General features: G+C 59.0%; 201 protein-coding genes, 2 pseudogenes, 2 riboswitches and 1 other annotated feature (2 of these 206 cut by a window edge). Of the genes and pseudogenes, 24 read left to right on the top strand and 179 right to left on the bottom strand.

What is annotated here, in order from left to right; genetic code table 11:
• The 6 genes from GXP70_RS13760 to fahA form a co-directional block, all read right to left on the bottom strand.
• On the bottom strand, positions 1 to 356 hold the 5' portion of the coding sequence (locus GXP70_RS13760; protein WP_162357344.1) for an ATP-binding cassette domain-containing protein. It extends 550 nt beyond the left edge of the window; only the first 356 of its 906 coding nucleotides appear in the window; its start codon is at positions 354 to 356; its stop codon lies beyond the left edge, outside the window.
• 3 nt (positions 357 to 359) lie between these two features.
• Complete coding sequence (locus GXP70_RS13755; protein ID WP_162357343.1) at positions 360 to 3,242, bottom strand: ABC transporter permease; 2,883 nt, start codon at positions 3,240 to 3,242, stop codon at positions 360 to 362.
• Positions 3,243 to 3,267: 25 nt separating this feature from the next.
• Positions 3,268 to 4,281, bottom strand: coding sequence for an efflux RND transporter periplasmic adaptor subunit (locus tag GXP70_RS13750; RefSeq protein ID WP_162357342.1), 1,014 nt, complete (start codon positions 4,279 to 4,281; stop codon positions 3,268 to 3,270).
• A complete protein-coding gene (locus tag GXP70_RS13745; protein WP_162360468.1) occupies positions 4,274 to 5,014 on the bottom strand; it encodes an ABC transporter ATP-binding protein in 741 nt (246 codons plus the stop codon). Before GXP70_RS13745 ends, GXP70_RS13750 begins: the two co-directional genes overlap by 8 nt.
• A 223-nt stretch (positions 5,015 to 5,237) precedes the next feature.
• Positions 5,238 to 6,968 carry an aromatic amino acid hydroxylase gene (locus GXP70_RS13740; RefSeq protein ID WP_162357341.1) on the bottom strand — a complete coding sequence of 577 codons (1,731 nt, stop codon included), beginning with the start codon at positions 6,966 to 6,968 and terminating at the stop codon, positions 5,238 to 5,240.
• Positions 6,969 to 7,000: 32 nt separating this feature from the next.
• Positions 7,001 to 8,221, bottom strand: coding sequence for a fumarylacetoacetase (gene fahA, locus GXP70_RS13735; RefSeq protein WP_263864113.1), 1,221 nt, complete (start codon positions 8,219 to 8,221; stop codon positions 7,001 to 7,003).
• 74 nt (positions 8,222 to 8,295) lie between these two features.
• On the opposite strand from fahA, the gene GXP70_RS13730 reads away from it, so the two are divergent.
• Positions 8,296 to 8,502, top strand: a complete 207-nt coding sequence (locus tag GXP70_RS13730; RefSeq protein WP_162354582.1) for a hypothetical protein — start codon at positions 8,296 to 8,298, stop codon at positions 8,500 to 8,502.
• Here GXP70_RS13730 and GXP70_RS13725 read toward each other — a convergent pair.
• The 7 genes from GXP70_RS13725 to GXP70_RS13695 form a co-directional block, all read right to left on the bottom strand.
• On the bottom strand, positions 8,482 to 9,435 hold the full coding sequence (locus GXP70_RS13725) for a hypothetical protein (protein ID WP_162357340.1): 954 nt from the start codon (positions 9,433 to 9,435) through the stop codon (positions 8,482 to 8,484). The two genes, GXP70_RS13730 and GXP70_RS13725, sit on opposite strands and share 21 nt — an antisense overlap.
• A 220-nt stretch (positions 9,436 to 9,655) precedes the next feature.
• Positions 9,656 to 11,707, bottom strand: coding sequence for an AMP-binding protein (locus GXP70_RS13720; RefSeq protein ID WP_162360466.1), 2,052 nt, complete (start codon positions 11,705 to 11,707; stop codon positions 9,656 to 9,658).
• An 18-nt stretch (positions 11,708 to 11,725) separates the two neighbouring features.
• Entirely contained in the window at positions 11,726 to 12,982 is a 1,257-nt protein-coding gene (locus tag GXP70_RS13715) for a homogentisate 1,2-dioxygenase (protein ID WP_162357339.1), read from the bottom strand.
• Between the two features lie 38 nt (positions 12,983 to 13,020).
• Positions 13,021 to 14,133, bottom strand: a complete 1,113-nt coding sequence (gene hppD / locus GXP70_RS13710) for a 4-hydroxyphenylpyruvate dioxygenase (protein WP_162357338.1) — start codon at positions 14,131 to 14,133, stop codon at positions 13,021 to 13,023.
• A 1,304-nt stretch (positions 14,134 to 15,437) separates the two neighbouring features.
• On the bottom strand, positions 15,438 to 16,268 hold the full coding sequence (locus GXP70_RS13705) for a phytanoyl-CoA dioxygenase family protein (RefSeq protein ID WP_162357337.1): 831 nt from the start codon (positions 16,266 to 16,268) through the stop codon (positions 15,438 to 15,440).
• A gap of 43 nt (positions 16,269 to 16,311) precedes the next feature.
• On the bottom strand, positions 16,312 to 18,312 hold the full coding sequence (locus GXP70_RS13700; RefSeq protein ID WP_162357336.1) for a YjhG/YagF family D-xylonate dehydratase: 2,001 nt from the start codon (positions 18,310 to 18,312) through the stop codon (positions 16,312 to 16,314).
• A 72-nt stretch (positions 18,313 to 18,384) separates the two neighbouring features.
• Positions 18,385 to 19,167, bottom strand: coding sequence for an SDR family NAD(P)-dependent oxidoreductase (locus GXP70_RS13695; protein WP_162357335.1), 783 nt, complete (start codon positions 19,165 to 19,167; stop codon positions 18,385 to 18,387).
• A gap of 416 nt (positions 19,168 to 19,583) precedes the next feature.
• Here GXP70_RS13695 and GXP70_RS13690 point away from each other — a divergent pair, with 416 nt between their 5' ends.
• Positions 19,584 to 20,294, top strand: coding sequence for a C40 family peptidase (locus tag GXP70_RS13690; protein WP_162357334.1), 711 nt, complete (start codon positions 19,584 to 19,586; stop codon positions 20,292 to 20,294).
• 204 nt (positions 20,295 to 20,498) lie between these two features.
• Here GXP70_RS13690 and GXP70_RS13685 read toward each other — a convergent pair whose 3' ends face one another.
• From GXP70_RS13685 to GXP70_RS13665, 5 genes are all read right to left on the bottom strand, one after another.
• Complete coding sequence (locus tag GXP70_RS13685; protein ID WP_162357333.1) at positions 20,499 to 20,810, bottom strand: hypothetical protein; 312 nt, start codon at positions 20,808 to 20,810, stop codon at positions 20,499 to 20,501.
• A 93-nt stretch (positions 20,811 to 20,903) separates the two neighbouring features.
• Positions 20,904 to 23,159 (bottom strand): carboxypeptidase regulatory-like domain-containing protein, encoded by a 2,256-nt coding sequence (locus tag GXP70_RS13680; RefSeq protein WP_162357332.1) that lies wholly within the window; start codon positions 23,157 to 23,159, stop codon positions 20,904 to 20,906.
• The gene (locus GXP70_RS13675) at positions 23,125 to 23,466 is read right to left on the bottom strand and encodes a hypothetical protein (RefSeq protein ID WP_162357331.1); all 342 of its coding nucleotides are present in this window, start codon (positions 23,464 to 23,466) and stop codon (positions 23,125 to 23,127) included. Before GXP70_RS13675 ends, GXP70_RS13680 begins: the two co-directional genes overlap by 35 nt.
• A complete protein-coding gene (locus GXP70_RS13670) occupies positions 23,463 to 23,600 on the bottom strand; it encodes a hypothetical protein (RefSeq protein WP_162357330.1) in 138 nt (45 codons plus the stop codon). Before GXP70_RS13670 ends, GXP70_RS13675 begins: the two co-directional genes overlap by 4 nt.
• A gap of 42 nt (positions 23,601 to 23,642) precedes the next feature.
• Complete coding sequence (locus tag GXP70_RS13665; protein ID WP_162357329.1) at positions 23,643 to 24,188, bottom strand: RNA polymerase sigma factor; 546 nt, start codon at positions 24,186 to 24,188, stop codon at positions 23,643 to 23,645.
• A 222-nt stretch (positions 24,189 to 24,410) separates the two neighbouring features.
• Here GXP70_RS13665 and GXP70_RS13660 point away from each other — a divergent pair, with 222 nt between their 5' ends.
• The 3 genes from GXP70_RS13660 to modB all read left to right on the top strand — a co-directional run bounded on the left by GXP70_RS13660 (position 24,411) and on the right by modB (position 26,976).
• The gene (locus GXP70_RS13660; RefSeq protein ID WP_162357328.1) at positions 24,411 to 25,298 is read left to right on the top strand and encodes a cation diffusion facilitator family transporter; all 888 of its coding nucleotides are present in this window, start codon (positions 24,411 to 24,413) and stop codon (positions 25,296 to 25,298) included.
• Between the two features lie 206 nt (positions 25,299 to 25,504).
• On the top strand, positions 25,505 to 26,278 hold the full coding sequence (gene modA / locus GXP70_RS13655) for a molybdate ABC transporter substrate-binding protein (RefSeq protein ID WP_162357327.1): 774 nt from the start codon (positions 25,505 to 25,507) through the stop codon (positions 26,276 to 26,278).
• A 35-nt stretch (positions 26,279 to 26,313) separates the two neighbouring features.
• Entirely contained in the window at positions 26,314 to 26,976 is a 663-nt protein-coding gene (gene modB / locus GXP70_RS13650; RefSeq protein WP_162357326.1) for a molybdate ABC transporter permease subunit, read from the top strand.
• Positions 26,977 to 27,174: 198 nt separating this feature from the next.
• On the opposite strand, the gene nfsA is transcribed toward modB, so the two are convergent.
• The 5 genes from nfsA to GXP70_RS13625 form a co-directional block, all read right to left on the bottom strand.
• A complete protein-coding gene (gene nfsA, locus GXP70_RS13645; RefSeq protein ID WP_162357325.1) occupies positions 27,175 to 27,924 on the bottom strand; it encodes an oxygen-insensitive NADPH nitroreductase in 750 nt (249 codons plus the stop codon).
• 95 nt (positions 27,925 to 28,019) lie between these two features.
• Entirely contained in the window at positions 28,020 to 28,760 is a 741-nt protein-coding gene (locus GXP70_RS13640) for an AAA family ATPase (RefSeq protein ID WP_162357324.1), read from the bottom strand.
• Positions 28,761 to 28,828: 68 nt separating this feature from the next.
• The gene (locus GXP70_RS13635) at positions 28,829 to 30,091 is read right to left on the bottom strand and encodes an ABC transporter permease (RefSeq protein ID WP_162357323.1); all 1,263 of its coding nucleotides are present in this window, start codon (positions 30,089 to 30,091) and stop codon (positions 28,829 to 28,831) included.
• Between the two features lie 13 nt (positions 30,092 to 30,104).
• Positions 30,105 to 30,812 carry an ABC transporter ATP-binding protein gene (locus GXP70_RS13630; RefSeq protein WP_162357322.1) on the bottom strand — a complete coding sequence of 236 codons (708 nt, stop codon included), beginning with the start codon at positions 30,810 to 30,812 and terminating at the stop codon, positions 30,105 to 30,107.
• Positions 30,813 to 30,878: 66 nt separating this feature from the next.
• Positions 30,879 to 31,553 (bottom strand): cysteine hydrolase family protein, encoded by a 675-nt coding sequence (locus GXP70_RS13625; protein WP_162357321.1) that lies wholly within the window; start codon positions 31,551 to 31,553, stop codon positions 30,879 to 30,881.
• A gap of 191 nt (positions 31,554 to 31,744) precedes the next feature.
• Here GXP70_RS13625 and GXP70_RS13620 point away from each other — a divergent pair, with 191 nt between their 5' ends.
• The 3 genes from GXP70_RS13620 (at position 31,745) to GXP70_RS13610 (ending at position 35,396) form a co-directional block, all read left to right on the top strand.
• Complete coding sequence (locus tag GXP70_RS13620) at positions 31,745 to 32,689, top strand: hypothetical protein (RefSeq protein WP_162357320.1); 945 nt, start codon at positions 31,745 to 31,747, stop codon at positions 32,687 to 32,689.
• Positions 32,690 to 33,179: 490 nt separating this feature from the next.
• Complete coding sequence (locus tag GXP70_RS13615) at positions 33,180 to 34,463, top strand: IS110 family RNA-guided transposase (protein WP_162357319.1); 1,284 nt, start codon at positions 33,180 to 33,182, stop codon at positions 34,461 to 34,463.
• 687 nt (positions 34,464 to 35,150) lie between these two features.
• A complete protein-coding gene (locus GXP70_RS13610) occupies positions 35,151 to 35,396 on the top strand; it encodes an NHLP leader peptide family RiPP precursor (protein WP_162357318.1) in 246 nt (81 codons plus the stop codon).
• A gap of 94 nt (positions 35,397 to 35,490) precedes the next feature.
• On the opposite strand, the gene GXP70_RS13605 is transcribed toward GXP70_RS13610, so the two are convergent.
• Both GXP70_RS13605 and GXP70_RS13600 read right to left on the bottom strand, forming a co-directional pair.
• Entirely contained in the window at positions 35,491 to 37,410 is a 1,920-nt protein-coding gene (locus GXP70_RS13605; protein ID WP_162357317.1) for a sensor histidine kinase, read from the bottom strand.
• Positions 37,411 to 37,822: 412 nt separating this feature from the next.
• Complete coding sequence (locus tag GXP70_RS13600) at positions 37,823 to 38,542, bottom strand: YebC/PmpR family DNA-binding transcriptional regulator (RefSeq protein ID WP_162357316.1); 720 nt, start codon at positions 38,540 to 38,542, stop codon at positions 37,823 to 37,825.
• Positions 38,543 to 38,726: 184 nt separating this feature from the next.
• Here GXP70_RS13600 and GXP70_RS13595 point away from each other — a divergent pair, with 184 nt between their 5' ends.
• Positions 38,727 to 39,209: a hypothetical protein gene (locus GXP70_RS13595; protein ID WP_162357315.1), complete on the top strand. Its 483-nt coding sequence runs from the start codon at positions 38,727 to 38,729 to the stop codon at positions 39,207 to 39,209.
• 121 nt (positions 39,210 to 39,330) lie between these two features.
• On the opposite strand, the gene GXP70_RS13590 is transcribed toward GXP70_RS13595, so the two are convergent.
• Positions 39,331 to 40,839 (bottom strand): flavin monoamine oxidase family protein, encoded by a 1,509-nt coding sequence (locus GXP70_RS13590; RefSeq protein ID WP_225442792.1) that lies wholly within the window; start codon positions 40,837 to 40,839, stop codon positions 39,331 to 39,333.
• Between the two features lie 364 nt (positions 40,840 to 41,203).
• Between GXP70_RS13590 and GXP70_RS13585 the strand changes: the two genes are divergently transcribed.
• Both GXP70_RS13585 and GXP70_RS13580 read left to right on the top strand, forming a co-directional pair.
• Entirely contained in the window at positions 41,204 to 42,775 is a 1,572-nt protein-coding gene (locus GXP70_RS13585) for an FMN-binding glutamate synthase family protein (RefSeq protein WP_162357313.1), read from the top strand.
• A 100-nt stretch (positions 42,776 to 42,875) separates the two neighbouring features.
• The gene (locus GXP70_RS13580) at positions 42,876 to 43,541 is read left to right on the top strand and encodes an MBL fold metallo-hydrolase (RefSeq protein WP_162357312.1); all 666 of its coding nucleotides are present in this window, start codon (positions 42,876 to 42,878) and stop codon (positions 43,539 to 43,541) included.
• 605 nt (positions 43,542 to 44,146) lie between these two features.
• Here the strand turns inward: GXP70_RS13580 and GXP70_RS13575 are convergent.
• Entirely contained in the window at positions 44,147 to 45,223 is a 1,077-nt protein-coding gene (locus GXP70_RS13575) for a branched-chain amino acid aminotransferase (RefSeq protein WP_162357311.1), read from the bottom strand.
• 137 nt (positions 45,224 to 45,360) lie between these two features.
• Between GXP70_RS13575 and GXP70_RS13570 the strand changes: the two genes are divergently transcribed.
• Positions 45,361 to 46,266: a LysR family transcriptional regulator gene (locus tag GXP70_RS13570; protein ID WP_162357310.1), complete on the top strand. Its 906-nt coding sequence runs from the start codon at positions 45,361 to 45,363 to the stop codon at positions 46,264 to 46,266.
• Positions 46,267 to 46,331: 65 nt separating this feature from the next.
• On the opposite strand, the gene GXP70_RS13565 is transcribed toward GXP70_RS13570, so the two are convergent.
• Positions 46,332 to 47,507, bottom strand: a complete 1,176-nt coding sequence (locus GXP70_RS13565; RefSeq protein ID WP_162357309.1) for an aminotransferase class I/II-fold pyridoxal phosphate-dependent enzyme — start codon at positions 47,505 to 47,507, stop codon at positions 46,332 to 46,334.
• Between the two features lie 89 nt (positions 47,508 to 47,596).
• Positions 47,597 to 47,838: a binding site (T-box leader), on the bottom strand.
• Positions 47,839 to 48,033: 195 nt separating this feature from the next.
• On the opposite strand from GXP70_RS13565, the gene GXP70_RS13560 reads away from it, so the two are divergent.
• A complete protein-coding gene (locus tag GXP70_RS13560; RefSeq protein WP_162357308.1) occupies positions 48,034 to 48,828 on the top strand; it encodes a class I SAM-dependent methyltransferase in 795 nt (264 codons plus the stop codon).
• 131 nt (positions 48,829 to 48,959) lie between these two features.
• On the opposite strand, the gene GXP70_RS13555 is transcribed toward GXP70_RS13560, so the two are convergent.
• From GXP70_RS13555 to GXP70_RS13475, 17 genes are all read right to left on the bottom strand, one after another.
• Positions 48,960 to 49,706 (bottom strand): HAD family hydrolase, encoded by a 747-nt coding sequence (locus GXP70_RS13555; protein WP_162357307.1) that lies wholly within the window; start codon positions 49,704 to 49,706, stop codon positions 48,960 to 48,962.
• A 223-nt stretch (positions 49,707 to 49,929) separates the two neighbouring features.
• Positions 49,930 to 50,280 (bottom strand): cytochrome o ubiquinol oxidase subunit IV, encoded by a 351-nt coding sequence (cyoD, locus tag GXP70_RS13550; protein ID WP_162357306.1) that lies wholly within the window; start codon positions 50,278 to 50,280, stop codon positions 49,930 to 49,932.
• Position 50,281: 1 nt separating this feature from the next.
• The gene (cyoC, locus tag GXP70_RS13545; RefSeq protein ID WP_162357305.1) at positions 50,282 to 50,905 is read right to left on the bottom strand and encodes a cytochrome o ubiquinol oxidase subunit III; all 624 of its coding nucleotides are present in this window, start codon (positions 50,903 to 50,905) and stop codon (positions 50,282 to 50,284) included.
• Between the two features lies 1 nt (position 50,906).
• Positions 50,907 to 52,880, bottom strand: a complete 1,974-nt coding sequence (locus GXP70_RS13540; RefSeq protein ID WP_162357304.1) for a cbb3-type cytochrome c oxidase subunit I — start codon at positions 52,878 to 52,880, stop codon at positions 50,907 to 50,909.
• A 24-nt stretch (positions 52,881 to 52,904) separates the two neighbouring features.
• Positions 52,905 to 53,963: a ubiquinol oxidase subunit II gene (locus GXP70_RS13535; RefSeq protein WP_162357303.1), complete on the bottom strand. Its 1,059-nt coding sequence runs from the start codon at positions 53,961 to 53,963 to the stop codon at positions 52,905 to 52,907.
• Between the two features lie 344 nt (positions 53,964 to 54,307).
• A complete protein-coding gene (locus GXP70_RS13530; RefSeq protein ID WP_162357302.1) occupies positions 54,308 to 55,105 on the bottom strand; it encodes a stalk domain-containing protein in 798 nt (265 codons plus the stop codon).
• 203 nt (positions 55,106 to 55,308) lie between these two features.
• Positions 55,309 to 55,614: a hypothetical protein gene (locus tag GXP70_RS13525; protein ID WP_162357301.1), complete on the bottom strand. Its 306-nt coding sequence runs from the start codon at positions 55,612 to 55,614 to the stop codon at positions 55,309 to 55,311.
• A gap of 280 nt (positions 55,615 to 55,894) precedes the next feature.
• A complete protein-coding gene (locus tag GXP70_RS13520; RefSeq protein ID WP_162357300.1) occupies positions 55,895 to 56,494 on the bottom strand; it encodes a hypothetical protein in 600 nt (199 codons plus the stop codon).
• A gap of 18 nt (positions 56,495 to 56,512) precedes the next feature.
• Positions 56,513 to 57,673 (bottom strand): hypothetical protein, encoded by a 1,161-nt coding sequence (locus GXP70_RS13515; protein ID WP_162357299.1) that lies wholly within the window; start codon positions 57,671 to 57,673, stop codon positions 56,513 to 56,515.
• Positions 57,674 to 58,647: 974 nt separating this feature from the next.
• Positions 58,648 to 59,283, bottom strand: coding sequence for an FMN-dependent NADH-azoreductase (locus GXP70_RS13510; protein WP_162357298.1), 636 nt, complete (start codon positions 59,281 to 59,283; stop codon positions 58,648 to 58,650).
• A 430-nt stretch (positions 59,284 to 59,713) separates the two neighbouring features.
• A complete protein-coding gene (locus GXP70_RS13505) occupies positions 59,714 to 61,255 on the bottom strand; it encodes a response regulator (RefSeq protein ID WP_162357297.1) in 1,542 nt (513 codons plus the stop codon).
• Positions 61,248 to 63,002, bottom strand: a complete 1,755-nt coding sequence (locus tag GXP70_RS13500) for a cache domain-containing sensor histidine kinase (RefSeq protein ID WP_162357296.1) — start codon at positions 63,000 to 63,002, stop codon at positions 61,248 to 61,250. Before GXP70_RS13500 ends, GXP70_RS13505 begins: the two co-directional genes overlap by 8 nt.
• A 100-nt stretch (positions 63,003 to 63,102) precedes the next feature.
• Positions 63,103 to 64,836, bottom strand: coding sequence for an extracellular solute-binding protein (locus tag GXP70_RS13495; protein ID WP_162357295.1), 1,734 nt, complete (start codon positions 64,834 to 64,836; stop codon positions 63,103 to 63,105).
• Positions 64,837 to 64,923: 87 nt separating this feature from the next.
• Positions 64,924 to 65,805 carry a carbohydrate ABC transporter permease gene (locus GXP70_RS13490; RefSeq protein ID WP_162357294.1) on the bottom strand — a complete coding sequence of 294 codons (882 nt, stop codon included), beginning with the start codon at positions 65,803 to 65,805 and terminating at the stop codon, positions 64,924 to 64,926.
• A 12-nt stretch (positions 65,806 to 65,817) separates the two neighbouring features.
• Positions 65,818 to 66,792 carry an ABC transporter permease gene (locus GXP70_RS13485; RefSeq protein ID WP_162357293.1) on the bottom strand — a complete coding sequence of 325 codons (975 nt, stop codon included), beginning with the start codon at positions 66,790 to 66,792 and terminating at the stop codon, positions 65,818 to 65,820.
• 1,554 nt (positions 66,793 to 68,346) lie between these two features.
• Positions 68,347 to 70,542, bottom strand: coding sequence for a hypothetical protein (locus tag GXP70_RS13480; protein WP_162357292.1), 2,196 nt, complete (start codon positions 70,540 to 70,542; stop codon positions 68,347 to 68,349).
• Between the two features lie 339 nt (positions 70,543 to 70,881).
• Positions 70,882 to 72,051 carry a GntR family transcriptional regulator gene (locus GXP70_RS13475; protein ID WP_162357291.1) on the bottom strand — a complete coding sequence of 390 codons (1,170 nt, stop codon included), beginning with the start codon at positions 72,049 to 72,051 and terminating at the stop codon, positions 70,882 to 70,884.
• A 419-nt stretch (positions 72,052 to 72,470) separates the two neighbouring features.
• On the opposite strand from GXP70_RS13475, the gene GXP70_RS13470 reads away from it, so the two are divergent.
• Positions 72,471 to 74,537 (top strand): GxGYxYP domain-containing protein, encoded by a 2,067-nt coding sequence (locus GXP70_RS13470; protein ID WP_162357290.1) that lies wholly within the window; start codon positions 72,471 to 72,473, stop codon positions 74,535 to 74,537.
• Positions 74,538 to 74,963: 426 nt separating this feature from the next.
• On the opposite strand, the gene GXP70_RS13465 is transcribed toward GXP70_RS13470, so the two are convergent.
• From GXP70_RS13465 to GXP70_RS13455, 3 genes are all read right to left on the bottom strand, one after another.
• Positions 74,964 to 75,866, bottom strand: coding sequence for an IS3 family transposase (locus GXP70_RS13465; RefSeq protein WP_162360268.1), 903 nt, complete (start codon positions 75,864 to 75,866; stop codon positions 74,964 to 74,966).
• A complete protein-coding gene (locus GXP70_RS13460) occupies positions 75,836 to 76,156 on the bottom strand; it encodes a transposase (RefSeq protein ID WP_162355109.1) in 321 nt (106 codons plus the stop codon). The genes GXP70_RS13465 and GXP70_RS13460 overlap by 31 nt, the downstream gene beginning before the upstream one ends.
• 663 nt (positions 76,157 to 76,819) lie before the next feature.
• Positions 76,820 to 77,635 carry a helix-turn-helix domain-containing protein gene (locus GXP70_RS13455; protein ID WP_162357289.1) on the bottom strand — a complete coding sequence of 272 codons (816 nt, stop codon included), beginning with the start codon at positions 77,633 to 77,635 and terminating at the stop codon, positions 76,820 to 76,822.
• A gap of 113 nt (positions 77,636 to 77,748) precedes the next feature.
• On the opposite strand from GXP70_RS13455, the gene GXP70_RS13450 reads away from it, so the two are divergent.
• The 3 genes from GXP70_RS13450 to GXP70_RS13440 all read left to right on the top strand — a co-directional run bounded on the left by GXP70_RS13450 (position 77,749) and on the right by GXP70_RS13440 (position 80,369).
• The gene (locus GXP70_RS13450) at positions 77,749 to 78,978 is read left to right on the top strand and encodes an MFS transporter (RefSeq protein WP_162357288.1); all 1,230 of its coding nucleotides are present in this window, start codon (positions 77,749 to 77,751) and stop codon (positions 78,976 to 78,978) included.
• A 138-nt stretch (positions 78,979 to 79,116) separates the two neighbouring features.
• On the top strand, positions 79,117 to 79,893 hold the full coding sequence (locus tag GXP70_RS13445) for an ABC transporter ATP-binding protein (RefSeq protein WP_162357287.1): 777 nt from the start codon (positions 79,117 to 79,119) through the stop codon (positions 79,891 to 79,893).
• A 119-nt stretch (positions 79,894 to 80,012) separates the two neighbouring features.
• Complete coding sequence (locus tag GXP70_RS13440) at positions 80,013 to 80,369, top strand: hypothetical protein (protein ID WP_162357286.1); 357 nt, start codon at positions 80,013 to 80,015, stop codon at positions 80,367 to 80,369.
• Between the two features lie 124 nt (positions 80,370 to 80,493).
• On the opposite strand, the gene GXP70_RS13435 is transcribed toward GXP70_RS13440, so the two are convergent.
• From GXP70_RS13435 to GXP70_RS13425, 3 genes are all read right to left on the bottom strand, one after another.
• A complete protein-coding gene (locus GXP70_RS13435) occupies positions 80,494 to 81,831 on the bottom strand; it encodes a DUF4179 domain-containing protein (RefSeq protein WP_162357285.1) in 1,338 nt (445 codons plus the stop codon).
• Positions 81,818 to 82,360: an RNA polymerase sigma factor gene (locus GXP70_RS13430; RefSeq protein ID WP_162360465.1), complete on the bottom strand. Its 543-nt coding sequence runs from the start codon at positions 82,358 to 82,360 to the stop codon at positions 81,818 to 81,820. Before GXP70_RS13430 ends, GXP70_RS13435 begins: the two co-directional genes overlap by 14 nt.
• 189 nt (positions 82,361 to 82,549) lie before the next feature.
• A complete protein-coding gene (locus GXP70_RS13425; RefSeq protein ID WP_162357284.1) occupies positions 82,550 to 83,308 on the bottom strand; it encodes a WecB/TagA/CpsF family glycosyltransferase in 759 nt (252 codons plus the stop codon).
• Positions 83,309 to 83,446: 138 nt separating this feature from the next.
• Between GXP70_RS13425 and GXP70_RS13420 the strand changes: the two genes are divergently transcribed.
• The gene (locus GXP70_RS13420; protein ID WP_162357283.1) at positions 83,447 to 84,409 is read left to right on the top strand and encodes a substrate-binding domain-containing protein; all 963 of its coding nucleotides are present in this window, start codon (positions 83,447 to 83,449) and stop codon (positions 84,407 to 84,409) included.
• 164 nt (positions 84,410 to 84,573) lie between these two features.
• Here GXP70_RS13420 and GXP70_RS13415 read toward each other — a convergent pair whose 3' ends face one another.
• From GXP70_RS13415 to GXP70_RS13365, 11 genes are all read right to left on the bottom strand, one after another.
• The gene (locus tag GXP70_RS13415) at positions 84,574 to 85,530 is read right to left on the bottom strand and encodes a D-2-hydroxyacid dehydrogenase family protein (RefSeq protein ID WP_225442791.1); all 957 of its coding nucleotides are present in this window, start codon (positions 85,528 to 85,530) and stop codon (positions 84,574 to 84,576) included.
• Between the two features lie 73 nt (positions 85,531 to 85,603).
• Positions 85,604 to 87,502, bottom strand: a complete 1,899-nt coding sequence (locus GXP70_RS13410) for an AAA family ATPase (protein ID WP_225442790.1) — start codon at positions 87,500 to 87,502, stop codon at positions 85,604 to 85,606.
• 161 nt (positions 87,503 to 87,663) lie between these two features.
• Positions 87,664 to 88,956 (bottom strand): MFS transporter, encoded by a 1,293-nt coding sequence (locus tag GXP70_RS13405; RefSeq protein WP_162357282.1) that lies wholly within the window; start codon positions 88,954 to 88,956, stop codon positions 87,664 to 87,666.
• A 116-nt stretch (positions 88,957 to 89,072) separates the two neighbouring features.
• Positions 89,073 to 89,441 (bottom strand): VOC family protein, encoded by a 369-nt coding sequence (locus GXP70_RS13400; protein ID WP_162357281.1) that lies wholly within the window; start codon positions 89,439 to 89,441, stop codon positions 89,073 to 89,075.
• Positions 89,442 to 89,550: 109 nt separating this feature from the next.
• Positions 89,551 to 90,003: a MarR family winged helix-turn-helix transcriptional regulator gene (locus GXP70_RS13395; protein WP_225442789.1), complete on the bottom strand. Its 453-nt coding sequence runs from the start codon at positions 90,001 to 90,003 to the stop codon at positions 89,551 to 89,553.
• A 196-nt stretch (positions 90,004 to 90,199) separates the two neighbouring features.
• A complete protein-coding gene (locus GXP70_RS30185; protein WP_318652427.1) occupies positions 90,200 to 91,411 on the bottom strand; it encodes a winged helix-turn-helix domain-containing protein in 1,212 nt (403 codons plus the stop codon).
• A 114-nt stretch (positions 91,412 to 91,525) separates the two neighbouring features.
• Positions 91,526 to 92,281, bottom strand: coding sequence for a class I SAM-dependent methyltransferase (locus GXP70_RS13385; protein WP_162357280.1), 756 nt, complete (start codon positions 92,279 to 92,281; stop codon positions 91,526 to 91,528).
• Positions 92,271 to 92,516, bottom strand: coding sequence for a hypothetical protein (locus GXP70_RS13380; protein ID WP_162360462.1), 246 nt, complete (start codon positions 92,514 to 92,516; stop codon positions 92,271 to 92,273). Before GXP70_RS13380 ends, GXP70_RS13385 begins: the two co-directional genes overlap by 11 nt.
• Positions 92,517 to 93,134: 618 nt before the next feature.
• A complete protein-coding gene (locus tag GXP70_RS13375) occupies positions 93,135 to 93,731 on the bottom strand; it encodes a hypothetical protein (RefSeq protein ID WP_162357279.1) in 597 nt (198 codons plus the stop codon).
• Between the two features lie 429 nt (positions 93,732 to 94,160).
• On the bottom strand, positions 94,161 to 94,706 hold the full coding sequence (locus tag GXP70_RS13370) for a QcrA and Rieske domain-containing protein (protein WP_162357278.1): 546 nt from the start codon (positions 94,704 to 94,706) through the stop codon (positions 94,161 to 94,163).
• A 42-nt stretch (positions 94,707 to 94,748) separates the two neighbouring features.
• Positions 94,749 to 96,236, bottom strand: a complete 1,488-nt coding sequence (locus GXP70_RS13365) for an MFS transporter (RefSeq protein WP_162357277.1) — start codon at positions 96,234 to 96,236, stop codon at positions 94,749 to 94,751.
• Positions 96,237 to 96,403: 167 nt separating this feature from the next.
• On the opposite strand from GXP70_RS13365, the pseudogene GXP70_RS13360 reads away from it, so the two are divergent.
• A pseudogene (locus GXP70_RS13360) lies at positions 96,404 to 96,505 on the top strand (VOC family protein); the annotation flags it as partial.
• Positions 96,506 to 96,567: 62 nt separating this feature from the next.
• Here GXP70_RS13360 and GXP70_RS13355 read toward each other — a convergent pair.
• The 12 genes from GXP70_RS13355 to GXP70_RS13300 form a co-directional block, all read right to left on the bottom strand.
• Positions 96,568 to 97,713, bottom strand: coding sequence for a KamA family radical SAM protein (locus GXP70_RS13355; RefSeq protein WP_162357276.1), 1,146 nt, complete (start codon positions 97,711 to 97,713; stop codon positions 96,568 to 96,570).
• A 131-nt stretch (positions 97,714 to 97,844) separates the two neighbouring features.
• A riboswitch (cyclic di-AMP (ydaO/yuaA leader) is annotated at positions 97,845 to 97,985 on the bottom strand.
• 180 nt (positions 97,986 to 98,165) lie between these two features.
• Positions 98,166 to 98,693 (bottom strand): YhjD family protein, encoded by a 528-nt coding sequence (locus tag GXP70_RS13350; RefSeq protein WP_162357275.1) that lies wholly within the window; start codon positions 98,691 to 98,693, stop codon positions 98,166 to 98,168.
• Positions 98,690 to 99,946, bottom strand: coding sequence for a DNA polymerase IV (locus GXP70_RS13345; RefSeq protein WP_162357274.1), 1,257 nt, complete (start codon positions 99,944 to 99,946; stop codon positions 98,690 to 98,692). The genes GXP70_RS13350 and GXP70_RS13345 overlap by 4 nt, the downstream gene beginning before the upstream one ends.
• Before the next feature lie 283 nt (positions 99,947 to 100,229).
• Positions 100,230 to 100,985 carry a phytanoyl-CoA dioxygenase family protein gene (locus GXP70_RS13340; RefSeq protein ID WP_162357273.1) on the bottom strand — a complete coding sequence of 252 codons (756 nt, stop codon included), beginning with the start codon at positions 100,983 to 100,985 and terminating at the stop codon, positions 100,230 to 100,232.
• A 102-nt stretch (positions 100,986 to 101,087) separates the two neighbouring features.
• On the bottom strand, positions 101,088 to 102,410 hold the full coding sequence (locus GXP70_RS13335; protein ID WP_162357272.1) for a carbon-nitrogen hydrolase family protein: 1,323 nt from the start codon (positions 102,408 to 102,410) through the stop codon (positions 101,088 to 101,090).
• A gap of 246 nt (positions 102,411 to 102,656) precedes the next feature.
• Positions 102,657 to 103,172, bottom strand: a complete 516-nt coding sequence (locus GXP70_RS13330; protein ID WP_162357271.1) for a hypothetical protein — start codon at positions 103,170 to 103,172, stop codon at positions 102,657 to 102,659.
• 164 nt (positions 103,173 to 103,336) lie between these two features.
• Positions 103,337 to 103,999, bottom strand: a complete 663-nt coding sequence (locus GXP70_RS13325) for an HAD family hydrolase (protein WP_162357270.1) — start codon at positions 103,997 to 103,999, stop codon at positions 103,337 to 103,339.
• 45 nt (positions 104,000 to 104,044) lie between these two features.
• On the bottom strand, positions 104,045 to 105,310 hold the full coding sequence (locus GXP70_RS13320; RefSeq protein ID WP_162357269.1) for an FAD-binding protein: 1,266 nt from the start codon (positions 105,308 to 105,310) through the stop codon (positions 104,045 to 104,047).
• 166 nt (positions 105,311 to 105,476) lie between these two features.
• On the bottom strand, positions 105,477 to 106,259 hold the full coding sequence (locus GXP70_RS13315) for a class I SAM-dependent methyltransferase (RefSeq protein WP_192043453.1): 783 nt from the start codon (positions 106,257 to 106,259) through the stop codon (positions 105,477 to 105,479).
• 126 nt (positions 106,260 to 106,385) lie between these two features.
• On the bottom strand, positions 106,386 to 107,162 hold the full coding sequence (locus GXP70_RS13310) for an N-formylglutamate amidohydrolase (RefSeq protein ID WP_162357268.1): 777 nt from the start codon (positions 107,160 to 107,162) through the stop codon (positions 106,386 to 106,388).
• A 1-nt stretch (position 107,163) separates the two neighbouring features.
• The gene (locus tag GXP70_RS13305; protein ID WP_162357267.1) at positions 107,164 to 107,670 is read right to left on the bottom strand and encodes a GNAT family N-acetyltransferase; all 507 of its coding nucleotides are present in this window, start codon (positions 107,668 to 107,670) and stop codon (positions 107,164 to 107,166) included.
• A gap of 222 nt (positions 107,671 to 107,892) precedes the next feature.
• A complete protein-coding gene (locus GXP70_RS13300; RefSeq protein ID WP_162357266.1) occupies positions 107,893 to 108,732 on the bottom strand; it encodes a helix-turn-helix domain-containing protein in 840 nt (279 codons plus the stop codon).
• 338 nt (positions 108,733 to 109,070) lie between these two features.
• Between GXP70_RS13300 and GXP70_RS13295 the strand changes: the two genes are divergently transcribed.
• On the top strand, positions 109,071 to 111,200 hold the full coding sequence (locus GXP70_RS13295; RefSeq protein ID WP_162357265.1) for a Sip1-related alpha-galactosidase: 2,130 nt from the start codon (positions 109,071 to 109,073) through the stop codon (positions 111,198 to 111,200).
• Between the two features lie 175 nt (positions 111,201 to 111,375).
• Here the strand turns inward: GXP70_RS13295 and GXP70_RS13290 are convergent, their stop codons facing one another.
• Both GXP70_RS13290 and GXP70_RS13285 read right to left on the bottom strand, forming a co-directional pair.
• Positions 111,376 to 111,831, bottom strand: a complete 456-nt coding sequence (locus tag GXP70_RS13290) for an NUDIX hydrolase (RefSeq protein ID WP_162357264.1) — start codon at positions 111,829 to 111,831, stop codon at positions 111,376 to 111,378.
• A gap of 598 nt (positions 111,832 to 112,429) precedes the next feature.
• On the bottom strand, positions 112,430 to 113,377 hold the full coding sequence (locus GXP70_RS13285; RefSeq protein ID WP_162357263.1) for a LysR family transcriptional regulator: 948 nt from the start codon (positions 113,375 to 113,377) through the stop codon (positions 112,430 to 112,432).
• A 191-nt stretch (positions 113,378 to 113,568) separates the two neighbouring features.
• Between GXP70_RS13285 and GXP70_RS13280 the strand changes: the two genes are divergently transcribed.
• Positions 113,569 to 114,033 carry a DinB family protein gene (locus tag GXP70_RS13280; RefSeq protein WP_162357262.1) on the top strand — a complete coding sequence of 155 codons (465 nt, stop codon included), beginning with the start codon at positions 113,569 to 113,571 and terminating at the stop codon, positions 114,031 to 114,033.
• Positions 114,034 to 114,138: 105 nt separating this feature from the next.
• On the top strand, positions 114,139 to 114,960 hold the full coding sequence (locus tag GXP70_RS13275; RefSeq protein WP_162357261.1) for an alpha/beta fold hydrolase: 822 nt from the start codon (positions 114,139 to 114,141) through the stop codon (positions 114,958 to 114,960).
• 75 nt (positions 114,961 to 115,035) lie between these two features.
• Here the strand turns inward: GXP70_RS13275 and dnaA are convergent, their stop codons facing one another.
• The 27 genes from dnaA to GXP70_RS13140 all read right to left on the bottom strand — a co-directional run bounded on the left by dnaA (position 115,036) and on the right by GXP70_RS13140 (position 140,157).
• Positions 115,036 to 116,379: a chromosomal replication initiator protein DnaA gene (dnaA, locus tag GXP70_RS13270; RefSeq protein WP_162357260.1), complete on the bottom strand. Its 1,344-nt coding sequence runs from the start codon at positions 116,377 to 116,379 to the stop codon at positions 115,036 to 115,038.
• A gap of 305 nt (positions 116,380 to 116,684) precedes the next feature.
• Positions 116,685 to 117,065: a VOC family protein gene (locus GXP70_RS13265; RefSeq protein WP_162357259.1), complete on the bottom strand. Its 381-nt coding sequence runs from the start codon at positions 117,063 to 117,065 to the stop codon at positions 116,685 to 116,687.
• Between the two features lie 94 nt (positions 117,066 to 117,159).
• The gene (locus tag GXP70_RS13260; RefSeq protein WP_162357258.1) at positions 117,160 to 117,933 is read right to left on the bottom strand and encodes an ABC transporter permease; all 774 of its coding nucleotides are present in this window, start codon (positions 117,931 to 117,933) and stop codon (positions 117,160 to 117,162) included.
• A complete protein-coding gene (locus tag GXP70_RS13255) occupies positions 117,930 to 118,925 on the bottom strand; it encodes an ABC transporter ATP-binding protein (protein WP_225442788.1) in 996 nt (331 codons plus the stop codon). The genes GXP70_RS13260 and GXP70_RS13255 overlap by 4 nt, the downstream gene beginning before the upstream one ends.
• Complete coding sequence (locus GXP70_RS13250; RefSeq protein WP_162357257.1) at positions 118,922 to 119,122, bottom strand: PLDc N-terminal domain-containing protein; 201 nt, start codon at positions 119,120 to 119,122, stop codon at positions 118,922 to 118,924. The genes GXP70_RS13255 and GXP70_RS13250 overlap by 4 nt, the downstream gene beginning before the upstream one ends.
• A 182-nt stretch (positions 119,123 to 119,304) precedes the next feature.
• Positions 119,305 to 120,189, bottom strand: a complete 885-nt coding sequence (locus GXP70_RS13245) for a carbohydrate ABC transporter permease (protein WP_162357256.1) — start codon at positions 120,187 to 120,189, stop codon at positions 119,305 to 119,307.
• Positions 120,190 to 120,249: 60 nt separating this feature from the next.
• Positions 120,250 to 121,149, bottom strand: a complete 900-nt coding sequence (locus GXP70_RS13240; protein WP_162357255.1) for an ABC transporter permease — start codon at positions 121,147 to 121,149, stop codon at positions 120,250 to 120,252.
• A gap of 104 nt (positions 121,150 to 121,253) precedes the next feature.
• A complete protein-coding gene (locus tag GXP70_RS13235) occupies positions 121,254 to 122,987 on the bottom strand; it encodes a type 2 periplasmic-binding domain-containing protein (RefSeq protein WP_162357254.1) in 1,734 nt (577 codons plus the stop codon).
• A 377-nt stretch (positions 122,988 to 123,364) separates the two neighbouring features.
• Complete coding sequence (locus tag GXP70_RS13230; RefSeq protein WP_162357253.1) at positions 123,365 to 124,753, bottom strand: response regulator; 1,389 nt, start codon at positions 124,751 to 124,753, stop codon at positions 123,365 to 123,367.
• On the bottom strand, positions 124,725 to 126,512 hold the full coding sequence (locus GXP70_RS13225) for a sensor histidine kinase (RefSeq protein WP_162357252.1): 1,788 nt from the start codon (positions 126,510 to 126,512) through the stop codon (positions 124,725 to 124,727). The genes GXP70_RS13230 and GXP70_RS13225 overlap by 29 nt, the downstream gene beginning before the upstream one ends.
• A 951-nt stretch (positions 126,513 to 127,463) precedes the next feature.
• Entirely contained in the window at positions 127,464 to 128,186 is a 723-nt protein-coding gene (locus GXP70_RS13220; RefSeq protein ID WP_162357251.1) for a class I SAM-dependent methyltransferase, read from the bottom strand.
• Between the two features lie 103 nt (positions 128,187 to 128,289).
• Positions 128,290 to 129,033: a hypothetical protein gene (locus GXP70_RS13215; protein WP_162357250.1), complete on the bottom strand. Its 744-nt coding sequence runs from the start codon at positions 129,031 to 129,033 to the stop codon at positions 128,290 to 128,292.
• 63 nt (positions 129,034 to 129,096) lie between these two features.
• On the bottom strand, positions 129,097 to 129,564 hold the full coding sequence (locus tag GXP70_RS13210; protein WP_162357249.1) for a GNAT family N-acetyltransferase: 468 nt from the start codon (positions 129,562 to 129,564) through the stop codon (positions 129,097 to 129,099).
• Positions 129,565 to 129,660: 96 nt separating this feature from the next.
• Positions 129,661 to 130,206, bottom strand: a complete 546-nt coding sequence (locus tag GXP70_RS13205) for a GrpB family protein (RefSeq protein ID WP_162357248.1) — start codon at positions 130,204 to 130,206, stop codon at positions 129,661 to 129,663.
• Positions 130,203 to 130,763, bottom strand: a complete 561-nt coding sequence (locus GXP70_RS13200) for an NUDIX hydrolase (protein WP_225442787.1) — start codon at positions 130,761 to 130,763, stop codon at positions 130,203 to 130,205. The genes GXP70_RS13205 and GXP70_RS13200 overlap by 4 nt, the downstream gene beginning before the upstream one ends.
• An 18-nt stretch (positions 130,764 to 130,781) precedes the next feature.
• Positions 130,782 to 131,078, bottom strand: a complete 297-nt coding sequence (locus GXP70_RS13195) for a hypothetical protein (protein ID WP_162357247.1) — start codon at positions 131,076 to 131,078, stop codon at positions 130,782 to 130,784.
• 7 nt (positions 131,079 to 131,085) lie between these two features.
• Entirely contained in the window at positions 131,086 to 131,256 is a 171-nt protein-coding gene (locus GXP70_RS13190; RefSeq protein ID WP_162357246.1) for a hypothetical protein, read from the bottom strand.
• An 18-nt stretch (positions 131,257 to 131,274) separates the two neighbouring features.
• On the bottom strand, positions 131,275 to 132,075 hold the full coding sequence (locus GXP70_RS13185) for a phosphotransferase family protein (protein ID WP_225442854.1): 801 nt from the start codon (positions 132,073 to 132,075) through the stop codon (positions 131,275 to 131,277).
• Between the two features lie 82 nt (positions 132,076 to 132,157).
• A complete protein-coding gene (locus GXP70_RS13180) occupies positions 132,158 to 132,634 on the bottom strand; it encodes a GNAT family N-acetyltransferase (RefSeq protein WP_162357244.1) in 477 nt (158 codons plus the stop codon).
• A 2-nt stretch (positions 132,635 to 132,636) separates the two neighbouring features.
• A complete protein-coding gene (locus GXP70_RS13175; protein ID WP_162357243.1) occupies positions 132,637 to 133,194 on the bottom strand; it encodes a hypothetical protein in 558 nt (185 codons plus the stop codon).
• A gap of 25 nt (positions 133,195 to 133,219) precedes the next feature.
• A complete protein-coding gene (locus GXP70_RS13170) occupies positions 133,220 to 133,474 on the bottom strand; it encodes a DUF2164 domain-containing protein (RefSeq protein ID WP_162360458.1) in 255 nt (84 codons plus the stop codon).
• Positions 133,475 to 133,516: 42 nt separating this feature from the next.
• Entirely contained in the window at positions 133,517 to 134,095 is a 579-nt protein-coding gene (locus GXP70_RS13165) for an NUDIX hydrolase (protein WP_162357242.1), read from the bottom strand.
• A gap of 99 nt (positions 134,096 to 134,194) precedes the next feature.
• Positions 134,195 to 134,881 (bottom strand): TVP38/TMEM64 family protein, encoded by a 687-nt coding sequence (locus GXP70_RS13160; protein WP_162357241.1) that lies wholly within the window; start codon positions 134,879 to 134,881, stop codon positions 134,195 to 134,197.
• A 322-nt stretch (positions 134,882 to 135,203) separates the two neighbouring features.
• Complete coding sequence (locus GXP70_RS13155) at positions 135,204 to 135,653, bottom strand: GNAT family N-acetyltransferase (protein ID WP_162357240.1); 450 nt, start codon at positions 135,651 to 135,653, stop codon at positions 135,204 to 135,206.
• A gap of 50 nt (positions 135,654 to 135,703) precedes the next feature.
• Complete coding sequence (gene helD, locus GXP70_RS13150) at positions 135,704 to 138,100, bottom strand: RNA polymerase recycling motor HelD (RefSeq protein WP_162357239.1); 2,397 nt, start codon at positions 138,098 to 138,100, stop codon at positions 135,704 to 135,706.
• 141 nt (positions 138,101 to 138,241) lie between these two features.
• Positions 138,242 to 138,898 carry an FMN-dependent NADH-azoreductase gene (locus tag GXP70_RS13145; protein ID WP_162357238.1) on the bottom strand — a complete coding sequence of 219 codons (657 nt, stop codon included), beginning with the start codon at positions 138,896 to 138,898 and terminating at the stop codon, positions 138,242 to 138,244.
• A gap of 365 nt (positions 138,899 to 139,263) precedes the next feature.
• Positions 139,264 to 140,157, bottom strand: a complete 894-nt coding sequence (locus GXP70_RS13140) for a LysR family transcriptional regulator (RefSeq protein WP_162357237.1) — start codon at positions 140,155 to 140,157, stop codon at positions 139,264 to 139,266.
• 273 nt (positions 140,158 to 140,430) lie between these two features.
• Between GXP70_RS13140 and thrC the strand changes: the two genes are divergently transcribed.
• Positions 140,431 to 141,705 (top strand): threonine synthase, encoded by a 1,275-nt coding sequence (thrC, locus tag GXP70_RS13135; protein WP_162357236.1) that lies wholly within the window; start codon positions 140,431 to 140,433, stop codon positions 141,703 to 141,705.
• 45 nt (positions 141,706 to 141,750) lie between these two features.
• On the opposite strand, the gene GXP70_RS13130 is transcribed toward thrC, so the two are convergent.
• The 22 genes from GXP70_RS13130 to lepB all read right to left on the bottom strand — a co-directional run bounded on the left by GXP70_RS13130 (position 141,751) and on the right by lepB (position 168,434).
• Positions 141,751 to 143,439 (bottom strand): HAMP domain-containing sensor histidine kinase, encoded by a 1,689-nt coding sequence (locus GXP70_RS13130; protein ID WP_162357235.1) that lies wholly within the window; start codon positions 143,437 to 143,439, stop codon positions 141,751 to 141,753.
• Between the two features lie 3 nt (positions 143,440 to 143,442).
• Positions 143,443 to 144,117, bottom strand: a complete 675-nt coding sequence (locus GXP70_RS13125; protein ID WP_162357234.1) for a response regulator transcription factor — start codon at positions 144,115 to 144,117, stop codon at positions 143,443 to 143,445.
• Between the two features lie 110 nt (positions 144,118 to 144,227).
• Positions 144,228 to 144,980: an SDR family NAD(P)-dependent oxidoreductase gene (locus GXP70_RS13120; protein WP_162357233.1), complete on the bottom strand. Its 753-nt coding sequence runs from the start codon at positions 144,978 to 144,980 to the stop codon at positions 144,228 to 144,230.
• A 148-nt stretch (positions 144,981 to 145,128) separates the two neighbouring features.
• A complete protein-coding gene (gene metG, locus GXP70_RS13115) occupies positions 145,129 to 146,769 on the bottom strand; it encodes a methionine--tRNA ligase (RefSeq protein ID WP_162357232.1) in 1,641 nt (546 codons plus the stop codon).
• 429 nt (positions 146,770 to 147,198) lie between these two features.
• A complete protein-coding gene (locus tag GXP70_RS13110; RefSeq protein WP_162357231.1) occupies positions 147,199 to 148,146 on the bottom strand; it encodes an aminoglycoside phosphotransferase family protein in 948 nt (315 codons plus the stop codon).
• Between the two features lie 104 nt (positions 148,147 to 148,250).
• Entirely contained in the window at positions 148,251 to 148,658 is a 408-nt protein-coding gene (locus tag GXP70_RS13105; RefSeq protein ID WP_162357230.1) for a ribosomal maturation YjgA family protein, read from the bottom strand.
• Between the two features lie 169 nt (positions 148,659 to 148,827).
• A complete protein-coding gene (locus tag GXP70_RS13100) occupies positions 148,828 to 149,925 on the bottom strand; it encodes a DUF3900 domain-containing protein (RefSeq protein ID WP_162357229.1) in 1,098 nt (365 codons plus the stop codon).
• 650 nt (positions 149,926 to 150,575) lie between these two features.
• Positions 150,576 to 152,669 (bottom strand): HelD family protein, encoded by a 2,094-nt coding sequence (locus tag GXP70_RS13095; protein WP_162357228.1) that lies wholly within the window; start codon positions 152,667 to 152,669, stop codon positions 150,576 to 150,578.
• A 218-nt stretch (positions 152,670 to 152,887) separates the two neighbouring features.
• A complete protein-coding gene (locus GXP70_RS13090; protein ID WP_162357227.1) occupies positions 152,888 to 153,496 on the bottom strand; it encodes a transglutaminase-like domain-containing protein in 609 nt (202 codons plus the stop codon).
• 130 nt (positions 153,497 to 153,626) lie between these two features.
• The gene (locus tag GXP70_RS13085) at positions 153,627 to 153,905 is read right to left on the bottom strand and encodes a DUF1294 domain-containing protein (RefSeq protein WP_162357226.1); all 279 of its coding nucleotides are present in this window, start codon (positions 153,903 to 153,905) and stop codon (positions 153,627 to 153,629) included.
• 191 nt (positions 153,906 to 154,096) lie between these two features.
• Positions 154,097 to 156,805, bottom strand: coding sequence for an ATP-dependent helicase HrpB (gene hrpB / locus GXP70_RS13080; RefSeq protein ID WP_192043487.1), 2,709 nt, complete (start codon positions 156,803 to 156,805; stop codon positions 154,097 to 154,099).
• 479 nt (positions 156,806 to 157,284) lie between these two features.
• Positions 157,285 to 158,100, bottom strand: coding sequence for an adenosylcobinamide-GDP ribazoletransferase (gene cobS / locus GXP70_RS13075; protein ID WP_162357224.1), 816 nt, complete (start codon positions 158,098 to 158,100; stop codon positions 157,285 to 157,287).
• Positions 158,101 to 158,177: 77 nt separating this feature from the next.
• Entirely contained in the window at positions 158,178 to 158,780 is a 603-nt protein-coding gene (gene cobU / locus GXP70_RS13070) for a bifunctional adenosylcobinamide kinase/adenosylcobinamide-phosphate guanylyltransferase (protein WP_162357223.1), read from the bottom strand.
• 218 nt (positions 158,781 to 158,998) lie between these two features.
• Positions 158,999 to 160,078, bottom strand: coding sequence for a nicotinate-nucleotide--dimethylbenzimidazole phosphoribosyltransferase (gene cobT / locus GXP70_RS13065; RefSeq protein ID WP_162357222.1), 1,080 nt, complete (start codon positions 160,076 to 160,078; stop codon positions 158,999 to 159,001).
• 1 nt (position 160,079) lies between these two features.
• A complete protein-coding gene (locus tag GXP70_RS29835; RefSeq protein WP_225442786.1) occupies positions 160,080 to 160,901 on the bottom strand; it encodes a heme ABC transporter ATP-binding protein in 822 nt (273 codons plus the stop codon).
• Entirely contained in the window at positions 160,898 to 161,938 is a 1,041-nt protein-coding gene (locus GXP70_RS29830; protein WP_225442785.1) for a FecCD family ABC transporter permease, read from the bottom strand. The genes GXP70_RS29835 and GXP70_RS29830 overlap by 4 nt, the downstream gene beginning before the upstream one ends.
• Before the next feature lies 1 nt (position 161,939).
• Entirely contained in the window at positions 161,940 to 163,022 is a 1,083-nt protein-coding gene (locus tag GXP70_RS13055; protein ID WP_162357221.1) for an ABC transporter substrate-binding protein, read from the bottom strand.
• 221 nt (positions 163,023 to 163,243) lie between these two features.
• Positions 163,244 to 163,466: riboswitch (cobalamin riboswitch) on the bottom strand.
• A gap of 67 nt (positions 163,467 to 163,533) precedes the next feature.
• Positions 163,534 to 165,744: a heavy metal translocating P-type ATPase gene (locus GXP70_RS13050; protein ID WP_162357220.1), complete on the bottom strand. Its 2,211-nt coding sequence runs from the start codon at positions 165,742 to 165,744 to the stop codon at positions 163,534 to 163,536.
• A gap of 176 nt (positions 165,745 to 165,920) precedes the next feature.
• Positions 165,921 to 166,229, bottom strand: a complete 309-nt coding sequence (locus GXP70_RS13045; protein ID WP_162357219.1) for a rhodanese-like domain-containing protein — start codon at positions 166,227 to 166,229, stop codon at positions 165,921 to 165,923.
• A 150-nt stretch (positions 166,230 to 166,379) separates the two neighbouring features.
• Positions 166,380 to 166,691: a heavy metal-binding domain-containing protein gene (locus GXP70_RS13040; protein WP_162357218.1), complete on the bottom strand. Its 312-nt coding sequence runs from the start codon at positions 166,689 to 166,691 to the stop codon at positions 166,380 to 166,382.
• Positions 166,692 to 166,880: 189 nt separating this feature from the next.
• Positions 166,881 to 167,906 carry a DUF4184 family protein gene (locus GXP70_RS13035; protein ID WP_162357217.1) on the bottom strand — a complete coding sequence of 342 codons (1,026 nt, stop codon included), beginning with the start codon at positions 167,904 to 167,906 and terminating at the stop codon, positions 166,881 to 166,883.
• A gap of 3 nt (positions 167,907 to 167,909) precedes the next feature.
• Positions 167,910 to 168,434, bottom strand: a complete 525-nt coding sequence (gene lepB / locus GXP70_RS13030; protein ID WP_225442784.1) for a signal peptidase I — start codon at positions 168,432 to 168,434, stop codon at positions 167,910 to 167,912.
• A gap of 181 nt (positions 168,435 to 168,615) precedes the next feature.
• On the opposite strand from lepB, the gene GXP70_RS13025 reads away from it, so the two are divergent.
• Positions 168,616 to 169,848 carry an MFS transporter gene (locus GXP70_RS13025; RefSeq protein ID WP_225442783.1) on the top strand — a complete coding sequence of 411 codons (1,233 nt, stop codon included), beginning with the start codon at positions 168,616 to 168,618 and terminating at the stop codon, positions 169,846 to 169,848.
• A gap of 94 nt (positions 169,849 to 169,942) precedes the next feature.
• Here the strand turns inward: GXP70_RS13025 and GXP70_RS13020 are convergent, their stop codons facing one another.
• The 54 genes and pseudogenes from GXP70_RS13020 to tsf all read right to left on the bottom strand — a co-directional run.
• On the bottom strand, positions 169,943 to 170,416 hold the full coding sequence (locus GXP70_RS13020) for a YlbF/YmcA family competence regulator (protein WP_162357215.1): 474 nt from the start codon (positions 170,414 to 170,416) through the stop codon (positions 169,943 to 169,945).
• Positions 170,417 to 170,437: 21 nt separating this feature from the next.
• Positions 170,438 to 171,997 (bottom strand): tRNA (N6-isopentenyl adenosine(37)-C2)-methylthiotransferase MiaB, encoded by a 1,560-nt coding sequence (miaB, locus tag GXP70_RS13015; protein WP_162357214.1) that lies wholly within the window; start codon positions 171,995 to 171,997, stop codon positions 170,438 to 170,440.
• 175 nt (positions 171,998 to 172,172) lie between these two features.
• Positions 172,173 to 172,745, bottom strand: coding sequence for a phosphate propanoyltransferase (gene pduL, locus GXP70_RS13010; RefSeq protein WP_162357213.1), 573 nt, complete (start codon positions 172,743 to 172,745; stop codon positions 172,173 to 172,175).
• A 94-nt stretch (positions 172,746 to 172,839) separates the two neighbouring features.
• Positions 172,840 to 173,706: a 2-oxoacid:ferredoxin oxidoreductase subunit beta gene (locus GXP70_RS13005; protein ID WP_162357212.1), complete on the bottom strand. Its 867-nt coding sequence runs from the start codon at positions 173,704 to 173,706 to the stop codon at positions 172,840 to 172,842.
• A gap of 1 nt (position 173,707) precedes the next feature.
• Positions 173,708 to 175,441, bottom strand: a complete 1,734-nt coding sequence (locus GXP70_RS13000) for a 2-oxoacid:acceptor oxidoreductase subunit alpha (RefSeq protein WP_162357211.1) — start codon at positions 175,439 to 175,441, stop codon at positions 173,708 to 173,710.
• Positions 175,442 to 175,619: 178 nt separating this feature from the next.
• The gene (locus tag GXP70_RS12995; protein WP_225442782.1) at positions 175,620 to 176,573 is read right to left on the bottom strand and encodes a dipeptidase; all 954 of its coding nucleotides are present in this window, start codon (positions 176,571 to 176,573) and stop codon (positions 175,620 to 175,622) included.
• Positions 176,574 to 176,713: 140 nt separating this feature from the next.
• Positions 176,714 to 176,974 (bottom strand): stage V sporulation protein S, encoded by a 261-nt coding sequence (locus tag GXP70_RS12990; RefSeq protein WP_162357209.1) that lies wholly within the window; start codon positions 176,972 to 176,974, stop codon positions 176,714 to 176,716.
• A gap of 270 nt (positions 176,975 to 177,244) precedes the next feature.
• Complete coding sequence (locus GXP70_RS12985) at positions 177,245 to 178,039, bottom strand: TIGR00282 family metallophosphoesterase (protein WP_162357208.1); 795 nt, start codon at positions 178,037 to 178,039, stop codon at positions 177,245 to 177,247.
• Between the two features lie 78 nt (positions 178,040 to 178,117).
• Positions 178,118 to 179,659 (bottom strand): ribonuclease Y, encoded by a 1,542-nt coding sequence (gene rny / locus GXP70_RS12980; protein WP_162357207.1) that lies wholly within the window; start codon positions 179,657 to 179,659, stop codon positions 178,118 to 178,120.
• A gap of 168 nt (positions 179,660 to 179,827) precedes the next feature.
• On the bottom strand, positions 179,828 to 180,502 hold the full coding sequence (locus tag GXP70_RS12975; protein ID WP_162357206.1) for a RecX family transcriptional regulator: 675 nt from the start codon (positions 180,500 to 180,502) through the stop codon (positions 179,828 to 179,830).
• 242 nt (positions 180,503 to 180,744) lie between these two features.
• Complete coding sequence (gene recA, locus GXP70_RS12970) at positions 180,745 to 181,800, bottom strand: recombinase RecA (RefSeq protein WP_162357205.1); 1,056 nt, start codon at positions 181,798 to 181,800, stop codon at positions 180,745 to 180,747.
• Between the two features lie 214 nt (positions 181,801 to 182,014).
• Entirely contained in the window at positions 182,015 to 183,274 is a 1,260-nt protein-coding gene (locus GXP70_RS12965; protein ID WP_162357204.1) for a competence/damage-inducible protein A, read from the bottom strand.
• Positions 183,275 to 183,389: 115 nt separating this feature from the next.
• Complete coding sequence (gene pgsA / locus GXP70_RS12960; RefSeq protein WP_162357203.1) at positions 183,390 to 183,974, bottom strand: CDP-diacylglycerol--glycerol-3-phosphate 3-phosphatidyltransferase; 585 nt, start codon at positions 183,972 to 183,974, stop codon at positions 183,390 to 183,392.
• Positions 183,974 to 185,299, bottom strand: a complete 1,326-nt coding sequence (gene rimO / locus GXP70_RS12955; protein ID WP_162357202.1) for a 30S ribosomal protein S12 methylthiotransferase RimO — start codon at positions 185,297 to 185,299, stop codon at positions 183,974 to 183,976. The genes pgsA and rimO overlap by 1 nt, the downstream gene beginning before the upstream one ends.
• A gap of 148 nt (positions 185,300 to 185,447) precedes the next feature.
• Positions 185,448 to 185,936: a YajQ family cyclic di-GMP-binding protein gene (locus tag GXP70_RS12950; protein ID WP_162357201.1), complete on the bottom strand. Its 489-nt coding sequence runs from the start codon at positions 185,934 to 185,936 to the stop codon at positions 185,448 to 185,450.
• A gap of 133 nt (positions 185,937 to 186,069) precedes the next feature.
• Positions 186,070 to 187,035 carry a helix-turn-helix domain-containing protein gene (locus tag GXP70_RS12945; RefSeq protein WP_162357200.1) on the bottom strand — a complete coding sequence of 322 codons (966 nt, stop codon included), beginning with the start codon at positions 187,033 to 187,035 and terminating at the stop codon, positions 186,070 to 186,072.
• A 50-nt stretch (positions 187,036 to 187,085) separates the two neighbouring features.
• On the bottom strand, positions 187,086 to 187,850 hold the full coding sequence (locus tag GXP70_RS12940) for a DUF3388 domain-containing protein (RefSeq protein WP_162357199.1): 765 nt from the start codon (positions 187,848 to 187,850) through the stop codon (positions 187,086 to 187,088).
• Between the two features lie 154 nt (positions 187,851 to 188,004).
• Positions 188,005 to 188,256, bottom strand: a complete 252-nt coding sequence (locus GXP70_RS12935) for a DUF3243 domain-containing protein (protein WP_162357198.1) — start codon at positions 188,254 to 188,256, stop codon at positions 188,005 to 188,007.
• An 89-nt stretch (positions 188,257 to 188,345) separates the two neighbouring features.
• A complete protein-coding gene (ymfI, locus tag GXP70_RS12930) occupies positions 188,346 to 189,077 on the bottom strand; it encodes an elongation factor P 5-aminopentanone reductase (protein ID WP_162360455.1) in 732 nt (243 codons plus the stop codon).
• Positions 189,078 to 189,091: 14 nt separating this feature from the next.
• Positions 189,092 to 190,378, bottom strand: coding sequence for an EF-P 5-aminopentanol modification-associated protein YfmH (gene yfmH / locus GXP70_RS12925; protein WP_162357197.1), 1,287 nt, complete (start codon positions 190,376 to 190,378; stop codon positions 189,092 to 189,094).
• 4 nt (positions 190,379 to 190,382) lie between these two features.
• Positions 190,383 to 191,663 carry an EF-P 5-aminopentanol modification-associated protein YfmF gene (yfmF, locus tag GXP70_RS12920; RefSeq protein ID WP_162357196.1) on the bottom strand — a complete coding sequence of 427 codons (1,281 nt, stop codon included), beginning with the start codon at positions 191,661 to 191,663 and terminating at the stop codon, positions 190,383 to 190,385.
• 127 nt (positions 191,664 to 191,790) lie between these two features.
• Positions 191,791 to 192,570 (bottom strand): spore cortex-lytic enzyme, encoded by a 780-nt coding sequence (gene sleB / locus GXP70_RS12915; RefSeq protein ID WP_162357195.1) that lies wholly within the window; start codon positions 192,568 to 192,570, stop codon positions 191,791 to 191,793.
• A gap of 98 nt (positions 192,571 to 192,668) precedes the next feature.
• The gene (locus tag GXP70_RS12910) at positions 192,669 to 195,341 is read right to left on the bottom strand and encodes a DNA translocase FtsK (protein WP_225442781.1); all 2,673 of its coding nucleotides are present in this window, start codon (positions 195,339 to 195,341) and stop codon (positions 192,669 to 192,671) included.
• Positions 195,342 to 195,415: 74 nt separating this feature from the next.
• Complete coding sequence (locus tag GXP70_RS12905) at positions 195,416 to 195,640, bottom strand: YlzJ-like family protein (protein ID WP_162357194.1); 225 nt, start codon at positions 195,638 to 195,640, stop codon at positions 195,416 to 195,418.
• Complete coding sequence (locus GXP70_RS12900; protein ID WP_318652436.1) at positions 195,637 to 196,338, bottom strand: ClpP family protease; 702 nt, start codon at positions 196,336 to 196,338, stop codon at positions 195,637 to 195,639. Before GXP70_RS12900 ends, GXP70_RS12905 begins: the two co-directional genes overlap by 4 nt.
• 344 nt (positions 196,339 to 196,682) lie before the next feature.
• Positions 196,683 to 198,290 (bottom strand): ribonuclease J, encoded by a 1,608-nt coding sequence (locus GXP70_RS12895; RefSeq protein WP_318652435.1) that lies wholly within the window; start codon positions 198,288 to 198,290, stop codon positions 196,683 to 196,685.
• A 552-nt stretch (positions 198,291 to 198,842) separates the two neighbouring features.
• Entirely contained in the window at positions 198,843 to 199,706 is an 864-nt protein-coding gene (gene dapA, locus GXP70_RS12890) for a 4-hydroxy-tetrahydrodipicolinate synthase (RefSeq protein ID WP_162357191.1), read from the bottom strand.
• 119 nt (positions 199,707 to 199,825) lie between these two features.
• Positions 199,826 to 201,040, bottom strand: a complete 1,215-nt coding sequence (gene dapG, locus GXP70_RS12885) for an aspartate kinase (RefSeq protein ID WP_162357190.1) — start codon at positions 201,038 to 201,040, stop codon at positions 199,826 to 199,828.
• Positions 201,041 to 201,112: 72 nt separating this feature from the next.
• Positions 201,113 to 201,711: pseudogene (locus GXP70_RS30300) on the bottom strand (Asd/ArgC dimerization domain-containing protein); the annotation flags it as partial.
• Positions 201,712 to 201,753: 42 nt separating this feature from the next.
• Complete coding sequence (locus tag GXP70_RS12875) at positions 201,754 to 202,341, bottom strand: dipicolinate synthase subunit B (RefSeq protein ID WP_162357189.1); 588 nt, start codon at positions 202,339 to 202,341, stop codon at positions 201,754 to 201,756.
• Positions 202,338 to 203,237 (bottom strand): dipicolinate synthase subunit DpsA, encoded by a 900-nt coding sequence (dpsA, locus tag GXP70_RS12870; RefSeq protein WP_162357188.1) that lies wholly within the window; start codon positions 203,235 to 203,237, stop codon positions 202,338 to 202,340. The genes GXP70_RS12875 and dpsA overlap by 4 nt, the downstream gene beginning before the upstream one ends.
• Before the next feature lie 363 nt (positions 203,238 to 203,600).
• Positions 203,601 to 203,984 carry a dUTP diphosphatase gene (gene dut / locus GXP70_RS12865; RefSeq protein ID WP_263864131.1) on the bottom strand — a complete coding sequence of 128 codons (384 nt, stop codon included), beginning with the start codon at positions 203,982 to 203,984 and terminating at the stop codon, positions 203,601 to 203,603.
• 40 nt (positions 203,985 to 204,024) lie between these two features.
• Positions 204,025 to 205,290 carry a M16 family metallopeptidase gene (locus GXP70_RS12860; protein WP_162357186.1) on the bottom strand — a complete coding sequence of 422 codons (1,266 nt, stop codon included), beginning with the start codon at positions 205,288 to 205,290 and terminating at the stop codon, positions 204,025 to 204,027.
• Between the two features lie 127 nt (positions 205,291 to 205,417).
• Positions 205,418 to 206,416 (bottom strand): polysaccharide deacetylase family protein, encoded by a 999-nt coding sequence (locus GXP70_RS12855; RefSeq protein WP_162357185.1) that lies wholly within the window; start codon positions 206,414 to 206,416, stop codon positions 205,418 to 205,420.
• Between the two features lie 129 nt (positions 206,417 to 206,545).
• Positions 206,546 to 208,648 (bottom strand): polyribonucleotide nucleotidyltransferase, encoded by a 2,103-nt coding sequence (gene pnp / locus GXP70_RS12850; RefSeq protein WP_162357184.1) that lies wholly within the window; start codon positions 208,646 to 208,648, stop codon positions 206,546 to 206,548.
• A 216-nt stretch (positions 208,649 to 208,864) separates the two neighbouring features.
• Positions 208,865 to 209,134, bottom strand: coding sequence for a 30S ribosomal protein S15 (gene rpsO / locus GXP70_RS12845; RefSeq protein ID WP_161696834.1), 270 nt, complete (start codon positions 209,132 to 209,134; stop codon positions 208,865 to 208,867).
• A gap of 164 nt (positions 209,135 to 209,298) precedes the next feature.
• The gene (locus tag GXP70_RS12840; protein WP_162357183.1) at positions 209,299 to 210,255 is read right to left on the bottom strand and encodes a bifunctional riboflavin kinase/FAD synthetase; all 957 of its coding nucleotides are present in this window, start codon (positions 210,253 to 210,255) and stop codon (positions 209,299 to 209,301) included.
• 218 nt (positions 210,256 to 210,473) lie between these two features.
• Positions 210,474 to 211,397: a tRNA pseudouridine(55) synthase TruB gene (truB, locus tag GXP70_RS12835; RefSeq protein WP_162357182.1), complete on the bottom strand. Its 924-nt coding sequence runs from the start codon at positions 211,395 to 211,397 to the stop codon at positions 210,474 to 210,476.
• The gene (locus GXP70_RS12830; RefSeq protein WP_162357181.1) at positions 211,394 to 212,404 is read right to left on the bottom strand and encodes a DHH family phosphoesterase; all 1,011 of its coding nucleotides are present in this window, start codon (positions 212,402 to 212,404) and stop codon (positions 211,394 to 211,396) included. The genes truB and GXP70_RS12830 overlap by 4 nt, the downstream gene beginning before the upstream one ends.
• Positions 212,401 to 212,763 carry a 30S ribosome-binding factor RbfA gene (rbfA, locus tag GXP70_RS12825; protein ID WP_162357180.1) on the bottom strand — a complete coding sequence of 121 codons (363 nt, stop codon included), beginning with the start codon at positions 212,761 to 212,763 and terminating at the stop codon, positions 212,401 to 212,403. The genes GXP70_RS12830 and rbfA overlap by 4 nt, the downstream gene beginning before the upstream one ends.
• Before the next feature lie 7 nt (positions 212,764 to 212,770).
• Positions 212,771 to 215,740 (bottom strand): translation initiation factor IF-2, encoded by a 2,970-nt coding sequence (gene infB / locus GXP70_RS12820; protein ID WP_162357179.1) that lies wholly within the window; start codon positions 215,738 to 215,740, stop codon positions 212,771 to 212,773.
• On the bottom strand, positions 215,733 to 216,062 hold the full coding sequence (locus GXP70_RS12815; RefSeq protein WP_162360453.1) for a L7Ae/L30e/S12e/Gadd45 family ribosomal protein: 330 nt from the start codon (positions 216,060 to 216,062) through the stop codon (positions 215,733 to 215,735). Before GXP70_RS12815 ends, infB begins: the two co-directional genes overlap by 8 nt.
• Positions 216,049 to 216,366, bottom strand: coding sequence for an RNase P modulator RnpM (rnpM, locus tag GXP70_RS12810; protein WP_162360452.1), 318 nt, complete (start codon positions 216,364 to 216,366; stop codon positions 216,049 to 216,051). The genes GXP70_RS12815 and rnpM overlap by 14 nt, the downstream gene beginning before the upstream one ends.
• A 35-nt stretch (positions 216,367 to 216,401) precedes the next feature.
• On the bottom strand, positions 216,402 to 217,499 hold the full coding sequence (nusA, locus tag GXP70_RS12805) for a transcription termination factor NusA (protein ID WP_162357178.1): 1,098 nt from the start codon (positions 217,497 to 217,499) through the stop codon (positions 216,402 to 216,404).
• A gap of 67 nt (positions 217,500 to 217,566) precedes the next feature.
• A complete protein-coding gene (gene rimP, locus GXP70_RS12800; protein WP_162357177.1) occupies positions 217,567 to 218,028 on the bottom strand; it encodes a ribosome maturation factor RimP in 462 nt (153 codons plus the stop codon).
• 1,180 nt (positions 218,029 to 219,208) lie between these two features.
• Positions 219,209 to 223,516: a PolC-type DNA polymerase III gene (locus GXP70_RS12795; RefSeq protein WP_162357176.1), complete on the bottom strand. Its 4,308-nt coding sequence runs from the start codon at positions 223,514 to 223,516 to the stop codon at positions 219,209 to 219,211.
• Positions 223,517 to 223,534: 18 nt separating this feature from the next.
• The gene (gene proS / locus GXP70_RS12790; protein WP_162357175.1) at positions 223,535 to 224,983 is read right to left on the bottom strand and encodes a proline--tRNA ligase; all 1,449 of its coding nucleotides are present in this window, start codon (positions 224,981 to 224,983) and stop codon (positions 223,535 to 223,537) included.
• A gap of 6 nt (positions 224,984 to 224,989) precedes the next feature.
• A complete protein-coding gene (gene rseP / locus GXP70_RS12785; protein ID WP_162357174.1) occupies positions 224,990 to 226,267 on the bottom strand; it encodes an RIP metalloprotease RseP in 1,278 nt (425 codons plus the stop codon).
• Between the two features lie 77 nt (positions 226,268 to 226,344).
• Positions 226,345 to 227,484, bottom strand: coding sequence for a 1-deoxy-D-xylulose-5-phosphate reductoisomerase (locus GXP70_RS12780; RefSeq protein WP_162357173.1), 1,140 nt, complete (start codon positions 227,482 to 227,484; stop codon positions 226,345 to 226,347).
• Between the two features lie 22 nt (positions 227,485 to 227,506).
• The gene (locus GXP70_RS12775; protein WP_162357172.1) at positions 227,507 to 228,301 is read right to left on the bottom strand and encodes a phosphatidate cytidylyltransferase; all 795 of its coding nucleotides are present in this window, start codon (positions 228,299 to 228,301) and stop codon (positions 227,507 to 227,509) included.
• 26 nt (positions 228,302 to 228,327) lie between these two features.
• On the bottom strand, positions 228,328 to 229,092 hold the full coding sequence (locus GXP70_RS12770) for an undecaprenyl pyrophosphate synthase (protein ID WP_162357171.1): 765 nt from the start codon (positions 229,090 to 229,092) through the stop codon (positions 228,328 to 228,330).
• Positions 229,093 to 229,163: 71 nt separating this feature from the next.
• Positions 229,164 to 229,718: a ribosome recycling factor gene (gene frr / locus GXP70_RS12765; RefSeq protein WP_162357170.1), complete on the bottom strand. Its 555-nt coding sequence runs from the start codon at positions 229,716 to 229,718 to the stop codon at positions 229,164 to 229,166.
• Complete coding sequence (gene pyrH, locus GXP70_RS12760) at positions 229,718 to 230,449, bottom strand: UMP kinase (protein WP_162357169.1); 732 nt, start codon at positions 230,447 to 230,449, stop codon at positions 229,718 to 229,720. Before pyrH ends, frr begins: the two co-directional genes overlap by 1 nt.
• Positions 230,450 to 230,574: 125 nt before the next feature.
• Positions 230,575 to 230,686: the final stretch of a translation elongation factor Ts gene (gene tsf / locus GXP70_RS12755; protein WP_162357168.1), read on the bottom strand. The gene runs 539 nt beyond the window's last position; only the last 112 of its 651 coding nucleotides appear in the window; its start codon lies off the right edge, out of view — the gene reads right to left on this strand; it ends in the stop codon at positions 230,575 to 230,577.

Raw genomic sequence — 230,686 nt, 5'->3', positions numbered from 1 at the left:
CGCTTCTTCTTCCGGTCATGCAGCAGCATCGGAATTTCGACATTCTCTCTGGCGGTCAGGTAGGGAACGAGGTTGCGGGCTTTATTTTGCCAAATAAAACCGACCGTTTCGCGTTTGTAGACGTTCTGTTCTTTGTCCGTCAGCTTCAGCATATCTTGTCCGGCGATGGTCAGACGTCCCGCGGAAGGACGGTCCAATCCGCCGAGCATATTCAAGAGGGTCGATTTGCCGCTGCCCGAATTGCCGATGACGGCCATCATCTCGCCTTGATTCACCTGCAAATTCAAACCTTGCAGCGCAACGACTTCAACTTCTGCAGTTTTATAGATTTTAACCAGATTCTCGCATGTAATCAATAGCTAGTCCTCCCCTAGCTTGACAGCTTGATGAATATTCATCCGTTTCAGCAGCCAGGTCAGAATAACGAGCGCGGCAGCGAGCATGAAGCAGGTCGAGATGCCGAGCCTGAATACGTCCGCATGGTCGGATATGACCTGGAACGGCGGTACGATGCGGCCGGGATCGAATGACAGCTGGAACAGCGGCACGTAGATCTGCCCGGCCGCGAAGCCGGTCGCAATGCCGATGAAGAAGCCCGCGCCCGTCGTCAGCAGCTGCTCCAAGGTCATCATGCCGAGCAATTGCTTGAAGGAAATCCCCATCGCGCGGTAAATGCCGAATTGCAGCATCCGCCCCTGGAGCGACAGCAGCCAGAAGAGCATGAAGCCCAGGAAGCTGATCGCCAGCGATATAATGAAGCCCAGCGTCATGACGCCGTTGATCGCCATCCGGAACGGGTCCATGCGGCTCTCCGAAATTTTGCCGATCGTATCCTCGAATTTCTCGAGCTTGATCTGGCGTTTGTCCATCTCGTCCAGCATCGCTTGCCTGTTCGCGCCGGGCTTCAACTTCACCCACACGTCATACGGCTCCACGCCGAGCTCGTTCTGAATCGTATCCAGATGACCGACGATCAGCATCGGATTCCTCTGCTTGTCGTCGTTCTCCTTCGCGCCGGCGGCAGGGTTCGGATTGAATGCCGGGAAGTACGGCACGATGCCGTATACGACGAGCCGGGTCGGCCGGATCCCTTCCCAGCCGACATCGAGCGTGTCGCCGATTTTGGCGCCGTAGAAATCGGCCGCGGTTTGGGAGAGCAGCACGGCGTGCGTGTCCGGCGCGATCAGATTCAAATAGTCATAGAACGGATACGGCGTCAGGCTGTCCTTCATCCAGGCGGCACTGCCGAACGCATCCGTATCGATGCCCATCAGCTTGACTTTGCCGCTCTTCGTGCCGAGCCAGGCTTCTCCTTCTTCCTTCGTAAACACCTTCGCGGCCGTGTCGACGCCAGGCAGCGTCTCGATCAGCTCGAACGGCGGCTCCTTGTAGTGAATCTTGTCCGGCGGCGGCGCTTGGGCGGCCGGCTGGCCGGAAACCGACGGACCGGCCGAGCCGCCCGATACCGCGTCGTTCTCCCAATGCTGCCGCAGCACGATATCGCTGCCGCCGGCATACCGGATCTGATCTTCCATGTTCACGTTGAGCGTGCGCGCCGTGTTGGCGTTATAGATCCCCGTGCCGATCGTCAGAATCAGAAACAGCATCAGCCCGTGATAGATTCGGTTCCGGCGGATGACCAACAGCAGCGTCGTATAGTATTGCGGCGGCCACAGCTTGCGTCCCATCCGGTAGAAGATCGCCACGAAGAGCGGATACAGCCTCATCATAAGCAGGCCGAAGCCGAGAATGAACAGCGTCGGAATCGTATAGAGCAGCGGGTCGGCCGACAGCGATTTGCCGTCGAGACCGAGCTTGACCAGGTCGGTCATCCGCTGGCGGAATACGTAATTGCCGTACAGCGCCACGAGAATCAGCACGATATCGATGCCAAACAGCTGCCAGATCGGCCGTTTGCCTTCGCGCGCTTTCGCCCGCTTCTGGTCGACGATCGAATTCTTCGTCGCGACGAAGACCGGAATCAGGTTCAGCAGCCAGGCGGCCGCCACGGCGCCGGCCGCATACTTCCAGCTCTCCGCGTCCATCTCGGCCTGCATCGAGCCGCGGTCGACGAAGTTCAGGAAGGTGCTCGTCGACCCGAGCACGCGCGTGAACAGGACGCCCAGCCAGGGTCCGACGGCGAAGGCGGCGATCGCGAGCAAGCCGAACTCGGCGGCGTACATCAAGACGAGATGGAATCTCGAAGCGCCGCGGCTGCGCAGGACGGAAATCTCCGACTTTTGGCGTTCGACGAGCATGCTCGTTACCATGTAGAAGTAGAACGTAATGAGAATGAACAACGGCACGTTTAGCGACCAGAGCAGCGTGCGGAGCGTCTTCTCCCGTTCGCTGTAGGCCGTCATCGCTTCGGCGCCCGGCACGAGTACGGTCGAGCTGACCGAATAATTGAACTTGCCCAGCATGTCGGGCGCCAGATTCGTCTTCAGGTCCAGCATGAAGGCCGCCGTATCGAGGTTGAACTGCGCGTAATCGGCGATGGCCGTCCCTCCCACCCGGCCGATAATGACCGGATGCTTCGCGATAAAATCCGACTCGAACAGCTTCTCGGGCAGGAATAGCGTATTCTGGTCGTTCTTCAGATCCTGCATGCCCCAGAACGGATCGTTCAGATCCTTCTCGACGATGACGGCTACGGGCTTGATCCGAATCGCTTCCTTCACCTTCGGATCCTTGACGTCGTATTCCTGTCCGAGCAGCATGCCGAGCTGCGCGAGCGCGCTGTCCGTGACCATGACCTCGTATACGCCGTCCGTTTTCGCCGGCGATGGAAGCTTGCCGTCGATCAGCCGGACATGCTCTTCGATGCCGGTGCGCATGGAGAACTTGGCCGCGCGCTTCACCTGCGGGTCGACGCGGGACGGATCGACCGGCGTTAGCCCGAATCGAACCGTCTCGACCTGCTGCTGGTTCTGCGTGACATGAAGCAAGGGGTTTCCGACGATCCGCGAAGCCCAATAACCGTTGAACCGGCTCATGATGCCCGATTGAATCGCCGCATTGTCGGTCTGCATCGTAAACTGCGCGGCGATCATGCCCGGGTGCTCCCCGGTTTGTTCATAGCTGCGTTCCAAATCCTGCACGAGCATATGATGCAGCACGGCATTCTTGTAGATCGGCATGCTTGACGTGAGCGCGATACATAACAGCATGCCGCTGAACAAACAGATGACTAACCAATAATTTCTGGCCATTTTGCGCAGAAGCATGATGAGAACGGACATAATTCCCTCGATTCCCCCCGGTGGCTTACGGAAGAATTATTTTCATTCCTTCCGTAACGCCTTTCACGATCTCGTATTCCGTCGCGGTTGCGAGACCGGTCTCGATATCGATCTCCTTGCGCCGCTCGCCCTCCAGCACTTGAACGAACGTACGGCCGAAGTAAGCGCGAACGGCGCTCTTCGGAAGGACGATGACCTTGTCGCGGCGCGCCGCGACGATCGTCACCTCCGCATGGGCGCCGAACGAAGCGCCTTCGGGCAGTTTATCCAGTTCGATGTAGAGCGTCTTGCCGTATTCGTCGCGCAGCCGCTCGTCCGCGGTTTCCGGCGCTGAAGCCGGCGTCTGCGTGACTTTGCCTGCATACGACTTCTCTTTATAGGTGATATTCGCTTCCATCCCGATCTTGATGTCGGCCAACGCCGGATTGCCGGCGACCTCAAGCGCCAGACGCATGCCGTCCGGCTGCGCGACCGCCGCAAGCACCCGTTCCGCGTCGAAATGCTCGCCCGGCTGCAAATCGGTCGAGTAGGAGACGATGCCGTCCGTCTTCGCGCGGATAATGCCGCTGTCGGCTTTGGCTTTCGCTTTGCCGTACAGCAGCTCGGCCAGCTGCAGATCAAGCTTGGCGATTCGGATGTTCTCCGCGTCCCCGCCTCTGATCGCTTCGTTCAGCGCCTGCTTCTTGCGTTCGTACTCGATCTGGCGCTGCAGCAGCTCGACGTCGGAGCCGCCGTTCTCGATCGTTACGAGCACGTCGCCTTTCTTCACGGTCATGCCGGCCCTGACTTCCACCGAATGGATGACGCCCGCATCGGGCTGCTGATAGTACTCGATCTTCGTCGGCACGAAGGAAGCGGAGCCCGCGACTTGCTTGGCAATGCTTCCGCTCTTGGCATCGATCGTCCGAACGGCGGCTTGCGCCGGCTTGACGAGCGGCGGCTTCAACGGCGCCTGCTCATGCGGCAGCAGGCTGCAGCCCGCCGCGGCGGAACTCGCAATGAGCAGCATACCGAGCGCGGCCGCCCGCGCTTTAGACACGCTTGATGCTTTCCGAACCAATTCGTCCATCCTCCAGTGCATGAACCTGATCGACAAGATCCATGATGTGCGGGTCGTGCGTTGTCAGCACGACGCTTACGCCTAAGGTGCCTACCAGTTCACGGAATACTTCAATGATTTGTCTGCCCATGCGGGAATCGAGCTCTGCCGTCGGTTCGTCCGCCAAAATCAGCTTCGGCTTGTGGGCGATCGCCCGCGCGATCGCGGTACGCTGCTGCTCGCCGCCGGACAATTCCTGCGGCCGATGGTGCATCCGCTGCGCCAGCCCGACGAAGGAAAGCGCTTCCTCCGCCAGCTTCCTGCGCTCCGAAGCCGGCACTCCGGCGATTCGCAAGCCCAGCTCCACATTCTCGAATGCGCTCAAATAGGGCACTAAAGCAAACGATTGGAAAATAAGCCCGATTTCCTTCTTTCGCATCTCGTTCTTCTGTTGCTCGCTCATCGAATGACCGTCGCGGCCGCCGTAGAAGACCGTGCCTTCGCTGGGAGAATCCAGCGCGCCCATAATATTCAACAGCGTCGTCTTGCCTGAGCCCGACCGCCCTTTCAAGGCGATCAAAGAGCCCGGGTCGATGCAGAGCGACGCGCCTCGCAAAGCAAAAACTTTGTTGTCCCCCCTGCCGAATACGCGCGTTACGTTGCGGACGTCCAAAATCGGCACGCGGGAAGCTGCTAATCCACTCAAAACCAATCCCCCTTCTTCAAGCGGCATCGTTTCGGTAAACGCTTTCATTTCCACACCTCTACTATAGCAAACTGTTTGCAATTAGTAAATTAACTGTTTTGTAATTTTTAGTGTTTTTGTTATTGTCATTTTTAGGTGAACCCTAAATATAGGCTGGACATGCACTCGATTGGTTGTCATGGCGAGCCAAATAAGCCCAGGCCGTCCGGCCAGGGCTTACATCGACGTCTGTTCTTCATTATGACATTTCCTAAACAATCGCTAATCCGTTTTGAATAACGTTTGCGACCGACTTGTTTTGGCCGAGCGTATGCAGTTCTTCCGTCAACGTTTTCGCCAAACTCGCCAATGCCTGTTCGGGCGCTGCGATCTCCAGCAGTTCTAGCCGCAGCAGCCAGTCTTCGGGATCGATTCGGCCAAGCTCGCGGTGAATGCCGGCAATCGCCTGCAGCTGCTCCTCGGTTAACGCATCCGCGCGTTCTTCCCTTATTGCCGCCGCTTGCCGGTAGAGCGCTTCCAGCCTCGTAAGCGGTTGAGCTTGCTCGGGAATCGTCCCCGCACGGACCGTATGCGCGGCATAGTCGTCATAATAGGAAGCCGGATCGGCTGCGCCGGGATACGCCGTGACGATGCGCGACCCGACGGCCATGTCGTAATCGCCCCATTCCGGCTCGAAGAGCTCTTGCCCTTCGTACGTCACGGAACATGCCGCGAAAGTAATCAGGACGACCTGTCCTTCGGATCTCGCGATTGCCGTCACGGGCCCCTTCACGAGTATGCCGCTTTCGAACGCAAGCGCTGCGCGGCTGCCTAGGGATACGCCCAACTCGGCCAACGCTTGATCGCCGCATGCTTCCAAGGCGATGCCGCCCTTCAACAGGCCGATGGGCGAGCCGAAGCCTCGGGCATGCGCGTCCTTGCCCTGTCCATGCAATGGCCGGCCGCGCACGGTAAGTGCCGTTGCGCCGATCGTCTTCACGTAAACGGCCTCTCCGCTTTCGTCTTGCACGAGCGTCTGAACGCATCCCGTAACGCCGAGCCCGGAATTGTACGCGAACGTCGCAACCATGCCCGAGCGCTGTGCCCTGGTTAAGCTTTCCGTCCCGCCAATCCGATAGGCCATCGTGTCCGCCAGCGCTTCGGCGCCCGCTTTCAATTGCCCGAAGCTGTCGCAGACGAACAGCCGCTTCTGCATCTCCGTCACGATTTTCGGATGTTCCGTGCACGCTTCGACGGAGTACGGCAGTTTCGCTACCGCATCCGTGAAGCAGTGCTTGCTTTCGCCGACGGAAGACAACAGCCCTGCGCCGTATAGCTTCGGGTCGTCCATGGGGCCGATCAATCCGTATTCGACGGTTGTCCAGAACAGGCGGGACACCAGCTCCGCTTCCGTCGTTCCGGCGCTCGCCTTCTGCTTCTCCTCCACGGCCCGCTGGGCGGCCTCTCTCTCTTCCGGCGACGAAGCCGGATCCTCCATGACGATCGTCAAGCGCCGCAGCGCCTCGAACGCTTCCTGCTTCTCTTTCGCGGAGAACGCCTTGGCGCCGATCGCGCCGATCAGCCGGACGTACGAGCGGTAGTCCGCATCGAATAAGAGCGGCGCGTGCCCGGCGGCTTCATGGATAATGTCCGGAGCAGGCGTATACTCGATATTCGCCGACTTGCGGATTTCCGCCGCGATCGGCAGGATTCCGTTCGCCAGCAGCTCGTAGAACACCGCGCCCGGAATGAGCCCCTTGACGATCACCGCGCCCCAGCCGATCTTGGCCAGACAGTCGTTCATCTCCGAGACCCGGGGGATTCGCTCCGTGCCGATCCCGGACAGCGCAAGACCGTTCACATAGGCGTCATGGGCGGCATGCCGCAAAGCATGACGGTTCTGGCGCATGACATACCGCCAAACGGCATGATCGACCGGCGTATACCGTTCGTAATGCTGCTCGGCAACATAAGGCTGCAGATGAGGCGGAAGCTTTCTCATCTCGTTCGCTCCTTCCGCATGTCGCGTTTGATTCAAGTCCTGACGCGCGCCGGTACGATCCTCCCGCTCACTTCGCCGAACCCGATCCGGTAGCCGTCGCCCTGACACCAGCCGGACATGACGATCCGGTCGCCGTCTTCGAGCCATACCCGTTCCTCGCCGCCGCTCATGCGGAGCGGCTCCGTGCCGCGCCACGTCAACTCCAGCATGCAGCCCCGCGATTCCCGCCGCTCGCCGCTGATCGTGCCGGAAGCAAGCAGATCGCCCGGCCGCAAATTGCAGCCGCCCGCCGTATGATGCGCGACCTGTTGGCCGATCGTCCAATACAAGTGACGGTAATTGCTGTTCGCAATCATTTCGGCGTTCGCCATCGCTTCGCTTTGCAAGGACACCGCGAGTTCAATATTGAACGTACTCGAGTCCGGCTGTCCCGGGCTCAGATACGGCAACGGCGCCGGTTCCTGCCGCTGCGCGGGGATGCGAAACGGCTCGAGCGCTTCGAGCGGGACGACCCAAGGCGAGATCGAAGTGGCGAAGCTCTTGCCGAGGAACGGGCCGAGCGGCTGATACTCCCAGGCTTGAATGTCCCTCGCGCTCCAATCGTTGACGAGAACGAGGCCGAACAGATGACCCTCGGCTTCTTCGATCGGGATCGGCTGGCCGAGCTCGTTGCCGGTTCCGATCAGCCAGCCCATTTCCAGTTCGAAGTCGAGCTGGCGGGTCGGTCCGAACGCCGGGGCCGCGGCATCCGGCAGCTTCAACTGGCCTTGCGGGCGGCGAACGTCCGTACCGCTGACGACGATCGAGCTGGCTCGCCCGTGATAGCCGACGGGCAGATGGAGCCAGTTCGGCATCAGCGCATTGTCCTTGCCGCGGAACAGCGTGCCTACGTTCGCCGCATGCGCTTTGGACGCGTAGAAATCGGTATAATCGCCGATTTCGGCGGGCAGCAGCAGCTCGACTTCGCTGAGCGGATGCAGCGCGCGCTCCTTCAGCGCATCGTTGTCCCGCAGCGAAGGCTCATCCGCGCCGAGCAGACGGGCAACCGCGGCGCGCAGCTCGCTCCACGCCCGGCGGCCCAGCGCCATGAACGCATTCAGCGACGGCTTCGCAAAGACGCCCCGGCCGGCGGCAGCCGTCCCTTCGAAGCAGCCAGCTTCATCCAGCGCCGCCAGATCGAGCACATAGCGGCCGATCGCAACCCCGATTCGCGGCGAGCCTTCCTGCTTCGGACGGAAGACCCCGTAGGGCAAATTCTGGATCGGAAAATGCGAATCCGGCTCGACGTCGATAAAGGAACGTAAAATCGAACGCGATGCTGGTTGCGATGACGAATGCGATTCTGGTTGCGATGATAGTTGCGATTCTGGTTGCGATGATAGTTGCGATTCTGGTCGGAATGATAATTGCGATTCTGGTCGCGGTGATAGTCGCGTTGATTGTCGCGATGATGAATGCGATGTCGAACGGGAAGTCGTATTCGATGATTGTCGCGATGGATGCGTCACGCGAATCAGCTCCTTTGCCCGAGTAGTCCAAGCGCCCGCAGCTCATCGCGCGGCTCGTCGAAGCTGCAGCTGCCGTAAGCGATGAGCGCGCTGGCGCGGTACTCGCCCATTTCCGCCGAAGACACGAAGAGCTGCTTCCAACGAAGCCCCTCGGCCGAGAACCGGAAATGCTCCGGGTCTTCGTCGGCGAGGATCTCCGCGATGCCAGGCAGGTCCAGCGCATGCGCGCGAGCCAGCATGCCCGCGGCGAATACGTTGAGGAATCCGTGCATCTTCGCGTTCGCTTCCGGACGGAACATACGGACCGGATGATGGAGACCGGCCGTGAATTTGAGCGCGATCTCCCTGTCTCTGCACGCCGCGAGCACGAACGCCGCCTGATCCGGAGTCGGAAACGCATCCGCCGCGACGCCGCCTGTCCGCAGCTTCACGCCGAGCTTCGCTTCGCGATCCGCGTTGCAGGCGGCAACGCGGTCGAGCGCCGAGATCAGGTTATGCGCCCAGCCCGCATCGCGAACGTATGTCATTTCGCAGTACGCGCGCAAGCCGTGCGCGGCCGTATCGTTAGCGATCGCTTCCAGAAGCTCCGCCCCGATCGCAGCCTGCGGCAGCGGCAGTTCGATCGAAGCGACGGCCGCCGCTGCCCCGAACCGGCGCTCGAACGCCCGGATCTGCGTCAAGCATCTCGCCAGCTGCGTCAAGCATTCGCGCCCGTCCCCGCTTCCGGCGCCGATGACCGACAGCTGCAGCGCCCTCTCCACCGTGAACAGCGCCCGGTATGGGACGAGCTCCTCAAGGCGGGCGGCGGGAACGATGAAACGCCCCAGCATCCAGCTGTCCGGGTCCCGGCTGTAGCGGCGGTAATGATGGACGGCTTCATCCATGGACAGCCGGGCCGGCGGAAATAATCCCGCGTAGTCGATCAGCCTCTCCATGAGCAGCCGCACGCTGTCGAACATAGCAGCCTCACCTCGAATCGAATGGTGATGATTCTAACGGAATGAACGAATGGCTTCACTTACTTAATAACATTAATTTCGTTCCGGCTACGCGCCGGCTAGCGCGTATTCGCTCATTGCGACGGTAACAGGGCTTCGCGCGCCTCCCTGCGCGAGCTGCGATGCCGCAAGAGGCTGTCAATCTCTTTTAATTAACCGCATGAATAACTATCTTCGCCATCTATACTCGCCCATTCTCTTCGCCCCGCATGCCGGACAGCCTTCGGATCGCTTCAACCGCTTCGGGATTCTCGAGCGCCGACAGGTCGCCCGGATCCGTCGCCAAGTAGGCGGCGCGTATGACGCGGCGCATGACCTTGGCGTTGCGCGTGCGCGGCAAGGCGTCGAGCGCGTGGATCGCCTTCGGCTTGAAGGCTTTGCCGAGCCTCCCGGCGAGCCAGGCGTACAAAGCCGTCGTCAGCGCATCCGTCTGTTCGGCGTCCGGCAGCGGCCTGTTCGCGACGACGAACGCAACGGCCGCTTCGCCTTTCACCGCGTCCGGGACGCCGATGACGGCCGCTTCCGCAACCGCCGGATGCTCCACGAGCAGCGATTCCATCTCCGCCGGGCCGATCCGTTTGCCGGCCACGTTCAGCGTATCGTCGGATCGGCCCGTAATGTACCAGAACCCCGCTTCGTCCCGGCGAACCCAGTCACCGTGCACCCAAACATCCGGCCAACGCGACCAATACGCCGCCTCGTAGCGCTGCGGATCTTGCCAGAAGCCGTTCGCCATGCCGACCCATGGCCGCTTCAATACCAATTCCCCGACTTCGTCCGTCACCGGACGTCCCTCCGGGGAGAAGACATCGGCGTCCATGCCCGGAATCGGCGAATTGAAGCCTGCTGGCGCGATCGGCTTCAGCAGCACGTTGCCGAGGATGCCGCCCGATATTTCCGTGCCGCCCGAGTAATTGACGATCGGCACCCGGCCTCGGCCAACGTCCCGGAACAGCCACAGCCATGGCTCCGGATTCCATGGCTCGCCCGTCGAACCGAATACCCGCAGCGTAGACAAGTCGCAGTCCCGGAAGCAGGCTTCCCCATGCTTCATGAGGGCGCGAATCAGCGTCGGCGATATGCCGAGATGCGTGATCCGATGCTTCTGAACGAGTCCGAACAACCGCCCGGGTCCGGGATAATCCGGCGCCCCTTCCAGAAGCACCATCGCAGCGCCGTTGAGCAGCGTGCCGTACACGAGGAACGGCCCCATCATCCATCCCATATCCGTGACCCACAGCATGACGCTGCCGGGCCGGACATCCATCACATAGCCGGCGTCGAACGCCGCTTTGAGCGGGAAGCCGCTGTGCGTATGCACGATTCCTTTCGGCGCGCCGGTCGTTCCGGACGTATACAGAATCATGAGCGGATCGTCGCTCGTCATTGGCACCGTATCAAGCGAATCGCCATTCTTCATTGGCCCCGCATCAAGCGGATCGCCGCCGCTCATCGGTGCCGCTTCCAACGTTCCCCCGTCTTCGCCCTGCGTCATCGCCGTCCAATCGACGTCCCGTTCCGGACGCCAAGGGATCGGATCGCCGAGCCTGCGGACGACGACCGTCCTGCCGACGGACGGAGCCGCGTCCGCCGCCAGATCGGCTTCCGCCTTCATCGGGACGATCGTTCCGCGCCGGTAATAGCCGTCCGCGGTCAGGAGCAGCTTGCAGCCCGCGCCGGCCATGCGCTTCGCGACCGCGTCGGCGGCGTAGCCGGAATAGATCGGAATGTTGATCGCGCCGAGCTTGGCAAGCGCCAGCAGCGCAATAACCGTTTCCGGCAGCATCGGCATGTAGAGCGCGACGCGGTCGCCGATGCCGACGCCGAGCCGGCGCAAGCCGCGTGCCGCGCGATTCGCCTGCTCCGCGAGCTCGCGATAGGTGAAGCTTCGGACGGCCTCGTCCTCGCCTTCCCAGACGATCGCGTCGCGGTCGGCCGCTGCGGGATCGCGCAGCCATCTGTCGACGGCGTTGACGGCCGCGTTCAGGCGTCCCCCGACGAACCAGGAAGGCCGGCTGCTGCCGGCGGCCAAATCCATGACCTCGTCGTATCCGCGTTCCCAGACAATGCCCATGTCGCGCACGACCGCGTCCCAGAACCAGGCCGGATCGCCGGCCGACCGGCGGAGAAAAGCCTCGTAATCGTCGAAACCTTGCTGCTGCATGAACCGGAATAACCGCGTGCGTTCCATCTCCGTCCGGCTCGGATGCCATACCGGCTTGCTGCGGCTCATCTCCATGCTCGACCTCTCCTATCCGTCGCTCGGGCCGGAAGCGTCCGGCCGCGGCGCCCAGCTGTAGGCGTACCCGGCATCCTCGGCTTGCAAGGCATCCGCCGCCACGCGCAGCGGGCGGAACGTATCGATCATGACCGCAAGCTCGTCGGTCGCCTGCTTGCCGATGCTCGCTTCCGCTCTGCCGGGATGAGGCCCATGGGGAATGCCTGCGGGATGAAGCGTTATGGACGCTTCCTCGATCCCTTTGCGGCTGCCGAATCGGCCCTTCACGTAATAGAGCACCTCGTCGCTGTCGACGTTGCCGTGCGCATACGGGGCGGGAATCGCATCCGGGTGATAGTCGTACAGGCGAGGACAGAAGGAGCAGACGACGAACCGTTCGCTCTCGAACGTCTGATGAATCGGCGGCGGCATATGGATGCGGCCCGTGATCGGCTCGAAATCATGAATATTCAAGATCCACGGGTACAGATATCCGTCCCAGCCGACCACGTCCAGCGGATGGTGCGCCAGCGCGTGAGCGTGCATATAACCGCCTTTACGGACGCGCACCTCGAACTCGCCGGTCTCCGTAACCGTTTCCAATAACGAGGGGACGCGGATATCCCGCTCGCAGTACGGACTGTGCTCCAGCAGCTGGCCGTGTTCGTTGCGGTAACGCTTCGGCGTTGCGATCCAGCTGTTACTCTCCACGACGAGAAACCTCGATCCGCCCGCGAGCTCGCCTGCGCCGGTCGCCCTGCTCGGGTCAAGCTCCGCGGCCGCATCTCCCGCTTCGCCCGCTCCCGTATCCGGAATGACCCTGTAGATCGTCCCGATCGGCAGCACGATATAATCGCCCGGCCGGTAACGCAGGACGCCGAACATCGTTTCGATCGTGCCCGTCCCTTCATGGACGAACAGCAATTCGTCGCCGTCTCCGTTGCGATAGTAATAATCCATCGGCTGCGTGACGCGGGCGACGCCGATCAGCAGATCGTCGTTGCCTAACACGTACTGCCGGCCGGCGACGGCGTCGCCTTCCGCGGTCAATCCGTTCGTGCGAAAATGCCGGTGCCTCAGCGCGCCTTGCGGTTCGAATGCAGGCCTGCATGCGGACAATAACCGCGCCCGCGCGACGGCTGTCGGGGGATTGCGGTGGTAGAGGATCGACTGCACCCCCGAGAACCCCTTCGTTCCCATCACCTGCTCCCGGTACAGCTCTCCGTCAGGCCGGCGGAATTGCGTATGCCGCTTCGGCGGAATCGTCCCCGCCGCATGATAGAACGGCATCGGCGCCCGCCCCCTTTCCTCTGCGTCTTCGCCTTCACCTACAAGTTGCCCCGGCGCGCCTGCTCCCGTTCGATCGACTCGAACAGCGCCTTGAAATTGCCTTCCCCGAAGCCGACGGCCCCTTTGCGCTGAATGATTTCCATGAACAGCGTCGGCCGATCCACGACCGGCTTGGTGAAGATTTGGAGCAGATAGCCTTCGTCGTCGCGGTCGACCAGAATATTCAGCTCCCGCAGCTTGGCAAGCTCCTCGTCGATTTCGCCCACGCGATCCGGGAGCATCTCGTAATAGCTGTCCGGCGTGCTCAAGAATTCGATCCCGTTCTGCTGAAGCGCCGTCACCGTAGCAACGATGTCGTTCGTCAGGATGGCAATATGCTGCACGCCCGCGCCGTGATGGTAATCGAGGAACTCCTGGATTTGCGATTTGCGCTTGCCGCCCGCCGGCTCGTTGATCGGAAACTTGATGCGTCCGCCGCTGAACATGACTTTCGACATGAGCGCCGAATATTCGGTCGAAATGTCCTTGTCGTCGAAGTGGATCATCTGCCTGAAGCCCATCACCTGCTCGTAATAGCTCACCCACTCTTCCATCCGCTCGACGTTGCCGACCACATGGTCGAAGCCGATCAAGCCCGTGGGCTGATGCGGTAAATGCCAGTCGCAAGCCGCATACTTCGGCAAAAACAAGCCGGTGTAGCGGCTGCGGTCGATCAGCGTATGCACCGTATCGCCGTATGTGCCGATGACCGCCATCGTCACCGTGCCGTCGCGATCCGCAACCTCCTTCGGCGCCATCACCGGAATGCCGCCCCGGGCCACCGCTTCGCGATAGGCCTTCTCCACGTCATCGATTCGCATCGCGATGTCCTTCACGCCGTCGCCGTGCTTCTTGACGAAGTCCGCGACCGGATGGTCGGGCGACAACGAGCCGGTCACGACGAACCGCGCTTGCTGCTGCTCCAACACGTAGGAGACTTGCGCGGACTCGCCGGTTTCCAGACCTGCGTAGGCCGTCACGCGAAACCCGAACCCTTTGCTAAGATAATGCGCCGCTTGCTTGGCATTGCCGACGTACAGCGCAATATGATCAATTCCCCGGACCGGGAAGAAATCGGAGGCGCGCTGGTCGATCCGCCGCTGCTTCTTCATGCTGTCTCACCCTTTTTCGCCAATACTTGCGTTCCTCGCCCGCAGCGCTTGCGGTTGCTGTCGAAGGCGCTGTATTTATACCTATTCAGCCGCAGGCCGAAGTATCCGTGTCGGAACTTGGACGCAACGAAAAAGAGCTGCCCTCCGGCAAGCTCTTCGGATTGTAGAGCAACCCACGTTTTTAACGTAAGTCTCTCTTTGTATGTTCGGTGCACCAGATCCGCAATGGAAACCCGCTCGTAGTGCTATTGTTTATCGCGATTAGAACGTAACATGAAAGGCATCATCCGTTCAGTATAAGCTACTTATCTTGCGCCATATTTACGCGGTGTCGCATAAAATGAATTAGACAATGAAATGGCTGTCGAGATATTCTCGACAGCCTGAGAAGGGTACTGCGTCATATAGTACCCTTCAGATTATTGAGCAATGAGCAATATACGCTGCTTCGAGCAGGCTCGCGGCAAACCGCGCCTTGGAGCACGAAGGGATCCTGTTGGCGCTTCGCCGGCGCGGCATGGACTGCCGTGACCGTATTGAACCAGCCGGCTTCATGAAGGCCGGTTCAAGGTGCGTCCGTCGATGCAAGGAAACGGACAGGAGATCCGCTATTCGCTGCTTGATGACGTTTTTTCGTGCGCTCGCGGACAGGAGATCCGTTAAATCGGCTGATTAGCCTGTTTTCGGTGTCATTCGGGGACATTAACGCAGTAGCCTTGCAAAGAACCTTACACCTGCCTCAGAATGACGAAAAGTCGAAAAGTTGCTATACGAACAACTTTATTCGCGTCAGACCGACTAAAATGTCGGTAAAGTTGCTGTTCGGGCAACTTTTCCCGCCTCTGACCGGCAATAATGCCGGTAAAGTTGCTGTTCGGGCAACTTTTCCCGCCTCTGACCGGCAATAATGCCGGTAAAGTTGCTGTTCGGGCAACTTTTCCACATTAACGGATCCTGTGTCCGTGCGCCGCCCCACAATCCCGATTTCGCCACAATAGCGGAACCTCTGTCCGTTAGTCTTAGAGGAAGATCCCTTCCATTCAATTCCGTACATGCGACATAGGCGGCGTCGAACCTTCTCGACAGCCTGAAGAGCTGCCATCCGGCAAGCTCTTCGGTCCGATCTATCGTGTATGCTGCATAATGTTGAACAATATCGAATGCGATTCAAGCCCTCATATCCAATCGAACAATGGTTAACGTTGTAAAATAACCCTGCATGCCCGGTCCTGACCTCGTCGTTCGGCGTACTCGCAGCTCCTTGCGCGATGCGCGACGGCGCGACGGCGCGTGACGGCGCGCGCTCAGCATTCCGCCGACGTGAGCGCGTTCGTGAACATCCGCTTGTATTCGCCCGTCGTCAGCTTGCCGGCTGCTGCCGGCGCATAATGGAACTGCAGCGCGCGGCGGCGGTGCGTAGAGAAATTGAACGGCGTCCCGTGATGCAGCAGCCCGTGGAAGAACAGCGCGCCGCCCGGCTTCAGCGGAACCGCGACGTCTTCGTCGACGCTCACGCTGGCGTCGCAGATCTGCCAATCGCGAACCGCGTAATGCGGCGTGGCGCCATCCCTATGGGATTGCGGGATCACATGCATGCATCCGTTGTCGAGTCCCGCTTCGTCAAGCGCGATCCAGACGCCGACGACCGCTTGCTCGTAGGACAAATTGCCGTATGCCATATCCTGATGCCATGGCTTCTCTCCGCCGCCGTGCGGCGGTTTCAGCAGCGCTTGATCCTGCGCCAGCTTCGGCCGCGCGCCGAGCAGCCGCTCCGCGATGGCGCCGATGACCGGATGATAGGCGGCGGCATGCAGCGCCGGATCGACGTTCACGTACTCGGACACTTTGCGCACCGCAAGCTCGCGCTCTTCGTCCGTGCGAAGCTCGCTCTGCGGCTTCGTAAACTGGATTTTCGCCTTCGTATCCGGGTCCATGATCAGGCGCATGATCGCTTCCGTCGATGCGCGGACATCAGCGGCTGACAGCACGTTGTCGATCGCGATGAAGCCTTGTTCCCGGTACTGCTCGACATGCTCGTCCGCGAATGCTTCAACGGACGGCAAGGGCTTATAGATGCGGTCGTTACGATACAGCCGGCGGTTGATCTCCTCCGGCTGCTCCATAGGCTTGCTCACCATACGTTCCCTCCTCGATCATCGTCGGCTGCCCGAGGCGCTGTCAGCTCCCGCCGGAAGACGGAAGCTTCGCGCTCGCGATCGCATCCATCCCCGCCTTCAGCGTCTCGACGATGCGGTCGACGTCGTAGATGCTGCCGCGCCACGTGCCGCCGCTTGCCGCTTGCAGGGCGGCCCACAGCCGGGTGTCGTCCGGCAAATCCGGATCGGCGGCCAGGTCCGGGTGAAGCGAACGGGCGGCCAGTACGGCAGCGCCCGCTTCCGGACTGAAGCGCGCCTCGCCTTGGCCGACGAAATGGACGCTGCCGTCCAGCGTGTTCCGGTCGATCGTAACCTCGATCCAATCCCCGCTGCGCACTTTGCCGATCGGCCCGCCCGCCAGCGCTTCCGGTCCGATATGGCCGATGCAGGCGCCGGTCGACACGCCGGAGAAGCGCGCATCCGTCAGCAGCGTCACATGCTTGCCGAAGGGCAGATGCTTGAGCGCGGAAGTCAGCTGGTACGTCTCCTCCATCCCCGTGCCGGAAGGGCCTCTGCCGATCAGCACCAGAATGTCGCCCGCTTGCACGCGGCCTTCCTTGATCGCCTTGACCGCCTCTTTCTCGGACGTGAACACATTCGCCTGCCCCGTATGGCGGTAGACGCCGTCGGGACCGACGACGTCGGGATCGATGGCCGTCGCTTTGATGACCGACCCTTCGGGGGCCAGATTGCCGGTCGGAAAGGCGACCGTCGACGTGACGCCGATCGCGGCCGCCCGTTCCGGGCTCATAATGACCTGGTCGGGATCGATGCCGTCGGTCTCGAGCAGCCGTTTGCGAACTTCGCCGCGCCGTTCGGACGCCTCCCACCAGTCCAGCTGTTCGTCGAGCGTTACGCCGGCGACGGTGCGTGCCTGCAGGTTAAGCAAGCCCAGCCTGCGCAGATGCAGCATGACTTCCGGCACGCCTCCGGCCATGAACACGCGAATCGTCGGATGGTATTCCGGCCCGTTCGGCAGCACGCTGACAAGCCGCGGAACCGCCTTGTTCACGCGGGTCCAGTCGGCCACGTCCGGGATGCGGCAGCCGGCCGCGTGGGCGATCGCCGGGATATGCAGCAGCAGATTCGTCGAGCCGCCGAACGCCGCGTGCACGACCATGGCGTTCTCGATGGCGGCGTCCGTGAGAATATCGCGCATCGCGACGCCGTCCGCCTCCATCCGCTGCACCGCCCGGGCCGATTGTCTGGCGATGTCGCGCCAGATCGGCTGGCCGGAGGGCGCGAGCGCCGAATGCGGCAGCGCCATGCCGAGCGCCTCGGCGACGACCTGGGCCGACGCCGCCGTCCCGAGAAACTGGCAGCCGCCGCCCGGGGTCGCGCAGACGCGGCAGCCGAGATCGGCCGCTTCGTCCACCGTGATCTGCCCTTGCGAGAACCGCGCGCCGATCGTTTGGATCTTGCCGGCGTCTTCCCCGGCCGTCGGCGGCAGCGTAACGCCGCCCGGCACGATGATCGTCGGCAAGTCATGCATGGCGGCCAGCGCGATCATCATGGCGGGCAAGCCTTTGTCGCAGGTGCCGACGCCGATGACGCCGCTGCGCGTCGGCAGCGAACGGATCAGGCGCCGGAGCACGATCGCCGCGTCGTTGCGGTACGGCAGGGAGTCGAACATGCCGGTCGTTCCCTGCGAGCGGCCGTCGCACGGATCGCTGACGGCCGCGGCGAACGGCACGCCGCCGAGCGCGCCGACTTCAAGCGCCGCTTCCTTCACGAGCAGACCGACCTCCCAGTGGCCGGTATGGTAGCCGAGCGCGACCGGCGTCCCGTCCTCGGCGCGAAGGCCGCCCTGCGTGCTCAGGATCAGCACCTGCTTGCCGAGCAGCCGCTCGGGCTTCCAGCCCATGCCGACATTCTGGCTCAGGCCGAACAGATCTCCGCTCGGCAGATGGAGCAGCATGTCGGCCGTCAGCGGCAGCTTCCCTTCCGGCCCCGCCGCATGGGTATAAATATCATAACGGTCCGGAGTTTCCGGACCCATGATGAAGCGTATCGCTTCGCTCATCGCGTCATTGCCTCCCCGCTTCGCGATCAGCCGCCCGGAGCAGGCCCTCGTCCTGCTCCGCGCGGCATGAGACTATTTCCAGCATACGATCGTTTCGCCGCTCAGGGCATCCGAAGCGGCTCCGCACAGGAACAGCACGATGTTCGACATGTCCTCGGGCTGCGCGATTCGCTGCAGGCGGGAACGTCCTTCTTCGCTGGCCACGGTGCGCGTCGCGAGGAAGCGTCCGGTATACGTCGGCGCCGGCGAGATGCAGTTCACGTTCACGTCGAACGGGCGAAGCTGTTCCGCCAGACTGCGCGTGTACGACGAGACGCCGGTCTTGGCGGCCGCGTAGATGATCCCGCCCGTGACCGGCACATGGCCCGCGACCGAGCCGACGTTAACGATTTTGCCGGAGCGGCGCTCCCGCATGTGAAGGCCGGCGAATTTGCAGGCATACATCGTGGACAGCAAATTCCGTTCGACGACCGAGCGGATGTCATCCACCGAAATGTCGAGCGCATCGTTCGGATTCGGGCGCGGCGTCTGATAGCCGATGTCCCCGCCGGCGTTGTTGACCAGTATGTCCAGACTGCCGAGCTCGCTGATCGCGCTTTGAATCAGCCGCTCAACCTGGGCCGGATCGGCCAGGTCCGCCGCGATGAACGCCGAGCGTACGCCGAGCTCCCTGATCTGTTCGGCAACCGCGTGACCGGAAGCCGCTTCGTTGAATTCGGCCGCCGAGCTGTCGCGAATATCGTGAATAATGACGTTTGCGCCCGCCTTCGCCAAGTCCAGCGCGTACTGCTTGCCAAGTCCTCTGCTGGATCCGGTGACCAGCGCGTTCTTCCCTTTCAATCCCGCTTCTTGCATGAGAATCCCTCCCGTGTTCGATTCCGATCGACTCCATGCGTTCCGCATCGCAAGCCTCGCTTGTCCATGCGGACTGCATGCTTTCCTGCATGCTTCACATCGATATCTATGCCTCGTCCAGGTCGTTCATTCGCATAGGGATGTCGGTTTTATAATCGCTTGCGCAGTCGCAGGGATGCTGGCAGACGACTTAAACCTATCTTCCATGAAAGCGCTTTTGCTGTCAATAAGCGTTCGAATTCCCTGTCAAGGAATGATTTTCTCATCTTTTTAATGAACTTCTAATAGAGCGACATATATGCAGGCCAGCCTTAACTTTCCAAGCCCTTCGGTAAATGATGGCAATATTTTATGTGGTAAAGTAATCCTCGGTATGATACTTCCAACCAATCAGATTCAGGAGGACATCTACGACTATGAACAAGAACAAATCCTATTTCGGCAAGAAGGCTTTGCTGTCCGCAGGCTTGGCATTATCGTTGTTCGCGGGACTCGCTTCCGCGGCAGGCACGGCGCAGGCATCTCCCGTCGCGACGGCTACCGTCAACAAGGGCGTCAACTTCCGTTCCGGGCAAAGCACGAGCGCTTCGATCATCGGTTTCGTCAAGGCAGGCACGGTGCTGTCCGTCGAAGCGGCGAACGATTACTGGGTGCTGGTCGACTATAACGGCAAGACAGGCTATGTCTCCCGCTCGTACGTAACGATCAAACAAGGCGCGACGCCATCCAATCCGTCCTCGAACAACGGCAGCGCTTCGGGAAGCCGCATCGTCTCGACCGCCAAGTCGTACATGGGCAAAGTCAAATACGTCTTCGGTGCACGCGACCAGAAGAAGCTGATCTTCGACTGCTCTTCCTTCACGCAATACATATTCCAGCTGAACGGCAAGTCGATCCCGTGGAGCTCGAAGTCGCAGGGGTCCGTGGGCTCGGCCGTCTCCAAGAGCCAGCTGCAGCCCGGCGATCTTGTGTTCTTCAGCGTCAACACGCCGGGCGTCATTAACCATGTCGGCATCTATGCGGGCAGCGGCCAGTTCGTTCACAACCTGCCGAACGAAGGCGTCGTGGTCTCGAATATGAACAGCTCGTACTGGACAAGCCATTATATTAAAGCCCGCCGGGTATAAGAATCGCAGCCTTCATACCATCTTCTCATGGAAAGACCCGCATGCGGGGCACTGTCAGTGTCCCGCTGCGGGTCTTGATGTCGTTAATGGCATTAATTTATAACCGGTCATGCTCGGGATGATGCTTTGATAGAGCGGCAATGGGAAAATAGTTATAAATATTTGCTGATCAATTCGAATACCCGGTCAATATTTTTTTTATTTTTATGTGCCGATTGTCGCTTGGGCGCCTACGCCTTGGGAGCCAATGGACGTTTTCAATTCGGACGATACGGATATCTCCGTTTTGTGGGGATCAACCTCGTTAAGCTGCACGGTCATCTGCTCCCCCCACGAAAACAGGGACGCTTTTGTTATGAACGTAATGCGGTGCAAAACGATATTCCCTTCGACCTTCTTGTAGTCTTTCGAAAACGCCAAAGCTTGCAGCGCCGCTCTGAACGCATGCGTAATTTCGAATTTCACTGTGAGCGTCTCGTTGCTCTTCTCAGCTGGATTATACGTAAAATCAGGCAATCGCAAACCCTCCCGGCGCGGTAGATAATACTTGTATCATTTATGTCGATTACTGTCGATAATCGCCATTCCGGTCTGGTCCGCCCGACTGTTCTACTCCCCCAGTGCCTCCAGGAAGCGAACCATGGCCGGATACGCCGCCGCCTCGCTCCAATGTCCCAGCTCGGCTTGCCGATGCACCAGCTGCCACTCCAGCACATGACGGAGCGTCGTCGTATAGGAGGCGTCTTCCGCTTGCTCCCGCTTCATGTCCCGGACCAGCGTCAGCCAGTCGGTCACGGTCTCCTGCCCGATCATCCGTTCCGGATAGGCGGCAGCGAGCGACAAGGCATGCGACAGATCGCCCTTCACGTAGAGGTCCGCGGCGATATAATCTCCAATCTCGGCATGGATATTGTCTCGCGGCACGATGTCCGCCAGCAGGCTTAATGCCGAGCTGATTTTGCCCTGCGCCAGCAAAGCGGACGCATAAGCGGATTGGATCGCATCCAAGCTGTCCTGCCCCGCAAATTGCTGCGCAAGCTCGTAATAATGCTCTGCCTGCGCCCAATCGCCCGAACCGATATAAAAATCCATCAGCCAATAGCAATCCGCCAATTGCGGCTGCAGCGCCATCATGCGCTGCTTGTAGGGCAGGAGCTCCTGCTTGTCTGCCTCGCTCGCCTTGCCCGCATTACGCGCCTCGATCAGCTTGATCAGCTTCCCTAGGCTGTAAGCGTCCGTCGGGTCCGCATCCCAAGCCCGCCGATAAGCTGTCTTGGCCTCGTCGATCCGACCTGCCAGCAGGAGACGGTCCGCATCCGTCAGCTTGCGCGCCTTCAACGTGAAGAACGGCAAGTCCCCCATCGTATCGGGCGTCAGCCGGTAGCCGTTGCTTTGGGCCAGCGCTTGGCCCGTACTGTCGTACGCGGCCACGCTCCAGTAGAACCGCTTGCCCGGGTTGGCGAAAGCGAGCAGGGATACCGGATCGGGCTTCATCTCGCCATCGACCGTCCGATACGCGAAACCTGACGAGAGACTGTACAGGTTGTCGAGCGGAACGCGAATTTCATGTCCTTGAATGCGGTCATGGATGATGACGCCTATCGTACTGCTGCCGTTCTCTTCCTTCGTCTCGATATAACCGGTCAGCTTGTAATACGCCGCGCCTTCTACGGGCTGCCACTTGAAATCGACGGCATCTCCGGTTATGGCCTCGTTGTTCACGGGCGCAGCGAGGTTCATCAGCGGCTTCAGCACGACCGGGTACGCAATGTCCTTGCTTTGCCGAACGTCAATCCATTCGTAGTTGTTCACCGGCCATGCCCAGCCGTCGATCTGCTCGTAATTGAAGCCCAAGGTCAATTGGTAGGCTCCGGGCAGCACGTCCGCGAACGAGTAACGCCCCTGATCGTCCGTCATGGTCTGGTACGGCTCCGTCTCCAGCAAGCTGTGATTGACCGCATCCCGCGCGCGCAGGAAGACGCCGACCTGCGCCATCGGCATACCGTCGCTGCGCGTCACGGTCCCCGACACCGCGGAAGGATTATCGCTTGCGGACTCCGCCGTCCGCTGCTCCAGGATACCGCGCAGCGTCTCCAGCCGCGCCAGCTGCTCCGGCTGGGCGACACGGTCCATATGATCGTCAGTCTGCGGCTGGCCGGCAGTCGCCTGTTGCTGCTTGCGATATGCCGAGAGCTCCCCATTCACGATGTCCAGCGCCTTGCGCGGGCTGCCCTGCTTCATCAACAGCTTGGCCCGGAGCTCGGTAATTCGCTGATCGCGGTTGGCGTCGACAACATGCGTGTCAGCCTGCCCGATCGATGTCAGCAGCGCTTCAGCCTGGTCGTATTCTCCCGTCTGGACGAGCAGCGCCGCCCGCTCCAGCCGCAGCTCCGTCCGCTGATACGTCCAGCTTCCGGCCGTGCGGCGCTCCGCCGTTTCCAGCGCCTGCATGGCCTTCTCGCTCTCTCCCGTCATGGCATAATAGACGGCGAGCTGCTTCGCGGCCTGCAGCAAATAATCGCCCGTCGCAGGGCCTTCTTCCACGTAGCTGGCCAGCAGCGGCAGCTTCGCCTCCCATGGCATCGGGGGCTTCGCGTTGACGTCGCCGATGCCGAACGTATTGTCCGGTCCGACGTAGACTTGAAACGCATGCGCCAGCGAATCCGACCCGTCGCCGAGCACGTCGTCCTGGATTTGCTTCCACTTCCTCGCGTCGGCATCCAGTACGGACGCGTCGATGCCTGCCAGATCGGCGATGACCGGCATCGCCTTATACCCGAAGCCGATCAGCAGCGAGGCGGCCGCGAGCCCCGTCACAAGATGCTTCACCTTAACGCGTATTCTCAGCCGACTGTTCCAGCCCAATGGATGCCACCGCCTTCTCGTATTCGTCCTGCCAATACACGTTGCTGCCTTCGACGACAAGCACCCGCTGCACCGCCGAATCCGGCCGCTCCTCGGACGGAACGCCGCGCAAGCGGCCGAAGAACAGCATGCCGGCCAGCACCGCGACGGCTGCCGTGACCGGCACGACCGGGATTTCCAGCTCCTTATTCCATAGCGCGAGCAGCTTGCCGGACAAGCCCCGGGGATGCGTGCTTCGCAGCACTTGAGCCCGTGCCCTATCGGAGAAGCGCAGCGGCTCCAGCTCCTGGTCGAGCGCCGCTTTCACGCTTGCCCGTTCTTCACGTTCGTTCCGTCCATGCTCGTTTCGGTCGCCGTATTCTCTTCGATCTCCGTATGCAGGTTCGCTTGGGTCGCCGTATGCAGGTTCGCTGCGGTCTCCGCGTCCATCTCGTTCCTCATGCCCGTTCCGATCCCGCCGCACGCCCTGATCCTCCGGTTCCTTCACGGCCATCCCTCCTCCCGATCGGCTTCCAGCATCGTCCTCAGCAGCCTGCGTGCCCGGGACAGCCGCGCTTTGATCGTATTCTCGTTCGTCCGCAGCTGCTCCGCGATAGCCGCGACCGGCAGCTCCTGGTAATAATAAAGCGTCACGACTTCGCGGTATTTGTAATCCAAGCGCCCGACGGCTTCATGCAGCCTCGCCTGCCGCAGTCCTTGCAGCAGCGCGTCTTCCGGTCCCGGCTCGGCAAGCTCCGGCTCCCGTTCCGCGCGTAGATCGGGGAGCATGTACCGCCAGCTCCGCGTCCGCTGCTTCATCCGGCAGCGATTGAGCGTAATCCGCAGCAGCCAGCTGCCCAGCTTGGCGGGGTCCTGCAGCTGTCCGATTTTGCGAAACGCCTGGATGAACGTATCCTGCACCGCTTCCTCCGCCGCTTGCGCATCCTTCAGCAGCAGATACGCCGTTCGAAGCAGCCGGTCGCCGTACGTCTCCATCAGCAGCCGGAGGGCATCTTCTTCTTTTCGCAATAAACGCTCGACGACATCCAAACCGCGTTTCCCACCTCTCTCTCAAGAATGATGCCTGATGTCGGCAATAGGTTGCAACCGCTGAATAAAAATTACGATTCGGGCCGCCTGCAAGATTGGACATGCGCAACTTTGTTGTACGCTGCTTATTTTTGAGGACGCCGACAACACTGTTTCTCTAGACCCACACGGATTCGGTCAAGTATGATGGCATTGCGAATGTTTCTCAAATGGAGGTTCAGCATGGAAAGCACGTACGAAGACATCAAGAAGGGCGAGAGAGGCGCATGGATCAGCATTGCGGCCTATCTGATCCTCTCGGCCTGCAAGCTGGCAGTCGGGTATTGGACGAACTCGGAGGCGCTGTCGGCGGACGGGTTGAACAACTCGACGGATATTATCGCGTCGATCGCCGTGCTCATCGGACTTCGCATCTCGCGCAAGCCGCCGGACAAGGATCACCGCTACGGCCATTTCCGGGCGGAAACCGTATCGGCGATGGTCGCGTCGTTCATCATGTTCGCGGTCGGCCTCCAGGTGCTCCTGCAAGCCGCCGGCACGTTCCGTTCGCCTCATGGCGCTCCGGAAGGCAGCGCGGCCGCATGGACGGCTCTCCTGTCCGCTGCCGCGATATACGGCGTCTATATGTACAATGTGCGCCTCGCGAAACGCATCAACAGCCAAGCAATGCTGGCGGCGGCGAAGGACAACCGCTCCGACGCCATGGTCAGCGCGGGCGCGTTCATCGGCATACTTGGCGCGCAATGGGGCTGGCCGTGGCTCGATCCGCTTACCGCCCTGCTCGTGGGCGTCATCATCTGCAAGACGGCCTGGGCGATCTTCCGCGATGCGACGCACGCCTTGACGGATGGCTTCGACGATCAAGAGCTGCAGGTGATCAAGCGCACGATCCGCGAGGTGCCGGGCGTCGAGCAGATCATCGACATCAAGGCCCGCATCCATGGCAACAACAAGCTGGTCGACGTTACCATCGGCGTTCATCATCTATTGAACGTGGCGGAGAGCCACGAAATTACCGAACAGGTCGAGAAGCAAATCTTCGACCAGCACCACATCTCGCATGTCCATATTCATATCGAACCGTACGAAGCATCGAAAACGATTCGGTAACGTCCATGGCTTCATCCTTTCCCTCAAGTCGCAACCCGCAGGCAGCCACCGGCAGCTTGCGGGTTATTTTTCGCATACCGGCGCCGGAATGCCCGCCCAACTAGTTATATCTAAATCGATCTATTTATATGAAAACACTACAAAATCATAGGTAGATATGTTACTCTTACTGTCGTGATATAAGAACGTTTAGGGGAGGCCTACCTATGAAAAAAACATTAACCGTCACGCTCGGACTCTCGCTGCTAACCGCGGCTTTGACGATTCCCGCGCAGCCGTCCGAGGCGGCAGCCAAGAAGACGGAACTGCTCGTCTCCGCGGCCGCCAGCCTGAAAGACAGCCTCGACGTGATCGAGAAAACGTACGAGAAACAGCATCCGACGATCGATCTCGTCTTCAATTACGGTTCCTCGGGCACGCTGCAAAAGCAAATCGAGCAAGGCGCGCCGGCGGACGTCTTCTTCTCGGCCGGCCAGAAGCAAATGGATACGCTCGTGAAGGAGGACCTGATCGCCGATCACGCGACGCTGCTGAAGAACGTGCTCGTCCTGGTCGTGCCTTCGAATTCCAAGCTCGGCTTCACGACGGTCAAGCAGCTGACGGACAAGTCCGTCAAGAAGATCGCCATCGGCCAGCCCGAATCCGTCCCTGCCGGACAATACGCGCAGGAAACGCTTAACGCGCGCGGCGTCTGGAAGCCGCTGCAATCGAAGCTCGTCTACGCCAAGGACGTGCGCCAAGTGCTGACGTACGTAGAGACCGGCAACGTCGACGCGGGCTTCGTCTACAAGACCGACGCGCTGACTTCGAACAAAGTGAAGATCGCGCTTAATATCCTTCCGGACGTGCATAGCCCGATCCTCTATCCGGCAGGCGTCGTGAAGGAAACGAAGCATGCCGCCGAAGCGAAAGCGTTCTACGCTTATCTGCAAACGAACGAAGCGAACGCCGTGTTCGAGAAATTCGGATTTAAACGCTAATTACCGTACATTGACGTAAGGAGTCCTCATATCGCATGGATTGGCATACTTTCTTCGGTCCGATCGGATTGTCCATTCAAATCTCCGTCGCGGCCAGCGTCCTCGTCTTCGCGGCATCGCTGCTGATCGCATGGCGAATGGCCAAGGCGCGGTTCCTCGGCAAGAGCGTCCTCGAGACGGCGCTGCTGCTCCCGCTCGTGCTGCCGCCGACCGTCGTCGGCTTCGTGCTGCTCGTCGTCCTCGGCCGGCGGAGCTGGATCGGCAAAGCGTACGAATCGCTGTTCGGCGGCCCGATTCTGTTCACGTGGGAATCCGCCGTTATCGCGGCTGCCGTCGTGGCGTTCCCGCTTGCCTACCGGACGATCAAGACCGGCCTGCAGGGCGTAGACCCCGATCTCGAGAACGCCGCCAGAGCGATGGGAGCCGGCGAATGGCAGGTGTTCCGCTACATCACCGTCCCGCTCGCCTCACGGTCGCTGGCATCCGGGTACATCCTCGGCTTCTGCCGGGGACTCGGCGAATTCGGGGCGACGCTGATGGTGGCGGGCAACATTCCCGGCCGGACGCAGACGATTCCGACGGCAATCTACGTCGCGTCGGACGGCGGCAGCATGACGATGGCATGGGCATGGGCGGGCGCGATGATCGCCCTCTCGTTCCTGATGCTGCTGCTTGTCGGCCGCATGTCCAAGGATTAGACGGAACGGCGACGCCAGCCGCGCAAAGCTAAAAACCTTCTTCGGCACGCGAAATGAGTGCTGAGGAAGGTTTTTGTGCGTTTGGCCTCAGTTTGACATCCGGTCCTAAGCGTGCGTGAAAACAATCGGTTCCTTGCGCGAGTTTGGCAACGGATCCTTTGCGTGCGCGATAATCCGTCAACCGCGCAATGCGCCGGTTCAATCCAGCTTGAAGCCCTGGCTCTCCAGGAAACCGCGCATATGCGGCCGCAGCTGCTCCGGTCGGAACCTGGCGTTCATTTCCTTCGACCACGCCGTCGTTCGTCCTCCGCCGGCGCGTTTCGCATAATATTCGGCCATGATCGCGTCGTAGTCGGCGATCCCTTGCGCGAATCCCGCATCGGAATAGGCTTCCTCATGATAGACCACGGACAGCGGCAGCCTCGGCCGCTGATCCGGCTGCTGGTCCGGCACGCCGACGCACATGCCGAACAACGGGTAGACCAGGCTCGGAAGCCGCAGCAGGTCGGACACCTCCCGCGGCCGGTTGCGGATGCCGCCGATATAGACGATGCCGAGACCGAGCGATTCCGCGGCAACGGCGGCGTTCTGGGCAGCCAGCGCGGTGTCCACCGTCGCCATGATGAAGGCTTCGGTATTGCGGGTCAGCTCGAAGTCCGGCTGCCCGCCGCCCAGCCCGGCAGCCGTCTGCAGCCGGTTCAAATCCGCGCACCAGACGAGGAAGAGCGGCGCCTGCGCCACATGCTTCTGATTGCCCGTCAGCTCGGCAAGCCGGCTCCGGCCCGCTTCGCTGCGAACGCCGACGACGCTGTAGGCCTGGATATTGGATGATGTCGAAGCCGCCTGCGCCGCGGAGAGCATAAGCTCGAGCTGTTCCTCGGACACGGGCGTGGAGGCGAACTGGCGAATGGACCGGTGCCGTCTCATCAAGTGGATCGTTTCATTCATCGCTGTGCTCCTTTGTATGGCGTTATTTGCTTTCTCGTTCACGCAATCGCCTTGGTCACTAACTACATCATTGCCGCTGATCCGATTGCTTCCCTTCACTCATCGTCGTACTCGTTATCGTACTCTTCGTCCGCGAACAGCTCCTTCAGCACGCGTTCGCGCTGCTCCAGAAACCGCCGCGTCACGATGTAATGCAGCGTATCCTCGTACCGGATATCCGTGACCGGCACCGAGTCGAAATCGTAAATCGTCGCGCCGGGATAGCCGAGCAGGATCGGCGAATGCGTCGCGACGATGAATTGGGCTTCTCCTTCCAGCTCATGCATGATCCGCATAAGCGCCAGCTGCCTGGCCGGCGACAGCGCCGCCTCGGGCTCGTCCAGCAGATAGACGGCCCGCTTGCCGAACCGGTGCTTGAACAAGGACAGGAACGCCTCGCCATGCGATTGGGCGTGCAGCGAACGGCCGCCGTAGTACGGAAGCGACTCCGGCATCGTATCGATATGGGAGGCGAAGTTGTAGAACGTTTCCGCGCGCAGGAAGAAACCGTTCGTAATCTTCGGCAGCCAGGACAACCGGATATGACCGCCGAGCGCGGATGCGGAAGCATCGACTTCATAGGCGTTGCTCCGTCCCCCTCCCGCCGTGTTAAAGCCGCACTGGTACGCGATCGCTTCCAGCAAGGTCGATTTGCCGGAGCCGTTCTCGCCGACGAAGAACGTCACGTTCGTCGTAAACTGCAATGACGTGAAGGAGCGGATAACCGGAATGGAGAACGGATATTGCCGCAGGTCCATTTCATCCTTCCGCTCGATCGAGACGCTTCTTAAATACATGTTCCACCCCCGCTTCATTGGTATAGCCGAGACAAGCGGCGTTATACACCGTCAAGCATGCACCGGCCCTATTCGCCTTCCCGGTCCATCCGCAGCAGCATCGACGATGTGATGAACTTGCTGAGGAGCAGCCAGATCAGCACGCCGGGGACGATCTCCAGCATCCCGACCGGCCCGTAAGCGCTCAGCCCGCCGAACAAGCCGAAGAAGGCGGCTGCGGGCGCCACGAGCCAGAATCGCACGCGACCCGCAGACCCTCTCAAGACGGCGTCCTGCCAGCGAAACTGCCTGAAGAACGGTTCGGCGATCATGCCGCGCCAGTGGGAGATGACCCAGGTAGAGAGCAGCAGCATGAAAGCGACGGCAATGAACGGCTGAAGAATGGCGGGCGACAACGCGACAGCGGCCGTCGAGGCCAGCGTGAAGAAGAACCACATGCGCACGAGCGGCAGCCGCCGGATGAAGGCTTTCACGATCATCTCGGCCAATATCGTATCTCCGCTGAACCGCTTGAAAATCCGATTCGACCGGCGCAGCACCGCCGGCCTGGACAGCTTGATGCGCGGCCGTCGTTCGATGACGTTCCGCAGCAGCAGCTGCGTGCTGGCCAGCCTCGCGAGCTGTTCCTGCCGCACGTCGGATTCGAAGGTGTCCCTGGCGCGCAGCTTCGCGCGGAGCAGCCCGAAGAGCACGGCCGCGCCGGCGATGATGGGCGCAAGCAGATCCATCGGCGTGCCGCCGAGCAAGACGAGCGGCGCGAGATAGGCCGCCGCGAGCATGAGCATCGTTGCCGTTTTGACGAACCATTTGCGCAAGCCGCCGAATCGGGCTTCGATCAGATTTCTTGACACGGCGCCGATGCCTGCGCCGATCCACGTGTACGCCAACATGACGAGGAGCTGCGCAGCCGGGAAATGATGAACCGCGACGAAGAACGGCAGCATCAGCACATAGACCAGCGCCGACATGACGAGCAAGCTCAGCGCGGTGTACGCCATGCCTCGCGTCAAGATTCCGCTCATCCATCGCCGCCGCGGCAGCAGGAAGAGGACGTCGGCTTCCTCCGCGAACGTGCGCAGCCTGCCGAAGAAGACGACCGCCAGCGTCAGCCGTTCGCCGGAAACCATCGGCAGCCGCGTCAGCCAATCCGGCGGATGATGCCACCAATCCACGTACGTGCCGCCGCCGATCCACAGCAGCGGCAGCACGAAATAAACCCAGACCGTCCAGTCCAGCGCCGTTCGCCAAGCCTTCCACTGTTCCGTCCAGAAGCGGCGAAGCCTGCACCGGAACAAGGTTCCGATACGCCAGTATCCTAAAGCGTCTTTCAAATGCCAGTCCCCCTTAGGTCAGCGCGTAGAAGCAATCGGTCAATGGCGCGTCGACCGCGCAGCCCGCCTGCTCCCGCACTTGCGCGAGCGTTCCCTGGGCTACGACGGACCCGCCGTCGATCAAGACGAGACGGTCGCTGATCCGTTCGGCGGTATCCAGCACATGCGTGCACATCAGTACGCCCGCTCCCCGCCTCCGCTCCTCCTGCAGCAGCTCGAGAAAATCCCGCGTCGCCCGGGGATCGAGACCGACGAACGGTTCGTCGACCACGTACAGATCCGGCTGGAGCAGAAACCCGATGATCAGCATCATCTTCTGCTGCATGCCTTTCGAGAAGCCCGTCGGCAGCTTATGCCGGTCGTCCGACAGCCGAAACCGCTCCAGCATCCGCTCCGCCCGTTCCCGGAACGTCTGCTCGTCCAGCTCGTACGCGGCCGCTGCCAGCTGCAAATGCTCCCATAGCGTCATATACTCATAGAGCACCGGCTGCTCCGGCACATAGGCGTAACGGCCTTGACTTTGCTCGCCGCCGATGCGGACGGTCCCTTCGACATAGCGCAGCAAGCCGAGCATGGATTTAATCGTCGTGCTCTTGCCCGCGCCGTTCGGACCGATCAAGCCGACAAGCTCCCCCGCTTCGATCGTGAAGGCAATATCCCGGATGACGTCGGCCTCCTTGACGTATCCGGCTCTGTGAATCTCTACTTCCAGCACCGTCATGCGTTCAAACGCTCCTTCCTGCCGGCGGCCGCCGCTTCTACAATGATGCGGCGACCGTTCGCCGCATTAACCTTGCGTACTCGTGTTATCCTCTGTGTTCGCCGATTCGCCGAGCCATGCCAGCGCATCGTCCTTCGTGCAGACGGTAACGCCGATCGCGGATAATTCGCGAAGGCCTTGCTCGTATACCTGCGACATGGCGTCACGCACCATGACGACGCGATAATCGCGCTCGCTCGCTTCGTACATGGACGTCCGCGGGCAGTTCGGGAAATTGCAGCCGCTGAAGACGACCGTGTCGACCCCCGCATCGCGCAGAAACGCATCGAGCCCGGTCTCGTAGAAAGCCCCCCAGCGCGGCTTATAGACGATCCATTCCCGCTCGCCGATCCGCTGTATCTCGCCGCGCAGCAGCGCTTCGTCCCGCTGCGCCTCGGCGCCGGCCGGCAGCAGTTCCGCGGCCAGCTTCGCACCCGTACTGCCCGGAGCGACGATGGGGGTTCCGCCCTCGATGAGCGATCGCCGGCACAGATCGACGTTCGACCCGTCCGTTCGGTACAGGCGAATAACGTGCACGATGAGAAGCCCTTGCGAGCGGTAGGCGTCTAGCAGCTCGACCATCGCCGGAACGACATCCTGGGTACCAGCAATTTCGGCGGGAGCGCCGGGTAGCGCGAAATCGTTTTGCGTATCGATCGTAATAAGGGCTGAGCTTCGCCAATGCGGCTCCGTATAGTTCATGGCCGATCACCTCTCTCGCGTTTTCTCAAATCATACCATGTCCGGGAGGTGCTTGTCCTTCGCGCCGAGTTTTCAGCTTGCAGATTCGATATGCACGTTTTATCGGTCATTGTTTTGACATTGTTCGACATAGTGCTGATGGCTTATACTGGAAGAATGGAATCCTAGCAAATTCTACGAGGAGGAATGACATGATGCCATGGAGATCCGATTACGAAGAAGAGCTTGCCGTCGTCTTCGAGGAAGCCGAACGGCTGATCGCCGCATATCCGGCACCGCTGAACGCAAAAGGCCAAGCCTATTTGCAAGCCTTTAACCCGCTTGCGCCATCCAGCGCCAAGAACCACATTTGTTACTTGCTTCCCTTCTGGACGGCGCCCGTAACAGCTCTTAGTGCCGAACACTATCGAGCCCTGTCGCTCGGAAATGTATTTGTCATGCTGTATTTCTTCATCCAAGACGATCTCATGGACGACGCTCCCGCAGACTTGAAAGAACAACTCGCGCTCGGGAACCTCTTTCACCTCAGCATGCTCGATATTTACCGCTCCATGTTCGAACATTCATCCCCTTTCTGGCATTACTACAACGAATATGTCCGGAATTGGTCGCTGGCCGTAGCTTATGAGCATCCAATGGGTAGTTTGGATCCCGCCCGGCTCGCCAGCAAGGCGGCGCCTGTCAAACTTGCCAGCACGGGGGCGCTTCTATTGGCCGGCAAGCCGGAGCTGGAAAGTGAAGTTTCGCGTGCGGTGGATCTTGTGCTGGGAACGCTTCAGTTCTCCGACGATTGGTCCGATTGGGAGGAAGATTTTGAATTAAAGAATGCCAATAGTTTAATCGGGATGATTCATGCGGAAAGCACCGATCAGTCGACACCGTTGTCGAAAGAAGACGTGAAGAACGCCCTTTACATAGGCGATGCGCTTACCCGCTTTGCAGAACTAGCTGCCGCTAACGGTCATCTGCTGGACGAGCTGCGAGTCCGACTCCCGCATTTATCCGCATTTCAAGCTCATCTTGCCATGCAGCTCGCAGCGGGCGCGGATAAGTTAATGCATAATAAGCGCCTGCTGCTGCAAGGCGGATTCTCGTACTGGATAGAGACAAATTTTAATAGCGTTGAACGCAAATAATATGGAAAAAAAGGGAATTTCTCATGTCGACGATTCCCAAATTGTTGAGAAACATATACGTTGCTTCGAAGCAGACTCGTGGCAACCTGCGCTCTGGCACGCGAACAGATCCTATCTCCGCTTCGCCGGCGTGGCAGGGACTGCGGGAGCCGTATCGAACCAGCCGGCTTCATGACGGCTGGTTCACGGTGCGTCTGCATACAAGGATGCGGACAGGAGATCCGCTATTCGCTTCTATGATTACGTGTTTTCGTGTGCTGGCGGACAAGAGATCCTTTATATCGGCTGATTCGTATGTTTTCGGTGTCATTCGGGGACATTAACGGATCCTGTGTCCGTGCATTGCCCCAATTGGCCCGATCTCGCCAAAATAAAATTCCTGTAGAGGCTAAGAAATCGTCTTGGAACAGAAAAGAGTGCCTCTGGTAAGATGGATTGTAACGGGTCAGAGCCCTTAATCGCCATCATCCACCAGGAGGACACTCATACCATGAAGTTTAACGCATCGAACGCCATTAATCAACGGATTGAAAAAATTACCCCTCAGCATCTTATCGTCGGAATTGACATTGCCAAAGAAACGCATGTCGCAGCTGCCGTGAACTTCCGCGGGATCCAGCAAGGCCGCAAGCTCGTTTTCTCCAATCATGCCGATGGCCTTGAACGCTTGCTGCGGTGGGTACAGGACTTGCAACGGGCGTATGGGTTTACGGAGGTTATCTTCGGCGCCGAATCGACGGGACATTACTTTCTCAATGTGGCCTTCGCCCTGCGTAAACGAGGACTTACCGTCGTTCTGGTCAATCCGCTGACGACGAAACGGAATAAAGAAAACCGAGATAACAAACCTTCCAAAAACGATGCAAAGGACGCCGTGACCATCGGCGACGTCGTCTCTCGCGGGTACTACACGGAGTGGGTGGTTCACGATCCGGTATACCGGCAGCTGCACGCCTTGGTCAATGAACGCGAGGCGATGAGCGATGCCCTCACCGTCATCGACAATCAACTTCAGACGGCGATCGATCAGGTGTTTCCGGAATTCTGGTCGGTCTTTAAACACTGGGACGGCAGTCGTGCACGAGCGACCTTGCGCAGCTTCCCCCTGCCCGCGGACATCCTTGCCAACACGCTCCCCGAGCTGATCGAAGGGTGGCGGACGAGCGGCTTGAAGCGAGCTGGAGGAACAACGGGCATCCAAATCGCCAGCCAGTTGCTCCTGGCCGCCGGGCGCTCCATCGGAGTCACGGAGGCAGCGGAACTTGGCCGGCGCATTCAACGGCTCCTTGCGCGGTATGAGCATCTACTGGCTCAGCAAGCCGAGGTGGATGTGGAAATCGCCGCCCTGCTGGAGCGACTACCGCCGGCTGTCCTGCGTCCCTTGCAGGAAGTCGGGCTCAGCCCCTGGTTCATGGCCGTGATCCTTGCCAATACTGGCGATCTGCGGCGCTACACCCATGGTCAGCAATTACTGGCGCTGGCGGGGCTGAACTTGGCCGAGCGCAGCTCCGGCACCTGCAAAGGGCAAGTGAAACTTGCCAAACGAGGGCGAAGGCAACTGCGCAAATATCTGTACCTGGCGGTCATGATGCTGCTCTGCAACCATGCGGGTTTTAAACGCTGGCATACGTACAACATCAAGACCCTACGTCAGAAAGGCATACACTCGGTGTTGAAGCTTGTGGGCAAGCTCTGCCGCATTCTGGTTGCCCTTGCACACAGCGGCGAAGCCTTTCAGGAACAAAAGGCTGCCCCGCTGCGAAACGCGACCTAGTCTGAAGAGCGAACCCCCGTCACTTACGTATGTTGTCCCATTCGCGGGATAGAAAAAGAAAGCACGGAGTACCGAATGGAAGTTCCGCAAGGGCACAGACCCGTCAAATAAAAGCGATCGGACTTCACCGCTTGGGTAGGTATAACGAAGGAAGGTAAGGGCGTAGACCCGTAGAGACATGGGATGGTGAACCCTCAAGCCAGCGTGAAGAAAACGTGCAGCAGAGCAGGGAGCAAAGGAGCTTCTATGGCATCCTCTATTCCCGCATGCCCGCCTGCGCTTTGCTTGGGGAGTCGGCTACCTTGCCTAGCTTCTGTCACCTGTCCAATGCACTTGAAATCCTGCGAATGAGAGAGCATACGTGAGAAAAACCATTATTACCAGAGGGACGGAATCTCTGTCCGCCAATCTTAGAGGGGGATCCTCTCTGCGACATTGGCGGCGTCGAACTTTCTCGACAGCCTGGGAATCGTCAATATCGACGATTCCTTTTTTATGCGATAATTAATGCTTTTGTCACCCCTCCCCCTTCAAGAACGTAATAAAGGCCCAACGTAAAATACGTATATACATAATATTAATCCTAATTTCCGGGCTATTCCGACAACTTTCGCTTCCATTTCTTTCAAATCTTATGGTAAACTAGTTGCGCATGGGAAAATATAACTGGAAGGCGGTCTGATTCGTATGACAAACCCGACAAACGATTCTATTAAAGAACAAATCATCGCGAAAGCCTGGAGCGATCCGGCATTCAAAGCAGCGCTGATCGCAGATCCCAAGAGCGCCCTTAAAGCACACTTCAACATCGAGGTTCCAGACAGCATGGAACTGGTGGTTGCCGAGGAAACGGCAAATCGGGTATTGCTCGTCATCCCTCCGAACCCGGCGCTCAACGCCGCTCAAGCCAACAATGTGGAAGTTACTTGGTAATCTAGCACTCTCATTTACAAATCCGAACGAAACAAAAGGGAATCGTCCTATGACGGTTCCCTTTTGTTTCGTTCAAGGATTCAAGGTTCACGGATCAGATGCTTACGCTTGCCTTTTCACGCATCGTATTCACAGCCGGGAACCGGATCGTCGCTTCCGTTCCGACCCCCTTCTCGCTTGTAAACACGATCGTGCCTCTCATCGCTTCGATAATGCGGAAGGTAATCATGAGTCCGAGACCCGTTCCCTTTGATTTGCTGGTCAAATAGGGTTCTCCCAATCGGTCGATCATGCTCTCGTCCATGCCGCTGCCGCTGTCCGCGATATGGATAACGACCTGCTCGCGCTCCTCGTACGCCCAGACGCGCACAAGTCCCGATCCTTCCAGTGCTTCGATACTATTCTTAATAAGATTGATGATCGCTTGCTTCAATTTGGCGGAATTGCCCATAATCCGCAGCGATTTCGGCATATGGACTTCCAATTTGCCGCCTTGCAAATTCGCGAGCGGCACGATAATGCCTTCCACATGCTTGAATTCTTCGGCCAGATTCAATTCGACGACATTCTCCATCTGCGGCTTGGCGAAGCCTAGAAAATCCGTAATGATAACAGAGGCCCGATCCAGTTCATCAATCGCCATTTGATAGAGATCGCCCTCTCCAGGTTTTATCGTATTCTTCCTCCCGAGCACTTGCAGCATGCCTCGCGTCACTTGCAGCGGATTGCGAACCTCGTGCGCGACAGAAGCCGCCAGTTGGCTGATGATTTCCATTTTCTCGGAACGCTGCAATTCGGAGTAATAGATTTCCAATTCTCTCGAGTAGGCGATAATTTGCTTGTGCTGATCCGCGAAACGTCTGCCAAGCACGACGATAAGCGAGATCACGAAGGCGAACAGCCCCCACTTCCACCAGAACAACGTATAGGTGAGGTCACTGGAATAGTAGATGACCAGCTCTGTTATGCCTACGGCCGTAAAGAGAACAAGCCCGATCGCTATAATGATAGAGTCGATGTTCCGCATCCATAACTGCTTAATCAGCATGGACAACATGATGATGAACTGCACGATCATGAACACGCCTAATATTTTGCTCGAAAGCATTATATACACATTCGCAAATGCATCGCCCACAGTGAGGTACACGACCATCATTGCCGTGCCGAATAAGGCGTAGCCGGTCATGAATCGGCGAAAATGCATGACTACCCTTCGATAGCCGCTTCCGAACAGCTGCTCGAAGAATAACAGCAGCGCCGGCAGGAACGAATACAAGGACAGATCGAACAACGATTGATATAAGGCCCCATTCTGGCCGTAGAACGTGTACAAAAACGGCGAATTCCCGACGATTAAGCCGCCGATAGCCATAATGACAATGCATAGTGCAAGCCAGCTTTTCAGCTGTTGACGGACCAGGAATGCCGCGCAGACAAGCATAACGACGGCGACGCAAAAATATGCACTCCCCATGATAACGTCGAACAAATCTCTTTTCGTATAGTCCTTCACCAGTTTCTGATAATCGCCGAAGTAAAATTGTCCGTCGAGCCCCAGCCGTTCTCTACGGTTCTCTACATGTATGTACAGTTCCTTGCCCGAATCTCGTTCGGCAAACGAAAGCAGAACGCGATTCAAATCATAGACATGCTTGTGCTCGGAATGAAACAACACGCTGCCATCGAGATAGATCGTGACCTTCTGGCCGTATACACCTGGAAAATAAGCGCCGCTGCCGTCCGCCAGCTGCGGAAGCGGCATGCGTATCCAAGCCGAATGAATATTCTCAGGCGCGGAATAGATCGGCTTCTTGACGGTGACGCCTTCCCAGCCGCCCGCTGCGTCCGCTTGTTCCGGCAATTCACTCCGCTCCGACGGCTTCTCCCAACGCATTTCCCATTCGGTAACATTCGGATTCGGATCGGACGATGCGCCGAGTGCGCTTGCCGGCAGAATCAAGAGCAAGCTGGGTACCAGAATCATGAACAGTAGTACGGATTTGATCTTCATTTTACCTTTGCACCCCATATATGAGAATCAACACTATAATTCTCCTTAATTCGACAATTTCCCCCATTCGCCTGCTGATTGTAAAATAATTCATAAATAATTTTTAAAATAATAGGGGACTGCTCCAATCATGAATAAGACCGCCAAACGGCGGTTCTTAGGAGGTCCGAACTATGAATTGCAGCATGCCTGCTCCTCGTACGCGCACGCGAGCACAACCTTAGCGGCTTCCAATGCTTCGACAAATTTCACCATAGGCCCGTCTGCAGTTAGTTATAACTTGCAATATTCGATTCCACTCATTCTCCTCAGAGGATACGTTCCCCCTCTTCCCCTGAGCACGCCCAACGAAAAAAAGCCGCAGTTACGCGGCTTTGATTGCTAATGCTTCAAAATCAAATCAAGCGGGATGCTATTCGTCGAATTCCACGTTATGATACACCTGCTGCACGTCTTCCAAGTCTTCCAGCATATCGATCAGGCGCTCGAACTGCGCTTGCGACTCTTCCGGAATCGTCACGTAGTTCTGCGGCAGCATCGTCTGCTCTGCGACCGTAAAGTCGGTGATGCCGGCTTGCTTGAATGCTTCCTGCACCGCTTGGAATTGGTTCGGTTCCGCGTACACGATGACCGCTTCGTCTTCTTCGACGATATCGCGGACGTCGACATCCGCTTCCATCATCAACTCAAGCACCTCGTCGACCGTCTTTCCTTCCACGCCGAAGACGGCCGTAGCCGTGAACATATAGGACACGGAGCCGCTGACGCCCATGCTGCCGCCGCATTTCGTGAAGGCGGAGCGCACTTCCGGCGCGGTGCGGTTCACGTTGTTCGTCAGCGCGTCGACAATAACCATGGAACCGTTCGGACCGAAGCCTTCGTAACGCAGCTCCACGTAATTCTCGTCGGACCCGCCTTTCGCTTTCTCGATCGCGCGGTCGATGATCGCCCGCGGGACATTGTATGTTTTCGCGCGTTCCAGCACGAATTTCAGCGCTTGATTGGATTCGGGATCCGGCTCGCCCTTCTTGGCGGCTACGTAGATTTCCAGTCCGAATTTGGCATAGACGCGGCTCGTATTGGCATCCTTCGAAGCTTTCTTTTCTTTGATATTGTTCCATTTGCGACCCATCTTGGTTCATTCCCGCTTTCATTGGATTTCGGTTGCCCGCAATAACACTACAACGATTATTATGACACTTTCCCCCCTGCTTGAACAAGCTTTCCGCCTAAAATTGCCGCAAAAAAATGCAACCTTCCATCCGTTCGGCGCGTTTGTTCATTGAACCCGTCATTACTTGAGAGAAGGTGGATTCATGCTCCGGAAACTAGCTTTGCCGCTATTGACCTTTATCCTATTCGTACTGGCCGGTTGTTCGCTGGCGGCTTGCCGGGATGTCTTCCAGCTGCGCGAGGACATCGCGCAAGCCGCTCCGGCGCAGGCAAGCTGGACGACGGAGCGGCAGCCGGGGCTGCCGAACATTACGATCGCTAACAAGCCGGTCGCCGTTGACCTTGTCGGATATGCTTGGTGCTCGCCGGACGGCGACAAGAGCTGCACGAACATCGATTTATCCATCGCGACGGAGACGGTAACGACGGTCCCCGCAGGCGCAGTGCTCGACGTCAACATGCCGGCAGGCGTTCAATCGTTCACGATTGTCAACGAAAACGACGGCAGTACGGGAGTTCCTCGCGCCGTGCCGATCGCGAAAGGCGTCTATCGCTACACCGTGCATTGCGACTGGTCGAGCAATCAAGGCAAGTCCGATTATGCCTTCGCATTGGAAGTTGGTTAAGCTATCGCGGTGTACCATCATCGCGTAATAACGCATTGCAAAAGGCGGTCCTGCACATTAGGGCCGCCTTCGCTGTCTTCAATATTTGATTGGGTTGCTTCCTATGATTTGCGCGCTCGCCTCACTTCGGACTATACGCTTTCAAGTCGGCCGCGATTTCGTTCGCGGCCCGCTCCCCGCTTTCCACCGCGCCGTTCATGTAGCCCTGGTACTCGATCGACGTATGCTCGCCGGCAAAATGACAGTTGCCCATAATCCCTTCGCGTTCGCCTTCAATGCCGGCGAACTTCGTATATTGGCCGATTTTGCGATAGGAGTAGGAGCCGAGCGAATATGGATTGCCAAGCCAATAGTCGCGCGCCGCCTTGCCGTTCCATTTTGCCGACAGTCCCGGAAGCACCGGCTCGATCTGCTGCAGAAACCGGATGGCCCTTTCTTCGACCGTCCCCGTAATCAAGCCTTCTCCGATGCTGCCTCCCGTGTAATCGACGAGCATCCCGGACTTGCCGGGCTGGCCTCTGACGACGTCGAACGTATTCTGGTATCCGGTATCGGCGATCGTATCCCCGTTCGAGCCGAGCGAATGCCAGTGCCGGTCCGTGAATTGGAGATGGAGCTTGCTGTTCGTGCCCATGCCGAGCTCCTGAATCGCCGCCGTCTTCAACGGCCTGAAGCCGGCCCGGCTAATGTCAACCGATGATCGCAGAATGGAGAACGGCACCGTCAATACGACCTTGTCCGCTTCCACCTCGATAAGAGACCCGCCTTGTTGAAAAGCAAGCCTGTAGCTGCCGTCAGCCTGCTCGGCGATCGCAACGAGCCTGCAGCCCCTGGAGATGCGCTGCTCGTCCAGCTTCTTGGTCAGCCGACGCAGCAATTGCTCGTTGCCGCCGCGAATATGGAAGCGTTCGTCGGACAGACCGAACATGCGGAAGTCTTCCGCTTCCTCCAGCAGTCCGTGCAGATACAAGAAATTCAATGCGCTCTGTACGTTCGACTCCGCGCCGTATTCGATGTTGCACGCGATATCGACCAGCCTGCCGAATTTGGAGCTCCTGCCGCCGGGTACGGAAGCTTCGATCCATTCGACGACGGACATGCGATCCAGTTCAAGCCCGCGCTCCGTATGCTTGTTGTACAAGGTCGGGAAGCCCGCTTCCTTCAAGTCCCGATTCAGCCTCGGCAGGACGGCCTTGAAGTCTTCCGCCGCTTCGGCGAACGTATACGGCTGCCCGTCGAAATAATAGCAAGGCGCCGTACCCGGCGGCTCCGCCGCCAGCAAGTCCGTCAGTTTCAACCCCATCTCGCGCGCAAGCCGGCGCATGGCGCCGTGTCCGGTATCGATCAGCATCCCGCCCCGCTCCGCGATCTGCCCCTCGGCGAAATCGCCGTACCGGGTGCTGCAGCGGCCGGCGGCCGGCTTATCGTCGGCTTCGTAGATCGTCGCCGCGTAGCCGGCCTGCTTCAGCCGGTAGGCGCAGGCCAAGCCGGCGAGCCCCGCGCCGACGATGACGATGCGCGGCTGCGCGCGGTCCGAATCCGCCGGCGCCGTCCGCGCAGCGCCATCCGGCAGAATCGGCGCGGCCAGTGGTCCCGCATGGGGCGCTTCGGGACCGGGCCGCTCAAGCATGCTTATGCGCTTCTCCCGCTGTTCTTTCATCACCTGTTCAATCGATAGTTGCTTATCATGCGCTGCGCCTGCAATGACATACATGTCTCGCAGCAATCTGGCTAACGGTGTACGCGGCATCCTATCATCCTTTGAAAACTCCAATTTGCTTTTGCGAAGCAGGAGTTGTCTCCATTCAGCATATGCAAGACGCAAATGATAGGAATTACGCGCTCGTCTGTTTTTCATAGAGTCATAGAATCGAAAGCGTCAACGGCCGGCGCCGATCGGAATTCATTCGGAATTCAAGAATGAATACCGCCTTTCGTGGTAGAATATACCTGTTCATCGTAACCGATATCTTTCATCTGGAGGTCATTATCGCATGCTGATCACGATACTCGTTGTGCTGCTCGTCGTCTTCGTCGTTCCCCCGCTCGCGTTCTTCGGCTATATGTTCGTGCTGTCCAAGCAGCCGAAGCACTCCATTATCCGCTCCCATCCGTTCCTGGGCTGGGTACGGTATTTGCTGGAGAAGCTTGGCCCCGAATTCCGCCAATACTGGTTCGACAACGATACGGAAGGCAAACCGTTCTCGCGGGCTGACTTCGTCGGCTTGGTCTATGCGGCCAAATACCGTACGGACCTGATTTCCTTCGGCGGCCGGCGGGATTACGAGAAGCCCGGCTATTATTTGTCCAATGCCATGTTCCCGAAATTAACGAGCGAGCTCCGCGTCGATAACGACGTCGTGCGGCCTGGCCGCAAATACGTCATCACGGACGAAGGCCTCTTCACGCGTCAGGAGAAAATCGTCGACGAGCAGGTGAAGCCCTGGCTGCTGGCCGACGATGACGCTATCGTCGTCGGCAGCCAGCGCCGGCAGCCTTGGCGGCTCAAAGGCATGTTCGGCGCCTCGGCGACCTCCTTCGGCGCGGTCGGCGAGCGCTATATTCAATCGACCGGCAGCGGCGCGCGCATGGCCGGCGGTTCATGGATCAACACGGGCGAGGGCGGCGTAGCCGACGTGCACCTGGAGACCGGCGCGGATATCGTCGCCCAGATCGGCCCCGGCCTGTTCGGCTACCGCGACGGCGACGGACGGTTCTCGATTGCCGCGTTCAAGGAAAAGGCAGGTCAGCCGACCATCAAGGCGTTCGAGCTTAAATTCCATCAAGGCGCCAAAATCCGCGGCGGCCACCTCGAAGGCGCGAAGGTGACGGCGCCGGTCGCGAAAGCGCGCCTCGTGCCCATCGGCAAGACCGTCAATTCGCCGAACCGGTTCGAATTTCTGACGAGCCCCGAGGAATCGCTTCGTTTCATCGGGACGCTGCAGCAGGAAGGCGGCAAGCCGGTCGGCGTTAAAATCGTCGTCGGCGATCCGAAGCGCCTCGAGCCGTTCTTCCAGGCGATGCTGGCGCTGGATATCTATCCGGATTTCATTACGGTGGACGGTTCCGAAGGCGGTTCCGGCGCGACGTTCAAGGCGATGGCCGACGGCATGGGACTGCCGCTCTACGCCGGCCTGCTTATCCTGGACGACACGGCCCGCAAATTCGGCGTTCGCGACCGGTTCAAGCTGTTCGCCTCCGGCAAGCTGATCACGCCCGATAAAGTAGCGATCGCGCTTGCCCTCGGCGCCGATGCCGTCAATTCCGCGCGGGGCTTCATGATGGCTAACGGCTGCATCATGGCGATGCAGTGCCATACCGGCAAATGCCCGACGGGCATCACGACGACGGATTCCAAGTATCAGGAAGCGTTAGCGCCGGAGGAGAAGCAGTGGCGCGTAATGAACTACATTCTGCAAATGCGGGAAGGCTTGTTCTCGCTCGCCGCGGCCTGCGGCTTGAACAGCCCGCGCGAACTCCGCCGCGAGCATGTCGTCTTCACGAACGAGAGCGGCCAGAGCATGCGGATCGCCGATTTGTTCCCATACCCGGACGCCGCCCTCTGACCGGCTTTGCCAAGTCGTAATTAATGTGCTATTATTTGCACATATATATTATTGTGCTGTAATCTGCACAGATAATTACACAAGTAAGGTGGCTGCTCTTATGAAGATGATATGGTACGGTCATTCCAGCTTTATGCTTACGTCCGAGCAAGGCACGCGCGTTCTGATCGATCCGTACGGCAAGTTTCTCGGTTATCGGATGCCGAAGCCGATCGAGACGGACGCCGTCATCGTCACGCATAATCACAAGGACCATAATCAGATCCAAGTCGCTTCCGGCAGCTATGTCTTGATCAACGAACCCGAGCCGCGCACCGTGCGCGACGTCGCCGTCCGCGGCGTCCGAACCTTCCATGACAAGCATAACGGCGCGAAACGCGGCGGCAATCTATGCTTCGTCATCGAAATGGACGGCATCGTCGTCTGCCATGCCGGCGATCTCGGCCATCTGCTGACGGAGGAGCAGCTGGCGTCCCTCGGCGCAATCGACGTGCTGATCGTGCCGATCGGCGGCCGAATGACGCTGAACGGCACGGAAGCGGCCCAGGTCGTCCGGCAGCTGAACCCGGCGATCGCCATTCCGATGCATTACGGCACGAAAGCGCTCGGGCTGCTCGGGCGGATCGTATTCGAGAAGAGCGCGCCGTTCATCCAGGCGCTCGGCCGGCCTTTGACCGCCGACGTTCGGACGCTGGCGCTGAGCAAGCGGGAGCTCCCGGACAAGCCGCAGACGCTTACGTTTCAATATGTCCAGCAATATGCATGACTATGAAAGGCTCAATGGCATTCGATCATTAGCCTCGATTCTCGATTGCACAACGAACAAGCCGGGCAGATCCGATTCGGATCTGCCCGGCTTCAGGCTGTCGAGAACATACTTGGTTCTTCGACATTGCATATGCCGACGAGATCGTCATCATGGTCGACGGACACAGAATCCGTTATTTGGTTGAAATCGGTAGATTTGGGGAAGCGAACGGACATAGGATTCGTTATTGTCTCCGGAGAGCGCAGAACGGACTGCCTGTTTGACGAATTAAAGGATCCTATGTCCGCGAGAACATAGATAGCCATGTAAACGGGCGAATAACGGATCTCCTATCCGGATCCCATGCTGTCGAAGACAGCGCTGCCTATTCCTCCTTAAGCGACATGATCCGAACGGATTCGGATGCCCAAGCTGGATAACGCGGATGCGGATGCCTGTACTGCCCGAGGTCCGCCGATCAAGTTGTCGATCCATTCGAGGTCCCAATCATGGGTTTCCCTACAATATGAAGACGGGCAGATCCATTTTCGGATCTGCCCGTCTTGTTCGAGCGCCGCGGCGAACGCGGCCGCACTTATGCGCCTTGCACGCGAAGCATGATTTTATTTCACTTCAACCATCCAGCTGAACGGATCTTCCAATTTGCCGTATTGAATGCCTGTCAGGTTGTCGTACAGCTTCTCGGACACTTCGCCTGTCGCGCCGTCGTTGATGACCAGCTTCTCGCCTTTCCAGTTCAGCTCGCCGACCGGGGAGATGACGGCTGCCGTACCCGTGCCGAACGCTTCCTCCAGCTTGCCCGTACGGCCCGCTTCGTAGATTTCCTCGATCGAGAGAACGCGTTCCACGACCGGAATATTCCAATGCTTCAGCAGCTGGATCGTCGAGTTGCGCGTGATCCCGTCCAGGATGCTGCCGTTCAGCGCCGGCGTATAGACGGTGCCGTCGATCTTGAAGAAGACGTTCATGCTGCCGACTTCCTCGATGTACTTGTGCTCTGCGCCGTCGAGCCACAGCACCTGCGTATAGCCCTGCTCGTTCGCCGCTTCCTGCGCTTTGAGGCCTGCCGCGTAGTTGCCGGCCGTCTTCGCTTCGCCGACGCCGCCGACCATGGCACGGACGTAACGGGATTCGACGAAAATCTTGACCGGGTTAATGCCTTCCGGGTAATAGGCGCCGACCGGCGACATGATGATGATGAACTGGTACTCGTGCGACGGATGAACGCCGAGAAGCGGTTCGGTCGCGATAACGAACGGGCGGATATAGAGCGAGTTGCCTGCGCCGTCCGGAATCCAGTCCTGGTCGATCTTCGTCAGTTCCTTGACCGCTTCGATCCCCAGCTCTTCCGGAATCGGAGGAATGCTCATCCGGTCGTTCGAACGGTTAAGACGCTTGAAGTTCATGTCGGGCCGGAACAGCTGCACGCGGCCTTCTTCGGTGCGATACGCTTTCAAGCCTTCGAATACCGTTTGGCCGTAGTGAAACACTTTCGCCGCCGGATCGAGGGTGATCGGCTGATACGGCACGATGCGCGCTTGATGCCAGCCATGCTCGGCCGAGTAGTTCATAATGAACATATGGTCGGTGAAATGAACGCCGAAGCCGAGTTTGTCCGGCTGCGGTTTCACTTTCGGGTTCGTCGTGCGTTCGATTTGGATCGTTGTAGCTGCGATCATGGGAATCCCCTCTTTCATTATTGTTCAATGTCGTATGACGTCTAATTGCATTTTACTATGCCGGTAGCTATATTAATAATATCTATTTTATCCATTTTGCATACCTTCAAGGTATGCTAATGAAGAGGCGAATCCCGATGGACTTGAAACAATTGAAATATTTCCTTGCCATTGCCCAAGAGAAGCAAATTACGCGCGCGGCCAAATTGCTGCATATGGAGCAGCCTCCGCTAAGCCGCCAGCTGATGCTGATGGAGGAGGAGCTCGGCGCGAAATTGTTCGAGCGCGGCCGCAAGCAGCTGACGCTGACCGCCGCCGGCGAGCTGCTTCGTTCCAAGGCCGAGTCGCTGCTGGCGCAGCTCGACGAAACGATGCTGGAAGTGAAGGAGCTGGAAGAAGGCGTACGCGGCACGCTCTCGATCGGCGCCGTCGTCTCCTGCGTGTCGATCCTGCCGAAGCCCATTCAGAAGCTGCGCGCGGCTTACCCGCAGATCACGTTCAAAATTACCGAAGGCGATCACTTCCTGCTCGGCGAGATGCTGGAGAAACGCGCGATCGAGCTCGTCGTCTCCCGCCTCCCCTTCGAAACCGGCATTCTGCCCGCGAAGCTGTCGACGCTGCCGCTGCCGTCCGATCCGTACGTGACGGTCTTCCCGAGCGCCTGGGTGACGCAATCCGGCAAAGAACGGACGAGCATTGCGATGCATGAGCTGGCGGAGTACCCGCTCCTCACATTGAAGACGGACAAAACGATCCGCATGCACGAGCAGGTCGTGAACGAGTTCAGGCGGCATGGCCTGGAGCCCAATATCATCTGCGAATGCTCAAGCGTTACCGTTATTATGTCCTTAATCGCTGCCGGCATCGGAGCAACCGTATTCCCGAAATCGATTCTGTCCTCGTTCCCCTATAGCGAAATCGCGATTCTGCCGATCAAGGATGCCTACTTCCAATCGGATATCGGCATCCTCTGGCTGAAGGATCATCTGCTGTCGAAACGCGCGCAGCATTTCATCGACTATTTCCAGTCGGGCCAGATGTAGCGGAAGCGATGAAGCCCGCAATGCGAAATCCGCTGCGCTGTCGCGGAATCAGCTTCGGCACACGCTCACAGCGATTGCACGAATAGCTCGATGCGCTCCAGCGCCGTCTCCAGCTGCGACTGCGAAGCCGCGTAGCAGCAGCGGATAAAGCCTTCGCCGCCGACGCCGAACACGTGGCCGGGCACCGTGACGACGCCCGCTTCGTCGAGCAGCCGGCGCGCGAACTCATCCGAGCTCAGCCCGGTCGGCGCGATCGACGGGAACGCATAGAATGATCCGCGCGGCTCGTGGCAAGGGAGGCCGATTTCACGCAGCCTGGCGACGAAGAACCGCCGTCTGCCGTCATAGGATTCCACCATGCGCGCCTTCTCTTCCATCCCGATGCGGAGCGATTCCAGCGCGGCGATCTGGCCGAGAATCGGCGCGCACATGGCGGTATATTGATGAATCTTCAGCAGCGCCGACACCAGCTCGGCCGGACCGCATACATAGCCGACCCGCCAGCCCGTCATGGCGAACGCTTTGGAGAAGCCGCTTACGAGCAATGTTCGCCGCTGCATGCCGGGCAGCGCCGCAATGCTTTCGTGCACGCTGCCGTAAGTCAGCTCCGCGTAGATCTCATCGGAGATGACGAGCAGATTATGCTCCTCGGCCAGCTTGGCGATCGGCAGCCAGTCTTCCCGCGTCATGATGCCGCCGGTCGGATTATTCGGGTAGCTCACCAGCAGAATCTTCGATCGCGGCGTCAGCTTCGCCCGCAGCGCTTCCGCGGTCAGCTTGAATCCGTTCTCCGCGGTCGTTTCGATCGGAACGGTCACGCCTCCGAACAAGGCCGAAATCGGCGAATAAGCGACGAAGCACGGTTCCGGGATGAGAATTTCGTCGCCTGGCGAGAGGAGCGCCCGGAGCGCGAGATCGATCGCTTCGCTGCTTCCGTTCGTGACCAGCACTTCGTCGGCGGCATCGTACGCCAGCCCGAACGCATCGCCCAAGTAGTCCGCGATCGCTTCGCGCAGCTCCGGCAAGCCGGCATTCGGTGTATACGTCGTCCGTCCTTTCTCCAGCGCGGCGATGCAAGCGTCGCGAACGGGCTTCGGCGTCACGAAATCCGGTTCGCCCACGCCGAGCGAGATGATATCCTTCCGTCCCGCCGCGTAATCAAAATACCTCCGTATGCCCGACGGCTCCATGTCGCGAACCGCCGGCGTCAAAAACTCCGTTAACGATGTTGATCCGATCATCCGTTTCTCCTCCTTCTTGTATTCACCGCGTCTAACGCAATTTCGCTCCCATGCCAATCGCCGATTGAACGCAAAAAGACCCGTCCCCAAAAAGGGACGGGCCATTACCCGTGTTACCACCCTAGTTCCGCAATCCGTCAAGGAAAGCGGCACTCAATCACGTATCCAACAATACGCGTCCCGTTAACGCTGGACCTGCGGCGCCGCTTACTCTTACGTTCAGCTGGCTTCTCGGAGATGGCTTCGGTCAGCGCCTGAATGTTGGTTTGCACCTGCCCCAACTCTCTGTGAATCAGACGGATGACGTACTCTTTCTCGTCAACGAATTTTATGGTTCATGTGAAGTTTGTAGCCATTATAGCCCTATTGCCGGCGAGCCGTCAATAGGCGTTCTTGATCGGCGATTGACGGATGGCGGTCCGTCGCTTATTGTGTGGATAGAGGGAAGCGCTTCCAAAATCAAGAATTTTCCACACCATGCCTTCCTTCGTCAGACGACTCCAACCGTGAAATGAGGTTTGCATGCATGGAACATTCAGCTTCAAGCGTCAAAGACCAATGGAACGAATGGTCGGAAACGTGGTATCGCGTCAAACGCACCGAGAACGTCATTGCCGCGCTGATTCGTCAACCGGAATCCGCCTTCCACCCGGCAACTTTCGAATTGATCAAGCAAGCGATGCCCGACCTGCGGGGCAAACGCATCTGCGTGCCGTCCAGCGGCGACAATCACGCCGTCTTCGCCTTCCATCTCCTGGGCGCCCGCGTCACGTCCTGCGACATCTCGGAGAACCAGATCGCCAACAGCCGCAAGATCGCCGACGAGCACGGCTGGGACATCGAATTTGTCCTCGAGGACACGATGAAGCTGAGCGGCATCGCAAGCGGGGCGTACGATTTCGTCTATACCTCGAACGGCGTCCATGTCTGGATTTCCGATCTGGCGGGCATGTACCGGAACGTTCACCGGATCTTGAAAGACGGCGGGTCGTACGTCATGTTCGACATCCATCCGTTCATGCGGCCGTTCGGCGGCAATGAGGGCGGCGTCCTCGAGGTCGTCAAGCCGTACCATCTGACGGGACCGTTCGAGGAGGTGCCGCGCTACCTGTGGCGCGTGCAGGACATCGCCAACTCCATGCTGAACGGCGGCCTGCGCATCGCGCGGATGGAGGAAATGTACGCGGCGGACGCCACGTTCTGGATCGACGACGAGGACGAGACGCCGCGCACGCAGCAGGAGCTTGACGATCTGTGCGATTGGCAGCTCAATCCGAAGGCCGCGATTCCGCAATGGCTGTCGATGCTCGCGACCAAATAACCTTCTCTCGCCGGCAGTCAGGCCGCGAGCCCGATCGGCGCCGCCTCCCGCTCACTCCGCGCGAGCCCGTCCGACTTAGCGTTCCGCTTACGAGGCCAGGCTCGTTCGTACGGATTCATTAAGCGTTCCGCTTAATTCGCAAGCTCGTCCAGCAGTCCGCGAAGCTCGCTTAATGTTTCGATCGTTCGGAACGGCGTTATGCCGCCCGTAGGCGCCAGACGCTTCGGATTGACCCAGACGCCTTTCATCGCGACCGCTTGCGGCGCGACGATCTCCCAATCGAAATTATCGCCTACCATCCACGCTTCTTCCGCCTTGACGTTCAGCTCCTGCATGGCGTGCAGGTAGACGGCTTGCTCGGGCTTGCCCGTTCCGAACTCCCCCTCGATGAGGATGAGATCGAAGAGCGGCGCGAGCCCGAACCGGTCGATCTTGCTGCGCTGACCGCTGGCGCTGCCGTTCGTGATCAGCGCCAGCTTGAAGCCGCGCTCTCTCAAGTGATGAATCGTTTCGAGCGCGCCCGGAATCATGGTGATCGCCTTGTCCCGCGCATCGGTGAACGCGGCCGAGATGCGTTCGGCAACCGCCGCGGCGCTCTCGGCTGCGGCCGGGCCGCCATGACCCGCTTCCTGCAGCGCCTCGGCAATGAAGCCTGCGCGGGTCTTAGCGAGATCCATCCGCCCGATGCGATGGCGCTCGGGGTCGCTCCAATACCACTTCGCTTTTCCCTTGATGCGCTCGATAATGCCGGTCAATGTCTCCTCATCGTATGGCAGCTCGTTACCGCAAGCCAGCCTCCAGCAGCCATCCACGTCAACGCCGTGGTCAAAGGCGATAATCGTATCGTCCAAATCGAGGAAAATCGCTTTCGGATACATAGGTTAGCCCTCCCATGAAGAGTTCTTCGCCCTCTAACTATACCAGCGGCCGCTCCTTCCTGTAAAATGCCGGTTCGCACGGCACGAATCGCCTTCCATTAACGAGACGTTCAACTCAACGAACCAGATAACCTGATCGCGCGCATGCAACAACAAAAACGCGGCTCTTCTCCGAGGAAGAACCGCGCTGCTGCATGAAACATAATGATTGCATGGTACGCTATTATTGCACGACCGAGTTGAACGACATGATCCATACGGAACCCGCCACGATAACGACGACGATGAACAATCCGAGCACGAGCGCCATGACGTTATACTTCGGCCCTTGGCCTTCGCGAATATGCATGAAGAACAACAGCTGCACGAGTAGCTGGATAACGGCCATCGTAATGATCGTAATGATGACGCCCGTCTTGTTCATGCTCGTTTCGAACACGACCAGCAGAGGTATAACGGTCAGGACGATGGATAAAATGAAGCCGATGATATAGGCTTTCAGCGATCCATGATCTTCATGCTCGTCGTGATGGCCGTGTTCATGACCGGCCGTGCCTGCGGAATGCTGACTCATTTTACATCACCCCCATCAAGTAAACGATCGTGAAGAGGAAGATCCACACCACGTCAAGAAAGTGCCAGTACAAGCTGATGACGGTAATCTTCCGCCGCGTTACCGGCGTAATGCCCCGCATCTTCAGCTGAATCATCAGGCCGATCATCCAGATCAGACCGATCGATACGTGAAGTCCGTGCGTGCCGACCAGCGTGAAGAAGGAGGTCAGGAACGCGCTCGTCGAGATCGTGGCGCCATCGTGCACCATGTTCACGAACTCGTTGATTTCGAGGCCGACGAACGAAGCGCCGAGCACCGCGGTCACGATCAGCCAGCCGATCAGTTGGTTGACCTTGCCCTTGTTCATGGCGAGAACGGCCAGGCCGCTCGTGAAGCTGCTTGTGAGCAAAATAAACGTCTCGGCGACGAATCCCGGAATTTCGAACAGCTCTTTCCCCGTCGGTCCGCCGTCCGTATGCCCTTTAAGCACGACATACGTGGCGAACAGCGTGCCGAACAGCAGACAGTCCGTGACGAGGAAGATCCAGAAGCCGAGCACCTTCATCGATTCTTGATCGTGATGGCCGTGATCGTGCGATCCGGCGGCGTGCCGCGGATGGCTATGATCGATTGCATGCTGCATGTTAAACCGCCCTCCCTGCTGCCTTTTCAGTCTCGATGACTTCATCCACCGGCACATAATAATCGGTATCGTACTGGAACGAGCGGACGAGCAGCGAGATGCCTACGCCGGCCAAGCCCGTGAACGCCATCCAGTTCCAGCCGAACACGAAGCCGAACCCGGCTACGAACCAGCATGCGGAGAATACGAACGGCACGCCGGAATTCTTCGGCATATGAATCGGCTCCAATTGCGATGCCGGTATCAGCGGCGCGGGAGCGAAATCGCGGCGTTCCTTCTCTTCCCAGAACGGATCGCGCTCTTCGACCACCGGCACGACCGCGAAGTTGTACAGCGGAGGCGGCGATTGAATCGACCATTCCAGCGTACGCGCGTTCCACGGATCGCCCGTCGTGTCGCGTTCGCCGTATTTAACGCTGTACAGGATTTGCCATACCTGGAACACGAAGCCGATCCCCATCAGGAACGCGCCGATCGTGGACACCAGATTAAGCGGACCCCAGCCCATATCCCAGCCGTACGTGTAGACGCGGCGCGTCATGCCCATGAAGCCGAGCGCGTATTGCGGCATGAAGCAGACGTAGAAGCCGATATTCCACAGCCAGAAGGCGTATTTGCCCAAGCGCTCGTTCAGCTTGAAGCCGAACAGCTTCGGCCACCAGTAGTAAATCCCGGCGAGGTAACCGAACACGACGCCGCCGATCAGCACCTGGTGGAAGTGCGCAATCAGGAAATAGCTGTTATGGTATTGATAATCCGCCGGCGCCACCGCGAGCATGACGCCCGTCGCACCGCCAACGACGAAGCACGGAATGAACGCGAGCGTCCACATCATCGGCTGCTCCAGCCGAATCCGCCCGCGAAACATCGTGAACAGCCAGTTGAACACTTTCGCCCCCGTCGGTATGCCGATCGCCATCGTGGCGATCGCGAACGCGACGTTGACGTCCGCACCCGAGCCCATCGTGAAGAAGTGATGCACCCAGGTGAAGAAGGACAGAATGCTGATGCTCATAAGCGCGAACACCATCGACTTGTAGCCGAATATCCGTTTCCGCGAGAAGGTGGCCACGATTTCCGAGAAGATCCCGAACGCCGGCAGGACGACGATATATACTTCCGGATGGCCCCACATCCATATCAGGTTGATGTACATCATCGGGAAGCCGCCGCCGTCCATCGTGAACAGATGGCCGCCGAGGTAACGGTCGATGAAGAGCAAAGCAAGCGTTACGGTCAAGATCGGGAACGCGAAGATGATAATGATGCTGCTGGAGAATACCGACCAGGTGAACATCGGCATCTTCATGAGCTTCATGCCCGGCGCGCGCATCTTCAGAATCGTCACGATGAAGTTAATCCCCGTCGCGAGCGACCCGATGCCCGATATCTGAATGCCCCAGATGTAGAAGTTCTGCCCGACGCCCGGGCTGCCCGACATCTCCGAGAGCGGCGGATAGCTGAGCCAGCCCGCATCCGGCGAGCCGCCGATGACGAAGCTGATGTTGAACAGCATCGCGCCGAAGAAGAACAGCCAGAAGCTGACGGCGTTCAAGTAAGGGAACGCGACGTCGCGCGCGCCGATCTGCAGCGGCACGACCATATTGAACAGACCGAACATCATCGGCATCGCCATGAACAGAATCATGATCGTGCCGTGCGTGGTGAAGACTTCGTTATAGTGATCGGCCTGCAGGAACTGCACGTTCGGCAGCGCGAGCTGCGCCCGCATCAGCAAAGCGTCGACCCCGCCCCGGAACAGCATAAGCAAGGAGGCGATCAAATACATGATCCCGATTTTTTTGTGATCGACGGTCGTCAGCCATTCCCGCCACAGCCAGCCCCACTTCTTGAAGTAGAAAAGCACGAACAGGATGGCGATCGAGGTAAGACCGATGGAGACGTCCGCGCCGTAGATGAGCGGATCGCCCGTCACAAAAAATGAGGAGGCGAATGATTTTATACTGGCATACATAAGAGGTGCTCCTCCTTCATCCAACTAATGATTGTGATTCATTTCACTTGAACTGTTGTTGCTCATATTCATATCGCTCATATCCATGCCGTCCATATGATTCATGTCATGGGCGTCCGCGTCATTGGACTTCTGTCCCTCCGCTTGGCTGTTCTGATCGTTGGACTTGTTCTTATCCGAATCCGTGCCCATATCCATGTTCATATCCATATCCATATCCATATGATGAGCGCCGTTCTTCACCACGACGGAATCGAACAGGTCAGGCGGATAAGAGGAGAAGGTTTGTTCATCCGATTTGCCCTTCTGCGTCAGCTCGTTGTATCCGGCCTCGGTCAGCTCGTGGTCGGACGACTTGACGGTATCGACCCACTTGTTGAAATCGGCCTGCGATTCGGCGACGACGTTGAAGCGCATATGAGCGAATTCCTTGCCGCTGAAGTTCGCGCCCGTTCCGTAATATTCGCCCGGCTTATCGGCTTGCAGCCACAACGACATGGCCATGCCCGGCATCGTGTATTCCTGGCCGCCCAGCTGCGGAATCCAGAAGGAGTTCATCGGCGCGTCGCTTGTCAGTTCGAAGTGAACCTGTACCCCGGCCGGAATGTGAACGTAATTGACAGTGGCGATGTTCTGGTCCGGATATTGGAACAGCCATTTCCAGTCGAGCGACGTGACTTGAATCTTGATCGGCTTGACGTCCGTGACGGCCGTCTTCGGCGTTTTCGCCAGCGCGTACGTGTCTCTCGCCGTGTAGCCGCCCAAGATCGCGATAATGACGATCGGGATGCCCCACCACAGAATCTCCAGCACCTTGCTGTCGTCCCAGTGCGGTTTGTACGGCGCCGTGTTGCCCGGTTTGTCGCGGTAGCGCCAGACGATGAACACCGTGATCGCAAGGACGGGAACGACGACGATGGCGCACAGGATGGCTGATAAAATAATAAGCCTGAACTGCGTCTGCGCCACAGGTCCCTGCGGATCGAAGACGACGAATTTGCCGTCGCAGCCCGACAGCAGGACGGTCGTCAACAGTCCGGATATCAGCAGCATCACGCCGCGGAGTTTGGATCGTTTCTTCATTTGCTACTCATCTCCTAACACATACAAGCGTGCTTTATGGCCCTTTGACGCTAGCATAGCAGAAGCCGATGCAATTGGAACTGCCGTTAACAAATCCGTCATTGTTCTGTTTCTTTTCAGACACTTTTCGTTCAACAGTCGTTCACGAATGGCGAAGTAAGGGCTTCCAACGGCCTTCCGTGCCCAAAGGGGAAAAATCAGGAAATCGGTCCGCATCTGCGTTTCCGGGCAAAATAAAAGGCCGTCCAGCAGCTCTGGCCGACCGTTATGTATATATACACGTGCGCGCACACGCCTGACGCATTGCCTTCTGCGCTCCCCGCTGTCATACATGCGGCTGGCGGTCACCTCGTGCCTGCTTCCAGCGTAAAATCGCGCACGGCCCCCGTCTTCCATTCGAACGCTTCGTCGTTGTCCGGCTTCAGCGATACCGGACGCTCCGCGCCGTTCAGCGCAATGGCGTACGCGCTGCTCACGCGCCAGGTCGTCGCCAGATCAGGCAGTTCGATGCGGTAATAACCGTTCGCGTCCGTGACGGCGGACGGATAGCCGGTATACGCAAGCTGATGCTCGGCATAGACAGACACGCCCATGAGCGCCTTCCCTTGCGAATCCCGCGCGTAGCCCTGCACGACGTTCGGCTCGGCCTTGATGATGTCTTGATCGGGCTTCCCGCTTCCTTCGGGCCGGCCGATTTCGATTAAGGTTACGGTCGCCGCGCCGTTGGCTGCAGCGTAATGGACACGGTAGCCGCTGTGTTCAGCCACGAAGCGCAGCGGAACCATCGCGTTTCCCTTGATCATCCGGGCCGGGACATCCAAGTCAAAGCTGCTGCCGTCAGCCGTTGCGGTTCGGCTGTCGATCGTCAGTTCAACGGTCATTCCCGCTTTGGTGCCGATCACCTTCCGCATTCCGCCGGCATCGACCCGTTTCGCTTGGCAGCCGAGCGCTTCGAACAGCGTTTGGAACGGCACAAGCAGCCGGCCGTCCTCCAGGACAGGCTGTACGCTGTCGAAGCGCAGCTGCACGCCATTCATATACACGGCTGTTGTCGAGGCCGCGTCTACGGGCCGCTGCAGGAACGCAAGCAGCGCGAGGGCGCATCCCAGCGCTCCCATCCAGCGGAAGAAGCCTTTATTCATGCGTGCCGCCCTCCTTGTCCAATTCCCGGAATCGATGCGCGATTATAGTAAGCTATGATGTCGATTCGGAAAATAGACGCATGGCCGTTCAACAAATCTGAGCCATGCACCGGTTCGGGCCATAAAAAAGAGAAACAGCAAAAAAAGAGACAGCGAAATGATCGCTGCCTCTCTTGCTTCTGTGCGCGGGTTACGCGCTGTCTTTAGTGCTGAACGCGTTCCATCGACTGGTGCGCCGGCGCCTTGGCCTGCTGGACGAACTTCGGCTGAAGCGCGTGGAACAACGAACCAAGCAGCAGCACTTGAATGCCGCCGATAATAAACCCGAAACCGACCATCAGTCCCAAATTCGTATCCGCGAATCGATAAGAGAAGCACACGCTCATAATCACGCCGATAATCATCAGCGCCAAACCGATCTTCGGCATCAGCGAGGTCCAGTACTTAATCTTCTCGGCTTGGGAAGGCGTTTGCAGTTTAGCGCCGGCTGCTTGTTTGTTGTCGTTCATCGCGTAACACTCCCGTTGGTATATTGTGATTATAGTATATCACAAATTTGTCACGTGGCGTTCACTTTTTGTTCAATAATAAAGATTTTTTTAACATGATGAAATTTCGACAGTTTTCTAATAGCCGCTTCAAAGCTTCGATATGTACTTAACCTTCAAAATCATCTACGAAAACAGCCCCGCCGGTTCAATGAACCTTGGCGGGGCCGCATCTTCGCGATAGCCGTTGCTTCTATCAATCCGCTTTCCGACAGGAGTCATCATGACAACCCCTGCCGTCTCAGGATTTGCTGTCCCGCAGCAGCTTGGCGATTTCTTCGTCGATGGCATCCGCGCCGTCCGTCTGCCGCAGCTCCGCAAGCGCTTCGGCATTCAGCGCGTCCTGCGATAGCCGCCGCAGCCGCGCCGCTTGCAGTTCCGCATCGACCGCTCGGCCTGCCTCCCATTCCGCCGAAGCCGCAAGCGCGCGCATATGAAGTTCGTCGTGCTTCGCGCTCGCTTCGTCGACGGCCTGCTTGAACGAGGCGAAGCGCGATTTCGTCTCCGCGATGCTTGCTTCCATGTCGGACACGACATGCTGCGTCGAGGCCGACTGCCGCTTGCGATCGTACTCGCGCTCCAGCGCCGCACGCGCGCCGTCCGCATCGTTCCGTGCCGCCGCTTGTTCGGCCTGGCTACGGAAGCCCGCCGCCTGCCGCTCCAATCCGCGCGCGCGTTCCTTCGCGCTCAGCAGCTCGGACTCCAGCTTGCTGATCGCGACGGCGAATTCCCGCAATTGCTCGCCCGCGGCTTCGAGATAGGCTTCGAACGACGGCTCCGCTCTGCCGCCGTCCGAAGATTCGGAACGAAACCAGCCTTTGACCTTTCCCCACACGCCCATACGATCGCCCCCGCCGCTTTAGTCTTCGCAGTATTTCCGCGAATCCGCCGCCTGGAACGACGCCTGCGTGATGAATCTGCCCGGTTCGCCGTCGTCGCCGTACTCGAAGACGAAGACATGGCCGCGCGGGACGTGATTGCCCAGCACGTTCACGTACGGTGCGGTAACCCTGTACACCGACGGGAACGGGCAGCAGTACCAATAGGAATCTTCCCTGATCATGCCCTGCGCGAGCAGCTCCTCGACGGTCGTTTCGTACTCCCGCTCGACTCTCGTCTCTACGAACAGCTCCCAGTGCTCGGTCAAATCCTCGATCGCCTGTTCGCGTTCGCCGGAGCGGTTGATGTCGCGGATTGCCAATTCCGACGTCACTTTCCAGATGTCGCGGGAATCCAGCTTGCATCGCTTGAAGGCCGCGCCGCTCCGGTTCGCGCTGCCGATCGTCCCTTTCAGCAGCCCGGGTTCCTTCAGTCCTTGCGCGATCAGGATGAAATTGGACAACGCGATCCAATATTGCGCTTCCGCTTCTTCATGCGTTTCGGCGGATACGCGGCGGCCGTCCGATATCGTGCCGACGATGGAATCGGCGGCCTGGCGGCGCGTCCTCGCCTCCTCGTACAGCAGAATCGCTTCCTTGTACGTCTCTCCTTCGCTCCGGGCAAGCTCGATGTCCAGCTTCAGCAGCTCCTCCATGTCGCCGGCAGCCCTGCGCAGGCCGGCCAGATGCTGCTCCGGACAAGGCTGCGGCCCTTCCAGCTGCTCGCCGAGCGTCACGGGAAGCGCAATCCGCGCAGCATTCGCGAAAGCCGTCTCCTGCCTCGCGGCGACCATAATATCGGGGAGGGCGCCGTACCATGCGTCGGCCTGATCGTGGGTGATGACCGGCACCGGCTTCGGCTTGTCGCCGTCCAAGGCATCCCCGATCAGCGCGTCCGCCATCGTCTGCAGGCTTCGCGCCGCCTGAACGAACGCCTGCGCCCGCGGCGACGGGCTGTCTGCCAGCTCCACGTGCAGCGAATACACCTGCTCGCCGAGCCGCTTGTAAGCCTCCAAATGCTCGATCGGGCATACTTTCTGCCCCGTAATGCCTTCCCTGATCCAATCCATCAGTCCCATACGCCATTCCCCCAGCAATCGAATCGTAATGAATTGTACGCAGCGCGTATCGTCATGTTTCATAATTGTCTTTGCCGTAGAACGAATATAGCATAACGCATGTTGCATAACGCATGCTGGATAAGCGCTTGTTGCATACGACCTTACTATCCTACCATATAAAATGCCCGCGCATTGCCAATATCTGTCGACGGCGGCATCCTGCCGGAGCATCGAAGAAACAACAAAAAGCGGCCGTCCCATAGTCATGTTAGACGGTGGGAAGCCCCTTCTTAAGAATAGGGCTCTTCGCCCGATCCGCAGGCTGTTGAAAGGCGTTCGAACCGAAGTCCGCGGCTGACAACGTTACCGGGCGGGCAACATGCATCGTCAGACGTGTACCTCCTCCACGAACAGACATAGGCAGGCGGACAGACGATCCGCTATTTGATCGCAATCGGCGATATCGAGGCAGTGATCGGACATAGGATGCGTTATGGGCTCCGGAGTGCTGCAAAAATCCGGCTTTCGGCAGAAATAGCGCATCTCCTGTCCGACAGCGCGCGAAAAAACGATGCATACGAGCAAATAAAGGATCTCATGTCCGTTTCCCAAACCTTTTTCCGGAGGATGCATGAGCCGGATTGTGTTTTCGGACAACTGAAGGGCAACCGGGGATTCTGAAGGTACCTGCTACAAGGCTTACCCAGTAAGCTTGGAGGTCGGGTGGCTTTCACTTGCCCACAATCTGCTAAAGATGACAGCGGTCATGCACAAAGACCCAAGATGGCAGAGCTAGCTCTGCCATCTTGGGTCTTTGTGGTTTTTGTACGGTTCTGAGCTTTCCCTAGCCTACTTTTGGGACCATCCCTTTGCGATATCAGCTGTTAATTCCGTCCCTTAACATATTTTTGGGACAGCCTCTTCAAACGGGCAGGTTGTCCGTATTACGATTAGCATATTATCATCGACGACCAACTGCCACCGCCGCTTGGAATGCCAGTTAACGAATGCCAGTTAACGAATGCCAGTTAACTGAAGGCGAGTGATTTGCAGGTTTAGAACGTCGCCGCCAGCTCGGTCGCTTTCGCGATCGCGTTGGCTTTGATTTCCGGAGCCGCCGCCGGGTTGGCAGCCATGCCTTCGACGAACAGGCCTTCGAAGGACGGAATGCCGAAGAACATCGAAATTTTCTTCAGGTAGCTAAAGCCGCTTTCGAAGCCGGCCGCAGGACCTTCGGAATAGACGCCGCCGCTCGCTTGGATGTGGAGGCCTTTCTTGTCCGTCAGCAGGCCGACGGGACCTTCGGCCGTATATTTGAACGTTTTGCCGGCAACGGCGACCGCGTCGACGTAAGCTTTAAGTACCGGCGGGAACGAGAAGTTCCACATCGGGGAGACGAACACGTATTTGTCGGCGGCTACGAATTGCTCCGACAGCTGGCCAAGGCGGGCGACTTTGGCTTTCTCCTCGTCGGACAATTGCTCGAAGCCCGCGCCGGATTGCAGTTTGCCCCAGCCTGCGAAGACGTCGGCGTCAAGCTGCGGGATGTTCTCTTTATAGAGATCGACATGGACGACTTCGTCCGACGGGTTCGCTTCGCGGTAAGCATCGATGAACGCTTTGCCCACGGCCATGCTGAAGGATGCCTGGTGGTCGTGAGGATGTGCGGTAATATACAGTACGGTTGCCATATGAATATTCTCTCCTTGTCTAGTTGCTTTAATATTAAGACTTTGTTCAGTATGCGCCAAATCCGCCGCGCTGTGAAGAAGGCACATTAAAGTGCTCTGGTTTCGCCGAGGATACCGCCAATCATTCCCATCGCTCCCAGCCCGCCGGTATGCGCCGCCGCCGCAAGTTCGGCGGCCGCTTCCCGCAAATGACGAAACGGGCATCCCGCCGGATCGGCGGAATGCCCGTTTCGTATACATATAGCTTCTTGCAATCAACGCGCTTGCGAGGTGCGGGCACGCGAACCAAAATGCTGACTGGCGCTGCGAGGCGCTCATTGGCGCAGCGAGGGAGGCACCGGCTTTCACGGCGAGGCACTTGACACGTACAGCATGGCGCCGACACGCTTGCGAGGCACTGACTCGCTGCGAAGCACAGCCTGCCGCGCCGCTAGCCGTATCGTCTGCTCCGCGCCTTGCTTCGGAAATCCTGCGGGCTGATCCGGTATTTGTCGCTGAACAACCGCGAGAAATACCGCGGATTGCCGATTCCGACCAGCTCGGAAATTTCGTAAATTTTGAGATCGGACTTCGTCATCAGCGACCGGGCCTGTTCCAATCGGTAATTCTGCAGATAATCCATGAACCCGATGCCGGTTTCGTTGCGGAACAGCGTGCCGAACCAGCTCGGACTGAGATTGACGTGCCGGGCGACGGTTGCCAGATCGAGATCCTCGCGGTAATGGCTGCGGATGTAAGCGATCGCCTCGCGAATCTCCAAGCGGAAGTTCGCGGGGCGGCGCTTCAACCCGCGCTGCAGCCGCTCGAGCATGCCGGCCAGCTCGCCCGCATGCCCGACTTCCGCGATCGCGTCCGCAAGCCATGCCCCTACCGCCGCGTCCCCTTCTTCCGTCTCCAGCGCCGCATGCTCCGGGAAGCAGCCGCCGAGCTCGAAGGCGGCATGCTTCAGCCGCTCCGGGCCCGGCTTCAAATGGCCGGCGACCTCTTCCCGCCACGCGGACAGCGCTTTCGCCAACGCGCCGGCGTCTTCTTCCTCCGCCGCCTTGCGGATGTCTGCGTGCACGGCCTCGAGCCGCTCCTCGGAAGCCGCGGCTTCGACCGCTTCGAAGCCCGCGGCGTCGTCCGTAACGACGATCCCTGGCGGCGCATAGAACGCCTGCGCCAGCAGCCTGCGGCACTCCGCCAGCGCGGCCGGCAGCCTCGAAGCCGTATAGACGACATCCGACAGCGCCTGAAGCGGAAGCACGCCCGCGGACGCGCAGGCGTCATAGCCGCGGCTGAGCCGATCCGCCGCCCAGGCGTTGAAGGCCGCGGCGCCGTTCGGCTCCGCCGACGCGAGCACGAGCGCCCAAAGCGGCTCCTCCAGCCGGACGGCGCGCGCGGCATAAGGCGCGGCTTCCAGCTCGTAGGCGCCGGCCAGATGCGACGCCGGCACTTCCGAGCCTGCCGGGAACCGCAGCAGGCCGAGCCTGAACTGCCGGAAGCCGGTCAATTCGCCGGCCAGCGCCGCCGCTTCCGGCTCCGAGTCCGCGAGCAGCAGCTCATGCAGCAGCTGGCGGTCCGACCACTGCTTCTGCTGGCGCTTCCTCCTGAGCTCCGCCGCGGCCTGGTCCAGGCTGGCGACGAGCTCTTCTTCGCTGAGCAGCAGCTTCGTCAAATAGTCGGAAGCGCCGTGCCGCAGCGCATACTGCACTTTATCGAAATCCTCGAAGCACGTGAGCAGAATGACGACAGGCGGCGCAGCCATGCGACGGATCCGCGTCAGCAAGCCGAGTCCGTCGAGCACCGGCATGCCGATGTCGGCGATGACGATATCCGGCTGAAGCTCGCCGATCATGCGCCATGCCTGCTCGCCGTTCTCCGCTTCGCCGGCGACGATGTAGCCGCGCGCCGCCAAATCGAACGTCCGGATGCGCATCCGCGCGAGCGGCTCGTCGTCGACAACCAATAGACGTATCGCTTGTTCACTCATTCGCAGCTCTCCTTCCCCCAGCCTCCTGCCGGGGCAGTTGAATGGCGATCGTCGTCCCGATCCCGGGCTCGCTGTTGACGGACAGCCCGTACCTTTCTCCGAAATGCAGCCCGATTCGGCGGTGGACGTTCAGCATGCCGATGCCGCGCCCGCTCGCCGGATCGCCTCCGTCCCGCAGCGCTTGCCGGAGACGCTCCAGCCGCTCTGGCGGAATGCCGACGCCGTTGTCGCGCACGTACACGACGACGCCCTTCGCCTCGGATCGGACCGAGACGACGAGTTCGCCCTTGCGGCCTTCCAGCGCATGGAGGCCGTGGAACACCGCGTTCTCGACGATCGGCTGCAGCACGAGCTTCGGCACCGGCATCCGCGCGAGCTCAGGCGGCGCCGGGTCGATCCGGAAATTGAACCGGTTGCCGTACCGGACGGACTGGATATGCAAGTAATCGCCCGCGTAGCGCAGCTCCTCTTCGAGCGGCGGCTGCGGATCGCCGTCCAGGCTGTACTTCAACAGCCGGCAGAGCACGCCCATCATCTCGTGCAGGTCGCGTTTCGAGCCGACGTCGATCATGATGTCGATCGTGTTCAGCGTATTGTATAGAAAATGCGGATTGATCTGCGACAGCAGCACCTGCATATCGGATTCCCGCTTCGCTTCCTCCGTGCGCTGCAGGCCTGTGACAAGCTCGGATATTTTGCGCGTCATCTGATTGAACTGGTTCGCCAGCTCGCCGAGCTCGTCCTTCTGCTTGACTTCGACCTTCGCCTCCAGATCGCCGCGCGCGACTTTCCGGATGCCCTTGGTAAGCGCCATAATCGGCCGCGTGAACCACCAGGACACGGTGACGTATATGCCCAGAAAACCGACCAGACCGAACAGCAGCAGCGACCAGGCGATCTTGCCGAGCGGCTTGAACCGGCTTTCCAGCTTGTTCACGTCGCCGACGACGATCACCTTCCACTTCAGGTTCGTGCCCATGGACGAGACGGAATGATAGATGCCCTTCTCGCGGAAGAAGCGGAGCGCCTGCGGCAGCGTCTCCACGTTCGACTCGGCGATGAAGCCTTTATAACCGCCGGAGGGACTAGCCCAGATGTAATCGATCAGCTTGTCGTCGCTGTCATATAACAGCGTCTGCGTGTCGTAGCTGCCGGCGAACGCCGCGCTGCGTTCCAGGAATGCCGACAAATCGACGAGGAAGGCCAAGTACCCGGAGGGCTGCCCCCCTTCGTCGAACACCGTCTTCGTGACGATGCTCGTCGGCCCGAACGCCCCGGTGCGGCCGATATCGGACCGGATCGTGTCCGACCACGTGAATACGCCGCCGCTCGCCTCCGCTTGCTCGCGCACGAGGCGTTCTTCCTTCTGCGAGAAATTGCCCCAGAAATTCTGCGGGTAGCCCGTAATGGCGCCGTCGCGGCGAATGTAGACGACGCCCCGGACGAAGTCGGAGCGGATTTGGACGGCCGTGCGCATGGCGCTGCTCAAGCCGTCCCCCGCGCCCCCTTCCTGCTTGATCGTCTGCTCCATCTCAAGCATGTTGAACGTAATTTCGTTGTTGTAGATCGAGATGAGATGCGTCACCTGGCTGGACATGCCGGCAAGCGCCTCGTTCTGCGTTTCCCGAAGAAATCCGAGCGTGTACTCCTTGGCGATTTGAATGACGAAGAACACGAACAGCGTGCTCGGCACGAACAACAGCAGTATCAATTTGGCCCGCGAGCCCGGTTTCAAGCGGCGTTTCAATCCGGCTGCACCCTCCCTGGCGGCGGTTTCTTGCGAATAGACCAGCATACCCATGAACGCGCGCAAGCGCATTCATGGGTATGCCGTCGCAGGCAGCTTCTTACGGTTTGGCTACGCCGAGCTGCGCTGCGGCGTCGTCGATCAGTTTCTGCCCGCCTGCTTTCTTCCATTCTTCCACATACTTATCCCAACCGTCAAAGGACTTTTTGCCAAGGACGAAGGCGATTTCGTTCTTGTTCTGGAAGTCCGTCAGCTTCTGGCTCGTCGGGCCGTCCAGCGTCAGGTTCATGTCGTAGTTCTTGTAACGCGGCATCGCGATGATCTGCTGATTCCATTTGCTGCCCGTCACGCCGACCGGTTCGTCGTCGTACACCTGCCAGATCAGCGTATAGCCGAAGAACTGCCAGTCCGCGAGCGATTGATATTCCGGCTTCGCCTTCTGGATATGCGAATCCTTGATGAAGAAGACGTTCGTGCCGTCGTCGTTCAGCTTCACCGTGGAATCGTCCGGGAAGATTTCAGGTCCGCCGCCCTGCGACACCGCCCAGTAGTTCTCGTTCGGATAGATCATCGTGTCGAGCATGTGGGCGAGCCGCATCATTTTGCCGGGATCGTCCTTCAGCTTCTTGGAGAAGATGAACAGCCCGCCCGGGTTGCCTCCCGGACCGTACATGCCGCCCTTGCCGTCGTTCGATTTCATCGGCGGAACCGGCTCCCACAGATTCGCGGCCGCGGCGTCTTTCTTCTTCGCGTCGTACTGCTCCTGCACGATATTCCAGCCCGGATACCAGACGAGGCCGATCTGGTCGTTCAAGCTGTACGCTTTGAACGGCTCCCAGCCAATCGTGTACCAATCCGGCGCGAGCAGCTTGTTGTCGTAGAGCTTCTTGATGAATTCCAGGAAGCGCTTGGTCGTGCCGTCGAGCATCGGATGGTTGATCTTGCCGTCCTCGACGTTCCAGCTCGGATGGCCGTACATCGATTTCAGCGAATCCATCATCGACCAGCCGTTGCCGGCGCCCGCCGCGCCCATGAGCCACGTATCCGCTTTGCCGTTCTTGTTCGGATCCTGCTCGACGACCGCCTTGGCGTAGGCGAACAGCTCATCCTCGTTCGTCGGCATGCTCATGCCGAATTCCTTCAGCCAATCCTGGCGGATGAAATAGGACCAGTTGTCCGGGAACACGCTGTAGCGCGGCACGCCGATCAGCTGATCGTCCTTCGTCGTCGCCCATTTCTCGTAATCCTTCGTGACGTACTCGAGCGCCTGCGGCATATACGGCAGCACTTCTTTGCCGTCCAGCAGCTGACCCGCGTTGTACAGCGACAACGCGACGTTCTTGTCCGGCATCATGACCATGTCCGGCTCGTCGCCGGAGGCGAAGCGGACGCTGACGGAGTTCTTCAGATCGTCCGAATTCATCGAGGTGAACTTCAGCTTCACGTTAAACTTCTGCTCGAGGTATTCCTTGACCTTATCCTCGGGCACGGGCTGATTGAAGGAGCCGGACACCATGACGTCCAAGTCGTACGACTTGCTCATGTCGTCGTAGGCGTAGACGGACTTGTCGACGGCCTTCGGCACGGCCGGGAACGCGTCCGGGAAACTCAAGTCCGTTACCGGCGGTCCTGACGCCGCGCCTCCTGCATTCGCGCCATTGCCGCTGCCGGCGTTCGTTCCGGCATTCGTCTGGGCGCCGCCATTGTTCGCCGCCGCGTTCGCTCCGCCGCCGTTCGCCCCGTTACCGCCATTCGAATTGCCGGAGCATGCGCTCATCACGGTTACGGATGCGAGCATGACCGACAATAAGGCGTAGGTCGATTTCTTTCTCATGCTTCGATTTCCCCTTTCTCTTCTCGCTTGCGAATTATGTGAAGAAACCGCCGGAAGACGGCTCCCTTTCACCGCCAAGTATCGGGATCAGCCTTTTACGGCCCCGAGGTACATGCCTTTGACGAAATGCTTCTGCAGGAACGGGTAGACGCACAGGATCGGCACGAGGCCGATGACGACCGTCGCCATTTTGATCGTCTCCGTGCTGACGGCCTGCGTCGATTTCAGCATGCCGTTCATGTTGTCGCCGCTGATGGAATCGACGGTGAGCATGTTTTTGAGCACCATTTGCAGCGGATACTTCGACTTGTCGTTCAGGTACAGCAGCGCGTCGAACCAGCTGTTCCAGTGCGCCACGAGGTTGAACAGCCCGATAGCGGCCAATGCCGGCGCGGCCAGCGGCACGGCGATGCGCGTGAAGGTGCTCCATTCGCTGGCGCCGTCGATCTTGGCGGACTCGATCAGCCCGTCCGGCAAGTTCTCGATGAAGATCTTGATCACGAGCAGGCCGAAGCTGTCGACGAGCAGCGGCAGCACCATGGACCAGAGCGAATTAATGAGGCCCAGCTGCTTGATGACGAGATACGTCGGTATCATGCCGCCGTTCAGCAGAATCGTCGCCAGGATGAAGAACAGGAACAGGTTCCTCCCCGGCAGCGTGCGCTGTGCCAGCACGTAGGCGCCGATGGTCGTCAGCGCCAGCGCGAGCAGCGGGCCGACCGTGCTGCGAAAGACGGAAATCAGGAAGGAATGCCAGACGACGGACGAGGCCATGATGCGCTTGTAGGCTTCGAGGGTCGGTTCCTTCGGGATAATGACGAAATAGTTGCGCTGGATCATTTCCGCCTTGGTCGTGATCGACATGCCGAGCACGTAGACGAGCGGGAACACGGCGGTGACGGCGACGAGAATGACGATGATATGAATGATCGTCTGATAGATGATTTCGCTGCGCGATTTATAGAACATGGTGACCCCTTTCTACCAGATGCCGCGGCCGGTATATTTTTTGGCGACGAAATTGCTGCCCAGGATGAAGATCATGCCGATGATGGACTGGAAGACGCCGACGGCCGTGCCGATGCTGAATTGCAGCCGGCTCAGCCCTTCGCGGTACACCCATGTCTCGATGACGTCGGCGGAATCCAGCACCGCTTTGTTGTAGAAAAGCAGGATTTGCTCGCCGCCCGCGAACAGGATGTTGCCGAGGCTGATGCACAGCACGAACGTCATGACGGGCAGAATGCTCGGCAGCGTGATCGCCGTAATCCTTCTGATCGGCCCCGCGCCGTCGATCGTCGCCGCTTCGTACTGCTGCGGGTCCACGGTCGTCAGCGCCGCGAGGTAGATGATCGTGCTCCAGCCGATCTCCTTCCATAGCGCCGAGCCGAGCAGCAGCGGACGGAACCACGACTCCGAGAGGAAGAATTCATACCGATCATGGCCCAACCATGCCAGCACGTTGTTCACGAAGCCCGAGCCCGTGGAGAAAAACGCGAAAACGATGCCGTATACGATCACCCATGAGAAGAAATGCGGAATGTACACCGCGCTTTGCAGCCATTTCTTCAGCCGCCGCGACGAGAGGTCGTGGAACATGATCGCGAGCACGATCGGCGGGAAGAAGCCGACGACTATGCGGAGCAGGCTGATTTCGACCGTGTTGCGCATGACGTCAACGATCTCCGGATCCTCGAACAGCGTCCGGAAGTTGGCGAAGCCGACCCATTCGCTGCTGAACACGCCCGTGCCCAGCTGCAAATCTTTGAACGCGACGATCCACGCCAGCACGATCGGCCAGTAGCGGAAGATGACATAGTAGACGACGACGGGCAGGAACATCAGATACAGGATGCGGTGCTCCACGATTCGCCGCCATAGACCGCGTTTCGCCGGAACCGCGGCCGCCGTTCCGATTGCCGGGACCGCGGCCGGCCCGAGGCTAGATTTTGACAATGGTGTTGCCCCCTTCGTTGCGTTTGCGGTTTGCCGCCGTTTTGATCTCCCCTAGTATAGCAAGCGCTTACATGAAAAAGGTGCACTGACTGACTGAAAAGGTGCACAAAAACACTGCGTTTGCAGTTGCCGGGTACTCCACTATACCAGCTGAGCTGACAGGCTGCACGGATTCTCGCCGGGGAAGAAGCTCGGCCCATGCGTTCGCCCGACGCGAAAAAGGCTGCCCGAAGGCAGCCTCAGATTGTTGGGAACTACACGCTGCTTCGAGCAGGCTCGTGGCAAACCGCGCCCGGAGCACGAACAGTTCCTGTTGGCGCTTCGCCGGCGCGGCATGGACTGCTGTATGTTTCTAGCCAGCCGGCTTCATGACGGCAGGTACACTTGCGTCCGCCCATGCAAGGAAGCGGACAGGAGATCCGTTGGTTTTCCGCGTGCTCGCGGACAGGAGGTTCGCTATCCGCTTCTGTATTACGTTTTTCCGCGTGCTCACGGACAGGAGATCCGCTATATCGGCTAATTAGCCTGTTTTCGACGTCATTCGGGGACATTAACGGATCCTGTGTCCGTGCGTTGCCCCGAAAGCCCGATTTCACCCCAATAAAGGAACCTCTGTCCGCTCGTCTTAGGAAGAGGGATCTTTTCCGTACATGCGACATAGGTGGCGTCGAACGTTCTCGACAGACTGAGGCAGAGGCTGCCCAAAGAAAGCCGCCTGCTTGCGGCAGCGGAACCCAAGTCCAAGTCCCCAAGCGGTCGAATTATACGGCGGGTGATCTCTTGTTTCCGGGCCGGGAATGAAAGTACCGGGCAAAGAGTTGAGCCTGGTACACGACAGTCGCGATATTCCGCTGAGTTCGGGCAAAGTGTTGTTGGTACAAGGAAAAGTTGCCCGATCAGCAACTTTACCGGCATTATTACCGGTCTGATGCGGGAAAAGTTGCCCAAACAGCAACTTTTCCCGCATTTTTATCGGTCTAAGGCGAATAATGTTGCTCGTATAGCAACTTTTCGACTTTTCTCCATTCTGCGGCAGGGGTGCAGGGTTCTTTGCATGCTAGTGAACCTGGTGCACTACATTGGCAATATTCCGCTGAGTTCGGCCAAAGAGTTGTACCACGTACACTACATTCGCGGTAGAGCGCTGCCCTTGTACCTCCTCAGACCCTCGGGAAAGCCCCATTTCACTATATGGAGCTGAAGTACCGCGAATTTCCGCATGATCACATTATAGTAGGCGCCCGATCCGTTCCGCTCGATTATCCGCTCCGAGACGGGACCAACCGCATCAAAATAAAAGTGCCGGGAAGTCCCGCGGACTTCCTCGACACTCTGAAAGCCGCCCGAAGGCAGCTTGGTTAACGCGTTGCTAGTGCAACGTCCGGGACCGGACACGCGCAAATGCTTCGCCAGGAAATGGCGATAGCTGCACCCGCGTTCGCACGGATTAGACCGATACACGAGTGCACCGGTTTATCCGCACACCGTTCACAATGCGGCAGCCGCTCTCGCGACCGCCGCATCCCAGTCGTTATCCGCGCCCGGCGCCGCCGGTCAATGCCATTCGATCGCGATCGCCGCGCCGGTTGGCTGCCCTTCGTGCCGGAGGAGCAGCGTGCCCGAAGCCGCATCGTAATCGAATTCGGCAGGTTTGCCGTCCGCCGTAACCCGTTTCGGCTCCGAGGCGCAGCGAATGCGCGTGCTGACGATCATATCCGACGGCGATTCCGATAAGAAGCCGAAGGCTCCCGCATCGTCGCGCTCATCGCGGATACGCGACGAGCTGATCAGAATGGCCGGTTCGGCGGACGCCGCAGCCGAGCCGGCTCCATGGCCGAGGTCGTACAACAGGCAGTTCTCGCCCGGTTTCAGCGCGAATCCGTCGCGCACCGGCAAACCGGCCTCGAACAAATCGATGTACGAGCCCTGCAGCAGCGTACCGGATTCCAAGCCCGTCTCGTCCATCGCCTGCGCGATGACGTACGGCCCGCGCTGAATTCGCAAGACGCCGCTTTCGGAATAATCCCGCTCTTCCCCGCGGATGCCGAGCGCGCGGCGAACGCTCGCCGTGACGCGATCCGCCCCTTCTCCGGACTGCGACAGCGCGACCGGATTGACGCGCAAGTAGATGACCGCGCCTTGCCCGACCGTATGCTCGCCTTCCTTCGGCTCGCGGCCGAGCCCCATCGATTCGAACAGATGCTCTTCGGGCCGGTCGTACTTCCTTGCGCCGTTGCCGCGGTTCCACCATTCCTGCACGTTATGGAACGGATCGGAGCCGTCGCCGACATAGATCAGCACGCCGCCCTCGCGCACCCATTGTCCGAGCGCCTGATGGATGCCGGGATGCTCCGGCTTCATGAATTCGTAGCTGAGCAGCAGCACCCGGTAGTCATCGATATAGCCAGGGAAGGTCAGGATATTGTCAAGCTGCACCGGGCGCAGCGGGATGCCTTTCTTCACGAGCGGCAGCGCCAGCCCGTAGAACGCCGACCAGTCGAGCAGATCTTGCTGTTCCGCCGTCAGCTTGTCGGACGAGCCGGTGCCGTCGTACTTGAACATGCCCTTGTCCTCGCCCTCCCCGATCACGTCTCCCCGCTGATACATCGCCGAGTTGGCGAGACAGAGGCCGACGCCTTTCGTATATGCCGCGCCGCCCGCTTCTTCCTCGTGATTGTGCATATCCCGCAGCACGCTCATGACCGTCAGCAGAACGGTCGCGTATTCGCCCGGAATCGTCTCCTTGCCCGTGCCGTCTTCGGTCGGATACTTCAGCGAGAACACCCGCCACGGCCACGGACAGACTTCATATTGGCTTACGCCGGGATGAAGCAGCGACGCGACGACGGTCTGCCGGTAGTTATAACGATAGTCGCTCCACGTGTAACGCGGGTTATCCTCGATCGGGTCATGCAGGAACCACATCTCCCGCCCGGTGCCTCGCGTCAGCTCCTGCATAATGCCGTATTCCAGATACGCCGTCTCGAACGTGCGCTCGCGGCGAACGCCGCGGTAGACGTTCGCCGTGCGCGCCGTTCCCGTCCATATTTGCGCGATGAAGCCGTCGCATGCCGGCATCGACACCAGCATCGCTTCGGGGCTGACGATCCGCCACTGCGTATAATTGATCAGGCTGTGCGTCGGCACATAGAAACGGACGGTCCGTCCATACGTGACGAGCGCGTATTCCTTCATCTGGCTGCAAATCCGGTCGAGCGCCCGGTAATACATGGCCGCCTTCAGCTTGGACGCCCGATACTGCGCATCCGGCGACGAATGCGGCGGAATCCAGTCCTCGCCGTAGTAAGTGAGCCATTCTCGCTTGAACGCCTCGGAATAACCCGCCTGCGCCCAAAATTCCGGCTCTTCCATATGAATCGCTTCGACGCCGCAATCGATCGCCCGCTTGATGTACGTCGCGAGGTATTCCGAGAACGCGATCGTCGGCACCATATACGGAACGTCCTTGCCATGCTGGATCAGGTTGCCTTCGCGGTCCTTCTGCGCCTCGTCCCAGTGATCGCGTCCGTCGAACCGGCTGTACAAATAATCCTGGTATTCTCCCCAGGATACGCCTGTCATCAAGTGTATCGTATACCCGGCCTGCTTCCAGCCTTCGATTCGTGCCGGCAAATCATTCCCGATGCCGTACACCATGACGAAATCGGTGCGCAAATCATACTTCGTCCCGTACGGGCGCGACTCCTGAAAGCCCGTCCATTCGGGATTCGCCTTCGCTCTTCGTGCCATGCGTCACTGCCTCCTTTAATTTGCCTTGATCGATTAAAAAAGCCTGCCGGCTTTCGCCGGCGAGGCTCTTGACAAAAACGCCGCCTTATAAGATTAGTTAGGCATTTGCAGCGTAACGACTTCTTTGCCCTTCAGGTTCTCGTTGGTGTATTTCATCGCATCGTCACAGTCCGTTTCCATCATTGCGGACGTAGGAGCCGAGAGCCAGCTTCTTGCACTTAATATATAATATTCATTATATATATTCAATATATTTTTATTGGCTTATGCGATCAAAACAAAAACCGGCCTCCTGATAAAAGGAAGCCGGTTTATTGGATCGGTTCGTTGTTCGCACGCTTACTTGACCGTCGGCGCTCCGGTCGTCTGGTGGACGACCAGCTCGGGCTCGATCAGCGTCTTCATGTATTTGCCTTTGCCGTTCCGGATGACTTGCAGCAGCATCTCCGCCGCCCGGCAGCCCATGTCGTACTCGTACTGCTTGACATGCGTGAAGATGCCGAAATCTTCCACGATCGAGGTCGGGTCGTCGAAGCTGACGATGGAGACGTCGCCCGGCACGCTGAGCCCGGCATGCTTGGCCATCTGATAGATCTCGATTCCAAGCCTTCCGTTCAGCGTAATGTAGGCGGTCGCCATCCGGTTGCGGATATAGCGGTACAGCGGATGCTGCTCCGGGTTATCCGTTTCGTTCATTCTGAATTCCGTGATCATATGCGCCGGGTTGATCATCGCCCCTTTGTTCTTGAGCGCGTTCATGTACCCTTCGATCCGCTCCTGCACGGTGACCGTCTGCAGCGGCGAATCGGAGCAGATCGCGATTTCCCGGTGACCGAGCTCCCAGAGATGATCCACCGCAAGGCTCGCGCCCATCCGGCCGTCCGCCGCGATGTAATTCGTCTCAACGCCGGGCAGGAAACGGTCGATCAGAACGAAAGGAAAGCCCGAGAACTTCATGGCGAGAATCTCTTCATTATACCGTTCCTCGTCGACCGGGAAGATCAACAGCCCCTCGACGCCGATTTCCTTCAGCGTCTTGATCGCTTCGATCTCTTGCTTCGGATCCCCGCCGGACATCAGTATGACGCAGCGGCAGCCCTTCTCTTCCAAGGTGCTTCGTATGCCTTCGACGAGCCGCATCGCGAAGAAATCGTAAATCGACGGCATGACAAGCCCGACGACCCCCCTCCTCATCAGCCCGGATTCATGCGGCTCCGAAGCCGCCGAGCCTGCCGGCGAATGCGCCGAAACCGGATGCTGCGTATCGGCCGCCGTTTCTTTGTTTCGCTCGCTCACGAAGCTGCCCCGCCCGGGTACGCGCGAAATGATTTTCTCGTTCGCTAGTCCGGACAACGCATTGACAACCGTAATTTTGCTGACGTTAAACTTCTCCATCAGCTCTTTCTCTGTCGGGATCCGATCCCCTTCTTTCAACCCCTCTGTCTCGATCAGTTCGCGAATGTAATCCTGAATCTTCTGGTAAAGTGGTATTCGTTCGGCCGTGCTCATGTCACACCACCAATTCTCTGTGTCTTATTCGTATATATAATATATTTTTGTAAGCGGCTGTGCAAGCATGATTCCATGCGCCTAGATACCTCTTTATCCAATGGATTGCCCATTATGCACTCCCGATCGAACGAATCAATTTCATGTTGATCGATCGGATCTTTTGTCGAATGCATTGATTTTACATATCTAATATATTAAATATATATCGTGTTCATTGCACGTTGTGCGAGTGGACGATACGGGACTCAATCAGGAGGTGAATCGTGTAAAGCATGCGCAAGAACGGCTTGAAGCAAGAAGCAGCGCATGGATTCATGACGACGGACTTGTTTGAAGCAGCGCCGCTGACGAGGAGTTGAAGAGGGGCGGCGCGGAATAAGCGATTCTCACACTAACCCAAACGAGGTGTTCGATTCATGTTTCGAACGACAACGACGGCAGGACTGGCGATTGCCTGCCTGCTCACCTTCACCATCGGCGCATCGGCGGAAACTCCCGGGCAGCCCGCCGCCAAGAACAAAAGCGCGATCAGCTGGCCTGCCGGTCAAGCGCTGCCGAGCTTCGCCAAAGTCAAGCAGCTCGAAGTCGCCGATATTTACGGCGCGCCCGGCGACGTCAAAATTATGCTGGCTACGCTGCAGGGTATCGTCAACCGCGAGCAGCCCCGCATCTATTTGCTCGAAAGCAAGGAAGAAGGCAAATTCACGTGGCTGAACGATCTCGACGTGCCGTACAAGGTCCGAGACAATTACTGGGACATCGTGCGCACGTTCAAGAACGAGGTCAAAGGCGTTATCGTATACGATCCGAACGTGCCGGATTCCATTAACGTCGCGACGACGATGGCCGGACTCGAGAACGCCATCGTCGCTAGTCCCGAGCTGGCGCAGAAGCTGGCAGCCGCCCCTTTCGGCTTGAAGGTGCTTGACGATCTACGCGGCAAATTCAAGGATCGGCTGGATGCCTACACGTGGGAGTACGAGCATCTGTGGGGCCAAACGACGCACCGGATGCTGATCGGGCTGAGCCCGGATACGTCCGTTCCCATCCCGGACGGACTCCCCGCTTCCTTCAAGACGATCGCCGCCGATACGACGCAGGAGCGCGACGCGAAGAACCGCAGCGTCTACGATCTCGATCTGAGTTCTTTCCTGGGCAAAGACTCGGTTTATCTCCGTTTCGACGACGCGTTCCCGCAAGACGGCTGGGGCTCCGCGGTGCATGAAGTGACCGTGAAGGCGGACGGCCAGACGATCGCCCGTTTCGTGCCGGGGACGGCGGACGAGACGCCGTTCCTGTACGATGCGCAAAGCTCGCAGCTTTCGGACGGAAGCGGCGGTCATCGCTTTGCCGATAACGGCCGCTACTTCGTGTACAAGTTCACGCCGCCCGCAGGCACGAAGCAATTGACCGCCTCCGTCGACATGTGGAATCAATACAAGGTATCGGCCGGCAGCGAGCAGCCGTTGTCTTCGGAGCAGAAGGAGCCTTACGGCTACTTGCGCGATTACGCGGTCGCCAACAAGGCGATGGTCTTCTGGCTCGACGCGAACGTGCCCGAGCAGCGCGAGCTGTTCGAACGCATCCTGTCGGACGTCAAGCCTGGCACGCCGTACTTGGGCTGGTTCAGCAACGACGTTCAGGGCGAGTTCAATTCCGTCGAAATTACGTCGCAGCACGGCGTCTACGTCTTGGCCGCGGATTGGTTCAGCAACATGTCGGTGTTCTCCGGCACGTCCATGAAAGTGAAGCTGCCCGCCCCGGCCAAGACGCCGAAGCTGGAAAATAAAATCTACGTCACCTATACGTTCAGCGAAGGCGACAACTTCCAGTACAACGAGCACCGGCTGCGCGTCCTGTGGGACGATCCGAACCGCGGCAAGGTGCCGATCAACTGGACGTCGAGCCCGCTGCTGTACGACGGCGCGCCGGTCATGCTCGATCACTACCTCAGCACCGCGACGCCGAACGACGAGATTATCGCAGGTCCGTCGGGCGCCGGGTATTTCTATCCGAACGCTTGGCCTGACGCCACGTTCGCGCCTTATCTGAAACAAACGTACTCGTACATGAAGAAGACCGGCATGACGATCCCGTACGTGCTGAACCGCGTCGCCGGCCAGAACGTGCCGCTCAGCGCGGCCAAGGTCGCCGCGTATGCGAACGAATATCGCGCACCGGGCGTGTTCCTGAGCTGGGAAGACCGCTACGGCATCTCGATCGAGGGCGGCAAGCTGCCGGTGTCGACGATTCAAGGCATCAGCACCGTGCAGGACGGCAAGCGCATTCTGGACGAAGCCAAGGCGAACTGGGACGGCAAATCGCCGCTCTTCGTCTCGCTCGGCCTGCTGGCGTGGAGCATGACGCCTACCGACGTCGCGTCGCTGAACCAATCGCTCGGCAACGACTATCAAGCCGTCCGGGCAGACCAGTATTTCGCGCTCGTGCGCGAAGCGAACGGCCTGCCGGCGAAGGCAAACTAGGCTGGGTATTTGAAAGCAAAACGGCCTGCGGGGAATGAGCCCCGCAGGCCGTTTTTGCATGTAATGCATGGCGCTCGGCGCCGGCGGGCCATGCGCTCGGCGCCGGCGAGCCATGCGCTCGGCGCCGGCGGGCCCTGCGCTCGGCGCCGGCGGGCCCTGCGCTCGGCGCCGGCGGGCCCTGCGCTCGGCGCCGGCGGGCCCTGCGCTCGGCGCCGGCGGGCCCTGCGCTCGGCGCCGGCGCTGGCGGCCATGCGCTCGGCGCCGGCGGGCCCGACGGACAAGAGATCCGCTATTGTCCGAAAAAGATCGATTTCCAGCATACTGACGGACAGGAGATCCTTTATTTCGTCCGAATAGCGGGATTTTGGCGATTTCCGAGCCCAATAACGGATCCTGTGCTCTTCCGTCAATAAAGTGGACAAGAAATTATGCATTTTTTTCGTAATAAAGTTGCTCAAATAGATACGGCGAAATGTAGCCGAGTGTGCTGTTCGAGCGTTTGCGGTTGTAAAAGAACTCCAGGTAGCGGTAGATTTCCTGGTATGCCTCTGCCTGGGTTTTAAACTTAGGATTGCAGTAGATCAATTCGCGTTTCAAGATGCTGTGGTACGCCTCGATACAAGCGTTATCGTAGCAGTTGCCTCTGCGACTCATGCTGGCTTCCATTTTGTACTTCTTGAGCTGCTTGCGGTATTCTTTGGACGCGTATTGCGATCCGCGATCAGAGTGATGAATGAGACCCTTTGCTGGTTTCTTAGCCGCGTACGCTTGCTTCAAGGCGTCCAAAACCAAATCTGTCGTCATGGTATTGCTAAGCTTCCAGCCTACGATTTGCTTCGTGTATAAATCCAAAATGCTAGCCAGGTAAAGCTTCCCTTGGCGGCAGGGGATATACGTAATATCCGCTACCCACTTCTGGTTCGGTTTCGTTGCGGTAAAATCTTGCTGAAGCACGTTTGGCGCAATCGGCAGTTGGTGTTTAGAATCTGTCGTGGTCACTCTGAATTTCCCCGACATGCACGAGCGAAGGTTGTTCTCTTTCATGATCTTGCCTACCGTGCGTTCAGAGACGACCCAGCCTTCTTTGACGAGCTCATTGTGTATGCGCGGGCTGCCGTAGCGTTTCTGTGAGTCGTAGAAGTGCCACGTAATCCTTTCAGTGAGCTGCTTTTTACGCAGTTGACGCTCGGAAGGCGTTGCTTCAAGCCATTTGTAATAGCCGCTCTTGGATACTCCTAAGACTACGCACATTTTCTCGACTCGGAACTCGGAGCGGTGTTCGTCGATGAGCTGGAACCTTAGTTCTTTGCTTTGCTGAAAATGTGCAATGCTTTTTTTAGGATAGCGAGCTCTTCTTTCATGTCTTCGAGCTCGCGTTCTTTACGGCGGTTCTCCAGCTCAGCATCCTTTAGTGACTGTTCGAGGAGTTTGATTTTCTCAGGGTGATTCACCACCGGCTCCTTTTCGAACTGTCGGTACTGTGTCATCCATTGACTCAGCGTACTTTTGGGGATATTCAACTCCTCACTCAGATCCGAAAGGGACTTCGTTTGCTCCTGCACGAATCGCACTGTTTGTCTCTTAAATTCTTCGTTGTATCGTTGCCGTTGTTCCCCCATAGTGGACACCTCTTCTTATTCGTTACGTGTATTATCCTGTGTTCGTTAAGCGTGTGTCCACTATTAATACTAACTGCACTGTGTCCGGCTGCTATTCAAAAACCATTGATTTCAAGAAAATAGTGGATCCTGTGTCCGCTGCCATAGTTGCACGTTTCAGTTAAGCTGCCCACTAGCCCGAGACCCAAGGGCTCGCGAAGCTACGAACGGTGGTCAGGTCACTCCCACGTTGCCTTTGTAGTCTTTGTAGTCTTTGTAGTCTTTGTAGTCTTTGTAGTCTTTGTTGCCTTTCTACTCTTTGTTGCCCTTGTTGCCCTTGTTGCCCTTGTAGTTTGCTACATGCTGCCCCTGCAGTCCTTGCATTCCGCACTGCCTAATACGACCGCTCTCCAGTCCTTACGTTCCACGCCTGCCTAATACGGCAGCTCTCGTCCTTGCATTCCGCACTGCCTAATACGACCGCTCTCCAGTCCTTACATTCCACGCCTGCCCAATACGGCCGCTCTCGTCCTTACAATCCGCACTTGCCCAATACGGCCGCTCTCCAGCCCTTGCAACCCGCGATTGCCTTACACGATCACCGCTCTCAAATCCATGCTTCCCTCATACGGCTGCACTCCGTTAGCCTGCCAGTCCGTCCTGTTATTCCCGGCTATCCGTCCTTCATTGCAGCAGCCGATACGCCTTCGGCGTCATCCCGGTCATCTTCAGGAACGCCCGATGAAACTGGCTCGTGCTCGCGAAGCCGAGATCCGCGCTGATCTGCCCGATCGTCGTCTCCGTCCGCCGGAGGCGCGCCATCGCTTCATCCACGCGCAGCTTGAGCACGTATTGATACGGCGTCGTGCCGGTAGCCTCGCGAAACGAACGTATGAAATGAAACCGGCTCTGCAGCGCGAGCGCCGCCAGTTCGTCGACGCTAATCGTTTCATCGTAACAATCGTGCATATAGGCGATCGCCCGCAGCAAATGCGGATCCGCAACCCCTTTCGGCGGCTCGGACCGATATGTCTCGCCATGCTCCATCCCGATCAGGCCGCTTACATAAGCCAGGACGTCATGCTCCACCTCCTGAACGGCAAGCGGATCGGCCGCCGACTGGCCCTGTATGAGCGCAAGCATCCACGTCCGGAAACGGGCGACGACGGCGTCCGCATCGAACCGCTGGCGAAGCTCATGCCCCGCGCCGGCTTCGAAATCCCGCCGGACGGAAGCCATGCCGCCGCGGCCGCGTTCGCGCACCTTCACAATCACGACCGCGGCGCTCTCGCCGATGCGGAAGTGGTGGTTCGTTCCGGGCGGCTGAATCAAGCCGCTCCCTTGCTCCAGCCCGAAGCTGCGCGCCTCCTGCGTAAAATGGCACACGCCCTTGACCGGCAGCGTCACCTGCATCCATTCGTCATGCGTATGCGGGACGTTGCTGAACGCTTCGCTCCCTTGCCATAATTCGATCCAATCCGTCTCCACTTTCATCTCCATCAGCCATCACCTGCTCCCATTATAGCAAAAATTGCTCGGCTCGCAGCACGAATCGCAACGACCCGCTCTCCTGCTTTCGCTACAATGTAGAAAATCGAAAGGGGGCCCCGCCCATGAATGTATCCACCGCTGCCGTGCAAGCGACGCGCAATCCCGCCGTCTTCATGCTGCTCGGCGTCAGCTTCGCCCATCTGCTCAACGATGCGATGCAGACGGCCGTGCCATCGGCATTCCCGCTCTTCCAATCCTCCATGCATCTGACGTTCACCCAAATCGGCTGGGTCGCGTTCATGCTCAACATCACGGCCTCCTTGCTGCAGCCGTTCATCGGCTACATGTCGGACCGCCGCCCGATGCCGGGCCTGCTTCCGCTCGGCATGCTGTTCTCGCTCTTCGGCATCGTCGGTTTCGCCTATGCGGACGCCTTCTGGATGCTGCTCGCGTCCTCGGCCTTGATCGGCGTCGGCTCGTCCGTGCTGCATCCGGAGTCGTCGCGCGTCGCGCGCATGGCAGCCGGCAAAGGGAGCGGCATGGCGCAGTCGGTGTTCCAAGTCGGCGGCAATACCGGCCAGGCGCTTGCGCCGCTGCTCGTCGCGTTCGTGCTCATGCCGAACGGACAGCTCGGCTTCCTCTGGTTTACGATCGCGGCCGTCATCGGCATCGCGGTGCAGCTCGTCATCAGCCGCTGGTATAGCAGTCAATTGGCCGCCGCGCCAGCGAAGACGAAGCGGGCCGCCGCTTCAGCAAGCCGAGAGCGTCAGGCACAGCAGCCGCATACCAAATGGTTCATCGCCGGCTCGATGGCAATCCTGATCGCGCTGCTCTTCTCTAAATTCGTCTATATCGCAGGCATGACCGGCTTCTACTCGTTCTATTTCATGGACCATTACCATCTGCCCCTGGCGCGCGCCCAGATCTGCTTGTTCGCGCTGCAATTCGCCGGTATGCTCGGCACGCTGCTCGGCGGACCGCTCGCGGACCGGATCGGGCGCAAGACGATGATCTGGATTTCCATTGCCGGCACGGCGCCGTTCTCGCTGCTGCTGCCTTACGTCGGCCCCGTCGCCGCCGTCCTCCTCTGCTGCGCGATCGGCCTCATTCTCATGTCCGGCTTCTCCGTCATCATCGTGTACGCGCAGGAGCTGATGCCGGATCATGTCGGCACGGTGTCCGGCTTGTTCTTCGGCCTGGCGTTCGGCATGGCGGGCTTGGGCTCGGTATTGCTCGGCTGGCTGATGGACACGACGAGCGTCGATTTCGTCGTCGGGCTCTGTGCGTTCCTGCCGCTGCTCGGCATCTGCGCCTTCTTCCTGCCCCGCGACGCCAAGCTCATGCGAAATTAATGGCGCCGCGCGAATTGAGCAATCCGTCCGACAGGCGTACAATAGAATCATAGACACAACGAATTGCGCGCAAGGAATCGTCAGCCATCGGCTCGGCTTGACGCGCATGGCATCGCGGAAGGAGTTTACGACAATCATATGATCATCGATATTCAACATGTCACCTGGCGCAACGGGCCGCTCACGCTGCTGAAGGACGTGAGCTGGCAGGTCGCTCCCGGCGAGCATTGGGCGCTGCTCGGGCTGAACGGCTCGGGCAAAACGACGCTCCTCAATCTCGTAAACGGCTATTTCTGGCCATCGGAAGGCACCGTCAGCGTACTCGGCCATCGCTTCGGGGAAGTCGATTTGCGGGCGCTGCGCAAAGAAATCGGCTGGGTCAGCACATCGCTGCAGGAGAAGCTGTACGCGTCGGACCGCACGCAAAACATCGTCATCAGCGGCAAGCACGCGACGATCGGACTGTACGACCACGTCTCCGAGGCGGACATCGATACCGCCCGTTCGTTGATGGAAACGCTCGGCTGCGCCCATCTCTGGGACCGCGAGTTCCGCACCTGCTCGCAGGGCGAGAAGCAGAAGCTCCTCATCGCCCGCGCGCTGATGGCGAAGCCGCGCATCCTGATTCTGGATGAGCCGTGCAACGGGCTCGATCTCTTCTCCCGCGAACGGCTGCTGGCGAGCATCAAGGACCTTGCGGAGCGCCCCGATGCGCCGACGCTGATCTATGTCACCCACCACACGGAAGAGATTTTGCCGGCGTTCACGCATGCGCTTCTCATTCGGGGCGGGGAAGTCGTGCGCAGCGGCCGCACGGAAGAGGTACTGACATCCGACGGCTTGAGCGAGTTCTTCGAGTCTCCGGTCGCGGTGGACAAACACGGTGAACGGGTCTATGTGCGCGTAGCGGACTAACGAACGGTCAGCCGACGGTAGACAGAAGGAGACGATGGCAGGGGGCGATTGGCGGCGGTATGCGCCGGTCGGCGCGCGATCCGTGCACAGCGCCTATACTTGGAGGGAGGTCGTCACGAATGATGCAGGCTGTCTCGTCCAGACGGAGCGGCATGCGTAAATCCGGCATGCTCGGGCTGTCCGCGGCCGGAGTTTCCGTCCTGTTATGGCTGTCGTTCAACTTCGCCAACGTATACGCCGAACCGGGGGATGACGCGCACGCGGTATTGATCCGCTCGGGCTGGACGCTGCTGCTGCCGGCTCTGCTGGCGGCCGTCGCCTCCTGGTTCGCCAAGCCTTACCCGCTGCTCGCCGCCTTCCTCTGGTCGCTGCCGATCAGCCTGTACTTGGCGTGCACGCCGGGCATCTACGCGCTGTTCGGCCTGACGTCCGCCGCTTATTTGATCGCGTACCTGATGATGCGGTCCGGCCGGTAACCTTAAACGAAACCGAATACACGCCATAGAGAGACGGCAGCCGGTCATTGACCGGCCGCCGTCTCTTCGTCATGCGCCTATTGCTTCCCATTCCATCCTACCGCTATCCAGTCATAATAACGTTCTATTTGTCGGTATCGATCGGAATCGCTATCGTCTCCTGATACGGCTTGATATAATGAAAGCCTTGCAGCAGCAGAAATTCCGGCTTATCCGTCGTCTTCACGGCATACGTCTGCTCCCAGAACACGTTATTGTTGCCCAAATCCCATGGACGCGCCTTGGAAACCGAAGCAATCGGCACCCGCTTGCCGCCGGCCTGCACGAGTAACCCGTCGGTGTCGAACTGCGTAAACTGCGCCCTTGCGATGACGATATCGTACCCGGACGCGGTCTTGGTCACGCTTCGAACGAACAGCTTCTCCGTGCCGATTCGAATCGATCGATCCGAAGGCGAAGTAAGCGAAATCGGTTCCGTTACCTTCTGATAGCCCGGGAAACTTTCAAGTACGATATCCATCGTTTCGATCTTGTCGGTCGGCAGCACGTCATAGCCGAGCTCGAAATTCGCAACGCCCTTTTTGTTCGATCCGCTCGATCTCATTCCCCAGGAATTCACTTCGACCCCATTCACCAAAAGCTTCATCGTGCCCGGATATCTCGGAGGCTCGCCATTGTCCATCTCGTAGTGCCCTTTAATCACCGTCGAAGTCGGCGAAGCCGTGATCGAGTCGTATGCGACCGTCCCTTCGTCGACGGGCACGGATTTCGCGATGTCTGCCCGAAGGATGCTCTTCATCGCTTTATTCGCCTCGAATTTGAACGAGATCGGATACACTTTTTTCGTGCCGGCTTTCTCCGTTGTACCGGTTTCCAGCCACTCGCTGAATTCGACCGTTAACGTCCGCGAGAACGGGCTGACCGGCTCGAACTTCTGGACGCCCTGCAGCCGGGTCCGATCCTTATTGTACCCGCTGCCGCCCTCCGTCGCGTTGGAATCCGTCAGAAAACCTTTTACTTTGTAGATATCAAACCGGTTGGAATCACCGATTTTAAACGTCTCGCCCTCCGGAAGATCGATCGTATAATACATCAGAAACTCATTATCGTCGGCGATTACGCCGGTAACGGTAATGACGGTGCCGTCTTGGATCGTCTTGCTTTTGCCGACGGTTTGTCCGTATCCATGCTCGGCGACTTCGGAGAAGCTAGTCGAAGTCAGCTCTTCCCGATTCAACAGCTTGCCCCCGTAATAAGCGAAGGCCGGGTACTGGTAGGTCAGGACGAACAGCAGCAGCGCCGCGGCCGCCGACAGGCTCCAGGTCAAAGCCCGGTTCCGCTTGCGCTTCTTGGCGGGGGCGCGATACAGCGCTTGCCGCAGCCGATCTTCCAATTCAATCGGCGCTTTGAGCTGATGCAAGCTCTCTTTGTGCTGATGGAATTTCTCCTCAATGGTACTCATAGCGCTCACCTCCGATGATCTCTTTCAGCTTCTGCATGCCAATCGAAATGCGTGACTTGATCGTGCCGAGCGGCACGCCCGTCATGTCCGCGATCGTCTGATAGGGAAAGTCGTGCACATAGCGAAGCTCGATCGCTTCCCGCTGCTGCGCATTCAAGTGAGCGAGCAGCGCCTGCATGTCCATCTCGGATTCCGTGCTCCGGTACGGATTGGCTTCCGTTAACGCCTGCACCGACGCTTCGAGCTCCTCTTCCAGCGGCTGAAACATCCCGTTCTTGCGGAGCAGCGCTTTGCATCGATTGACGAGAATGGTTTTGCTCCAGCCGTAGAACGCCTCCGCCTTCTGCAGCTGCCCGATCTTCTCGTAGAGCGTAACGATCATATCCTCCATCGCATCCATCGCGTCATGCTCGTTCCCCATATAGGAGTAGGCAAGACGGTAATAAGCGTCCCGGTCGGCCATGATGAGTTGTAATAATGCATCCTTGTTGCCTTTTTTGGCTTGTCTCACAAGACGGCTGACCATCAGGTTCTCTCCCCTTTCATAACTAAGAGCCCGCCGAGGCGCGAAAAGTTCATTGCAATCGCAAAAATTCGCATTGGTATATGTTTCCGCAACCAAAATAAAGAAGCAGCCGCGCAGGCTGCCTCCATCATATGCTGCATACCGTACCTTGCTTAGCATACGAAGCCGATCGAATTCCATGCAGCGGCGCGCCTAGGACGATCCGCCGCGTTCGTTGTAGAACAACGCCTTCAGCGCGAACCTTGGCAAAATCAGCTGACGGCGCCAGCGCGACGGCTGGTTCAGCAGCCGGTAGAGCCATTCCGCGTGCAGCCGCTGCCAGAGGCGCGGAGCCCGCTTGACCGTTCCCGCCACGATATCCAGGCTGCCGCCGACGCCAACGGCGACCGAAGCGCGGAGGCGGTGCTTGTACGCATGGATCCAGCGCTCCGCTTTCGGCGCGCCGAGCGCGACGACGAGCACGTCCGGCTGCTTGGCATTAATGTCCGCCACGATCCGCTCGTCTTCCGACGCATCGAAGAAGCCGTGCTGCCGGCCCGCTACGATCGCGCCCGAATATTGGGCCGCGATGACTTCCGCCGCGCGCCTGTTGGCTTCTTCGCTCGCGCCCAGCAGATAGAAGGACCACCGATTCCGCTGTCCGGCCGCCAGCAGCTCGAACAGCAAATCGCAGCCGGTGACGCGTTCGGGCAGCGGATTCCCCCGCATGCGGGAAACCATGACTACGCCGATGCCGTCCGCCGTCAGCAGGTCGGCCTCGTCGATAATGCCGCGCAGCTCCCGGTCCTGCTGGCAGGCCATCGCGATTTCCGGGTTCAGCGTCACGATATGATAGAGCTCGTCTTGTCGTGCCCGGATAACGGCTTGCACGTTCGCCGCGGTCTCCGCCATCGTCAGTTTCGGAACCGGAATTCCCATGATCATCGAATAAGCGCTCGAGTCAGACGTCATTGTTGGACAACCTTCCTTTGGATGTAGTACCCATAATCTAACATACGCGGCCGGACTTTACGAGTCTTCCCGCGCCTCGCTCTGCCGCAATATGGTACAATAAACGCAATGATCCCGATCCGCAGGAGGAGCTTCATCATGGCCAGCGACGTTTCCTATACGACCGAAGAAATCGCCAAGCTGCTGAAAATATCCAAACTGACCGTCTACGACCTGATCAAGAAAGGCGAGCTGCCCTCCTACCGCGTCGGCAAGCAAATGCGCGTGGACGCCTCCGACTTCGAGGCGTACAAGCAGCGCGCGAAAGGCATCAGCGCGCCGGAGCGCCAGTTCCAAGCGGCCGCGGCTGCCGACGCCGCGTTCACTCGCATCCCGTCGTCGTCCATGAACGGGACGCGGCCGATCGTCATCACCGGGCAGGACGTCAGCCTGGACATCCTCGCCAACCATCTGGAGAAGCAGCTGCCCGGCACGCGTCCGCTGCGCGCGCATGTCGGCAGCATGGACAGCCTCATCTCGATGTACCGCGGCGAAGCCGATATCGTGAGCACGCATTTGCTTGACGGCGAGACCGGCGAATACAACTTGCCCTATATCCGCAAGCTGCTCGTCGGCACCTCGTTCGTCGTCGTCAATCTGCTGTCCCGCCAAGCGGGCCTCTACGTTGCGCGGGGCAATCCGCTGGGGCTGCTCGGCTGGACGGACCTCGGCCGTCCCGGCTTGCGCATCGTCAACCGCGAGCGCGGTTCGGGCGCGCGCGTGCTGTTGGACGAGCAGCTTCGGCTGCACGGCATCCAGGCCGATCGGATAACCGGCTACGAGCAGGAGCAGACCAATCATCTCGGCGTCGCCGCGCAGGTGGCCGCAGGCCATGCCGATGCCGGCGTCGGCAGCGAGAAGGCCGCCTCGCTCGTGGGCGGCATCGACTTCGTCCCGCTGATCCGGGAACGGTACGATCTCGTCGTCATGAAGACGCCCGCCGCGATGGCGTGGCTGCCGACGCTGCTGCGCATCATCCGTTCGGAGGCGTTCAAGCAGGAGCTGCAAGCGATCGCCGGCTACGATCTATCGCGGACGGGCGAGATTTTATTCGAAAGCTAGCGGAAGGCAAACAACCTCCGAACATTGGCGAAAGCCGTGTTCGGAGGTTGTTCGTTCTAATTTGCCCGCGACGCTGATGTTTGATTGTACTTTCATTAACATGCGTGCGTTCTTCCCATGTTTAAACCGAGCTTCATCGGCAGCCGGCGATGCAACCGCTGCCTCTAGCCGATTACGTTAATCGGCGAGCCGTTCAAGAACGCCTCGATATCCTGCACGATCCCGCGGAAGAAGCCGCGGTAGGAGTCCTCGGTCACATACCCGATATGAGGCGTGGCCAGCACATTGGGCAGCGACCGGATCGGATCGTCGGCAGGCAGCGGCTCCGTCTCGTACACGTCCAGTCCGGCGCCCGCAATCATGCCGCCGCGCAGCGCGTCCAAGAGCGCAGTCCGGTCGACGATCGGCGCGCGCGAGGTGTTGATCAAGTAGGCGCTCGGCTTCATGAGCCCGAGCTCCCGCGCGCCTATCAGTCCTCTCGTGCGCTCGCTGAGCACGAGGTGAACCGAGACGATGTCGCTGCTCTCCAGCAGCTCTTCCTTCGATGCCGCCAGACGCACGCCCGCGGCGGCGGCTTTGTCCGCGGTCAGATTCTGGCTCCACGCCGCTACCTCCATGCCGAATGCTTGTCCGATCCGCGCGACGTTGCTGCCGATCCGGCCAAGACCCAGCAGACCGAGGCGCTTGCCGATCAAATCGACGCCGACCGTCGACTGCCACGGTCCGCCGCCGCGCAGCGCTTCATTCTCTTGCACGAGCTTTCTGGCCAGTCCCAATACGAGCGCCCACGTCAGCTCGGTCGTTCCTTCGCCGCCTCCCGGCGTGCCGCAGACCACGATGCCGCGTTCCGCCGCCGCGGCCAGATCGACCGAAGCGTTGCGCATCCCCGTCGTCACGAGCAGCTTCAACCGGGGCAGGCGCTCGAAGAGCGTACGCCGAAACGGCGTCCGCTCGCGCATGATGACCACGATCTCGCAATCTCCGATGGCAGCCGCCACTTCGTCCTCGGTCTCGAAATGGGCAGCGAACACCTTGACTTCCACGCGATCGGCGATCGCCGACCAATCCGTCATTGACAGTGCGACCTGTTGGTAATCGTCCAACACGGCACATTTCATCATCCATTCTCCTCCTCTTACCCGCTATGCTCCCATCATCGCATAGAGAATGGACAATTGCCAAGCGCGCGCCTGTTCAAGCCTTCTCTTCTGTACCGTCCGGCCCGGTAGAGTCGTCATCTTCGCCCGATTCGTCTTCCGTCGGTTCCTCCTTGCCCGGATCCGCCTCCGAAGGCGCCGGCTCTGAAGCGGTTTGCGCCGGCTTCTCCGGTTCCTGCTCCGCCTGTCCCCGCATGTCCTCGGCCTGCCCCGCTTGGCCAGCCGGATGACCTTGCGCGGATCCGGGCCGAGCCGCTTCTTGCTCCGCCGCCTTCTCGGCAAGCGCCATGACCTTAGGCGGTTCCGGACGCGTCCGCCCGTAGATGGCGAAATAGATGCCCTCGATTTCCTCGCCCGTCAGGTCGCCCTGCTTCAGCAAATCCTCGGCAATGACATGGACGAATTCGGCATGCTCCTTCACGAGCTTCTTCACCTGCTGCATCTGGTCCTTCAGCAGCTCGTTGATTTTCGGACGCAGCGATTTCAGCGCTTCCTGATGCGAGCCCGCCGCGAGGAAGCTGAACAGCTCGTCGCCCATTCCGACCGCCCCGAGGTAAGCGCCCGCCAGATGGGTCGCCTGCTGCAGATCGGACGTCACGCCGTTCAGCTTCTTCCCGAGAAATTCCTCCTCGACCGCCCGGGCGGCCAAGCAGACTTGGATCGCCGCCAGAATCTCGCTGTCGCTCCGGTTGTAACGCTCGTGCGTCGGCTTCGTCGCGGCGAGGCCGAGGGCGCTGCCCCGGCGGATGATCGTCACCTTCCACACCCGGTCATGCGGCTTGAGCAAATATTGCGCAACCGCGTGACCCGCTTCGTGATAGGCGACATTGCGCTTCTCGTCCTCGCTCATGGAGCGGAGCGGCTGCTTGAGCCCCCATTCGTACGTCTCCATCGCGACCCGGAAATCCAGGTAGCTGGCAAGCGATGCGCCCCGCTGATGCGCGATGATGACCGATTCGTTCACGATATGCTTGATCTGCGCCGGACTGTAGCCAATCGTGTCGAGCGCGGCTTTCTCCGGCGTCAGCGTCTCGTCGGCTTTCACTTTCTTCAGATAATAGTGGAAAATATCGACCCGTCCGTCGTAGTCCGGCGCATCGACCCACAGCTGGCGGTCGAACCGTCCCGGCCGCAGCAGCGCCGAGTCGAGCACCTCGGGCAGGTTCGTCGCGGCGACGGTCAGCACCGCGGGCCGTTCCGCTTTCTTGCGCCGCAAGCCGAGCGTCCGCAGCAGTTTGGCGATCCTGCCGTTGTCGATGTTCGGCGGATCCATCTGCAGCAGCAGCTCGTTGAGCAGCCCCGAACCGCCGCCCATGCCCATCATGCCCATCATCGCCCCGCCGCCGCCGTTGCGCTTCATCCCGATCGCATCGATCTCGTCGATGAAAATAATGCACGCGCCGTATACGTTCGCCAGGCTGCGCGCCTTCTTGTACAGCCGCATGACCTTCATGTTGCCGACGCCGAAGAACATGTTCTGGAAGCTCGGCGCCGACGCATAAGCGAACGGCACCTGCGCCTCGTTGGCGATGACCTGCGCCAGATACGATTTGCCCGTGCCCGGCGGTCCGCACAGCAGGAAGCCCCGAATCGCCTCGCCGCCCATTTCCTTGAAGTCCTTCACGCCTCGCAGCAGCGTCACGATCCGCTTCGCGTTGTCCACGATTTCGGGATTGCCGCGATAGTCGTCCCACGTGGCGCCCGTCTCGCCGGGCAAAATCCAGTACGTTCGGCCCCTCGCCAGGAACCAGAAGAGCGCGACGAACTGCACGATCATGAACATCATCGCGAACAACAGCTGCAGCAGCAGGCTGAGAATCGTCATCGCGACTCCCAGCACGGTAGGGCCGCCGGTAGCTACGTACCAGATCACGGCACCGATTACAAGCAGCCAAAGGAAGAATTTACGCCATTTTTTCCATCGATATCTTCCCATAGCCACACTTCCTTCACAATTAAACGTCTTACCCAAAATTTATTAGTCGATGGACAAAAATATGCGCGTCTGAAAGATCGACCGAGCGCGGCTGGCCGCGCAACAAAAGAAGGAGCCGCAGCCTAAGCCGCAGCTCCTTCCTCTTCATCTTACATGCGATGTCATGCCTCCCGCCGGACGGCTCCGACGCCGGCTTCGCCGCTTCGCCCCCATAGGGCAGGCCCGCAGAGCAGACCCGCCAGACCGACGGCCGCCGTCGCCAAGCCGAACGCCGCGAACGCCGGACGCGCGCCCGCCGCTTCGATCATCAAGCCGCCGGCGAGCGGCGCGCCCAGCATGACAAGGCTCGTCAACGCCTGATCGACGCCGAACACCCGGCCGATCAAGTCGGCGGGCATTTCCTGCTGCAGCAGCGCGATTTTGGTGGCGATGCACATTCCGTTCCCGATGCCGAGCAGCAGGCCGAGCGCAAGTACGGCCGCGTCCGGCACGCCGGGACGGAGCGTCCCGAGTCCCGCGATGGCCGCGCCGAGCAGCGCGTAGCCGCCGCCCAGTCCCCAGCGGTACGGAAGACGTCCGCGCTTGTTCAGCAGCAGCATGACCGCGACCGAGCCGGCGCCGATCGACGCGACGAGCCAGCCCAGCAGAGACGGCTGCCCGGGCGCCAGCTCCTGCAGCAGCGTCGCGAACTGGTAGTCGACCATCAGGATCGCGGTCAGCCCGACGAACCCGAAGAGCAGCGTATGCAGCACGGGCTTCACCCGGACGATCGCCCGCAGGCCTTCGCGCCACTCTGCCGCCACGGACTGACGCCGTGCGGCCCGTGACGAACTCGTCGCCGTATCATCCGGCGCGGCCCCTGGCTCGGCCGAACGGACCGTCCAGAGCAGGCCTGCCGAGAGCAGCCGCATCGCCGCGTGGATCAGGATGCAGGCGCTCGGCGACAGCGCCGCAAGAATGGACGCGCCGATGAGCGGGCCGGCGATCTTGGCGCTCTGCTGCAGCAAGCCGTTCAGCGTCGTCGCCCGGAACAGCTGGTCCGCCGGCACGATCCGCCGCGTGACCGCCTGCTGGGCCGGCGCGATGAACGCGGCTGCGCCCGCGCGCAGCGCCAGCAGCGGGATCAGCGCGCCGACGTTCGGCGCTGCCAGCAGCGCGGCCGTGACGGCGGCCGTGAACAGATCGCACAGCAGCATCAGCCGGATGCGCGGCAGCCGGTCCGCGGCGACGCCCGCCAGCGTGCCGAGCAGCAGGCCGGGCAGCGCCATGACGACCGGTATCCAGGACAGCGTCACCGGTCCGGCTCCCCAGCGGTAGACGATCATTACCTGGATCGCGATCGCGTCGAACCATTCTCCCATCGCCGCGCCTGCATAGGCGGCGAACATGCGGGCGAAGACGCGGTTGCGCCATAGGCTGTTCTTGTCTGGATTATGCGCCGATTCCGTCCTCATTCCGTCGTTCCCCTTCCAATGTCTTGCGTCGTTCAACCTACGACGCCATTGTATCGGAGTAATATCAGAGGACTGTCAGACAGACGCACCGCCCGGGAATATCTAGGCTTCTTGCATTACGTTCGATAATAGGACAGCACCCAGCACACGCGGTTCCGATCGGTCACGATAGCCAACAGACCGTTAAACGGCGCTTCATACGCTTCCGAATTAATAATTCCCTCGGCCGCCAATTGTGCGTAGATCCGCCGGAACGCTTCCTCCGTCTCGATTTTCAAGAAAACTCTCACGTAATCGCCCTTCATTGCCGGCTTCGCCGCTTGCGTATCGGCAAACTTAAGGGTTGCCCCCGCTACATGCAGATCCGCGTTAAACACCGCTTCCCCCTGCTTGCGAAGAATGTCGATTTCGCCCCCGAACACGCTTTGATAATACTTGATTTCGTCTTTGCAATTTGCCACTACGATAAAGGGAATGGCCATCATTGCTTTCAACCTCCTAAATTGTATTTGATCATCGGGAACGCGCGATTTCGATGGCAAGGGCAGCTCCCCGTCAAGCCTGCCGCTCCGCTCAGGCTCATCGCTTCATTGGCTATTGCTCGCTCAGATTGCGAAGCACGGTTTTAAGCAGGTCGATCAGCAAGTCGTAATCCTCGTCGGCAATGCCCTTCCGGGTTTGGTTCTTGACGCGGTCCAGCGCCTCCCGTACCTTCGGAACCACTTCGCGTCCCGATTCTGTCAAATAGAGAAGCTGATACCGATTATCGGCGGGATCGGCTTCCCTCCGCACGTATCCTTCCGTTTCCAGCTTGGCAATCGCCTTGGCGGTAGTCGTCTTGTCAATGAGCAGCTTCTCGCTTAACGCCTTCTGCGTAACGGGCTGCCTAGAAGCGATCGCCATCAGAAAGATATACTGCCCGCTTCCGATTCGATAAGGCGCCAGCTCGGCGGAGATCAATATCTGCATGTGGCGATAGATGGCGGAGATGTATTGGCCGTGCGATTCCGCCGATTCCCGATCCGGCTCTCTCCAATGATCGCTCAATTCGCTTCCTCCCTAATAGGATGTTATTGCAACTAATATCATGGTACGCCATATAGGATGTTATTGCAACTATTTTATGCAGAATCGTACTGCCCGTGGCCTGGGGATAATTCCAGCTTACATCTTATTATCGCAGTCTGACGCTTCTTTCCCGCAGCCCGGTGCTTTATTTTCCGTATGTTCAAATGCTTGATTTTCAGTCGATGCCTTTATTTTCGCCGGACCGTAAATTCCGATCCAGCATGGCACGCATCTCGCCGAGAAGCCGCTCTAATCCGTACTCCCGGTCAAGCTCCGCCCGCTCCGCCTCCAGCTTCCGCTTCAGCGCCGTCCGCCGGGCGTCCCGCTTGCCGCCGTCCGCTTGGCCCGGCGGCGCGCCGACCGGCGGCCGATCCAGACAGCGCAGCAGCTGCCGAACCGACATAAGCGCAAGCGGCACGTTCTGCGATTGACGCAGAACATGCAGCCCCATGTCCGCGGCCTGCGCCGCTTCCTTCATTCTCCCGGACCGAAGCAGCAGCATCGCCCGCAGCGCATGAAACCGGCCGAGCTCCCGCAAGTACGGCGCTTCCGCCAGCATCCGCTCCAGCGCTTCCATGCTTTGCGCCGCTGCGGCGAGGTCGTCCTTGACGATGCGGACATACAGCTCCGCGAGCGCGACCGGCATCGCAAAGCCGGTCAAGCCGTCGCGCTCCACGACGTCGCGGGCGACGGCGATCCTCGCCTCCGCCTGCGCGGTCCGGCCCGTATCGGCGTACAGATCGACGATGTTCAGGATGTACAATTCGCGCTTCTGCTCCGGGGGCAGCACGTCCAGCTTCAGCGCCCGCTCGAACATCGCCAGGCTTGCCTGCGCATCCGCCGTCAGGGAATAGTACAGCAGCACCCAATACAGCCGATGCTCCGGCGGAACCTCATCCGTGCGCAGCAGCCATGCCAGATCGCCTTGGATGAAATGCAGGAACACCGCGTAGAACGCGTCCACCTCGATGCCGAGCGCATCCTGCTGCGCGGCCAGCGTCAGCATCGAGCGGCCTTGGCCGAGCAGATGATACTTGCGGAACAAGCCTTGCACGGAGGCGCGGATTTCCTCATCCATGACGGACGGATTCGGCGCAGCGGCCGCTTCCGTCAGACGCAGGCAATAGCCGCAGCCGCGCACGGTAACGACCGCGAGCTGCGGCAGGCGGGCGAGCTTCCGGCGGATGCGGTAGATATGGTCGTCCACGGTCCGCTCGTCCGGGTATCGGTCCGGCCAGACGCGATCGAGCAGCTGTTCGCGCGAGAACACCTGCCCGCGCCGGTCGTACAGGTATTTCAGCAGCGCGTACTCCTGCGCGAGCAGCGCCGCGGTTTCCGTCCCGCAGCTAACCGTAAGGGCGGCGGGGTCGAACCAGATTGGCGTCATGTCGTCTTGTCTCCTTTGGCTGCGAACAATAAAACGGCAGTCCGAACCTCTCCGGTCCGGACTGCCGACGGCGCTGTGAAGCGCCATTCCAGCAACAGCTTAACTTTCAACCTTCTATACTTCGCCCCAATACACTTCCGTCTCGTATTCGAAGTCGACGCTGCCGTCCTTGCTTGTCGCCTCGAACAGCTCCTCAAGCGCCGCGATCATCGGCTCATGGTTCGGATGGCCCGGCATCGGCGCGTACGACGACGACAGCAGACGTCCTTTCAAGCCTTCGAGATCGAACGACTGGCTCATCGTGAACCTTGCTTCCCGCATCGCTCCCGGCTTGAAGAACCGGGCCAGGTCGGCCGAGGCGATGTTCTTGTGCGTCATCTGTTCGTAATCCGTCGCGTAATCCTTCAGCATTCGGTCGTAGCCTTCCCGGAACGGCGTGCCTTCCGTCATGCGCGAATTCCAGATCAGCACGGCCTTGCCGCCCGGCTTCAGGATCCGCCGGAACTCCGCTTGGGCCGCCGTCCGATCGAACCAGTGAAACGACTGGGCGCAGACGATGAAATCGACGGACTGTTCCGCAAGCGTCGTCTCCTCGGCGGACCCGGCCACGGCGACATAGTTGGGCGAGGCCGACAGCGCCGCGACGGCTGCCGCCCGCATCTCCGGATTCGGCTCCACCGCGATGACGCGGCTGCCGCGTTCGACGAGCAGCCTGGAGAAGATCCCCGTCCCGGCGCCGACATCCGCCACGGACGAAGCGGCGTTCATGCCGACGGTGCCGTATAAGTAATCCAGCGCCTCCTGCGGATAGCTCGGACGATATTTGACATAGGTATCCACCCGATCGGAAAACCGTTCTTTACTGTTCATAGCGCACTCTCCATTCATCGTGATTCATTAATGGGCAGCCTCTGGACTCCCGGTCATGATTGTATTCGCTTGCCGCATGACCTTCCGCAATCGCAATCGCGGCCTCAATCTGCCCGTCATTGGCTTGAATGCCGTGATGCAGCGTATTATCGGCCGTCGTGACCGTATTGGAAGGCTGCATATCCAATTTTACCTCATAATCCCCGGCTTCTTGAACAACAAATCGAAATTCCAGGTATGGGGCGTCTTCGCCGGCCGTGTGATACCGCGTCTACCGCGTCGCCGGGAACGCCTTCATCGCCGGCAACGTTCTGCCATACCCTTCGATAGCGGCCGCTTGAAATCCTTCGTCTCGAGCCTATTAATATGCCGGCTGCTGCCCTCCGAACGCTGACCGGTACGCATGTCCAATACCTTATTATACAAGCATTCGCATGCTTTTTGATTTTTGATAATCATAGATGGCGGCCTGCAAAATAAAGATGCATTCGTCTCTTCATCGGCAGCGGGACAATCAACTTGGCGTTCCTTACGCCCCAGCCCCAAAAAAGAAAACGGCATCGCTGCCGTTTCAGATTGTTGCGAAACCTATAAGCCGCTTCGAGGAGACTCGCGGCAACCTGCGCCTGGCACACGAACAGATCCTGTTGCCGCTTCGCCGGCGTTTCATGGACGGCTGTGACCGTTTCGAACCAGCCGGTTTCATGACGGCTGGTTCACGGTGCGTCCGTCGATGCAAGGCAGCGGACAGGAAATCCGTTATTCGCTTCTTTATCACGTGTTTTCGCGTGCTGGCGGACAGGAGATCCGCTATTTCGGCTGATTAGCCTGTTGTCGATGTCATTCGAGGACATTAACCAGTAGCCTTGCAAAGAACCTTACACACCTGCCTCAGAATGACGAAAAGTCGAAAAGTTGCTATACGAACAACTTTATTCGCGTCAGACCGACTAAAATATCGGTAAAGTTGCTGTTCGGGCAACTTTTCCCGCCTCTGGCCGGTAAACATGCCGGTAAAGTTGCTGTTCGAGCAACTTTTCCCGCCACGGACCGGCAATAATGTCGGTAAAGTTGCTGTTCGAGCAACTTTTCCCGCCTCTGGCCGGTAAACATGCCGGTAAAGTTGCTGTTCGGGCAACTTTTCCCGCCTCTGGCCGGTAAAAATGCCGGAAAAGTTGCTATTCGAGCAACTTTTCCCGCCACGGACCGGCAATAATGCCGGAAAAGTTGCTATTCGAGCAACTTTTCCCGCCACGGACCGGCAATAATGTCGGTAAAGTTGCTGTTCGAGCAACTTTTCCCGCCTCTGGCCGGTAAAAGTGCCGGTAAAGTTGCTGTTCGAGCAACTTTTCCCGCCTCTGGCCGGTAAAAATGCCGGTAAAGTTGCTGTTCGAGCAACTTTTCCCGCCACGGACCGGCAATAATGCCGGTAAAGTTGCTGTTCGAGCAACTTTTCCCGCCACGGACCGGCAATAATGTCGGTAAAGTTGCTATTCGAGCAACTTTTCCCGCCTCTGGCCGGCAATAATGCCGGTAAAGTTGCTATACGGGCAACTTTTCCAATTTCCCTCCTCGCAAAGGAGCTTCTATGGCATCCTCTATTCCCGCATGCCCGCCTGCGCTTTGCTTGGGGAGTCGGCTACCTTGCCTAGCTTCTGTCACCTGTCCAATGCACTTGAAATCCTGCGAATGAGAGAGCATACGTGAGAAAAACCATTATTACCAGAGGGACGGAGCCTCTGTCCGCGAATCTTAGAGGATGGTCCTTTCTGCGGCATAGGCGGCATCGAATTCTCGACAGCCTGAAACGGCATCGCTGCCGTTCTCTTTGGTTAACCTGTCGGCCGCGCCGTGCGCGCAGCCTGCTCCGCTGCCCGATCTATGCGATCGTCTCTCCCGGTATCGGCTTCATCACGTCAAAGAAGACGCTGCCGCCGGAGATAATCGGCTCATACGTGTCCAAGCCGCGATCGACGACGACAACCGCGCCGCCCTCGCTGTCGAAGCCGGCGCCATGGCACGGGCACCAGAAGTACATGTCCTTGTTCCCGCCCTGCTGCGCCTCCGAAGCCGGCACGACATCGCAGCCCAGATGACTGCATGCGGGCGACATAATGAGCAATTGGCCTTGTGCTCCGACCGTGACATAGACGAAGCCCTTCACCGGTTTCGTATACCACGCGTCGATGTATTCGGCTTCGTATGCCACTTTGGCCACCCCTTGCAGCAGCTTCAAGTCCGCGACCTCGCCGAGCCTGACGATATTGGGCGGAAGCGCGTCGCTGCCGACTTTACGGTGCTTCACCGCCCCGTAATAAAACAACCCGGCGCTGCCGCCGACCAGGCCTGCCGCGCCCAGCGCGACTTTGGCCGCTGTGCCCAGAAACGCCCTGCGGGTGATGTGGTCCGGCATTTTACGGTCCATGCGATCACTCCTTTGCGTAATGAACGGCCTTGCTCTGCCGCCTCACCCGGCCTGCCCGCTCAGCCGCCGGTCCAGCCTGCCCTGCACGAACCGCGCATAGATCGCATAGCCTGCCAGGACGGCGGCCGCCGTCAGCAGGAATGGCCACGCATAATGATCGCCGGCCAAAATATACCCCGCCCAGTACGACGCGATCGTATTGCCGACGCTGCGCGAAACGGTCCGCATGCCCGCGAACAAATTGCGTTCGTCCTCGTCGACGGCCGACATGCACTCGCTGTCCATCAGGTTGTTCAGCATCGTAAAACCCGCTCCGCGCGCGAGCAGCAAGCCGGCGAACAGCGCCGCGGGCATGCTCGCCGCCATCGCCGCCGCGATAATCGCATTGAAGAGGAACAGGCCGACGAACGTCCTGCGGCTGCCGAACCGCTCCACGCAATACGGCATCGCAAGGGAGCCGATGAAGAAGAAGAACCCCGACAGCGCAAGCAGCCCGGAAATCAGGCCGTCCTCCATCCCGAACCTGAATTTCAGGATGACGTTCAGGAACGGATTAAGCAGACCGAACGTAAATCCGGACGTGAAGATCAGCATCGCCAACAGGAGCAGGAAGCGATAGGAGGCTTGGCCCTTCTTCGCCTTCGCGGCCGCTTCGGCCGATGCCGCCGGCCCGGAGGCCGCTGCTTGCTCGGCTCGACCCGTCGCGGCCTCCGTAGCCGCTTTCCCGGCTCGGCCCGTCGCGGCCTCCGTAGCCGCTTTCCCGGCTCGGCCCGTCGCGGCCTCCGTAGCCGCTTTCCCGGCTCGGCCCGCTGCGGCCTCCGCAGCTGCTTGCTCGGCTCGGCCCGTTGCGGCCTCCGCAGCGATCCCCGCTGCGCCGCCCGCGCTATTCTCCGCATCGCTATCCGCCGCACCCGCCGCGATCTCCGCCCTCGCATTCGTGGAAGGCAGCAGCGCGCCCCGCAGGATGCCCGCGAGCGCCAAGCAGCCTCCCGCCGCGAAGAACGCGTATTGATAAACCGTCGAATGACCCGGCATCCAGTCCGGCAAATATCCGGCCACCCACGTGCCGACGCCGGTGAAGAACGTGAACACCGCGAACAGCAGCGAATACGCGCTCGTCTCTTCCTTCTTGCTGCGGCAATATTGGAAGATGAGCTGAATTTCCGAATTGACGACCGCCGTCATGCCGAGCGACCAGATGAGCTGCGCGGCAATGACCGCCGCGGCGCCCGTGCCGGCGCCGAACAGCACGAGCGAGACGAACGCCAGCAGCATGCCGATCACCAGCATCTTTTTGCGCCCGACGCGCTTGACGATCAAACCTGCGGGCAGGCTGGTCAAGCCGACCGTCAGCGCCCCCAGCGACGTGATCTGGCCGATGAAGGCCTTGGAGAAGCCGAGATCGAGCAGATGCAAATTAAGAATCAAGCCGAATATGCCGGCACCGATGCCGAACAAGCTCTCCGTCGCGATGAACCGCTTCACGCCCGGAGATAAATCGCGAACCAAATTAATCGTATACGTCCACATGCTGCGCCTTCCCTCTTGCTGGTCATACTCTTCATCTTACATGCCGGCCGCATCATGTTCAATCCTTGAATGCTTCTGCTGCCGGAAAAAGGGTATAGTAAGAGTAACTGAAACGATAGGAATGAAGACCATATTCAAAGGGGGCTGCAGCCATGTCACAAGAGCGTGAAGTCGGCGGCTGGATGTACGGTGCAGGCTTCGCCGACCCGGACGGTCACCGCTGGAACCTGCTATATAGGGATGAGAGCAAAATGCCGAAAAGTCAATGATGGCAGGTGACAGGCGCCTCCGACGATGACGCCGCTATCCGATCCGGAATGAAGAATGACGATCAATCGAATATTTCATTCGCGGAGACGATAGCCTCGTTCTTCTTCTTGGGCTTGTTCCAGTACACTTCGCTCCCGGGCAGGTCGTCGAACCATTCCGCCTCGTCGGGGCAAGCGAGCTTCATGAACTTGCCGTATTGATTGTCTCTCGATTGATGGTACTTCAGATAAGCGGTTCCCTCTTCAATCGCCAGGATTTCGATTTTTCCCGAAGTATGGCTCATCGACAGACGCACCCGCTTGCCCAATCCCGAGGTTCTTGCTTTGGCGTCTTCGACGATGCGGTAAACCTGGGATAACGGCAGCACGAAATCCCGGTTGCCGGCCACGGGACGGTTGATAAAGAAATAATACGGCGTGACTCCCGCCCAAGACAGCTTATCGAGCAATTCAGCCAGCACGGCCGGGTCGTCATTGATGCCTTTCAGAACGGGGGTCTGGTTGACGACGATCGCCCCGGCCTCGTGGAGCGCCCGGAAGCCCCGCTTGGCTTCGGCTGTAATTTCGCGCGGATGATTGATATGCGCCATGACGTAAATACGTTTCTCTTCCGTCGAATAGGTACGGATCAGTTCCAGAAGCTCTTCATCCTCGTAAATCCGCATCGGGTTAAATACCGGCATCTTCGAACCGAGCCGGATGATCTTCACATGATCGATCTGCCGCAGCTGCTCGATGATGATGCGAAGCTTGGAGGTGGCGAGAATCAGGCTATCCCCGCCGGTCAGCAGTACATTGTTGATCTCGGGCGTTTCTGCAATATAACGAATCCCCGGCGTCACGTCGGACATCGCTTCCTTGACATCGTTCCGGAACAGACGTTTGCGAAAGCAGTACCGGCAGTACGACCCGCATACCTCGGACACGATCAGCAGCGCCGTGGTCGAGTACTTATGCTGACAGCCCGGAACGACGTAATTCGTATCCTCGTCGGAAGCATCCCACCGGCCGTATTCCAGCAATTCGCCTTCGTTCGGAATAACGAGCTTGCGGATCGGATCATGCGGATCATTCCAATCGATCAGATCCATGTAATAGTCGTTGACGCGAAAGACGAATTTCTCCGTAATCGGCTTCAACGTCTTTTTCTCGTGTTCGGATAAGTGCTTCACCTTGTTTACGTCCGTGAAATATTTGACTTTCTTCACGCGCTTCTCTCCTCTTTGTCCGAATGAACGGGTAGTAAAGGGAGCCAGTGCTAAGGAACGCCGCCAGCAGGGTCAAAAAAGACAAAAAGAGACCCGCTAATAGGGTCTCTGGTTGGTTACGCATATAAAGATAGACCCATCCACTGCTGACGAGGTTAGCTGACGGACTCGGGTAAGATGGTACCCTACGTTCCTTACATCGAACGATTCGCCCCAATTGACTGGTTCCCCCGCTTTTCGGCGATAAGCCGAAAATTAAGCGTAGCTTTATTTTATACGTTGTTGTTTGAATAGTCAAAAAAATATGCGGATTTCATTTCCGGTTTGTTGCAACGCGCTTATTGCGATCGGCCGAATCTCCTCTCGGATGGCACCGGCGAGCTCTTCCGCGCGATCAAGATGCGGCCGCATGGATGCCGAGACCGCCGCTGCGCCCGCGGCCGCGCGGCCCGCTACACGGGCTTCGGCGGTCCTTCCTTCAGCAGCGCCGCCAGCTCGGACGTGTACCGGGCCAGCTTCATGCTGATCTCGGAACGCATCACGTCGCGCGTCATGCCGAAGCGGTCTTCGTAGCCGCGGCAGAAGTAGCGGTGATAGACGACGAGATCCGCATGCTCCTCGTTCAGGATCCGGATGTTCCGCTGATTCAGCTCCCGCCGCAAGCCGTACAAATCCTGCGAGACGCGGTCCAGGATCTTCTGTCCGGCCATCAGATACGCGCGCTTCAGCACCGTCGTCATATGCTCCACGTCGGCAATGCTCTTCTCCACCATCTTCACCATATGGGGCAGCAGGATATAGTCGCGCAGCATCGCCCGCTCCTCCGTCGTAATGATGTTCCGTTCCCTGGGCGCGCGCGCCTGCACGGCGGCCGCGGCGCCCGGCGCGCCTCCGTCCGCGTGATGCTCGTCATAACGCTCGACATGCTCGGTCAATAACATTTTGGATTTCCAGCGCTCGTTGCCGTCCAGCTTGCTCATTTGTAGTGTCCTCCAATTTGTTCCGCCCTTTCCCGCGCCACGCCGGACTCCAGCAGCGACGAGGCGCGCATGATGGCCGTGCTTCCGTACCGCATCTTGATGGCGTCGATGGTCCGCTCCTTGCGGTACGCGCGGGAGCGGTCCTCGAACAGCGTCAGCTGAATGACGTTGTCTTCCGTCAGCCCCGACAAGGCGATGCTGAGCCGGCTGACCGGCAGCCCGTGCCAATGCTCCCGGAACAGCTTCAGCGCGGCGGCCGCCACCTCGTGCGTCAACGACGTCGGCTGCTGCAGGGTCAGCTGCCGGCTGAACCAGCAGGAGCGGACGCCGTCGGTTTCCGCCGCGGCCACGGACACGACCGAGCCCAGGAACCGGTGGCGCCGCGTGCGCTGGCACACCTCCACGACCAGCTCCAGCAGCACGACCTCGATATCCTTGAGCTCGCGGTACAGGTTCCAGCGCAGCGCCTTGCCGTGGCTGACCGACTTGAGCTGGCGCCGGATGCCCGGCTCCACGGGGCTTGGATCGATTCCCCGCGCGGTCTGCCAGTAGTACCCCGCTTGAATGTCGCTCTGCTTGCCCATCTCGCGCCGCATGCGCCGCTTGAATTCGGCGAAATCCATCCGCGCGATGTCGCCGATGCTGGATAAGCCCATGCGCGTGAAATGCCGGGTCATTCCGGAGGCGACCATGAACATCTGGTGCACGGGCAGCTCCCAGAGCGTGGATTCCAGGTTGTCGTAGGATAGCTCGAAGACGCCCTCGTCCTCCTTCTTCGCATAGTTGTCGGTCGCCATCTTGGCGAGAATCTTCGTCGGCCCGATGCCGACCCGCGACCAGACGCCGGTCGATTGCAGCACATGCTGCTGGATGCGGGCGGCCAGCTCCTTCGGCGAAACGCCGAAGTAGGCGAGCGAGCCCGTTACGTCCAGGAACTGCTCGTCGATGCTGTACGGCTCCACGAGCTCCGTATAGGATTCGAAAATGCCGGTAATCAATAAGGAGATCTGAATATACGTCCCCATCCGGGGCCGGATGACGACAAGATCGGGACATCTCGCCATCGCCTCTCCGACGCGCGACGCCGTCGTCACGCCGCGGGACTTGGCGATCGGACAGGCCGCGAGCACAATGCCGTTCATCCTTGCGGGGTCTCCGACGGCGACCGGCTTGTCGCGGTATTCCGGATGAGCCGCCTTCTCCACGGATGCGTAGAAGGACTGTCCGTCGATCAGGAAAATTTGCCTCGACATCGCTATATCCCCCTCCAAGAACGCGAATATATGTTCGTATGTTCTTATTATATACCGAATGTACGTTCCCAATGCAAGGGAAATATCTCCCTGCCCGCACGATTTCCGCTCCCGCCCGCAAGCCGCATAACAAAGCGGCGGCCCGGAACGTTGTCTCCCGTTCCGAGCCGCCGCCGGCGCCGCATATATCCTTCCTTCCTGACCGAAGAAGCCCTGCGCGCGAACGATGCCCGCGCTTGGATTGCATGGCAGCGATGCCCGTCCGGACGGCGCGTTCGGCCGCTTAGGTCAGCGCCGATTGAAGACCCGGCCAGTGGCGCCACATATCGACGAGCGGCGACTGCCAATCGTCGCGGCGGTCCTTGTGATCCACCCGGTAATAGATCGAATACCGGATGCGGTCCGACTGGTTGACGCCGCCCGCGTGTATCAATTGATAATGCGTGATGATCAGATCTCCCGGCTCGGCCGTCAGCTGCACCGGCTTCGGCAGCGGAACGTTGGCCGAGCGGTGGATCGTCCGGAATCCTTCCTCCCGGAACAGCACCTCCGGCCCATGCTCCCTGAAGTACTGCTCGTACGCCTTGTGGGTGCCCGGATACACCGTGAAATTCCCGTGATCCGGCTCGCTCTGGTCGCTCAGCACGACGCCGACGAGCGCCGTGAAGTTCTGCGCGATGCTGTCCTTCACGCGCAGCACGCCGTCCAGATGCGCCCCGAAATCATCCGGCGGGTTATCCATGTAGCCTGGGAAGCGCAGCGCGATTTGCCCCATGCCGATCGGGTGGTAGCCGTCGTCCCCGACCAGCGAATCGATGATCGCTTTGGCCGGCGTGCGGTTGAACAGATCCGTGATGCACGGCTTATTTTCAAGCTCCTTGCAGTAGTTCGCGCCGTGATGGCCGTCCGGAACGCCTTTGCCGATGGAATGGTTGATCGCCTTCATCGCTTCCCGGATCATGATGCCGGGGACGACGCCCGGAATCTTCACGTAGCCCTCCTCGATCAACTGCCGCTTCTGCCGATAAGTCAACTCCATATCGAATCCTCCTCTGGTATGTTCCTCGCGCCGTTGTTGCCTATCCGCTGCTTAATTCGATGTAACGCGTTTTCAATATTCGTTCGGACTGCCGGTCATGCGTCATACGGACAGCTTCCCGTAAGTGTCGGGCCTGCGTTCCCGATGGAACAGGCTTCGCGCTTCCCCGAACGCGGGACCTACGGACATCCAGTACGATTCGAATTTGGCATTCAGGTCAACCCGGGCATGAGCGATCCCGTCGACGCATCCGATCTCGGCAAGAATTTCCCCCGCGGGATTGATAATCCGGCTCGGGCTGCCGTTCGGGTCGCTCATGGGCTCGCCGTTATCCCCGGCGATCATATTCCCGTTTATCCCGGCCACGACCAGATAGAGGCCGTTATCTACCGCCCTGGCGATTTGCTGCGTCAGCCCTTCGCCGGCCGTCGAGAGGCAGACGATTTCCGCTCCCTGCATCCGGAGCAGGCGCGCGGTTTCCGGGAACGAAATATCCCAGCAGATGAGCAGCCCGATCGTGCCGAAATCCGTCTCGAATACCGGATAATCGCTGCCTGGCGTGATCCCCGCCTGCGCCTCGAAGAGCGGCAGATGGGTTTTGCGGTATTTCCCGACGATCTCGCCGCTCCGGCCGATCAAGACGCTGGTAACGTAGAAACAGTCCCCGTCCTTCTCATGCATGTTGAGCACGATATAGGACCGGACCTGCTTCGCTTTGCGGCCGATCGCTTCCGTCAGTTCGCCGGGAATCGGCTGGGCGACTTCATCGAGCGAGCAACCCGAACAGCGGTCGTACATCGTTTCGGAGAAACAAATCAGATCCGCCCGATGCTCCCCGGCTCGATCGACGGCATCCAGCATGCGCTGCAGGTTGTCGGACAACCGCTCTCGATGATCCGTATACGGGGAAATATACGTCGTCACGATGTTAACCGGGCGGCGCGTTACCGTCCTGGCTGCGGTTAACGCCGCCTTCATCCAGGACACCGTGCCCGTCGCCGACCAGCGGTATTCCAATTCGACCTTCGCCGAGCAGGCTTTGGGCGGGGATTGAACCGTCTTGTTCAGCTCCCTTACTCCGTCTTCGCGATCCGCATAGGCATCGATATACTCGCGCCGCAGCCAGCCGCCGTCCTTATCCATCCACGTCACGATCATATTGATGCTGACCGGATCGCTGTCGACGCCTTCCGACCTGTACTCGGCCAGGAGCTTATACGCCGCGCCGCCCCGAATGCCGGAAGCTTCGCACCGCCAAGCGCCGTAGCATTCGAAACGCCCTCCGCCCGACATGCCCAGCTGCGCCCGCCCCCCTTCGCATCGTTTGGCAAACGCAGGCGCAAGCTCCGGACGCGGTGCCCACGACTGCCACGCTTCTTCGGATAAATCAGGAAGTAAATTGACCGCTTTACCGGCAGGTTCCATCTATTCCGTCACTCCTTCGGCTTATTCGGTTGCTCTGTACTCTTCGCTCCGATGACGGCCCTGACCTTCATGCTTTCTCAAAAAAAAAAAGCGCAAGGGATCGAAGTGACCGCTTGCGCCTGGCGTTTGCATTTCCCCGGGGCTCCCGGCGATGCGAATAATCCCGGCAGCAGACGGTGCTCGACGGCGGCCGTTCGCCCGCGAGGCCTTGCGGGCGAAGAAGGACGCGGCCGTCCCGCCCGGCTACTACTCCAGCCTTAAGAACTCGGCCGGATGCGCGCGAATGTACGCGTTCATTCGGCCTATCGTCTCGCCTGCGAGCGCGCCGTAACGCGAGAACAGCCGATCCGCGGCTTCGCCCAGCGACGCGTCGGCGTCGAGATCGGAAGGCGAAGCTTCCCGCCGCGCGCCGTCCGCTCCCCGGGTATGCTCCTCCACGAGCAGCTCCGCTTCTTCCAGCAGCCGCAGCAGGGGCTGATCGCCGAAGAACGCGAGCCCCTCCTTCAGCCCCGGCCACGCCGGCAGCACGTAGAGGTAGTAGTACGTGAACCAGTAGAACTCCGCGCGCGTCCCGGCATGATTGTGGAACGCATAGAACAGGTACAATGCCTTTTGCCCCGCGTTTAACCGCTCGTAGATGTTCGCCTTGACCTCCGCGCTCTTGGCCTTGACCGCCAGCAGCGCGGGCTCGATGCACCGCCACGCCAAATCTTCCCGCTCCAGGTCCGCTTCCTTGCAGACCGCGCGATAGTGCGTCTCCATGCGTCACTCCTCGTCTCGTATTTCACTCCGATGCGATGCATCCCGCTTCCGGGGCACTGGCGGCAGCTTGCCGCAGAGGCCGGCCTCGCCGCCCGCCGCCGCGGCCCGCCATCCGTCCGGCGATCGCGTCCAGCCGCAAGCTCCTGCGCCGCCCGGATCCCTGCTCAGAGCAGCGCCAGCAGCTCGTCCAGCCGCTTAATCGTATGCAGCGGACTCGCTTCATTGCTTGCCGGCCAAGCATGATTGGCCTGCAGCCAAATCGTCGCCATGCCGAATCGGGCCGCCCCTTCGACATCGTTGACGGGATGATCTCCGATGAACAGGCATTCCTCCGCGCGCAGCCCGAGCTGATCGGCCGCCTGCCCGAAGATCCGCGGGTCCGGCTTCTTGACGCCCGCTTCCTCCGAAACGAGGATGAGCTCGAACGCGTCCCGGATGCCGAGCAGGTCGATTTTGCCGTACTGGGTCGCCATCCTGCCGTTCGTTATGAGTCCGGTCCGGTATTTCGCCCGCACATGCGCAAGCACCTCGCCCGCCCGCTCCATCAGCACGGCATGGCGCAGGTAGGCGCCCCGGTAAAACGTCATCAGCTCCCCATGCGAAGGCTTCCGCTCCCAAGGCAGCTCGTCCAGCAGCTCGGCGAACAGCGTTTCCCGCGGCTTGTAGCCGTCCCGGTCCAGCTCGACGACGCGGTCGAACATCGCCTTCCGGTCCGCGACATGCCCGAGATAAGCAGCGAAGAATTCATCGACGAACCCGCCGAACATGCGCGAACGGTCGAGAATCGTATTGTCCAGATCGAACAGCACCGCTTTGATCCGCTCCATCTCTTCTCCTCCTCATGCCGGCCGCCGCTCTTGCGCGCAGCCAAGCTACATAATATACGTTTCCAGGAAGTCGTTGCGGAACTTGCCCTCGGGATCGCATTGCCGCAGCAGGCGCCGGAAGTCGGGCAGCTTCGCGTACAACGGCTGCAGCCGTTCCGGCGCCATCGTGAACAGCTTGGCCCAGTGCGGCTTCGCCCGGAACGGCGCGAGCTGCGCTTCAATATCGGGCAGCAGCTGCCGCACGGACGGCCAATCCGGTTTCCACGTAAAATGAATCCCGACCGCGTCCTGCCCGTAACAAGGGCTCATCCACAGCTTGTCTTCCGCGATCGTGCGCACTTCGGAGATATACAGCAGCGGCGCGATGCGTTCACGCAGCCGCTCGATGGCGCACAATGCCTCATACGCCTGTGCGCGCGGCACGAAATACTCGCTCTGGAGCTCTTCGCCGGCGCTCGGGGTGAACTCCATCCGGAAATGCGGCAGCCGGTCGTACGACGGTCCCGGAACGCCCAGCTGCGCGCTGCAGTTCTCCGCCGTGTGCCCCGGCACCGGATGCCGGTCCGCGTCCGCCGGCGTCGCGCCGTAGAAATCCGGCTCCGTCTCGGATGCGGCGCCCGCCGGAGCGGTCCATTCCCGCTTCAGCCACACCTGATTGAACGACGCGGCCGTCCAATCCGTGAATAGGCTGACGCTGTAGCCGCTCGAGAAGATGGCGTCGGCATGATCGCGAAGCCGCGACAGCGGCAGGTTCTCGTACACGTGCTGCCGGATCTGGAAGGCGGGGATCGTGTCCAGCGTGACCGCCGTAACCACGCCCAGGCCTCCGAGCCCGACGACCGCTCCGTCGAAGTCGCCGTCCCCCTGGCCGCGGGTGAAGACGAGCTTCTCCCCGTCCGCCCGGATGACTTCCATCGCCCGCACGGCCGTCGCGAGATTGCCGTTGCGAACGCCGGAACCGTGCGTCGCCGTGGCGACGGCGCCCGCGACGCTAATATGCGGCAGCGAGGCCAGGTTGTGCAGCGCCAGCCCGTGCTCATGCAAGTAGCGGCACAGCTCGCCGTACCGGATGCCGGCTTCGACCGTCACCGTGTTGTTCGCGCGATCCACCGCCTTTACCCGGTTCAGCTTCTGCAACGAGATCTGGCTGCCTGCCGTGTCGGCGATGCCGTTGAACGAGTGGCGCGTGCCGAGCACCCGCATTCGGCCGCCGCGGGCGACCATCTCCTGAACTTGCTCCGTCGTCTCGGGGACGAGCAGCGCCGAGGCGCCGTACCGGTAGTTCCCGGCCCAATTTCGATTATTTTCCATTCTTGCGCTCCTTTACGATGCATGAATAAATGAATGAATGACGAGATTGCCGGCCAAACCGAATAAAGCGCTTACCGTTTCATTATAAAGGAACCGCCCGGCCGTTCAACTCCTATCCGCGCATTCCCGACACCAAATGTCTGACTGTAACCGGCCACCGGCCGGACTATCGCTTCTTCCGCGCCACGATCAGATCGTTGCGGTAGCGTTTGCGGATCGATCCGTTATAGTCGTTGTCGATCAAAGCGCCGATGCACGCGAAGAGCCGTTCGCGGGCGGCGGCTTCAAGCAGCCGGTGATCCGAATACGTCGCGAGCAGCCCGAGAAGGCCGTCGCGGTCGTACCGTTCCTCCGTGAAGCAGGTTTGCATCCGCGGCTCGTCGAAATATCCGCTCGCGGCCAGTTCCGGCACATGCGGATTGACGTCACCGGCTTCCGCCAGCCTGCCTTTCGCCGAATGCGGCATGAACTTCTCGTAGCACTGCTGCGCACGGTCGAAGAACGCCTGATCCCCGCCGACCGCATGCTTGTAGCCGAGAAGCGCGATATAACCCCCTTCGCGCAGCAGGGCGGCGGGTTTGCTATAGCGCACTTCGGGATCGATCCAGTGGATCGCGGTCGCCGACAGTACCAGATCATACGGTTCCTCGGGCGCTTCCCACGTTTCGAAGTCGGCGTTGACGACTTCGACGCCGGGATACGCGGCTAACTTGGCGCGCGCGACTTCGGCCATGCCGGCGCCCAGCTCGATCGCCGTCACGCTGCAGCCGTATTCGGCCGGAGGCAGCGTCGCAATGCCGGTTCCCGCGCCGATCTCGAGCACGCGCGCGCCGGGGGGCAAATTCGTCCAGGCGAAGAGGTCCTCGAACAATCGGCCCGGATACCGGTTGCGCGCTTGATCGTACAATGCCGCCACTTCATTGAAAGTCGCTCGTTTCTCGGCAGCCACGGAATCACGCTCCTCTATATGAACTTATCAACCGCCATCTATTGAAGCTTGGGGGCAATAGTATAGCGTTGAACGAGGCCGATTGTCCAGTATTTCCCATGGGCATCGACAGCCGAACGCCGATTCCTACACTCGGACCAGCGTTCGTTCGAGTCTCCTGAATACGTGCAGGAGCCGGGCTTGCGTTTCGCGGAAAAGGGACTCGTCCCGCGCCGCGACCGCTTCTTCGCCGAAGGCCCGTTTGCCGATATAGGCCGTATACCGGAGCTCGATCTGAATCGCTTCGACCCGATCGGGCGCCCCGTAATGCGACGTGATATATCCGCCCGTAAGTCCCGGCTCGTCAATCTTGACGACGAACCCTTCGGACGCGAATGCCTCGTATACCAGCTGCGCGAACGCTCCGGAACAGGAACGGCCCGCGCATGTGCCTAACACCACATCGGCATCGGATTGGATATAGAAGCTGTGCAAATCGAATAGATACGCGATCCGGTTTGTCTGGAGCACCGCATCGATCTCTTCCTTCAGCCGGCGATGGAACGGCTTGTACACCGTGTCGAGGCGATTGGCGATGACGTCCGCCGGCAGCGGAGAATCGTAAATCGCCTTGCCGAACGTTGTTGCCGAGTATACGAGGGAGGTCGTATACCCATTGCCGCTGCCGCCGGTTACGGCCCGATTGACGTCGATGACGTAACGGCTGTAATTGGCCGAAACGATGGTCGCTTGCAGATCGTGAAGAAATGCGTACAGCTCGTTCAGAAACCAGTCCGAATTGGCCAGAATGGCGTCCGGCCGCCTGTTTGCGTCCATTTCCCCCGTCAGCCGCGAAGAGCCGTGCGGGATGCTGACGATGATGCCGCACGGCTGATTGGCCCGTCTAACGTACACCGGATCCATCTTACAGCACGTCCCAGCCGACAGCCAGCTCTTCCAGTTCGTCCTCGGCGAAGATTTCGGTTTTCCGCTCGAATACGCGGCCGCCCATCGCCTCGTAGAAGGCGGCGGCCGGGTTGTCCCGGAGCACCCAGAGCATCATCGACGAGCAGCCGCCCGCCTTCAAAGCAGCCTTGATGCATTGGAACAGCTGCCGTCCCAGCCCCATGCCCTGATAATGCCGCAGCAAATAAATCGCGTACAGCTCGCCTTCGTAACGGCCGTCCTGCAGACGGCTGCTGCCGCCGCTGGCGAAACCGACGATGTTCCCGTCGCCGCTCTCCGCGACGTAGATCGCCTCGTCCTTGCGCAAATTGTCGAACGTCCAGAGCCAATTGCGAAGCCGCCGCTCGACGGTCAAGTTCGCCAAATACGATTCGGCAATCAAGCCGCGATACGTCGTCAGCCAGCTCTCCACATGAACCTTCGCGATGCCTTCGGCATCCGATCGGTGCGCTTCCCTTACCCTCATGGCTCCCCAGCTCCTTATTCGGCGAATAGCCGCTTTCCGGCGGAATGACAACTACTTCCACAAGCGCGGCAATAATCCTTTCTCGGGCGGGCAGAACAATAGGCGAATCTTCGGCATATCTGCCGTCGGATAAACGGAAACAAGCCGTCCGGGAGTCCGGCGGCTTCGATTGTTTTCCTGCAGCGGGGGTTAAGGCCGGATGCGTTCGAGCCGCACGGTCGGCTACAAGCTCGGCCAGTTCTTGCTTTCGTTGCGGTATCGCAGCGGCGAAATGCCTGTCTTGCTCTTGAAGAAGCGCGAGAAATCATCCGTGTCCTCGTAGCCGATCAATTTCGCCACCTCGCCGATCGGCCGTTTCTCCGTCTCCAGCAGCTGCTTGGCCTTCTGCAGCCGGAGCTGCAGCTGCAGCTGCATCGGCGTAATGCCGAATATCTTCTTGAACTGGTTGGAAATGTAGGTGGGGTGCATATGGTACCGTTCGCCGAGATCGGCCAAGTCGACGCGGGAAACCGGCATGTCCAGCAGCTCGTTCAGCATGGAAGTGAAGGCGTCCGCATACACCGCCTTCAACCGGACGTCCGGCTGACGCAGCGCGGCATCGATCAGGATGGCGATCAGCTCCAGCGCTTTGGCCCCTTTCATAAGGCTGTCGGCGAGCGAAGCCGGCTGCTCCGCGCAGCGGCGGTATTCCAGGAACGCCCGCTCGAAGCGCTCGGGATCGGGAAGCCGGAACACCGGCGGAAAATGAAACAGCTGCAGCGCATCCATGCAGCCGGCGATATTGAGCGTAAAATGCCACCACAGAAACACCGTCTCTTCCGCCGAATCCTTCACATGGTCGTGAAGCGCGTTAGGGGGAACGAAGAGGACGTCGCCTTGCTTCGCTTGATAATCGCGGCCGCCGAGCCGAAGCCGGCAGGACCCTTCTTTTATATAAGATACGACGTAAAACGGAAGCACGCGGTTCCGCTGCTGCAGCTCCGAGCGCCGGTGCAGGTCGTGTTGTACAATATGCAGCGAAGCTTTCTCGATCAGCTGCAGCCATGGTTGCATGCCGTTCATGATCGTACTCCTCCTGACTTCATCGCGGGTAATGACGGACGCAATCGTCCGCCTCAACCATTATAGACCGGGGCAGGCTGCGCGCGACGCCGAAAATCGTCGGCTATCTGACAGCCAACGCATCCAATTTCAGGAATTCCGCAGGCTCGGATGACATTTTTCATACCTTTATTCGGCATCAGCGTACATAATTCCCCCTATTCCGCGTGATCGGCCATTTTACGGACGGCTTTCGGCCAACAGCTGACGCGAATGCCTTCCGGCCGCGCTTCTTTTCCGCTATGCTGATCCTACATGAACACCATGGCGCGCTTGCCATGCGGAAGGAGCTTATTTCAGTGACGAACAAATATGATTTTCACGATAGCGATGGCATGAAGATGCTCGACCCGCTCATGCTGACCGTTACGTTCGATAACGGCGAACGGCCTTCGTTTCAAGCGGAGGGCTGGAGCGACGGCCCTTCCGGCACGGATGCGCTCGGTGAATACCGGACGCAGGTGCTCGCGTTCCGCGGCGAGGACGAGAACGAAACGATCGCGCTGGAGCTCAAGCGTTACGCCCGAACCGTCCTGGCCTATGCCGCCGTACAGCTGAAGCAAGACGTATTCGGCGTCACGCACGCGCTCGATCCCGAGGCGGGGCTACGCTTCTCGATCGGCGAGCCGGCCGGCATCGACGGCGTGCTGGCGCATTATCTTCATTATAAATGGTGGTCGCGCCCGCATATCGCCGCAGGCACGAGCGCCTTGCCCGAACGGACGCAGGCGCTCCTGTGGCGAGCCGGCGGCCGGTATGTCCAGCTGTTCCCGGCCTGCGCGGACATCTGGAAGACGACGCTTCAAGGCAACGGCGACGGCTTCGATCTCGTCGTCGCCCCGCTCGTGCGCGGCTGCCGCAGCGGACGCCAGCTGCTCTGCGTGCTGAGCGAGAGCGATTCGCCCTTCGCGGCGGCGGAACAAGCGGCCGCGGCGATGCTGCATGCCATGGACAAGCCCGTGCGCACGCGGGCAACGAAATCGTACCCCGAAGCATTCGAATATTTGGGCTGGTGCACATGGGACGCGTTCTATCACGAGGTAACGGAACAGGGCGTCGAAGCGAAAGCGGCCGAGCTGCAGGAGAAGGACGTCCCGGTCCGCTGGGTCATGATCGACGACGGCTGGTCGCCCGTGCGGGCGGACAAGACGTTGTCCTCGCTGGGCGCGAACGCGGAGAAGTTCCCGAACGGCCTCGGCGCCTCCGTCCGAACGCTGAAGGAACGCTACGGCGTCAACTGGGTCGGCGTCTGGCACGCGTTCACCGGCTATTGGCACGGCATCGAGCCGGGGAGCGAGCTCGCGTCCGACATGCGGGATGCGCTGTTCGCCGACCATGCGGGGCGCCTGATTCCGCATCCGGATCCCGCAAGAGGACTCGCCTTCTGGAAGACATGGCATGACAGCCTCGCAAGACAGGGCATCGACATGATCAAGGTCGACAGCCAGAGCTCGCTCGTGCAATTCGTGCAGGGACAGCTGCCGATCGGACAAGCGGCGGCGGGGCTGCATCAATCGCTCGAAGCGTCGGCGGCGCTACACTTCGACGGGCGGCTGATCAACTGCATGGGCATGGCGCAGGAGAACGTCTGGCATCGCGGCAATACGCCGATCTCACGCAACAGCGACGATTTCTATCCGGGCAAGCCGGAATGGTTCCGGGAGCATGCGCTGCAGAATGCCTACAATTCCGTCTATCACGGCACGCTGTATTGGGGCGACTGGGACATGTGGTGGACATCGCACGAAGACGGCGTCAGCCATGCCGTGCTGCGCGCCGTCAGCGGCGGTCCGGTATACATCAGCGATCCCGTCGGCACGACGGACGCATCGATGCTGCGTCCGCTCATCTATTCGGACGGACGCGTGCTGCGCGCCGACCGGCCGGGGCTGCCGACGGAAGACTGCCTGTTCGTGAACCCGGCGGAGCAGCCCGTCCCGCTTAAAGTGTGGAACCGCTCCGGCGACTGCGGCTTGCTTGCGGCCTTCCATCTCCATGAGGAGGCTGAGCCGGTCGGCGGCGAGCTGCGGCTTGCCGACATACCGGGCTTTGCCGAAGCGCGCTGCGCCGTGCTGGATCACTTCGGCCGGCTGGCCTTCGAGCTGGAGCCGTCGGGCACGCACGCCCTGTCCGTCGAGCGCGCCCGGCCGGCGCTGTATGTGCTCGCGCCGTACCTGGACGGCGTCGCCTGCTTCGGACTCGTCGACAAGTACGTTTCGCCGGCGGCCATCGAATCCCGCTGGACGGCGAACGGACGCACCGTCCTCGGACTGCGCGAAGGCGGACGGTTCGGCTTCGCGTCGGACGCCGAGCCGGCGGCCGTGCTGGTGAACGGCGTGCAGGCGGCGATCAACCGCGAGGCCGGGTTCTACACGGTCGATTGCGGCGAATCGCCAGGAAGCAGCGTGCTGGTGGAGATTGTGTTCTAGACCGGCGCCTCAGCGCCCTGGTCTCCTATCTCGACCGCCAATCAATGTCAAATGCCCCGCGGCTCGCAGCCGCGGGGCTTCGTCGTGATGGGCTCACGAGTGTGACCGCCAATGCCGGGCTCTCTTCAGCGCAGACCTCGGCCAGAGTACCGTCATAGCTTCGCATCGGCGCAAGCTAGGCTTGTTTTAGAAAATGAATAAACGATTCCATCGGCTTCACATTCAGGGGGCTGATTTCCTTTGGAATTTTATCATACTCAAACCATTTAAGCGCTACGGTTTCATCGGTTTCGGTTACTAGCTCCCCTGAGAAGTCATTGCATACGTACACGATTCCGATTAGATACACCTCATCGCCGTTTGGATACGTATACATCCGATCATCGCCTGAAAACACGCCCAAGAGTTCAAGTTTATTGGCCGCTAACCCCGTCTCTTCGAAGAGCTCGCGTTTTGCAGCCGCTTCGACTTCTTCACCTATTTCAACAATCCCGCCATGCAATGCCCAGCATAAATTATCTTTGCGCTTCTGTAGAAGCACTTTGCCATCCTTGTATATAATGACACCTGCGCCTACGGCAATCAGCCTGTCATGTCCGATTTTCTTTCGTATGTTTTGGATATAACTCATAAGCGTCCTCCTTTCGGCATTCTCTTCAAGTCACGAAGGCCCAGCCCGTTGCGACCGAGCTGTCATCATGACGGCTGTTCGCGGTACGTCCGTCAAGGAAGCGGACAACAGATTCGCTATTCCCTTCATGATCACGTTTTTCGTGGGTTCGCGGACAGGAGATGCGTTATATCGGCCGATGAACCTGTTTTCGATGCCATTCGGGGACAATAGCGAATCCTGTGTCCGGCCGCTCACCCGAAAGCCTGATTTCTCCCGAATAACGGAGCCTCTGTCCGCCAGACCCGGAGGAGGGCGATCCTTTGCTCCTTTTAACACATACGGCCCCGTTCGCATATCGTACGTGTCCGCCAGAATGCCTTCATAGGATTCACTATGATGAACCATCATCGTCGTTGTTCCCTCCATGCTCGAAATGTTATGCCGCACACGGAAGGTTCATAGCAAGCATGCCAGCTTAGCCCTTCCGCGCCTCGAAATGCAATGGATGTTCTACTTTCGTAATTGTATGCATCGCAATCACTCTCTTCCAATTTTAGTAATTCCAATATAGCTCACGAAGCAGCAGCTGTCCACGAGCGGACCTGGTTAAATTCAACTATATTCGGTCAGGTTGATCAGTCGATGACCCCATTACCGCGGGCGAGCGGGTAGTTTGCTCCGTTACGCTTCGAATGTAAGCCTGCAATTCATGTATGAAAACCTTTGCCGCTTGCCCCATATACTTATCGGACCGATGAAGGATACAGATGTCTTGACTCGGCGTAGGATGCAGCAGCGTTATCGCAGCGATGGTTTCGCGATTCAAGTAATCAAGCAGCAGCCGCGGAAGAATAGACACGCCCACCCCTTGTTCGACCAAAGACAGAAGCGTCGATAGCGTAGAGGTCACGATCGGATTGTCGATTGCAAACCCTTGTTCCTGGCAGCAGGAATGGATAACCCTCGTAATCTGATGCTCCGGACCGAACATCACCATCTTCAGCTGCCGCAGTTGTTCGAACGGGACCGCCTTCGACTTGGCAAGGGGGTGATCCGCCCGGACGGCCAAAGCAAACTCCTCATGAAACAAAGGAATGATCGAGATTCGGTCATCCGGATTCGGCGGCAGCGTGGTCACGCCAAGATCCCTTGTGCCGTCGAGAACCTGCTCATACACATCGACGGTCTCCGTAACGCGGATGGAAAGCTTGGGATGCGCGCGGTGGAAGCCGATCAACAGCGCATCAAACAGCAAATCCCCGTCGCCCGGAAGAATGCCGATGTCCAGCCTTCCGCCTTCCATTCGCTTGAGATCCGCAATGGCCCCTTTCATATAGTCGATCCGTTCGAAAATGAGATGGCACTGCTCTAATAGAATCTTACCGGCGTCGGTTAAAGCGATTCGTCTGCCCATGCGATCGAACAGCGGCAGCCCGAGCTCGTTCTCCAAGAATTTGATCTGCTGGCTCAAATTCGACTGCGTCGTGCAGAGATTCTCGGCCGCCCTGGAGAAATGCATCTCCTTGCATACGGCAGCAAAATATTCAAGCTGTCTCAGTTCCATTCCGCCATCCCCTTCCAATACGTGAACGCCCATTATTGATTATAACGGATACGCCGTATAGCGGCGGCTTCGATTCGATCATTACTCAAACCGATCGATTGCATCGGAATCTCGCGATTGTTGCTTGCCGGCGGGGAAGGTACACTTTGGTTGTGAAAGCGAGTCAATCTCAATTAGGAGGCGTTTCCGCAATGGCACAATCCATCATTCATACGGGCAAGGTACTGCGTCAGATCGTTATCGGGCAGCTTCAAGGCGTTACGGATGCCCAGTTCGACATTCAACCGGAAGGCTTCAACAACACCATACGCTGGAACGCCGGCCACATGATTTATTGGATGGATAAATACGCTGCGCTGTCCTTCGGATCCCCGACCGCCATTCCTGCTCGTTACGAGACCCTGTTCAACTCCGGAACGAAGCCCTCGGATTGGACGATCGCTCCTCCGACGAAGGAAGAACTCATTCAGATCATGACGGCGCAGCTGTCCCGTCTGGCGGAGCTGAACCCGGAATTGCTTGACGAGCAATTGCAATCGCCGTTTGAAATGGGGCCGTTCCAATTCCGTACCGCGGGCGAGCTGTTCAATTTCGCGCTGCTGCATGAGGCCATTCACCTGGGAATCATTTCGAGCCAGCTGAGAGTGATCCGGTAGAAGGCTTGAGCTATGACCGAATGTATCCATGACCGATTGTATCCATGACCGATTGTATCCATGATCGATTGTATCCATGACCACTGACCAAGGAGGCTAACCGCTATGCCCTATATGGAAACCAAGGATGCTGCGCGGCTTTACTATAAGGATTGGGGCTCAGGCAGGCCGGTCGTATTCATCAGCGGGTGGGCGCTCAGTTCCGAGATGTGGAACTACCAGATGGCGGACTTATGCGCCCGGGGCTTGCGATGCATCGCGTACGACAGACGGGGACACGGCCGATCGGACGATCCGGGGCAGGGCTATCATTACGATACGCTCGCCGACGACCTTGCTATGCTCCTCGAGCACTTGGATCTTCGCGGCGTTATGCTGGTTGCGCACTCCATGGGCGGCGGAGAGCTTGTCCGCTACTTGTCCCGCCATGGCAGCGAACGCATCGCACGGTGCGTACTTATCGGCACCGCGCTGCCCTTTCCGCTCGGGACCGAGGATAATCCCGGCGGATTCGACAGCAGCCTGATCGAGAAGAACCGGGCCATGTGGAAGAAGGATTTTCCCCGTTGGCTGCAAGAGAACGCGGCTCCGTACTTCGGCGACGGGCTGCCGGGCTGTTCCGTCTCTCCCGAAATGACGGAATGGACGAAATCGGATATGCTGCGCACGTCGCACAAGGCGGTTCTCGACTGCAACCTTACGCTCGTCGAGACGGATTTTCGCCCCGAGCTGCGGAATATCCCGCTGCCCGTCCTCGTCCTTCATGGGGACAGCGACCGCTCGTTTCCCGTGGCGATGTCCGGAAGAATCGCTGCGCAGCTGCTGCCGCATAGCCGCTTCATCCTGTACGGCAACGCTCCTCATGGGCTTTACATCACCCATATGGAACGGATCAACAACGATCTTCTGGCTTTCGCGACGGAATGAACAGCATCGCTTAATGGGGCCGCCGGTTAACCGCGCGGCCCACGACGGCGTATGTTGCTAGACGGAATACCCTGCTTAACTTTTGATTTTCAAGGTCAGTTCACTGACGACTTTAATGAAATCGGGATCTTCGTGCACGGATTTGGAAATTTTATTATGAGCATGAATGATGGTCGTATGATCTCGTCCTCCGAATGCCTCGCCTATCTTGGGAAGGGAGTATTCGGTAAGCTCCCTTGCCAGATACATGGCAACCTGCCTTGGAAAAACGACGGCTTTTGTTCGTTTTCGCTCCTTGAGGTCTTCCGGTTTTAATCCATAAAACGCCGCAACATGTTGTTGGATTTTTTGAATAGTGACACTGCGCGGGGATTCGGCGGGCATGATATCTTTTAAGGCTTCTGCGGCCAACTGAACGGAATAATCTTGGTTAACAAGCGATGAATACGCGACGGTACGAATGAGCGCGCCTTCCAGCTCCCGTACATTCGTATTTATGTTATTGGCGATATACGTCATCACGTCAGTAGGAATATCAAGCTGCTCCGCCTTCGACTTCTTATATAGAATGGCAATCCGCGTCTCAAGGTCCGGCGGCTGAATATCGGTAATAAGCCCCCACTCGAATCGTGATCTCAGGCGATCTTCAAGAGTCGGGATCTCTTTCGGCTTCCGGTCACTGGAAATAATGATCGCCTTGCCTTCTTCTTGGAGCGTATTAAAGGTGTGGAAAAATTCTTCCTGCGTCTGTTCTTTTCCCGCAATGAACTGAATGTCGTCGATCAGCAAGACGTCGATATTGCGATATTTGTTCCGGAAAGCCTCTCCCCGATTATTCATGATGGCATTAATGAACTCATTCGTGAATTTCTCGGATGACAGATACAACACATTCGCATTCGGCTTGCGATCCAATACAAGGTGCCCGATCGCATGCATCAAATGGGTCTTTCCTAATCCTACCCCGCCGTACAGAAACAGCGGGTTGTATGCTTTGCCCGGCGCTTCCGCGACCGCAAGGGCGGCCGCGTGAGCGAAACGATTGCCCGCGCCGACTACAAAGGTATCGAAAGTATACCTTCGATTAAGCGTCGTCATGCCATTCGGACTCTCCGGCTCATTTAATAGCGCTTGCCGTTCGGTATCCGTCTCCGGCTTTGCGGAATCCTCCGCCTCGATGGTAATGACCACTTCGACATGACGGTTCAAACAATCGTAAACAGTGGACTTGATGAGCGTGCTATACCGGTTTTCTAACCATTCCTGAGCAAATTTGGTCGGAGCGCTCACAACTAATGTCGAGCCATCGAATAGATTCGCCTTGGAAGCGTGCAGCCAAGTGTCGTAGCTGGGCTTGCTGATCTTTGTTTTGATTGTATCGAGCACTTGCTGCCATAATTCTTGGATATGAATCTCCACCTACATTCATCTCCTTCGAATAAACATCATTTCGGAAATGGCTGGACAACCGCCTTTGTCTTTATTTATCTTTTATACTAGGTGGGAAATAGAGACATGTAAAGCAAAGCTTGCCCAGCGAGCCTATTCTCTCGAACGAGAATAGGCATGCTTCATGGAGCAAGCCGCCATCAATAATCGTCCGGATAACGCCGTGAAACGATAAACAGCGACAGTCAAGGACCAAAACTCAAGTCCGAAACTGCCGCTGTATCATGGTAATGGCGTGTCGCGTCACATCATGGAGCACACCGTACGCGCTAAGTTCAGTTATAATTGGAAATCTCAATCAGATTCCCGTCCGGATCTCTTACATACACGGACGTTATCGCGCCTAGCGCTCCCGTTCGCACGACAGGGCCTTCTTCAATGACGACTTCGCAAGCTTCTAAATGACGAATGACAGCGGACAATTGATCATCGGTTATCAAGCATAAATCCCCCGCGCCCGGCATGGGCGATTTTGCTTTGGGTTCGAATTCCTTGCCTGCCTCATGCAGGTTAATCTTGTGCCGTCCAAAATGCAGTGCCTTTCTGCCTTCTCCGAAAGTAACCGCCTGCATGCCTAGAACACGGGAATAAAAATCGCATGCGGCATCGATATTGGCGACCGTCAACACCAGATGATCGATCCGATCGATATTCATGTCCATCCCTTCCTTCCGCAAGATGCGCTATAGATTAAGATTACGACTTGCCGCCGCAAAATCCTCCTCTCCGCGACTAAGAACCGTTAGGCCGCTAGAGCGCGGGGCGTTTGCGGAGGGCGAAGGCCGCGGCTTCTATGGCCGCGACCATCAAACAGGCCGCGACGACGACGGTGAGCCAGCCCTGTCCGGCGCCGGAATCGAGCATTTGCGCCGCCGCCAGCTTGGGCAGCATGCCGGGACTGGCCGCGAGCGCATCCGGCAATAACGACGCCGTTACGGCAAGCAGGGCGAGCAGCGCGAGCGAGCAAGCCGCCGCCGCGGCGCCGCTGCGGAAGAGCGCGCTGAAGCACAGGGTGATCGCCCCGGCCAAGACAAGCCACAGCCAATCGTACAAGAATGCCGACAAGCTGCCGCTCCACACGGGCGCGCCGAACAAGGCATTCGTATAATAATAGGCCGCACCGAAGCCGGCTGCGAACGCGATGCTCGTCAAGACGAGCTGCGCGGCCCATTTGGCCGTGACGAAGCTGCGGAACCCGATTGGCTTGACGAGGATCATGGACGTGAGGCCGCCGGTCCGTTCGGCGGAGATGCCGTTCATCGCCGCCAAGGCGAGAATCAGCAGCCCGATCGTATTGAACTGCTGCAGCGTCTGCGCCAGCATTTCGCCGGCGGACGGCACCGGAATGGATATGACCGCTCCTTCCGGGAGATTCCCTGCATGCTTCAGAATCTCGGGCATGAAGTACGTCGTGACAGGCTCCATGCCGCCGAGCAGCACGAACACCAGCGTTACCCATATCAGCTTATAGCTGCGGACGAGCTCCAGCCATTCTTTGCGAAACAGAACCGTCCATTGCTTCATGAAGCATGCACCGCCTTCAAGAAAATGTCTTCCAGCGAGGCATGCCCGATTTCGAGCTTCGTGATCGGCAGCGGCATCGCAAGCAATTGCTGCATGACATGATTCCTCGCCTCTTCCGCGTCCAGTACTTGCAGCTTGACGGCGGCTTCGCCGGGCTGCAGCTCGGCGGACGCGATGGCCGGATGGGACAGCCGGCTCAGCCACTCGGCTAGCCGCTTGCGCGCCGGCCCGTTGTCTTCGACTTCGAGCGTGATGACCGGCTTGCGGTGAACGCCGCGAATCTCGCCGACCGCGCCGCTGACCAAAACCCGGCCATGCTGCAGTATGACCACGTCGTCGCACAGCTCCTCCGCATCGTGCAGCACATGCGTCGAGAAGAGAATCGTCATCTCCCGCTTCCATTCGCGAAGCAGCTCCATTACTTCGCGCCGGCCTACGGGATCGAGCGCGGAGACCGGCTCGTCCAGCACGAGCAGCTTCGGCCGATGGATGAGCGCCTGCGCCAGCCCGAGCCGCTGCTTCATGCCGCCCGAGTAACCCGAAATCCGGCGCTTGCCCGCCGCTGCGCCCAAGCCGACGCGCTCCAGCAGCTCGCCGCTGCGCTTCGCCGCCTCGCGGCCCGGCAGCCCGCAGAGCTCCCCGGCATAGCGGAGAAATTCGCTGCCGCTCATCCAGCCGTAGAAGGCCGGAATTTGCGGCAAATAGCCGATCAGCGAGCGCGGGTCCGCGCCGGGCGCCAAGCCTTGAAAGCCGACGGTGCCCGAAGACGGCGCAAGCAGTCCCGTAAGGATGCGAAGCAGCGTCGTTTTGCCGGCGCCGTTCGGGCCGAGCAGCGCGGCGCAGCGGCCTTCGAACAGCGTCAGGTCGATGCCGTCCAGCGTACGGACCGAGCCGAAGCTCCGGGAGACGCCGCGGATGCGAACGATGGCATCGTCCGCCCGCCCGGACGGCATGACGGCAGGCGCCGATGCCTGAAGATTGCCCTGGCTCATGACGACTTCCGTCCCATCAGGAAGAATAGGATGGAACCGATGATATTGAACGCGATGATAATAATGATCCACAGCCATTTCGGCCCGCGGGTCTGCTCCGCACGGACGCAGGCGACAAGCGCGGCAATGATCACGACGAGCTCGATGATGGCGAGCGGCAAAATGATCGTCAGCAGCTGATGGGTAGTTACATCCATGTTCATTCCTCCTCAAGTGCAATGCTGTTGATGAAAGCGAGGTTCTCGTTATCGCCTATACGACGACGAGGTATGCCCTTTTGTTCACGGCCGCCCGAGTAAAATCACAACAAAAAACGGCCGCTCCCGTTAAACCGGAGCGAACCGTTCGATTGTAGCTATTCAAGCCTTAGCAGCCGAGCCTATTCCTTCACCGAGCCGAGCGTGATGCCCGTTATGAAGTACCGCTGCAGCACAGGGTAAATCAACAGAATCGGCAGCATCGTCACAGCGATCTTGGCCGAGCTCAGCGTCTCGTTGGACACCTGCGTAAGCAGGCCGACGTTCTGGGTGGTTACTTTCGTCGGGTCGATCGTCAGCACCACCTGCTGCAAGTAGGTTTGCAGCGGGATGAGACTCGACTTCGTCACGTAAATCATCGCCGCGAAATACTCGTTCCAGGTGTTGACGATGTTGAACAGCGTAATCGTCGCCAGTACCGGCAGCGACAGCGGCAGATAGATCTGGAACAGCTTGCGCCAAGCGCCCGCGCCGTCCATTCCCGCCGATTCGTCGAGCTCCTTCGGCAGGTTGCGGAAGAAGTTGAGCACCAGAATCGCGTTGTATACGTTAACGAGCCCCGGAATAACGAGCACCCAGAAATTGTTCATCATGCCGAGCGATTTGATCGTCAGGTACGTCGGCACGAGGCCGGCGTTGAACATCATGACGAAGACGAAAATCCACATATACACGTTCCGCGATTTGAAATCCTTCCTTTCCCGCGACAGCGGGTACGCCATCATGACCGTCACGAACAAGCTAAGCGCGGCATAGATGAACGTTCGCTTGACCGATGCCCCGAACGAGACGAAGAACTGGTGGTCGGAGAACACTTGATCATACGCGCCCGTATTGAAGCCTTTCGGCCACAGGAACACTTGACCGGCGGCGGCAAGCGAAGCTTTGCTGAACGACAGGGCGATCGTATGGACGATAGGCGCGATGGACAGAATCGATACGACCGCCATGAACAGCAGCAGGAGGATATCGAACGACCGCGAGCCGATAGATTTGTTTTGCACCATGAAACTCACCCCATTCAAGATGAGACGGCCGAAGCCGTCCGATTATGCATCAAGCCATGATCAGAAAATCCGATAGTTGGCGAACTTGCTCGCCATGCTGTACGTGCAGACGACAAGCAGGAAGCTGACGGCGGAATTGGCCAGGCCGATCGCGGTCGCGACCTCGTATTGCGCGGACTGCAGTCCGGAGCGGTACACATACGTATCGATAATATCGCCGGTATCGAGAACGAGCGCGTTGTACATGTTGAACACCTGGTCGAAGCCGGCATTCAGCACGCCGTTCAGGCTGAGCGTCGCAAGCAGCGCAATCGTCATCGCGATGCCCGGCAATGTAATATGCAACAGTTTTTTGAAGCGGCCGGCGCCGTCGATTTCCGCTGCCTCGTACAAGGCCGGATTAATGCTCGTGAGCGCGGCTAAGTAAATGATGGTGGAGAAGCCGAATTCCTTCCATACGTTCGTCGAAATGATGATCGCGCGGAACCAATGGTTGCTGCCGAGGAACATTTGCGGATCGAGACCGAACCAGTGATGAACGATCCAGTTGACGGGTCCTTCCAGCGATAGGATGTCTTTCAGAATGCCGGCCACGACGACCCACGACAGGAAGTGCGGGAGGTAGACGACCGTTTGCACGGTGCGTTTGAACCAGCGAAGCCGAATCTCGTTCAGCAGCAGCGCGAAGACGACCGGAACGATAATGAGCGTAATGATTTTGCCGAATGAAATGATCAACGTATTGCGCAATATTTTCGCGCTTTCCGGGTTGGCCAGCACGAATTTGAAATGATCCCATCCCGCCCAGGGCGAGCCCCAGATGCCCTTCGTCGGAACGAAATCTTTAAACGCCAGGATAATCCCCGACATCGGATAAATATTAAAGATCAAGACCAACGCAAGAGCCGGCAGCAGCATGAAGTGAAAGTGCAGCGATTCCCGACGCCAAAGCTTTGCCATCTCTTTTCCCTCCTACACCGTTCGAATCCTTTGAAAACCGGGAAGGGCGCGGCGTCAACCGTCCGATTAACGACGCGCCCCGTTCCGCGGTCAGTGCGACGAGCTTACTTCGTTTCGTTGTCGTGCTGCTCGTTGACTTCCGTCGTGATCTTCTCGCCGCCGAGCTTGTTCCACGTGCTGACGAAATTGTCGAACTCGGACACCGGCTTCTTGCCCGTGATGATTTCGAGGTACGTCTTCGTCTCGAGGTCGGTCAGCGTCGTCCAGTTCTGATCCATCGTCTTGGTCGTGCCGGTGAACTCGTTGAACACGTTGTTCTGCTTCGTATGCGCGACGACGCCGTTGCCTTCCATCCAGGCGAGGTACGTCTTGTAGTTGTTCAAGTCTTTCTTCGGATTGTCTTTCTCCGATTTCACTTGATCGAAGATCGGCTTCTCGGCGGTATCGAGAATATCCGTCTGCGCCTTGCCCGCGAAGATATCGTCGAATTTGCGCACCGTGCGCGCCGTCGTATCCGTGAACGCCGGGGAAATTTGGTTGTTGTTCAAGCCGTACATGCCGCGCGTCGAATCGGACGCCTTGTAGATGCCCGTCGTTTCCAGCTCCTGAATTTCAGGGATTTTCAGCTGCGACGCCTGCTTCAGCACGTTCATGAATTTCATCGCGAGCTCCGGATGCGCGAAGCCTTTCTTCACGACCAGGAACGCGTTGGAGAAGAACTCGTTGCCGACGTTGACATGATCGTCCGTCATGACGGGATACGCTTTCCACTCGCCCTTCGGATTGTTGTCGATCGCGCTGCCGAGCGGCCAGAACGGGTTCCACCAGTTGCCGAGCATCAGGCCGGCGCGTCCGCTCGCGAGGTATTCAGCCGTCTTGTTGCCGTCGCGGAGCGCGAATTCCTTGTCGATCGTGCCGTCCTTGTACATCTGCGCCAATTTCGCAAGCGCGTCCTTCATCGCCGGCTGCGTCGAGCCGTATACCAGCTTGCCGGAATCGTCCTTCACCCACATGCCGGGGTATGCATTCAACGCCCATACGAAGCCGTTGAGCGAGAACGGCTGCGAATCGAACAGCGCATCGCCCTTCAGCGCCAGGCCAAGCGTATCCGCCTTGCCGTTGCCGTCCGGATCGTCGTTCTTGAACGCCAAGGCGATCTTCATGATGTCGTCGACCGATTTCGGCGCTTCCAGCTTAAGCTTGTCCAGCCAGTCCTGGCGAACCCAGATCATGTGCACGTTGTTCATGTCGGTAACGTTCGGCAGGCCGTACAGCTTGCCGTCGTAGGTAGCGTTCTTGAGCGCTTCGCCATTGACCGAATCTTGCACTTCCTTAACCGCCGGGCTTGCGTACTGATCGTACACTTGCGTCAGATCTTCCAGCATGCCGTTGTCGACGAGACGCTTCAGGATCGTCTTCGCCGGCGTCTTGTCGATCTTCTCGACCGTGAAGATGTCCGGCAAGTCGTTGCTCGCGATCATCAGATTGAATTTATTGAAGTAGGCCGCGCCGTTCGCTTCCCACAGCGGCGTCGATTTGATGTTAAGCGCATTCTCGATGTAGGATTTGTATTGATTCGATTCGAAAGACTCGCCCTCCGGGAATTTCTTCGCCGCTTCAGGGTTGTTGTTGAGGATGGTTGTGAACGAGACGGTTTCATCGTACTTGCCGAACGGATCCGGTTTCTCTGTCGGTTGATTCGCGTTCGCAGCCGCGCCATCGCTGCTTCCGTTCGCCGCGCTGTTGGCGTCGTTATCGTTCGATGACGATCCGCAAGCGGTTGCAATAAGGAGCAGGGCCGCCAAAGACATAGCGACGGTTATCTTTTTCTTGTTCATGATACCCCTTCTTTCGTGATGGTTGTCTTGCATGTACACATCATACCTCCGCCAGGCGCCGGGCCGGGAGGGAATTCGAATCGCGCGACGGGGGAATTCCGTTCATCCGTCGCGGCCGAAGTCCGGCGCAGTGAACGGCTTTCCGACGTAAGATGACAATTTTCGTCTGCGGCGTCCTGCAAGTCGGCAATCAAGTCCGAAATAACGAAGAAAAACCCCTGCGCTCAGCGGCGCATGGGTCTCGTAGCAAGCTCTCCAGCTTCTTGGGCTCTTGGGCTCTTGGGCTCTTGGGCTCTTGGGCTCTTGGGCTCTTGGGCTCTTGGGCTCTTAGGCTTCTTGAACTTCGTGGCCGAACCGGTTATTCGGGCCCATACGGCTTAGCGGAGATGCTTCTCCCGATACTCGGACGGCACCATGCCGGTCTGAATGCGGAAGATTTTGCTGAAATATTTCTCGTCCTGAAATCCGGTCTTCTCCGCGATCCAGTAGATCGGCATATCGGCATGCTCGATCAGCAGCCGCTTCGCCTTCTCCAGCCGGATTTCCTTCGCCGCGTCATGGAACGAGCGGCCGACGATTTCTTTGAAAATCGTGCTGAAATAGCCTTGGCTCAGGTTGACCATCGCCGCCAATTCCGCCCGGCTCCCATGCTCGCCAAGCTCCGTATGCAGCAGGTCGATCGCGCGCAGGATGGCGGCGAACACGTCGGCCGAACAGGTGAAGCCTTTCGCGAAGGCGGTCAGCTCCCGGCAATGCCGGCTGAACCAGCTCTCCCATTCCGCCAGCGTCCGATAAGCATGCCTCTCGTCCCGGCTGTCGCGGAACGTCTCGGCCATCCCGGCGAGCATCGACCACGAAGCGGCAGTCCGCTCGAACAGCTCGACCAGCAGCCGGCTGCGAGGCTGCCGGGCCCGGAAAGCAGTCAGGATGCGCTGAAATTCCTTCGCATCGAATACCCATCGCATCGCGGTCCATGCCTGCCGCAGCGATTCCAGCTCCGTCTCCGCCGTCCGACGGCCCGCGGCCGCCGATTCCAGCTCTTCGAGCGAGATCGTCCAGGTTCCGTCCGCAGGCGGATTATCATAGAATAGCTTCTCCCGCAGCGCGTAGAGCCATTCCGCCGCTTTCGCGCGCGGCTGCCAGTCCGTCACGCGAACGTAGAACGAACGGCCGGCATGATCCGTACCGGACAACTCCGTCAGCAACGCATCGACTTCCGCGCGTGTCCGATTGCCGAACAGCCAAGCGTTCCCGCCAAGCGGCATCGCGCCATTCAAGACTGCGCCGTCCGACGGCCCGGCCGCTGCTTCCGCCGCATCGGCCGCCAATACGACGAGCGCTTGCTTCGCCTCGATGAGGGAAGCGGGCGAACGCTGCTGTTCCCGATTCGACTGCATGCGCTCCGCGATCCGCTTCAGCATATCCTCCAGCACTTCGTCGGCGAGATTCGTCTTGACGACGTAGTCAATCGCCCCGAGCCGCATCGCATCCTGCAGGAAATGAAAATCCTGATGACAGGTCAGAACGACGATCACGACGGCCGGATAGCGCTCCTTCACCTGCTTCATCAGCTCGAAGCCGTCCATGGAAGGCATCGTCAAATCCGTCAGCAGCAAATCCACCTGCGTCCGTTCCATCAGCTCCAGCGCGGATTTGCCGTTGTCCGCCTCGCCTACGATCTGAAATCCCCTCGCGTCCCACGGGAGCGTCAGGATAAGTCCTTTCCGGACCAAATGCTCATCGTCCACGATCAATGTCTTGATCATCGTTCCAACCCTCCTTGATCACGACCGGCAGCTTGAGCCGCATCGCCGTCCCGACGCCAAGCTCGCTCACGACTTCCAGCCCGTACTGCTCGCCGTAGTAGACGCGCACGATATTATTGACGAACGACAGCCCGATGCCGAGACCGACCTTCCTCCGGCCGCCGCCGTCGTCTGCGGCGAATAGCTCGCTCACCTTCTCCGGCGCCATCCCTTCGCCGTTGTCCTTCACTTCAAGCACGAAGGAACGCCGGTCCTCCGCCATGCGAACAGTCACCTGTATCATGCCGTCCTTGTTCTTGAATCCGTGGTACATCGCGTTCTCGACGATCGGCTGCAGCAGGAAGCGCGGCACGACGATCGCTTCGGTATCGGTCTCCGCATCGACGATGATGTGGAATTGATAGTTGTAGCGCATTTGCTGCAGATCGATGTAATCCCGCACGGTTTGAATTTCGTCCCGGACCGTGACCAGCTGGCCTTCTTTGCCCAAATTGTAGTTCAGCACGCGCGTGAATACGGTCAGCAGCTTCACGATTTCATCCTGTCCGTTCATGCGGGCCAGCCATTGCGCGGTATTCAGCGTGTTATGAATGAAATGCGGATTGATCTGGTACATCAGCTTCTCGACTTCCAGATGGCGTTTGCGCGTCTCCTTGACCTCGATCTCGGACATGAGCCCCCGAATCCGTTTGCGCATGTCGTAGAAATGCGCGAGCAGCTCGTCGAACTCCTTGATATGAATCGCGTCCGGCGGCTCGTTGAAGCGGTTCTCGCCGAGCATCTTGAACTGCTTGCGAATGCGCTGCAACGGCCTGTAGATCATCGTCCAGATGATTCGGCCGATCAGCAGCCCGAGCAGCAGCGAGACAAGACCGGCGATGGCGAACCGCTTCAGCCAGGTGTTCATTTCCTTGTGATAGTCGCCGTTCGCGATGACGATCGCCAGCTTGATCCCGTATTTGCTCGTCGTTTCGAAGAAGACGGCGTCATTCTTCCGCTCTGCCTGCAGCGTCTTGTAATCGGCGCCGACGGGGAAGGAATCGTTCCCGCTGCGGTAAATGATTTTGCCGTTCTGATCCAGCAGCAGATGCGTCACCGGCATGCCGTAAGGCTCGCTGTTGAACAGATCGGCGATCGTCGACACATTCGTCTCGATATAGACGAAGATCGGCGGCTCTGCAGGCGCGCCGCCGTTCGAATCCGTTTCGCGCATAATCGAGAACACGGCGTTCTTGCTGTTGACGTACAGCGTCTGATGCGGTCCGTTCAACGTATATTTGCCCGGCTGCGAAGTAATCGCGTGGAAGCTGTTCAGATCGAGCTTCGGATTGATGTATAAGTTCTCGAACAGGAACTGCTTCGAATCCGGCAAATAGTAGGCCGTCAGCCCCAACAGCGGATTCGTATAGTTGATGAGCGAAATATAATCCTCGATTTCCTTGCCCAGATGCTGCTTGTCCAGCGGATCGTCCGTCTTTAAATACGCTTCCAAATCTTTGCCGACCTTCCCCTCGAACGCCAGCTGCCGCGAGGAGTAGTCGAGGTTGCTCAGGATCGAATCCAGCCCGTTCCGCTCCTGCTCCAGGTTCTTGTCGACGCCCCGCTCGACCTTGTTCTGCAGCAGATTGTACAAGCCGTAATAGGAAATCGCCCCGATGACCAGCAGCGGGATCATGACGGACATCACCAGCATGAGGATCAGCCGGAATTTCAACGTATACGGAAGCAGCTCCTGCACTTGTCTTGCCCATCTGTTCATCTGCGCGCAACACCTCTTATCAGCGCATTCTAACTCAAAATCATTCGATGCGCAAACAAATTGCGCATCTTCTCGCGCTGTCCGGCTGGCGAAAAGAATCGAATACGATCGATCAGCGTCACGATAAGTCGCATGTTGACACTATAAATTCCACTGTACCTCGATACGCTCGCAGCGTTCGCGCCCACAACCGGCTTTCACGAGCAAAAAGCGTTCCCTCCTTGGCGGAGCGAACGCTCAGATTGTAGAGAAACCCACGTTTTTGAAAACGTAGTGTTTCTTATCATATTCGGTTCTGACTAGGGGCTTGGGAGGGGTTCATCTCCCTGCAGCCTTCCTTTCCAGATGGAAGGCAATCTTCTTCATGTTCTGGACAGCTGCGGTCGTAAGCGCTTGTTCGGTCGCATTCCGATTGGACAAAAAAACGCTTTCGAGACTTTCTCGACAGCCTGGGCTGCCCGAAGGCAGCCTCAGATTGTTAAGAACTATGCGCTGCTTCGAGCAGGCTCGCGGCAAACCGTGCCCTGGAGCACGAACAGATCCGCCTGTTGGCGCTTTGCCAGCGTGGCATGGACTTGTTGGTACCGTTTCGAACCAGCCTGCTTCATGAAGGCAGCTACGCTTGCGTCCGTCGATGCAAGGAAGCGGACAGGAGATCCGTTATATCGCTGCTTTATTACGTTTTCCATGTGCTCGCGGACAAGAGATCCGTTATCTCGGCTGATAAGCCTGTTTTCGATGTCATTCGGGGGCATTAACGGATCCTGTGTCCGTGCGCTTACCCCAGCAGCCCGATTTCACCCAAATAACGGAATCTCTGTCCGCGGGTCTTAGAAAGGGCTTCATTCCGTACACGCGACATATAAGGCGTCGAACTTTCTCGACAGCCTGAGCGTTCGCTCCTTGACGGCGTGAACGCTTTTCTTTTCTCTTCTTTTCTCTTTTTTCTCTTCAGCCTCGCTCGCCGTCGGCCTTCCGCGCCGCGAACGTGACGCAATCCGACGCGAGCTTGACCGGCCTGCCCTGCCTGTCGATGTCGAAGACGAGCGGTTTGACCGTGCGCAGCATGATTTCCCAACCCGCGTAGCGTTCGCCCAGCAGCCGCAGCATATGCGCCGTCGACAGGTTGACTTCGAACATCGGGTCCAATCGTTCGCCGTTGTCCGCCGCCGTTTCGGTCACCGCTGTTCCGACGATGATGCAGTTAATCCCGCCCGCTCGGGTTCCGCGAGCCATCTCCATGAGCTTCGCTTCAAGCGCCCGGACCGAGTTCACATGCTCCAGCGTCGACACCGCTACGATGTAATCGAAACGATCCGGCGCGATCTCGTAATGCTCGATGGACGAATGCACCGGCTCGATGCGGGACTCGACGCCGAACTGCGTGCCGTACGCAGTTAATTTCGCAATGGCCGATGGCAGCAGATCCACGCAGACGACGCTGCCCTGCCTGCCCAGCAGCGACTCCGCGATCGGAATGCCGTTGCGCCCGACGCCGCAGCCTAAATCCAGGACCTGCAGCCGATCGCGTCCGTCGAACTCGGCGAGGAGCTCCATAACGGTCTTGACCGGCTTATACAGCCAAGAACCGGGTTCGAATAACCCATGACGCTCGTAACAATCGTCATGATACCGCTTCTCCTGCTCCCGAATACGGGCGATGCGCTGATCCATGTCCGCACCCTCCATCATGAGATTTCCGGCAGCCGGCGTTAACGCCGAGAGCCGCATCAACATGCCGATCCCGAGCGTTCGCTCCGCCTATGAAAGGACTGTCCTATTCCTCCGGAGCGGATTCCAGGACGCCGGCCAATCCCGTGCCTGCTTCATAACCGCCCTGCGCCATGGCCGGATCGACGCTCCACAGCTTCGCCATGAGCAGCACGTCGTCTTCGTCCGGCAGAACCGGCTCCTCCGCCTCTAGGCCGGTGAACGTCAAATTCGCTTCGCGCTCGGCGCTGCTCAAGCCGCCGTGGTCGAGAATGGTCTCGCCCTGTTCGCCAACATAGGCATAACCGCGGACGATCTCGCCCTTGCGCGCCCGAACCCAGGCATGATAGCCGACAACGCGATGCGAGGCGAAGTAGCCGGCTTCGCCGAAAGCCGCGCTTAACCGCTCCAGAAGCTGAAGCGGGCCGGGCTCTTCCTTGCCGCTTAGATCCGGCATGTACGGATTGACGACAAGCGTCCACCCGTGAACGGGGGGCGTGACGAAATAATAGCCGGCCGCTGCGCCGTTCATGCCCGTCTTCCAATTCGCGGGCTGCGGCCGCTCCAGCCGCAAGCACTTCGCCACGGCTTCCGTATCCGTCGTCCGGACGGCCAACCATTGCGTTTTGTATCCGAAAGGCACCGGCAGATCGGGCGCGGCCTCGAATTGCACCGGGTAAAGCGGATAGAGCGGGACGCTCCGCGCCGCAGCCTTCCGGGCGGCCACGGACCTGCGCTGGTTCCGCCACAGCCAGCCGATCAGCAGAATAAACATCAGGAAAGGAACTGTTGCCGCGACTAGTGGACTCATGATGCGTTGCTCCTTCTGTACACGTGTATGAATGCCTGGGAGAGATGTATTCGAATGATGGCGTTATCCGCCGTTGCGTACGGGCCGTTTCTTCTTCATCGTCACGGCGTAGGGTTCGAAGCCGGCGCGCTGCCAGAACTGCCGGCCCCGCGTATTCTCGCTCAGCACGTCGAGAACGACCGTAGCGCCGGGAGGAAACGCATGCGTCTCCAGCAGCGCGATGCCTGCCTTGCCGATGCCTTGTCTGCGATAATCGGCCGCAATGAAATACTGCCTCAGGAACACTTCCTGCCGCGCATTGTCGTACGGTTGCGGCCGCGTCTCGAACAGCGCGTACCCGACGACCGCCCCGTCCAGCTCCAGCAGCGCGCAGGACCAGCCCGTCTCCAGAAACCGGCGCATGCGCGCCTCCAGCTCCGGCAGCGTCATCGGATTCTCGCTGCCTTCGTCCGCAATCAGCTGCCGGTTCATGGGCGCGATCAGCACAGCGTCTTCCGGTCCGGCCATTCGGTAACCCAATTCAAGGTTCAAGTGCTTCCCTCCTCTGCACGCCGATTGACGCTTCATCGACCAAGCACCGTCTGACTTTGCAACTTTGCCAACCGCGAGTATTCACGCGCGCCGGGATTAGGCGTCCGATTCGCCGGGCTTCCACCCGACGTGCTGGCTCCACTTGCTCGCGCTGCGCAGCGCATCCCAGATGAAGGGATCTTTCTCTTCCGTATAGCGTTCGCGTTCGCTGCGCAGCGACTTTGCCAGCGAATGCTTGACGGCCGCGTAACGTTTTGCCTCGTGCGCATGAGCGCGAAGATAGTCCCGGAACAACAGCGCGACCTGCTCGGAGAAGCTGCCTTGCTCGCGGACATGAATATGCGTTCGCCGCATGTCCGCCGTTTCTCTGAAATACCGCTTCGTCCGGTCGGGGTTATCCGATCTGAACGTATAACCGAGCCCGGCCAAAATCTCCGCCATGGCAGGGACGTCATCGAACGATCGAACGGAAACTTGAATATCGATCACCGGCTTGGCGTCCAATCCGGCGACGGAGGTCGATCCGATATGATCGATGCGCAGCGCCTGCGCTCCGAGCGCCTCCCTGAGGCGTCCGCCGATCTCGGCGAAAGCAGCAGGCCAGCTTGCGTCGTAAGGGACGATGACGACGGGCTCCTTCATACGCTCACCCGCATCCGATAGCCGGCCAGATAGAGCTCGGCCAATTCGGGCCTGTCGCTCGCTTCGAACAGCCGCACCGCCTCTTCGATCGGCATCGCCTCCACGCGGACGACTTGTTCGCCGTCATCGGGATTGAGCGGCTGCCCGACGATCGCGACATCGCCGTACCCGATCAGCCGGCGAAACCGGGGATGCGGGATGTAAGGACGGTACGGTGCCGGAGCGCTCGATTCGCACTCGAAATGCCCGAATAGGCGGTAGGTAACGAGTTCGGCGCCCAGCTCCTCCATCATCTCGCGCCGCAGCCCGTCCAAGTAATGCTCGCCTTCGTTCAAGGTGCCCCCGGGCAGCTCCCACCGGCCGTCCTCAAGCCTCATCATGACCGCAAGCTCGCCGACGAAGGGAACGATGCTGACGTTGCTGACCAGCGACAGATCGCCGGCATCTTCTATCCATGAGAACTTGCTCGTTACCGATCCCCAGCGAGCGGGTTTCGCCAATACCGGAAATCGCGCTTCATCGAGCGGGTTCAGTCGGTTCTGCTGATTCAGATGCACTCACTCCCATCCGTATAGTTACAACGCTGCCGAAGCGGCTATCGCGGCTAAACCCAGGACGACCAGCAGCGCCGTTACGCGCTTGCCCAGCTTCCGGTTGAGGCTCGACGTATACCAGCCGCGAAATTGCAGCCAATTCCGGTACAGCACGTAGAACAGCATAAGATTGCCGCTTGCCCGTGTAACCGCCGCTTCTCCGCTAAGCTCCAGCTTCTGGAACAGATGTCGTTCCACGGCTGCCGCGAGATACAACCAGAGCGCCGCCACAACGCAAATTCTCAGCAATTCGAGGACAATGGCCCTTCCTTGATGCATGTCACCACTAGCCTTTCCTGTCACTGTCTTGGCCGCCGTTCCGTTCGGCAGCCCGCCGCAGATCGCGTTCCATCGCTTCCTTCGCCCGGTTGCGCGGCGGAAGACGGTGAAGAACCTCCGCTAATTGAAACACGATCACAAGCAATAACACGATACTGACGAGCATGAAAATCATCATCGCAAGCCCCTCCGCCCATTAAGCCAAGCTGTCCCGGACAAACCGGACAAGCTCCCGCTTCTCTTCGTCGGGAAGCCATTCCACCAGGCGGGCGGCGGCTAACGGAACGAACCATTCTTCGATATCCGCCCTATTCAGGCCGGACTGGCGCAAATAATGCCCGGTATACGCGTCGAGCAGCCGCTGACGCATCCGATTGATCAAGGCGACGACATCGGCCGGCGTCTCGGGCGGCATGGAGCCGAAGCGAAGCAGCAGCATCGTCCGCGCCGCGTCCGCGGCCGGATGCCCGCTCGTCCCGGTCATCCAGTCGATGATCCAGGCGCGCGAATCCGACACGAGCACATTGTCGGGATGGAAGTCGCCATGGCATAGCTTGGCGTCCTCGGGCAGCCGGGCCATCCGCTCGGCGATCGCGCGCTTCTCCTGCTCCGTCAGCAGCGGAGCCTCGCGGATGCGTCCTGCAAGAATGCCGCGCTGCGACGGGATGGCTGGCGCATCCAGACGATGGACGCCGGCATGCAGCGCCGCCATTTGCGCACCCGCCTCGTCCGCGGACAGCGCGCCGTGCATGATCGCCTGCAGCATGGAGCGGCCGGCGATCCGCTGGAACACGATCCCTTGCCGGCCCTCGATTTCAATGCGCGCGACGGCTTCCGGCGTTGCGATGCCGGCTTCATGCACGCATTCGCATATGCGGTACTCGTCTTCGGCTAACGCGGACGGAATGCCCTCCCGGAACAGCTTCAGGACCCGGGCATCGCCGTATGCATACACTTCCGCCGTTTGACCGTAAGCAATGACGGGCAACGATAGCACCAAGACTCACTTCCTGTCATCGTAAGTTATCTATCCTATGTAAGTCGTTCATGACGGCTGGCTGCAGCTGCCGGAACGGGCCTTATAACGAGATGGCCATCTGGATCGTGATGATTTTGCCTCTCGCTCCGTACGCGGCAATTCTCATGTCGTACGGCTTGAAGCCGCACTTATGATAGAACGCCAACCCGCGCGCGTTGGATTGATGACATGACAATTGCAGGCGCCGTACGCCCAATTCCGTCTTCGCCAGCCGTTTCATCGCTTCGATCAGCGCTGCCGCTGCGCCCGTGCCGCGATAAGAAGGGGCGATGATCACATTCCCGAGCCAGCAGCTCTCGCTTGTCCGGTCGTACAGATTCGCATAGCCCGCTGCGCTGCCGTCCGACGAATCGACGATGACGGTCGGCGCATGGCGATCCTGAAGCAGCCGCGCGATTTGCTCGGCGGTCAACGGGTACAGGAAGCGCGGGCTCACATAGAACAGTTCGTCCTCCGATTGCGGAAAGGACGCGATCGTGGCAAGATCCTCCTCCGCCAACGGCCGATGCTTGAACATGACTACGCCTCCTCCAGATACGCCTGAACCGCGGCGGCGTCCCACACTTGAACCTCGATGTACCGTTCGGGGCCAAGCGCCCCTTCCGGATTCCATTGCTGCGGCAGGCCGTGCTGCGCGATCACCGCGACGATCTCTTCCTTGGTATACACCTGACGGCGATACGGGCGGCCATCCGCGACGCGCATCGTCGGGAACAGGTCGCCGTACGTGAAGCTGAGCGCCTCCGCCGCGAAATCGTCCCAATCGATCGTGATGACGCCCGGGTTCACATACCAGGTTTCCAGCCACGGACACGCTCCGAGCGTCATGTAGTGCGGGTAATCGCTCGAAGGCCGGCCGCCTTTGCCCGCGAAGATCGACCGCGCCCGCAGCTCCAGTTCCCGCCGGATGGCGAGATAATCGGCGCTGCGCTTGCCGGCGAATGACCGGCCCTCCTCGCGAAGCCGAGCCGCGATGCGCTCCGCGTCTTCGTCGGCAAGCGCGGACAAGTTGCGGAACGGCCCGGCGGATCGCTCGAAATAATGGTAGAGCAGAATACGTTCCGTCGGCTCGCTCATTCAGCTCATCGCTCCTTTGCCGCCTCTACCGTATCGGTCGAATCGGTTTCTCCAGCGCGTACAGCTCGTCTTCGATCTGGGCCGACTTGTCCTGCATCAGCCTGCGGGCGTCCGCGATCGCTTGATTGTACGCGTACGGCGCCAGCTCCTTCAGCATGAAATCGATCAGCGACTCCGCGCTGATCGAACCGATCGTTTCGGAGCGTTCCTCCTCGAAATACGTTTGAACGCTGCGAATGAGCGCATCTTTTTGCTCTTTGGGCATTTTGACCGGAATGATCATCAGAGGCCTCCTTCGACATCTCAGTTATGGACCGTATCGTTACGGGCTGCTTGCACCCTGGACGCTGGGCTCGGCAAGGTTCGGATAACTTCTCAGCGCCTGTGCCAGATACGACGACCTTGCCGGTTCATCGACCTCCAGCGAAGCGTCGATCGGAACGGCATGATGCGCCTGCAGCTTCCCCTGCTCGTAGATGCAGCGATGATCGTAACAGGCCGGATCGTCAAGAATCGATGCCAAGCATGCCTTCACGTTCGCGGCAATGCCCATATTCGCCGGATCAAGCAGCCAGGCCGTTTCCTTCCAATCCAATATCCCTTCTTCGGTTTTGACCGGCGTATCATAGGCGCGGCTCTCGTCCGCCTCGGCCATGTACGCGTACATGCCGCCGTATTTCGCTCCGTCGATCCGCCAGGTCACCAGGCCTTTGAACCGCAGCGCGTCCGTCTTCATGCCGGTTTCCTCGCGAAGCTCCCGCAGCATGGACGCGCGCGGCGTTTCGCCCGGCTCAAGCTTGCCGCCGATGCCGTTCCAGCACCCCATCCAGCTCGCCCGCTCCCGGTTCAGCATCAGAATTTGACTGCCGCGCCGGATAAAGCAAATCGTATACGCGATCATTCCCACCGCCTCCCATCCTATGATTCTATTATAGCGGCTTACAGGAAATTGGAAAATACAAGACCCGTCGATAATCGTCGGCAATCGTCGCCATCTCCCCTATTCCGTCCGCCGCTCTTTGCCCGACCGCTTCCACAGCCGATTGCCGACATAGACGGACAGCAGAAAACCCGCATAGACGCCGGCAGCGGCAAGCAGCGCGTTCCGGTCGCCGGCGATCTGGCCGCCAATGAACGCAAACACGAGCATACCCGGTATTTTGCCAAGGAGCGACGCCATGGCGTAGACCGGGAACGGTATGTTCACCGCGGCGGCGTACGCGTTCACGGCAAGCTGCGGGACGACGGGCAGGAGCCTTGCAAGGAGTATGGAGCGGAAAGGCCGCCGCTCCACGAGCGCCGTCCATCGTTCCGTCACCGCGAATCGGCGAAGAAGCGTTCTCGCCCGATCCTGAAGCACGTAACGGAACAAGGCATACATGATGAGCGCGGCCAACCAGGCGCCGGTCAAGCTGATCAGCGCCCCCGTCAGCGGACCGAATAAGTAGCCCATCGCGCCGATGACGACGCCGAACGGGATTATTGGCACGCAGGCAAGGCCGGTCACGAGCAGCAGCAGCAGAGCCGGCGATACGCCGCCCGAGCGGATCCAGTCAAGCAACTCGGACCTGCTGCCCCAGACGGCGATCAGGAGGACGAGGTATGCCGGAAGAAGCGTCCACCGCTTGCCGGCGGAAGCGAGCAGGCGCTTGCGCTTCGATTGTGCAGGATGACGTTCTTGTTCCATCTTCAGCCTCGTAGTTGGTTCGACATGAAAGGCAAAGCATCGTTCGAATTGAAATGATGTATCGGCCTCCGGGACCGGACGGGGGGCGCGTCATCTTTCATTATAGCGTTCATGCGCATGCAGAGGAACCTGTCTTCTGACCGATTCGGCGGTTTTCTGCCGCCGCATTCCGCCGATATGTCCCGACTGAACATCAACGGGACGAAGCGCTTTATTGCCCGCTTCGTCCCGCTGTCTGCCTTCCGTCGTGCGCTTATCGCTTTTCGCTGTCTTCTCGCTTCCCCGCTATGTATATGCAACCGGAAGCTAACCCGGCAGCACCCTACAGCTTCTTGCGCATGTTGACATGCGGAATGCCCGCGTCCAGGAACGGCTCGCCGGGCTCCGTCTCGTAGCCGAGCTTATGGTAGAACCCTTCCGCCGTGCACTGCGCGCCAAGCACCGACGCCGTGCAGCCTTCCGCCTTCGCGTTCGCTTCCATCGCTTCAAGCAGCTTCCTGCCGACGCCCGTTCCCCGATAAGGCTGCAGCACGGCGATGCGCTGCATTTTGGCCACGCCCGGCTCGTATACCTTCCAACGGCCGGTCGCAACCGCCCTGCCGTTGTCCGTCGCCAGGAAATGATGGCACGAGGCCGGCGTCTCGTCGTATTCGTCCCGCTCTTCTTCCGCAGGCACGTTCTGCTCGCCGACGAAAACCGCATATCGGATGCCGATCGCCTCCTCCAGCATCTCCGTCGTCGTAATTCGTTCGCATTTCAATTCCACTGCCATGACCTCTTTCTTAATGCAAGTATGATTTCAGCCGCAAGCATGCCTTGCCTTTAGTGGGTTTGCACATCCGCCGACTTCGGCGCCGTATCGTAATAGCCCTCGATCGGACCTTGCAGGAACGGTCCCGCGCTGCCGAGCGCGAACAGATGCAGCTCGTGCATGGCCCGGGTGCACACCGTATAGAACAGCTTCCGGTCGCTCTCCTGTCCGTAGCCCGAATGCGAGCCCGATGCATCATAGACGAGCACGGCGTCGAACTCTACGCCTTTCGCCAGATAGGACGGAATGACCGCGATGCCCGGCTCGAACGAGGATGTCTCCGACTCCACCAACCGGATCGCCGGTACGCCATGCAGCGCCTCGTAGACAAGCAGGCTTTGGGCGGCGGTCTTGCAAATAACCGCGATCGTGCGGTTGCCTTCCGCCGCGAGCGCGTCCAATCGTTCGCGGATCAGCGCATGCAGACCGTCGCGGTTCCCGGCCACGCTCAGCTTCGGCCGCAAGCCGTCCCGATTGAACGGCTGGATCTCTTCGCCGCCCGGGATGAGCATGCTCGTAAATTCGACGATCGGACGCGTGGAACGGTAGCTCTGCTTCAGCACGATCGTCTCCGTCTCCGCTTCCTTGTGCAAAGCCGCAAGCGCCTTGAACCCGGTGCTCTCCTCGGCCCCCGCATGCGCCTGAATGGACTGGTTCAAATCGCCGAGCGCCGTGAACCGGCCGAACGGAAACAGCCGCTGCAAGTACGCGAACTGAAAGGCGGTGTAGTCCTGCGCTTCGTCGATCAGCACGTGGCGCACGGACGTATTCGTTTGAAATCCGCGGATCCGTTCGACGACATACAGGAACGGCGTCGCGTCCTCATAGGCCATTTTCTTGACCAGCAGCCGGTCGATCGTATCCTTGCAAATGCACTCCCATGATTCCGGCAGCTCGATTCCGGCATGGGCGGCCGCCCGCGCGGCGATTTCCGAGCTTAGGAAGAGCCGCAGAAACGTAGAGCGGATATCGACGAACGTCAGCTTCTTGATCCGGCTGCGAACCGGCTTTACCGCTTCCATGACGACGTACTGGCCGAGCAGCTCCCGCTCCCGGTCGAAATCGTCGAACGAATCGGCCTTGAGCTTCCGGTTCTGGCGCTTCAGCGTTTGATGCGCGCGCAGATACGTTTCTTTGTCCAGCAAATCCACGGCCTGATCGACCCAATCTTCCTGCTGCGCGGCCTTCTGCCGTGCTTTCAATAGTCCGAGCAGCCATTCCGCCGTCAGGCGCATCCGGTTCGGAACGGCAATCGACCGGTCCAGTCCGTAGAAATACGCGCCGATGTCCTCGCCCGTCGCCAGCACCTCGTCCTTGAAGCGCACGTCCCGGAAAATAATGCCCGCGCCGCCGAGCACGCCCAGATAGCCGTCGATCAGCCGCACGAACCCTGTCGTCGCTTTGTAGCGGATGCCGGACATTCTCGCTTCGTAGCCGTGCTCCTTCTCCGCTCTGAGCGCGTATTCCAGCTGCGCGTACGGATTCTCCAGCTTGAACGAATGGCCGAGCCGCGCGGCCAGGTAATCCTGAAACGTCGTCTGCTGCATGTTCTCTTCGCCCAGCTCCGGCAGCACCGTCGAGACGTAGCTGTTGAACATCGGATTCGGCGAGAACAGGACGATCTGATCCGCGCTCAGCGACCCGCGGAACCGGTAGAGCAAGTACGCCACGCGCTGCAGCGCGGCGGATGTTTTGCCGCTGCCCGCGGCGCCCTGCACGAGCAGCAGACGGCTGCGCTCGTTGCGAATGATGCGGTTCTGCTCCCGCTGAATCGTGCCTACGATGCTGCGCATTTGAGCGTCCGACTGCCGGCCGAGCACTTCCTGCAGCAGCTCGTCGCCGATCGTCACGCCGGTATCGAAGAGGCTGACGATCTCGCCGTCGCGGATGACGAACTGCCGCTTCAGCAGCAGCTCGCCGCGTATTTGGCCCGCCGGCGTCGTCAGCTGCGCAGGACCGGGCGGGTAGTCATAATACAAACTGGCGATCGGCGCCCGCCAATCGTAGATCAAATCCTGTTCGCTTCCCTGCGCGCGGAACGACGCAATGCCGAGATACACTTGGTCGGCGGTCGGCTCCCCGTTCTCCAGGAAGTCGATGCGGCCGAAATATGGCGACGATTTCAGCTTCCGCAGCGTCCGCAGCTGTCTGGAGGCATGGAGATGCGTACGCTCCCGTTCGGACAGCACCTCCGCCTGCTGCTTCAGACTGGCGAACGATTCGGCCATTTCCACGGCATCCTCGAAGTTGACGGTGACGTCGTCCCAGAAATTTTTGCGAATATCGACCATTTCGGAGTGCGTGCCGGACGTTTGCTCCTCCAACGTCTCCATGCGCCGGTCGACCTGCAGGACGACCTCGTCCACGCGCGCCTGCTCGGCCTGCCATTCGGGTTGCTTGTCGCTCATCTGAACCACCCTTTCCCCTTATCCTCGCTCGAAAATCGTTATGTATACATACGACTCCCCTCCATCCCGCGTGCATGCGCGCCGGGACCGAAGGGGAGCGGGAAATCGCCTATTTGCTCTTGCTTTGCTAGTTGCTTGTCGCTATGCGTTCACTTTCTCGCGCCCGAATACTTTCGCCGCCTGCTTGGCTTCCTCGATCGCTTTCGCTTTGATGGCATCGGCCTGCGCCGGCGCCGCATTATGGCCTTCGACGAAAATGCCCTTGAAGTCCGTTATGCCGAAGAACGCCATGATCGCCGACAGATGGCGGTGGCCGCATTCCATTCCGGCGGCCGGACCTTCTGAATATATACCGCCGCGCGCCTGAATATGAATCGCCGATTTATTCGGCAGCAGCCCGACGGGACCTTCCTGCGTGTATTTGAACGTTTTGCCTGCCACGCAGATAGCGTCGATGTAAGCTTTCATGATCGGCGGGTAAGAGAAGTTCCACATCGGCGTAACGAACACGTACTTGTCCCCGGCGACGAATTCGTCGACGAGCTCTCCCAGGCGGCTTACCTTCTTCTGCTCCTCGGACGACAGATCGCCGAACTGGCCGCCGCCTCGCAGCTTGCCCCAGCCGCTGAACACATCGGCGTCGATATGGGGAATATTCATGTTGTACAAGTCCAAGTGCTTGATTTCATCCTGCGGGTGAGATTCTCGGTAAGCATCGAGAAAGGCTTGTCCCGCCGCCATGCTGAACGACGATTGATGATCATGCGGATGCGCTGTAATATACAATAATTTCGCCATGGTAAGTGCGATCCCTGCCTTTGCGTTATTATGACTGGCACGCTCCATAGGTTGTTCCGCCGCGAAAGGTATCATGTAACGGGAAAGCGCATGTCAAAACGGTTATTGCTGGTCGGCCAAGCGGATTATAACGTCAGTGCAATATAACGGCAGCAAACGCTGCAGGCAACGGCGAGCTAAAGGCACCTGGATCCGAACCGATAACAGAACGTAAAGACCAACATCGGAAAGCAAATGCAAATCGCTGCATGCAGTCCCCTGTATGAACGCAAACTAAGGTTGGGTCTCGCTCGCGCCGGAGAGGCGCCAAGCAAGGATACCGGCATCGTCAGTCCGCCGACTTCGTCTTCATGTTATAGCATAGTCTAGGACGTAATACCAGCGCCGGCCAGCAAATCGACGAAATGCGCGGCTGCGGGAGGAAGCGCCTCGTCCGCCCGCGTAAACAGCAGTATGGGGTTGCGCTGTTCGACGCCTTCGACCTGCAGCCGAACAAGCTCGCCCCGCCCGACCGCCGCGCTCGCCTCCATCGACGAAACGAAGGTAACGCCGAGCCCGGAGGCCGCCGCGTGGAGCGATTCGTGGACGCCGCTCACTTGAAGAGCGGCCGCCGGCGGCGGCGCGCCGTTAATGCGGCATAGGGACAATAGCTGCTCCCTTGCCGCGCTACCGGGCTCGCGCACGACGAATGGTTCGTTCATGAGGGCGAGGAACGGCACGCGCTTGCCTGCGAGCGCATGGCCGCGCGCCGCGACGAACCAGAGCTCGTCCTCGATCAGCAGCCGGCGCATCAAGCCCGGCTGCTCGGGCACGCCGCCGCCGACGATGGCCGCATCGGCTTCATAGCGCAGCAGCGCCTGCAAGGCGCCGTCCGCATTAACCGTCCGCATGGCGATCGCCACCCTCGGATAAGCGGCGCGATAGGACGCGAGCCGGACCGGAAGCAGGAAATTCGCCGGCAGCGAAGTGGCCGCAAGCCGCAGCTCGCCGGCTTCGCCCGAGACGTATCCTCCCATGTCGCGCTTGATTGCTTCTTGCAGCGAGAACAGCCGCGCGGCATGCGCCGCCAGCCGTTCTCCCGCTTCCGTAAGCAGAATGCCCCTTCCCTTCGGCGCCAGCAGCGTAACCCCGAGCTCGGCGGCCATATTCCGGACATGAGCCGTCACGGCCGGCTGGCTGATCCGCAGCGCCTCGGCCGCCTTCGTCACGCTTCCGGTCGCCGCCACATGATGAAACACGATCAATCCGTATAAATTCATCCTCGCAACTTCCTCCGCTCGCGCCGGCCGCCGTCATGGCTGTATCGTCGTCGGGCGCGTCCCACTCATAATAATTTATTATACAATATCAAAAAATTAATATTGGTATTATTAAAGATTTTTATTTATTGTAGTTGCAAGAGGGGCCCCTCACAAGCGAACAAACATTAAAAAACGGCTAAAGCCGAGAGGTACGCATGCACGCTGCCTGCCAAGCGCATGCTGCTTGTTTGCCGTACCCCGGCTTAACCGTTGTTCAGGAGGATGGGTTCTATGGAAGCAGCATGTATAGCGTGCGGCGCGGTTGTCCCGCTCGACGCGAAGCCGATGCGGTATGCTTGCCGCTGCGGCGGATTGCTGGAAATCAGACATCGATTCGAGGCCGTGGATGCGGAGCGGCTGAAGGATACGTTCCGGCGCCGGCTCGGCGAGCGGCATACCGCTGGCGCCGGCGGGGTCTGGCGGTACAAGGAGTTAATTGCGCCAGAGCTGCCGGATTCGTTCATCGTAACGAGGAACGAGGGCAATACCGGTCTATATGCTCCCGAATGCGTACGCGAATTCGCCGGCGTCAGACGGCTGTGGCTGAAGGCGCAAAGCGAGAATCCAAGCGGATCGTTCAAGGATAACGGCATGACGGCCGCCGTCTCCCATGGCTTAAGCCTCGGTTACAAGCGATTCGCCTGTACATCGACAGGCAACACCTCATCCTCGCTCTCGATGTATGCCGCAGCGGCCGGCGTTCAAGCGCATGTGCTCGTGCCGGACGAGGGCGTCTCATTGAACAAGGTGCTGCAGACGCTCGCTTACGGCGCGCAGGTCGCCGCGTTCCCCGGCACGTACGACGACGGCATTCGCTGGCTGGATGAACATGCGGAGGAGAACGGCATGCATATCTGCAATTCGATCAATCCGCTGCGCATCGAGGGCCAGAAGAGCATCGTCTTCGAGCTCGCCCAGGACTTGGATTGGACGCTGCCGGATTGGATCGTCCTGCCCGGCGGCGCGCTCAGCAACGCTTCGGCGCTCGGCAAGGGACTTCGCGAGCTGCATGCGCTCGGATTCATCGCCGCCATGCCCCGCGTCGCCGTCGTGCAGGCCGAAGGCGCCAGTCCGTTCCACCGGATGGTCGCCGCCTCGTCCGATACGCTGATCCCGGAGCCTTCGCCGCGAACCGCGGCGAGCGCGCTCAATATCGGGCATCCGCCCAGCTGGCGTAAGGCGCTGGATACGGTTCATCGGACGAATGGCGTAACGGTTGCCGTCAGCGATGCGGAAATCATGGCGGCCAAAGCATGCGTCGACCGCAGCGGCATCGGCTGCGAGCCCGCTTCGGCCGCGGCGGCGGCGGGACTGCGCAAGCTCGTGCTCGCCGGCACGATTCATCGCGACGAGACCGCGGCATGCATCTTGACCGGCAGCTTGCTCAAGGACACGGACGCGATTCGCGGCTACCATCTGGACGGCGCGTTCGCGGAGGCGCCTTGGCGCAACGGGATTCGCCGCATTCGGCTGGACGAAATAACAGCCGCCGGCTTCATGCAATAGGTGCCGCATACCGCCGGTCATTTCCGGACGGGCCGGTCTTCCTCGCTATTGCTCCTGCTTCATCGGCAAGTTCGGCAGCGTGATCGTGAATGTCGTTCCGACGCCGAGCTTGCTGCTCGCGGTTACGGTGCCGCCGTGCAGGTCGACGATGACCTTCACGATGGACAGCCCAAGCCCGCTTCCGCTTCCTTTCTCGCGGCGGCTCCGCGACTTATCCGCCTTGAAGAACCGTTCGAAGATATGCGGCAGATCCTCCTCGGCGATCCCGATGCCGTTGTCCGATATGCAGACGACGGCGCCGTCCGCGGCCGGCTTCAATTCCACCGACACCGTCCCGCCTTCGCCCGTGAACTTCAAGCTGTTCGTCAGCAGGTTCATCCACACCTGGGACAGCAGCTCCTCGTCGCCGTTCAACAGGACGCGCTCGTCAAGGTTGACGTCCATCAGTATGTTTTTCTCCGTCCAAATCGGCTCGCAGGCAAGAATCATGGCGCGCACCTGCTGGTCCAGCCGGAACGGCTTCGGATGCAGCTTCTGCTGATCCGCTTCCAGCGTCGTCAGCTTCATGAGATTGTCGCTCAGCTTGGACAGCCGCACGCTCTCGGCTTCGATGATGCCGGCATAATGATGGCGCTGCTGGTCGTCAAGCCCCTCCTGCTGGAGCGCCCGCGCGAATCCGCGGATCGACGTGAGCGGCGATTGGATTTCATGCGACACGTTGGAGATGAACGCTTGCCGCATTTGTTCCAGCTGGCTCAGCTCCGCGGCCATGTCGTTGATGCTCGTCGCGAGTTCGCCGTAATGCCCCGGCATCTGTTCGGCTTTGTCGATCATGACCGTGAAATCGCCCTTCGACATTCTGCGGATGGCCGAAATATAGACGTAGATGCCGCCGCGTTCCCGCCACGGCCGGCCGATCACCAGCATAAGGATGAACATGAGCAGGAAGCCGCAGAACACGATCATCACCTGGTGCCAGAAGTTCTGGTACAAGCCGGGCGCCTTCGCTTCCAGGAATAATCCGTACCGTTCGCCTCCGACCGTGACGGGCACGCCCGCAACCGCCGTTCCTTGGGAGAACGGGTATTTCCGATAGACATGCTTGACTTCGGACCCGGACATGACGCGCTGCCAGTCCTCGGGCTTGATTTGGCTCGCTTGCTTGGAACTGTCGGCTTCGGACGCGTTAAAGATACTGGTGCTGTTCTCCTTGCCGTAGGTGATCGTGTAATTATGCGAATCCGCGAATGCGACGAGCATCGGCACAAATCCGGCCGCGTTCGTTTTGCCGTCGGCGGCTGCCGCGATCGAATGGCCGTCCCGCAGCAGCTGCTCCGTTACCGCCGCATGCCCATGCTTCTCGTTCACGACGCCGATGACCGTGAACGCCACGGAGAAGCAGAAGTAGGTCAGCACGTTCATCATGAGAATGCCGGCGATGATTTTGAGCGTCTGCATGAGTGGCGTCGGCTTCTTGGAAGGGGACTTGCTGCGCTTCCGGCCGCGTCCGGCCTTCAATGTTTCATCGTCCGCCGACCGCCTCTGGAACGGCTTGTTTTGAAGCGGCCTGTTCTTGAGCGGCCGATTCTTGAATGGCTTATTCTTGACCGGTCTATTCTTGAATGCTTTATTCTTGAATGGTTCATTCTCAAGCGGCATGTTGCCGAATGGCCGATTCTCGGGCGGCCGATCGTTCGGCGGCTTGTTCGGATCAGGCTTGTTTCGCTCCTCCACGCGTCAAACCTCCAATCGGTAGCCGAGACCGCGGATCGTCTGGATGCGGAACCGGCTCCGATCCTCGGGAAACTTCTCGCGCAGCCGCTTGATATGCACGTCGACGGTACGCTCGTCTCCTTCGTAATCGAACCCCCACAGCTGCTCGATCAGCTGCTCGCGCGAGAAGGTTTTGCCCGGGTAGCTCGCCAGCTTGAAGAGCAGCTCGAATTCCTTCATCGGCAGCGTCATCGCTTCGCCGTCCAGCGTTACCGCGTACGTCTCCTTACTCAGCTGCACGCCGCCGACCTGGACGCTTTGCGACGTCGCGATCCGGTATCGCTTGAGCAGGGCGCGCACCCGGGCGACAAGCTCCAGCGGCTCGAACGGCTTGACGAGGTAATCGTCCGCCCCCAGCTCGAACCCTTTGATTTTCTGGCTCGTCTCGCCTTTGGCCGTCAACATGAGCACCGGCAGCTCCGTGTCGCGCCGCAGCTCCCGGCACAGCTCCCAGCCGTCCATGTTCGGCATCATCACGTCGAGGATGACGAGCTGCACCTGCGTCTGCTCGAGCGCTTCAAGCGCATCCTCGCCATCCTCCGCCTCCACGATGTCGAAGCCTTCGCGCGTTAGAAACAGCCGCACCAGCTCGCGAATATGGGGATCGTCGTCCACGACCAGAATTTTCGTTACTGCCATCGTCTCCACCTCAAGTCGATTGTCCCGCTTCCGCGAGTCTTGTTGACAACACTGTAGACCGGTTGCATGAACGGAATATGAACAACCGGCAGACTCTCCATGACACGGGTCTACACGTGAAGCACTGTGCCCGCGGCTCCCGGACGAACGTCCGCAAGCAGGCGCAGCGTCTCGGCGGCGACGTGCTCGGGCGTCCGCAGCCTTCCCTGCTCATGACTTTCCCTGAAGAAATTTTGCAGCGGAAAATCCGCCTTATCCCGGTTTCTTGCGGTGGCCTGCATCCGCGTTTCGGCCATGCCGGGATCCAGCGCATACGCCAGTATCGGATGCGGCCGTTCCCGCTGTTCGTCGGCGATGCAGCGCGTCAGCATGTTCAGCGCCGCTTTGCTGCTGCAGTACGGGCTCATGGCCGGCGCGGAATGAATCGCGAGTCCCGACGTCACGTTCACGATCCGCTTCGCGATCGGCAGCTGCTGCGTATGCCGGATGAAAGCGCCGCATAGCGTCATCGGCGCGATCAGCGAAGCATGCATATGCAGCGACATATCCGCCGCGCCAAGCGATTCGACCGGGCCCAGCGGTTCGAGCATCGCGGCGTTGTTAATCAGCAGCAGCTCGCCGCCGCCGGCAGCCGACAATTCGCGGAACAACCGGTCGGCCATGGCTTCGGTCCGGGCGGCGTCCGACAAATCGCAGGCGATGGCCGAATAGCCCGTATGGCCGGATAATTTGCCGGAATCGGAACGCGAAATCCCGTATACCCGATAGTTCCGGGCGAGCAGCGCGGCGGCCAGCGCTTCGCCGATCCCCCGGGATGCGCCGGTTACGACGGCCGTTCTGCGATTCGCATGATCAGCAGACATCGATTGACCTCCTCGTCTCAGCGCGTGTCGGGCAGGCGCCGTTCGTATCCTTCATTCGTATCCATATATTGTAACACATCGGATCATGCGTGCGATGCCGGCTTCGCGGCGTACCGCGTTATGCTGGCAATTACGCGCCCGATCCCTCTTATCGACGCTGCTGCTCCAACCGCTTCGCTTCTTCATCGATCCGACTCGCGTCGATCCGCTCGAACAACAGCGACAGCCCTTCGATTCTTCTGCCTGCCGGTACGTAAGCCGATTCCCAAGCCGGCCGGTCAAGCGACAGAAAGCTGCCGATCCGCTCGCAGGCGAACGGGACGAACGGATGCAGCAGACGGGACAGATTGACGATCAGCTGCGTGCACGCGTGGAGCGTTCTGCCGCTTGCGGCTTTGTCGAGCTTGATCTGCGCCCATGGCTGCTGCTCGTCATAATACTTGTTGGCGCTTCGGACGAATTCGAAGATCAGCTCGAGCGCCTCCTTCAGCCGTCCCTGTTCGATCAAGCTCCCCGAGGATTCGTAGAGCGAACTGACCGCTGTCCTCCATTCCTCGCTCAATTCGCCTTCGGGCACGATGCCGTCGAACGACTTGTCGATGAAAGCGAGCGTCCGGTTGACGAAATTGCCGAACGCCCCGAGCAGCTCGCCGTTATGGCTGTGAATGAACGCCCGCCACGAGAAATCCGTATCCCGCTTCTCGGGTCCGTTCGCGATCAGGAAGTAGCGGATGGAATCGGGCTGGTAGCGGCTGAGCACATCGGGAACCCAGACGGCCCAATTGTTGCTCGTCGAGAACTTCCTGCCTTCCAGCGTCATGTATTCGCTCGAGACGATCCGGTCCGGCAGATGAAGTCCGCCCGCGCCGATCAGCAATGCGGGCCAGACGAGCGTATGGTACGGAATGTTGTCTTTGCCATGCACGTAATACGCCGTGATGTCGCCCTGTCCGTCCAGCCAGAACGGTTCCCAACGGCTGCCCGTTTGGGCGCTCCACTGCTTGCTTGCCGACAAGTAGCCGCTGACCGCCTCGATCCAGACATAGATTTTCTTGTCCTCGAAGCCCTGAAGCGGCACATCGACGCCCCAGTCCAGATCGCGCGTCACGGCCCGATCCTGGAGGCCTTCCTCGAGGTAGCGCTTCGTCAGCTGGACCGCGTTATCCTTCCAGTCCTTCGCATGCGACGCGGCATAGCCGGCCAAAGCCGTCTGGAACCGGCTTAGCGCCAAATAATAATGCTCCGTTGCCCGCTCGACGGGCGGGCTGCCGCACAGCTTGCAGCTTCTGTCCGTCAGATCGGAAGGGTCGAGCAGCGTCGAACATGCGTCGCACTGGTCGCCCCGCGCGCGGCTCCCGCATACCGGACAAGTCCCTTCGACATACCGGTCGGGCAGAAATCGCTTATCCGTCTCGCAATACGCCTGCAGGCTCGTTCTCGCATACAACCAGCCGTTCTCCAGCAGGTCCAGAAACAACTGCCGGACGACGCCGTGGTGGAACCGCTGATCCGTTCGCGTATACAAGTCGTACGTGAATCCGAGCTGCTCGAAGCACGCGGCGAACTCCGCATGGTAGCGGCCGGCGATGTCGCCCGGCTCGACGCCTTCCAGCGCCGCCTGAACGGCGACCGGCGTTCCATGGCAGTCGCTCCCCGAGACGTATAATACCTCTTCGCCTTTCAGACGGAAATACCGCGCCAACACATCGCCGGGCAGCAGGCTTGCAAGCCGTCCGAGATGGAGCGAACCGTTCGCGTACGGCCAAGCGCCGCCGATCAAAATCGTCATTTTCGTTTGCCTCCTTCTTAAACTTCGCGTCGTCTGCCGACTTCGGCCTAATGGAATGATGGAATGCGGTCAGGCTTGCGCACAGCTACGCGCGAACGCAAAAAAGCCCTCATCCCTTAGGGACGAGAGCTGTGCTCGCGCGGTACCACCCAATGTTCGATCATGCCTCGCGGCATGCTCCTCTTCAGGTACGGCACGCCAATCATGGCGCGGTTATACCCTAGCACGGTAACGGGTGCGGGACCCGGCGCAGCCTACGGCCGCAAGCGGCTTCGATGCGCAGCTCGGAGACCATGTTCGCCAGGTTCGCCTTTGCCCCTTCTCAGCTGACGGGGCTCTCTGGTGAAAGATTCGCCTGGGTACTCTTTCTCTTCATCGCTTTTTGAATATTCCAATTATTCCAAATCATAGTGAATGCGACGAACAAAGTCAAGGGTAAAATGACGTATCGTACCATTTCGGCACGGTTCGCCCGAATCCGTCGTGGTCATCGAGAACCCGGCCGATCCGGAACAGCATGTCGTCGATTTCATCGGGCACCGCCTTAAGCGTCCATACGACGGAGGAAATCATGGTCATGCCGAGATAGAGCGCATACAGCCGCCAGAAATCCGCATTCGGCTCCGTATGGCCATGGTATCCGCGGATTTGGCCGATCGCGAACGGAACGCTGACCGGCGCGCTGAAGAAGCCGGTCTTCACGAACTCGTGAACGGGATCGCCCCAATCGCAGCGGTTGAAATCGATGACGCCCGCCAGCGAGCCGTCCTTCACGATCAGGTTGGCAACATGGAAGTCGTCATGCTGCAGCCGGTTCGGCCGTCCCTTCATCAGAGGGAGATGCGCGTCGATGAAAGCAAGCAGCTTCTCTTCCCGTCCGATCGATACGCCGCAGCTTGCGTACGCCGTCCGGTAGCGCATATGCTTGGCCGTCATTCGTTCCTGCCAGGAAGCCATTTCGACCGGGCACCCGATCCGGTTGATCTTCAGCAATTGTTCGCCGGCTTGGACGCCGACATCGAACTGGGCTTGGCCGCTCAGAAGCGGAAGCGCCTCGGAAGCCTCGTCGCCTTCGATATACGTAACGACCATATACCCGAGTCCAAGCTCGGGAAGCGCGCCGATCCCGACGGGCAAGGAGCCCTTCACGCCGTGAGAGGCCGCAAGCCGCATGCATTCGAATTCGTTCCGCTTCCCCTCGGCCTGCCCGATGGCATACGTGCGCAAGATGTATCGCGGACGATTATCGCCGTCGAATGCGATATATTTCCTGTCTCCGGAATAGCCTTTGTCCAGGTGGACAAGCGCTAGGCAATCCTTCAAGATCGCAATCCGGCCCAGCAGGTTCTCTTCTTCCGAGAGGCAGTCGTTTCCCATATGGAACGCTCCTTTCCGCTAGATCGCAGACTCTGCCGAAATATGAAAGTAGTACATGGCGAATACGCCGGTCGGTGCAGCTTGTCTCGGCGATCGCCTTAGCCTTACGAGGTGCGTCTGCTTCGCATGACAAACCTTAGGATGGCATCCGCCAGCATTGCCATCCCGACGCCGGCCGCATACCGCGCGAGATCGACGGCAAGGAAGCCTTGTCCGAGCACGAGTCCGCCCAGCGTCGTATGACGGATGCGATTTAGCCAATCCGGTTGATAGAGCTGGCTGCATTCGATTGCGAAGCAGAACAGGAGCGCGGCGAGCGCAGCTGTTAATATCGGACGAGCCGGCCGCAGCAGACGGCAGCCGAAGTAGATCATCGCCGCCCACAGCGCGTCTCCCGCCTGCAGCGCCAGCCATTCGGGGAGGCGGTCGGCGAACCGTCTCGAAGCCAAGCCAAGCACGATTGCCGCTGCCGTCGGGAGCGCATAGCCGAGCCTTCTTGCGATTTGCGGCATATCCCGTGCTCACCTCCCGTACGATGCGATTTCCGGTACATTTCTTTACCCAAGTCGGCGGATTTCGGCGTATGTAGTGCACTGGGCGTGTTTACTCGCATTCGGCGTGTTGCGGCGAATGTAGTGCACAAGGTGCACTACATTCGCGAATTCGGACCGGATCGTACCGCTAATACGGCAGATCGTCCTTCGGCCGCTCCTTCTCTTTGCTCTTCCCGACCACTTCGAGCACCTCCAGCAAATCCGGCGGCTGCAGCAGCTCCACCGGCGACATGCTGCGGTCGAACTGGAAGAAGTCGCCTTCGATCAGCGCGACGTAACGCCCGTTGTACGTGGCGAAATGAATCGACTGCCCGAATTCCGACAGCGGGCCCTTCACCGAAACGTCGCCCAGCTTGAACGCCACGCTTAGGTTCGGCTGGAGCTCCACGAGGCGCTCCGCCGCGGCGACGACCCGCTCCTGCGGCCACGATTCCTGAAGCTCGCGCTTCTCGCTGGCGGCCCAGACCTCGAATTGATTCGCCTCCTGCTGGCGCTCCTCGCCCTCGCTGCCCTGCCACTTATCCTCCATGTACTCGTGGACCATCGTCAGCACCTGTTCGCTCATCAGCTCCGGCATCGCCTTCTCGTAACTGATAAACCGGAGGAAATCCTCGAAGTAGCGAGCATGCGAAGCTTGGTGGATCTTGAGCTCCCAGTATTCCAGCATCCCTTCCTCGGGCATGTACGGATATTGAATCGACTTCATGTTGCGCGCGCTGATCGCCATTTCGACATGCGAAATCAGGTTTCGCTCGTCCGTAATGCGGGCGATCTTCGGCTCGAAATCGCATTTCAGCACGAACAGGATCGGCTCGTCGGTATAGCGGTTCGGCGTGGCATGCACGACGATGAACGCGCCGCCGCGGACCGCCGCCGCATCCATGTACAGCCGCACCAGCTCGTCGGCGAAACCGTGAAATTCCGCCGCCGACTCCGCCGTGCGCAGCCGCTGGAACGTGTTGTAGTTCGGGTTGCTGTCGAGGTCGTAGCCGGGCTCAACGATGAAGCGGCCGATTTTGGTCGGCGCCGCTTCCGTAGTCGGATGCCGTTCCGCCTTGCGTTTGACGATCCGCGCGAACTCGCCGTCCAGGAACGACTTCAGCTCGCTGTCGGCATAATCGTAACGGTCCATCGTTTGATAATGGGAGAACGTCTTGGCCGCGTTCGTGTCGCCGCCTTCCCCTTGAATGACGAAAAAGGACAAGTATTCCACAATGAAATCCATCCGCTGCATAAACTCCTTCGTTCTCGATAATCCGCCATGCCTGCGCAACGGCGCGTCAAGTCATTAGCATAGCATATTCGACTGCGGCTGTCGTGAGGGTCGGCACCGACTGCTGCAGGACGGCCCGGCCGGCGATGAGGGCCGGGATCGCCTTCCGTCAGTCCCAAGCATACCGTTTAACCCCGGCGAGAAAAAGAAAAACCGCCGGCGGCAATCTTTCTTAATATCAGTTCGCGTTGACGGTTCGAGCGAGCGGCCCTTGCTGCTGCCGGACGCTCGCTGTCGGGCACAAAAAGCCCGCCTGCACATCGCAGACGGACAAATTGACTCTATGGCAGAAGGTTCGAAGGCGCTAACGAACCGCACGCCTCTTATGCGGGTATATGGAACGCCTTAAGCAAGCTTGCGAATCCGACACGCGCTATAATGGCGCACACGGCTCATATGTTGAGCCGTTTAGCCATATAGCGTTGCTGGAATTCGTTAGGATGATGAGATTGGGCAAACGGGACGAATAGCGTGAACTCGATTCGTAAGCTTGAATCGGGGCTCGGTTCATTGAGCGGCATATCGATGTTCAAGAGCAGCAGATCGATGTTCAAAAGCAGCAGATCGATGTGCATATAGAGATGCCATGCGCGAAGATCCGGTTACACGACAGCCGCCGGTTCCGAGATCAACGACGTCAGCTCGCCGCAGTAGAGCAGCTTCAGCTTGTGCAGCGCGCGGGTGCAGGCGACATACAGCAGCTTCGCGTCGTTGCCGCCGAAGCTGCCGTCATCGGCGTCGGCCACGAGCACGGCGTCGAACTCCAGCCCTTTGGCCAAATAAGCCGGCACGACGGTCAACCCGCCGCCGTACGCTTCCTGCTTGCTCTGCACCAGCGCCGCCTCGATGCCGGCATCCGCCAGCGCCCGCGCGATCGCCTCGCAGGAGCGGATATTGCGGCCCAGCACGGCGATCGTCCGGTAGTGCCCCGATTGCTGCCAGTCGCGGACCGTTTGCACGACGTCGTGCAGACGCTGCTCGTCGGAGCCCATCCGCACGACGTCGACCGCTTCGCCGCTGCGGAAGACCGGCACGGCAGGCTTGACGCCGTCGCCCATGCCGCCGAGCACCCGGTTGGCGAAATCGATGATTTCCATCGTCGACCGGTAGCTCCGGTCCAGCTCGTAATAGCCGGTATCGGCTTCGGGGAAGAGCGCCGTCAGCTCCGTCCAGCTGTGAATGCCGGCGTAGCCATGGATGCCTTGCTGCAAATCGCCGAGCACGGTCATCGACGGCTGGCGCTGGCATTGCTTCAACGCTTCGAGCTGGAACGGCGAGTAATCCTGCGCCTCGTCGATGACGACGTGATCGTACGGCGAACCGTCGAATCCGTTCAAGCGCACGTGGATGTAGACAAGGGGAGCCAGATCTTCCGGCCAGACCAGCTTGCCCTTCAGCAGCTTGATCGTCGCGGCGCAGCTCTTGGCCGGCAGCAGCTCCTTGGCGGCCGGCTCGCCGAGCAGCGCGCCGTACAGCTGCGCGGCCGTCGGCGACGGGATTTTCTTCGCGTACGCATTCAGCTTCGCGTTCAGTTTGGCCTTCAGCTTGCCGTCCGTCTGGCGGCGCGCCTTCCACTCCGACTCCAGCCAGCGCTTCAGGCGGCTGACAAGCCGGTCGCGGCGTTTCATGAATGGCTCGCTGCCGTCGTCGGTCGCCAGCCATTCCGCGATCATCGCGGGCGTCACGCGCCAGCCCGCCATCGGCTCGAACGGCTCCTCCGGGATAAGCGCCGCTTCCGTCAGTGCCAGCTTCGCGTCAACGATCGCTTTGAACGCGAGGCTGCCTTTGATGCGGCCTGTCGATGCCAGCAGCTCATCGCGCGTCCGCGGCTGCTCGAACCAGTAATTCATCGGGTCGTACGCTTCGTCGAGACGAACGGCCTGCCGCAGCTGCTCCAGCGACCAGTCCGCGAACGTCGTCTGCATAATATCACCGACGCCGAGTTCGGGCAGCACGCCGGAAATATAATCGAGGAACATCCGGTTCGGCGCGAAAATAACCATCCGGTCCGCGCGGATATTCCCGGCGTAACGGTAAAGCAAATAGGCGAGCCGATGCAGCGCGACGGTCGTCTTCCCGCTTCCCGCCACCCCTTGAATGAAGACGGCTTTGTTCTTCTCCGTCCGGATGATGCGGTCCTGCTCCTGCTGAATCGTCGAGACGATGTCGCGAAGCTTGTTGTCCTTGTTCTCACCGAGCCGGTACAGCAGGAATTCGTCCGTCACGCTCTCGTCTTCCTGGCCTCGCACGTAGCTGTCCACGACCCGCTCCAGAATGCCGCCGCGCACCATCAGGTTGCGCTTCAGATGAACGGTTCCTTCCACGTCGCCGTCCGGCGATTCGTAGACGACGGGCGCTTCGCCGCCGCTGAACGCATAGAACAGGCTCGCGACGGGCGCGCGCCAATCGACGACGAGCACCTCGTTCGACTGTTCATGGGCGACGCCCGCCTTGCCGATATAGAGCGGCTTCGGCGCAGGCTGCGCTTCTTCTTGAAAATCGATGCGGCCAAAATAAGGCTCGCGCTCGGCGACGGTCAGCCGCTGCTCCCGCTGCTCGCGCTGGATCTCCAGCATCTGCTCGGTGAAATCGTTGCCGGTGTAACGAGGGCCGATTTCCCTCAGCTGCTTGCGGATGCTGCGCAGCACCTCGTCGATGCGCTTCGCCTCTTCTTGAAAGGCACTTTGAACGGTCATGTCAGTTACCTCCCTCTGCGACTGCAAGCCGTGCGTCTGCACGCGTCCTCCCGCCGTCCCCGATCAAGCAAAAGAAGGCGGAGAAAGCCGCATTCGCATGCGGCTTGGTCTGATCGTATATGGAATATTAGTTAGGCGCTCATTAGGAGCATGAGTGAAAACTATAGCACACGCGCCGAAGAACTGTCAATTATGCCAAGCGCAGCCATGCGAGAGCGCTACAGCGCATCAGGCAATCCGTGGAGATACATCGTTTTGCAGTCCGCGTGACCGCGCAGCGCAGCAATCGTCTTGGGGTGCGGAGCCCTATATAAGACGGGATAGTCGACCTCGCCGTATTCGGTTCGGATTGGAAAAGCGAGCTTTTCTCCCCCTAAGGAAAAATCGGCCTCGATGCCCGGCTTGTTGCCTCTGGCGTCGAGTCGAATCCAACGCTCATCGTTCGCGATGTATACGGCATTCAACGCATGGATGCAATAACCGGTGTCGGGCGTATCGCCGAGCGTCAGCCGCTGGTAGCAAAAGCCTGCGGGAATGTTCGCGCGTCTCAAGATCGCGCATAACAAATTCGATTTTGCATAGCAGATGCCTTCCCGGTGAAGCAGCGTTTCCGATGCCGAGCAGGTGATTCTAGCACTCTGAATGTCCCAGGAATGAGCGATTTCGTCGCGAACGAACGCATATGCCTTGCGAATGAATCCGATCTGGTCTTGCGATGACGCGAGAAGGCCGTCCGTCAATCCGGCAATCGACGGAGCGTTGAAATCCACTTCCCCGGTCGCGAGCAAATAATCGGCTGGATGAGGCGATTCGTATTGCAGCTGCATCCCGGTTCATCCCCTTATCTCGTATCGGCAATGCACCAACGTATATGGAATGGGATAATTATGCACTAAGATGATATTTTATGCAATCCGGAAACAGCAAGTTCGGTCTATCAATGTCCGCCTCAGCGGTTCACTTGTATTCCAGCCAGACCATAATGGCGATATGGGCAAGCAGCATGACCGGGATGCCGGCGGCGAATGCGGGATGCTTCGTCTTATGATGGAACATCCGCATCGCGATGAAGGCGCCAAGCGCGCCGCCCAAAGCGCTCGTCCAGAGCAGCCTGCGTTCCGGAATCCGGTGGCGGCGATCCTTCACGGCGCGGATTTTGTCGATGCGCATAAGCGCCCATGCAACAAGATTGATGACGATGAGATAGATCAGGACCAGCTTTTCGATAGATGACATCGCGGTTCGTTCCTTTCGTATGACGGGCAGACGGCGCATCGTCCCGTATGTGAATGCGCGGTGCGGCTGCTTCTGTTAGGCTGTTCGGCCGGGATCGGAATGGCAGCGAGAAGCCGGGCGTGCTTTGCAGAAGCTGCGGACGGGCAGGAACTCCGGGCGAGAGATACGGCCGTGTCCCAGCGGTGTGCCGTTCACGGCTGCGGCCGCGGCTTCGCCCGGTTCGTCGCCGGCGCTTCGAGCGGGTTGTCCGGCCAATAATGCTTCGGGTAACGGCCTTTGAGATCCTTCTTCACGTCGAAATAGGCATGCTGCCAGAAGCTCGCCAAATCCTGCGTCACCTGCACCGGCCGGTGTGCGGGCGAAAGCATATGGATCGTGACGGGGAGCTTGCCGCCCGCGATACGCGGCGTCTCGCGCAAGCCGAACAGCTCCTGCAGCCGGACGGCCAGCACCGGCGCGGCCGGATCGCCGTAATCGAGCGGAATGCGCGAGCCGCTCGGCACGGTCATATGCGTCGGCACCTCCGCCTCCAGCGTTTGGCGCTCCTGCCAGGACAACAGCGATTCCATTATGGCGGCCATCGAGAGCCGGGACAGATCATTGCGGCTGCGCATGCCGCCGATGTACGGGCCGAGCCATTCCGGAAGCGCGGCGAGAAGCGCCTCGTCGGAAACGTCCGGCCAATCCGGGTTATGCGTATGCATCAAATTCATCCGATCGCGCAATTGCCGCGCCTGCTTGGACCATGGCAGCAGTTCGAGCCCCTGCTCGGCGATGCCGCCGAGCAGCGCTTCCGCGACGAGCGATGCGTCGGGATCGGCTAGCTGCGTCTCTTTCAAGACAAGCGAGCCTAGCCTGTAACGGCGGCGCGAACGTACTGCTTCCGCTTGACGGTCCCATTTGATTTCCGTTTCGATGCGGATTTGGTCCGCGAAGAACGTCTCGAGCTCTTCCAGACCGAGCGGAGCCGCCAGCAAAATGCGGCTGTCGGCCCCGCTGTCCTCCAGCTCCGCGGCCGCCAAATACGGCGCGGCCGAGAGCGGCTGCAGCTCCTGCACGGCCGCGCCCCGTCCGTTGCGCAGCAGGAAGCGGCCGTCGCCCCGCCGCTGCGCGATGCGGTCGGGATACGCGAGCGCGAGCAGCAGTCCGCACGCGGCATCGCGGCTCGGCTGCGCCAACGGTCCGCCGGGCGCGCCGCGAGCAGCGCCGGACGGCCCGCTCGCAGCTTGGCCGCCGCTCGTCGCTCGGCCGATGCTCGCCGCGTGGCCGCTGCTTGCCGCTTGGCCGATGCTCGCCCGCGCGGACGGCGCGTCCGCACGGCCGCCGGCTGCGCTCGGCGCATCGGGCTTGCCGGGCGCCGGGCCTCTTGGCCGCTGCCCGCCGCCGGCGGCCTCCGCTCCCGGCGCGGCGCCGGCCGCCTGCGTCCGCGCCTGCGGCTTAACGCCCGCGGCGCGCATCCATTCGCGCGCCTCCGCGGCAAGCCGCTTGACCGCCGCGGGATCGGCGGCGTCGCCGGCGGCGCGCCCGTGCAGCGCTTCAAGGCGCAGACGCATGTCGATGCTGCGCGAGCTTCGCAGCATGTCGCGGTCGCCGAGCAGCGCCGCCAGCTCGCAGGCGAGCTCGCCGAGGCCGAGCGGCTTCGCCTCGAGCACCATATGCGCAAGCCGCGGATGCATGCCGAGCTCCGCCATCGCTTGTCCATGCGGCGTCGGCCGTCCGTCCTCGCCGAGCGCGTTCAGCTCCTGCAGCAGCTCGATTGCTTGGGCATATGCCGCTTCCGGCGGCGGCGTCAGCCACGCAAGCTCGGCAGGATCGCCGATGCCCCAGATCGCAAGCTCCAGCGCCAGCGGCGCCAGATCCGCTCCCAGCAGCTCGGGGTCGCTCTGCGGCTTCAGCTGCCGGTGCTCGCCTTCCGTCCAGAGCCGGTAGCAGACGCCCGGCGCCTCCCTGCCGGCGCGGCCGCGGCGCTGATCGGCCGAGGCGGCGGACACGGGGACCGTCTCCAGCCTGGCCATGCCCGTGCGCGGCGAGAAACGCGGAACGCGGCTGAGCCCGCCGTCCACGACGATGCGTACGCCGCGGACGGTGACGCTGGACTCGGCGATGGACGTGGCGAGCACGATCTTCCGCTCGCCGCCCGCTGCCGCCGACACCGCGCGATCCTGCGCTTCCGGCGGCAGCGCGCCGTACAGCGGCAGCACCGCAATGCCGGCAGGCAGCCCCGTGCCGCCGCCGGACAGCGCGGCGCGCAGCAGTTGCTCCGCCCGGCGGATTTCGCCCGCGCCCGGGAGAAACACGAGCGCATCGCCCTCATCGCTGCGCATCGCTGCAAGCGTGCAGCGCACGACTGCCTCCTCCAACCGGCCCGTTACGGGCTTGGCCGCGTAGCTCGTCTCCACCGGAAACGCCCGCCCTTCGCTCATGAGCAGCGGCGCTCCGCCGAGCAGCTCCGCGACCGGCTCCGCCTCGAGCGTCGCCGACATGACGAGCAGGCGCAGCGACTCGCGGAACACGGACTGCGTCTGCAAGCACAGCGCCAGCCCCAGGTCGCCGTTCAGATGTCGCTCGTGAAACTCGTCGAAAATGACGAGTCCGACGCCCTCCAGCGACGGATCCTGCTGCAGCATCCGCGTCAGCACGCCTTCCGTAATCACTTCGATGCGCGTGGCCGGACCGACCTTCGTATCCATTCGCACCCGGTAGCCGACCGTGCCGCCGACCGCTTCCCCGAGCGAGGCCGCCATGAACCGCGCCGCCGCGCGAGCCGCCAGTCGACGCGGCTCCAGCATCAGAATGCGCTGCCCGGCAAGCCATGCCTCGTCCAGCAGGGCAAGCGGAACCCGGGTCGTCTTGCCCGCGCCCGGCGCGGCAACAAGTACGGCCGATGTCCGTTCGCCCATCGCCTTGCGCAGCTCCGGCAGCAAATCGTCGATCGGCAGACGTCCCGACGCACTTGCACTTCCTCCAGCCTCAATTCCAGTTCCGGCGCCGTCTCCAGCCCTCGCTTCCAATCTGCCGCCTGCTCCCGCGGCTGCACCAGCCCCTGCCGCAGTCGCGGGAAGCCCGCTTATTGAATCGCCTTTCGCGTTCATCCGTAATTCCCCCGTCCTGTTCGTTCGTCTGTTCCATTATAGGGACAACGAGCCAAGTCCGTCAAAGCGTCCCGCCGCCACCAGCGCTCTCGCGTCCGCTTCAACAAATCCCGTTCATCTCCCGATGCTTCGCCCAAACCAAAAACGCGCCGCCCGGTTAGGCAGCGCGCCGCATATTCAATCCGTTCATTCCATGCATCGATTCAGGCCGTTCATTCCATCGCCCAATCAAGTTTCAACCGTAATGCAGACTTAGCCGGCCGAATAATCCCGTACTCCCGCCGCCGTTACTTCCACAGAATAACGAGCGCAAAAAGCAGCGCCGCCTCGATCGCTTCGACCATGGCTCCGTATGTATCTCCGGTCAGTCCGCCGAGCTTGCGCCGCAGCCAGACCGACAGAACGCCGCCTACGGCAATCGCGAGCGCGGCCGTCCATACGATGGCTGCCAGCAGCCGGCCGACCGATGCCGAAGCCGGACAAGCCAGCACGCATGCGACCGTCAGCAGCGCCTGCATAAGCGCAGCCGCCGCCGCATGGCGCGGCCGGACGCTGCCGAAGAGCGCGGCCATGCCTTCGCCCGGCCTTGCGAACGGCCAGAATGCCATGGCCGCGACGAGCCACAGCCTGCCGAGGCCGCAAGCCAGCGCGAACATCGGCGCTTCGGCGAGCCAGCTCCGTCCCTCTTCCATCCATGTGCCGAGCACGGCGAATTTGAACAGCAGGAGGACGGCGGCAGCCAGGACGCCCATCGCGCCGACACGGCTGTCCTTCATGATTTCGAGCATCCGCTCGCGCGAGCGATGGCTCAGCACGCCGTCGGCCGTGTCCATCAGGCCGTCCATATGCAGCCCGCCGCTCAGCAGCAGCCAGACGGCCAGCAGCAAGACGGCCGCCGGCATCGGCGGAACAAGCCCGTCCAAGCCGGCGCCCGCCGCCCCGACGATACCGCCGATAACGACGCCGACGACAGGGTAGTAGACGACGCTTCGCGCGAGCATCTCCGGCGTGAACGGGATGACTGCCGGCACCGGAATGCGCGTCAACAGTTGAAATGCGGTACCCGCCGCCTGCAATTCGCGTATGACAAGCTTCCTAACCATGCCCTTCAAGCCACCTCCGCGCAGCATAATATCCGGCAGCTATCGCCGCCGCGAACCGAATCGCGCAGTATCCGCGTTCAATCCTCATCGAACGCGAACGCATGCTTCTTCAAATCGAGCGGAATGCCGGCCACGACGAGATACGCCTCGCCGCAGATGGCGGCAAGCTTGCGGTTCAGCCGTCCCGCTTCGTCCCGGAACCGCCTGCCGAGGGGATATGCGGGCACGATGCCGCTTCCGACCTCGTTCGTCACAAGCAGCAGCGGGCCCGTGTACGCGGCGACGGCGGCGGTCAGCTTCTCCGCCTCCGCGTGCAATTCGTCATAGCGATGCGGATCGGCGTCCCGTTCGTCGTCCGGTCCATGGTCGACGCGCAGCAGCCAGTTCGTCAGCCATAACGTCAGGCAATCGACGAGCACGACGGGCCGCTCGGGCTCCCCAGCATGCTCGCCTTCCAGCCGAGCCAGCAGCTCCGCAAGCGCCAGCGGCTCTTCGATCGTTCGCCACGGATAACCGGACTGCTTCCGATCCTGCCGATGGCGAGCGGTCCGCTCCTTCATTTCCTCGTCCCACGCCTGGGATGTCGCGACATAAATGCCTTGCTTCGCGAGCTTCGCCGCATACGCTTCCGCGAACCCGCTCTTGCCGCTTCGCGCGCCGCCCGTGATGAAAATCGCCATGTCCCCGCCCCGTTCCCGTTCATCATGAACGCTTCGCGACGCCGTGACATACAGCCACGGTATCATCGCTTCTTATATCGGCAGTTCGAACGCCAATCTCGTGGCCTCTCATGGCCTCCTTATATCAGCTCTTCGAACGCCAATCTCGTGCCTCTTGCAGGCTTCTTAAGCCGCATCTCGAACGCTTATCCGAACTTCTCGCGCCCCGCTCGCGGCAGCTATTCCCGCGAAACGCCCGCGCTCTCGAACGTCGCCATTTCCCGCATGACGCTTAACGCCGCATCGACGAAATGAAATGCCAGCACCGCACCGGTTCCTTCGCCAAGGCGCATATCCAGCTGGATCATCGGCGACAGGCCGAGCTTCCGCAGCAGCGCGGCATGGCCTTGCTCCTGCGAGAGATGCGAGGCGATCATGAACGCCGCCGCCTTCGGCGCGAGCGCGGTCGCCACGAGCGCGGCCGCCGAGGAGATGAAGCCGTCGACGACGACGAGGCAGCGGTGCGCCGCCGCCCCGAGGATGACGCCGGCCAGTCCGGCGATTTCCAGTCCGCCGACTTTGGCGAGCGCGCCGATCGGGTCGGAATCGTCCGGCCGGTTGCAAGCGAGCGCGCGCTTGACGACCTCGACCTTATGCAGCCGGCGTTCCTCGTCGATGCCCGTGCCGAGGCCGACCGCCTCATCCGGCGTCATGCCGCCCAGCGCGGCGCAAAGCGCTGCGCTTGCCGTCGTGTTGCCGATGCCCATGTCGCCCGTGGCGAACATGCGGTAGCCTTCGCCGGCCAGACGGGCGACGAGCTCGAAGCCGCCGAGCACGGCCGCCGCCGCTTCGTCCCGGGTCATGGCCGCTTCGCGCGTCATGTTCCCGGTTCCTTTGCGGGTCTTGCAAGTAATGAGCGCCTCATGCGCGAGGTCCGCGTTGACGCCCATGTCGACGCAGAGCACATCCGCTCGCGCGCCGCGCGCCAGCACGTTCACGGCCGCGCCGCCGGCCAGAAAGTTCATCACCATCTGCGGCGTCACTTCGGCGGGAAAGGCGCTGATGCCTTCTTCGCAGACGCCGTGGTCGCCGGCCATGACGATGACGGCCCGCTTGCCGTAATCGGGCGCCAGCTCCCCGGAAATGCCGGCCGCCCGAATGGCGATATCCTCCAGCCGCCCAAGGCTGCCTGGCGGCTTGGTCAGGCTGTTCAAATGCTGAATGGCATCGGCCATGACGCCGGCGTTCAAATCCCCGATTTCGTTGATGAAGGACGTTATTTTCAATTCATGCCCGCTTAGGCTCCTCTGTTCGCTCATTTTACAGCTCCCCTTCGCGTACGATTTCCGCTGCCCTGCCGGCAGCCGGCGTCTCCGGCCGCAGCAGCAGCTGCGGCACGCCAGTCTCGGGATGCGGCAGAACGATGGCGTCCGCGCCGAACACCCGCCGGATCAGCTCCGGCGATACAAGCTCGCGCGGCGGCCCGTCCGCGTCGACGGCGCCTTGATGGAGCACCAGCAGCCGGTCGCAGTAATGCGCCGCCAAATTCAGATCGTGCAGCACGGCGACGACGGTCAACCCCCGCTCCTTCTGCCAGCGCTTGACCGAATCCAGCAATTGCACTTGATACCCGATGTCCAGATACGTCGTCGGCTCGTCGAGCAGCAGCAGCTCCGGCTCCTGCGCCATCACCTTCGCCAGCGCGACTCGCTGACGCTCGCCCCCGCTCAAGCCGTCGATCCGCCGGTGCTGCAATGCCATCAGCCCCATGTCCGCCAACGCCCGCTCGACAATCCGCTCGCCCTCGAACGATTCCTCGCCCAGCCAATTCTGATACGGGAACCGCCCCATTCGCACCGCCTCGCGCACCGTAAACCCGACGGCCGCCAGACCGCCTTGCTGCAGCACGGCCACGCGCTTGGCCAATTCTTTGCGCTTATAATCCGACGCGCGCCGGCCAGCCAGCAGCACCTCGCCCGACGACGGCCGATCCGTGCCGGATAGCAGCCGGAGCAGCGTCGACTTGCCGACGCCGTTCGGTCCGATGATGCCGACCGTTTCGCCTTTTTCAATCATGAAATGAAGGTCGTTCAGTATCGTCCTTCCCCCGATTACGACCGAGACCGCTCTCGCTTCGATCACGATGCAGCGCCTCCCTGCTGCACTTTGCGCCTGTAGAGCAAATACGCGAAGAACGGCGCGCCGATCAGCGCCGTGACGATGCCGAGCGAGATTTCCTTCGGACTGAGCGCCGTTCTTGCCAGCGTATCCGCCCACACCAGGTAGAAGCCGCCGCCGATCGCGGAGAGGGGAACGATAATGCGGTAATCCGGCCCGACGAGCAGGCGAATCAGATGCGGAACGACAAGCCCGACGAAGCCGACGACGCCCGCGACGGAGACGGCAACCGCTGTCAATAGCGTGCACATGACGAGGACGATCAGCTTCGTCCGTTCGACGTTGACGCCGAGATGCGCCGCATGGCGCTCGCCGAATGCGAATAGATTCAAATGCTGCGCGTAGCGAATCAAGACCGGCAGGCCGACGATCAGGAACGGCGCGACCAACCGCACATGCGCCCAGCTGCGCGCGCTGAGGCTGCCCATAAGCCAGAACATCGCTTCGTTGACGACACTTTGCGACATCGTCACCAGGAACGTGACGAGCGCCCCCAGGAAAGCCTGGACGACGACGCCCGATAGAATGAGCGTTTCGACGTTCATGGCGCCTCTTGCCCGCGCGAGGCCGAACACGATCAAGAGCGTGACCATGCCCGTGACGAATGCGACCAGCGGGACCGTCCATAGACCGAGCGCCGATTGCAGGCCGAACACGATCATAAAAGCGGCGCCGACGGAGCAGCCCGACGCGACGCCAAGCGTGAACGGGTCGGCAAGCGGATTGCGAAGCACGCCCTGGAAGCCCGCGCCCGCCAATGCCAGGCAAGCGCCGACCAGCATCCCGAGCAGAACCCGGGACAGCCGCAGCTGCGTGACGATGGCGATGTCGCCGGCGTCCCATTTCGTATCGGCCGCCGGCATCCACGGCAGCTGGTGAAGAAGAATGCCCCACACGTCTCTCAGCGGCAGGCCGGAGGAACCGATCGAGAGACTGACGACGACGGATGCGAGCAAGAGGAGCATCGCTGCCCCTCCGTATACGAATAATCTCGTTCGCATCTTACTTGAACAAATCCGGATGCAGCTTCTTCGCCACTTCCAGCAAGCCGTCGGCCAGGCGAGGCCCGACGCGCGTCAGCGGATCCTGATCGACCTCGAACAATTTTTTATTCTTGATGGCATTGATCGTATTCCAGCCCGGGCGCGTTTCGATCGCTGCGAGAATCGGATTTTTCTCGCCTGCGTTGACCGTCATGGATGCATAGATAATGTCGTCGGGATTCGCTTTCACGACCGCCTCCGGATCGATTTCGTACCAGTTCGGCTCCGTCGCGATATTCGTCCCGCCCGCGAGCGTAATGATTTCATCCAGGAACTCCCCCTTGCCGACCGTCCAGCCCGGCGCGAACTCCAGATATACATTCGGCTTCGGCGCATCCTTCACCGTGTCCGCGACCTGCTTGCGCACCTGCTCCATATGGTCGGCCACCGCAGCCGCTTCCTGCGATTTGTCGAGAATCGCGCCGATTTGCTTCACTTTCTCGATCACGGCATCATACGTCTTCGGATCCGTCGCATACACCGGCAGCTTGAGCGAACGCAGCTTGTCGACGACCGCCTGGCTCATCGTGTAGGAGGCAAGAACGAGGTCGGGCTTCAGCGATACGATTTTCTCGATATCCGCGTTCATGTCGCCGATCTTCGGCTTATCCGCCGCTTCCTTCGGATAATTGGAGAAGTTGTCGACAGCGGCGATCGCATCGCCCGCGCCGAGCGCATAGACGATCTCCGTCTCGCTCGGCACTAGCGTAACGATGCGCCGAGGCGCCGCGCCGAACGTCAGCTCGGTGCCCGTGACGTCTGTCACCGTCAGCGGATAGACCGTCGCTTGTAGCGCCGAGTCGGCAGTGCCGGCATTATCCGCGGCGCCGTCGGCCGCATTCGCCGCGTTATCGCCGTTTGCCGCATTCGCGGCATTCCCTGCCGCAGCATCTCCCGTATTCGGGGAGACCGCATTGTTCGCCGCCTCGTTATCGCTCGCGGTTCTCGTTCCGCAAGCCGCCGTAGCCAGCACGATCGCCGCGGCCATCGCGAAGAAGACTAATTTCCATATTGGTGCCGGTTTCCGATTATTCGCGTTCATAGTCTCTCTCCCATTTCATTCGTCTGTTCGCACAGCTGCACGCTTCCACCCGGCGCACGGAAACGCAAAAAAAGCATCTCCGACGAAAGTGTCAGAAATGCTCGTGTCTCAATGAACGGCCAAACGAGCGAACGGCCGAACCAAGCGCTCTTGGCCTCGGCATTCGCGTGCGAATCCGTGTCATTGTCCCTATTTCTAACACTTCCCTAAGTCCTCGTAGGCAGCGTTATTCATTACAGGCAGGTCTCCTGACTTGGAGCGGCGCAGCAGGGTCTTCCCGGACTCGCGCGTCCAGTGACTTCATCCTGCTGCGTTGCCGGGGCCGAAATTGCGGCCGGGGCACTCCTTACAGTGGCGGGTCCATGCCGGATTCACACCGGACTTCCCTATTAAACCGGAGCTCGCATGCGATGCGGGTCCGGTACCTGTAACTACGGCTATGCAATTGGTTATCCGTGTTACTATACCACCCTATGGAACCGATGTCCATATGCCGGCAGCCGAATAACGCTCATGCCTGCAGTCGCCGGTCCAGCTTCCTTCTCATCTGTCCGTTCAGCCGAAGCGCATTGCCGACGACGGATACGGAACTGAGCGCCATCGCCGTGCCCGCCATCCACGGCTCGATGCCGCCTACTGCCGCGAACGGGATAACGACGGCATTGTACAGCAAGGCGAAGCCGAGGTTCTGACGAATGTTGCGCACGGTCAGCCGGCTGATCAGCAGCGACTCGGAAATGCCCGTCAGGCGCGAGCGGAGCAGCGTCATGTCGCCGGCGTCCAGCGCGGCTTCCGTGCCCCCGCCCATGGCGATCCCGACATCCGCCGCCGCCAGCGCCGGCGCGTCGTTCCAGCCGTCGCCCGCCATCGCGACGACGAGGCCCCCCTGCTGCAGCCGGCGAATAAGCGCCGCCTTATGCTCCGGAAGCAGGGAAGCGTGCACTTCTCGAATGCCGGCAAGCGCGGCCGCTTTCGCCGCGGCGCCCGGATGGTCGCCCGTGGCCAGCAGCACGCGTACGCCTTCGCCGGCAAGCGCTTCGACCGCTTCCTTGGACGTGCGCTTGACGGAATCGGACAGGGCGAAGGCGCCGGTATTGACGCCGTCGACGAACACGTAGACGACGGTCTCGCCCGACCGCTCTCGCGGATCCGCGAAGCTCTTCGATGCCCGGTGGATCGTCCACGAGCGCTCGGCGGCGAGCGCGGCGTTGCCGACCGCGATCAGCTTGCCTTCCACCCGGGCTTCGATCCCTTTGCCCGGATAGGCGATATGATCGGACGATACCGGCAGCACAAGCCCCGCGCGCCGGGCAGATTCCCGGAGCGCTTCCGCGAACGGATGCAGCGACCTTTCCTCCGCGGCAGCCGCCAGGCGCAGCAGCGTATTCGGCGCGCCGTTGAGCGCCGAAGCGCCCGTCACCGCAGGCTTGCCTTCCGTCAGCGTCCCGGTCTTGTCAAGCACGATCAAATCCAGCTGCGCCAGCCGTTCCAGCGCGCCGGCCTCCTTCAGCACGATGCCGCGCCGGGCAAGCTTGCCGGTGGCCAGCACGAGCGAGATCGGCGCCGCAAGGCCGAGCGCGCACGGGCAGGCCGCGAGCAGGACGGCGAGCGCGTGGATGGACGCCGTCGACCAATCGCCCGGACGGAGCAAGAGCAGCCAGAGCAGCAGCGTCCCCAGCGCGAGCAGCATCATGACCGGGACGAACACGGCCGCCATCCGGTCGACTTTGCGTCCGATGGACGATTTCGTGGCCTGCGCCTGGCGCGTGATCGCAGCGATGCGGCTGAGCATCGTATTTCGTCCCGTTGCGAGCACTTGCAGGCGGAGCGTCTGTCCCCTGACCGTCGTGCCGGCGAATACGCGGTCTCCCGCCTCCCGCTTGACCAGCCCGCTCTCGCCGGTCAGGAACGACTCGTCCAGCGTTGCTTCGCCGTCCACGACGAGGCCGTCGGCCGGCACATGCCCGTTCGCCTCGACCAGCAGCTGGTCGCCTACACGGAGCCGGTCAAGCGCTATCCGTTCCGGCATCCCGCCGCGCAGGACGAGCGCTTCCTTCGCCTGCAGCGACGCGTAGCCGTCGCCTTCCCGCATGACCCGCTCCGATGCGGTCGCCTCCAGCAGCTTGCCGATCAAGACGGCGGTAATGACGACGGCCGATGTCTCGAAATAAAGCGGGCCGCCCTTCAGCATCGCCGCATAGCTGTAGATATAGGCCGCCGTCGTGCCGATCGCCACCAGCACGTCCATATTGGCCGTACGCTCCCGCAGCGCGTAGAACGCGCCGAAATAGAACGGCATGCCGATGAAGAACTGTACGATCGACGCCAGCAGCAGCTGCAGCACCGGCTCTTCGATGAAGGCCGGTACGGGAATGCCCCGCAGCAGCGAATAATGATGCGCCATCGTCCAGAGCAGCGGCAGCGTCAGCAGGCTGCCCGCGAACACGCGCAGCTTAAGCGCGTCGATCTCCGAGCCGCCGTCGCCGTCGCGGCCGTACGGGAACGCCTGAAACCCGATTTGCCCGATCCGTTCCATAATGCCCGCCGGCGTAATCGTATCCGCGGCATAAGTAATATAAGCGGACTTCGCCGCGTAATGAACCGACACGCCGGAGACGCCGGCCAGCTTGCCGACGGCCCGCTCGATCCGGGTCGCGCACGCCGTGCAGCTCATTCCGTGAATCCGCAAATCCAATACTTCTTCCTCGACCGGAGGCTGCATGGCCGCCCTCCTTCGCATCGCTCGGCTTGAGCATCGATGCTGCCAAGCCGTCCTATTCTCCACTATATGGCGAACAGGCATGCCGCATGATAAAAGCGACAAAAAAGCGCCCCCGCATCACCATGCGAAAGCGCCTTTCCAGCTCTACGAGCCACTAACCGATCCCGGACAAGCCTTTACTTGCCGGTCTTCACTTCGCCCGGCCAGCTGAGCATGCCGCCGAGGACGTTCACGACCTCGAACCCCTGCGCGGCGAGATAATCGCAAGCCCTGCTGCTGCGATTGCCGCTTCTGCACACCATGTAGAACGGTTCCTCGAAATCGTTCAGTTCGCCCAGCCGCTCGACGAATACGGACAGCGGCATGCTGACCGCTTCCTTAATATGGCCGGACTCCCATTCGTCCGGCTCGCGCACATCGATGACGCTGAGCTTCTCGCCGGCCCGAAGCCGGGTTTCCAATTCGCTTGCCGTAATTTCTCCCATTGCCCGATAACGCTCCTTCAAGCAGAAGTTTGGCCGATCCACCTCACATTTTACCTTTATGAAGCTTGCCATGTCCAGCCGTCTCCCAGATGGACGCAAGCAACAACGGCATCCGCACAGGCGCGGATGCCGCTTCGTTCCAAGCTTTCGTTATACGCGAACCGCCGTTCCGCTGACCGCAACCATCAGCATTCCTTCCCGGACGACCTCGTAATCGATGTCGATGCCGACGATCGCGTTCGCGCCCAGCCGCGACGCATGGCTGGACATTTCGTTGAACGCCACGTCGCGCGCCTCCTTCAGCTTCGTCTCGTAAGCGCCGGACCGGCCGCCGACGATGTCCGTGATGGAAGCGAACAGATCGCGCACGATGTTCGCGCCCATGATCGCCTCTCCCGTCACTACGCCCAGGTATTGTTGAATCGGTTGTCCTTCGATTGTCGGTGTCGTTGAAAAAATCATCGTTATCCCTCCCGCAAGTTATACGAGGTCATACGCGCGAACCTCGCATTCGGATTCATTTTGTTGCCGGCACTCGGCGAGCCTCGCCTCGTTCAAGCGAGGATAGAATAGCCCCGACGATTCCGTATTATGCGCCGCCTCGCGATTGGCACCGCCATGCTGCAGCCATATCGCAAAGCCTGCTTGTCGTCAAACCGTAGGCGTGCGATAGCTGCCCGACATGTTCGCCCGCCGGGTTCGCCGGTTGTTGGCGATCAGCGTGCTGCTCAGCAGGATCATCGCCGCCCAGCACCATAAATTCACGTTCCATAACGGCTGAAAAACGCCTTTGGGCGGCTTCATCTTCAGCGTCGACGGATCCAGCGCCAGTTCCGGCGCCCACACCTGCTTGCAGGCATCGTATACGGCCAGCGCCGCAAGCATCAATGCCGCGGCAATGAGTGCCCGCTTCAGCTTGCGGTTCTGCGCGGCCCGATGGAGCAGCGACGCGATGAATATGCCGAAGATCCCGGAGGATAGCGGCGCCACAATCAGGACGCTGAGCAGATTGGAGCCTTCGGACGAGAACAGCATTTTACCCGCAAACATAACCATTCCGAAGGCGGCGGCCGTCAACCATAACAAGGCTTTCGTGCCGTAAGAAGCCAAGGCCGGCTTCCGCTGTTTGCCTTCGTTCGAGCGCCATCGGATATACCGAATCAGCAGCATGAGCGCGGGAACGCCCGCGCCAATCAGCGAGAACAGATACTGCAGCAGCTGATAGACATGCTTGCCGGCGAAGCTGCCGCGCAGCGGACTGAACCAGCCCACGAACGTGCCGGACGCATGCGTCCATGCATCCATGAACATATGCGACCAATAACCGATGAACAGCGACACGAGGAAAATCGTCCATGCGCGCACGGAATCCAGCTTCCATTCCTCCGACGACATCCGCATGACGAACCGGTCCAGCCCGCCGGCCGACGGCATGAACCTCGGCAGCGCCGGCTTGATGACCCGGTGAAACGCGAACGCGAACGCGATGCTGAGCGGGACGCCTTGCAGCAGGAGCCCTTCCAATGAATGTCCGATCGTCTGGTACGGCTCCAGCGCCATGAAATATTCCATATCCGGAATCATGCTCCCGAGCACGAGACCCGTCACGCTTAGCCATCGGGGCGCAATGCGTTTGAGCGGTACGGAGAACAGCGGATGCGAGAACGTAAACGGCATGGCTCAGTCCAACTGACCGAACTTGCTCAGCGGCCACAGCCGGAAGACGGCTCTTCCTTCGATACTGGACATGGCAATCGGCCCGAGCATCCGGCTGTCTTGGCTGTTCTCGCGGTTATCGCCCATGACGAACACGGATTTGGCCGGCACCTTGAACGGGACCTGCATGCCGTTGGAATACGTACGCCCTTTCACGTACGGTTCATTCAGCTTGGTATCGTTGACGAGCACTTGGCCGTCGTCCGTGAAATCGATCACGTCGCCCGGCAGGCCGATGACCCGCTTAATGAGCCGTTTGTCGCTTTCCGGACCGCTAATAATGACGATATCTCCGCGATGCGGCGTTTCGAAGCGGTAGCTGATTTTATCCTCGATCAGCCGCTGCCCGTCCACGAGCGTTTTCTGCATCGAAATGTTCTTGACCTCGGTTTGCGCAAAGGCGTAATTCTGAATCAGAAGCGCTAACGTAATCGCGATTCCAAGCGTGACGCACCAATCCCGAAGCTCCCGAATCCATGGTTTCTTCATTGCTTCCGACTCCTCTCTCCGCCTATCTGTTCCGGCATGTCTCTTACATGAATACGAGAATCGCGGACAATAAGTTTCTATTTCTTCCGGAATAGAATGCGCAAAAAGGATTGCTCTTCCTATTTTCCTATTATACATTTATTAGGCTGACATCCCAATACACCGAAGGAGTGACATTCCTTTGACCGCTGAAGAGAAAGCCTCCGATCAGGCTCCCTTGATTCGTACGACCCGGTCGGATCATGTCCTGTTCGTCATCGTTACGCTGCTGTACTGGTCCACGCTCTACGTCTATGTCCCGATCTTATCCCCTTTTATGAAAAGCGGCGGCTACGCCGACGATCTGATCGGCATCGTGCTCGGCAGTTACGGCTTCGTGCAGATGCTCGTCCGGTTCCCGCTCGGGCTGCTGTCGGATAAGATGCACAAGCGCAAACCGTTCCTCATGCTCGGCATGATTACGGGCACGCTCAGCTGCCTGCTCTTCATGATTCCCGGCTCCTGGCTGTGGCCGCTGGCCGGCCGCATGATGTCCGGCGTCTGCGCATCCGCCTGGGTTGCCTTTACCGTCCTGTACGCCGCTTATTTTGCCGCCGCCGACGCGACGAAAGCGATGAGCAACATCAGCTTCATGACCGTCTCCGGACAGCTGATCGGCATGGTGCTGAGCGGCTGGCTGGCCGATACGTACGGCTGGAATGCGGCCTTCTCGGCAGGCATCATCTTCGGCATAGCCGGACTGGGACTCGCCTTCGCGGTCAAAGAACCGAAGGAAGGGGTCGCGCGTTCGCCGATCTCGCTCAGTCATTTGCGGGAAGTCATTCGGACGACTTCGCTGCGGCAGGTGTCGACGCTGTCGATCCTCGCCCACTGCGTGCTGTTCATTACGATGTTCGGCTTTACGCCGCTCAAGGCGACTTCGCTCGGAGCGTCGGACGGTCAGCTTACGCTCATCGTCATCGCCTTCATGATCCCGCACGGACTCGCCTCGCTCGTGACCGGCCGCTGGCTCGTGCCGAAGTTCGGGACGTGGAACGTCATCGGAACCGCCTACTTGCTGAGCGGCAGCTTCACGGTCGCGATCGCCTTCGCCCCGAATCTCGGGCTGCTTGCCCTTACGCAAGTGTTGAACGGCTTCGCGCAAGGCATGTACTTGCCGATCCTGCTCGGGCTGGCCATCCAGCCGTTCGAATCGTCGAAGCGCGCGACGGCCATGGGCTTCTACCAGGCGATCTATTCCATCGGCATGTTCGCCGGCCCGTTCCTTGCCGGCTTCATCAACGCGCAGTTCGGCCGGGATTACGGCTTCATCCTGGGCGGCCTGTTCGCGTTGACCGCGCTGGTGCTGACGCTCGTATGGAAACGCAGCGCAAGCCGGATGTCCAAGCCGGCGCGGCGACAGCTGTCGCAATGAACAGAAAACACCTGCCGGGTACGGACGCGGATCCGAATCTGGCAGGTGTTTCTTATTGCTGGCCGCTCATGCATCTGTCTGGATGGCCAGCCTATTACATGCACTCATCCGGATCTTCCGTCTGCGCATCCTCAAGCGTGATTTTGTCCGCGACCGTATCCCGAATGACGGTAACGATCGTTTGCAGCAAATAGTTGATGTCCGACTGGCTTTGCTGGAATTCCGTGATGATCGGAATGTTATCGAGCTCGTCCTGCAGCACTTCGATTTCCTTCTCGATCTTGGCCACCATGTCGGCGTTCTTGAACGTCGTCTCGAACGCCACGACTTCCTTCTGCTTCTTCTTGATTTGCGCGATCAAGCCTTGAATGCGCTCATTGCCTTGGATTTGCTTCTCCGCGCGCTGGAACTGCTGCACTTCCTCGGAGGTGAAAATCATGCCCGCCAGCTCTTTCGTCTTCGCCATGATGTCCGCGCGAACGATGATGTCTTCGTTATTGAATTTCGGCACGCCGCAGCTTGCGCCTTTATCGTGGTCATGCTCATGCTTTGCTTGTTCGTTTGCCATCGTATACAGCTCCTCTAGTCGTTAAGATACCGCTTCTTGATCCATTGCTTCGAGCACCGGCTCGGCCTTGATGTACCAGGTCTGCGCTTCCGTCACGCGCGCCTCGACGAACTGGCCGATCCAGGAAGCCGGGCCCTTCATATGGACGAGCTTGTTCGTGCGCGTGCGCCCGGCAAGCACATCCGGATTGTTCTTGCTCTGCCCTTCGATCAGCACCTCGACGGTCTGATTCTCCAGCAGGAGGTTGCTCTTCAAGCTCAGCTCGCCGACTACCTCGTTCAACCGCGCGAGCCGCGCTTTCTTCACGCTCATCGCGACGCTGTCTTCCATTCCGACGGCAGGCGTGCCTTCGCGCGGGGAATAAATGAACGTGTACGCCGACGCGAAGCCGACTTCCTTCATGAGCGAGATCGTCTCTTCGAACTGCTCGTCCGTCTCGCCGGGGAATCCGACGATGATGTCGGTCGTCAGCACGACGTCCGGAATCGCGCGCTTGATCTTGCCGACAAGCTCCAGGTACAGCTCGCGCGAATATTTGCGGCTCATCCGCTTCAGCACTTCCGTGCTGCCGGACTGTACCGGCAGATGAATATGCTCCACGAGATTTCCATTGCCGGCCAGCACCTCGATCAGATGATCGTCGAAATCGCGCGGATGGCTCGTCGTGAACCGGATGCGCGGAATATCGATTTTGGCCATATCCGCCATCAAATCGCCGAACCGGTAGTTCATATCTTCGAAGTCTTTGCCGTACGCATTGACGTTCTGCCCCAGCAGCGTAATTTCTTTATAGCCCTGCCGCGCCAGCTCGCGCACTTCGGCGATGACGTCCTCGGGACGTCTGCTCCGCTCTTTGCCGCGCGTATACGGCACGATGCAGTACGTGCAGAATTTATCGCAGCCGTACATGATGTTCACCCAGCCGCGCATGCCTTCGCGCTTCTTCGGCAAATTCTCGATGATGTCGCCTTCCTTGGACCAGACTTCCACGACCATCTCTTTGCCGAAATACGCATCCTGCAGCAGATACGGCAGCCGGTGAATGTTATGCGTGCCGAAGATCAGATCGACGAAGCCGTGACGCTGCATGATGCGGCCGACGACCGATTCTTCCTGCGACATGCAGCCGCATACGCCGAGAATCAGATCGGGCTTCTCGAGCTTCAGATGCTTCAAGTGGCCGAGCTCGCCGAACACCTTGTCTTCCGCATTCTCGCGCACCGCGCATGTATTCAGCAGAATCACGTCCGCCTTGCTCCGATCCTCGACGGGCGCATAGCCCATCTCCTCGAAGAGGCCCTTCATCACTTCGGTGTCGTGCTCGTTCATCTGGCAGCCGTATGTCGTAATGTTGTATGTCTTCCCGGCTCCGAGCCGGCGCAGCTCCGGCGGAATCGCAGATTCATAATGAACTTTGATCTCTTCCTTGCCGCGCCGTTTCTCATCCTTGTAGCTTGGCGCCGCATTTATCGTAATGTTCCTGCCGTTGATACGGTAGGTCGTTTTACCGTCCGCTTCCTTCAATACCTTCGCACTCGAAAAATCAAAATACTTAGAGAAGTCTTTCTCGGTGCCGCTCATGCTTTCACGTCCTCTCTCTATACGTGTCCATTCCAGCATTATATCAAAATCCGCCGCGATTAGAAAGAAAAATGCACCTCTCTTTCCAGCCGGCGAATCCGAATCGAGCGCGATCCTCATGAGAGCGATCCTCATAAAAAAAACGTTTGCCCCAGCGATGGCGGCAAACGTTCGATTAACCGATGATTTCTGCCTCGTCGCCGGTCTTGGCGCCGGCGGCATTCGCCTCGTCGGTATCGATATGCATATCGAGCGCAAACTCCGGCGATACCCGCGCGATGACATTCTCCAGGACGACGCCGCGCTCGCCGTGCAGGCGCACCGACAGCCGCTGCTTGTCCGCGATGCCCCAGCGCTCCGCGTCGCTCGTATGGAAATGGATATGCCGCGCGGCGACGATGACGCCTTCTTCGATCGTCACTTCGCCGGCCGGCCCCTTAATCGTGATGCCCGCCGAACCGGCGATGTCGCCGGATTCGCGGAGCGGCGGATTGATGCCGAGCGCGAACGCGTCCGTGCGCGAGACTTCCAGCTGCGTGCGCTTGCGCACCGGTCCGAGGATGCGGACCTTGGCGAAGCCGCCTTTCGGGCCGACGACCTCGACCGTCTCGTTCGCCGCGTACTGTCCCGGCTGGGAGAGCGGCTTGAATTCCGACAGCTCGGCGCCTTGTCCGAACAGCGTCTCTACATGTTCCTGCGTCAAATGGATATGCCGGGCGGATACGCCGACGGGAACCTTCTTTGTCATATGCGGATTCAACCTGCTTTCTTCCGTGTCGTTAATAAAGGCATACCGTTCGAACGCGAACGGTATGCCTTTATTCTTATGAATTGCGCCGGTCTTATTTAAACTCGGCTACGAGCTTGCCGAATTGGTCTTCGGACAGCGTCAGATCCTGGTTCGCCAGACCTTCCGGCTTGAAGCCGCTGATCATCGCTTCATACGAGGAGCGCTCGTTGTTCTGATAGATCAGGCCGGTCAGCATGCCGTTCGTTTCCATGATTTTCGTCATGGCCGCCACGCGGTTGGACGGATCGTAATCCGGGAATTGGTCCAGGTTGACGATGTTTTCTTTGAACCAGTCGTACGTGTTCACCTTGTTGAACGTGACGCAAGGGCTGAATACGTTGATCAAGGAGAAGCCCTTGTGGTTCAGACCCGCTTCGATCAATGCCGTCAGCTGCTTCAGGTCGCTGGAGAACGACTGCGCGATGAACGTCGCGCCGGCCGACATGGCGATTTCGAGCGGTGACAGCGTCGACTCGATGGAGCCTTCCGGCGTCGATTTCGTCTTGAAGCCTTCCGCGCTGCGCGGCGACGTTTGGCCTTTGGTCAAGCCGTAGATTTGGTTATCCATGACGATGTATGTCAGGTCGATGTTACGGCGAATCGCGTGAACCGTGTGGCCCATGCCGATGGCGAATCCGTCGCCGTCGCCGCCGGAGGCGATTACGGTCAGCTCGCGGTTCGCCAGCTTCACGCCTTGCGCGATCGGCAGCGCGCGGCCGTGAATGCCGTGAAGGCCGTACGCGTTGATATAGCCGGAAATCCGGCCGGAACAGCCGATACCCGAAATGACGGCCAGTTTCTCAGGCTCCAAGCCAACGTTGGCTGCCGCGCGCTGAATGGCCGCCTGCACGGAGAAGTCTCCGCAGCCCGGGCACCAGTTCGGTTTTACATTATTGCGGAACTCTTTAAATGTCGCCATCTTAGACCAACTCCTTGCATGCTTTGTGGACTTCGGAAGGCAGGAACGGATTGCCGTCGTACTTCAGAACGCTCTTGATTTTGTCGGCATGACCGGCATGCAGCTTCACTTGATCGGCCAGCTGGCCGGTTGCGTTGTTTTCCAGCACGACGACTTTCGCCGCGCCGTTCAGATAAGGCTCGACCAGCGCCGTCGGGAACGGATGGATTTGACGGATCGTAATATGGTTCGTCTTCAAGCCGTCGCTCTCCAGGCGAACGCGAGCCTCGTCGATCGTACCGCCCGTCGAGCCCATTCCGATGATCAGCAGATCGGCTTCGGCATGCGGAGCGTCGGCGCGAACGGCATCGCGGATGTACATGCCGTCCAGTTTGTTAAGACGCTTATCCATCATCTTCTTGCGGTTAACCGCGCTCTCCGACGGGCGGCCCGTCTCGTCATGCTCGACGCCCGTCACATGGTGCAGACCGAATTTATCGCCGGGAATGACGCGCGGCGATACGCCGTCGTCCGTCAGCTCGTAACGCTTGAACAATTCGTTCGGCTGCAATTCGGGCAGCTCGCGAACGAGCTTGCCGCGGTTGATCGGCACTTTATTGAGATCCAGCTGCTCGCAGGACTGCTTGCCGAGCGAGAGCTGAAGGTCTGTCATCAGAATGACCGGAACCTGGTACTGTTCCGAGAGATTGAAAGATTCGATCGTATCGTAGAAGCAGTCTTCCAGCGACGCGGGCGCGATGACGATCTTCGGAATTTCGCCGTGCGTGCCGTATACCATCGCGTTCAAGTCGGATTGCTCCTGCTTCGTCGGCAAACCCGTCGAAGGACCGCCGCGCTGCGTATCGACGATCACGAGCGGCGTTTCCGTCATGCCTGCCAGGCCGATGGCTTCCATCATCAGCGAGAGGCCGGGACCCGCGGACGCAGTCATCGTGCGCACGCCGGCATAGTTGGCGCCGATCGCCATCGTTACCGCCGCGATTTCGTCTTCCGTCTGTACGACGGTGCCGCCGAATTTCGGCAGCTTCTTGATCAGGTATTCCATGATCTCGGACGCCGGCGTAATCGGATACGCGGACATCAGGCGGCAGCCGCCTGCTACGGCGCCGAGCCCGATCGCTTCGTTGCCGATCATGAACAGCTTCTGCTTGCCGTCGGCCGGCTCAAGCCGGAATTCCTCCAGCGGACCGCCTGCGAGCTCGAGCACGTAATCGGCGCCGCGCTTGACGGCTTCGATGTTCTTCTCGACGATCGCCGGGCCTTTGCGTCCGAACTCTTCTTCGACCGCTTTATTAAATACGTCCAGCGGCAGGCCAAGAAGCGCCCACGAGGCGCCGGACGCAACCATGTTTTTCATGAGCGACGTGCCCAGTTCTTCCGCGATCGAAGTGATCGGCACTGGGAACAGACGGGCATTGATGCCTTCCGGAAGAACCGGGTTGAACTTGGCGTCAGCGACGACTACACCGCCCGCGCGCAATTCATGCGCGTTCAAATCGATGCTCTCTTGGTCGAACGCGACCAAAATATCTAAATCGTCCGAAATCGCAAGCTTCGGCGTCGTGCTGATTCTGATCTTGTTGTTCGTATGACCGCCCTTGATCCGCGACGAAAAATGGCGGTACCCGTACAAGTAGTAGCCAAGACGGTTAAGAGCTGTCGAGAAAATACGGTCGGTACTTTCAACGCCTTCCCCCTGCTGTCCCCCGATTTTCCAAGACAATTGACTGATCAAAATGCCCATCTCCTCTTTTGAATAAACCTGCAATATTTTCAACAACATTTAACAATTCTATCACATAATCAAATAAATTTTATGTCTCTAATTACTAAAAAGCAAGGTATTCCCGCGTTTTTATCGGATAGTTCTTTTCGATTATACCCATATCGTTGTGAGATTGGAAGGAAAGCATTCATCCTCGCGGCAGATGCATGGCCAGGAACGCCATCGCGTTGCGTTCGAAAAACGCTTTCACAAGCGTCTCCGGGTATCGCGCAAGCAGCGCATCCTGCAGTCTGTGCAGCTCGCCCGGATGGGTCAAGCCGTCGACGTAGCGCTCGATGCCGTCGAAATCCGAGCCGAACATCAGCTGCCGCTCGCCGCCAAACTCGCAAATCCGTTCTATGTGACGCAGCACGTCAGCAATGCCGGCCGAGACGCCGGCCGAGACGAATTGCGGCACGTAGGTGACGCCGATCAATCCGCCTTGGGCGAGCAGCGCTTTGATCTGATCGTCGCTCAAATTGCGCGGGTGCGGACAATGACTGCGGCAATTGGAGTGCGAGGCAATGATCGGCCTGGACGAAACGTTCAGCATGTCCCAGAAAGCCCTGTCGCATAAATGAGATACATCTAACAGTATACCCAATCTATTACATTCTTCTACGATGGCGCGGCCTTTTTTTGTCAATCCGCCTCCGCGAGCTTCCAATGCGCCGTCCGCTGCCCAATTCGCATGATTCCACGTCAGGCCCGCAGCCCGCACGCCGAGCCTGAACAGAATGCGCAGCATCGCAGGGTCCCCTTGCAGGCCGTCAGCGCCCTCCAGCGACAGCATGGCGCCAATCGCCCCCGGCTTGCGCTCTAGCGCCTCTATATCGCTTCCCGTGCGTATAAAGGTCATCTCGGGCGAGACCAGCACCTTCCGGTAGAAAAGGTCGATGATCTGCAGAATCGGCGCCATCGTCTTCTCCATTCGTTCCGGCACGTAGATGGCGAAGGTCTGAAAGGTCGCGCCGGCATGCTTCAAACGCGGCAGCGTGACATCGAGCTTGTTCTGATCGTCCCGAATGAAGGACAACGTAGGATCCTCGAGCAGCTTCCACAAGACATCGCAATGAAAATCGGCTTTGCGAAAAGGTTTCAATCGAATCCGCCTCCCAAGTTCGAATGGCTGCGCAATGCAAAAAAACCTGCCTACGTCGTAAACAGGTCTAGTCCGTTCACTTGTCATTGTATTTCTTCGGAATGAAACGCGCCGCGCCGTTACCGGACGCGACAGCCGCTTCACCTAGGCTCAACAATCAGCTTGATGGCCGTCCGGTCTTCTCCGTCGATCACGATGTCCGTGAACGCCGGAATGCATACGAGATCCACCCCGCTTGGCGCAACGAACCCGCGTGCAATCGCAACCGCCTTTACCGCTTGATTCAACGCACCAGCCCCGATTGCTTGCAATTCCGCCGCTCCGCGTTCACGCAACACGCCGGCAAGCGCTCCTGCAACAGAATTTGGATTGGACTTTGCTGAAACTTTTAAGACATCCATGGAAAGTGACCTCCTCGGGAATGATGGATGAATACCGCTATTAAGATAGTTATTCGAGAGAGGCGAAATAATTCCTTCTTTCTTCTGCTATGTTAGCCAAATCTTCTGAATTGCGAGAATTTTCATAGCGCAAGCTAGACTTGCGGCCATGCCCGCTGCTTCGTTCGCTACCCGGCCGTCTACGGCGGCGTTGCTTAAACTATATATTCACGCCATGCTTGCCTGCAACAATAACGAATAACGCAAAAAAATGACGCAAAAAAATGGCTGCTACATGAGCAGCCATTCCGTTTCCGTCAAGCGGATTTTCTGGATTCGCTTCGCCTTGCCCGTCGCCTCGTCGATTTCGACCGATACGCCGTGCAAATGCCAGTCCCCTTCGTCAACGACGAACCGCGACGGCAATTGGGTGAGAAACTTATGCAATACAGCGCCGCGTTCCATGCCCAGTACGCCGTCCATGGAGCCGACCATGCCGACGTCCGTAATATAAGCCGTTCCGTTCGGCAAAATCCGGTCGTCGTTCGTCTGCACATGCGTATGCGTGCCGACGACGACCGACGCTTTCCCGTCCAGATGCCAGCCCATGGCGATCTTCTCCGAAGTCGCTTCGGCGTGAAAATCGACGAAAATATTCCGGGTCCGCTGCCGCAGCTGCTCGATCAGCTCGTCGGCCTTCCTGAACGGACAATCGATCGGCGGCAGGAACGTCCTGCCCTGCAGATTGATGATCGCCAGCTCCTTGCCGTTCGCTTTAATGATGGCCGCGCCTTGACCCGGCGCTTCCGGCGCGAAGTTCGCCGGCCGCACGATGCGCGGCTGGTCGTCGAGCCATTCGAAAATATCTTTGTTGTCCCACGTATGGTTGCCCATCGTAATGCCGTGCACGCCGGCATCGAGCAATTCCTTGACGATGGCCGAGGTAATGCCTCTACCCGCCGCCGCATTCTCGCCATTCGCGATAATGATATGCGGGTTGTATTTCGATTGCAGCGCAGGCAGTACCTTCTTGACCGCCGCGCGGCCTACGTTGCCGACGATATCGCCGATAAATAATACGTTCATGTGCTTCCTGACCTCTCTGTTTAGACCAGAAAAGTGGCTGACAAGCAGCCACTTTTCCGGATTGTCATGCTTATGCGATTATTTGGCATATTCGACGGCGCGCGTTTCGCGGATGACCGTCACTTTGATGTGACCCGGATAATCGAGTTCGCTCTCGATCTTCTTCGTAATGTCGCGCGCAAGGCGGAACGCTTCCGTATCGTCGATCTTGTCCGGCTGTACCATGACGCGAACTTCGCGTCCGGCTTGGATCGCGTACGATTTTTCGACGCCGTCGAACGATTCCGAGATGCCTTCCAGCTTCTCCAGACGCTTGATGTACGTTTCGAGCGTTTCTCTTCTTGCGCCCGGACGTGCAGCCGACAAGGCGTCTGCCGCGCCGACGAGCATGGCGATGACCGAAGTCGCCTCGCAGTCGCCGTGATGCGACGCGATACTGTTGATGACGATCGGATGCTCTTTGTACTTCTTCGCCAATTCGACGCCGATCTCGACATGCGACCCTTCCACTTCGTGGTCAAGCGCTTTGCCGATGTCGTGCAGCAAGCCGGCTCTTCTTGCCAGCGTGATGTCCTCGCCGAGCTCGGCAGCCATCAGACCGGTCAAGTAGGCGACTTCCATGGAATGCTTGAGCACGTTCTGACCGTAGCTTGTACGGTACTTCAAACGGCCCAAAATTTTGATCAGATCCGGGTGCAGACCGTGAACGCCAACTTCATACGTCGCCTGCTCTCCGTATTCACGGATGCGCTCGTCCACTTCCTTACGCGATTTCTCGACCATTTCCTCGATGCGCGCAGGATGGATGCGTCCATCTGCAACGAGCTTCTCGAGGGAAGTACGGGCGATTTCGCGGCGGATTGGATCGAAACCGGACAAGATGACCGCTTCCGGTGTATCGTCGATGATGAGATCGATACCGGTCAACGTCTCCAGTGCACGGATGTTGCGGCCTTCGCGGCCAATGATGCGACCCTTCATTTCTTCGTTCGGCAGGGCTACGACGGAAACCGTCGTCTCCGCTACGTGATCAGCCGCGCAGCGCTGAATGGCAAGCGAGATAATATCACGAGCTTTCTTATCCGCTTCTTCTTTCGCCTGCTGTTCGATCTCTTTGATCATTTGAGCCGTTTCATGACGAACCTCTTGCTCGACGTTAGTCAGGATGACTTGCTTCGCGTCCTCCATCGTCAAGTTCGAAATCCGCTCCAACTCATGAAGCTGCTGTTTGTAAATGGAATCGATTTGCTCTTGCGTTTCCTCGATCCGCTTCTCTTTGTTGGCTACTTGTTCTTCTTTGCGTTCCAGTGCTTCTATTTTTTTATCCAACGACTCTTCTTTCTGAATCAGTCGTCTTTCAAGACGCTGTACCTCATTGCGACGTTCGCGAATATCTCTCTCAGCCTCGGTACGGAGCTTGTGGACTTCATCTTTCGCTTCGAGAACCGTTTCTTTCTTCAGCGCCTCCGCGTCTTTCCTCGCATTGTCTACGATCTGGCTTGCGGCTTGCTCGGCGCTAGAAATTTTGGCCTCGGCGATCGATTTTCGAATAAAATAACCGACACCAAAGAAAATTGCACCAACAACGAGAGCGATCAGGATAGTTGCCCAGATTGGCATTATCTCACCTCCTCGTTGTTCACCTAAGCAAACGCTTGGGACAGTATTTGGTTTTCCAGCCGGTTTTTAACGTTCATTTTTGACGAAAATAATCGTTTTGAATCAATTTTTGGAAGGAAAATCGATTCTGGAAGTAAGAATACACTTTCATTTTATCTTTTGTGAAAATCAATTGTCAAGCATTAGCCCATCATCGTCGTCGAGCTCCGCTTCCGCCGCCGCTTTCACGGCCTCTCTGACGCTGGATGAAGGAAAGCCGCGGCGCAGCAAGAACGCGGCCAGCTTCTGCTTTCGCTCGCGGATTTCTCCTTTAATATGGGGCCATTTCTTCATTGCTGCGCTGACCGCGATCTCCGTCTCGGACTCGGCATTCAGCTTCGAAGCGGCTTCCTTGGCCGTATCCCGCTTGATGCCTCGCTGAAGCAGCTCCTGCTGCAGAAGGCGCCGCCCCTTCATCTGCGACCGCATCCGCTGCGCGGCATACAGCTCGGCATAGACGGGGTCGTTGACGAGGCCTTCCTTCCGCAGCCGCTCGATCGCTTGCCGCGCCGCTTGCTCGTCCAGCGCCTTGCGAGCCAGATAGCGCATAATTTCCTTCTCCGTCCGCGGTCTCGCTCCCAAATAGGCAAGCGCTGCGACATAGGCACGATGATGACTGTCTTCCAGCACGATCTGCTTCAGCTCATCGGCTTCGATTTCTCTTCCCTTCAAGAGCCGAAACTTGATAAGCAGGTCTTCGTGCACGCTCGTAAATGGCTCTTGCGCTTCATTGACATATAGGTAATAGCGTTGTTTCTTCTTCGGGTCTTGCTCCACGCTCGTAATCGTTAAAATGCCGCTCACCCCTCTAACAAGTTTCCTATCCGCGTTCATCGCAGTAATCGCAAGCTCTCCGCATGGCAAACCTGCAGCCAACAATAGGTATATGATGACGACGGCCAACAAAGTTAAACTTCCAATCCATGCCGTTATCACTCTACCAGCTCTAAGCTCGAGTCTACTCATTCCGCAGAAACATCTGTAAAAAAGAGAAGCACCTGTCTCAGGTGCTTCTCTGATTAGTCGGCCCGCTGCCGGCACAGTTCTTATTCGAGATCCAGATCCAATTCGTCCTCGTCTTCCTCGTCTTCGCTGAATGCCGCCGTCGCAGTCGCTGCTGCAACGTTGCTGGCATCGCGGATCATCTTCTCGATAACGGAAGCGATGTCGGCGCGCTCCTTCAGGAACTGCTTCGCATTCTCGCGGCCTTGTCCCAGACGCTCGCCGTTGAACGAGAACCATGCGCCGCTCTTCTGAATGATATCGTGCTCGACGCCGATGTCGACGATACTGCCTTCCTTCGAGATGCCTTCGCCGTACATAATATCGATCTCCGCCTGCTTGAACGGAGGCGCAACCTTGTTCTTCACGACTTTGATACGCGTACGGTTGCCGACAACGTCGTTGCCTTGCTTGATCGATTCGATGCGGCGAACGTCGAGCCGTACCGTCGAATAGAATTTCAAAGCGCGTCCGCCAGGCGTCGTCTCGGGATTGCCGAACATAACGCCGACTTTCTCGCGCAATTGGTTAATGAAGATCGCAATCGTCTTCGATTTGCTGATTGCGCCGGAGAGCTTGCGCAGCGCCTGCGACATGAGGCGCGCTTGCAGACCGACGTGGGAATCCCCCATGTCGCCTTCGATCTCGGCCTTCGGCACGAGCGCGGCCACGGAGTCGACGACGACGATGTCGACAGCGCCGCTGCGCACGAGCGCCTCGGCGATTTCAAGCGCCTGCTCGCCCGTATCCGGCTGCGAAAGCAGCAGCTCGTCAATGTTTACGCCAAGCTTGTTCGCGTAAGAAGGATCGAGCGCGTGCTCCGCATCGATGAAAGCGGCTTGTCCGCCGGCGCGCTGAACTTCAGCGATCGCATGCAGCGCAACCGTTGTTTTACCGGAAGATTCCGGTCCGTAGACTTCGATAACCCGGCCGCGGGGAAAGCCGCCGATGCCGAGCGCTATATCCAATGCGAGCGAACCGCTGGATACGGTTTCAACTTGCATATGTGTCGATTCACCGAGTTTCATTATGGAGCCTTTACCAAATTGCTTCTCTATTTGACGCAGAGCCATTTCAAGCGCAGCTTTACGATCTGCCAACGAACTCACATCCCTCTTGATTTATATACCCATGATACCTTGTTTCCGATGCTTTGACAAGACTTTTTGCGAACATATATTCTTATTTTCTCTATCGGCCAATAGAGCGAAAAAAAAGACCGCAGCAAAGTAAATCTTCGCCACGGTCCTTCCGTTTAAGTCGATTATAGTCGATCGCAAAAACGTTGGCAAGCTCTATTTGTTACACCATTCCCTAGGATCCTTCTTTGCCGGACAAAGCTTGCCATAGCCGGTATAGAAGCGATTTCGCGGAGCGGACGCGGATCATTTCCCGGTTGCCGCTGAAATGCCCCGTGAATACTTTCGTCTGCTTCCCCCGCTCGGCCAGCCCGAAATAAACAAGGCCGACCGGCTTGCCCTCGGATTCCGAAGGGCCCGCCACCCCTGTCAACGATACGCCGAAGTCGCTGTCCGCCAGCTCGCGCACCCGCTCCGCCATCAGCGCCGCGGTCGATTCGCTGACCGCTCCCGGCGCGCCGGTCCCTTCCAGCTGCGACATCGGAATGCTCAGCAGGCGATGCTTCATGACGTTCGTATACGTCACGACGCCGCCCGTGAACTCGCCGCTGCTGCCGGGAATCCGCGTAACGAGCTGCGCGAACAAGCCGCCTGTCAGGCTCTCCGCGCTCGCCAGCGTCCGTCTGGACGCCCGCAATTGGCGAATGACCGCTTCCTCCAGCGCGATGTCTTCGCGGGCGTAGAGATATTGGCCGACGCGCTCGTTGATCTGCTCCTCGGCCGCATCCAGCCTGGCGTTCGCCTCGAGCTCGCTCAGCGCTTTCGTAGAGATTCTGATCGCCACTTCGCCTTCCTTGGCATACGGCGCAATGGAAGGATCCGTCTGCGTCTCGATCAGGTCGATCAGCGCCTGCTCCAGGTTGGACTCGCCGATCCCGGCGAATTTGAGCAGCCGCGAATAGAGCCTGCGATCCTCGTTCATAATGCCGCGCAGCCATGCCTTCGCCGGTCCGTCGAACATCGGCTTCATCTCTCGCGGCGGACCGGGCAGCAGCACGTAGTGCGTACCGTCAACCGTCAACGCGTTGCCGACGGCCAGCCCCGCTTCGTTGTCGAGCGGATCGCAGCCTTCGATCAAATTCGCCTGCCTGCGGTTGCTCTCGACCATATGAACGCCGCGCGATTTGAACATCGCTTCGATTTTGTTCATGCTCGGTTCATGCTCCGAGACGGAGCGTCCCAGGTACGAAGCCAGCGCGTCCTTCGTCAAGTCGTCCATCGTCGGCCCCAATCCGCCGGTGAACAGGATCAAATCCGCGCGGGACCGCGCCAGCCGGATCGCCTCGCGAATGCGGCCCTCATTATCGCCGACGACGGTCTGGAAGTACACGTCGATCCCGAGCTCCGCCAGTCCCTGCGATATGTAGGTGGCGTTCGTGTTCACCGTCTGGCCGAGCAGCAATTCCGTTCCGACGGCTATGATTTCTGCGCGCATCTCATCAACTCCACTTCGTATGTATAGGATAAACCCGAATAACCGAACGTTCATTGGAACGACAAAGCATCACCCGATCCGTAAAATGCGAAAGAGTGATGCCGTAGAAGCCGAGCTATGCCGTAAGCGGAATAAGATTTTTGTTTTTGACGAAATAATCGATTCCGGAATACACCGTAATGATCGCAGCCGCGTAAATCGAAATTTGATCGAACGGGAAATCGAAGAACGCGAACGGGAAATTGTTCAGCAGCAGCACGATGATCATCGTGATCTGCACCGCCGTTTTCCACTTGCCCCATTTGCTGGCCGCGACGACCGTCCCTTCCAGCAGCGCGATTTGACGCAATCCGGTAACCGCGAACTCGCGGCTGATGATGACGATCGCGATCCAGGCATGCAGCTTCTCCATCTCCACGAGGGAAATGAGAACGGCCGCGACGAGCAGCTTGTCCGCCAGCGGGTCAAGCAGCTTGCCTAGATTGGTCACGATTTTGTTCTTGCGCGCGATATACCCGTCAAGACCGTCCGTGCTCGCCGCTACGATAAACACAAGCGCAGCCAGGATTTGATTCCACGTGATCGAGAACTCGGAGCCGTCGAGCGTGAGCGGCTTCAAGTCGACGTTGATGAGCAGCAGCACCATAATAATCGGCACCAAGAAGATGCGCGCGAGCGTAATGCGGTTGGCTAAGTTCACTATAGCCCCTCCCCGGACATGTCAAATTCGTAAGCGTGCGTAATGCGCACCTTCTGAATTTCACCGATCGCCGCTTTGCAGTTCGAAATAAACACTTCGCCGTCGATTTCCGGAGCATCGTACGGAGAACGTCCGACGTAGACGTCGCTTCTGCCGTCGTATCGCTCGACCAGCACGTCGATTTCCTTGCCGATATGCTTGCCGCTCAGTTCCTTGGACACTTCCCGTTGAATCTCCATCAGCGTAGTGGAACGCCATTCCTTCACGTCGTCCGGCACGGCGTCCGGCAGACGGACGGCCGGCGTATCTTCTTCAGGGGAATAGGTGAAGACGCCGAGACGATCGAACTTCATATCGCGCACGAAATCGCACAGGCGGTTGAAATCCTCGTCGGTTTCGCCGGGGAACCCGACGATAATCGACGTTCGCAGCGCGACGTCAGGAATGCGCGCACGAATGCGGGAGACAAGCTCACGCGCGTCGCGCTGGCGCCCCGGGCGGCGCATCCGCTTCAAGATGGAATCTTCGCTGTGCTGCAAGGGCATATCGATATAGTTGCACACTTTGTCGTTCGTCGCTATCGCTTCGATCAGCTCGTCCGTGAAGAAGCCGGGATACGCATAGTGCAGGCGCACCCAAGAGATGCCCTCCACTTCGCTGACGCGGTTAAGGAGCTCCGGAAGCATGAACTTGTCGTATAGATCGGTGCCGTAATTCGTGGAATCCTGCGCGATCAGGCTGACTTCGCGCACGCCCTGATCGGCGAGCGACTTAACTTCGGCCACGATCGACTCGATCGAACGGCTGCGGAACTTGCCGCGCATGATCGGAATGGAGCAGAACGTGCAGGCGTTATCGCAGCCTTCCGCGATCTTGACGAATGCCGTGTAGCGGGGCGTCGTCACAAGACGCGGCAGCTTCTGGTCGTAATCGAACACCGGATTGCCGACTTTCGCGGGCTTTTTGCCGCGAAGCGCTTCGTCGACGATGTCGGTAATATGATGAAAATCGCCCGTTCCGACAATGCCGTCGATTTCCGGCATTTCCTCCATGAGCTGCTGCTTGTACCGCTGCGTCAGGCAGCCGGAGACGATCAGCGCCTTCAAGCGGCCGGTCTCCTTCAACTCCGCCATGTCCAAAATCGTGTTGACGGATTCTTCTTTGGCGGCGTCGATAAAGCCGCAAGTGTTCACAATGATTACGGTTGCATCGTCCGCCTGATCCACCAGCTGGTAACCTCTGGCATCGATCAAGCCCGACATGATTTCGGAATCGACGAGATTTTTCTCGCATCCTAACGTTACGACTTTCACTCTTTCAGTCATCGATGTATCCCCCAAACCCCTCCGAAAAGCTATCTTAACAAGTATAATACAAGCCCTATGCAGTGTCAAAACAGGAAAAAGTCCCACCCGGCAGCATTAAAAGCTGCGAATGGGACCCCTCCGCCATGCGAGGACGAGACGCTTCGGCCTACTTAAAATTGTTAAATTGCAGGTCGATTTGCAAATCCGCGCCTCTGAGAAGGGCAATGACGGCTTGCAGATCGTCGAGGCTTTTGCCGGTTACCCGGATGGAATCGCCCTGGATTTGGCTCTTCACTTTGATCTTGGAGTCGCGGATCAGCACGTTGATCTTCTTGGAGCTGTCCTGCTCGATGCCTTGCTTCAGCTTCACCTTCTGTCTGACGGTGCCCATGGAAGCGGCTTCGACCTTGCCGAACTCCATATTCTTGATCGGCACGCCGCGCTTCAGCATCTTGGATTGAAGAATGTCGATGACGCTCTTCAATTTGTATTCGTCATCCGAGACGACGACGAGATCGGCCTTCTCCAGCGTGAAGCTGGTCTTCGTGCCTTTGAAATCGAACCGCGTGTCGATTTCGCGTTCCGCCTGGGTAATCGCATTGCTTAATTCCTGCATATCGACTTTCGAGACGATATCGAAAGAATGCTCGGCCATGTGCTGCAGCTCCTTTATTACGTTCTGCTTTCCTTATCTTGTCATGTATTATAACGTATCCCGCTTCGCAAGAAAAGGCATCCAGAACCGAATCGCTTCAGTCTGAATGCCTTTGGGCGAACCCGGAAGCAGGTTAAGGCGTCGTTGTCGTTCCCGTATTCGTCGTACCCGCGGTATCCGTCGTGCCGGCAGTACCCTCGACAGGCGTCAGCTGGACGTGATGCGAACCGGATTTGTTGCCGTCGTCGATCGCTACGCCGTCAACGGTGATCTCAACCGATTTGGCATGCGCGACGTTAATATAAACCGGACCGTCCGCTTCGTACGTAACGGACGGCACCTTCTGAAGGTCGATCGTCTGGCTGAGCACCATTTTACCCGTACGGCTTTTCAAATAGATGCCTACCCACGTCGTGCCATTGGCTTTCATCTCGATCGTATGCTTGCCGGCCGGAGAGACATTGTAGTAATCCGTCGTTCCCGACGTCCGGTCAAGCGTCAGCGTGGTCGTCGGCGCTGGCGGAGTCGTCTGGTCCTCAGGCGGCGTCTGATCTTCCGGCGTCTGGGTCGTATCCGTGCCCGCCCCCGTACCGTTCGCAGCGGCATTGCCTTCCCCATTCTTCACCGTATCCTTGTCCGGAGACGATGCCGGAGGCTGCGTCTGATCCGTCATCTTGGTCTGATCCGCGGAATCGACATTGTCCTTATTCGGCTGTTTGATCGCGAAAACGTAGACGAGCACGACGATCAGCAGCAGGAACGACCACATCAGCACCCGAAATCCCCATCTGCTTAAACGGTCGGCCGATTGCGTCCGAGCGCGGCGCGGACGTTGGACGGGCTCGATCACCTGCTCGGGAACGCTCGACGGAATCTCCCTGTTGTAGAGCCGCAGCACTTCTTCGGCGTCAAGCCCTACGGACTCGGCATAGTTTTTCACAAATGCACGCACGTAGAAGGAACCGGGAAGCACGCTGTAATCGCCTTCCTCGATGGCTTCAAGATAACGCTTGCGGATTTTCGTCAAATCCTGTATATCATCCAAGGATAGATTGCGCTGCTCCCTTGCTTTTTTGAGCAATGCGCCCAAATCCGACATGTCCACACCTCCTCATCAGTTTAGCAAATGGCTGCTCGTTGCATCGTCAATTAAAAATCGTTGAAGCCCATCGTGAACGACTCGTACGAAATTTCCTCGTCCGGCGTATTGCGAAGCTCGATAATATAATCGAAATCGCTATATTCATAATTCGATTCCTTCACGAAAATATCCGGATGCTCGATCACTTTGGTCGACGGCATCGCCATGATTTCCTGAAGCAGGGCGTGATGCTTCTCGTTGGAACGGATGGTGCTCACGATCCCGTCGATAATATAAATATTGTTCGGGGTCATTTCTTCCTCGGACAGCTGGCTGCGAACCGTCTGCCTGAGCAGCGTCGAGGAGACGAAGGTCCACCGCTTGTTGGAGCAGACGCTGCCGGCGATAATCGATTCCGTCTTGCCCACGCGCGGCATGCCGCGGAGGCCGATGACTTGATTGCCCTCCCGCTTGAATACTTCGCCCAGGAAATCGACGAGCATCCCCAGCTCGTCCCGCGTGAAGCGGAACGTCTTGCGGTCGTCGGAGTCCCGCTCGATGTAACGGCCGTGCCGCACGGCGAGAATATCGACGAGCTTCGGCTCGCGCAGCTTCAGCACCGTAATGTTATCGACCTTCTGCAGCATGCGGCCCAGAATTTCGATCTTCTCGTCGTCGTTCGTCTGGATCAGCATGCCGCGCGTCCGGTTCTCCACGCCGTTGATCGTCAGAATATTCACCTCGAGCATGCCGAGCAGCGATGCGATATCGCCCAGCAAACCGGGGCGGTTCTTATGTATTTTGTATTCCATATACCATTGTTTGAATTCCATAGGACACCTCATAGACGGAATAAAGGATAATTAGACGGTAGGATGCACTAAAAATATTATTCTACAATATTCGTCAATATCCTGCAACCTTCCTGCATGTCTGCAGGAACATTATAGAAAAGCCTCCGCACGGGAGGCTTTTCGGGAAAGGTGGTTACGATTTTTGCACGAGCTTGACCATCATGCCGGCAATCGTTTTGCGTTCCGATTCGTCGCCGACATCCCATAATTCCTTCAGCGTGCGCTGCTGCTCGTTCTTAGGGTCGACTTTCTCGTCCAGGAAGGATCCGATTTCGTAAGCGAGGTTGGCAATCGTCTCTTCATTCATTCCCATGCCTTTCGCTTGCTCCACCCTGTCGGACAAAAACTCTTTCCATGAGCCGAAATTAGAAAGGACATTTGACATTTGGAACAGTTCCTCCTTTTGCGTTTGGCTGTGTGTTGATCAGCAACAACCGTATTGTTCGCGAAAGGAGCGATTCTTATGCGGATGAATTAGGTCAGCCAGCCGCCGTTCGGGCTGATGATTTGGCCCGTTATATAGGCCGATTCCGGCAAGGCCAGGAAATAAACGAGCGAAGCGATTTCTGCCGGCTGCGCGAAGCGGCCGACCGGAATTTCCGATTCCAGCGCGACCTTCTCGTCCGCGTTCAGGTTGTCCAGCATGACGGTATCCACGGCGCCCGGGGCTACGGCGTTCACCGTGACGCCGGAAGGCGCGAGCTCCTTGGCCAACGCTTTCGTGAAGGCGTTCATGCCGCCTTTGCTCGTGGAATACAGCACCTCGCAGGAAGCGCCGGAAATGCCCCAAATCGACGAGACGTTAATGATGCGGCCGAAGCGCTGCTGAATCATCGCGGGCATGAAGAGCTGCGTGCATAGAAACATGCCCTTCAAGTTGACGTTCATGATCTCGTCCCAAATGTCGTCCGTCACGTCCGCGAGCATGGCGTAATGCGCAACGCCCGCATTGTTGACGACGATATCGGGGATCATCCCCCGCTGTTCCAGCTTCTCGCGCATCCGCAGCAGCTGTTCCCTTGAACGGATATCCGCCGAGACGGTCATCACGTTCGCAGCGCCGAGCCGCATGCAGCTGCGAGCGGTTTCGTTCGCAGCCTCATGCGCTTGATTGTAGTGAATGACGACGTTCATGCTCTCCACGGCGAACCGGCGAGCGATTGCTGCGCCGATCCCGCGGCTTCCCCCGGTAATGAGCACCGTCATTTCCTTTAACGTTTTCACTGGGCGTCTTTCGCGACGACGGACACGGCCATCCGGTTCCAATCGAAATGGCTGCGAAGCCGCGCGTTGGCTTCGTCCAGCGTTATATCTTCGTATACCGGCAGAAGCTTGAACAAGTCGGCTCCGCGGAACCGATAGCGCGTAAATTCACTGGCAATCGCTTCAGGGGAGTTGAGCATTCGCAAGTATCCGCCGATCTTCTTCCTTTTCGTCCGTTCGAAAGCCGCTTGATCCAAGCCTTCCGCTTGCGCGCGTTCGATCGCTTCGCGCAGCCGGCGGATCAGCTCGTCGGGATCGCGCGTCTCCCCGCCGACGACGGAGAACGCGTAGTCTTCGCTGCTGTTGAACTCGTGTCCGAACGAATCCGTAATCAGCGAGTCGTCGTAGAGGGCGTGGTAAATCGGCGAGCTCGAGCCAAGCAGCGCATCCAGCATTAATTTCGTCGTCAGCTCCGTGCGCAGCAATTGATCCGGATCGGCCGATCCTCGGCTTTCTTTGAACCCGATCATGCATTTCGGCATCGAGACGGGGAGCGACGTCTTCTTCACCGGCAGCTTCACCGTCTCCGGCTCGGCATCGAAGAAGCGTTTGATCTCGCCCTGCGGCTTGAAGGACTTCCGCGCCTGATTGTCGCGGACCAGCTTCATCACAGCCTCCGGCGTCACGCCGCCGACGACGAACAGGAACATGTTCGACGGGTGATAGAACGTTTCGTAGCAGCGATACAGCGTTTCTTTGTCAATCTGGCGGATCGACTCCACCGTGCCGGCAATATCGATATGGATCGGATGCTTATGGTAGAGCGCGTCGATCAGCCCGAAATATACGCGCCAGTCCGCATTGTCCCGGTACATGTTGATTTCCTGCTCGATGATGCCTTTCTCTTTCTCGACGTTCTCGTCCGTGAAGTACGGATGCTGCACGAAATCGATCAGCGTCGACAAGTTGGCTTCGATCTGCTCGGTAGCCGAGAACAAATACACGGTGCGGTCAAAACTGGTGAACGCATTAGCAGACGCGCCTTGCGAGGCAAATGTTGCAAAAATATCGCCCGTCGGCTCTTCGAACATTTTATGCTCCAGGAAATGCGCGATGCCGTCCGGAACGGAGATCGGCGCCTGATCGCCTACGGCGAACCGGTTGTCGACGGAGCCGTATTTGGTCGAGAACGTCGCGTACGTCTTGCTGAAGCCTTCCTTCGGCAGCACGACGACTTCAAGGCCGTTCGGCATCGCTTCGCGGTAGAGCGTCTCTTGAACGCCCGGGTAAGCTAAAGTTTCCATCGGCCTAGTCCTCCTTTCTGTCACGCAGGAAGTAAATCGTATCCAGCTCGGTTTTGCGCGCGACCGCCGCGATCTGCTCGGCCGTCACGGCCTGCACTTCTTCCAGCAGCTGCGCGGCGGAGCGCTCCCGCTTCGATAGGACGGCATTGAAGTCGAAGCCGATCATCTCGTTCGCGGAATCTTGCAGCTCGCGCAGATGGTTGGCGATCATCGCTTTCGTCTGGCTCATCTCCAGCTCGCTGTACGAGCCGCCGCGCATCTGCTCCAGCTGCTCTTGAATGATGGTCTTCGCCTTCTCGTAATTGCCGAATTCGATGCCCGACTGGATCGTGCAGATCCCTTTATGGCCGTCAAGGCGGGATGCGGCGTAATACGCCAGGCTCGCCTTCTCCCGGACGTTGAGGAACAGCTTGGAATGCGGGTAGCCGCCCAATATCCCGTTGAACATCAGCGCGGCCGGATAGTCGTCGTCGCCGTAGGACGTGTTGATGCGAAGGCCCATGTTCAATTTGCCCTGGGTCACGTCCATCCGTTCGACGACGGTCTTCACCTCGCCGACCGTTTTATTCACCTGCGGCAGCCCGTAAACGGCAGGCTCGCCCCGATTGTCGCGGAATGCTTCCGCCACGAGCGCCTTCACCTCGTCCAGCGTCGTATCGCCGACGACGTACAGATCGAAAGCGGCGTTGTTCAGCCATTCCCGGTACGCGGCCGTGATGGAATCCGGCGTGATGGCGTCGATGTCCTCCAGCCGTCCCAACGGGTGCAGCCTGTACGGCTCATCCGCGCACATCACTTCGAGGCAGCGCTCCGACGCGTAACGGATCTTATCGTTAATGATCGCTTCCAGCCGTTTGCGCAGCGTCTGTTTCTCCGCATCGACGTACTTGGCGCGCAGCCCGCCGTTCTCCAAGACGGGATCGGTCACGACCTCGCCGAGCAGCTTCAGCGATGCCGCCAAGAGCGGCTGATCCGACGAAACGAACCGGTCATTGATGACATCCATGCGGAACTGCACGATTTGCGCGTCTCCTCGCTTGTATACGTCAAACCCGAATCCGGCGCCGTACAGCTCATCGAGGCGTTCGCGGAACGCGATCGTCTCCGGCGTGGAAGCGGTCCCCCTTCGCAGCACGAAAGGAATCAATGCAGCCGAAGTTACGGTACTTTCATGAAGCGGCAGTCCCGCATACAGGGAAATCGAAAAGGTTTTGAAACGTTTGGTCGGCAGCACATGGAGGCGAATCCGATTCAGCTGGCCTCGTTGAAATGACGTGTTGCTCACGCGTTCACGTCCCCTTCCGCTCTAATATAAAGTCAATCTATTCCATTTCGCAACGATCTATTCCATTCTACCCGATCGGAAAAGGAAGAAGCAACCCGCGTCCTTAAGCGGGCTGCTTCAGCCGATGCTACATGCAGAAAATATGTTTTCCGATCGTTTTCACCTGCGGCCGCGACCATATCCACTTGGACGTCGCCGTCTCCGGATTGAAGTAATAGATGCACCCGCCGGTAGGGTCCATGCCGTTCAGCGCATCCTGTACCGCCTTCTTCGCATTCTCGTTCGGCGTCAGCCAGATTTGCCCGTCCGCCACGGCCGTGAACGCTCCCGGCTGAAAAATCACGCCGGAAACCGTGTTCGGGAAGCTGGGCGACTTCACGCGGTTCAGAATGACGGCAGCGACCGCGACTTGACCGATATAAGGCTCTCCGCGAGACTCGCCGTACACCGCGTTGGCCATCAGCTTCAGATCGTTGGCGGACAGCCCGAGATTGTTCGACTTCGGCACGTCCGTCGTCGCATTGCCTTGATTCGAGGCGTTCCCGCCGCCGCTGCCCGCGCCGGCGTTGTCGGCAGCCGAAGGCGCCCAGTTCTTGGTAGCCTCCCACAGCTTCAGCTTCGTCTTGGCGCCGACGACGCCGTCGGATTTCAAGCCGAACTTCCATTGGAACCACGTCACGGCATTCTTCGTCTTGTCGCCGAACACGCCGTCGACCGTGCCGTCGAAATAACCGAGGTACTTCAGGCGCCCTTGAAGCTCGCTCACGTCTTTGCCCGTGGAGCCGACCTTGAGGATGGCGCTGCTGAACGTCTCGGTCGTTCGGCCGAAATGCGCGTGCTTGAACGTGAATGCGCCGAACAACAGGAGGACGATGACGATGGTCACCGCGATTAATCGATTTCTCATCTTTAGGATCTGCCTTTCTTTTGCAAATGGATTGCAAAGCAAGCGAAGCTTATTCCTATTATGAGAAATCGAGGGAACAACTATGCATGCCGCCCAATTTATGAACTGATGCGGCCCGCGTCGTACTGATCGATCGTCAGCAGCACCTCGCGCGGCTTGCTGCCTTCATACGGACCTACGATGCTGCGCGCTTCCATCTGGTCGATCAATCGGGCAGCGCGGGTATAGCCGATGCGCATGCGCCGCTGGAGCAGCGAGACCGAGGCCTGCTTGGCTTCCAGCACGATGCGGACGGCTTGCTCGTACAGCTCGTCCAGGATCTCTTCGTTCTCGTTCGCCGAATCGTCGATTTCGGGCACCAGGTCTTCCTTGTACTCCGCTTCCCCTTGGCCGCGGGCATAGTTCACGATGGCCTCGACTTCCTGGTCGGACAGGAATGCGCCTTGAACCCGGATCGGCTTCGACATGCCGACCGGGAGGAACAGCATGTCGCCGCGGCCAAGCAGCTTCTCCGCGCCTGCCATGTCCAGAATGGTACGGGAGTCGACCTGCGACGAAACGCCGAACGCGATCCGCGAAGGAATGTTCGCTTTAATGACGCCCGTAATGACATCGACGGAAGGCCGCTGCGTCGCGATGATCAAGTGAATGCCCGCCGCGCGGGCCATTTGCGCGAGCCGGCAGATCGAGTCCTCGACGTCATTGGCCGCGACCATCATGAGATCCGCCAGCTCGTCGACGATAACGACGATGTACGGCAGCACGGCAGCCGGATTGTCGGCCATCAACGTGTTGTAGCCTTCGATGTTGCGCGTGCCGGATTTCGAGAACATCTCGTAACGCTTCTCCATCTCGACGACGATTTTCTTCAGCGCCAGGGAAGCGCGCCTAGGATCCGTCACGACCGGCGCGAGCAGATGCGGAATGCCGTTGTACATATTCAGCTCGACCATCTTCGGGTCGATCATGAGCAGCTTCACTTCGTCCGGTCTCGCCTTATACAAAATGCTCGTAATGATGCCGTTGATGCAGACGGATTTACCGGAGCCCGTCGCGCCCGCCACGAGCAAATGCGGCATTTTGGCCAAGTTGCCGACGATCGGCTGACCCGAGATATCGCGTCCGAACGCGATGGACATCCGGGACGTCGCGTTCTGAAACGACGGCGTCTCCATGACTTCGCGCATCGTGACGACCGATACTTCCGTATTCGGCACTTCGATGCCGATGGCGGATTTGCCGGGAATCGGCGCCTCCATCCGAATGTCCTTGGCCGCGAGCGCGAGCGCGATATCGTCCGTCAACCCGACGATCCGGCTGACCTTAACCCCTGTCGCCGGCTGCACCTCGTAGCGCGTAACCGCCGGTCCGCGGACGACGTCCAGCACTTTGGCCCGGACGCCGAAGCTTTCGAGCGTCGCTTCCAGCTTGCGCCGCGACTCCACCGAATCGGCGGAATCGCCCGATTTGCCGCTTCCGCTCGGCTTCTGCAGCAGTCCGAGCGACGGCAGCAGGTACGGCTTCTCCGTCGGCGGCTTGACGATGCTTCCCGGCCCGCTCTCGCCGTCCTCTTCGTCCGGCGAGGCGATGGCCGGGCTGCGCGGCAGCGACGATGCCGGAGGCTCTTCCGCGTAATCGCCATCATCGTCGGCGGCTTCCGCTTCGTCGAAGGCGCGCGAAGCCGGAGGCTGATTCGCATGCTCGCCGCCATCGGGCGCATCGTCATGGAGACGCTCCATGACCGGACTCGCCTGCTGCGTCTGTTCGGCATTCGCCGGTACCCCGTCCGCCGTCTCGCCGCCTTCCAGCACGGAAGAACGCCAAGCTTCAAGCGGTACTTCCTGCTCGTCATCGTCATCCCATGCGGCAGGCTGGCCGGCTTTGCGGCTGAACGCTTCTTTCGCCTGGCCGTCCTCGAGCTGCCATTCATGATCGCCGTCGCCATGCTCATGCCCGTTGTCCGATTTGGATACGTCATTGAACCAGGAGAAGATCGGCGAGCGGCGCTTCTTCATCGCGCGCGATTTCATCGACATGGCGTAGTCGTCATCGTCGTCGTCATCGTCCAGATCATCCAGGGAGACGACGGGCTTGCCCATCGTCTTCGGTCCCGATGCGGCCAGCGTTTGGCGCCGCGCGGCGAATTTCATTCGTAGCAGCGACCAGAACCGTGCGCCCCTGATGCGGCCGGCGCGCAGCAAATCGACGTACGATTTGCCCGTCATGAGCATGATCGAAATCGCGAACATCACGATCATGATGAACTTCGCGCCGAAGTACCCGAACAGCCAGAACAGGAGCGTGTACTGAATAGCGCCGGCATAGCCTCCGCTCGCGGCATGAACCGCTTCATGCGCTTGCGCGGCATCCGATGGGGAATCCATGAGCGATCCGCGGATATCGCTGCCGAGCTGCGACAAGATGTAGGCGGAGGTCAATCCTCCCGTCGGCGCGATCTTCTGATCCATGACGGCCATGGAGCTCCATAACGTACAAGCTAGCACCACCAGCAGGACGCCCGTCTTCCTGCTCGTCCATCCGGACGGCCATGACCGCTTGACCATAACCGCCAGACCGACGTAGATGCCGACCAGCGCCAAAACAAAATAGAACTTGCCTAATACAAGTCCGAATAACTTGGATAATGCCCGGCCGACCGTCGCTTCGCCCGAAAGCGCAATCACCGACACGGTGATAAGCAAAATGCCGTACACTTCGTATTTGAGGCTCGTCCCGACCGAACTTTTTCGCTTCTTCTTTTTCTTCGCCAAAATCGTCACCTCTGCCCTTATTATACCATAGGAGCAAGGTGCGATGCGCTACTATTATCCAGCAGCGGCGCGGTTTACAGCGCCGATGGACCGTAGGCGACGAGCGTTCCCGGCGTCAATTCCGACCGCAGGAACGCATCCAACGGGCCGTCCATAATTCTGACGATGCGCCCGATGCCGGGCGACACCGCCTCGAGCTGCAGGCGTACGTCGCCGGCTTGCACGGTAACATACGGCCCCGGCTGCTGATGAATGCCTTCGAACACGAGCTCCAGCGGCATCGTCGAATAGATCGTCATTGCGTCAGCCCCCTTGCGTTTGCCGCCGCCGTCCCTGCCGATTGCCGTCTCGCTTCGATCAGCATGTTCAACTGGCGCAGCGCCTGTCCGATGCCGCCGACCTGATCGATCAGCCCGTGCTTGACCGCGTCGGTGCCGATTACCGTCGTGCCGATATCGCGCGTCAGTTCGCCGGTTTTGAACATCAGTTCCTTGAATTTCTCTTCCGTCACATTGGAATGGGACGTAACGAACCGCGTGACCCGCTCCTGCATTTTATCCAAATACTCGAAAGTTTGCGGAACCCCGATCACGAGTCCGTTCAACCGGATCGGATGGATGGTCATCGTCGCGGTTTCGGCGATGAAGGATACGTTGCCGGCAACCGCGATCGGGACGCCGATGGAATGGCCGCCGCCCAGCACGAGCGTCACCGTCGGCTTCGTAAGCGATGAGATCATTTCGGCAATGGCCAAGCCTGCCTCCACGTCGCCGCCGACCGTATTCAAGACGATCATAATGCCTTCGATCTTCGCGTTCTGTTCCGCGGCGACCAATTGCGGGATCAGATGTTCATACTTCGTCGTCTTGTTCTGCGGCGGCAGCACGAGATGCCCTTCTACCTGTCCGATGATCGTCATGCAGAAAATATTCGATTCCGAAGCGGGCGTCGTCGTCTGCCCCAACTGCTGGATCGTTTCGACGACGGGATTGCCCATCGGCGGCCTGCGTTCTCCCGCCGGCGGTTCCGGCTGCTCCGATGTGATTGCGTCCTCCCACATTGCCTGTCCTCCTTTAATTTGCATGCTATGCTTTGCCATGGCTGGCTCTGCATAGTATGGAATCTGCATGCGGATTTATGCAATGGCCGCCAAGACGGCAGCCGGGACATGGATGCAGCAGGCAGATGCAGCAGCCGGATCCGGCAGACGGAACCTGTAGCCGGAAGCCCGAGGCCGAGGCCGGCAGCTTGAGAACGCATGCAGCGCCGGCAATCGCAAAAACGGCCTTCGGCGGAAGCATTCGCTTCGCCAAAGACCGTCTGGTTCATTGCGTTATTCCATTACACTTCCATAATAATCGGCAAGATCATCGGACGGCGGCGGGTCTGCTCGTACAAGAAACGGCCGAGCGCATCCTTCACGTTCGTCTTCAGCGATGCCCATTCGTTCACTTTATCGTTCATCAGCTTATGCAGCGTCGAGGTAACGATCCGGTTCGCCTCTTCGAGCAGGCCTTCGGACTCGCGGACGTAGACGAAGCCGCGGGAGATGATGTCCGGACCGGACAGGATCGCGCCGTCTTGCTTGCTCAGCGTCACGACGACGACGAGAATGCCGTCCTGCGACAGCAGTTTACGGTCGCGAAGCACGATGTTGCCTACGTCGCCGACGCCCAACCCGTCGATCAGCACGTTGCCTGCCGGCACCTTGCTTCCTTTACGGGCCGTTCCGCCTTGGAATTCAACCGTATCGCCGTTGTCGACGATGAAAATGTTTTCGCGCTCGATGCCGACCGCTTCGCCAAGCAGCGCATGCTGGCGGAGCATCCGGTATTCGCCGTGGATCGGCATGAAATATTTCGGACGGATGAGGTTCAGCATCAGCTTCAGCTCTTCCTGGCTGCCGTGACCGGATACGTGTACGCCGGATACGGAACCTGGTCCGTAGATAACGTTCGCGCCGAGGCGGAACAGTTCGTCGACCGTGCGGCCTACGTAACGCTCGTTGCCCGGAATCGGCGTCGCTGCGATGATAACGGTATCGCCGGGCATAATATCGACCTTGCGGTGCGTCGAACGCGCCATCCGCGTCAGCGCGGACATCGGCTCGCCTTGGCTTCCCGTCGACAGGACCGCAACGCGGTCGGCTGCCATTTTGTTAATCTCTTCCGGTTCGATGATCGTTCCTTCCGGAATGTTCAAGTAGCCGAGCTCCGAAGCGATCGTAACGACGTTCACCATGCTGCGGCCGACGACGGCGATTTTGCGTTTCGTCGCGATGGCTGCGTTGACGACTTGCTGAATCCGGTGCACGTTCGATGCGAACGTCGCGACGACGACGCGCTGCGTCGCTTTGCGGAAAATATCTTCCAGCTCCGAACCGATCATGCTTTCCGAAGGCGTGAAGCCTGCGCGTTCCGCGTTCGTGCTGTCCGACAGCAGCGCCAGTACGCCGCGGCGGCCGATATCCGCAATGCGCTGCAAATCCGCGTATTGATTGTTAACCGGCGTATGGTCGAATTTGAAGTCGCCCGTATGTACGACCGTGCCTTCAGGCGTGTCCAGGCAAACGCCGACCGAATCCGGAATGCTGTGGTTCGTTTTGAAGAACGAAGCTTTGATCGAGCCGAGCTGCACTTCGCTGTCGGCATTGATCAGAATCCGTTTCGTTTCGCCAAGCAGGCCGGCTTCTTTCAATTTGCCTTCGATGAGGCCGAGCGTCAGCTTGGTCGCGTACAGCGGCACGTTGAGGTGCTTCATCACGTAAGGCAATCCGCCGATATGATCCTCGTGGCCGTGCGTAATGAGAATGCCCCTTACTTTATCGCGATTCTCCGTTAAGTACGTAATGTCAGGGATAACAATATCAATACCGAGCATATCTTCTTCAGGGAATTTGAGACCTGCATCAACGACAACGATATCATTACCGTATTGAACGACGTACATGTTCTTACCGATTTCACCAACGCCGCCCAACGCGAAAATAAGCAGCTTATCCTGGATGTTCTTCTTATTAGACAAGTGAATCCATACCTCCTAATCGTAGTAGGAAACAAGGTGCACCTCTCCCGATCTCACTGAATCGGGAAAAGACACTCCGTTCCATCTATTCCATTTATAATCCGAAACTTGAATTGCACGGCAGCTATTTCCTCCCTCAGGAAAGCCGCTGCATGCAATTAATAACCCGTGCTAGTCGAACGCCGTCCAAGGCGCTGCATGTTTTCTAAATTTTGCCGCACATCGTCACTTGCCTTCATTATACATGATTGAAAATAGGAAAAACAAGTAACCTATCTTGACTTGGCGCGTAGGAAACATGCGAGCTGTGAGCGCTTCCGTGTGCACATCCCGCGCCCCGCGAGGCTTGTCCGGCTTCGCTTGATGGGAAGCAAGCTGCCGAATTAACCGTTCCGCCATCGAAAATCAAACAAAAAACCGATGCAAGCGCACCGGTTTGTGGCGAATGCAGCTGCTATAACCACGAAGCAGTGATGATTAGTTTAAAACTTGACGAAGCGTCGCAATTTCGCTTTCGTTGGCCGCGACCAACGGCAGGCGCACGCCGCCGACCGGAAGTCCGCGAAGCGCCAATGCCGCTTTGACGAGCACCGGATTCGGCAGATCGAACAATCCTTTGAATACCGGCAGGTTCTCGCCGTGCAGCTTGGCAGCTAGCGCTGCGTTGCCCTCCAGGTAAGCTTGGATCATCGCTTTCATCGGCTTGCCGACGACATGGCTCGCGACGCTCACGACCCCGTGCGCGCCGACGGCAAGCGCCGGAAGCGCGGCGCTGTCGTCGCCGCTATATACGCGGAAGCCTTCGGGCGCGCCCGTCACAATCTCGGTCACCTGGTCAAGCGATGCGCATTCCTTCGTCGCGATGACGTTCGGCAATTGCGCCAGACGCAGCGTCGTAGCGGCGGACAGGCTGATAATCGTCCGGCCCGGCACGTTATACAGCATGACCGGCAGCATCGTCGACTCCGCGATCGCTTTGAAATGCTGATACAGTCCCTCTTGCGTCGGTTTGTTATAATACGGCGCCACGAGAAGCACCGCATCAACGCCGCATTGTTCGGCGATCTTGGTCAGATGGATCGAGTGCGCCGTATCGTTGCTGCCCGTGCCGGCGATGATCTTGCAGCGGCCGCCCGCATGCTTGACCGCATACGTGAACAAGTCGCGTTTCTCGTCGTCGGTCAGCGTCGGAGATTCGCCGGTCGTGCCGCAGACGACGATGCTGTCGCTTGATTGGTCGTCAATCAAATAAGTCAATAACCGCCCTGTCGTGTCCCAGTCGATCGAACCGTCTGCAGAGAACGGGGTTACCATCGCAGTTACTAAACGTCCGAAATCCAAAACGATTCCTCCTAAAATTGTTGCATCAACAATCATAATATCAAAGCCATGACGATCGCTTGCGAAGCCTAATGGCCCTTCGAGCCTTCATTGCCTGAAACCGCAACAAACAAGGGCCGTTACTCATGCAGCGAAAACTTGGCATGCAGCGCCTGAAGCGCGCTGGCCATATACGTCTCGCGCACCAGTACCCATATGGTCGTATTCGAGTCCGCGGATTGTAAAATCGGAATCCCCTTCTCCGTCAATGCTTCCACGATCCGGGCCATGATGCCGGGGACGCCGTTCATGCCTCCGCCGATGACCGAGATTTTGACGCATCCGTTCACCGCTTGCGGCGCGTACCCGATATCCCGCAGCACTGAAACCGCTTTATCCGCATCCTGGTCGAATACCGTATACACCGCTCCGCCCGGATTGACGTTAATGAAATCGACGCTGATATGATGTTTGGCCATCGCTTGAAACACCTGCAGCTGCACGTCGGACGGACCGTCCTGCGCTTGAACCGTAATTTGGGTAACGCCGCTCACATGCGCGACGCCGGTGACATGCCTGTCTCGCACGGCGGCCGTCCGCAGCACGTCGGCCGTATCCGTCACGAGCGTGCCTTCGTCCTCGGAGAACGTCGAACGGACTCGCAGCGGTATCCGCGCCTGCTGCGCGATTTCCACGGCCCGCGGATGAATAACCTTGGCTCCTTGCCTTGCCATGTTGGCGACTTCCGAATAACTGATAACGGATAATGCGCGTGCGTCTTTGACGATCCGGGGATCTGCCGTAAGGATTCCGTTCACGTCCGTATAGATATCGACTCGCTCCGCATGAAGCGCCGCGCCCAGCGCCGTTGCCGACGTATCGCTGCCGCCTCTGCCGAGGGTCGTATAATCTCCCGATTCGGTAACGCCTTGGAAGCCGGTCACGATGACGACGCGGCCTTCCCGCAGCGCTTGATGGATGCGTTCCGTGCGAATTTCCAAAATTCTTGCTTTGCCGAACTGCGAATCCGTAATGATGCCCGCTCCGCCGCCCGTAAGCGCGATGGCCGGAATGCCCGCCGCGCGCACAAGACTGCAGAGCACGGACGCGGAAATGATTTCGCCGCAGCCTTGAAGCATGTCTCGCTCCTTGGCCGGCAGCGAATCGCCGTGCCGCGCGATCAGCGCAAGCAGCGTGTCCGTTGCGTAAGGGTCGCCTTTCCGCCCCATTGCAGAGACGACAACGACCAGTCCGTACTGGCGTTGCCGTTCACGCTCGATATGCTTGATTACTAGCTCTCTTGCTTCGTCCGTAGACAACGAGGTGCCTCCGAACTTTTGCACGAGGATGCGCATTGTCGAACCTCCATATCCGACTGTGAAGCCCGCCGGACCGTCCGTCTGACAACCTGCTCTTGCTGCTAACCGTTATGGCATTGCAATGGCGATGTATTCTGCGATCTGAACTGCGTTCCATGCTGCTCCTATAAGCAGATTATCCGATACGATCCATTAGTTCAGGCCGCGTGCGCGACCCCAATCGCGGCGCAGCCGACCGACGAACACATCAGGCTTGCCGGCCGCATCCGTCGAAGGCGGATACCGCTGGCTTGCGGGATCATCGGCCAACACGACGATTGGAGCGCCAGCAAGCACATTTTTGACGTCTTCCAGCTCGTAATCGTTTGTGAGTTCTGCGTATGCCGATTCCGGAATGCCTTCAACGACGGAAATTTGCGGAATCGCATAAATCGCAATTGGGATAATGCCTTTATGTTCGTTCACTTAATCGATGCAGACTTCCGGCGCGATCAACGGCGTGTCCGGATCCATGCGAGAAGCGTTCGCGTTGCCGATGCAATCCGCGCCGCGCCCGACAGCGTGGGGGCAAGTGCTCTGGACACCTCGCCGCCCGCACTGAACCAAGCGATTACTACACCTTGGAAACTGTCCGGCGCTGCTTCTTCGACTGTATATGCCTTGCCTTTAAACCTCAGCCGCTTGCCCGCGGAACGGGCGGATGACATTCTGCTGCGGCATTGATTGCCGCATCTCCCTTATTGCGGCGATTAGGCGCGCTCGATCAGGAGAGGCTGAAGCTGTTTGCCGTTCAGCGCCGCTTCGCAGGCTTCCGGAACGAGTTCCATTTTGGCCACCAGCGAATTCGGCTTCTGAATCGGATTATCCTGCCCGAACGGAACGAAATATACGTTCTTGCATACGAGCAGTTTGGCGATATTCGCCGCGTTCAACCCGAGTCCGTCATTGGTCGAGATGGCCAATACGAGCGGACGCTGGTTTCGCATTTGCGCTTTCGCCGCCATCAGAACGGGACTGTCCGTCATGGCGTTCGCGAGCTTGCTTGTCGTATTCCCCGTGCAAGGGGCGATGACGAGAACGTCGAGCAGTTTGGAAGGCCCCAGGGGCTCTGCGTCGACGATGGTCGAGATGATTTCATTCCCGGTGATGGACTTCAGCTGACGCTGCCATTCTTCCGCCGTTCCGAAACGGGTATCCGTCGTAATGAGCGTCTGCGTCACGATCGGAACGACGTTCGCTCCTTCGTCGACGAAGCGCTGGATAACCGGCATAACCTCCGCGAACGTACAGTGAGAACCGGAGAGCGCGTAGCCCACCGTTTTGCCTTGCCATTTCATTGCTCATTCCCCCGTAACCTGTTATCTTCCATAATCAATCGACTCAAACAATCCGCCATGATGCGTCCAGCTGTTTTGGGTGCGACGATTCCTGGGAGGCCGGGGGCGAGCAAGGCCTTGATTCCGCGCTTCTCGGCAAAGCGGAAATCCGTTCCGCCGGGCTTGGAAGCAAGGTCGATAATGACCGCTCGCGAGGGCAAATTTGCTATAATTTGCGCTGTGACTATCATAGTCGGAATTGTATTAAAAAGCAAGTCAATATTACTCACATGATGCAGCAAATCCTTGATGTAGAAGGGCTCGAAGCCCATCTCGCAGGCTCTTGCGAAATGCTCTTCCCTGCGTACGCCGACCTTCACTTTCGCGCCCAATCCTTGAAGCGTCCGCGCCAAAGTCAGCCCCGTCCGGCCGATTCCGAGCACCATGCTGGAGGAACCGTGAATCGTGATGTCCGTATTCTGGATGGCCATCATGACGGCGCCTTCCGCGGTCGGAATCGAGTTGTATATGGCGACGTCGTCGCGGTCGAACAGCTCCACCAAACCGATGCTATGCTTGGCGCACAGCTCGCGCAGATAAGGTTTGGCCATGCCAGCGTAAACTTTGCAATGCTTCGGCAGCTTGGCGATGTACGCCTCGGTCAGCACCAGCTCTTGATCGCTGAATACGGCTACGATCTTCCCTTCGTCGTCCGTGCCGACCGCCGGCAAGATCAGCGCATCCGCATTCACGAACAGCGACTCGCTCATCTCCGCGCGAACCGCGCCGTCCAAGGACGAATGCAGTTGATCGAAACCCGCGACCGTTACGGTCGCATCGAGCTCGGTCAGCTTGCGGATGATCTCCAGTCCCCGAGCGTCGCCGCCAAGCAGCACGACCTGAACTCCTGTCAGCATAAAGGTATCACTCCTTTCAAGGTGAGACGGCTGTCGCCATCCTTCTGGCAGCGCGGCGCGTCTCATTCCGGAGAAATGCAAGCTTGCATGTAAGCGGAAGCTTATGCTTGCTTGTATTTCAGGCAGCAACCGATACGCGCGTAGGTTTCGTCCACGGTTCGGTCGTCCGTACCGCATCCGGATGCCCGCTGCCGGCGGCCGGATGACGGTGTGCGCTCATGGTTACAGACCATCTTATGCATCCGCCCAGAGCGTGGTGAAAATGAAATTGCCTCCGCGCGGAGAATTGCGCGGACAAAAAAAGCACCGCAGCGTAGACTGCAGTGCTTTCGTGCGCTATTGATGCTTGTTAAGGGAGCCCGACTAAACGCCCGTATGGCCGAAGCCGCCCGCGCCGCGAACCGTTTCCGGCAATTCGTCCGTCTCCGCGATCGCGACTTCCGGCACGAGCTGGAATACCATCTGCGCGATCCGCTCGCCGCGTTCGATGACGAACGGCGCTTGCCCGTGGTTGATCAGCAGCACCTTCACTTCGCCGCGGTAATCCGCGTCGATCGTGCCGGGCGAATTCAAGCACGTAATGCCATGCTTGAACGCCAGGCCGCTGCGCGGACGGATTTGCGCTTCGAGCGCCGCCGGCATTGCCATCGCGAAGCCGGTCGGAATCAGCCTGCGTTCGCCCGGCTGCAGCGTTTCCGGTTCCGTTACGGCGGCGTGCAGGTCGAAGCCCGCGGCCAGATCGGACATTTTGCGCGGAAGCGGAAGGTCCTCGCAGCCCGGCGTCCGTTTAAACAATACTTGAAACAAGCGAGTCCCTCCCGATCCCTGCCGCCGCTTTATCGTTGCTGCCGACCATCGCGACCGCGAACGGCACCGCTAGCATCCGTTTCGTCACTTCGCGGATATCGCCCATTTGAACGGCATCGATCCGCTCCAGCATCTGATCCAGCGTGTAATGACGGCCGAGCATCAGCTCGTTCTTGCCCAACCGGTTCATCCGGCTGCTGGTGCTCTCCAGGCTGAGGATCAGGCTGCCCTTCAGCTGTTCCTTGCCGCGCGCGAGCTCGGCATCCGTCAAGCCTTTCACCGCCAGATCGTGCATCTGCTCCATCGTCAGGTTCAGCACGTCCTTCGTCTGCTTGGGCGCCGTCCCAGCGTACACGGTGAATAAGCCGCTGTCCGCGTAGGACGTATGATACGAATAGACGGAATACGCCAGGCCGCGCTTCTCCCGAATTTCCTGGAACAGCCTGGAGCTCATGCCGCCGCCGATCGCGTTGTTCAGCAGAATCATCGCATATTGCAGCGGGTCGGCGATGGAGCAGCCCGGGAACGAGATGCAGATATGGTTCTGCTCCGTCTTCTTCTTATGGAACAAATAATTGCCGTTGAATTGCGGCGTCGTTACGGCAAGTTCCGAGCCGGTCGTCTTGAAGGCGCCGAAATGCTTCTCGAGCAGCTCCAGCAGCGGCCCTTCTTCCACGTTCCCCGCAACGGCGATCACGGTATTGTCGATCCGGTAATGACCGTTCATGTAACCGCGCAGCGTGTCGCCGTCCATCGCGTTCAGGCGCTCTTCCAGGCCCAGGATGGAATAAGCGAGCGGGTGATCGCCGTAGGCCGCGCGCGAAGCTTCGTCATGCACCTTATCGTCCGGCGTATCCTCGTACATCGCGATTTCTTCGAGAATGACGTTCTTCTCTTTGGCAAGCTCCGCCGCGTCCATCTTCGAATTGAAGAACATGTCCGCCAGCGCGTCTACCGCGATCGGCAGATGCTGATCCAGCACTTTGGCGAAATAGCATGTATATTCCTTGGCCGTGAACGCGTTCACGTTGCCGCCGATGCCATCGAACAAATCGGCGATATCCTTCGCGCTGTGGCGTTCCGTGCCCTTGAACAGCATATGCTCGATAAAGTGGGAAATGCCGTTATTGTCCGGCGTCTCATTGCGCGAGCCGGTCTTGACCCAGATACCGAACGAAACGGAACGGCAGGTCGGAATGTATTCCACAACGACGCGGAGGCCGTTGCTTAACGTATAATTCTTCAATACTGACTCCTCCTACAAGTTCTGTGGGCGCAGCCCGCAGCCGATTTCTCCGGCGAGACATAGCAAAACTACTTCGGAACATACGCCCAAGCAACAGCTTGAAATGATTGACTTCACTATAACAAAATTATGGTTGCGCCTCAACTAGGGATGCCCGCTTGGAGGATAGCGTCTCGCTCACGGTGCCCAGCAGCAGCCCCTTTCCTTTGATTGCGGAAATGATGCCTTGCAGCGCCTGGCTGGACGAATCCGTCGGATGCATCAGAATAAGCGAGCCCGGTTCGACGCGCGTCCGTACCTTCTGGATGATCGAATACGCGGGCGGATGCTTCCAATCGACGGTGTCGAGCGTCCACAGGACGGTCTTCAATCCCTGTTCGGCGGCAACGTCGACGGTCATCTGGTTGAAATCGCCCGAGGGCGGCGCAAACCAGCGATTCTGGACATGCAGCGCCGATTTCAGCAGCGCGTCCGTCTTCGCAATCTGATTGTACGCCGCGTTGCGGTCGAGCTGGCTCATGTTCGGATGCGTATACGCATGATTCGATAGTTCATGGCCTGCCGCCTGAATCTGCTTCGCGATATCGATATTCTTCTTCAGCCATGAACCGTCGAAGAAGAAGGTCGCTTTCACGTTCTCCTTCTTCAGCGTCTGGAGCATGGACGGAATATACTCGTTCCCCCAAGCGACGTTAATCATCAGCGCGACCATCGGCTTGTTCGGATTGCCCTTATAAATCGGGACGCGTCCGAGATCGTCAAGGCCGACCTTCGGCTCCACTTCCCGGTAGACCAAGCGAAGCGGCTCGTCCGCCGGCGCATGCAGCATCAGCCGATACGACTTGTCGACGTCGACTTCGAGCCCGTTGTAGCCCGGTATCGCCTTCCACACCCGGTCGACGGTCGCATCGACCGGCGCAATGCTTCGCTTGGCCGCTTCGGCTGCAATCGTCTCCCGCAGCGACGCTTTGCTCTGATCGGACGGTTCCGGCACGGCCGCCGCCATGGCCGCAGCATCCCCTTGCTTGACCGCGAACAGATACGCGGACAGCGGACCGTTCCATCTCGCCGCGATCAGCAGCGCGGCCATCGTCAGCAGCATGACGATTCCTTTCTTCAGCTTCATCGCTTGGCCCCCCTTCTCCTTCATCTTATTATGGCTCGGCCCACAATATGTGAATGGAGAAGGAAGCGCCAAAATAAAAAAAGAGACAGGGTTCGCCTGCCTCTCGCTATGTTCGTTCGATGCTGCCGCTTATTGCTGTGCCGGCACTTCAGGCGCCAGGACGGCTTTGCGGGACAGGTTGATCCGTCCTTGCGCATCGATTTCCGTTACTTTAACCGTAATTTGATCGCCGATTTTGAGCACGTCCTCGACTTTCGCAATGCGCTCCGTGGAGACTTGCGAAATGTGGACGAGGCCGTCCTTGTTCGGGAGAATTTCAACGAAGCAGCCGAATTTCTCAATCCGCTTCACCGTGCCCAAATACACTTCGCCGACAACGACTTCGCGTACGATGCCTTCGATGATCTGCTTCGCGCGCTCGTTCGCTTCCGCGTTGGACGACGCGATAAAGACGGTGCCGTCTTGCTCGATATCGATTTTCACGCCGGTCTCGTCAATGATTTTATTGATGATTTTACCGCCGGAGCCGATAACGTCGCGGATCTTGTCCGGATTGATTTTCATGATGACGATCTTCGGCGCGTATTGCGACAGGCTTGTACGCGGCGTTTGCATCACTTCGTTCATCTTGCCGAGGATGTGCATGCGGCCTTCGCGCGCCTGCTCCAGCGATTGCGACAGAATCGCGCGATCGATGCCGTCGATCTTGATGTCCATTTGAATCGCCGTAACGCCCGCTGCCGTGCCCGCTACCTTAAAGTCCATGTCGCCGAGGTGATCTTCCATGCCTTGAATATCCGACAGGATGGAGAAGTGGTCGCCGTCCTTGATCAGACCCATGGCAATGCCGGCAACCGGCGCTTTGATCGGCACGCCTGCATCCATCATCGCAAGCGTACTAGCGCAGATGCTCGCCTGGCTCGTGGAACCGTTCGATTCCAATACCTCGGATACGAGGCGGATCGTATACGGGAATTCCGTTTCGCTCGGAATGACTTTCGAGAGCGCGCGCTCGCCGAGCGCGCCGTGGCCGATTTCGCGGCGGCCCGGAGGACGGAGCGGTCTAGCTTCCCCTACGCTGAACGGCGGGAAGTTATAATGATGCATGAACCGTTTCGTTTCCGTCAGGTCGATGCCGTCGAGAATTTGAACGTCTCCCAGCGCGCCAAGCGTACAGATGCTGAGCGCTTGCGTCTGACCGCGCGTGAACAGGCCGGAGCCGTGCGTGCGCGGCAGAAGCGCGACATCGCATTCAATCGGACGGATCTCGTTCAATGCCCGTCCATCCGGACGTACTTTGTCATGCGTAATCAAGCGGCGGACTTCTTCCTTGACGATATCGTAGAGCACTTCCTTGACGTCGCCGAGCAGTTCCGGCGTTTCGGCGTACTCCACTTCGAAATGGGCGACGGTGTCGCTGTTCACGGCGTCGATCGCTTCTTGGCGCGCGTGTTTCTCGATAACGCGAACCGCTTCGACGAGACGCGCCTGCGCGAACGCGCGGACCGCGCCGTTCACGTCTTCGTTCACCGCATGCAATTTCACTTCGATCTTCGGTTTGCCCGCAAGCGTCTGAAGCTCTTCGATCGATGCAACGATGCGGCGAATCTCGTCATGGCCGAACATGATCGCTTCGAGCATGACTTCTTCCGGCACTTCGTTCGCTTCGGCTTCCACCATCATGATGGCGTCTTTCGTGCCCGCGACGACGACGTACACGTCGCTCTTCGCTTCCTGCTCGACCGTCGGGTTGATCAGGAATTGGCCGTCGACGCGGCCGACGACGACGCCGCCGATCGGGCCGTTGAACGGAATATCCGAAATCGTCAGCGCCGCGGACGTGCCGATCATCGCCGCGATTTCCGGCGTGCAGTCTTGATCGACGCTCATGACGATATTCGCGATCTGCACGTCATTGCGGAAGCCTTCCGGGAAGAGCGGGCGGATCGGACGGTCCGTCAGACGGCTCGCCAGAATCGCTTTCTCGCTCGGACGGCCTTCGCGCTTAATGAAACCGCCCGGGATTTTGCCGACGGCATACAGACGTTCTTCATAGTTGACCGTCAGCGGGAAAAAGTCGAGGTTCTTGGGTTCGTTGGATGCGACGACCGTGCACAGAATGACCGTTTCGCCGTATTTGACCGTTACCGCCGCGTTGGCTTGTTTCGCCAAGCGTCCGGTCTCCAGCACAAGCGGACGGCCGCCTAAAGTTGTTTCTACGCGTTGCAGCATATAATTCCTCCTCACTGCAATGGGGCTGTTTCCATTATCCCCATCATCAGTATTGTAAATGTGCATCTATGCATGAGAAAAGCCCCGTCGTGCGAGCTTCTGCTTGCCGTGTTTATGTATGCGAAACGTGGTTGTTATTTATAAAAAGCAACCCAGCGCAGCCGCCCGTCATTCCCGGGCGGCGTAACAACCAGGTTGCTTTTATCCCCGCATCTATTATCGGCGAAGGCCGAGTTTTTCGATCAATGCGCTGTAACGTCGTACGTCTTTGTTCTTCAGGTAAGCCAACAGCTTACGGCGTTGACCGACCATTTTGAGCAGACCGCGGCGCGAGTGGTGATCTTTCTTGTGCGTCCGAAGATGATCTGTCAAATTGACGATGTTTTGCGTCAGGATAGCGATTTGAACTTCCGGGGATCCCGTATCGTTCGCGTGGGTTTTGTGTTCGTCGATCAGTTGGTGCTTGCGTTCTTGCGTAAGTGCCATCCGTGTTCACCTCCTTGTATCATAATCGCCGTTAGCCTCGCCGTCGCCCGGTGAATGACGGACAGGCCAAGCTAAGGTTCGTGCTGCGCGTTACCGGATCATAAGTGCGACTACGCAACGTATTAGAGTATAGCATATCTAGCTAGAAGAAGTAAATGCGAATTCTATTTCTTATTATAGGCGCTCAATAACGCGCGGGCTTGGTCGCCATCGGCATGGATCTGCGCGATCAGTTCATCGATCGAGCCGAACTTCTTCTCCGTGCGCAGGAAGGCGATAAATTGGATGGAGACCGTCTCGCCGTAAATATCTGCGTTGAAGTCGAAGAGGTGCGCTTCCATGACCGGCTCCGGCAGGTTGTCGTGGAACGTCGGCTTCACGCCGATATTCAGCACGCCCGGAATGCGCTTGCCTTCGACCTCCGCCATGATGGCATAGACGCCTTGGCGCGGAATGAAGAAGCCGGACTCCTGCTGGATGTTCGCCGTCGGATATCCAAGCTTGCGGCCCCTGCCTTCCCCTCGCACGACAACGCCGCGCACTTCATAGGGCTCGCCGAGAAGCGAGGCCGCTTCTTCGGGACGACCGCCGATCAATGCCTCGCGAATGCGCGTGCTGCTTACTTTATCGCCGTCTTGAATGAATGGTTCCACGATTTCCACCCCGATATCCGGCTCGCCGAGCGCCCACAGCGTCTCCGGTTTGCCTGCCCCTCTGGCTCCGAACGTAAAATCGAAGCCGACAACGGCCCGCTTCACCTGCAGCGGCCGAAGCACGAAGTCGACAAACTCGGCCGGGGTCACGCCGGCGAATTCCAGGTCAAATTGAACGATATACACGACTTCAACGCCCAGCTTGCGGAAGCGCTCGACCTTGTCCTCGAGCGGCGTCAGGCTGACTTGATACTGGCCGCTGCGGCCCAGCACTTCTTTGGGATGGGGATGAAACGTCATGACGGCTCCTTGAAGGCCGTTAGCCCGCGCAGACGCGACCGCTTGCGCGATCACGTTCTGATGGCCGCGATGAACGCCGTCGAAATGACCGATGGCAAGCGTCTTCGGCTTCGAATGCTTAACGGCCGCCGCATCTGCGATCGGATATTGCAACGAAATGATTTCCATGCAGTCACACCTGCTTTATCATCTTGCTTGGTTGCATGGGCGAGCAGTACCTTGGGTGCGAGAGGATGACTCGCGCCTGGTACGACCAGCCCTGGTTGCATGGGCGAGCAGTACCTTGGGTGCGAGAGGATGACTCGCGCCTGGTACGACCAGCCCTGGTTGCATGGGCGAGCAGTACCTTGGGTGCGAGAGGATGACTCGCGCCTGGTACGACCAGCCTAGTCTGCCGTCGGCGTAAATACCTTGACGGCTTTGAGCGTGCCGGATTCGGCATCCGGTTGAAAGACGCCCGCGAACATTCCGTCTGCTCCGTATACGCGAAGCAGGGAATCGTTCTCGTATGGATCGTGCGCGACGATATTGCGCAGCGGGACACGCTTTCCTTGGAAGGCGTGCCGCACGTCCGAATCGCTGATCGTAATCTTCGGAAAATGGTCCAACGCTTCGTCCAGCGCCGTCAGCTTGTCCGCGATCGTGCCGTCTGCTTTGTGCCGCGCGATTTCTTCGAGCGTCAAACAGTCCGTCTGCGTGAATCCGCCCGACATCGTCCGAATCAGCTTCACCATCACGGCAGGCACTTGAAGCGCCGCGCCGATATCGACGCACAGCGTACGAATGTACGTCCCTTTCGAACAAACGACCGAGAAGCGGATAACCGGGTGCGGCTGATCCAATTGCGCTTCAAGCAGCTCCAGCTCGTATATCGACACTTTGCGGGATTGCCGCTCGATCACTTGACCTTCCCGCGCCAGCTCGTACAGCCGTTTGCCGTCGACCCGCACGGCCGAGAACATCGGCGGCACCTGATCGATTTCGCCGATGAACGAGGCCAGCACTTCCCGGATCCGGGCTTCCGTCAGCGAGACCGAAGGCAGCTCGTTCGTCACAGTCCCCGTCATGTCTTCCGTATCCGTCGACAGTCCGAACCGCATGACGGCTTCGTACGATTTGGGGCGTTCCTGCACGTACTCCACCACGCGAGTCGCGCGTCCGACGCAGAGCGGGAGAACGCCTGTCACTTGCGGATCCAGCGTGCCCGTATGGCCGATACGTTTCACCTTCAGAATGCCTCTGACTTTCGCCACGACATCATGAGAGGTCCAGCCGGCCGGTTTCCAAACTGCCAGAATGCCGTCGATCATCGGTTCAACGCCTCTCTAACGGCTTGTACCACGGATGCGACCGCTTCCTGTATCCCTTGCTCTAACCGGCAGCCCGCTGCGCGCACATGCCCGCCGCCGCCGAACGATTGCGCGATCGCCGCGACATCGGCTTTCCCCGCGGAACGCATGCTCACCTTCACGTCGCCGTTCTCGGTTTCCTTGAACAAGATCCCGACCTGCACGCCTTCGACGTTCAGCGCATAGTTCACGAGGCCTTCCAAATCTTCGCCGATCGCGCCGGTTTCCGCCATGTCGGCAAAAGCGACGTACAGCCAAGCGATCTGGTTGTCGTCCGAGAACGTCAGCCGGCTCAACCCGCGCTGTAGAAGCAGCAGCTGCGGCTTCGTCATTCGCTCCAGCAGATGATTGGCGATCCAGTGCCCTTTCACGCCTTCCGCCAGCATCAGGGATGCTACCTGCATCACGCGCGGCGTCGTATTGGAATACCGGAATCCGCCCGTATCCGTCAGCAAACCGGTGTAAATCGCCGTCGCCGCTTCGGTGTCCGGCGCGATGCCGGCATACTCGATCAGATCGTACAGGATCTCCACCGTTGCCGCGGCATCGGTCCGAATGAGATTATGCGAGCCGAACGCATTGTTCGTCGGATGATGGTCGATGTTGAGCAGCAGCGCATCGTCTTCGAAACAAGCGTTCGCAAGGCCGATTCGGCGGAAGTCTGCGCAATCGATGGCGATCACGCGGTCGAACTTCTCTTCCGGCGGCTGCTTGCCGTAATTGATGATGCTCGCGGATTGCTCCAAGAAATGAAGGCGCACGGGAACGGCGCCTTCGTTAATCATGACGGGCTGTTTGCCCAGCTGCCGGAGCAGCCAGCCGACGACGAGCGTCGAGCTGATTGCGTCCCCGTCCGGTTGAACATGCGCGACGACGAGAAAACGGCTGCCGTCCCGCATGAAATCCAGCGCAGCCTTAAGCTGCTCCATGTACGCGGCCGGGAAGAGGGCGGTTTTTGCCGCCGTCATTGTTCGCCTCTGCCGCTTCCGGCATTGATATCGTGAAGAAGCGATTCGATTTTGCTGCCGTATTCGATGCTGCTGTCGAATTTAAACAACAGCTCCGGCGTGTGGCGGAATCGGATGCGCTTGCCCAGCTCGGAACGGAGGAACCCCGTTCCCCGCGCCAATGCTTTGAGCGTTTCCGCCTTTTGTTCATCGCTGCCAAGCACGCTGAGGTAAACCCGGGCTTGGGACAGGTCGTTCGTAACTTCAACGCCTGTCACCGTAATAAAGCCGATCCGGGGATCCTTCAGCTCGCTTTGAATGAGCGTGCTGAGCTCTTTCTTGATTTGTTCGCCTACGCGTCCTACGCGGACTTTGGCCATCGGTCAATCACCTCTCTACGGACTCCATGATGAAGGCCTCGATAACGTCGCCCTCTTTGAGGTCGTTGAACTTATCGAGCGTAATGCCGCATTCGTAGCCTTGGGCCACTTCTTTAGCATCGTCTTTGTACCGTTTGAGCGATTCGATTTCGCCTTCGAACACAACGATGCCGCCGCGGATCAGGCGCGCTTTCGCATTGCGCGTGATTTTGCCGGAAATGACCATACAGCCTGCGATTACGCCGACTTTGGTAACTTTGAACAGGTTGCGGACTTCGGCCTGGCCGATAACGACTTCCTTGTACACCGGATCCAGCATCCCTTTCATCGCATGTTCGATCTCGTCGATGACGTTGTAAATGATGCTGTGGAGGCGGATGTCGACTTTCTCCAGCTCGGCCGTCGCAAGCGCCTGCGGCTCGGGACGAACGTTAAAGCCGATGACGATCGCGCTCGATGCCGCAGCGAGGTTGATGTCCGACTCGGTGATGGCGCCTGCGCCGCTGTGAATGATCTTGACGCGAACGCCTTCGATGTCGATCTTCGCCAGGGAGCCTTTCAGCGCTTCGGAAGAACCTTGAACGTCCGCTTTAATGATCACGTTGAGATCCTTGATCTCGCCGTCTTTAATATGATTGTACAAATCTTCGAGCGTTACGCGCGAGTTCGCGCCGAGCTCGGATTGACGCTGCTTGATGGCGCGGCGCTCTGCGATCGCCCGCGCTTTGCGCTCGTCCTCGAACGCGAGGAACGGATCGCCCGCTTGCGGCACTTCCGTCAAGCCCGTAATCTCGATCGGCGTGCTCGGACCCGCTTCTTTGAGCCGGCGGCCCCTGTCGTTGACCATGGCGCGGACACGGCCGAAGCAATTGCCGGCAACGAACGCATCGCCGATCTTGAGCGTGCCATGCTGCACGAGAATACGCGCGACCGGCCCTTTGCCTTTGTCGAGCTCGGCTTCGATGACGGTACCGCGCGCCCGCTTGTTCGGGTTCGCTTTGTAGTCGTTCACTTCGGCGACGAGCAGAATCATTTCAAGCAGTTCTTCCAGACCCATGCGCTGCTTAGCGGATACGTTGACGAAAATCGTGTCGCCGCCCCACTCTTCCGGAACGAGACCGTATTCCGTCAAGCTTTGCTTGATTTTGTCCGGATCGGCGTCCGGCTTGTCGATCTTGTTGACAGCTACGATAATCGGCACGTTCGCCGCTTTCGCATGGTTAATCGCTTCGACGGTTTGCGGCATGACGCCGTCATCCGCCGCAACGACGATAATCGTAATATCCGTGACTTGGGCGCCGCGGGCGCGCATGAGCGTAAACGCTTCGTGGCCCGGCGTATCCAGGAACGTGATTTTCTTATGGTTGATCTCGACTTGGTAGGCGCCGATATGCTGCGTAATGCCGCCTGCTTCGCCGCTTGTAACGTTCGTCTGACGAATGGCGTCGAGCAAGGTCGTTTTGCCGTGGTCGACGTGACCCATGATCGTGACGACCGGCGGACGGCTCTCGAGCAATTCCTCGTCGTCCTTCTCTTCGAGCGTCTCGAATTGATCTTCCTCGACAGGGATCTTCACTTCAACCTCGACGCCGTATTCCGACGCGATCAGTTGAACGGTATCCAGATCCACCTCTTGGTTGATCGTCGCCATAACGCCGAGCATGATGAGCTTCTTGATGACTTCCGATGCATCCTTATGGAGCAGTTTAGCCAAATCGCCGACCGTTACCGTGCCGCGAACGATGATTTTCTTCGGCGTATTGTCGATTTTCTCGCGGCGCTCTTGCTGTTGACCGCCTCTGCCGCGGTTGTTCTTGCCGCCTTTGTTCTTGAAACCGCCGCGGTTGTTGTCTTCGAAACGCTTATTGCTGTTATAGGAATTGTTCGCCGCTTTCGGATTCGTTCTTCTCCGGTCATCGGACGAGCCGCGATTGTTGTCGAACGTGCGCGCAGGAGCAGTACCGCTGCCTCCGCGATTCGCCGCTTGACTAGGCGCCGGCGCAGAAGAACGGAAACCGCCCTGGCCTTGACCGCCGCCTCCGCCCGCTGGACGGTTGCCTTGGTAACCGCCGCCTTGACCGCCTCCGCCTTGCGGACGATTGCCTTGGTAGCCGCCTCCGCCTTGGCCCTGGCCTTGCGGACGGTTGCCTTGATACCCGCCGCCTTGGCCTTGCGGACGGCTGCCTTGACCGCCGCCTTGACCTTGCGGTCGATTGCCTTGATACCCGCCTCCGCCTTGGCCCTGGCCTTGCGGACGGTTGCCTTGATACCCGCCGCCTTGGCCTTGCGGACGGTTGCCTTGATAGCCGCCGCCTTGGCCTTGCGGACGGTTGCCTTGGTACCCGCCGCCTTGACCTTGCGGACGGTTGCCTTGGTACCCGCCGCCTTGGCCTTGCGGGCGGCTGCCTTGGCCTTGCGGACGGTTGCCTTGATAGCCGCCGCCTTGGCCTTGCGGACGCTCGCTGCCGTTGTTGCTATTGCTGCCGGCAGTGCTGGTGTTCTCATTGCCTTGCGAAGATGTACCTGACGTTTGCGCGCTCGAAGCCGGCGCTTGACTGTTCGACGAATTCGCGGATGATCCCGCGGGCGTAGTGGATGTGTTTGAGTGTGTTATATTCATATTCCCCTGTTTTTCTATCGTATTTTTGTTGCCTTGCCCCTGCTGCACGGAAGCGTTCAACGTACCCTGCTTGCGTTCTGGCTGCCCTTGCTGCTGAGGCCGATTGGACGATTGCGCCGCCGCCGAGACCGTCGCGTTCTCCTGCGCGCGTTTGGCTGCTGCGTTCGCCTTGATATCGCGGAAGAAACCTTCCACTTTCGAAACCATCTCGTTCTCCATGACGCTCATATGGTTGTTCACGGGCAGATTGAGACGTTTTAGAATGGTGATGATCTCTTTGCTGCTCATGCTGAGCGATTTTGCGTATTCATACACGCGCAATTTATCTTTATTGTCTTTGTCTTGTTGTTTAGTCAATATACGCCACCTCCGAAGGTTCAGTTAAGCTTTGAACGATGCTCTTGGCGAAGCCCGCGTCCGTCACTCCCAGAATAACCCGCTCCGACTTGCCGATCGCTTCTCCCAGCGCAACCCGGTCAAATGCCTCCAAGCAGTTCGCGTTGTATGTCGCGCACTTGTCACGAAACTTCTTCTTCGTATTATCTGATGCATCCGCCGCAACTATAACCAGTTTCGCTTTGCCCTGCCGAACGGCTTTCAGCACGGTTTCGTCTCCGGTTACGAGCTTGCCTGCGCGCATGGCCATGCCGAGCATGGCAAGCGCCTTATGCTTCTTCATCATCATCCATCTCATCCTTGCCCGCGATGAACTCATCCTCAACGGCAATGAAATCCTGTGCGAGTTGATCGTATATTTCCGGTCCGACCGTCTGTTTCAAAGCCCGGTCGAGCGCCCGGCTCTTCTTGGCCAGCCTGAAGCAATCCACTTGACCGCACAGGTACGCGCCTCTGCCAGCCTTTTTGCCCGTTAAATCAATCAGGACGGCTTCATCCGGCGTACGTACGACACGAATCAATTCCTTCTTGGGTTTCATTTCTTGACAAGCCACGCATTTGCGCAGCGGAATTTTTCTCGGTCTCACCATTCATCCCCCCCTGAACGCTTCCTGACCGGCTGTTAGTCGATGGAGACGGAATCCTGATGCATGGTGCTCATTGGCGATTTCGGACGGCCGAACTCCTGCTCGGCTTGCGTCTCGCTCTTAATATCGATTTTCCAGCCCGTCAGCTTAGCGGCCAGACGCGCGTTCTGTCCTTTGATGCCGATGGCCAGCGAGAGCTGGTAATCCGGCACGATGACACGCGCCATTTTCTCTTGCTCGTACACGATGACTTCGATGACCTTGGACGGGCTGAGCGCGTTCGCCACATACTCTTCCACGTTCTCCGACCACCGCACGATGTCGATCTTCTCGCCCTTCAGCTCGGTAACGATCGTCTGCACGCGCATGCCCTTCTGGCCTACGCAGGATCCGACCGGATCGACTTCCGGATTACGGGAATGCACGGCGATTTTGGAACGGAAGCCCGCCTCGCGCGCAACGGAGCGAATTTCGACGACGCCGTCGTAAATTTCAGGCACTTCCAGCTCGAACAGCCGCTTCAGCAGCCCCGGATGCGTGCGCGAGAGGAAAATTTGCGGTCCCTTCGTCGTATTCTCCACTTTCGTGATGAACGACTTCACGCGGTCGCCATGCTTGAACTTATCCGTCGGCATCAGCTCGGTCAACGGCAGCACCGCTTCGACCTTGCCCAGATCGATGAACAGGTTGCGCACGTCCTGGCGCTGCACGATGCCGTTCACGATGTCCTCTTCTTTATCGATGAACGCATTGTAGATGAGTCCCCGCTCCGCTTCGCGAATGCGCTGCGTCACGACCTGCTTCGCCGTCTGCGCCGCAATACGGCCGAAATCGCGCGGCGTTACTTCGATCTCCGCGATATCGTCCAGGTGGTAGTGCGGATTGATTTCGCGGGAAGCCTCCACCGAAATTTCCAGTCTCGGATCCAATACATCTTCGACGACCGTTTTGCGCGCATAGACTTTAATGACGCCCGTAAACCGGTTAATGTCCACCCGCACGTTCTGCGCGGTATTGAAATTGCGTTTGTAACTGGAAATCAGGGCAGCCTCGATCGCTTCCAGCAAAATGTCCTTGCCGATCCCTTTTTCTCTTTCGATTTCATTCAATGCTTCGATAAATTCCATGCTCATTGGAAATGAGTTCCCCCTTTCGACTGTTTCCCTAACATTATAGTAAAGCCGCTGCTTCTCGCTTCTGCTAGAAGATAATGGCTAAACGGGCGCTTGCAACTTTCGCGTACGGAATCGCGTGCTTCTTCTTGCCGATCTCGACGACGACTTCCTCCCCGTCGAACGAAACCAGCGTGCCTTCGAATTCTTTCAAGCCGCCGACCGGCTCGTACGTCGTAACGAAGACATGCTTGCCTACCGATTTGGCGACGTCTTCCGGCTTCTTCAGCGGACGTTCGGCACCCGGCGAGGATACTTCCAGGAAGTACGCGTCGGGAATCGGATCGTTCTCGTCGAGCTTCTCGCTCAGATACTCGCTGATCCGGCCGCACTCGTCGATATCGATATTGCCTTCTTTATCAACGTAGACCCGAAGAAACCAGTTGCTTCCTTCTTTGACGTACTCCACGTCCACGAGTTCAAATCCATTCTCGTCCAGAAACGGTTTGACCATTTCCTCTATGACGGTTTTGATGTTCGATTTGCTCAAAAAAGATGTACCTCCTACTGCAGCTGGTCGTCTTAAGGCGAGCTGTCAGTTTAATTTTCAGCTGATTATCGACCCTGCAGGAAGAACGGCCTGCCGCCCTCGCCGGGCAGCGAAAGATGGTTTCTTCCCGGAGCAATTCAAGCGCGTCGTCAGGCAAATCTCCCGGCGGGCTTGAACGCGGTAGAGCTCCGTTGGCATCCGTAAGCGTAAAAAGGTGCAGACAAAACGTAAAGAGTGGGTTTCCCCACTCTTCTGCGAAAAAGTCGTATCATCAGCATTACCAGAAATATTATACCATAACCATGCAATGGTGACAATATGTCGGGGCGCTGGCGGGCTCGCTTGGGGCGTGCCCCGCCGCTCCTGGCGTGGGATGCGCCTGCGGCCGCTTTTGAACGCGCGATGCCGGGATCGAACCGGCAATGGATGCATCCGAGTTCAAGGCGGCACGTAAACTCTCCGGCTGCACCCCCGCCCCGCCCTGCGCTCCCTTCTTCCCACTCGCTTGCCGGCGCTATAGGGCAAGGCAGGCGCGGCTGTCGAAAAAGTCTCGACGCCGAAGGTGCAGAACGAATCGATCTCCTCCAGGTCCAACTGAGGATTCGTTATTTCCACGAGCGATTGGACACAGGATCCGTTAATGTCCCCGAATGACATCGAAAACACGCGCATCGGCCGATATAACGGATCCCCTGTCCGCCAACGCACGAAAAGACGCGATCATGACGTGTATAACGGATCCCCTGTCCGTTTCGTTCCTTCACCGGACGGACGTACCGCGACCGGGCCGTCATGAAGACGGCTCGGTCAAAACGGTTTGTGCAGTGCAGTCCGGTCCAAGCCGGTGAAGCGCTGCTGAATCAGTCCGTGCTCCAAGCTCAAGTTATCACGAGCCTGCTCGAATCATCCAATTTAAGGTTCTGGCCGGTGCGCTTGCGCATCCGATACCTGTAATGGGGCTTCTCTACAATCTAAGGCCATATATTCCTCAAGTTTGGCCTTGTCCAATCCTGGACAACCGCCTGCGGAAACCGGGCGAAGGGCTTCGTCGCTCCTGCGTCGCTCGTTTACCTGCGGTAAACCTAGCACCACTTTAGCTCGCCCAGCGGCGCTCGCTCACATGCTATAGACTCGCTTGCTCACGAACGTGGCCGCAGCGGCCCCAGTTACCTCTCGCAACCTAGAACAACGACAGCTGGTTCGATTCCGGCAGTCCGCGGAAACATCCCATGCCGGTCAGCACTTCGACGATCGTCTTCGTCGCCTTCGACTTCTGCTGGAAATCTTCGATCGACAGGAACTCGCCGAAGTCGCGCGCTCCCGCGATGTTGCGGGCGGCGTTCTCACCGATGCCGCTGATCGCGCCGAACGGCGGGATGAGCGACGTGCCTTCGACGATGAAGCGCGTCGCTTCGGACCGGTACAGGTCGATCGGCTTGAAGGTGAAGCCCCGCGCGGTCATTTCGAGCGCCATCTCGAGCAGCGAGACGCTGTTCTTCTCTTTCGGCGTGGCGCTGAATCCTTTTTGCTCGATTTCGATCAGCTTCTTCAGAATCGCATCGTAGCCTTGGCACAGCAATTCCAGATCAAAGTCCTCGGCGCGGATCGAGAAGTACGTCGCATAATAATGGATCGGATAATACAATTTGAAGAACGCCGTCCGCACGGCGGAGATAACGTAGGCCGCGGCATGGGCTTTCGGGAACATGTACTCGATCTTGAGACAGGAATCGATGTACCATTGCGGCACCTTGCAATTCTTCATCTCTTCGATCCATTCCGGGGTCAGCCCGCGTCCCTTACGAACGCTCTCGGTAATTTTGAACGCGAGGCCCGCGTCCATGCCGGCCTTGTAGATCAAGTAGAGCATGATATCGTCACGACAGCCGATAACCGTCTTGATCGTGCAGGTCCGGTTCTTGATCAGCTCCTGCGCGTTGCCGAGCCAAACGCCGGTGCCGTGGGACAAGCCCGAAATTTGCAGCAAATCCGCGAAGGTCGACGGCTTCGTCTCCTCGAGCATCTGGCGAACGAACTTCGTTCCCATCTCCGGAACGCCGTACGTCGCCACGGAGGAGCGAATTTGCTCAGGCGTGACGCCGAGCGCGTCGGTCGAGCTGAACATGCTCATGACTTTCGGATCGTTCATCGGAATCGTCGTCGGATCGACCCCGGTCAAGTCCTGCAGCATCCGCATCATGGTCGGATCGTCGTGTCCGAGAATATCGAGCTTGAGCAGGTTTTCTTCGAACGCGTGATAATCGAAATGCGTCGTCTGCCATTCGGCATTCAAGTCATCCGCCGGGTATTGCACGGGCGTAACGTCTTCCACGTCGATGTAATCCGGTACGACGACGATGCCGCCGGGATGCTGTCCCGTGCTCCGTTTGACGCCGGTACACCCGGACGCCAGGCGGGACAGCTCCGCGCCGCGCCACTTCTTGCCTTTCTCTTCCTCGTACTTCTTGGCGAAGCCGTAGGCGGTCTTCTCGGCGACGGTGCCGATCGTACCCGCGCGGTAAACGGCCTTGTCGCCGAACATTTCTTTCGTGAAGTTATGCGCCGTCGGCTGATATTCCCCCGAGAAGTTCAAATCGATATCGGGAACTTTATCGCCCTTGAAGCCGAGGAACGTCTCGAACGGAATATCCTGGCCTTCCCCTTTGAGCGGCCTGCCGCAATTCGGGCAAATCTTGTCCGGCAGGTCGAAGCCGCTCGGATAGCTGCCGTCGAGGAACCATTCGCTGTATTTGCACGCTTCGTTCAAACAGGTATAGTGCGCCGGAAGCGGGTTAACCTCGGAAATGCCGAGGAACGTCGCCACGACGGACGAACCGACCGAGCCCCGGGAGCCGACAAGATACCCGTCCGCGTTGGACTTCTTCACGAGCCGCTCGGATATCAAATAGTTCGCGGAGAAGCCGGCCTTCGTGATCGGCACGAGCTCTTTCTCCAGCCGCTGCACGACAACGTCCGGAATCGGCTCGCCGTATAGCCGCTTGGCCGTTTCGTAGCAAGTTTCGCGCATCTCTTCGTCTGCGCCTTCCATGATCGGAACGAACAGCTTCGACGGGAACAGATCGAATGCCTCGAACCGGTCGACAAGCCCGTTCGTGTTCTTCACGACCACCTCGTACGCACGGGCTTCGCCAAGGAACGCGAACTCGGCGAGCATCTCCTTGGTCGTCCGGAAATGCGCGTCCGGCTTCGTAATGTCCTTGAGCGGACTGAAGCCCGTTATGCCGTGAATCGTAATGTCGCGGAACATTTTGTCCCGCTCCTGCAAATAATGCACGTTGCCGGTCGCGATGACCGGTTTGCCCAGCTTGTCGCCGATCTCGCACACGCGGCGAAGCGCCTGTTCGATTTCGGCGCGGCTTGCCACGAAGCCCTTCTCCACCAAATGCATGTAGAACGTGATCGGCTGAATTTCGAGCACGTCGTAATAATGCGCGACCTCTTCGGCTTCTTCCATGGACTTGTTCAGTACCGCCTCGAAGAACTCGCCTTTCTCGCAGCCGGAAATGACGAGCAGCCCTTCCCGCAGCTCCGTCAGCTTGCTCTTCGGTATGATTGCGACGCGTTTGAAATATTGCGTATGCGACATCGAGATTAATTTGAATAAGTTCTTCTTGCCTGCCGCATTCAGTGCGTAGATGCAGCAGTGAAACGGCCGCATATTGGACAGGTCCAGTCCGACATAGTCGTTCAGCATATGCAGGCCGGTAATGTTGCGAGCCGCGGCGTCGCCGATCAACGCGAACAATACGCCGCCCAGGGCGATGGAGTCGTCGATCGCGCGGTGAGCGTTCTCCAGACTGATTTTGAATTTATCCGCCAGCGTCCCGAGACGGTGGTTCTTCATCGAAGGATGCAGGAAACGCGCCAGCTCGAGCGTATCGAGCACCGGATTCTTCACTTCCGGCAGCCCGTGCAGCTTGCACGCCGCCTGGATGAATCCCATATCGAAACGGGCATTATGCGCGACGAGAACGGCGTCGCCGATGAACGCGACGAATTCCTTGATCTTCGGCCCGAGCTCCGGCGCGTCGGCAACCATCTCGTTCGTGATGTTCGTCAGCTGCTGGATATTATAGGGTATATTCTCATGCGGGTTGATGAACGTCGAGAATCGGCCGATTTCTTTGCCTTCCTGCATTTTGACGCCCGCCAGCTCGATGATCTTGTTGTTCACGACCGACAGCCCCGTCGTCTCGATATCGAAAACGACGTAAACGGCCGTCGCCAGCGGTTCCTCGCGGTCGTTCATCACCATCGGAATGGCGTCGTTGATGACATTGGCCTCCAAGCCGTACAGCACTTGAATGCCGTTCTTCTTCGCCGCTTTCGCCGCTTCGGGGAAGCACTGCACGTTCCCGTGGTCCGTGATGGCAATCGCTTTATGTCCCCATTTGGCAGCTTGCTTGATGTACGTATCGACGGACGTGACCGCATCCATCGTGCTCATCGTCGTGTGCAAATGGAACTCGACGCGCTTCTCTTCCGCATCGTCCTTCGGTTCCCTCGGCGCCATGACCTCGTGCAGGTCGGACGGCATCATGACGAGCTCCGGCTCCATCATGAACCGGTCGTATTCCACGCGGCCGCGCGCCTTGACCCATTTGCCGTTCGCCAGCTGTTTGAGCACTTTGACGTCGTCCTTCGTCTTGGCGAACATTTTCAGCGCGATCGAATCGGAGAAGTCGGTTACGTTGAAGGTGAAGAGCGTGCTGCCGTTGCGCAGTTCTTTCTCTTCCAGCCCGAACACGGCGCCTTGGACCGTAATTTTCTTCTCTTCTTCGATAATGTTCATGATCGGCACGGCTTCCTCGCGAATGTCGTAGCCCACGACGAGCCGGACATCGCCTTCTTCGACAGGCGGCGCTTCCGCAATCGAGGCCGTCATCATCTGCTCGATCACGTCGCGCTCTTCCTGGATCCGCTTCTGTTCGAACGCCTCGTAGATTTCCTGCTTCGATTCCGCCACCTTCATCTTGATGCGGCAGGGAACCGTGAATTGATCCTTGAAGAAGGCGACCGCCAATTCGTCGATCCGTTTCTTCTTCGCCATTTCGAGTCCCATCTCGTCCATCATATAGAGCGTGACGAGCTCGCCGTCCGTCTCCATCTTCGCTTTGCTGATCCAGCCGTTGATGGACGCATTGCTTTGCTGCAGCCATTCGACGAAGGCCGGCCAATATTCGGTCACGATATCCGCTCTGGCGACCTCGCCGCCGAACTGGAACCGGAACGAGATTTGCGCAATATGCGCGAACTTGCTTTGTACCGCCCTGCAAAAAACACTAAAAGCCGGTAAAGGAACCAAAGACGTTTTGCTTATGCAAAACGTCCATTCCCGGTTGCTCCGGCTTACGATCACTTTGTCTATGAATCCATCGCCAAAATGCTCATCCGTCAATTGCTGCGGCAGGTCCGCCTGCTTCAAGAGCAGTTCGAACCGCTGCCGCTTATCCCCGGTTTGGTTCATGTCGCCCTCCCCCAAAACTCAATACGCCCGAGCGAATACGACGGAATGCTCCGCCTTCTCCCCGCACACCAAGCATGTCGTTTTATGCTCGGCAGGCTCGAACGGAATGTTCCGGCTCGTAGCACCCGTTTCTTCCTTCACTTGACGCTCGCATGCGTCCGATCCGCACCAGCCCGCCAGCGCGAAGCCGCGCTGTTCCTCGAACAAGGCCTTCATTTCGTCCAGCGTTTCGACCGAATACGAATGTTCCGTACGGAATTGCTTTGCACGCTCCAGCATATCACGGTGAATATCCGCCAGCATACGTTCAATTTCTTCCTTCAGGCTGCTCTGCTGCACGATGCGCTTCTCGCCGGTCACGCGCGACACGAGCACGACTTGTCCGTTCTCCATGTCTCGCGGTCCGAGTTCAAGCCGCAGCGGTACGCCGCGCATTTCATACTCGTTGAACTTCCAGCCCGGACTGACGTCCGTGCGGTCGTCGACTTTGACGCGAATGCCGGCTTTCTTCAGCTCTGCGTACAGCTCGTCCACCCGGCCGACGACTTGCTCGCGCGTCTTCGGCGGTCCGATCGGAATCATCACGACCTGCGTCGGCGCAACCTTCGGCGGAAGCACGAGGCCGCGGTCGTCGCCGTGCACCATGATCATCGCGCCCATCAGCCGCGTCGAGACGCCCCATGACGTCGTATGCACGAATTGCTGCGTATTCTCCCGGTCCAAATATTTGATATCGAACGCGACGGCGAATTTCGTGCCGAGGTAGTGGGATGTCCCCGCCTGAACGGCGCGTCCGTCCTTCATCATCGCCTCGATCGAGTACGTGTCCACCGCGCCGGCGAACCGCTCGGAAGGCGTCTTCTGGCCCATGATAACCGGAATCGCAAGGTAGTTCTCGCAGAAATCGCGGTAAATTTCCAGCATGCGGTTCGTCTCTTCGCGCGCTTCGCTCTCCAGCTCGTGCGCCGTATGGCCTTCCTGCCACAGGAACTCCGTCGTGCGCAGGAACGGCAGCGTCCGCTTCTCCCAGCGGACGACGTTCGCCCATTGATTGATCAGAACCGGCAGATCGCGGTACGACTGCACCCATTTCGAATACATATGGCCGATGATCGTTTCCGACGTCGGACGGATGGCCAGGCGCTCTTCCAGCTTCTCGCCGCCCGCTTCCGTAACCCACGGCAGCTCCGGGTTAAAGCCTTCGACATGCTCCTTCTCCTTCAAGAAGAAGCTCTCCGGAATGAACATCGGGAAGTAGGCGTTGCGGTGACCGGTTTCCTTGAAACGGCGGTCCAGCTCGTCGCGCATATGCTCCCAGATCTCGAAGCCTTCCGGACGGAACACGATACAGCCGCGAACCGGCGAATAATCCATCAGTTCGGCTTTCTTGATAACATCGATATACCAACGGGAGAAATCCTCGCTCTGCGGCGTGATTTCCGTTACGAATTGTTTTTCCTTCGACATGGCCGACTAGTGCTCCCCTCTTACCAAGCGCAAAATATCATTATACGTTACGGCCAGCATCAGCAGCATGAGCATCGCAAAGCCGATAAAATGGACCATGCTTTCGCGGTTCGGATCGACCGGTCGTCCGCGGACCGCTTCCAGGCCGAGGAAGAGCAAACGGCTTCCATCGAGCGCGGGGATCGGCAGCAGGTTGAATATCCCCAAATACAAGCTAAGCACGGCAACCCACGATGTCAGCTGGGTCAGTCCTTGCTGTGCTATCTGGCTCGTCACTTGTGCCGTCCTTACCGGACCGCCAAGATCGTCGAGCTTGACCTTCAAGGTCACCAGGTTTTTGAAGCCTTGGAAAATCATTACCGTCATGTTCTTCATCGCATTGCCCGCGTATTTGAACGTTTCGCCGATCTTCGCCGGACGCGACGGCAGCGCGGCGGAGATGCCCAGCTTCCCGTCGCCGTTGTCATCGGGCTTCGGCGTGATTTTGGACGTAATCTCCTTGCCGCTCCGGACAACGGTAAACGTAAGCGGCTTATTGGCCGATTTGCTGATCAGTTCGATCATTTTATCGGAATCGGTGCCGATCTTGACGCCGTTCACCGCGTAGATCACGTCGCCGACCTTAATGTCGGCCTGCGAGGCCGGCATGCCCTGCACGACATCGCCGATCAACAGCCGGTCCGGATTCTCCATCGGAACGCCCGCCATCTGGATATACGCGAAGAACAGCACGAAGGCGAGCACGAAGTTCATGACCGGTCCCGCGACGATCGCCAGCGCGCGCTGTCCGACCGTCTTGCTGCCGAATTGCCGGTCGAGCGGCGCGATTTGCGTCTCTCTCCCTTTCGCGATCAACAGCGCCTGCGGATGGATGGCGAAGCTTTCGATCAACCCGTCCGCGTTCAAGGTCATCTTCAGCTTCTGCTCGATATCGATCGTTTCCACTTCGCCGCGGACGACGTTGCTGCGATCGTCCAGCCGGTCCAAATAAATACGGGTGACTTTATCGTCTTTCACGCGGATGGCGACCGTCTGTCCCGGCTGCACCTCGACCAGCTCCGGATCTTCGCCGGCCATGCGGACGAAGCCGCCGGCAGGCACGAGCCGAAGCGTATACCGCGTCTCGCCGCGTTTGATGGAGAACAGTTTCGGGCCAAACCCGATCGCAAACTCCCTCACCAAAATTCCGGCGCGCTTCGCAAAATAAAAGTGACCCCATTCATGTATGGTCACGATGACGAAGAAGACCATTACCGTCAAAAAGACGACTTGAATCATATGCATCGCTCACGAGCCTCCTGTTCGTAACGGCCTGTACTTAGATTATCATTATTCTCCCGTTCGATACAAGAGAACCCAGGTTAGATGCCGGCAGCCGTCCGGCGCGCCCAGGCATCCACTTCGGATATGGCCGTCACGTCGGGAACTTCGACGATTTCATGGCGCTCCAGCACCGTCGCGATGATCGCTTCGATCTCCAGGAACGCAATCTCGCCCGCCAGAAAACGGGCCACCGCCGTTTCGTTCGCCGCGTTGAACACCGTCGGCGCGGATTTGCCGGCTCTTCCGCTCTCGTAAGCATATCGCAGGCAAGGATAGCGATCGAAATCCATTTCCCTGAAATGCAGCGCGGACAGCTTCGCCAAATCCAGCGCGTCCGTCGGCGTCGCTCTCCGCTCGGGATAGGTCAGCGCATATTGAATCGGTACCCGCATGTCCGGCAAGCCAAGCTGTGCAATGATGCTGTGGTCCACGAATTCCACGTACGAATGAATGATGCTTTCCGGGTGGATCAGCACCTTGATCCGATCATACGGCAATCCGAACAGCCAATGCGCTTCGATGACTTCCAGCCCTTTGTTCGCCATCGTCGCGGAATCGATCGTCACCTTCGCGCCCATCGACCAATTGGGATGGTTCAGCGCTTCGGCTACGGTTACGCCCTGCAGTTCTTCCCGCTTGCGGTCGCGGAACGATCCGCCGGAAGCCGTCAGCGTAATCTGATTGACATCGACGCGCCGTTCGCCGTTCAGGCACTGGAAGATCGCGGAATGCTCGCTGTCGACCGGCAGGATCGCCACGCCTCGCTCAGCTGCGCGCCGCATCACGATATGGCCTGCCGTCACCAGCGTTTCCTTGTTGGCCAGCGCGATCGTTTTGCCCGCGTCGACGGCGGCAAGCGTCGCCGGAAGCCCTCTGCTGCCGACGATCGCCGTAACGACCGTGTCGGCATCGGTTCCGGCGGCAGCCTCGATCAAGCCTTCATCGCCGTAAACGACGTTCACGCCGGCCGGTAAACGCAGCTTCGCTTCGCCCGCCAGCGTCTTGGTAGCCAGACAGACCGTCTTCGGACGGAACGTCTTGGCCTGCTCGATCAGCAATTCGAGATTGCTGCCGGCAGCCAGGCCTTCGACCGAGTACCGGTCCGGCTCGCGGCCGACGATGTCCAGCGTCTGCGTGCCGATGGATCCCGTAGATCCGAGAATCGATATTTTCTTCAAAGCTTAAGCCTCCTTGCAAGCTTTACAGCGGCAGCAAATTCGTCATGATGAGCAGCGGGAACACGATCAGCCAGCTGTCGCAGCGATCGAGCACGCCGCCGTGTCCGGGCATGATCGAGCCCGAGTCTTTGATGCCGCGGACGCGTTTGTAGGCGGATTGAATCAAGTCGCCGAGCTGTCCGGCAACGGCGGCGATAAGTCCGATCATGATCGCGCGTCCGATCGAGATGACGTCCGGATAGATGAAGGCGAAGACGAGCGCGATGATGAGGGAGAGCACGACGCCTCCCAGGGAGCCCTCGACCGTTTTGTTGGGGCTGATCGCCGGCCACAGCTTGTTTTTGCCGATCGCTTTCCCCGTGAAATACGCGCCGACGTCCGAAGCCCAGATGGCGAAGAACGCCATAATCGTCGTCATCAAGCCATGGGAATCGGCATTGCGGATGTCGTACATCGCATGAAAGCCGTATCCCACGTACAGCGCGCCGAGCAGCATCAGCGCCGCTCCGTCGATCGTCACCTCGTTCTTCGTCAGAACGGTCACGCTGAGCAATACGAACATCAGCATCCAAATCATATGTAAGGCAGCCGGCTGGTTCAGCCCCAGATCGCCCCAGGGCAGAAATAACAACAGTACGCCCGCCATGGCGATCCAAGCGAGCGGCTGCTTCATCGATACGCCGTTCATGCGGATGTATTCCGTCATGCCGACGATCGTCAAAAATAGCAATAAGGCGAAGAAATACCATCCGCCAAGCACGGTCAGCACCATAAAGGCCGCACCTGCCAAGACGCCAGAAATTATGCGTTGTTTCACGCCATCGACACGCTCCAGTTCAACTGTTACAGTCCGCCATATCGGCGAGCTCTCCGCTGGTACTCCCGGACTGCCTCATAAAAGTGCTCGTCTGAAAACTCCGGCCAATAGACGTCCGTAAACCACATCTCGCTGTAAGCCAGCTGCCAGAGCATGAAATTGCTGAGCCTCAGCTCGCCGCTCGTACGAATGAGCAAATCCGGATCCGGAAGGCCGGCCGATAACAAATGGCTTTCCATATGAGATACGTCGATCTCGTCCGGGGACAGCTTCCCGTCCTTCACGTCCCGGCTGATACACTTAATCGCATCGATCATTTCTTTGCGGCTGCCGTAATTCAAGGCGAACGTGAGCACGAGCCCATTATTGCCGGACGTTCGCTCCACTGCCTCTTCAACCGCCCGCAGCGTATGATCGGGCAAGCCTTCCCTGTTGCCCATCAAACGGATTTGAACGTTCTTCGCCATCAAATCCCTGATTTCCAGCGTCAGAAACTCTTGCGGCAGCTTCATCAGGAATTCGACTTCCGCCTTGGGACGCTTCCAATTCTCCGTCGAGAAAGCGTACAGCGTTAAGAATTTGACGCCAAGGTTGTCGGCAGCCATCGTAATCCGCTTGACCGCCTTCATTCCGGAATGATGCCCGGCCATGCGCGGCAATCCGCGGCTCTTCGCCCACCTGCCGTTACCGTCCATAATGATTGCGATATGCTGCGGTATGTTATCAGTCCCATGCATCGGCAACGGTTTCGCGGACGCTTTGCCAAACAAGGCTTTCAATCGCTGTAACATGTTCGTTCCCCCCGCCGCTAGCGTCGATTTATGCAACAAACCCCACCATTCGGAGGGGCCGGTGAGCAATATTAGACTTCCATTATGTCCTTCTCTTTAGCGGCGAGCACTTTCTCGACTTCGGCGATGAATTTATCCGTCGACTTCTGAATATCGTCTTGATGGCGGCGGGATTCATCTTCGGAGATTTCCGATTTCTCGAGCTTCTTGATATCGTCGTTCGCATCGCGGCGGATGTTGCGGATCGCTACCTTCGCTTCTTCGCCGAACTTCTTCGTCAATTTCACGAGCTCCGAGCGGCGTTCTTCCGTCAGCATCGGAATCGACAGGCGAATCGTTGCACCGTCGTTGGAAGGCGTCAAGCCCAGATCGGATTTCATGATCGCTTTCTCGATCGCGCCGAGCGACGATTTGTCCCAAGGCTGCACGAGCAGCGTGCGCGAGTCCGGCGTGTTGATGTTCGCCAGCTGATTGACCGGCGTCATAGCGCCGTAATATTCGACTTGAAGACGATCCAGCAGCGCCGGCGTGGCGCGGCCCGCGCGCAGCGTCGCCAAATCGCGCTTCAACGCGGCGATGGCTTTGTCCATCCGTTCTTCGGCATTCTTCTTAATGGATTGTGGCACTAGGTGGCACTCCCTTTCATCACGATTGTTCCGATTTTCTCTCCAAGCACGACGCGTTTAATATTCCCTGCTTCCGTAATGGAGAATACGACCAGCGGGATGTCGTTATCCATGCACAGCGAGGAAGCCGTCGAATCCATGACGCCCAGATTGCGGTTCAGCACTTCCATGAACGTCAGCGTTTCGAATTTCTCTGCCGTCGCGTCTTTGAACGGATCGGCGGAATAGACGCCATCCACTTTGTTCTTCGCCATCAAAATGACTTCTGCTTCTATTTCAGCTGCGCGCAATGCGGCAGTAGTATCCGTTGAGAAGAATGGGTTGCCCGTACCCGCGGCGAAAATGACGACGCGCCCTTTTTCCAAATGGCGAATCGCGCGGCGGCGGATGTAAGGCTCCGCGATTTGCTGCATGGCGATCGATGTCTGCACGCGTGTAGGTACATCGATTTGTTCCAGCGCATCCTGCAGCGCAAGCGAGTTCATAACGGTTGCAAGCATTCCCATATAATCGGCCGTTGCACGGTCGATGCCTTTTTCCGAGCCTGCGATGCCGCGCCAGATGTTGCCGCCGCCGCATACGATGGCGACCTCTACGTTAAGCTCGACTACTTCCTTGACCTGCTCGGCAATCGAAGAAATAACGGCCGAGTCGATGCCGTACCCATTGGTTCCGGCAAGCGATTCACCGCTGACTTTAAGCACGATACGTTTGTACACGGGACTTTGCAACGTGGTTTACCTCCATCTTGGACCTTGTTTAAAGGCCGCATACTAGAAAAATGCTGCCTGTCGGATTCGAATATTGAGTTAAAAAAACGGCGGGGCGAACGCCCCGCCCCGCCTGTGCGTTCGGATTACAATTTAGCTTGCGACATAACTTCGGCAACGAAGTTGTCTTCTTTTTTCTCCATGCCTTCGCCAAGCTCGAAACGAGCAAAACGACGGATCGAGATGTTCTCGCCGATC

It is taken from the genome of Paenibacillus lycopersici (genome assembly GCF_010119935.1).
Lineage (GTDB): Bacteria > Bacillota > Bacilli > Paenibacillales > Paenibacillaceae > Paenibacillus_Z > Paenibacillus_Z lycopersici.
This window is presented reverse-complemented; position numbering and strand designations above follow the sequence as displayed.

Bases quoted from the DNA above. Each gene is read 5' to 3' on its own strand.
- GXP70_RS12940 (WP_162357199.1), bottom strand. From the start codon at position 187,850: ATGGAATTCAAACAATGGTATATGGAATACAAAATACATAAGAACCGC.
- GXP70_RS13420 (WP_162357283.1), top strand. From the start codon at position 83,447: ATGGCCAGCGACGTTTCCTATACGACCGAAGAAATCGCCAAGCTGCTG.
- GXP70_RS13610 (WP_162357318.1), top strand. From the start codon at position 35,151: ATGACAAACCCGACAAACGATTCTATTAAAGAACAAATCATCGCGAAA.
- GXP70_RS13555 (WP_162357307.1), bottom strand. From the start codon at position 49,706: ATGTATCCGAAAGCGATTTTCCTCGATTTGGACGATACGATTATCGCC.
- GXP70_RS13480 (WP_162357292.1), bottom strand. From the start codon at position 70,542: ATGGCACGAAGAGCGAAGGCGAATCCCGAATGGACGGGCTTTCAGGAG.
- GXP70_RS13745 (WP_162360468.1), bottom strand. From the start codon at position 5,014: ATGCCGCTTGAAGAAGGGGGATTGGTTTTGAGTGGATTAGCAGCTTCC.
- GXP70_RS13020 (WP_162357215.1), bottom strand. From the start codon at position 170,416: ATGGCAAACGAACAAGCAAAGCATGAGCATGACCACGATAAAGGCGCA.
- thrC (WP_162357236.1), top strand. From the start codon at position 140,431: ATGGAAGCAGCATGTATAGCGTGCGGCGCGGTTGTCCCGCTCGACGCG.
- GXP70_RS13090 (WP_162357227.1), bottom strand. From the start codon at position 153,496: ATGCAGCTGCAATACGAATCGCCTCATCCAGCCGATTATTTGCTCGCG.
- GXP70_RS13165 (WP_162357242.1), bottom strand. From the start codon at position 134,095: ATGATCGCGTATACGATTTGCTTTATCCGGCGCGGCAGTCAAATTCTG.
- GXP70_RS13370 (WP_162357278.1), bottom strand. From the start codon at position 94,706: ATGGACCGTAAAATGCCGGACCACATCACCCGCAGGGCGTTTCTGGGC.
- GXP70_RS13085 (WP_162357226.1), bottom strand. From the start codon at position 153,905: ATGTCATCTATCGAAAAGCTGGTCCTGATCTATCTCATCGTCATCAAT.
- GXP70_RS13740 (WP_162357341.1), bottom strand. From the start codon at position 6,968: ATGAGAAAGCTTCCGCCTCATCTGCAGCCTTATGTTGCCGAGCAGCAT.
- GXP70_RS13215 (WP_162357250.1), bottom strand. From the start codon at position 129,033: ATGAGTCCACTAGTCGCGGCAACAGTTCCTTTCCTGATGTTTATTCTG.
- GXP70_RS13120 (WP_162357233.1), bottom strand. From the start codon at position 144,980: ATGTCTGCTGATCATGCGAATCGCAGAACGGCCGTCGTAACCGGCGCA.
- GXP70_RS12830 (WP_162357181.1), bottom strand. From the start codon at position 212,404: ATGACGGCGGCAAAAACCGCCCTCTTCCCGGCCGCGTACATGGAGCAG.
- GXP70_RS13475 (WP_162357291.1), bottom strand. From the start codon at position 72,051: ATGAGCACGGCCGAACGAATACCACTTTACCAGAAGATTCAGGATTAC.
- GXP70_RS13615 (WP_162357319.1), top strand. From the start codon at position 33,180: ATGAAGTTTAACGCATCGAACGCCATTAATCAACGGATTGAAAAAATT.
- GXP70_RS12840 (WP_162357183.1), bottom strand. From the start codon at position 210,255: ATGGAAATCATTTCGTTGCAATATCCGATCGCAGATGCGGCGGCCGTT.
- GXP70_RS13055 (WP_162357221.1), bottom strand. From the start codon at position 163,022: ATGAACGCGAATAATCGGAAACCGGCACCAATATGGAAATTAGTCTTC.
- hppD (WP_162357338.1), bottom strand. From the start codon at position 14,133: ATGAAGAAGCAGCGGCGGATCGACCAGCGCGCCTCCGATTTCTTCCCG.
- GXP70_RS13625 (WP_162357321.1), bottom strand. From the start codon at position 31,553: ATGAACTATACGGAGCCGCATTGGCGAAGCTCAGCCCTTATTACGATC.
- nusA (WP_162357178.1), bottom strand. From the start codon at position 217,499: ATGAGCATGGAATTTATCGAAGCATTGAATGAAATCGAAAGAGAAAAA.
- helD (WP_162357239.1), bottom strand. From the start codon at position 138,100: ATGAGCGACAAGCAACCCGAATGGCAGGCCGAGCAGGCGCGCGTGGAC.
- GXP70_RS13410 (WP_225442790.1), bottom strand. From the start codon at position 87,502: ATGGGAAGATATCGATGGAAAAAATGGCGTAAATTCTTCCTTTGGCTG.
- rny (WP_162357207.1), bottom strand. From the start codon at position 179,659: ATGCCAATCTGGGCAACTATCCTGATCGCTCTCGTTGTTGGTGCAATT.
- GXP70_RS13590 (WP_225442792.1), bottom strand. From the start codon at position 40,839: ATGCTTGAGCGGCCCGGTCCCGAAGCGCCCCATGCGGGACCACTGGCC.
- GXP70_RS12815 (WP_162360453.1), bottom strand. From the start codon at position 216,062: ATGAAGAAGCATAAGGCGCTTGCCATGCTCGGCATGGCCATGCGCGCA.
- GXP70_RS12990 (WP_162357209.1), bottom strand. From the start codon at position 176,974: ATGGATGTCTTAAAAGTTTCAGCAAAGTCCAATCCAAATTCTGTTGCA.
- GXP70_RS13035 (WP_162357217.1), bottom strand. From the start codon at position 167,906: ATGCCGTTTACGTTCTCGCATCCGCTGTTCTCCGTACCGCTCAAACGC.
- GXP70_RS13290 (WP_162357264.1), bottom strand. From the start codon at position 111,831: ATGAGTTATATCCAAAACATACGAAAGAAAATCGGACATGACAGGCTG.
- GXP70_RS12795 (WP_162357176.1), bottom strand. From the start codon at position 223,516: ATGAACCAAACCGGGGATAAGCGGCAGCGGTTCGAACTGCTCTTGAAG.
- modA (WP_162357327.1), top strand. From the start codon at position 25,505: ATGAAAAAAACATTAACCGTCACGCTCGGACTCTCGCTGCTAACCGCG.
- nfsA (WP_162357325.1), bottom strand. From the start codon at position 27,924: ATGAATGAAACGATCCACTTGATGAGACGGCACCGGTCCATTCGCCAG.
- GXP70_RS13335 (WP_162357272.1), bottom strand. From the start codon at position 102,410: ATGGAACCTGCCGGTAAAGCGGTCAATTTACTTCCTGATTTATCCGAA.
- GXP70_RS13235 (WP_162357254.1), bottom strand. From the start codon at position 122,987: ATGAACAAGAAAAAGATAACCGTCGCTATGTCTTTGGCGGCCCTGCTC.
- GXP70_RS12965 (WP_162357204.1), bottom strand. From the start codon at position 183,274: ATGCGCGCAGAAATCATAGCCGTCGGAACGGAATTGCTGCTCGGCCAG.
- GXP70_RS13045 (WP_162357219.1), bottom strand. From the start codon at position 166,229: ATGGGAGAAATTACGGCAAGCGAATTGGAAACCCGGCTTCGGGCCGGC.
- GXP70_RS13245 (WP_162357256.1), bottom strand. From the start codon at position 120,189: ATGGTGCAAAACAAATCTATCGGCTCGCGGTCGTTCGATATCCTCCTG.
- GXP70_RS12855 (WP_162357185.1), bottom strand. From the start codon at position 206,416: ATGAAGCTGAAGAAAGGAATCGTCATGCTGCTGACGATGGCCGCGCTG.
- GXP70_RS12905 (WP_162357194.1), bottom strand. From the start codon at position 195,640: ATGACGATCTATTCGACGATGCCGCTGGAGCTCGTGTTCGAAGGCATT.
- GXP70_RS13405 (WP_162357282.1), bottom strand. From the start codon at position 88,956: ATGAGGACGGAATCGGCGCATAATCCAGACAAGAACAGCCTATGGCGC.
- GXP70_RS13670 (WP_162357330.1), bottom strand. From the start codon at position 23,600: ATGAGGAACGAGATGGACGCGGAGACCGCAGCGAACCTGCATACGGCG.
- GXP70_RS13505 (WP_162357297.1), bottom strand. From the start codon at position 61,255: ATGAGTGAACAAGCGATACGTCTATTGGTTGTCGACGACGAGCCGCTC.
- GXP70_RS13340 (WP_162357273.1), bottom strand. From the start codon at position 100,985: ATGGAGTTGACTTATCGGCAGAAGCGGCAGTTGATCGAGGAGGGCTAC.
- ymfI (WP_162360455.1), bottom strand. From the start codon at position 189,077: ATGACGGTGCTCATTACCGGGGGAAGCCGCGGGATCGGCGCAGCAATC.
- GXP70_RS13620 (WP_162357320.1), top strand. From the start codon at position 31,745: ATGATGCCATGGAGATCCGATTACGAAGAAGAGCTTGCCGTCGTCTTC.
- GXP70_RS13700 (WP_162357336.1), bottom strand. From the start codon at position 18,312: ATGAGCGAAGCGATACGCTTCATCATGGGTCCGGAAACTCCGGACCGT.
- pnp (WP_162357184.1), bottom strand. From the start codon at position 208,648: ATGCTGCAACGCGTAGAAACAACTTTAGGCGGCCGTCCGCTTGTGCTG.
- GXP70_RS13640 (WP_162357324.1), bottom strand. From the start codon at position 28,760: ATGTATTTAAGAAGCGTCTCGATCGAGCGGAAGGATGAAATGGACCTG.
- GXP70_RS13600 (WP_162357316.1), bottom strand. From the start codon at position 38,542: ATGGGTCGCAAATGGAACAATATCAAAGAAAAGAAAGCTTCGAAGGAT.
- GXP70_RS13515 (WP_162357299.1), bottom strand. From the start codon at position 57,673: ATGAAACATGACGATACGCGCTGCGTACAATTCATTACGATTCGATTG.
- cyoD (WP_162357306.1), bottom strand. From the start codon at position 50,280: ATGAGTCAGCATTCCGCAGGCACGGCCGGTCATGAACACGGCCATCAC.
- GXP70_RS13265 (WP_162357259.1), bottom strand. From the start codon at position 117,065: ATGAATATCGATCGGATCGATCATCTGGTGTTGACGGTCGCCAATATC.
- GXP70_RS13435 (WP_162357285.1), bottom strand. From the start codon at position 81,831: ATGAGTACCATTGAGGAGAAATTCCATCAGCACAAAGAGAGCTTGCAT.
- GXP70_RS12950 (WP_162357201.1), bottom strand. From the start codon at position 185,936: ATGGCCGAGCATTCTTTCGATATCGTCTCGAAAGTCGATATGCAGGAA.
- cobU (WP_162357223.1), bottom strand. From the start codon at position 158,780: ATGGCGATTTTCATCACGGGCGGCGCGCGAAGCGGCAAGAGCGGGTTC.
- GXP70_RS13145 (WP_162357238.1), bottom strand. From the start codon at position 138,898: ATGGCGAAATTATTGTATATTACAGCGCATCCGCATGATCATCAATCG.
- GXP70_RS13630 (WP_162357322.1), bottom strand. From the start codon at position 30,812: ATGACGGTGCTGGAAGTAGAGATTCACAGAGCCGGATACGTCAAGGAG.
- GXP70_RS29830 (WP_225442785.1), bottom strand. From the start codon at position 161,938: ATGCGAACGAGATTATTCGTATACGGAGGGGCAGCGATGCTCCTCTTG.
- GXP70_RS13180 (WP_162357244.1), bottom strand. From the start codon at position 132,634: ATGTTCAAGCATCGGCCGTTGGCGGAGGAGGATCTTGCCACGATCGCG.
- GXP70_RS13220 (WP_162357251.1), bottom strand. From the start codon at position 128,186: ATGGATCAGCGCATCGCCCGTATTCGGGAGCAGGAGAAGCGGTATCAT.
- GXP70_RS13005 (WP_162357212.1), bottom strand. From the start codon at position 173,706: ATGGCGACATTTAAAGAGTTCCGCAATAATGTAAAACCGAACTGGTGC.
- GXP70_RS13305 (WP_162357267.1), bottom strand. From the start codon at position 107,670: ATGAGGGTAAGGGAAGCGCACCGATCGGATGCCGAAGGCATCGCGAAG.
- GXP70_RS13325 (WP_162357270.1), bottom strand. From the start codon at position 103,999: ATGGAGCGGATCAAAGCGGTGCTGTTCGATCTGGACAATACGATTCTC.
- GXP70_RS13140 (WP_162357237.1), bottom strand. From the start codon at position 140,157: ATGAATTTATACGGATTGATCGTGTTTCATCATGTGGCGGCGACCGGA.
- GXP70_RS13695 (WP_162357335.1), bottom strand. From the start codon at position 19,167: ATGCAAGAAGCGGGATTGAAAGGGAAGAACGCGCTGGTCACCGGATCC.
- GXP70_RS13300 (WP_162357266.1), bottom strand. From the start codon at position 108,732: ATGAACGGCATGCAACCATGGCTGCAGCTGATCGAGAAAGCTTCGCTG.
- rseP (WP_162357174.1), bottom strand. From the start codon at position 226,267: ATGCATATGATTCAAGTCGTCTTTTTGACGGTAATGGTCTTCTTCGTC.
- GXP70_RS12895 (WP_318652435.1), bottom strand. From the start codon at position 198,290: ATGTACGTCGTTCAATACGGTAATGATATCGTTGTCGTTGATGCAGGT.
- cobT (WP_162357222.1), bottom strand. From the start codon at position 160,078: ATGAGCGAACAGAGGAGCCTAAGCGGGCATGAATTGAAAATAACGTCC.
- cyoC (WP_162357305.1), bottom strand. From the start codon at position 50,905: ATGCAGCATGCAATCGATCATAGCCATCCGCGGCACGCCGCCGGATCG.
- GXP70_RS13570 (WP_162357310.1), top strand. From the start codon at position 45,361: ATGGACTTGAAACAATTGAAATATTTCCTTGCCATTGCCCAAGAGAAG.
- GXP70_RS13585 (WP_162357313.1), top strand. From the start codon at position 41,204: ATGCTGATCACGATACTCGTTGTGCTGCTCGTCGTCTTCGTCGTTCCC.
- GXP70_RS13755 (WP_162357343.1), bottom strand. From the start codon at position 3,242: ATGTCCGTTCTCATCATGCTTCTGCGCAAAATGGCCAGAAATTATTGG.
- GXP70_RS12945 (WP_162357200.1), bottom strand. From the start codon at position 187,035: ATGTCGGATTTGGGCGCATTGCTCAAAAAAGCAAGGGAGCAGCGCAAT.
- GXP70_RS13660 (WP_162357328.1), top strand. From the start codon at position 24,411: ATGGAAAGCACGTACGAAGACATCAAGAAGGGCGAGAGAGGCGCATGG.
- GXP70_RS13125 (WP_162357234.1), bottom strand. From the start codon at position 144,117: ATGGCAGTAACGAAAATTCTGGTCGTGGACGACGATCCCCATATTCGC.
- GXP70_RS13525 (WP_162357301.1), bottom strand. From the start codon at position 55,614: ATGAACGACAACAAACAAGCAGCCGGCGCTAAACTGCAAACGCCTTCC.
- GXP70_RS13190 (WP_162357246.1), bottom strand. From the start codon at position 131,256: ATGATGATTTTCATGCTCGTCAGTATCGTGTTATTGCTTGTGATCGTG.
- GXP70_RS30185 (WP_318652427.1), bottom strand. From the start codon at position 91,411: ATGACGCCAATCTGGTTCGACCCCGCCGCCCTTACGGTTAGCTGCGGG.
- dpsA (WP_162357188.1), bottom strand. From the start codon at position 203,237: ATGCTGACAGGAGTTCAGGTCGTGCTGCTTGGCGGCGACGCTCGGGGA.
- GXP70_RS13275 (WP_162357261.1), top strand. From the start codon at position 114,139: ATGCCCTATATGGAAACCAAGGATGCTGCGCGGCTTTACTATAAGGAT.
- GXP70_RS13580 (WP_162357312.1), top strand. From the start codon at position 42,876: ATGAAGATGATATGGTACGGTCATTCCAGCTTTATGCTTACGTCCGAG.
- GXP70_RS13225 (WP_162357252.1), bottom strand. From the start codon at position 126,512: ATGAACAGATGGGCAAGACAAGTGCAGGAGCTGCTTCCGTATACGTTG.
- GXP70_RS13455 (WP_162357289.1), bottom strand. From the start codon at position 77,635: ATGGAGATGAAAGTGGAGACGGATTGGATCGAATTATGGCAAGGGAGC.
- GXP70_RS13330 (WP_162357271.1), bottom strand. From the start codon at position 103,172: ATGGAGACGCACTATCGCGCGGTCTGCAAGGAAGCGGACCTGGAGCGG.
- GXP70_RS13725 (WP_162357340.1), bottom strand. From the start codon at position 9,435: ATGTTCGACAGCGTGCGGCTGCTCATGGAGAGGCTGATCGACTACGCG.
- GXP70_RS13260 (WP_162357258.1), bottom strand. From the start codon at position 117,933: ATGAAGCAATGGACGGTTCTGTTTCGCAAAGAATGGCTGGAGCTCGTC.
- GXP70_RS13310 (WP_162357268.1), bottom strand. From the start codon at position 107,162: ATGGATCCGGTGTACGTTAGACGGGCCAATCAGCCGTGCGGCATCATC.
- rbfA (WP_162357180.1), bottom strand. From the start codon at position 212,763: ATGGCCAAAGTCCGCGTAGGACGCGTAGGCGAACAAATCAAGAAAGAG.
- dut (WP_263864131.1), bottom strand. From the start codon at position 203,984: ATGTCCGATCTGGCCGCGGGCTTCGACCTGCACGCCGCCGTAACGGAA.
- GXP70_RS13490 (WP_162357294.1), bottom strand. From the start codon at position 65,805: ATGTTCTATAAATCGCGCAGCGAAATCATCTATCAGACGATCATTCAT.
- GXP70_RS12935 (WP_162357198.1), bottom strand. From the start codon at position 188,256: ATGTCAAATGTCCTTTCTAATTTCGGCTCATGGAAAGAGTTTTTGTCC.
- GXP70_RS13285 (WP_162357263.1), bottom strand. From the start codon at position 113,377: ATGGAACTGAGACAGCTTGAATATTTTGCTGCCGTATGCAAGGAGATG.
- GXP70_RS13520 (WP_162357300.1), bottom strand. From the start codon at position 56,494: ATGGGCGTGTGGGGAAAGGTCAAAGGCTGGTTTCGTTCCGAATCTTCG.
- GXP70_RS13195 (WP_162357247.1), bottom strand. From the start codon at position 131,078: ATGCATCAAGGAAGGGCCATTGTCCTCGAATTGCTGAGAATTTGCGTT.
- GXP70_RS13320 (WP_162357269.1), bottom strand. From the start codon at position 105,310: ATGGAAAATAATCGAAATTGGGCCGGGAACTACCGGTACGGCGCCTCG.
- GXP70_RS13565 (WP_162357309.1), bottom strand. From the start codon at position 47,507: ATGATCGGATCAACATCGTTAACGGAGTTTTTGACGCCGGCGGTTCGC.
- GXP70_RS13510 (WP_162357298.1), bottom strand. From the start codon at position 59,283: ATGGCAACCGTACTGTATATTACCGCACATCCTCACGACCACCAGGCA.
- pduL (WP_162357213.1), bottom strand. From the start codon at position 172,745: ATGACAAAGAAGGTTCCCGTCGGCGTATCCGCCCGGCATATCCATTTG.
- hrpB (WP_192043487.1), bottom strand. From the start codon at position 156,805: ATGGGCGAACGGACATCGGCCGTACTTGTTGCCGCGCCGGGCGCGGGC.
- GXP70_RS13100 (WP_162357229.1), bottom strand. From the start codon at position 149,925: ATGGATTTCATTGTGGAATACTTGTCCTTTTTCGTCATTCAAGGGGAA.
- GXP70_RS13205 (WP_162357248.1), bottom strand. From the start codon at position 130,206: ATGAAGGAGCCCGTCGTCATCGTCCCTTACGACGCAAGCTGGCCTGCT.
- GXP70_RS13105 (WP_162357230.1), bottom strand. From the start codon at position 148,658: ATGCCGCAAATCGCAAGAAGGCTCGGCTATGCGCTCCCGACGGCAGCG.
- metG (WP_162357232.1), bottom strand. From the start codon at position 146,769: ATGACGATTTTGATCGGCGGCGCTTGGCCGTACGCGAACGGTTCGCTC.
- modB (WP_162357326.1), top strand. From the start codon at position 26,314: ATGGATTGGCATACTTTCTTCGGTCCGATCGGATTGTCCATTCAAATC.
- GXP70_RS13560 (WP_162357308.1), top strand. From the start codon at position 48,034: ATGGAACATTCAGCTTCAAGCGTCAAAGACCAATGGAACGAATGGTCG.
- GXP70_RS13415 (WP_225442791.1), bottom strand. From the start codon at position 85,530: ATGATGAAATGTGCCGTGTTGGACGATTACCAACAGGTCGCACTGTCA.
- GXP70_RS13495 (WP_162357295.1), bottom strand. From the start codon at position 64,836: ATGAGAAAGAAATCGACCTACGCCTTATTGTCGGTCATGCTCGCATCC.
- GXP70_RS12985 (WP_162357208.1), bottom strand. From the start codon at position 178,039: ATGAACGTATTATTTATCGGCGATATCGTCGGCAACGTAGGCCGCGCG.
- cobS (WP_162357224.1), bottom strand. From the start codon at position 158,100: ATGGTTAGGAAGCTTGTCATACGCGAATTGCAGGCGGCGGGTACCGCA.
- GXP70_RS13530 (WP_162357302.1), bottom strand. From the start codon at position 55,105: ATGAATAAAGGCTTCTTCCGCTGGATGGGAGCGCTGGGATGCGCCCTC.
- GXP70_RS13110 (WP_162357231.1), bottom strand. From the start codon at position 148,146: ATGGGAAACGACTGCCTCTCGGAAGAAGAGAACCTGCTGGGCCGGATT.
- GXP70_RS13175 (WP_162357243.1), bottom strand. From the start codon at position 133,194: ATGAGCGAGCCGACGGAACGTATTCTGCTCTACCATTATTTCGAGCGA.
- GXP70_RS13040 (WP_162357218.1), bottom strand. From the start codon at position 166,691: ATGATTTTTTCAACGACACCGACAATCGAAGGACAACCGATTCAACAA.
- GXP70_RS13425 (WP_162357284.1), bottom strand. From the start codon at position 83,308: ATGACGTCTGACTCGAGCGCTTATTCGATGATCATGGGAATTCCGGTT.
- GXP70_RS13690 (WP_162357334.1), top strand. From the start codon at position 19,584: ATGAACAAGAACAAATCCTATTTCGGCAAGAAGGCTTTGCTGTCCGCA.
- GXP70_RS13095 (WP_162357228.1), bottom strand. From the start codon at position 152,669: ATGACCGTTCAAAGTGCCTTTCAAGAAGAGGCGAAGCGCATCGACGAG.
- yfmH (WP_162357197.1), bottom strand. From the start codon at position 190,378: ATGGAAACTTTAGCTTACCCGGGCGTTCAAGAGACGCTCTACCGCGAA.
- GXP70_RS13730 (WP_162354582.1), top strand. From the start codon at position 8,296: ATGACGAATGCGATTCTGGTTGCGATGATAGTTGCGATTCTGGTTGCG.
- miaB (WP_162357214.1), bottom strand. From the start codon at position 171,997: ATGAGCGGCACCGAGAAAGACTTCTCTAAGTATTTTGATTTTTCGAGT.
- GXP70_RS13050 (WP_162357220.1), bottom strand. From the start codon at position 165,744: ATGCAGCCTCCGGTCGAGGAAGAAGTATTGGATTTGCGGATTCACGGA.
- lepB (WP_225442784.1), bottom strand. From the start codon at position 168,434: ATGAAGAAACCATGGATTCGGGAGCTTCGGGATTGGTGCGTCACGCTT.
- sleB (WP_162357195.1), bottom strand. From the start codon at position 192,570: ATGAGAAATCGATTAATCGCGGTGACCATCGTCATCGTCCTCCTGTTG.
- GXP70_RS13575 (WP_162357311.1), bottom strand. From the start codon at position 45,223: ATGATCGCAGCTACAACGATCCAAATCGAACGCACGACGAACCCGAAA.
- GXP70_RS13345 (WP_162357274.1), bottom strand. From the start codon at position 99,946: ATGTCGAGGCAAATTTTCCTGATCGACGGACAGTCCTTCTACGCATCC.
- GXP70_RS13250 (WP_162357257.1), bottom strand. From the start codon at position 119,122: ATGGATGTAACTACCCATCAGCTGCTGACGATCATTTTGCCGCTCGCC.
- GXP70_RS13715 (WP_162357339.1), bottom strand. From the start codon at position 12,982: ATGCCGTTCTATCATGCGGCGGGGACGATTCCGCCGAAGCGGCATACG.
- GXP70_RS13535 (WP_162357303.1), bottom strand. From the start codon at position 53,963: ATGAAGAAACGATCCAAACTCCGCGGCGTGATGCTGCTGATATCCGGA.
- GXP70_RS12770 (WP_162357171.1), bottom strand. From the start codon at position 229,092: ATGTTACAGCGATTGAAAGCCTTGTTTGGCAAAGCGTCCGCGAAACCG.
- GXP70_RS13350 (WP_162357275.1), bottom strand. From the start codon at position 98,693: ATGAGCAAGCTGGACGGCAACGAGCGCTGGAAATCCAAAATGTTATTG.
- GXP70_RS13445 (WP_162357287.1), top strand. From the start codon at position 79,117: ATGATCATCGATATTCAACATGTCACCTGGCGCAACGGGCCGCTCACG.
- rimO (WP_162357202.1), bottom strand. From the start codon at position 185,299: ATGACTGAAAGAGTGAAAGTCGTAACGTTAGGATGCGAGAAAAATCTC.
- GXP70_RS13155 (WP_162357240.1), bottom strand. From the start codon at position 135,653: ATGGCAGTGGAATTGAAATGCGAACGAATTACGACGACGGAGATGCTG.
- GXP70_RS13385 (WP_162357280.1), bottom strand. From the start codon at position 92,281: ATGAACAGTAAAGAACGGTTTTCCGATCGGGTGGATACCTATGTCAAA.
- GXP70_RS13400 (WP_162357281.1), bottom strand. From the start codon at position 89,441: ATGATGGCCATTCCCTTTATCGTAGTGGCAAATTGCAAAGACGAAATC.
- GXP70_RS12900 (WP_318652436.1), bottom strand. From the start codon at position 196,338: ATGGGCAATCCCGTCGTCGAAACGATCCAGCAGTTGGGGCAGACGACG.
- GXP70_RS13450 (WP_162357288.1), top strand. From the start codon at position 77,749: ATGAATGTATCCACCGCTGCCGTGCAAGCGACGCGCAATCCCGCCGTC.
- GXP70_RS13595 (WP_162357315.1), top strand. From the start codon at position 38,727: ATGCTCCGGAAACTAGCTTTGCCGCTATTGACCTTTATCCTATTCGTA.
- GXP70_RS13365 (WP_162357277.1), bottom strand. From the start codon at position 96,236: ATGTGGACGTATACGATTAATTTGGTTCGCGATTTATCTCCGGGCGTG.
- dapG (WP_162357190.1), bottom strand. From the start codon at position 201,040: ATGCGCATCCTCGTGCAAAAGTTCGGAGGCACCTCGTTGTCTACGGAC.
- GXP70_RS13230 (WP_162357253.1), bottom strand. From the start codon at position 124,753: ATGATCAAGACATTGATCGTGGACGATGAGCATTTGGTCCGGAAAGGA.
- GXP70_RS13540 (WP_162357304.1), bottom strand. From the start codon at position 52,880: ATGTATGCCAGTATAAAATCATTCGCCTCCTCATTTTTTGTGACGGGC.
- GXP70_RS13605 (WP_162357317.1), bottom strand. From the start codon at position 37,410: ATGAAGATCAAATCCGTACTACTGTTCATGATTCTGGTACCCAGCTTG.
- GXP70_RS13240 (WP_162357255.1), bottom strand. From the start codon at position 121,149: ATGGCAAAGCTTTGGCGTCGGGAATCGCTGCACTTTCACTTCATGCTG.
- GXP70_RS13720 (WP_162360466.1), bottom strand. From the start codon at position 11,707: ATGAGCCGCAGCAAGCCGGTATGGCATCCGAGCCGGACGGAGATGGAA.
- GXP70_RS13160 (WP_162357241.1), bottom strand. From the start codon at position 134,881: ATGGAACAAGAACGTCATCCTGCACAATCGAAGCGCAAGCGCCTGCTC.
- rpsO (WP_161696834.1), bottom strand. From the start codon at position 209,134: ATGGCACTTACGCAAGAACGCAAGCACCAACTGATCGACGAACACAAA.
- GXP70_RS12875 (WP_162357189.1), bottom strand. From the start codon at position 202,341: ATGAAATGGCAAGGCAAAACGGTGGGCTACGCGCTCTCCGGTTCTCAC.
- GXP70_RS13460 (WP_162355109.1), bottom strand. From the start codon at position 76,156: ATGGGGGAACAACGGCAACGATACAACGAAGAATTTAAGAGACAAACA.
- GXP70_RS13440 (WP_162357286.1), top strand. From the start codon at position 80,013: ATGATGCAGGCTGTCTCGTCCAGACGGAGCGGCATGCGTAAATCCGGC.
- proS (WP_162357175.1), bottom strand. From the start codon at position 224,983: ATGTCGAAGGAAAAACAATTCGTAACGGAAATCACGCCGCAGAGCGAG.
- GXP70_RS13280 (WP_162357262.1), top strand. From the start codon at position 113,569: ATGGCACAATCCATCATTCATACGGGCAAGGTACTGCGTCAGATCGTT.
- truB (WP_162357182.1), bottom strand. From the start codon at position 211,397: ATGATCGACGGCATTCTGGCAGTTTGGAAACCGGCCGGCTGGACCTCT.
- GXP70_RS13470 (WP_162357290.1), top strand. From the start codon at position 72,471: ATGTTTCGAACGACAACGACGGCAGGACTGGCGATTGCCTGCCTGCTC.
- GXP70_RS13255 (WP_225442788.1), bottom strand. From the start codon at position 118,925: ATGAGCCAGGGCAATCTTCAGGCATCGGCGCCTGCCGTCATGCCGTCC.